212 protein-coding genes and 1 tRNA gene (2 of these 213 cut by a window edge) are annotated in these 224,913 nt (G+C 69.7%); 110 read left to right on the top strand and 103 right to left on the bottom strand.

Going from position 1 to position 224,913, the window contains the following annotated elements; translation table 11 throughout:
• A protein-coding gene (locus JCR33_RS09465; protein WP_198881816.1) for a sensor domain-containing diguanylate cyclase crosses the window boundary here: on the bottom strand, positions 1-812 show its 5' portion. Its footprint begins 244 nt before the window's first position; only the first 812 of its 1,056 coding nucleotides appear in the window; its start codon is at positions 810-812; its stop codon lies beyond the left edge, outside the window.
• 591 nt (positions 813-1,403) lie between these two features.
• On the opposite strand from JCR33_RS09465, the gene JCR33_RS09470 reads away from it, so the two are divergent.
• The 5 genes from JCR33_RS09470 (at position 1,404) to JCR33_RS09490 (ending at position 7,637) form a co-directional block, all read left to right on the top strand.
• Positions 1,404-2,660: a glycosyl hydrolase family 8 gene (locus JCR33_RS09470; protein ID WP_198881817.1), complete on the top strand. Its 1,257-nt coding sequence runs from the start codon at positions 1,404-1,406 to the stop codon at positions 2,658-2,660.
• A 313-nt stretch (positions 2,661-2,973) separates the two neighbouring features.
• Entirely contained in the window at positions 2,974-3,654 is a 681-nt protein-coding gene (locus tag JCR33_RS09475; RefSeq protein ID WP_198881818.1) for a response regulator transcription factor, read from the top strand.
• Positions 3,655-3,852: 198 nt separating this feature from the next.
• Positions 3,853-5,016 (top strand): EAL domain-containing response regulator, encoded by a 1,164-nt coding sequence (locus JCR33_RS09480; protein ID WP_198881819.1) that lies wholly within the window; start codon positions 3,853-3,855, stop codon positions 5,014-5,016.
• 235 nt (positions 5,017-5,251) lie between these two features.
• Positions 5,252-6,313: an NAD-dependent epimerase gene (locus JCR33_RS09485; protein WP_198881820.1), complete on the top strand. Its 1,062-nt coding sequence runs from the start codon at positions 5,252-5,254 to the stop codon at positions 6,311-6,313.
• Positions 6,314-6,359: 46 nt separating this feature from the next.
• On the top strand, positions 6,360-7,637 hold the full coding sequence (locus tag JCR33_RS09490; protein WP_198881821.1) for a lipopolysaccharide biosynthesis protein: 1,278 nt from the start codon (positions 6,360-6,362) through the stop codon (positions 7,635-7,637).
• A 141-nt stretch (positions 7,638-7,778) separates the two neighbouring features.
• Here the strand turns inward: JCR33_RS09490 and JCR33_RS09495 are convergent, their stop codons facing one another.
• The 10 genes from JCR33_RS09495 to JCR33_RS09540 form a co-directional block, all read right to left on the bottom strand.
• Positions 7,779-8,807 (bottom strand): UDP-glucuronic acid decarboxylase family protein, encoded by a 1,029-nt coding sequence (locus JCR33_RS09495; protein ID WP_198881822.1) that lies wholly within the window; start codon positions 8,805-8,807, stop codon positions 7,779-7,781.
• Positions 8,808-8,879: 72 nt separating this feature from the next.
• The gene (locus tag JCR33_RS09500; protein ID WP_198881823.1) at positions 8,880-9,704 is read right to left on the bottom strand and encodes a glycosyltransferase family 2 protein; all 825 of its coding nucleotides are present in this window, start codon (positions 9,702-9,704) and stop codon (positions 8,880-8,882) included.
• Positions 9,701-10,264: an LbetaH domain-containing protein gene (locus JCR33_RS09505; RefSeq protein ID WP_198881824.1), complete on the bottom strand. Its 564-nt coding sequence runs from the start codon at positions 10,262-10,264 to the stop codon at positions 9,701-9,703. Before JCR33_RS09505 ends, JCR33_RS09500 begins: the two co-directional genes overlap by 4 nt.
• 4 nt (positions 10,265-10,268) lie before the next feature.
• On the bottom strand, positions 10,269-11,273 hold the full coding sequence (locus JCR33_RS09510; RefSeq protein ID WP_198881825.1) for an acyltransferase family protein: 1,005 nt from the start codon (positions 11,271-11,273) through the stop codon (positions 10,269-10,271).
• Positions 11,270-12,514: a glycosyltransferase gene (locus tag JCR33_RS09515; protein WP_198881826.1), complete on the bottom strand. Its 1,245-nt coding sequence runs from the start codon at positions 12,512-12,514 to the stop codon at positions 11,270-11,272. The genes JCR33_RS09510 and JCR33_RS09515 overlap by 4 nt, the downstream gene beginning before the upstream one ends.
• A 114-nt stretch (positions 12,515-12,628) precedes the next feature.
• Entirely contained in the window at positions 12,629-13,834 is a 1,206-nt protein-coding gene (locus JCR33_RS09520) for a glycosyltransferase (RefSeq protein WP_198881827.1), read from the bottom strand.
• Positions 13,831-14,778, bottom strand: a complete 948-nt coding sequence (locus JCR33_RS09525; RefSeq protein ID WP_198881828.1) for an FkbM family methyltransferase — start codon at positions 14,776-14,778, stop codon at positions 13,831-13,833. Before JCR33_RS09525 ends, JCR33_RS09520 begins: the two co-directional genes overlap by 4 nt.
• A gap of 1 nt (position 14,779) precedes the next feature.
• A complete protein-coding gene (locus JCR33_RS09530; protein ID WP_198881829.1) occupies positions 14,780-15,838 on the bottom strand; it encodes a glycosyltransferase family protein in 1,059 nt (352 codons plus the stop codon).
• Positions 15,839-15,926: 88 nt separating this feature from the next.
• Entirely contained in the window at positions 15,927-17,093 is a 1,167-nt protein-coding gene (locus JCR33_RS09535; RefSeq protein ID WP_198881830.1) for a glycosyltransferase family 4 protein, read from the bottom strand.
• Positions 17,090-18,421, bottom strand: a complete 1,332-nt coding sequence (locus JCR33_RS09540) for a hypothetical protein (protein ID WP_198881831.1) — start codon at positions 18,419-18,421, stop codon at positions 17,090-17,092. Before JCR33_RS09540 ends, JCR33_RS09535 begins: the two co-directional genes overlap by 4 nt.
• A gap of 205 nt (positions 18,422-18,626) precedes the next feature.
• Between JCR33_RS09540 and JCR33_RS09545 the strand changes: the two genes are divergently transcribed.
• The gene (locus JCR33_RS09545; RefSeq protein WP_198881832.1) at positions 18,627-20,351 is read left to right on the top strand and encodes a hypothetical protein; all 1,725 of its coding nucleotides are present in this window, start codon (positions 18,627-18,629) and stop codon (positions 20,349-20,351) included.
• A 28-nt stretch (positions 20,352-20,379) separates the two neighbouring features.
• On the opposite strand, the gene JCR33_RS09550 is transcribed toward JCR33_RS09545, so the two are convergent.
• On the bottom strand, positions 20,380-21,666 hold the full coding sequence (locus tag JCR33_RS09550) for a nucleotide sugar dehydrogenase (RefSeq protein WP_211110191.1): 1,287 nt from the start codon (positions 21,664-21,666) through the stop codon (positions 20,380-20,382).
• Between the two features lie 188 nt (positions 21,667-21,854).
• On the opposite strand from JCR33_RS09550, the gene JCR33_RS09555 reads away from it, so the two are divergent.
• Positions 21,855-22,868, top strand: coding sequence for an NAD-dependent epimerase/dehydratase family protein (locus JCR33_RS09555; RefSeq protein ID WP_198881833.1), 1,014 nt, complete (start codon positions 21,855-21,857; stop codon positions 22,866-22,868).
• A 69-nt stretch (positions 22,869-22,937) separates the two neighbouring features.
• Here the strand turns inward: JCR33_RS09555 and JCR33_RS09560 are convergent, their stop codons facing one another.
• From JCR33_RS09560 to JCR33_RS09600, 9 genes are all read right to left on the bottom strand, one after another.
• Positions 22,938-24,119: a pyridoxal phosphate-dependent aminotransferase gene (locus JCR33_RS09560; protein ID WP_198881834.1), complete on the bottom strand. Its 1,182-nt coding sequence runs from the start codon at positions 24,117-24,119 to the stop codon at positions 22,938-22,940.
• Positions 24,120-24,179: 60 nt separating this feature from the next.
• A complete protein-coding gene (locus JCR33_RS09565; protein WP_332461155.1) occupies positions 24,180-25,094 on the bottom strand; it encodes a DMT family transporter in 915 nt (304 codons plus the stop codon).
• Complete coding sequence (locus JCR33_RS09570) at positions 25,095-25,586, bottom strand: MarR family winged helix-turn-helix transcriptional regulator (protein ID WP_198881835.1); 492 nt, start codon at positions 25,584-25,586, stop codon at positions 25,095-25,097. It lies immediately after the preceding gene.
• 156 nt (positions 25,587-25,742) lie between these two features.
• Positions 25,743-26,336 (bottom strand): NAD(P)H-dependent oxidoreductase, encoded by a 594-nt coding sequence (locus tag JCR33_RS09575; RefSeq protein ID WP_198881836.1) that lies wholly within the window; start codon positions 26,334-26,336, stop codon positions 25,743-25,745.
• Entirely contained in the window at positions 26,333-27,724 is a 1,392-nt protein-coding gene (locus tag JCR33_RS09580; protein ID WP_198881837.1) for an FAD-binding oxidoreductase, read from the bottom strand. Before JCR33_RS09580 ends, JCR33_RS09575 begins: the two co-directional genes overlap by 4 nt.
• Positions 27,706-28,959, bottom strand: a complete 1,254-nt coding sequence (locus JCR33_RS09585) for a cytosine deaminase (RefSeq protein ID WP_198881838.1) — start codon at positions 28,957-28,959, stop codon at positions 27,706-27,708. Before JCR33_RS09585 ends, JCR33_RS09580 begins: the two co-directional genes overlap by 19 nt.
• Positions 28,956-29,792 (bottom strand): ABC transporter permease, encoded by an 837-nt coding sequence (locus JCR33_RS09590; RefSeq protein ID WP_198881839.1) that lies wholly within the window; start codon positions 29,790-29,792, stop codon positions 28,956-28,958. Before JCR33_RS09590 ends, JCR33_RS09585 begins: the two co-directional genes overlap by 4 nt.
• Positions 29,789-30,592: an ABC transporter ATP-binding protein gene (locus JCR33_RS09595; protein WP_198882198.1), complete on the bottom strand. Its 804-nt coding sequence runs from the start codon at positions 30,590-30,592 to the stop codon at positions 29,789-29,791. Before JCR33_RS09595 ends, JCR33_RS09590 begins: the two co-directional genes overlap by 4 nt.
• A 4-nt stretch (positions 30,593-30,596) precedes the next feature.
• Complete coding sequence (locus JCR33_RS09600) at positions 30,597-31,604, bottom strand: ABC transporter substrate-binding protein (protein ID WP_232372477.1); 1,008 nt, start codon at positions 31,602-31,604, stop codon at positions 30,597-30,599.
• Positions 31,605-31,762: 158 nt separating this feature from the next.
• Between JCR33_RS09600 and JCR33_RS09605 the strand changes: the two genes are divergently transcribed.
• The 10 genes from JCR33_RS09605 to JCR33_RS09650 all read left to right on the top strand — a co-directional run bounded on the left by JCR33_RS09605 (position 31,763) and on the right by JCR33_RS09650 (position 40,455).
• Positions 31,763-32,152, top strand: a complete 390-nt coding sequence (locus tag JCR33_RS09605) for a RidA family protein (protein ID WP_198881841.1) — start codon at positions 31,763-31,765, stop codon at positions 32,150-32,152.
• 111 nt (positions 32,153-32,263) lie between these two features.
• Entirely contained in the window at positions 32,264-32,503 is a 240-nt protein-coding gene (locus JCR33_RS09610) for a hypothetical protein (protein ID WP_198881842.1), read from the top strand.
• A 78-nt stretch (positions 32,504-32,581) separates the two neighbouring features.
• Positions 32,582-33,376: a creatininase family protein gene (locus tag JCR33_RS09615; protein WP_198881843.1), complete on the top strand. Its 795-nt coding sequence runs from the start codon at positions 32,582-32,584 to the stop codon at positions 33,374-33,376.
• Between the two features lie 109 nt (positions 33,377-33,485).
• Positions 33,486-35,072: an ABC transporter substrate-binding protein gene (locus JCR33_RS09620; RefSeq protein ID WP_198882199.1), complete on the top strand. Its 1,587-nt coding sequence runs from the start codon at positions 33,486-33,488 to the stop codon at positions 35,070-35,072.
• A gap of 32 nt (positions 35,073-35,104) precedes the next feature.
• Positions 35,105-36,082, top strand: a complete 978-nt coding sequence (locus JCR33_RS09625) for an ABC transporter permease (RefSeq protein ID WP_198881844.1) — start codon at positions 35,105-35,107, stop codon at positions 36,080-36,082.
• Positions 36,079-37,008, top strand: a complete 930-nt coding sequence (locus tag JCR33_RS09630; RefSeq protein ID WP_198881845.1) for an ABC transporter permease — start codon at positions 36,079-36,081, stop codon at positions 37,006-37,008. Before JCR33_RS09625 ends, JCR33_RS09630 begins: the two co-directional genes overlap by 4 nt.
• Complete coding sequence (locus JCR33_RS09635; RefSeq protein ID WP_198881846.1) at positions 37,005-37,799, top strand: homocysteine S-methyltransferase family protein; 795 nt, start codon at positions 37,005-37,007, stop codon at positions 37,797-37,799. The genes JCR33_RS09630 and JCR33_RS09635 overlap by 4 nt, the downstream gene beginning before the upstream one ends.
• A complete protein-coding gene (locus JCR33_RS09640) occupies positions 37,796-38,785 on the top strand; it encodes an ABC transporter ATP-binding protein (protein ID WP_198881847.1) in 990 nt (329 codons plus the stop codon). The genes JCR33_RS09635 and JCR33_RS09640 overlap by 4 nt, the downstream gene beginning before the upstream one ends.
• Before the next feature lie 52 nt (positions 38,786-38,837).
• Entirely contained in the window at positions 38,838-39,860 is a 1,023-nt protein-coding gene (locus tag JCR33_RS09645; RefSeq protein WP_198881848.1) for an ABC transporter ATP-binding protein, read from the top strand.
• 109 nt (positions 39,861-39,969) lie between these two features.
• Positions 39,970-40,455 carry a GNAT family N-acetyltransferase gene (locus JCR33_RS09650; RefSeq protein WP_198881849.1) on the top strand — a complete coding sequence of 162 codons (486 nt, stop codon included), beginning with the start codon at positions 39,970-39,972 and terminating at the stop codon, positions 40,453-40,455.
• Positions 40,456-40,536: 81 nt separating this feature from the next.
• Here the strand turns inward: JCR33_RS09650 and JCR33_RS09655 are convergent, their stop codons facing one another.
• From JCR33_RS09655 to JCR33_RS09670, 4 genes are all read right to left on the bottom strand, one after another.
• Positions 40,537-42,588, bottom strand: coding sequence for a hypothetical protein (locus JCR33_RS09655; RefSeq protein ID WP_198882200.1), 2,052 nt, complete (start codon positions 42,586-42,588; stop codon positions 40,537-40,539).
• Between the two features lie 8 nt (positions 42,589-42,596).
• The gene (locus JCR33_RS09660; RefSeq protein ID WP_198881850.1) at positions 42,597-45,347 is read right to left on the bottom strand and encodes a DUF4159 domain-containing protein; all 2,751 of its coding nucleotides are present in this window, start codon (positions 45,345-45,347) and stop codon (positions 42,597-42,599) included.
• Positions 45,344-46,222 carry a DUF58 domain-containing protein gene (locus JCR33_RS09665; RefSeq protein WP_198881851.1) on the bottom strand — a complete coding sequence of 293 codons (879 nt, stop codon included), beginning with the start codon at positions 46,220-46,222 and terminating at the stop codon, positions 45,344-45,346. Before JCR33_RS09665 ends, JCR33_RS09660 begins: the two co-directional genes overlap by 4 nt.
• A 257-nt stretch (positions 46,223-46,479) precedes the next feature.
• Entirely contained in the window at positions 46,480-47,481 is a 1,002-nt protein-coding gene (locus tag JCR33_RS09670) for an AAA family ATPase (protein WP_198881852.1), read from the bottom strand.
• 143 nt (positions 47,482-47,624) lie between these two features.
• Between JCR33_RS09670 and JCR33_RS09675 the strand changes: the two genes are divergently transcribed.
• The 4 genes from JCR33_RS09675 (at position 47,625) to JCR33_RS09690 (ending at position 51,770) form a co-directional block, all read left to right on the top strand.
• Positions 47,625-48,257, top strand: a complete 633-nt coding sequence (locus tag JCR33_RS09675; RefSeq protein WP_332461156.1) for a DUF1285 domain-containing protein — start codon at positions 47,625-47,627, stop codon at positions 48,255-48,257.
• Between the two features lie 4 nt (positions 48,258-48,261).
• A complete protein-coding gene (locus JCR33_RS24935) occupies positions 48,262-49,095 on the top strand; it encodes an NUDIX hydrolase (protein WP_198881853.1) in 834 nt (277 codons plus the stop codon).
• Positions 49,092-49,358 (top strand): DUF6111 family protein, encoded by a 267-nt coding sequence (locus tag JCR33_RS09685; RefSeq protein WP_198881854.1) that lies wholly within the window; start codon positions 49,092-49,094, stop codon positions 49,356-49,358. Before JCR33_RS24935 ends, JCR33_RS09685 begins: the two co-directional genes overlap by 4 nt.
• Before the next feature lie 99 nt (positions 49,359-49,457).
• Positions 49,458-51,770 (top strand): methyl-accepting chemotaxis protein, encoded by a 2,313-nt coding sequence (locus JCR33_RS09690; RefSeq protein ID WP_198881855.1) that lies wholly within the window; start codon positions 49,458-49,460, stop codon positions 51,768-51,770.
• A 346-nt stretch (positions 51,771-52,116) separates the two neighbouring features.
• Here JCR33_RS09690 and JCR33_RS09695 read toward each other — a convergent pair whose 3' ends face one another.
• The 3 genes from JCR33_RS09695 to JCR33_RS09705 all read right to left on the bottom strand — a co-directional run bounded on the left by JCR33_RS09695 (position 52,117) and on the right by JCR33_RS09705 (position 55,394).
• Entirely contained in the window at positions 52,117-53,157 is a 1,041-nt protein-coding gene (locus tag JCR33_RS09695) for a hypothetical protein (RefSeq protein WP_198881856.1), read from the bottom strand.
• 252 nt (positions 53,158-53,409) lie between these two features.
• Positions 53,410-54,336, bottom strand: a complete 927-nt coding sequence (locus JCR33_RS09700; protein ID WP_198881857.1) for a LysR family transcriptional regulator — start codon at positions 54,334-54,336, stop codon at positions 53,410-53,412.
• A 32-nt stretch (positions 54,337-54,368) separates the two neighbouring features.
• Complete coding sequence (locus tag JCR33_RS09705) at positions 54,369-55,394, bottom strand: helix-turn-helix domain-containing protein (RefSeq protein WP_211110193.1); 1,026 nt, start codon at positions 55,392-55,394, stop codon at positions 54,369-54,371.
• Positions 55,395-55,981: 587 nt separating this feature from the next.
• Here JCR33_RS09705 and JCR33_RS09710 point away from each other — a divergent pair.
• From JCR33_RS09710 to JCR33_RS09725, 4 genes are all read left to right on the top strand, one after another.
• On the top strand, positions 55,982-57,616 hold the full coding sequence (locus JCR33_RS09710) for an arylsulfatase (RefSeq protein WP_408628754.1): 1,635 nt from the start codon (positions 55,982-55,984) through the stop codon (positions 57,614-57,616).
• 78 nt (positions 57,617-57,694) lie between these two features.
• Positions 57,695-58,690 (top strand): HAD family hydrolase, encoded by a 996-nt coding sequence (locus tag JCR33_RS09715; protein WP_198881860.1) that lies wholly within the window; start codon positions 57,695-57,697, stop codon positions 58,688-58,690.
• A gap of 84 nt (positions 58,691-58,774) precedes the next feature.
• Positions 58,775-59,557, top strand: coding sequence for a hypothetical protein (locus JCR33_RS09720; RefSeq protein WP_211110194.1), 783 nt, complete (start codon positions 58,775-58,777; stop codon positions 59,555-59,557).
• Between the two features lie 133 nt (positions 59,558-59,690).
• The gene (locus tag JCR33_RS09725) at positions 59,691-60,503 is read left to right on the top strand and encodes a transporter (RefSeq protein ID WP_232372479.1); all 813 of its coding nucleotides are present in this window, start codon (positions 59,691-59,693) and stop codon (positions 60,501-60,503) included.
• A gap of 4 nt (positions 60,504-60,507) precedes the next feature.
• On the opposite strand, the gene JCR33_RS09730 is transcribed toward JCR33_RS09725, so the two are convergent.
• A complete protein-coding gene (locus JCR33_RS09730) occupies positions 60,508-61,908 on the bottom strand; it encodes a glutamine synthetase (protein WP_198881862.1) in 1,401 nt (466 codons plus the stop codon).
• 126 nt (positions 61,909-62,034) lie between these two features.
• Between JCR33_RS09730 and JCR33_RS09735 the strand changes: the two genes are divergently transcribed.
• The 13 genes from JCR33_RS09735 to JCR33_RS09795 all read left to right on the top strand — a co-directional run bounded on the left by JCR33_RS09735 (position 62,035) and on the right by JCR33_RS09795 (position 73,803).
• Positions 62,035-62,796, top strand: a complete 762-nt coding sequence (locus JCR33_RS09735) for a creatininase family protein (RefSeq protein ID WP_198881863.1) — start codon at positions 62,035-62,037, stop codon at positions 62,794-62,796.
• A 22-nt stretch (positions 62,797-62,818) separates the two neighbouring features.
• Positions 62,819-63,886, top strand: a complete 1,068-nt coding sequence (locus JCR33_RS09740) for a putative urea ABC transporter substrate-binding protein (protein WP_198881864.1) — start codon at positions 62,819-62,821, stop codon at positions 63,884-63,886.
• Between the two features lie 60 nt (positions 63,887-63,946).
• The gene (locus tag JCR33_RS09745; protein ID WP_198881865.1) at positions 63,947-64,768 is read left to right on the top strand and encodes an ABC transporter permease; all 822 of its coding nucleotides are present in this window, start codon (positions 63,947-63,949) and stop codon (positions 64,766-64,768) included.
• A complete protein-coding gene (locus JCR33_RS09750) occupies positions 64,768-65,634 on the top strand; it encodes an ABC transporter ATP-binding protein (RefSeq protein WP_198881866.1) in 867 nt (288 codons plus the stop codon). Before JCR33_RS09745 ends, JCR33_RS09750 begins: the two co-directional genes overlap by 1 nt.
• The gene (locus JCR33_RS09755; RefSeq protein WP_198881867.1) at positions 65,634-66,353 is read left to right on the top strand and encodes an SDR family NAD(P)-dependent oxidoreductase; all 720 of its coding nucleotides are present in this window, start codon (positions 65,634-65,636) and stop codon (positions 66,351-66,353) included. Before JCR33_RS09750 ends, JCR33_RS09755 begins: the two co-directional genes overlap by 1 nt.
• A gap of 11 nt (positions 66,354-66,364) precedes the next feature.
• Positions 66,365-67,138 carry an SDR family NAD(P)-dependent oxidoreductase gene (locus JCR33_RS09760; RefSeq protein ID WP_198881868.1) on the top strand — a complete coding sequence of 258 codons (774 nt, stop codon included), beginning with the start codon at positions 66,365-66,367 and terminating at the stop codon, positions 67,136-67,138.
• An 11-nt stretch (positions 67,139-67,149) separates the two neighbouring features.
• Positions 67,150-67,869, top strand: coding sequence for an urea carboxylase-associated family protein (locus JCR33_RS09765; protein WP_332461157.1), 720 nt, complete (start codon positions 67,150-67,152; stop codon positions 67,867-67,869).
• A gap of 2 nt (positions 67,870-67,871) precedes the next feature.
• Positions 67,872-68,639: a creatininase gene (locus JCR33_RS09770; RefSeq protein ID WP_198881869.1), complete on the top strand. Its 768-nt coding sequence runs from the start codon at positions 67,872-67,874 to the stop codon at positions 68,637-68,639.
• 92 nt (positions 68,640-68,731) lie between these two features.
• Positions 68,732-69,919 carry an ABC transporter substrate-binding protein gene (locus tag JCR33_RS09775; protein WP_198881870.1) on the top strand — a complete coding sequence of 396 codons (1,188 nt, stop codon included), beginning with the start codon at positions 68,732-68,734 and terminating at the stop codon, positions 69,917-69,919.
• 62 nt (positions 69,920-69,981) lie between these two features.
• Positions 69,982-70,785 (top strand): ABC transporter ATP-binding protein, encoded by an 804-nt coding sequence (locus JCR33_RS09780; RefSeq protein ID WP_198882204.1) that lies wholly within the window; start codon positions 69,982-69,984, stop codon positions 70,783-70,785.
• A complete protein-coding gene (locus tag JCR33_RS09785; RefSeq protein ID WP_198881871.1) occupies positions 70,782-71,486 on the top strand; it encodes an ABC transporter ATP-binding protein in 705 nt (234 codons plus the stop codon). The genes JCR33_RS09780 and JCR33_RS09785 overlap by 4 nt, the downstream gene beginning before the upstream one ends.
• Positions 71,487-71,488: 2 nt before the next feature.
• Positions 71,489-72,502, top strand: coding sequence for a branched-chain amino acid ABC transporter permease (locus JCR33_RS09790; protein WP_198881872.1), 1,014 nt, complete (start codon positions 71,489-71,491; stop codon positions 72,500-72,502).
• Complete coding sequence (locus tag JCR33_RS09795; RefSeq protein ID WP_198882205.1) at positions 72,502-73,803, top strand: branched-chain amino acid ABC transporter permease; 1,302 nt, start codon at positions 72,502-72,504, stop codon at positions 73,801-73,803. Before JCR33_RS09790 ends, JCR33_RS09795 begins: the two co-directional genes overlap by 1 nt.
• Here the strand turns inward: JCR33_RS09795 and JCR33_RS09800 are convergent, their stop codons facing one another.
• Both JCR33_RS09800 and JCR33_RS09805 read right to left on the bottom strand, forming a co-directional pair.
• Positions 73,804-74,514, bottom strand: coding sequence for a DUF429 domain-containing protein (locus JCR33_RS09800; RefSeq protein ID WP_198881873.1), 711 nt, complete (start codon positions 74,512-74,514; stop codon positions 73,804-73,806).
• Positions 74,511-75,323: a PfkB family carbohydrate kinase gene (locus tag JCR33_RS09805; protein ID WP_198881874.1), complete on the bottom strand. Its 813-nt coding sequence runs from the start codon at positions 75,321-75,323 to the stop codon at positions 74,511-74,513. The genes JCR33_RS09800 and JCR33_RS09805 overlap by 4 nt, the downstream gene beginning before the upstream one ends.
• Before the next feature lie 90 nt (positions 75,324-75,413).
• Here JCR33_RS09805 and JCR33_RS09810 point away from each other — a divergent pair, with 90 nt between their 5' ends.
• Together JCR33_RS09810 and JCR33_RS09815 are read left to right on the top strand one after the other, a co-directional pair.
• Positions 75,414-76,256, top strand: coding sequence for an HpcH/HpaI aldolase/citrate lyase family protein (locus tag JCR33_RS09810; RefSeq protein ID WP_198881875.1), 843 nt, complete (start codon positions 75,414-75,416; stop codon positions 76,254-76,256).
• Complete coding sequence (locus JCR33_RS09815) at positions 76,253-77,056, top strand: exodeoxyribonuclease III (protein ID WP_198881876.1); 804 nt, start codon at positions 76,253-76,255, stop codon at positions 77,054-77,056. The genes JCR33_RS09810 and JCR33_RS09815 overlap by 4 nt, the downstream gene beginning before the upstream one ends.
• A 31-nt stretch (positions 77,057-77,087) precedes the next feature.
• Here JCR33_RS09815 and JCR33_RS09820 read toward each other — a convergent pair whose 3' ends face one another.
• The 8 genes from JCR33_RS09820 to JCR33_RS09855 form a co-directional block, all read right to left on the bottom strand.
• Positions 77,088-77,981 (bottom strand): MBL fold metallo-hydrolase, encoded by an 894-nt coding sequence (locus tag JCR33_RS09820; protein ID WP_198881877.1) that lies wholly within the window; start codon positions 77,979-77,981, stop codon positions 77,088-77,090.
• A gap of 21 nt (positions 77,982-78,002) precedes the next feature.
• Entirely contained in the window at positions 78,003-79,745 is a 1,743-nt protein-coding gene (locus tag JCR33_RS09825) for a SulP family inorganic anion transporter (protein ID WP_198881878.1), read from the bottom strand.
• A 78-nt stretch (positions 79,746-79,823) separates the two neighbouring features.
• Positions 79,824-81,509 (bottom strand): bifunctional protein tyrosine phosphatase family protein/NAD(P)/FAD-dependent oxidoreductase, encoded by a 1,686-nt coding sequence (locus JCR33_RS09830; protein WP_198881879.1) that lies wholly within the window; start codon positions 81,507-81,509, stop codon positions 79,824-79,826.
• 19 nt (positions 81,510-81,528) lie between these two features.
• A complete protein-coding gene (locus JCR33_RS09835) occupies positions 81,529-82,416 on the bottom strand; it encodes an MBL fold metallo-hydrolase (protein ID WP_198881880.1) in 888 nt (295 codons plus the stop codon).
• Positions 82,417-82,474: 58 nt separating this feature from the next.
• Positions 82,475-82,681, bottom strand: a complete 207-nt coding sequence (locus JCR33_RS09840; RefSeq protein WP_198881881.1) for a YgaP family membrane protein — start codon at positions 82,679-82,681, stop codon at positions 82,475-82,477.
• 92 nt (positions 82,682-82,773) lie between these two features.
• Positions 82,774-83,454: a Crp/Fnr family transcriptional regulator gene (locus tag JCR33_RS09845; RefSeq protein WP_198881882.1), complete on the bottom strand. Its 681-nt coding sequence runs from the start codon at positions 83,452-83,454 to the stop codon at positions 82,774-82,776.
• A 339-nt stretch (positions 83,455-83,793) separates the two neighbouring features.
• Positions 83,794-84,993, bottom strand: a complete 1,200-nt coding sequence (locus tag JCR33_RS09850; protein WP_198881883.1) for a multidrug effflux MFS transporter — start codon at positions 84,991-84,993, stop codon at positions 83,794-83,796.
• A 146-nt stretch (positions 84,994-85,139) separates the two neighbouring features.
• Complete coding sequence (locus JCR33_RS09855) at positions 85,140-86,366, bottom strand: potassium/proton antiporter (protein ID WP_211110195.1); 1,227 nt, start codon at positions 86,364-86,366, stop codon at positions 85,140-85,142.
• A 292-nt stretch (positions 86,367-86,658) separates the two neighbouring features.
• Between JCR33_RS09855 and JCR33_RS09860 the strand changes: the two genes are divergently transcribed.
• Both JCR33_RS09860 and JCR33_RS09865 read left to right on the top strand, forming a co-directional pair.
• Positions 86,659-87,057: a hypothetical protein gene (locus JCR33_RS09860; RefSeq protein WP_198881884.1), complete on the top strand. Its 399-nt coding sequence runs from the start codon at positions 86,659-86,661 to the stop codon at positions 87,055-87,057.
• A gap of 220 nt (positions 87,058-87,277) precedes the next feature.
• On the top strand, positions 87,278-87,673 hold the full coding sequence (locus JCR33_RS09865) for a hypothetical protein (RefSeq protein WP_211110196.1): 396 nt from the start codon (positions 87,278-87,280) through the stop codon (positions 87,671-87,673).
• A 78-nt stretch (positions 87,674-87,751) separates the two neighbouring features.
• Here JCR33_RS09865 and JCR33_RS09870 read toward each other — a convergent pair whose 3' ends face one another.
• Entirely contained in the window at positions 87,752-88,306 is a 555-nt protein-coding gene (locus tag JCR33_RS09870) for a flavin reductase (protein ID WP_232372480.1), read from the bottom strand.
• Positions 88,307-88,414: 108 nt separating this feature from the next.
• On the opposite strand from JCR33_RS09870, the gene JCR33_RS09875 reads away from it, so the two are divergent.
• Positions 88,415-89,935, top strand: a complete 1,521-nt coding sequence (locus JCR33_RS09875) for a 4-hydroxyphenylacetate 3-hydroxylase family protein (RefSeq protein WP_198881886.1) — start codon at positions 88,415-88,417, stop codon at positions 89,933-89,935.
• Positions 89,928-90,653, top strand: coding sequence for a GntR family transcriptional regulator (locus JCR33_RS09880; RefSeq protein ID WP_198881887.1), 726 nt, complete (start codon positions 89,928-89,930; stop codon positions 90,651-90,653). Before JCR33_RS09875 ends, JCR33_RS09880 begins: the two co-directional genes overlap by 8 nt.
• Before the next feature lie 28 nt (positions 90,654-90,681).
• Here the strand turns inward: JCR33_RS09880 and JCR33_RS09885 are convergent, their stop codons facing one another.
• The gene (locus JCR33_RS09885; RefSeq protein WP_198881888.1) at positions 90,682-91,326 is read right to left on the bottom strand and encodes a DUF1028 domain-containing protein; all 645 of its coding nucleotides are present in this window, start codon (positions 91,324-91,326) and stop codon (positions 90,682-90,684) included.
• Positions 91,327-91,340: 14 nt separating this feature from the next.
• Between JCR33_RS09885 and JCR33_RS09890 the strand changes: the two genes are divergently transcribed.
• From JCR33_RS09890 to JCR33_RS09925, 8 genes are all read left to right on the top strand, one after another.
• Entirely contained in the window at positions 91,341-92,138 is a 798-nt protein-coding gene (locus JCR33_RS09890) for a class II aldolase/adducin family protein (protein ID WP_198881889.1), read from the top strand.
• Positions 92,139-92,148: 10 nt separating this feature from the next.
• Positions 92,149-93,387 (top strand): M20/M25/M40 family metallo-hydrolase, encoded by a 1,239-nt coding sequence (locus tag JCR33_RS09895; protein WP_198881890.1) that lies wholly within the window; start codon positions 92,149-92,151, stop codon positions 93,385-93,387.
• Positions 93,388-93,404: 17 nt separating this feature from the next.
• On the top strand, positions 93,405-94,439 hold the full coding sequence (locus tag JCR33_RS09900; protein ID WP_198881891.1) for an ABC transporter substrate-binding protein: 1,035 nt from the start codon (positions 93,405-93,407) through the stop codon (positions 94,437-94,439).
• Between the two features lie 143 nt (positions 94,440-94,582).
• Entirely contained in the window at positions 94,583-95,629 is a 1,047-nt protein-coding gene (locus JCR33_RS09905) for an ABC transporter ATP-binding protein (protein ID WP_198881892.1), read from the top strand.
• On the top strand, positions 95,626-96,498 hold the full coding sequence (locus JCR33_RS09910; RefSeq protein WP_198881893.1) for an ABC transporter permease: 873 nt from the start codon (positions 95,626-95,628) through the stop codon (positions 96,496-96,498). Before JCR33_RS09905 ends, JCR33_RS09910 begins: the two co-directional genes overlap by 4 nt.
• Positions 96,495-97,283: an ABC transporter permease gene (locus tag JCR33_RS09915; RefSeq protein ID WP_198881894.1), complete on the top strand. Its 789-nt coding sequence runs from the start codon at positions 96,495-96,497 to the stop codon at positions 97,281-97,283. The genes JCR33_RS09910 and JCR33_RS09915 overlap by 4 nt, the downstream gene beginning before the upstream one ends.
• A 318-nt stretch (positions 97,284-97,601) precedes the next feature.
• Positions 97,602-99,824, top strand: coding sequence for a phosphatase PAP2 family protein (locus JCR33_RS09920; RefSeq protein WP_198881895.1), 2,223 nt, complete (start codon positions 97,602-97,604; stop codon positions 99,822-99,824).
• 109 nt (positions 99,825-99,933) lie between these two features.
• A complete protein-coding gene (locus tag JCR33_RS09925; protein ID WP_198881896.1) occupies positions 99,934-100,818 on the top strand; it encodes a hypothetical protein in 885 nt (294 codons plus the stop codon).
• A gap of 66 nt (positions 100,819-100,884) precedes the next feature.
• On the opposite strand, the gene JCR33_RS09930 is transcribed toward JCR33_RS09925, so the two are convergent.
• From JCR33_RS09930 to JCR33_RS09950, 5 genes are read right to left on the bottom strand one after another with little or no spacing between them, the layout of a single operon-like run.
• Positions 100,885-102,294: an energy transducer TonB gene (locus tag JCR33_RS09930; RefSeq protein ID WP_198881897.1), complete on the bottom strand. Its 1,410-nt coding sequence runs from the start codon at positions 102,292-102,294 to the stop codon at positions 100,885-100,887.
• The gene (locus tag JCR33_RS09935) at positions 102,291-102,719 is read right to left on the bottom strand and encodes a biopolymer transporter ExbD (protein WP_198881898.1); all 429 of its coding nucleotides are present in this window, start codon (positions 102,717-102,719) and stop codon (positions 102,291-102,293) included. The genes JCR33_RS09930 and JCR33_RS09935 overlap by 4 nt, the downstream gene beginning before the upstream one ends.
• The gene (locus JCR33_RS09940; protein WP_198881899.1) at positions 102,716-103,114 is read right to left on the bottom strand and encodes an ExbD/TolR family protein; all 399 of its coding nucleotides are present in this window, start codon (positions 103,112-103,114) and stop codon (positions 102,716-102,718) included. The genes JCR33_RS09935 and JCR33_RS09940 overlap by 4 nt, the downstream gene beginning before the upstream one ends.
• Positions 103,115-103,119: 5 nt before the next feature.
• Positions 103,120-103,845 (bottom strand): MotA/TolQ/ExbB proton channel family protein, encoded by a 726-nt coding sequence (locus JCR33_RS09945; RefSeq protein ID WP_198881900.1) that lies wholly within the window; start codon positions 103,843-103,845, stop codon positions 103,120-103,122.
• Between the two features lie 12 nt (positions 103,846-103,857).
• Positions 103,858-104,313: a hypothetical protein gene (locus tag JCR33_RS09950; protein ID WP_198881901.1), complete on the bottom strand. Its 456-nt coding sequence runs from the start codon at positions 104,311-104,313 to the stop codon at positions 103,858-103,860.
• 209 nt (positions 104,314-104,522) lie between these two features.
• Here JCR33_RS09950 and JCR33_RS09955 point away from each other — a divergent pair, with 209 nt between their 5' ends.
• The 7 genes from JCR33_RS09955 to JCR33_RS09985 all read left to right on the top strand — a co-directional run bounded on the left by JCR33_RS09955 (position 104,523) and on the right by JCR33_RS09985 (position 110,747).
• A complete protein-coding gene (locus JCR33_RS09955; RefSeq protein WP_198881902.1) occupies positions 104,523-104,996 on the top strand; it encodes an RrF2 family transcriptional regulator in 474 nt (157 codons plus the stop codon).
• Positions 104,997-105,171: 175 nt separating this feature from the next.
• Positions 105,172-106,122 carry an ABC transporter permease gene (locus tag JCR33_RS09960; RefSeq protein ID WP_332461158.1) on the top strand — a complete coding sequence of 317 codons (951 nt, stop codon included), beginning with the start codon at positions 105,172-105,174 and terminating at the stop codon, positions 106,120-106,122.
• Positions 106,112-106,978 carry an ABC transporter permease gene (locus JCR33_RS09965; protein ID WP_198881903.1) on the top strand — a complete coding sequence of 289 codons (867 nt, stop codon included), beginning with the start codon at positions 106,112-106,114 and terminating at the stop codon, positions 106,976-106,978. Before JCR33_RS09960 ends, JCR33_RS09965 begins: the two co-directional genes overlap by 11 nt.
• Positions 106,979-106,989: 11 nt before the next feature.
• Positions 106,990-108,516 carry an ABC transporter substrate-binding protein gene (locus tag JCR33_RS09970; RefSeq protein ID WP_198881904.1) on the top strand — a complete coding sequence of 509 codons (1,527 nt, stop codon included), beginning with the start codon at positions 106,990-106,992 and terminating at the stop codon, positions 108,514-108,516.
• Positions 108,516-109,124: a hypothetical protein gene (locus JCR33_RS09975; RefSeq protein ID WP_198881905.1), complete on the top strand. Its 609-nt coding sequence runs from the start codon at positions 108,516-108,518 to the stop codon at positions 109,122-109,124. The genes JCR33_RS09970 and JCR33_RS09975 overlap by 1 nt, the downstream gene beginning before the upstream one ends.
• Positions 109,121-109,747 (top strand): hypothetical protein, encoded by a 627-nt coding sequence (locus JCR33_RS09980; RefSeq protein WP_198881906.1) that lies wholly within the window; start codon positions 109,121-109,123, stop codon positions 109,745-109,747. The genes JCR33_RS09975 and JCR33_RS09980 overlap by 4 nt, the downstream gene beginning before the upstream one ends.
• Positions 109,748-109,802: 55 nt before the next feature.
• Positions 109,803-110,747: an acetamidase/formamidase family protein gene (locus tag JCR33_RS09985; protein WP_198881907.1), complete on the top strand. Its 945-nt coding sequence runs from the start codon at positions 109,803-109,805 to the stop codon at positions 110,745-110,747.
• A 44-nt stretch (positions 110,748-110,791) separates the two neighbouring features.
• Here the strand turns inward: JCR33_RS09985 and JCR33_RS09990 are convergent, their stop codons facing one another.
• On the bottom strand, positions 110,792-111,220 hold the full coding sequence (locus tag JCR33_RS09990) for a nucleoside deaminase (RefSeq protein WP_198882209.1): 429 nt from the start codon (positions 111,218-111,220) through the stop codon (positions 110,792-110,794).
• Between the two features lie 28 nt (positions 111,221-111,248).
• Here JCR33_RS09990 and JCR33_RS09995 point away from each other — a divergent pair, with 28 nt between their 5' ends.
• Both JCR33_RS09995 and rsmD read left to right on the top strand, forming a co-directional pair.
• Positions 111,249-114,263 (top strand): pseudouridine synthase, encoded by a 3,015-nt coding sequence (locus JCR33_RS09995; protein WP_198881908.1) that lies wholly within the window; start codon positions 111,249-111,251, stop codon positions 114,261-114,263.
• A 62-nt stretch (positions 114,264-114,325) separates the two neighbouring features.
• The gene (rsmD, locus tag JCR33_RS10000) at positions 114,326-114,880 is read left to right on the top strand and encodes a 16S rRNA (guanine(966)-N(2))-methyltransferase RsmD (RefSeq protein ID WP_198881909.1); all 555 of its coding nucleotides are present in this window, start codon (positions 114,326-114,328) and stop codon (positions 114,878-114,880) included.
• A gap of 24 nt (positions 114,881-114,904) precedes the next feature.
• Here the strand turns inward: rsmD and JCR33_RS10005 are convergent, their stop codons facing one another.
• Genes JCR33_RS10005 through JCR33_RS10020 form a run of 4 tightly spaced genes read right to left on the bottom strand, consistent with a single transcriptional unit; the run spans position 114,905 to position 117,244 of the window.
• Positions 114,905-115,276, bottom strand: coding sequence for a hypothetical protein (locus JCR33_RS10005; RefSeq protein WP_198881910.1), 372 nt, complete (start codon positions 115,274-115,276; stop codon positions 114,905-114,907).
• The gene (nthB, locus tag JCR33_RS10010) at positions 115,273-115,893 is read right to left on the bottom strand and encodes a nitrile hydratase subunit beta (RefSeq protein ID WP_198881911.1); all 621 of its coding nucleotides are present in this window, start codon (positions 115,891-115,893) and stop codon (positions 115,273-115,275) included. Before nthB ends, JCR33_RS10005 begins: the two co-directional genes overlap by 4 nt.
• Complete coding sequence (nthA, locus tag JCR33_RS10015; protein WP_198881912.1) at positions 115,890-116,483, bottom strand: nitrile hydratase subunit alpha; 594 nt, start codon at positions 116,481-116,483, stop codon at positions 115,890-115,892. Before nthA ends, nthB begins: the two co-directional genes overlap by 4 nt.
• Positions 116,483-117,244 carry a gamma-glutamyl-gamma-aminobutyrate hydrolase family protein gene (locus tag JCR33_RS10020; RefSeq protein ID WP_198881913.1) on the bottom strand — a complete coding sequence of 254 codons (762 nt, stop codon included), beginning with the start codon at positions 117,242-117,244 and terminating at the stop codon, positions 116,483-116,485. Before JCR33_RS10020 ends, nthA begins: the two co-directional genes overlap by 1 nt.
• A gap of 519 nt (positions 117,245-117,763) precedes the next feature.
• Here JCR33_RS10020 and JCR33_RS10025 point away from each other — a divergent pair.
• The 3 genes from JCR33_RS10025 (at position 117,764) to JCR33_RS10035 (ending at position 121,104) form a co-directional block, all read left to right on the top strand.
• Positions 117,764-118,858, top strand: a complete 1,095-nt coding sequence (locus JCR33_RS10025) for a TRAP transporter substrate-binding protein (RefSeq protein WP_198881914.1) — start codon at positions 117,764-117,766, stop codon at positions 118,856-118,858.
• Positions 118,859-118,947: 89 nt separating this feature from the next.
• A complete protein-coding gene (locus JCR33_RS10030; RefSeq protein ID WP_198881915.1) occupies positions 118,948-119,481 on the top strand; it encodes a TRAP transporter small permease subunit in 534 nt (177 codons plus the stop codon).
• Between the two features lie 12 nt (positions 119,482-119,493).
• The gene (locus JCR33_RS10035; protein ID WP_198881916.1) at positions 119,494-121,104 is read left to right on the top strand and encodes a TRAP transporter large permease; all 1,611 of its coding nucleotides are present in this window, start codon (positions 119,494-119,496) and stop codon (positions 121,102-121,104) included.
• Positions 121,105-121,137: 33 nt separating this feature from the next.
• Here JCR33_RS10035 and JCR33_RS10040 read toward each other — a convergent pair whose 3' ends face one another.
• Positions 121,138-121,971: a 5-oxoprolinase subunit PxpA gene (locus JCR33_RS10040; RefSeq protein ID WP_198881917.1), complete on the bottom strand. Its 834-nt coding sequence runs from the start codon at positions 121,969-121,971 to the stop codon at positions 121,138-121,140.
• A gap of 490 nt (positions 121,972-122,461) precedes the next feature.
• Here JCR33_RS10040 and JCR33_RS10045 point away from each other — a divergent pair, with 490 nt between their 5' ends.
• Together JCR33_RS10045 and JCR33_RS10050 are read left to right on the top strand one after the other, a co-directional pair.
• Positions 122,462-123,154, top strand: coding sequence for a GntR family transcriptional regulator (locus JCR33_RS10045; RefSeq protein WP_198881918.1), 693 nt, complete (start codon positions 122,462-122,464; stop codon positions 123,152-123,154).
• A 30-nt stretch (positions 123,155-123,184) separates the two neighbouring features.
• Positions 123,185-123,925 carry an SDR family NAD(P)-dependent oxidoreductase gene (locus JCR33_RS10050; protein ID WP_198881919.1) on the top strand — a complete coding sequence of 247 codons (741 nt, stop codon included), beginning with the start codon at positions 123,185-123,187 and terminating at the stop codon, positions 123,923-123,925.
• A gap of 19 nt (positions 123,926-123,944) precedes the next feature.
• Here JCR33_RS10050 and JCR33_RS10055 read toward each other — a convergent pair whose 3' ends face one another.
• The gene (locus JCR33_RS10055) at positions 123,945-124,844 is read right to left on the bottom strand and encodes a class I SAM-dependent methyltransferase (protein ID WP_198881920.1); all 900 of its coding nucleotides are present in this window, start codon (positions 124,842-124,844) and stop codon (positions 123,945-123,947) included.
• Between the two features lie 160 nt (positions 124,845-125,004).
• Here JCR33_RS10055 and JCR33_RS10060 point away from each other — a divergent pair, with 160 nt between their 5' ends.
• From JCR33_RS10060 to urtE, 10 genes are all read left to right on the top strand, one after another.
• Positions 125,005-125,616 carry a pyridoxamine 5'-phosphate oxidase family protein gene (locus tag JCR33_RS10060; RefSeq protein ID WP_198881921.1) on the top strand — a complete coding sequence of 204 codons (612 nt, stop codon included), beginning with the start codon at positions 125,005-125,007 and terminating at the stop codon, positions 125,614-125,616.
• 95 nt (positions 125,617-125,711) lie between these two features.
• Positions 125,712-126,347: a J domain-containing protein gene (locus tag JCR33_RS10065; protein WP_198881922.1), complete on the top strand. Its 636-nt coding sequence runs from the start codon at positions 125,712-125,714 to the stop codon at positions 126,345-126,347.
• A gap of 68 nt (positions 126,348-126,415) precedes the next feature.
• Positions 126,416-127,402, top strand: coding sequence for a cobaltochelatase subunit CobS (gene cobS, locus JCR33_RS10070; RefSeq protein WP_198881923.1), 987 nt, complete (start codon positions 126,416-126,418; stop codon positions 127,400-127,402).
• 1 nt (position 127,403) lies between these two features.
• A complete protein-coding gene (gene cobT / locus JCR33_RS10075) occupies positions 127,404-129,314 on the top strand; it encodes a cobaltochelatase subunit CobT (RefSeq protein ID WP_198881924.1) in 1,911 nt (636 codons plus the stop codon).
• A 335-nt stretch (positions 129,315-129,649) separates the two neighbouring features.
• Positions 129,650-130,528: an esterase-like activity of phytase family protein gene (locus JCR33_RS10080; RefSeq protein ID WP_198881925.1), complete on the top strand. Its 879-nt coding sequence runs from the start codon at positions 129,650-129,652 to the stop codon at positions 130,526-130,528.
• A gap of 113 nt (positions 130,529-130,641) precedes the next feature.
• Positions 130,642-131,931, top strand: a complete 1,290-nt coding sequence (gene urtA / locus JCR33_RS10085) for an urea ABC transporter substrate-binding protein (RefSeq protein ID WP_198881926.1) — start codon at positions 130,642-130,644, stop codon at positions 131,929-131,931.
• A gap of 3 nt (positions 131,932-131,934) precedes the next feature.
• Positions 131,935-133,953, top strand: coding sequence for an urea ABC transporter permease subunit UrtB (gene urtB / locus JCR33_RS10090; protein WP_332461159.1), 2,019 nt, complete (start codon positions 131,935-131,937; stop codon positions 133,951-133,953).
• On the top strand, positions 133,953-135,110 hold the full coding sequence (gene urtC / locus JCR33_RS10095) for an urea ABC transporter permease subunit UrtC (RefSeq protein WP_198881927.1): 1,158 nt from the start codon (positions 133,953-133,955) through the stop codon (positions 135,108-135,110). Before urtB ends, urtC begins: the two co-directional genes overlap by 1 nt.
• Entirely contained in the window at positions 135,107-135,859 is a 753-nt protein-coding gene (gene urtD, locus JCR33_RS10100; protein ID WP_198881928.1) for an urea ABC transporter ATP-binding protein UrtD, read from the top strand. Before urtC ends, urtD begins: the two co-directional genes overlap by 4 nt.
• 1 nt (position 135,860) lies before the next feature.
• Positions 135,861-136,556 carry an urea ABC transporter ATP-binding subunit UrtE gene (urtE, locus tag JCR33_RS10105; protein WP_198881929.1) on the top strand — a complete coding sequence of 232 codons (696 nt, stop codon included), beginning with the start codon at positions 135,861-135,863 and terminating at the stop codon, positions 136,554-136,556.
• A 201-nt stretch (positions 136,557-136,757) separates the two neighbouring features.
• Here urtE and JCR33_RS10110 read toward each other — a convergent pair.
• A tRNA-Ala gene (locus JCR33_RS10110) sits at positions 136,758-136,833 on the bottom strand.
• A 49-nt stretch (positions 136,834-136,882) separates the two neighbouring features.
• Complete coding sequence (locus JCR33_RS10115) at positions 136,883-137,263, bottom strand: TIGR02300 family protein (protein ID WP_198881930.1); 381 nt, start codon at positions 137,261-137,263, stop codon at positions 136,883-136,885.
• A gap of 119 nt (positions 137,264-137,382) precedes the next feature.
• On the opposite strand from JCR33_RS10115, the gene aroA reads away from it, so the two are divergent.
• The 4 genes from aroA to JCR33_RS10135 all read left to right on the top strand — a co-directional run bounded on the left by aroA (position 137,383) and on the right by JCR33_RS10135 (position 142,404).
• The gene (gene aroA, locus JCR33_RS10120; RefSeq protein WP_198881931.1) at positions 137,383-138,723 is read left to right on the top strand and encodes a 3-phosphoshikimate 1-carboxyvinyltransferase; all 1,341 of its coding nucleotides are present in this window, start codon (positions 137,383-137,385) and stop codon (positions 138,721-138,723) included.
• Positions 138,720-139,358 carry a (d)CMP kinase gene (cmk, locus tag JCR33_RS10125; protein WP_198881932.1) on the top strand — a complete coding sequence of 213 codons (639 nt, stop codon included), beginning with the start codon at positions 138,720-138,722 and terminating at the stop codon, positions 139,356-139,358. Before aroA ends, cmk begins: the two co-directional genes overlap by 4 nt.
• A 195-nt stretch (positions 139,359-139,553) precedes the next feature.
• Positions 139,554-141,260, top strand: coding sequence for a 30S ribosomal protein S1 (gene rpsA, locus JCR33_RS10130; RefSeq protein WP_198881933.1), 1,707 nt, complete (start codon positions 139,554-139,556; stop codon positions 141,258-141,260).
• A gap of 277 nt (positions 141,261-141,537) precedes the next feature.
• Complete coding sequence (locus JCR33_RS10135) at positions 141,538-142,404, top strand: RNA polymerase factor sigma-32 (protein WP_198881934.1); 867 nt, start codon at positions 141,538-141,540, stop codon at positions 142,402-142,404.
• 39 nt (positions 142,405-142,443) lie between these two features.
• Here JCR33_RS10135 and JCR33_RS10140 read toward each other — a convergent pair whose 3' ends face one another.
• Complete coding sequence (locus tag JCR33_RS10140) at positions 142,444-143,823, bottom strand: hypothetical protein (protein ID WP_198881935.1); 1,380 nt, start codon at positions 143,821-143,823, stop codon at positions 142,444-142,446.
• A gap of 43 nt (positions 143,824-143,866) precedes the next feature.
• Positions 143,867-146,302 carry a Gfo/Idh/MocA family protein gene (locus JCR33_RS10145; protein ID WP_198881936.1) on the bottom strand — a complete coding sequence of 812 codons (2,436 nt, stop codon included), beginning with the start codon at positions 146,300-146,302 and terminating at the stop codon, positions 143,867-143,869.
• Positions 146,303-146,434: 132 nt separating this feature from the next.
• Here JCR33_RS10145 and ltnD point away from each other — a divergent pair, with 132 nt between their 5' ends.
• From ltnD to JCR33_RS10160, 3 genes are read left to right on the top strand one after another with little or no spacing between them, the layout of a single operon-like run.
• The gene (ltnD, locus tag JCR33_RS10150) at positions 146,435-147,343 is read left to right on the top strand and encodes an L-threonate dehydrogenase (RefSeq protein WP_198881937.1); all 909 of its coding nucleotides are present in this window, start codon (positions 146,435-146,437) and stop codon (positions 147,341-147,343) included.
• The gene (gene otnK / locus JCR33_RS10155) at positions 147,340-148,584 is read left to right on the top strand and encodes a 3-oxo-tetronate kinase (RefSeq protein ID WP_198881938.1); all 1,245 of its coding nucleotides are present in this window, start codon (positions 147,340-147,342) and stop codon (positions 148,582-148,584) included. Before ltnD ends, otnK begins: the two co-directional genes overlap by 4 nt.
• The gene (locus JCR33_RS10160; protein WP_198881939.1) at positions 148,581-149,327 is read left to right on the top strand and encodes a hydroxypyruvate isomerase family protein; all 747 of its coding nucleotides are present in this window, start codon (positions 148,581-148,583) and stop codon (positions 149,325-149,327) included. The genes otnK and JCR33_RS10160 overlap by 4 nt, the downstream gene beginning before the upstream one ends.
• Before the next feature lie 147 nt (positions 149,328-149,474).
• On the opposite strand, the gene JCR33_RS25500 is transcribed toward JCR33_RS10160, so the two are convergent.
• Positions 149,475-151,055: a CRTAC1 family protein gene (locus JCR33_RS25500; protein WP_198881940.1), complete on the bottom strand. Its 1,581-nt coding sequence runs from the start codon at positions 151,053-151,055 to the stop codon at positions 149,475-149,477.
• On the bottom strand, positions 151,052-152,149 hold the full coding sequence (locus JCR33_RS10170) for an ROK family protein (protein WP_211110198.1): 1,098 nt from the start codon (positions 152,147-152,149) through the stop codon (positions 151,052-151,054). Before JCR33_RS10170 ends, JCR33_RS25500 begins: the two co-directional genes overlap by 4 nt.
• A gap of 375 nt (positions 152,150-152,524) precedes the next feature.
• On the opposite strand from JCR33_RS10170, the gene xylF reads away from it, so the two are divergent.
• The 6 genes from xylF (at position 152,525) to JCR33_RS10200 (ending at position 159,473) form a co-directional block, all read left to right on the top strand.
• The gene (gene xylF, locus JCR33_RS10175) at positions 152,525-153,547 is read left to right on the top strand and encodes a D-xylose ABC transporter substrate-binding protein (RefSeq protein WP_211110225.1); all 1,023 of its coding nucleotides are present in this window, start codon (positions 152,525-152,527) and stop codon (positions 153,545-153,547) included.
• An 89-nt stretch (positions 153,548-153,636) separates the two neighbouring features.
• Positions 153,637-154,938, top strand: coding sequence for a sugar ABC transporter permease (locus JCR33_RS10180; protein ID WP_198881941.1), 1,302 nt, complete (start codon positions 153,637-153,639; stop codon positions 154,936-154,938).
• Entirely contained in the window at positions 154,938-155,723 is a 786-nt protein-coding gene (locus JCR33_RS10185; protein ID WP_198881942.1) for an ATP-binding cassette domain-containing protein, read from the top strand. Before JCR33_RS10180 ends, JCR33_RS10185 begins: the two co-directional genes overlap by 1 nt.
• Positions 155,724-155,727: 4 nt before the next feature.
• Complete coding sequence (gene xylB / locus JCR33_RS10190; protein WP_198881943.1) at positions 155,728-157,167, top strand: xylulokinase; 1,440 nt, start codon at positions 155,728-155,730, stop codon at positions 157,165-157,167.
• Positions 157,164-158,465, top strand: coding sequence for a xylose isomerase (gene xylA, locus JCR33_RS10195; protein ID WP_198881944.1), 1,302 nt, complete (start codon positions 157,164-157,166; stop codon positions 158,463-158,465). The genes xylB and xylA overlap by 4 nt, the downstream gene beginning before the upstream one ends.
• Before the next feature lie 126 nt (positions 158,466-158,591).
• Complete coding sequence (locus JCR33_RS10200; protein WP_198881945.1) at positions 158,592-159,473, top strand: sulfotransferase family 2 domain-containing protein; 882 nt, start codon at positions 158,592-158,594, stop codon at positions 159,471-159,473.
• Positions 159,474-159,494: 21 nt separating this feature from the next.
• On the opposite strand, the gene JCR33_RS10205 is transcribed toward JCR33_RS10200, so the two are convergent.
• From JCR33_RS10205 to JCR33_RS10245, 9 genes are all read right to left on the bottom strand, one after another.
• Entirely contained in the window at positions 159,495-160,271 is a 777-nt protein-coding gene (locus tag JCR33_RS10205; RefSeq protein ID WP_198881946.1) for an HpcH/HpaI aldolase family protein, read from the bottom strand.
• A gap of 73 nt (positions 160,272-160,344) precedes the next feature.
• Positions 160,345-161,040 (bottom strand): OmpA family protein, encoded by a 696-nt coding sequence (locus tag JCR33_RS24950; RefSeq protein ID WP_332461160.1) that lies wholly within the window; start codon positions 161,038-161,040, stop codon positions 160,345-160,347.
• Positions 161,037-162,527, bottom strand: a complete 1,491-nt coding sequence (locus JCR33_RS10215) for a DUF4384 domain-containing protein (protein WP_198881947.1) — start codon at positions 162,525-162,527, stop codon at positions 161,037-161,039. The genes JCR33_RS24950 and JCR33_RS10215 overlap by 4 nt, the downstream gene beginning before the upstream one ends.
• An 88-nt stretch (positions 162,528-162,615) precedes the next feature.
• Entirely contained in the window at positions 162,616-163,599 is a 984-nt protein-coding gene (locus tag JCR33_RS10220) for an OmpA family protein (protein WP_198881948.1), read from the bottom strand.
• Between the two features lie 63 nt (positions 163,600-163,662).
• Entirely contained in the window at positions 163,663-164,220 is a 558-nt protein-coding gene (locus JCR33_RS10225) for a hypothetical protein (RefSeq protein ID WP_198881949.1), read from the bottom strand.
• Position 164,221: 1 nt separating this feature from the next.
• Positions 164,222-165,367 (bottom strand): hypothetical protein, encoded by a 1,146-nt coding sequence (locus JCR33_RS10230; protein WP_198881950.1) that lies wholly within the window; start codon positions 165,365-165,367, stop codon positions 164,222-164,224.
• A gap of 98 nt (positions 165,368-165,465) precedes the next feature.
• A complete protein-coding gene (locus JCR33_RS10235; RefSeq protein ID WP_198881951.1) occupies positions 165,466-165,969 on the bottom strand; it encodes a hypothetical protein in 504 nt (167 codons plus the stop codon).
• The gene (locus tag JCR33_RS10240; protein ID WP_198881952.1) at positions 165,962-167,449 is read right to left on the bottom strand and encodes a hypothetical protein; all 1,488 of its coding nucleotides are present in this window, start codon (positions 167,447-167,449) and stop codon (positions 165,962-165,964) included. The genes JCR33_RS10235 and JCR33_RS10240 overlap by 8 nt, the downstream gene beginning before the upstream one ends.
• A 174-nt stretch (positions 167,450-167,623) precedes the next feature.
• Complete coding sequence (locus JCR33_RS10245; protein WP_198881953.1) at positions 167,624-168,265, bottom strand: EF-hand domain-containing protein; 642 nt, start codon at positions 168,263-168,265, stop codon at positions 167,624-167,626.
• Between the two features lie 180 nt (positions 168,266-168,445).
• Here JCR33_RS10245 and JCR33_RS10250 point away from each other — a divergent pair, with 180 nt between their 5' ends.
• Both JCR33_RS10250 and JCR33_RS10255 read left to right on the top strand, forming a co-directional pair.
• Positions 168,446-169,192 (top strand): response regulator, encoded by a 747-nt coding sequence (locus JCR33_RS10250; protein WP_198881954.1) that lies wholly within the window; start codon positions 168,446-168,448, stop codon positions 169,190-169,192.
• A complete protein-coding gene (locus JCR33_RS10255; RefSeq protein ID WP_198881955.1) occupies positions 169,189-170,592 on the top strand; it encodes an ATP-binding protein in 1,404 nt (467 codons plus the stop codon). Before JCR33_RS10250 ends, JCR33_RS10255 begins: the two co-directional genes overlap by 4 nt.
• A gap of 67 nt (positions 170,593-170,659) precedes the next feature.
• Here the strand turns inward: JCR33_RS10255 and lpdA are convergent, their stop codons facing one another.
• The 8 genes from lpdA to JCR33_RS10295 all read right to left on the bottom strand — a co-directional run bounded on the left by lpdA (position 170,660) and on the right by JCR33_RS10295 (position 180,173).
• The gene (gene lpdA / locus JCR33_RS10260; RefSeq protein WP_198881956.1) at positions 170,660-172,060 is read right to left on the bottom strand and encodes a dihydrolipoyl dehydrogenase; all 1,401 of its coding nucleotides are present in this window, start codon (positions 172,058-172,060) and stop codon (positions 170,660-170,662) included.
• 110 nt (positions 172,061-172,170) lie between these two features.
• A complete protein-coding gene (locus JCR33_RS10265) occupies positions 172,171-172,932 on the bottom strand; it encodes an SDR family oxidoreductase (protein WP_332461166.1) in 762 nt (253 codons plus the stop codon).
• The gene (locus JCR33_RS10270; protein ID WP_198881958.1) at positions 172,932-173,327 is read right to left on the bottom strand and encodes an MAPEG family protein; all 396 of its coding nucleotides are present in this window, start codon (positions 173,325-173,327) and stop codon (positions 172,932-172,934) included. The genes JCR33_RS10265 and JCR33_RS10270 overlap by 1 nt, the downstream gene beginning before the upstream one ends.
• A complete protein-coding gene (locus JCR33_RS10275) occupies positions 173,243-174,208 on the bottom strand; it encodes a hypothetical protein (RefSeq protein ID WP_198881959.1) in 966 nt (321 codons plus the stop codon). Before JCR33_RS10275 ends, JCR33_RS10270 begins: the two co-directional genes overlap by 85 nt.
• 3 nt (positions 174,209-174,211) lie before the next feature.
• Positions 174,212-174,982, bottom strand: a complete 771-nt coding sequence (locus JCR33_RS10280) for a sulfotransferase family 2 domain-containing protein (protein WP_198881960.1) — start codon at positions 174,980-174,982, stop codon at positions 174,212-174,214.
• A gap of 18 nt (positions 174,983-175,000) precedes the next feature.
• Positions 175,001-176,539 (bottom strand): 2-oxoglutarate dehydrogenase complex dihydrolipoyllysine-residue succinyltransferase, encoded by a 1,539-nt coding sequence (odhB, locus tag JCR33_RS10285; protein WP_198881961.1) that lies wholly within the window; start codon positions 176,537-176,539, stop codon positions 175,001-175,003.
• Between the two features lie 152 nt (positions 176,540-176,691).
• Positions 176,692-179,640 carry a 2-oxoglutarate dehydrogenase E1 component gene (locus JCR33_RS10290; RefSeq protein WP_198881962.1) on the bottom strand — a complete coding sequence of 983 codons (2,949 nt, stop codon included), beginning with the start codon at positions 179,638-179,640 and terminating at the stop codon, positions 176,692-176,694.
• Positions 179,641-179,744: 104 nt separating this feature from the next.
• Positions 179,745-180,173, bottom strand: coding sequence for a DUF1810 domain-containing protein (locus JCR33_RS10295; protein ID WP_198881963.1), 429 nt, complete (start codon positions 180,171-180,173; stop codon positions 179,745-179,747).
• 105 nt (positions 180,174-180,278) lie between these two features.
• On the opposite strand from JCR33_RS10295, the gene JCR33_RS10300 reads away from it, so the two are divergent.
• Positions 180,279-180,911 (top strand): exopolysaccharide biosynthesis protein, encoded by a 633-nt coding sequence (locus JCR33_RS10300; RefSeq protein WP_198881964.1) that lies wholly within the window; start codon positions 180,279-180,281, stop codon positions 180,909-180,911.
• Between the two features lie 61 nt (positions 180,912-180,972).
• On the opposite strand, the gene sucD is transcribed toward JCR33_RS10300, so the two are convergent.
• From sucD to zapE, 6 genes are all read right to left on the bottom strand, one after another.
• The gene (sucD, locus tag JCR33_RS10305; RefSeq protein WP_198881965.1) at positions 180,973-181,881 is read right to left on the bottom strand and encodes a succinate--CoA ligase subunit alpha; all 909 of its coding nucleotides are present in this window, start codon (positions 181,879-181,881) and stop codon (positions 180,973-180,975) included.
• Positions 181,882-182,039: 158 nt separating this feature from the next.
• Complete coding sequence (locus JCR33_RS10310; protein ID WP_198881966.1) at positions 182,040-182,498, bottom strand: RDD family protein; 459 nt, start codon at positions 182,496-182,498, stop codon at positions 182,040-182,042.
• Positions 182,499-182,550: 52 nt separating this feature from the next.
• Entirely contained in the window at positions 182,551-183,744 is a 1,194-nt protein-coding gene (gene sucC, locus JCR33_RS10315) for an ADP-forming succinate--CoA ligase subunit beta (protein ID WP_198881967.1), read from the bottom strand.
• Positions 183,745-183,760: 16 nt separating this feature from the next.
• Positions 183,761-184,225 carry an invasion associated locus B family protein gene (locus JCR33_RS10320; RefSeq protein WP_198881968.1) on the bottom strand — a complete coding sequence of 155 codons (465 nt, stop codon included), beginning with the start codon at positions 184,223-184,225 and terminating at the stop codon, positions 183,761-183,763.
• The gene (mdh, locus tag JCR33_RS10325; protein WP_198881969.1) at positions 184,218-185,180 is read right to left on the bottom strand and encodes a malate dehydrogenase; all 963 of its coding nucleotides are present in this window, start codon (positions 185,178-185,180) and stop codon (positions 184,218-184,220) included. Before mdh ends, JCR33_RS10320 begins: the two co-directional genes overlap by 8 nt.
• A gap of 79 nt (positions 185,181-185,259) precedes the next feature.
• Entirely contained in the window at positions 185,260-186,369 is a 1,110-nt protein-coding gene (zapE, locus tag JCR33_RS10330) for a cell division protein ZapE (protein ID WP_198881970.1), read from the bottom strand.
• A 240-nt stretch (positions 186,370-186,609) separates the two neighbouring features.
• On the opposite strand from zapE, the gene JCR33_RS10335 reads away from it, so the two are divergent.
• The 6 genes from JCR33_RS10335 to recF all read left to right on the top strand — a co-directional run bounded on the left by JCR33_RS10335 (position 186,610) and on the right by recF (position 193,036).
• Positions 186,610-187,383: an enoyl-CoA hydratase gene (locus JCR33_RS10335; protein WP_198881971.1), complete on the top strand. Its 774-nt coding sequence runs from the start codon at positions 186,610-186,612 to the stop codon at positions 187,381-187,383.
• Between the two features lie 81 nt (positions 187,384-187,464).
• Positions 187,465-187,728, top strand: a complete 264-nt coding sequence (gene rpsT, locus JCR33_RS10340) for a 30S ribosomal protein S20 (protein ID WP_198881972.1) — start codon at positions 187,465-187,467, stop codon at positions 187,726-187,728.
• Positions 187,729-188,563: 835 nt separating this feature from the next.
• Positions 188,564-189,025, top strand: a complete 462-nt coding sequence (locus tag JCR33_RS10345; RefSeq protein ID WP_232372481.1) for a rhodanese-like domain-containing protein — start codon at positions 188,564-188,566, stop codon at positions 189,023-189,025.
• Positions 189,026-189,199: 174 nt separating this feature from the next.
• A complete protein-coding gene (dnaA, locus tag JCR33_RS10350; protein ID WP_232372482.1) occupies positions 189,200-190,615 on the top strand; it encodes a chromosomal replication initiator protein DnaA in 1,416 nt (471 codons plus the stop codon).
• Between the two features lie 176 nt (positions 190,616-190,791).
• Complete coding sequence (gene dnaN, locus JCR33_RS10355; protein ID WP_198881974.1) at positions 190,792-191,910, top strand: DNA polymerase III subunit beta; 1,119 nt, start codon at positions 190,792-190,794, stop codon at positions 191,908-191,910.
• Between the two features lie 37 nt (positions 191,911-191,947).
• Positions 191,948-193,036, top strand: a complete 1,089-nt coding sequence (gene recF, locus JCR33_RS10360) for a DNA replication/repair protein RecF (RefSeq protein ID WP_211110201.1) — start codon at positions 191,948-191,950, stop codon at positions 193,034-193,036.
• Positions 193,037-193,041: 5 nt separating this feature from the next.
• Here the strand turns inward: recF and JCR33_RS10365 are convergent, their stop codons facing one another.
• From JCR33_RS10365 to JCR33_RS10410, 10 genes are all read right to left on the bottom strand, one after another.
• Positions 193,042-193,515, bottom strand: a complete 474-nt coding sequence (locus tag JCR33_RS10365) for a copper chaperone PCu(A)C (protein WP_198881975.1) — start codon at positions 193,513-193,515, stop codon at positions 193,042-193,044.
• A 2-nt stretch (positions 193,516-193,517) separates the two neighbouring features.
• Positions 193,518-194,174, bottom strand: a complete 657-nt coding sequence (locus tag JCR33_RS10370; protein WP_198881976.1) for a cytochrome c oxidase assembly protein — start codon at positions 194,172-194,174, stop codon at positions 193,518-193,520.
• A gap of 340 nt (positions 194,175-194,514) precedes the next feature.
• Positions 194,515-195,579, bottom strand: a complete 1,065-nt coding sequence (locus JCR33_RS10375; protein WP_198881977.1) for a LacI family DNA-binding transcriptional regulator — start codon at positions 195,577-195,579, stop codon at positions 194,515-194,517.
• Between the two features lie 202 nt (positions 195,580-195,781).
• Complete coding sequence (locus JCR33_RS10380; protein ID WP_198881978.1) at positions 195,782-196,945, bottom strand: ABC transporter substrate-binding protein; 1,164 nt, start codon at positions 196,943-196,945, stop codon at positions 195,782-195,784.
• A 34-nt stretch (positions 196,946-196,979) separates the two neighbouring features.
• Positions 196,980-197,693, bottom strand: coding sequence for an ABC transporter ATP-binding protein (locus tag JCR33_RS10385; RefSeq protein ID WP_198881979.1), 714 nt, complete (start codon positions 197,691-197,693; stop codon positions 196,980-196,982).
• Positions 197,693-198,463: an ABC transporter ATP-binding protein gene (locus tag JCR33_RS10390; RefSeq protein ID WP_198881980.1), complete on the bottom strand. Its 771-nt coding sequence runs from the start codon at positions 198,461-198,463 to the stop codon at positions 197,693-197,695. The genes JCR33_RS10385 and JCR33_RS10390 overlap by 1 nt, the downstream gene beginning before the upstream one ends.
• Positions 198,456-199,388 (bottom strand): branched-chain amino acid ABC transporter permease, encoded by a 933-nt coding sequence (locus tag JCR33_RS10395; protein WP_198881981.1) that lies wholly within the window; start codon positions 199,386-199,388, stop codon positions 198,456-198,458. Before JCR33_RS10395 ends, JCR33_RS10390 begins: the two co-directional genes overlap by 8 nt.
• A 1-nt stretch (position 199,389) precedes the next feature.
• A complete protein-coding gene (locus JCR33_RS10400; protein WP_198881982.1) occupies positions 199,390-200,262 on the bottom strand; it encodes a branched-chain amino acid ABC transporter permease in 873 nt (290 codons plus the stop codon).
• A complete protein-coding gene (locus JCR33_RS10405) occupies positions 200,259-201,299 on the bottom strand; it encodes a LacI family DNA-binding transcriptional regulator (protein ID WP_198881983.1) in 1,041 nt (346 codons plus the stop codon). The genes JCR33_RS10400 and JCR33_RS10405 overlap by 4 nt, the downstream gene beginning before the upstream one ends.
• The gene (locus JCR33_RS10410) at positions 201,299-202,099 is read right to left on the bottom strand and encodes an SDR family NAD(P)-dependent oxidoreductase (RefSeq protein ID WP_198881984.1); all 801 of its coding nucleotides are present in this window, start codon (positions 202,097-202,099) and stop codon (positions 201,299-201,301) included. Before JCR33_RS10410 ends, JCR33_RS10405 begins: the two co-directional genes overlap by 1 nt.
• A 132-nt stretch (positions 202,100-202,231) precedes the next feature.
• Between JCR33_RS10410 and JCR33_RS10415 the strand changes: the two genes are divergently transcribed.
• Positions 202,232-203,131, top strand: a complete 900-nt coding sequence (locus JCR33_RS10415) for an MBL fold metallo-hydrolase (RefSeq protein WP_198881985.1) — start codon at positions 202,232-202,234, stop codon at positions 203,129-203,131.
• 3 nt (positions 203,132-203,134) lie between these two features.
• On the opposite strand, the gene JCR33_RS10420 is transcribed toward JCR33_RS10415, so the two are convergent.
• Complete coding sequence (locus JCR33_RS10420) at positions 203,135-204,034, bottom strand: LysR family transcriptional regulator (protein WP_198881986.1); 900 nt, start codon at positions 204,032-204,034, stop codon at positions 203,135-203,137.
• Between the two features lie 180 nt (positions 204,035-204,214).
• Between JCR33_RS10420 and JCR33_RS10425 the strand changes: the two genes are divergently transcribed.
• From JCR33_RS10425 to hglS, 3 genes are read left to right on the top strand one after another with little or no spacing between them, the layout of a single operon-like run.
• Positions 204,215-204,790, top strand: coding sequence for a cupin domain-containing protein (locus tag JCR33_RS10425; protein WP_198881987.1), 576 nt, complete (start codon positions 204,215-204,217; stop codon positions 204,788-204,790).
• An 8-nt stretch (positions 204,791-204,798) separates the two neighbouring features.
• Positions 204,799-205,677 carry an alpha/beta fold hydrolase gene (locus tag JCR33_RS10430; protein WP_198881988.1) on the top strand — a complete coding sequence of 293 codons (879 nt, stop codon included), beginning with the start codon at positions 204,799-204,801 and terminating at the stop codon, positions 205,675-205,677.
• 23 nt (positions 205,678-205,700) lie between these two features.
• Positions 205,701-207,089 (top strand): 2-oxoadipate dioxygenase/decarboxylase HglS, encoded by a 1,389-nt coding sequence (gene hglS / locus JCR33_RS10435; RefSeq protein ID WP_198881989.1) that lies wholly within the window; start codon positions 205,701-205,703, stop codon positions 207,087-207,089.
• A 47-nt stretch (positions 207,090-207,136) separates the two neighbouring features.
• Here hglS and JCR33_RS10440 read toward each other — a convergent pair whose 3' ends face one another.
• A complete protein-coding gene (locus JCR33_RS10440) occupies positions 207,137-209,290 on the bottom strand; it encodes a primosomal protein N' (protein ID WP_198881990.1) in 2,154 nt (717 codons plus the stop codon).
• Positions 209,291-209,344: 54 nt separating this feature from the next.
• Here JCR33_RS10440 and fsa point away from each other — a divergent pair, with 54 nt between their 5' ends.
• Positions 209,345-210,001 carry a fructose-6-phosphate aldolase gene (gene fsa, locus JCR33_RS10445; RefSeq protein WP_198881991.1) on the top strand — a complete coding sequence of 219 codons (657 nt, stop codon included), beginning with the start codon at positions 209,345-209,347 and terminating at the stop codon, positions 209,999-210,001.
• Between the two features lie 16 nt (positions 210,002-210,017).
• On the opposite strand, the gene JCR33_RS10450 is transcribed toward fsa, so the two are convergent.
• A complete protein-coding gene (locus tag JCR33_RS10450) occupies positions 210,018-210,419 on the bottom strand; it encodes a rhodanese-like domain-containing protein (protein WP_198881992.1) in 402 nt (133 codons plus the stop codon).
• A gap of 166 nt (positions 210,420-210,585) precedes the next feature.
• Between JCR33_RS10450 and JCR33_RS10455 the strand changes: the two genes are divergently transcribed.
• Genes JCR33_RS10455 through JCR33_RS10465 form a run of 3 tightly spaced genes read left to right on the top strand, consistent with a single transcriptional unit; the run spans position 210,586 to position 213,105 of the window.
• Positions 210,586-211,521 (top strand): tyrosine recombinase XerC, encoded by a 936-nt coding sequence (locus tag JCR33_RS10455; RefSeq protein ID WP_198881993.1) that lies wholly within the window; start codon positions 210,586-210,588, stop codon positions 211,519-211,521.
• Positions 211,522-212,271, top strand: coding sequence for an FkbM family methyltransferase (locus tag JCR33_RS10460; RefSeq protein WP_198881994.1), 750 nt, complete (start codon positions 211,522-211,524; stop codon positions 212,269-212,271).
• A gap of 54 nt (positions 212,272-212,325) precedes the next feature.
• Positions 212,326-213,105, top strand: coding sequence for a succinate dehydrogenase iron-sulfur subunit (locus tag JCR33_RS10465; RefSeq protein WP_198881995.1), 780 nt, complete (start codon positions 212,326-212,328; stop codon positions 213,103-213,105).
• Between the two features lie 105 nt (positions 213,106-213,210).
• Here JCR33_RS10465 and JCR33_RS10470 read toward each other — a convergent pair whose 3' ends face one another.
• The 6 genes from JCR33_RS10470 to JCR33_RS10495 form a co-directional block, all read right to left on the bottom strand.
• Positions 213,211-214,989 (bottom strand): TRAP transporter large permease, encoded by a 1,779-nt coding sequence (locus JCR33_RS10470; protein WP_232372483.1) that lies wholly within the window; start codon positions 214,987-214,989, stop codon positions 213,211-213,213.
• Positions 214,990-215,060: 71 nt separating this feature from the next.
• A complete protein-coding gene (locus JCR33_RS10475) occupies positions 215,061-215,630 on the bottom strand; it encodes a TRAP transporter small permease subunit (protein WP_198881996.1) in 570 nt (189 codons plus the stop codon).
• Positions 215,631-215,753: 123 nt separating this feature from the next.
• The gene (locus JCR33_RS10480; RefSeq protein ID WP_198881997.1) at positions 215,754-216,776 is read right to left on the bottom strand and encodes a TRAP transporter substrate-binding protein; all 1,023 of its coding nucleotides are present in this window, start codon (positions 216,774-216,776) and stop codon (positions 215,754-215,756) included.
• A 120-nt stretch (positions 216,777-216,896) separates the two neighbouring features.
• Positions 216,897-217,907, bottom strand: a complete 1,011-nt coding sequence (locus tag JCR33_RS10485) for a TRAP transporter substrate-binding protein (protein WP_198881998.1) — start codon at positions 217,905-217,907, stop codon at positions 216,897-216,899.
• Between the two features lie 83 nt (positions 217,908-217,990).
• Positions 217,991-219,016 carry a TRAP transporter substrate-binding protein gene (locus JCR33_RS10490; RefSeq protein WP_232372484.1) on the bottom strand — a complete coding sequence of 342 codons (1,026 nt, stop codon included), beginning with the start codon at positions 219,014-219,016 and terminating at the stop codon, positions 217,991-217,993.
• Between the two features lie 113 nt (positions 219,017-219,129).
• The gene (locus JCR33_RS10495) at positions 219,130-219,435 is read right to left on the bottom strand and encodes a hypothetical protein (protein WP_198881999.1); all 306 of its coding nucleotides are present in this window, start codon (positions 219,433-219,435) and stop codon (positions 219,130-219,132) included.
• 115 nt (positions 219,436-219,550) lie between these two features.
• On the opposite strand from JCR33_RS10495, the gene JCR33_RS10500 reads away from it, so the two are divergent.
• Positions 219,551-220,435 (top strand): LysR substrate-binding domain-containing protein, encoded by an 885-nt coding sequence (locus tag JCR33_RS10500; RefSeq protein WP_198882000.1) that lies wholly within the window; start codon positions 219,551-219,553, stop codon positions 220,433-220,435.
• 18 nt (positions 220,436-220,453) lie between these two features.
• Here the strand turns inward: JCR33_RS10500 and coaBC are convergent, their stop codons facing one another.
• Both coaBC and JCR33_RS10510 read right to left on the bottom strand, forming a co-directional pair.
• Positions 220,454-221,662, bottom strand: a complete 1,209-nt coding sequence (coaBC, locus tag JCR33_RS10505) for a bifunctional phosphopantothenoylcysteine decarboxylase/phosphopantothenate--cysteine ligase CoaBC (protein ID WP_198882001.1) — start codon at positions 221,660-221,662, stop codon at positions 220,454-220,456.
• Between the two features lie 9 nt (positions 221,663-221,671).
• Positions 221,672-222,838 carry a penicillin-binding protein activator gene (locus tag JCR33_RS10510; protein WP_198882002.1) on the bottom strand — a complete coding sequence of 389 codons (1,167 nt, stop codon included), beginning with the start codon at positions 222,836-222,838 and terminating at the stop codon, positions 221,672-221,674.
• On the opposite strand from JCR33_RS10510, the gene rsmI reads away from it, so the two are divergent.
• From rsmI to rpmI, 3 genes are all read left to right on the top strand, one after another.
• A complete protein-coding gene (gene rsmI / locus JCR33_RS10515; RefSeq protein ID WP_198882003.1) occupies positions 222,837-223,778 on the top strand; it encodes a 16S rRNA (cytidine(1402)-2'-O)-methyltransferase in 942 nt (313 codons plus the stop codon). The genes JCR33_RS10510 and rsmI overlap by 2 nt on opposite strands.
• 57 nt (positions 223,779-223,835) lie before the next feature.
• A complete protein-coding gene (gene gshB / locus JCR33_RS10520) occupies positions 223,836-224,765 on the top strand; it encodes a glutathione synthase (protein WP_198882004.1) in 930 nt (309 codons plus the stop codon).
• 140 nt (positions 224,766-224,905) lie between these two features.
• Positions 224,906-224,913: the beginning of a 50S ribosomal protein L35 gene (gene rpmI / locus JCR33_RS10525; protein WP_198882005.1), read on the top strand. Its footprint extends 190 nt past the window's final position; the window shows 8 of its 198 coding nt (coding positions 1-8); the start codon lies at positions 224,906-224,908; its stop codon lies off the right edge, out of view.

Below are 224,913 nucleotides of genomic sequence, written 5' to 3' on the forward strand. Positions count from 1 at the left end.
GCCGTCACGCGCAGGTAGGGGTGACCGTCGAACGACAGGCTCGCGATGCGCCGCGCCAGGCCGGCGAGCTGGCTCGCCGCCGCCTTGCCCGTGCGGCGGGAGAACAGAAGCCCCAGCTCCTCGCCCCCGAGCCGACCGATGTCGACGTGCGCATCGAACGCGGTGGAGCAGGTCGCCGCCACGGTGCGCAGCACCTCGTCGCCCACGGCGTGGCCCAGGGTGTCGTTGATCCGCTTGAAGTGGTCGAGATCGAGAATCGCGAGGGTGGCGCAGAGCCCCTCGTTCACCTGCCGCTGCGCCGCCTCGATGCAGGAGAAGAAGGCGGTGCGACCGAGGAAGCCCGTCAAAGGGTCGAGCGAGGCCTTGAGGCGCAGCTCGAACTCGTTCTCGACGCAGACGGCGAGTTCGCGCAGCGCCTTGATCTGGCCCATCTGAAAGGTGCGCGGCACCACGTCCATGGCGCACAACGTGCCCACGGTGAAGCCGTCGGCCAGCTTCAGCGGCACGCCCACGTAGCTGCGCACATGCGGCGGGCTGGCAACGAGAGCGGAGTCGGCGAAATTCTTGTCGGTCAGCGCATCGAGCACCACCAACGGCTCGCGCCGCCGGATGGTCGTGTCGCAGAAGGAGGAGCGACGCTTCATCTCGCTGAGGTCGATGCCGTCGACGGACTTGTACCAGGTGCGATCCTGGTCGACGAGCGACACGGCGGCGATGGGCGTCTGCATCAACGCCCGGGCGACGCGGGTGATATGATCGTATGTCGGCTCGCTGTCGGTATCGAGGATCGCCAGTCGCGATAGGGCGGCCAAACGCGCCGATTCGTCCCAGCGACGCCGAGAATTTGCCATTCCGCATGCCCCTGAAGGTCTGATCGGATCGCGCCGATCGTCGCGCTGTCCCAGTCCGGCGAGCACCGTGCGAGGCTCGTTCTACGGTGAACACGCGGTCGGTGATGTTTGGAATTTGTACGCAGCGTCAAAGCCCTGTCACATGCGCCTCGTCGCCAAGACGGACAAAAGGTAGTTCACACCTGCGCTAAGCGCACGAATTTTATTGAATCCTCGTCGAGCCATGCCGGGCCTGCGCCCCCGATAGGGGGGTCTATTTGTAATATCATGTTTGAAAATCAAGACCTTGGGTGTCTTTGTCGGCATTTAAGGGGTCTTAAATACAAAATAGGTAAAAAATCGCCATAGTGATCTAATTTTCTGCGATTTCTGAACCGTTACTCTTTAACTCTCGATCTTTTTCGGATCCATGAAAAACATGAGAAAATACATAACCGATGAGATGGCGTTTCGTGTTGGCGCATTCAGGCGCCGGAGAACGTCATGTCAAAGATCGGTTCGTTTCACTTTATCAAGACTTGCTCGCGTGCGGCTCGTCTTGCGGCCGGTTTGATGGCATTGCAGTGGGGCCTCGGCACGCCGGTGGCGGAGGCGATGAGCTTTCAGTCGACGGCGCGGCCGATCGCCACGGGAGAGGCCCCGCACATCCGCTCCGACGAATGGAACCGCTTCGTCGCCGCCTTCGTCACCAACGACGGGCGCGTGGTGGATCGCGAGAACGGCCGCCAAAGTCACTCCGAAGGTCAGGGCTACGGCATGCTCCTGGCGCTCGAGGCCGGCGACCGCGAGACCTTCCAGCGCATCTGGCAGTTCACCAAGCGCGAGCTGCAGATCCGCGGGTCCGACGCGCTCTTCAGCTGGCGCTGGCTGCCGGCGGCGGAGCCCCATGTTACCGACCGCAACAACGCCTCCGACGGCGACATCCTGATCGCCTACGCCCTGCTCAAGGCGGCGCTCACCTGGGACGATCGGGGTTACGCGCACGAGGCGGACCGGATCATCGACGACATCGGCAGCGAGCTCATCGCCCGCGTGGACGGTCGTCCGGTTCTGCGTCCGGCGGCGTTCGGCTTCGACGACATGGCCGGCAACCCGGGCCCGGTCGTGAACCTCTCCTACTATATCTACGACGCCTTCCCGCTGTTCCAGGTCGTGCGTCCCGAATATCCGTGGCGCGAGCTGATGGCCGAAGGGCTGCGGCTGACCGACGAGGCAGGCCGGGGCGGGCTCGTCCCCGACTGGGTGGCAGTGTCTCCGCGCGGGGCGCGGATCGCCAACGGCTTCGCCGCCAAGTCGTCCTACGACGCCGTTCGCATCCCGCTCTACATCATGCTCGGCGGTCAGCCGTCGGAATATCTCCGCGGCTTCGACGACGCCTGGAACGCCGGCGGCCTCGGCTATCCCGTCGACTACCACTTCGGCTATCGCTCCGTCGTCGGCGAGATGAAGGATCCGGGCTACCGGATGATCGCGGCCCTCGCCGCCTGCGCCCGCCGCGGCGCACCGATCCCGGCCGCGCTGCAGACCTTCCGGCCCACCACCTACTTCGCCTCCTCGCTGCACCTCCTCGGCCTCGTCGTCGCCCGCCGCGACCATGCCGAATGCCTCGGCCAGCGCGAGGCGCAGGCGAGCACGATCTACCTCGCGTCGCGCAGCAGCCCGGGCTACACGCCCCGCTCGTCGCGCCAGGCCCCCCGCACCGGCCAGGGCGTGGCGCGGAGCGGACAGAGGACCATCGTGTTCCAGTCGAGCGGGGCCGCATCCTTCAGCGACCGGATCATGCGCAAGTTCGGGCACACGGCTCGGTAACGGGTTGTCAGTCGAAACCGTGTGACGCTTGCGGATCGAAATCGCTAGGTGCCATCATATACGACGCGTCGGGCACGGCAGATCGGCCCGCGCGGCCCGACGAAGCCGGCGGCACAGCGCCGTTGGCCGTTCGGTTTTTTGTGTAAGATCCGTATGTTAAGTGTGCGAACGTGGTGGGCGATCGGCCTTTTGAACTAGGGTCGTGCGGGAGCAAAGGAGCGAAAGACGAAACTCCGGCACCGCGTTCGGAGGGACGGTTCGGGATGTTGTGATGCATAGAAATGGAGCGGGTCCAGCGCGCACAGAGAAGATCATGGTCGTCGACGACGACATGGACATCCGCAACCTTGTGGGCATGGTCCTCTCCGAGGAAGGCTTCGACGTCATCAAGGCATCCGGCATCGAAGAGGCCGAAGGGCTTCTGGAGGTGCACGACATTCTCGTCGCTCTCGTGGACCTCCGGCTGAGGGACAAGGACGGCCTCGACCTCGTGCGCAAGCTCGCGATGCACCACGACGTCGGCATCATGATCCTGTCCGGTAAGGGCGGCACGCTCGACCGGGTGATCGGCATCGAGGTCGGGGCCGACGATTACATCACCAAGCCCTTCGACAATCGTGAGCTCCTCGCCCGGGTGAAGCGTCGGGCGGCGCGGGTGCGGGCGATGCGCGACGGCATGCGCTCGCGCCACGAGAGCGAGCCGGTGGCGTTCGGCGACTGGACGATCGACCACGAACGCCATGCGGTGTTCGACAAGCAGGGCGCCCAGGCGAACCTCTCGGAGTCGGAATTTCGGACGCTGGCGTGCCTCGTACGCAATCGGGGAAGCGTCCTCAGTCGCGACGAGCTTTATAATTATGTCGTCGGACCCGGGATTCGTGATCCTCTCGACCGCAGGATTGATGTTTACGTTTCAAGCCTGCGCAAGAAACTCGGTCTGGCAGGTCCCTCGGCGATCCGGACTGTGCACAGAGTGGGTTACATTGTAGATTGATTTCGCTTACTTTTTTGACCGGTTTTACAGATTGCAGACAACTCAGTGCATTTTGCCAACTGAAATCGAGTGGTCTGCCCATAAGAATAAGGGAGCGGTAGGAGTCCGTGCTTTTGGCATACCGTCCTGGGAGAATGGATCTGCCTGAAGGCCGAACGGTCGCGCAGCCGGCTGAACGGCGTTCTTGAGGAGCGTGCGATGGCAGCCGCGAAAATCGGAATCGTCGACGACGAGCCCCACATCGGCGAGATCCTGAAGATCTCGTTGATGGATGCGGGCTTTCAGGCCCGTGCCTACACACGGGCCACCGATCTCCTCGAGGCGCTCGACGCGGAGGACTTCGACGTTCTTCTCTTCGATCTCATGATGCCCGGCGTCGACGGCGTCGAGCTTCTGGAAGAAATGTCGAAGCGCCCGCACCCCAAGCGCATCATGCTGATGAGCGGCTGCTCCGACAGCGCCCGCAAGTCCGCCGTGCGGATCGCCACCGCGCGCGGCTTCGAGGTGATCGGCAACTTCGCCAAGCCCGTCGACTTCTCCAAGGTGATCGAGACGCTGAGCGCCGAGATGGATCCCCTTCCGGTGGACATCGCCACGCTGCTGCGCGCCATCGAGCGGGGCGAGATCGACGTCCACTATCAGCCCGTCTTCCGCGTCGCCGGCAGCACCCAGCCCGTCAGCTATGTCGAGGCGCTGGTGCGCTGGGCCCATCCCACCAAGGGCACGCTCTATCCGCGGGACTTCCTGCCGGTCGTGGAGCGGCACGAGGACTGGATCACGCTCACCCTCTACGTGCTCGAGACGGCGGTGAGGCAGCTCAGCGCGTGGCGCAAGGTGGGCTTCACCCCCGCCGTCGCCATCAACGTCCCCTCGCAGATCCTCGACACGGCGAATCTGCCCAACATGTTCGATGCGATCGTCGAGAAATACGGGATCAACCACAGCGATCTGATCCTCGAGATCTCCGAAGGCGCCGACATTGCCGCGGAGGCGAACGGGCGCGTGCCGCTGACCCGCTTCAAGCTGCGCGGCTACTCGCTGTCGATCGACGATTTCGGCACCGGCCACTCGTCCATGCAACGTCTCTACGAGGTGCCGTTCGACCAGCTGAAGATCGACCTCGCCTTCGTCACCAAGGCCCACTCCGATCCCCAGGCGCGCTCCATCGTGGAGACGAGCGTCGAACTCGCCCACTCGCTCGGCCTCTCGGTGTGCGCCGAAGGGGTGGAGGGCGTCGACATCATGAACACGATGGTCGATTGCGGGGTGGACTATCTGCAGGGTTTCGGCCTCTGCCAGCCGCTGCCGCCCGAGCTCATCGAGATGCAGTACAACTCGGGACGCGGCAACACCGCCGCCTGAGACCGCTCGACCGGCTCGCGCCCGCCCGCATCGGGCGAGCGCCCTCGGGGCTACGATCAAGCGCCGCTCGCGCGTGACGTTCTCCCTCTGTTGCGCATTCGCGAAGTGTGCTTTGTTTTGCAGCCACTAGGATGAACCCGTTGAGACGAAGCCTTTCGCCGCTCCCGCACTCTTCTCGCCGGCTCGGCCGGGGCGGCGCCCATGCCGTGGGCGTCGGCATCGGGGAGGGCGCGGCGTGAAGGTGCTCGTGACAGGCGCCGCGGGGTTCGTCGGCTTCCACACCGCGCGCCGGCTGCTCGAGCGCGGCGACCGCGTGGTCGGCCTCGACGTCGTCAACGACTATTACGACGTCGCGCTCAAGGAGGCGCGGCTTGCCGAGCTGCAGGCCCTCGCCACCGCCACCGGGGCCGACTTCACGTTCGTGCGCGCCAATATCGCCGACCGGGTGCTGATGCCGGAGATCTTCCGCCGCGAGCGGTTCGATCGGGTGATCCACCTCGCCGGCCAGGCCGGGGTGCGCCACAGCCTCGTCGATCCGCACGCCTACGTGGATTCCAACCTCGTCGGCTTCACCAACATCCTCGAGGGGTGCCGCCACGGCGAGGTGGAGCACCTCACCTACGCCTCCACCTCGTCGGTCTACGGCGCCAACACCACGATGCCGTTCAGCGAAAACCACGGCGCCGACCATCCACTGCAATTCTACGCCGCGACCAAGCGGGCCAACGAGCTGATGGCGCACAGCTACAGCCACCTCTTCCGCCTGCCGACGACGGGGCTGCGCTTCTTCACCGTCTACGGCCCGTGGGGGCGGCCGGACATGGCGCTCTTCCTGTTCACCCGCAAGATCCTCGCCGGCGAGCCCATCCCGGTGTTCAACCAGGGCAACCACACCCGCGACTTCACCTATGTCGACGACATCGTGGAGGGGGTGGTGCGGGTGAACGACCACGCCGCCGAGCCCGATCCCGACTGGGACCCGCGCGACCCCGACCCCTCGCGCTCGGACGCGCCCTTCCGCATCTTCAACATCGGCAACAACAACCCGGTGCGCCTCTCCGCCTATATCGAGGCGTTGGAGGAGGCGTTGGGGCGCAAGGCGATCCGCGAGCTGCTGCCGCTCCAGGCCGGCGACGTGCCGGACACCTTCGCCGACGCGTCCCGCCTCGAGGCGGCCGTGGGCTACAAGCCGAAGACGCCGGTGCGGGAGGGCATCCGCCGCTTCGTCGACTGGTATCTCGACTACTACGGCGAGCGGCGGCCGGAGCCTCGCATGGCCCGCGTGGGCAAGGCGTGATCGGGCCGGCGCGATCGTCGACGTCGCCGCAACGGGCGTCGCCGGAATGGGTGTCGGCGCTCGGCTGAGGCCGGCGGTTCGGGCGCTCCTTTCGGGGGGGCACGTCGCCCTGCTGCGCCTATTGAACACCGGGCTGACGCTGGTGTTCGCCATCCTCGCGACGCGCTGGCTGGGGGCGGAGATCTTCGGCGCCTACGTGTCGCTGATGGCGGTCGCGGGGGTGATCCAGGTCGCGACCTCGCTGGGACTGCCGGCGCTCGTGACCCGCGAGGTCGCCGCCCGCCGCGGCGACGGCGGACGCGGGGCGCTGCCTCCGCTCGTCCAGGCGGTCCTTCTCATCAACGGCCTCCTCGTCCTCGGCGGGATCGTCGCCACGCTCGCCTTCGGGGCGACGGCGGGTCTCGTCATGCTCTTCGCCCTCCTTGCCAACCTCGCGGGGGTGCTCGGAGCGGTGCACGGCGGGCGCGAGGCGATCCTCCTCGCCGGGTGGCTCGGCGGGGTGGTGCGCTTCCTCGTGGCGCTCGCCGCGCTCGCGATCCTCGTCGCGACGACGGCGCCGAGCATCGTCGTGCCGCTCGGCGCGCAGATCGTCGGGGCGCTCGCTGGGGCGGCGGCGCTCGCCCTCGCGATGCCGCCGCGACGCCTCGGCCTGGCGGCGATCGAGGGGATCGGGGCGCCTTGGTGGTCGGCCGCGCACGGGCCGATGGTGCGGGCGGGGTTCACCTTCGCCGGGGTCCAGCTCCTCCTCAACCTGACGACCCAGGTCGACATCCTCGTTCTGATGCTCCTCGCGACGCCGCGCGACGTCGCCCTCTACTATGCGGCGGCGCGGGCGGCGCTGGTGGTGTCCTTCTTCTTCAACGCCGCCGCCCTCCTCGCCGAGCCGCGCCTCACCCGTCTCCACGCCGCCGGCGACATCGCCGCGGCGCAGGCCCTCGCCCGCCAGACGGCGCGGATGGGGGTGGCGATGACGCTGGTGTCGGTGGTCGCGGCGGCGCTCCTCGGGCCGTTCTATCTCGGCCTCTACGGCGAGGGGTTCGGGGCGGCCTATCCGGCGCTCGTGGTTGCCGGCGTGGGTTACCTCGGATGGAGCCTCTTCGGGCCCGCTCAACAGGTGCTGCGGGCGGTGCGGGCGGAACGCGCGCTGCTCGTGGCGACGGCGGTGGCGCTCGCGGTCAACGCGGTGCTGACGGCGGCGTTGGTGCCGTTCCTCGGCATCCTCGGCGCGGCGCTCGGAACGGCGGCGTCGTTCCTCGTCAACGGTGCGCTGACGGCGCGGGCGGCGCGACGGGCGGGGATCGCCACGCCGGTATGGGGAGGGTGAGCGAACGCCTCAGGCGCACGCTCGGCGAACGCGATAGCCTCAGGCGGACAGGCGCTCGGCGAGCGCGAACGCTTCAGGCCGGCACACGCGCGGCGAGCGCGAACGCTTTAGGCCGGCAGGCGCTCGGCGGGCGCGAACGCTTCAAGCCGGCACGCGCTCGGCGAGCGCGGCTGTGGCACCGAGCGGCGCCCTTGCGGCGTCGGCGAGCACGCCGTCGGCGAGACGCTCGCGGAAGGCGGCGATGGTGCGGCGAAGCCCGTCCTCGAGCGGCACGCGTGGGGACCAGCGCAGCAGCGAGCGGGCCTTCGCGATGTCGGGCCGGCGCTGGCGCGGATCGTCGGCCGGCAGCGGCGCGCGCACCATCGGCAGCGCGGTGCCGGCAAGCCGCTGGGTCGCCTCGGCGAGGGCGCGGATGGTGAATTCGGCCGGATTGCCGAGATTGATCGGCCCGGTCACCGTGTCGGGCGAGGCCATCAGCGCAATGAGGCCGTCGACCATGTCGTCGACATAGCAGAAGGAGCGCGTCTGGCTGCCGTCGCCGTAGAGGGTGATGGGCAGGCCCTTCAGCGCCTGCACCACGAAGTTCGACACCACCCGCCCGTCGGCGACGTGCATGCGCGGCCCGTAGGTGTTGAAGATGCGGGCAACCTTGATCCGGAGCCCCATCGCGCGGTGGTAGTCGAAGAACAGCGTTTCGGCGCAGCGCTTGCCCTCGTCGTAGCAGGAGCGGGGGCCGATCGGGTTGACCGAGCCCCAATAGGCTTCCGGCTGCGGATGCACCGTCGGGTCGCCGTAGACCTCGCTGGTGGAGGCCTGCAGGATCCGCGCGTCGAGGCGCTTGGCGAGGCCGAGCATGTTGATGGCGCCGATCACCGAGGTCTTCGTCGTCTGGATCGGGTCGTGCTGGTAGTGCACGGGCGAGGCGGGACAGGCGAGATTGTAGATCTCGTCGACCTCCACGTGGAGGGGAAAGGTCACGTCGTGCCGCATGAACTCAAAGCGGGGGTGGGCGTGCAGATGGTCGATGTTGCGCTTGGTGCCGGTGAACAGATTGTCGACGCAGAGGACCTCGTGCCCCGCCGCGATGAGACGGTCGCACAGGTGAGAGCCGAGGAAGCCGGCGCCGCCGGTCACGAGGATCCGCTTTCGACTGTCGTAGAGGCGTGCCATGGGACTCTCTCGCAAATATCAATCTATGATTGATTTACCATAGAGTGGAATGACTCTCCTTGGCAAGCTTTCCTATGGTGCCATAGCGCGCCGACGCTCCCTGATGAGGAAGCGAATGGTGGCGAAGTACCAGGCCTTGTAGAACGCGTAGGCGAGCCCGGCGCGCCCGTCGAGAAGGCCGCCCTTGAGAAGGGTGCACAATCCAAAATAGAGTGGTGCGTACCACCAGGCGTCGAGATGGCGATATTTGAAGCGCTGGCGGGGGGTGAGGGCGGCGGTGTCGCCCGTCTCGAGGGCGAGGTAGCGGGCGGCCTCCCAGCGGGCGTAGGCGAGGTGGCGGTCGAGGAAGGCGGCGAGGCCGCGCTCGTCGCGGTGGAGGAGCGGCGCCCGGATCGTCTCGGCCGGGCCGTCGAGCACGGGGTGCTCGTGCACCTCCATGTCGAGCGGGCTCCACTCCCGCTCGTCGATGCGCTCGTAGAGACCGTGGCCGTGGCGGATCAGGGCGAGCTTGCGCTGCGGTACGCCGTGGCGCAGCGGGCGGCCGAGGAAGGTGTTGCGGTAGCCGAGCCAGTAGCCGGCGGCGCGGCTCTCCGGCAGGCGCGCCGCGAGCTCGGCGCAGAACTCCTCGGTGACGAGCTCGTCGGCGTCGAGAAAGAGCACCCATGGCGCGGCGATCGGCTCGTTGAGGAGCACGTGGTTGCGCTTTTTCGGATAGCGCCCGTTCCAGACGAACTCGACCACGCGCGCCCCGGCGGCGCGGGCGATGGCGGCGGTGCCGTCCTCGCTTGCCGAATCCACCACGATCACCTCGGCGAAGGGCGAGAGGCGGGCGAGGCACTCCCCGAGGATCGCCGCCTCGTTGCGCACCGGGATGACGACGCTGACGGGCAGCGTCACGACCCCGCCTCCAGCGTGCGGACGGCGACGGGGCGGGCGGGGTTGCCGGCGACGACCGTCGCGGCCGGCACGTTCCGCACCGCCACCGCCCGGGCGCCGACCACCGCCATGTCGCCGACCGAGACGCCGGGGCCGACGAAGGCGTCGGCGCAGATCCAGGCGCCGGCGCCGATGCTGATCGGCGGGCGCAGCAAGGGCATCGCCGGGTGGCGGTGGTCGTGGGTGCCGGCGCAAAGGTGGGCGCCTTGCGACACCGTGGCGTCGGCGCCGATCGTGATGGGGCCGAGCGAATAGAGGATCGCCCGTTCTCCCACCCCGACGCGGTCGCCGAGGACGAGGCGCCAGGGAACCGCGATGCGCACGCTCGGCGCCACCCGCACGCCCGCGCCGACGCGGGCGCCGAACGCGCGCAGCATGAGGTTGCGCCAGCCCCACAAAGGGCGCGGCGAGAGGCGGAAGGCGGGCCGGCAGAGCGCCCAGGCGAGCCGCCCCGCGAGCGCCGCATGGCTCCATGAGCGGGATCGGCGGTTGGCGAGGGTGTCGATCTCGATACCGTCCATGGTGCTACCTCGGTGTGTCGGTGGTCGGCCGGAGGCGGACCGTCCGGCGGGAGAGGCGGGCGAGAAGCGGCGTTTCCACATGCCGGTGGAAGGCGATCCCGGCGACGAGCGTCGCCGCGACGAGGAGCGGCAGGCTGCCGAGGGTGGCGGCGATGGGCACGGGCGTCCGCGCCGCGAGCTTCAAGAGCGCCGAGAGGACCGGGCCGTGCGTGAGATAGAGGGCGTAGGAGGCGCCGCCGAGCGCCACGAGGACGGCGGGCACGGCGAGGCGCCCCGCCGCCTCGCAGGCGGCGAGGCCGGCGAGGAGAGCGGCCGCCCCCAGGCCGGCGATGATCGGCGATCCCCCCGTCAGCGCCGCCGCCAGGAAGACCGTGGCGCCGAGGAGGGCGACGGCGGCGGGCGCCTTCACCGCCGGCAGCACCACCCGCGCCGCCATGCCGAAGCCGAAGAGGAGGTTGATCTCGGCGAACGCGTAGGTGTCGCCCTCACCGAGGGCGCAGACGGCGAACCACAGCCCGAGCGCCGCGACGCCGACGCCGCGGTGGAGGATCGCGAGGCCGAAGAGGGCGTAGAACAGCACCTCGTGGAAGAGCGTCCAGGCGACGGTGAGGGGCGTCGGGTCGGCCGGGCCGGCGAGGACGACGGCGGCGAGAAGGGTGGCGGGCTCGCGGAAGGCGGGCAGGCCGAAGGTCGGCACCAGGACGAAGGCGGGCAGGATCGCCGCGAGCACCACCCAATAGGGCAGATAGATCCGCCGGGCGCGGCGCAGAAGATAGGCGCGCAGGCGCTCCGGCCGGCCGATGTCGGCACCGTGGGCGTGGGCGATGACGAAGCCCGACAGCACGAAGAAATAGTCGACGCCGCTCTGGCCCGCCATCAGCACGGCCTGCAGCGCGGCGGGGCGGTCGGCATCTGGCGTCGCCGCCGCGGCGTGGAACAGCGCCACGGCGAGGGCGGCGAGGCCGCGGCCCGCCTCGAGCGAGGCGAGACGGGGTGCGGCGGCGCTCATCCGACCCGCACCATCGGCGGCGGCGCGACGCCCCGGGTCGATCCGCCCGCGACGATCCAGCGGTAGACGGCGACGTGGGCGCGGGCGACGGCGTCGGCATCGTGCCGGGCGCGCAGCAGGGCGCGGCCGCGCTCGCCGATGGCCGCGAGCCGGGTCGGCGGCAGCGCCAGCGTCTGCGTGAGAACTGCCGCCATGCGGGCGGGATCCGGCGCGATCTCGACGGCGGCGCCCACGGCGAAGGCGTGCGGCATGTGGCAGGCCGCCGTCATCAGCACCGGGCAAGCGGCGGCCCACGCCTCGAGCACCGCCATCGGCAGGCCCTCGGAGGTGGAGGGGAGCACGAACGCGTCGGCGTGGGCGAGGGCGGCGCGCTTTTCTCCGCCGTGGAGCGGCCCGGCGAGGTGGGCGCGGCCGGCGAGGCCGTGCGCGGTGATGGCCTCGCGCAGCTCGGTGGCGTGGCCCGCTTCGTCCCACCCGGCGATGACGAGGTGCCAGGTGGCAGCGACGTCGGCCCCGAGGCGGGCCCAGGCTGCAAGGAGCGGCAAGAGCCCCTTCTTTGGATGGAGCCGACCGAGAAAGAGGAGGATGCGGCGCTCGGGCGGAAAGCCCGCCGGCCGTGGTGGGAGCGGGGCCGGCGTCTCGGGTGCGAGGCCGTTGGCGATGACGGCGATCGGCGCGGTGAGGCCGACCCTGCGGATCGCCTCCGCCTCGGCCTCGTTGAGGGCGTGGAGGCAGTCGGCGCCGGCGAGGTTGTCGTCCTCGTAGAGGAGCCGGGCGAGGCGCTTCTTGAGGGGAGAGCGGGCGAGGGCCGGCGGGTCGAGCATGCCGCGCGGGGAGATGACGACGCCGCCGCCGGTGCGCTTGCGCCACTGCGCCACCGCGCGCGAGTGGGGCTGCCACAGGCCGTGCTGGTGGACGACGTCGAAGCGCGCGTCGAGGTGCCTCGCCAACGCCGGGGCGTAGGCGAGGCCGGCGGGGCCGCGGCGGGGAGCGGCGGCGGGCATGAGGGGAGCCCAGGCGGCGAGGTCCTCCGCCATTTCGGCGGGCGAAGGGTCGGCGACGCCGAGGACGGTGATCCGGTGGCCGGCGCTCGCGAGTGCCCGCGCCGTTCCGCGCACCGAATGGAACAGGCCCCCGGCGCGCCGCGTGAGGCTGCCGGTCACGACGGCGAGGGTGAGCGGCGGCCCGTCGTCCGGGAAGGGCGGAGCGAGTGGGGCGGTGAGGGTGTCGGCCGAGGTCATGAGCCGATGCCGCTAGAGCATCCCGCGCTCGATCGAGCGCGGACGAGATGCTCTATCCCGTTGAACGGAAGAACGCTTTCCTCCGCACGTGCTTCCCCTCGAGGGGGACGTGCTCTAACCGACATGGGCGATGATCCGGCGGCCGAGAACGCCGAAGAGGGCGCGGTCCAACACCAGCGGTGCCTGGCGGCGCCGGCGCGTGACGGCGGTCTCGACGGCGCCCGCCAGGCCGTCCGCGAAGCGCTCCACGCCCCAGGGGGCGATGGCCGCGCGGGCGGCGAGCCCGCGAGCGCGTTGCGTCGCGGCGGGCATCGCGAGGAGATAGGTGATCGCCTCGGCAAGGCTCGCCTCGGTGGGATCCACCATCACGCCGCCTTCGCTGATCACCGAGCGGGCGACGCCGGCGCGGTTCGACACGATCACCGGCACCGCTGCGGCCATCGCCTCGTTGACGACGAGGCCCCATTGCTCCGTCGTCGCCGGGTGCACGAACGCCTCGGCGAGGCCGTAGAGGGCGGGCAGCGCGGCATATTCCTCGAAGCCCGGAAGGTGGACGCGGCTCTCGACCCCCGCCGCGCGGGCCGCCGCCTCGATCGCGGCGCGCTCCGGCCCGTCGCCGAGGATCACGAGATCGGGACCGTCGCGACCGGCGGCGCGGGCGAAGGCGTGCACCAGGGTGGGGAAGTTCTTCTTGGCGACGAAGCGGCCCGAGGCGAGGAGGTAGCGCGGCGGCAGGCCGAGCGCGGCGCGCGCGCCGGGCCGGGCGCGGGCGGCGTCGGCACCGGCCGCGAAGTGGGCGTTGTCCACCGCGTCGTAGCCGAGATGGATGCGGCGTGGGCCGAGGCCGAGATCGTGGAGATAGGCGGCGTGAGGCGGGCCGCCGACGAGGGCGGCGTCGACATGGGCGAGGATCCGCCGCTTCGCCGCCTCGCGCAGGGGGTGGCGCAGCGCGTCGTCGGCCATCGATTCCGACAGCATGACCGTCGGCAACCCCCGGCGGCGGGCGTAGGCGAGGGCGGCGAGGCTTTCCGGGCTCGCCCATCCCGTCACCGCCACGACGTCGGGCTCGGCGGCGTCGAGCGCGGCGGCGAGGCGGCGGGCGAGCGCCCCGCTGGCGACGTCGCGCAGATAGCGGCGACGGTCGGGGTAGAGCCGCACGGCGTTGGGGTCGGCCGACAGGAAGCCGGCGAAGGGGCCCTCGTCGGTGCCGGCGATCGTCGTCAGTCGGCCGAAGCGGGACCGGGCCGCCGCGAGGCGGGCGGCGTGGTAGTGGCCGAGCTGACGCACGACGAGCGCGAGGCTGATTCGATCGGGGCTCATGCGGGGGCTCCCTGTTCGAGGCCGAGGAGGGTGGCGAGGCGGTTTCCCGCGAGGGCGCGGGCGAGGGCGCGACCCGGCTCGCCGCCGGCGGCGCGCAGGCCGAGATCGCGGACCGCCGCGGCGTCGAGATAGGCGCGGCGGACGGCGACCCAGTTGGATTGGCTGAAGCTGTCGAGCATCGGGTGGTAGCCGCAGGCTTCGAGGCCACGCGGCAGCAGGCGGCACACGAGGTAGGCTTCACCGAAGAGCTGGAAGAAGGCCCGCAGCGACTGATGCGCGGCGAGGGTGAACTGGTTCACCTCGAACTGCACGAGGTCGATGGCGCCGCGGCCGAGGGCGCCGGCGAAGCCGCTCGCCACGGCGAGATCGTGCCCCTCGGCGTCGATCTTCAGGATGGTGAGGTGGGAAAGGCCGAGCCGGGCCATCTCCCGGTCGCCGGTCGTGGCGGGAACCTCGATGGGCTCGATCGGGTGACCGTCCTGGTAGCAGGCGATGTCGTAGACCGAGGAGATGCTCGGATTGTCGAGCACCGCGTTGAGGCGCAGCGAGCCGGGGCTCGCCGAAAGGGCGGCTTCGACGAGGATCGCGCGCGGGTCGTTCGTGCGTGCGGCGAGGGCGCGGAAGGTCGCCGGCACCGGCTCGTAGCAGACGACGCGCCGGGCGGTGCGGTGGGCGAGCAACCCCTCGACCCACTCGCCCCGATTGGCGCCGACGTCCATCGCGTCGACCGGGCCGCGGGCGGCGAGGCGGCCCTGAAGCCAGCGCTCGCCGTTGGTGGTCATGTCGACGTCGTGATTCTCGAACGCGCGGACGATCCGGCGCGCCACGGTGTAGAGGGCGAAGGCGCCGAGACGGCGCTGCTTCACCGTGCCGTCGATGGCGCGGGCGAGGAGGGCCTTCACCGGGCGGGCGGCGGGGCGCAGGGATGCTGTCGACGTGCTCATCTCAGGCGGCCGCCTCGATCGCCCCGGCGAGCGGGACGGCGCGGGCGCTCCACATCAGCGTGTCGGCACGCCGCTCGTGGCGCGCCGGCGCGGCGAGGGCGCTGTCGATCGCCTCCACCAGGTGGTGCGGCGGCAGCACGGTGAGGCCGGGCGCGGCGAGGCGGTTGATCTGATCGCACGCGTTTGTCGCGAACACCGGCGCGCCGGTCGCGAGATGATCGTAGAGGCGCATCGGCGAGGCGGCATGGTTGAGGGCGGTCGGCGCGTAGGGGATGAGGCCGGCGTCCACCGCATGGGCGTAGCGATGCATCTCGTCGTGCGGCAGGGGCCCGGTGACGACCACCTTCGGGCTGTCGAGCCAGGGCGCACGCCGGGCCGCACCGGCGGAGACGGGGCCGGCGACGAGCAGGGTGCCCACCCTGTCGAGCGCGGCGACGCGGGCGACGAGGTCGAGATCGAGCCGCTCGGAGAGACCGCCCAGGATGCCGACGACCGGCCTCTTGCGGTCGGCGAGCTCCGCCGGCCGTCCGCCGGGCCGGGTCGCGAAGCGCGGCTCAGTGGCGTTGGGCGAGACGAGGGTGCGCGCCGGATCGATCCCGTGCTCGGCGATGGCGCGTTGGCGCAGCGCCTCCGACACGTAGACGTTGAGGACGGCGCGGCGGGCGAGTTCGGCCTCCGCCTCGGCGACCGCCCGCCAGCCGCGATAGGCGCGATAGTCGTCGGCGGTGTAGGTGACGACGGGAAAGTGCTCGCCGAGGAAGCGGGCGAGGGGGCGGTAGGCGGGCGAGGAGAAGACGAGCACCGGCCGCTCGCCGAGCGAGGCGGCGAGGCGTCTCACGAGGCGCGCGAGCAGGCGCTGGCCGATGTCGGCGGTGCCGGAGGCCCAGCCGCGGGGCAGGCGGATGGCGAAGGTGGTGAGCGGCCCCGCCTCGCTGAAGCGCGGCACGGAGGGGACGAGCCCGGCTTCGGGCACCACCGCGGCCGTCGCGACACGGGCGGCGAGGGCTTCGGCGATGCGGCGATGCCACAACGTGTTGGTGTCGAGGAAGAGAAGGGTCATGGCGTCGTCTCTCGCGTGCCTGCACCGCCGGCCGCGCGTGGCGGGACGGGAGCCGATGGACGGGAATGGGGCGGAGGAGGTCGGTGGATCACGGCGCCGCCCTCCGGACGGCGCGGCGCAGGGCGCGCTGGTGCGTCGCCCCGACCGCCGCCGCGATCCGCCCCGGGTCGAAGTGTTGGGCGATGTCGCTGCGGCCTTCCTCCACCATGCGTCGGCGCTCGGCGGGAGCGTCGAGAAGGGCGGCGACGGTGGCCGCGAAGGCGGGGCATCCACCGCCGGCGATCGGCGCGACGCCCCGGCAGCGCGCCGCGACCTCGTCGGCGCCGGATCCGCCCAGGAGCGCGGCCACCGGCACGCCGTGGGCGACGGGCTCCAAGAGGCGCAGGCCGAACGGCTCGCAGGGCGCCGCGATCACCGCCAGATCGAGGCCGCGCCAGAAGGCCTCGACGTCGGCGACGAAGCCGACGAGGTGGACGTGGGACTGAAGGCCGCGCGCGTAGATCTCCGCCTCGAGGCCTGGCCGCAACGGCCCCTCCCCGGCGACGAGGAGGCGGAAGGGGACGCCGCGATCGCGCAGCGCGGCGGCGAGGGGGACGAGCGCTTCGACCCCCTTGCCGCGGACGAGGCGCGTCGCCGTGCCGATGGTCGGCATGCCGTCGCCCGGCACGCCGTTGCCCGGCGTTGCGTGGCGAGCGGCGTCTTCATCGGGCAGCGGCAGGGGGTTCGCGATCACCGACAGCCGCGTTCTGAGCCCCGCCGCGCGCCAGGCGTCCGCGACCCAGTGGCTGACGGCGATGGCATGATCGGCGCGCAGCGCGATGTGGCGGCTCAGAACCGCGCCGAGACGGGCCCGCGCCGAGCCCTCCGTGAGGGATGGCGGCAGGCCGTGCAGATGGATGACGAGGGCCGTCGACTTCGGCAGAGCGAAGACGAGCGCCGGCGGTGGCAGATGGAGCTGCACCACGTCCGGACGGATGTCGGCGACCACGGCGCGGAAGGCGCGCAGGCGCGAGCGCATCGAGCCGCCACGCGTGACCGCGTCGACCCCGGCCCGCCGTGCCGCGGCGGCCGCCTCGACCGCGTCGCCCAGGAAGAGGAGATGCGCCGCGCCGCCCGCCGCAATGGCCGCCGCCGCGAGGTCGATCGCGACGCGCTGGGCCCCGCCGAAGGGAGCCCCGGGCGCCACATGAAGCACCCGCGGCAAGTCCTGCCGTCCACCGTCGCCCGTGCCGGGTCGGAGGACGGCGGCGTTCATGACCGATCGGGTCCGCGTGGCGCGCGGGGCAGGATGAATTGGCGCCGCCCGGGTTCGGCGCGGCGCCCCGTCCGCACGGCGGCGGCGATCAGCACCAGCGCGCCCACGTAGAGGACGATCATGTTGAAGAAGTAGCTCGCGTAGAAGGCCGGCGTCAGCACCGCCGGGGCGAGGCCGGCGGCGTAGAAGGTCGCCGCGCCGACGCCGCCGCGCTGGGCGCGCGCCCACCACCGTCCCATGATGAGGGCGATCGCGAAGAACACCAGCGCCCCGAGGAAGCCGAACTCCAGATAGGCCTCGCCCATTCCGGTCGGCATCGTGCCGATGCGCCAGGGAATGTCGAAGGCGGCGAGGATGCGTTCGGCTGGGTCGATGGGGAACATCAGCGCGTTCTTCACGTCCGCCCCAACGATCTGCGCCGGCACCCACTGGAACACGAAGCGGTTCCAGCTGATGGCGCCGAGCGTGTGCTCGCCGAGCTCGTTGGCGAGCCGCACCAGGGTGAAGGCGTTGTAGAGCTCGGGCGTCGTCGCCCGCGTGGCGAACGGGGTGTACGACCAGAAGTCGATCGCCAGTATGTCGCTGAGACTGGGGAGGGTGACATTGCCCGCCTCATCCTGCCGGGCCGCCGCCCTCAGCGCGCCGACCGCAAAGACCAAAATCATGCCGAGGGGCAGACCGCACATGATGGCGAACCGAGGCACCAGCGTGCGCCGCACGAACCACAGGGCGAGCACGGCGCAGGTGAAGGCCTCCAGCATCCCTCTGCGTCGAAAGTGAATGAAGATGATCGGAAAGTAAAGCCCGATATTGACCGCGAGTAATGCGGTCGTCAGGTGCGTCTTTTTCTTCAAGAAAAGTGAAATGGAAAGAAAAAGAGAAATGACTTTCAGGTTGCCAAAAAAATACAAAATCGTGAGAGGGCCGCTCCACTGGTGGGCCATGCGCTCGTCGACGTCGGTGGCGCCGATGGCGAGGGCCATGGCCGCCGCGACGATGGTGATCACCACGGTGATGCGCTCAACCTCGCGCCCGCTCAGGAGGTTGGCGGGCATCGCCCCGCCGCGGCCCATCTGCAGCCCGGCGCGCCAGCCGAGCAGCACGGCGACGAGGCTGAGCAGGCAGAAGGCATAGAGCGTCAGGAGCGCGCCGATCTCGTAGGCCCCGACCCACTGGCGGATCTGCCAAAGCTGCGGGACCACCCAGAGGGTGAACACCGCGCCGATCAGCGTCGGCAGCTGCATGTAGCCGGAGCGGCGAACCAAGAGGCCGATGCACAGGACGGCCAAGGAGCTGGTCGCGAGGAGAACGAAGGCGAAGGGTTCCATGGAGGGCTCCGGCGGCGGCGATCGGTGGCGGGCGGCAGGGCCGGCCCGCATCGCAGGCCCCTACATGCGCCGCCCGGCCGCGCGAAGACAACGGGGGAGCGCCAATCCGCGCCCGTCGACACCGCCCGGGCGACGGTTCCGGCCGGCTTATCCCCGCTCGGCGGGCCGACGACTATCCTACGCCATCGCAACCATAGGGTGAAGCATGCTTGGGATCAGTCTGTCCGTGTCGGGGGCGCCGTCGACGACCCTCGGCCCCGCCTTCGACCTCTGCGTGGACGCGGAGAACGGCGACGACGGCAACGACGGCAGCATGGCCGCGCCGTTTGCCACGCTCGCCAAGCTCGCCAGCGTGTCCACGGCGGACGACCGCGTGGGCCTCAAGCGCGGCTCGCGCTTTCGCGAGACCTTTTCGGCCGTCTCGGCGCGCGGCATCGGCGCCTACGGCGATCCCGCCGATCCGCCGCCCTTCATCGACGGCTCCGACGTGGTCGCGGCGACGATCACGGCGCACGCCACCCACGCCGACGTCTACGAGGTGACGATCACCCACTCCGAGGCACCCTATTTCGCGGGGTCCTACGTGGAGTCCAACGGGCCCCACTTCGCGCTCTGGTGGGAGCCGACCGGGGGCACGCAGCTCGGCGAGTATCTGGAACCCTACTACGGGGCCGCCGACATCGCCGCCGGCGAAGCCTTCGTCGCCGCCAACCCCGGTCGCATGTTCGTGCACAAGGACGGCTCCACCAATCCCGACGCGCGCACCGAGGCGAGCGGCCAGACCTTCCGCTACGTCTTCCAGCTCGCCGACAGCGGCGATCCGCGGACCGGCGGCGCGCTCCACAACGCCGCGCGTGCCGAGCTCTTCGAGCATCCGGGCGGCACGGTGAGCGACCTCGTCTTCGGCCGCAACATCCGCAAGGACTGCACCTACGCGGTCACCCAGAACTTCGTCGCCGGCGATCCGGTGCCCGTCTATCGCCGCTGCGCCTGGATCGACGTCGGCTGCCACGCGAGCCTCGGCGTGTGCCACGGCCACGACCTGCTGTTCCTCTCGCGCACCCCCGGCGCGGCGACCCAGGGCGCGGCCTTCCACTGCTATCACGACACCTACGCCGCGGCGACGCCGCAGCTGAAGCGCGCCCGCATCGTCGGCTTCTCCAAGGCCGTCTACAGCCACGGCTCGGTCGGCGGCAACATCCTCGACGGCATGGTGGTGGAGCGCGTGCGGGCCGAGGGCTGCCGCGCCTTCGCCTACGGGCCACCCTCCAGCGGCAGCCTCGTGGTGCGCGACGGGGTGCTGATCGACGGCGTGAACTTCGTCCAGGGCTCGATGACGGCCGACGTCGACGGCTTCCTCTTCGTCACCATCACCGGAGCGAGCCCGTTCGGCCGCGCCCTCTTGTCGGAGACGGTGAAGAACGGCATCGATCCGGTCTTCCGCAACGGTTTCGCGGTGTTCCGCAACGACACCCAGTCGGGCGACAAGCGCTGCCTGGAGTTCGAATCGGCGACCCCCGCTAACAACGGGCGGCTGACGCTGCAGAACGTGACCGTCGCGGGCCTGTCGCGGGCGCTCGTCTACCACAACCTCGCCCCCATCACGCTCGAGGAGAGCGCCATCGGCGCGATGTCGACCACCGACCGGACGCCGAACACGGGCTTCGTCGGCATCGCCTCGCAATTCGGCATTCCGGGAAGCGCCTACGACACTCTCGCCGAGATCCAGGCGGTCGCCTCCGGCGTCGATGGCGACTGCCTGCTGGAGCAGGCCGAGCCGCTCGCCTTCGACGGCGATCCGACGGCCACCCCCTATGCGCCGACCATCTCGACGCCGGCGATCGTCGCCGCGGACATGGGCGTCGATCCGGCGGTGATCACCGCTCTCCTCGCGATGGACGTGCCGAGCGAGGCGGACTTCGGCCGCTGACGGAGCGGCCGGCGGCGTCAGGGCCCGATCAGAGGCGGCCGTCGCTCTCCTCGCGCGCGAACGCGCTCTTCACGTCGAAGAAGACCGCGTTCGCCCGGCCGAACCCGCGGATCGCTCCCGCGCCGAGGCGCACGAAGTCGGCATGGGGGACGGCGAGGACGACGGCGTCGTAGCCTCCGGGCTGCGGCGCGGCGGGGAGGGGGCGCACGCCGTACATCCGCTCCGCCTCGTCGGGGTCGACATGGGGGTCCCACACCTCGACCTCGGCGGAGAGCTCGGCGAACTCCGACACCACGTCGACCACGCGGCTGTTGCGCAGATCGGGGCAGTTCTCCTTGAAGGTGAGCCCCATCACCAAGACCTTGGAGCCGACCACCGGCATGCCGCGCCGCATCATCAGGCGCATCACCCGGTCGACCACGTGCGCACCCATCGCGTCGTTGATGCGGCGGCCGGCGAGGATGATCTCGGGATGGTGCCCCACCTGCTGAGCCCGATGGGTGAGATAGTAGGGGTCGACACCGATGCAGTGGCCGCCCACGAGCCCCGGCGCGAAACGCAGGAAGTTCCACTTCGTCGCCGCCGCGTCGAGCACCTCCTGGGTGTCGAGACCGAGGCGGTGGAACAGCATCGCGAGCTCGTTCATCAGGGCGATGTTGAGGTCGCGCTGGGTGTTCTCGATGATCTTCGCCGCCTCCGCGACCTCGATCGACGGGGCGCGGTGGGTCCCGGCCGTCACCACCGAGGCGTAGAGGGCGTCGATGGCGGCGGCTGCCTCGGCGCTCGAGCCGCTCGTGACCTTGACGATCGCTTCGAGCCGGCGCGCCTTGTCGCCCGGATTGACGCGCTCGGGGCTGTAGCCGAACGCGAAGTCCCGCCCCCTCGTGAGCCCCGACGCCCGCTCCAGCGCCGGCACGCAGATCTCACGGGTGCAACCGGGAAAGACGGTGGACTCGTAGACCACCACCGCGCCCGGCCCCATCGCCTTGCCCACCGTCTCGGAGGCGGCGAGGAGGCGGGAGAGGTCCGGCGTCTTGGCATCGTCGACCGGCGTCGGCACGGCGACGACGAAGGTGCGGCAGCCGGTCAGCGCCGCCGGGTCGGCGGTGATGGTGAGGTTGGTGGCGGCGGCGAGGTCGGCGTCCTCCACCTCGCCGGTGGCGTCGTGTCCGGCGGCGAGGGCGGCGACGCGGCGCGCGTCGAGGTCGAAGCCCACCACCTTCTGCCGCCGGGCGAAGGCGACGGCGAGGGGCAGGCCCACATAGCCGAGCCCGATGACGGCGATGGGGTGGCTGGTGAGGTCGAGGTCGGTCAAGGCGGAGCCATCCGGGATGTCGTGCCCCACGTCGGCGCGGGACGAGGCTCGGCTGAGCCATTTTGACGCCGCGGCGTCAAGGCCGGAACGGATGTAGTTGTATCGCAGTTGCGTTTTATGGATCGAATCTTGCTTTAATATTCCAGAATTTGAGGGCGCGCCGGAGCGCGTGGGACGACGGGGCCTCCATGAGGACGATCATCTTCGGCGGAGCGGGTTTCGTCGGTCTCAACATCGCCGAAGCTCTGCTGCGGCGCGGCGACGACGTGATGCTGGTCGATCGTACGCCGGTCCCGGCGACGGCGCGCGCCTGGCTCGGGAGGCTCGACGGGCGGCTGACGATGAGGGTCGGCGACGTCACCGATCCCCTCGACGTCGCCGGCGCGATGGCGCACGGCGCCGATGCCGTCGTCTACGGCGCCGCCATCACCGCCGGGCCGAAGCGCGAGGCGGTGGAGCCGGAAGGCATCTTCGCCGTCAACGTGTCGGGCTTCGTGCGCGTCTTGGAGGCGGCGCGGGGACGCGGCGTGCGGCGCGTCGTGAACCTCTCTTCCTCGGCGGCCTACGGCGCGGCGGCGTTCCGCTCGTCCGATCCGCTCCAGGAGAGCACGACGATCCCCGACCCCAACAACCTCTACGGCATCTCCAAGTTCGGCTCCGAGCGGATCGCCGACCGGCTGCGGCACCTTTGGGGGATGGACTTCGTCAACGTGCGTCTCTCGGCCGTGTTCGGCCGCTGGGAGCGCGCCACCGCCGTGCGTGATACGCCGAGCCCGCCGCATCAAGTGCTCAACGCGGCGCTCGCCGGCCGTCCGGCCCTGATCCCGCGGCGCGATCGGCGCGACTACGTCTACGCTCCCGATGCCGCGAAGGCCGTCGTCACCCTGTGCGACGCGCCGCGTCTGCCGTCGGCGCTCTACAACGTCTCGTCCGGGGCGAGCTGGTCGCTCGTCGACTTCGCGGCGGCGCTCGCCGAGCGCATCCCCTTCGAATATCGCCTCTGCAACGAGGGCGAGACGCCGACGATCGATCTGCACATGGAGGCCGACAGGGCGCCGATGTCCATCGAGCGGCTTGCCGCCGAAACCGGCTTTCGGCCCGAATTCGGCCTGCACGAGGCGGTGGACGACCTCGTCGGATGGCTCGACGGGCCGGGGCGGACCTATCTGCGGACCACCGGCGAGGCGCTCTCTAGCCGCTGACCCGGAGGCCGCTGACTCCGCCGGCCGCTGACCCTGTGAGCCGCGCTGGCCCGCAGGGCAGGCCGCCGCTCAGGCGGCGGCGCGGTTCCTGAGGAAGCCGTCGATGCGCTGCATCGCCTCCAGGATGCGGTCCTTGGCGGCGGCGTAGGACACCCGCACATAGCCCTCGCCGAGGATGCCGAAGTCGGGACCGCCGATGAGGGCGACACCGGCCTCGCGCAGCAGCGCATCGGCGAAGGGCTTGGCCTGCCACCCGGTCGCCTTGATGTTGGGGAAGGCGTAGAAGGCGCCCTTCGGCGTGGCGCAGGAGACGCCGGGGAGCGCGTTGAGGGCGTCGACCACCGCGCGGCGACGGTCGTCGAAGGCGGCCACCATCTCGCTCACCGCGTCCTGCGGGCCGGTGAGGGCGGCGATGCCGGCATACTGGGCCGGGGCGTTGACGCAGCTCCAGGCGTTGACGGCGAGCTTGCGGGCGTTGTCGTAGAGCGACTTCGGCCACAGCGACCAACCGAGGCGCCAGCCGGTCATGGCGTAGGTCTTGGAGAAGCCGTCGAGCAGGATCAGCTGGTCGCGCAGCTCCGGAAAGGCGCCGAGCGACACGTGGGGCAGCCCGTCATAGGTCATGCGGCCGTAGATCTCGTCGCTCATCACCGCGACGTCCGGACGGGCGGCGAGGATCTTCGCGAGCTTCGCCACGTCCTCCGGCGGGGTGACGCCGCCGGTGGGGTTCGCCGGCGAGTTGACGATGACGAGGCGCGTCCGGTCGCTGATGAGCGCCTCCACCTCTTCCGGCGCGAAGGCGAAGCCGTTCTCCTCGCGGATCGGCAGCGGCACGGGGGTGGCGCCGGTGAACTCGATCATCGAACGGTAGATCGGGAAGCCTGGGTCCGGATAGAGGATCTCCACCCCCGGCTCGCCGAACATCATGATCGCCATGTACATCGTGACCTTGCCGCCCGGCACGATCATGATGTGGTCGGCGTCGGTGGCGACGCCGGTGCGCATGGCGATGTCGTTCGCCACCACCTCGCGGAGCTCGGGGATGCCGGTGGCGGCGGTGTAGCCGTGATGGCCGTCGCGCAGCGCCTTCACCGCGGCTTCCACGATGTGCGGCGGGGTGGGGAAATCGGGCTGCCCGATGCCCAGATTGATGATGTCGCGCCCCTCCGCGGCGAGCGCGTTGGCGCGGGCGAGAACCGCGAACGCGTTCTCCTCGCCGATGCGGTCGAAGCCGGCCACTGTGTGCAGCATGTTCTATCCTCCCGGGGCGGTCGTCTTAGCGGCCTCGGCGGGCCTCTGCCAAGGGGCGCCTCAGCGGATCGGCGGGGTGCGGTTCACCACCGTCTGCCCGCGCACGCGCTCGCGGTGCAGAATGTAGAGGCCGGACGCGGCGATGATGAGGGTGCCGGCGACCGTCCACCGGTCCGGCGTGTCGTTGAAGACGACGTAGCCGAGCGTGATCATCCAGAACATCTGCATATAGATGAACGGGGCGAGCAGGGAGGCGCTGGCGATGCGATGGGCGATCACGAGCGCGCCGTGGCCCGATGCGCCGAGCGCCCCCATGAGGAAGGCGAGGACCCACTGCCAGCCGTGCAGGCTGGTGAGGGCCCCGTAGGAAAACGGCGACAGCACCACCACGCCGACGAGGGCGGACAGCATCAAGAGGCCCATCGCCGATTCGGTGCGCCGCATGATGCGCGTCATCATGGTGTAGCTCGCGAAGCAGAGCATCGAGAGCACCGAGAGGCCGGCGGCCCAGTGCATCGCCCCGGTGCCCGGCCGCAGCACCACCAAGACGCCGATGAAGCCGACGATGACGGCGCACCAGCGGCGCACGCCCACCTGCTCGCCGAGCACTGGTCCGGCGAGTGCGGTCACCACCATCGGCGCGGCGAAGGTGATGGCGCTGGTCTCGGCGAGCTGCAGATATTGCAGGGCCCAGAAGTTGAAGAAGGTGGCGCCGAGAAGGGTGAGGCCGCGCACCGTTTGGAGGATCGGCTTGCGGGTGCGGAAAGGCGAGAAGTCCCGCCAGACGCGCAGGAAGATCGCCAGCAGCAGCACGTGCGTCGCATAGCGGAGCCAGACCACCTCGACCGAGGCGATCGAGCGGCCGAGATATTTCGCGGTCGCGTCGAGGCAGGCGAACATCGACACCGCGAAGATCATCAGGAGGATGCCCCTGATGGCGGCGCCGGCCTCCGTGTCGGCAGGCGCGAGCGGCACTTAGGCCGTCACGTCCTCGAGGTCGTCGTCTTCGTCGATGTCGTCGGCGTGGGCGATGCCGTTGGCGGCGAGCAAATTCTTTTCCATCTTCCGCAATAGCTTGCGGATCCGCCGACGGTCCTTGTCGTCGAACCCTGCGAGCGCTTCCTTCTCGAGCCTTTTCCAGGTCTTATCCACGTCGCCGATGATGGCACGACCGGGCTCGGTGAGGAAGACCCGTGCGAGCCGTCCGTCCTGCTCGGAGGTCTGGCGGACGACGAAGCCGTGCGCGGCGAGGCGGGTCACCATCTTCGTCACGGTGGGAGGCTGCACGCCGAGGGTGGCGGCGAGCTCGCTCATCGTCTGCCCGTCCTGCCCGCCGAGCGCCTTCAGGACCACCTCCTGGCCCGGGTAGAGGCCGAGAGCGGACAGGTGCGCGCCCGCTCGGCTGCGCTGCGCCTTGGCCGCCTGGGCGAGGCGATGGGTTGCTGACTTCGAATGATCGAACGGCATGGGACCCTCTAGGCTCCGGCTCGTCGACACGGCGAGGGGCGGCGCCGGCACCGGAATTTTGCCGGCTGAATAGGCCGCTCCTTGCGCCGGGGCAAGCGTAGCGAAGGGAAAAATACATCACAAAGCGGGAAAAAGGCGCTCTGTGTGCGCCGAGGGTCACAACGCTGCCATCATCCCGCGAACCCGTGCGGCGTAGGTGGTGCGGGCCTCCGGCGTCGAGGAATCGATGCGGTAGAGGGCGGCGTAGCGGGTGCGCGCGCGCGGATGGCAGATGTAGCGGAAGCCGCGCAGCAGCGTGCGCCGCCCCGGCTCGCCGACGAACTTCGACTGCCAGAAGGTGGCTCCGCAGGTGGTGACCGCGGCGATGGTGGTGATGTTGTGGAGGAGCGGTTGCATCGGCCGGTCCTCGGTCGGCATCGCGAAGGTTGCATGCGGCACCATCACCCGGTCGAGCCAGCCCTTCAGCATCGCCGGCAGCCCGAACCACCACGTCGGGTAGACGAACACGATGGTGTCGCACCAGCGCAGCGAGGCGATGTAGTCGGCGACCGGCCGCTCGTTCTCGCCCTCGGTATGGTAGCCGAGGCGCTCCTCAAGGCTCATCGCCGGGTCGAAGCCTTCGGCGTAGAGGTCGTGCACGCGGCACTCGCGGCCGGGGCGGGCGAGCCCCGTCGTCACTTCGGCGAGGAGATGGGCGCCGAAGCTCTGCGGGTTGGGGTGGCAGAAGACGACGAGGGCGCGCTGGGTCATCGCGCGAGCGTCGGGAAGAGGTAGGGCTTGCCGTAGTCGAAGTCGGGATTGTCCCAGGCGATCATCTTGCCCGGATTGAGCAGCCCCTTGGGATCAGCGCGCCGCTTGAAGGCGAGCTGCACCGCGTCGGTCTCCTTCATGCCGCCCTCTTCCAGCGTGTAGCGGTGGGGGTTGAAGATCGGGCAGCCGTTGTCCTCGTGGATCGCCACGATCTCGTCGAGCCGTGCCTCGGTGGTGTAGCGGATCAGCGGCAGGCCGAAGCAGCCGACGGCCCCGTCGAAGCGGACGAACTCCAGGTGGGTGGGCGCCTCGTCGCCGAAGATCTCGGCGATTCTCAGGACCTTCCCGCAGATGTCGGGCTGCGGATAGAGCACCTGCAGATAGGTGATCGCCGGATCGACGCGCAAGGCGCGCAGCGTGGTGTGGTTCCACGACAGTTCGAAGGCGGCCGGCAGGCGCGCCCGCGTCGCCTCGTCGAGCTGGTCGGAGCGCAGCGTCACCGTGCCGCCGGCGCGGGCGGCGAGACGGGCGACGTCGTCGACGGCGAAGGGAGCGGCGACGACGATCGCCACCGCCTCGCCCGCCGGCAGGTAGGGAGCGTGGCGCTTGAAGTAGCCGGCGACGCTCGCGTCCACCACGGCGACGTTCTTCAGCAGCAGCCCGTCGGCGGCGGCGAGCGTCTCGCCGTAGCGCACCGCCCCTTCCAGCGTCGGAAAGGTGGCGAGAAGGTCGACCCAGGCGTAGGCCGGGGCCAGCGGCATCTCCACCTCGGTGATGACGCCGGTGGTGCCGTAGGCGTGGCTCGCCTTGGCGATGTCGTCGCCGGTGAGGTCGACGACGGACGGGATCGAGCCGTCGAGGGCGGCAAGGCGCAGGCGGATGATGTTGCCGGCGTCGCGCAGGCCGCCCCAGCGGATCGAGCCGACGCCGCCCGAGCCGCCCGCCACGAAGCCGCCGATCGAGGCGGTGTGGTAGGTGGAGGGCGAGAGCCGCAGCTCCTGCCCGCTCGCCCGCGTCGCCTCGTCGATCTTGGCGAGGATCGCGCCGGGCTCGGCCACGACGCGCCCCTCGCCGATCTCGATGACGCGGTCGAGCGCCGAGACGTCGATCACCAGGCCGCCGGCGAGCGGCATCGCCTGGCCGTAGTTGCCGGTGCCGGCGCCGCGCACCGTCACCGGCACGTCGTTGCGCCACGCGGAGCCGAGGGCCGCGTGCAGCTCGTCGACGCTGCGCGGCGTCGCGACGAGGTCGGCGGCCACCGCGTCGAGCTGGCGCTTCAGGACCGGCGAGTACCAGTAGAAGTCGCGGCTCTTCTGCTGGAGGATGCGGGGGTTCTCCTCGAGCGGCACCTCACCGTCGAGCTCGGCCTTCAGCGCGGCGATGTCCATAGGGCATCCAGTTCGCAATAGTCGGGAGGGGAGGCGTCGATCACGGCGCCGGCGCGGATCACCGTGCGGTCGATCTGCGGCCGGCTGAAGAGCTCCGTGGAGTGGCGGGCGCTGAAGAGCACGAGGTCCGCCGGTGCACCGGGAGCGATGCGGCCGTGCTCGGCGAGACCCATGATGGCGGCTGGGGTGGTGGAGAAGGCGCGCGGCCACAGCCCCACCGGGTGGTCGAGGTGGAGCACGCGCGTCGCCTCGCGCCACACCTCGACCATGTCGAGGTCGCCGTAGGCGTAGAACGGGTCGCGCGTGTTGTCGGAGGCGATGGCGACGCGGATGCCCCGGGCGGCCATCTCGTGCACCAGCGTGCCGCCGCGGATGCGCGGCGTGCGCCCGGCGTGGCGGTCCTGCAGATAGAGATTGCAGAGCGGCAGGCTGACGATCGCGAGGCCCGCCTCGGCCACGAGGTCGAGCGTGCGGGCGGCGTCCGCCTCCGGCCGGGCCATCTGCGAGCAGCAGTGGCCGCAGGTGATGGTGCCGGAGAAGCCCACCGCGATCGCCTGCCGCGCCACCTCCTCAAGCACGTTGACGGACGGGTCGAGTGTCTCGTCGACATGGAAGTCGAGGTCGAGGCCGCGATCCTCGGCGGTCACGAGCAGGCGGCGGATGCGCTCGGCGATGTCCGCCTCGGGGGTCAGCACCGCGCCGACGAGGCCGCCGAAGCCGGTGATCTTGTCGAACAGCGGGCCGAGATCCTCCGCCATCGAGGCGGCGTTCATGAGGCTCACGCCCTGGAGCGTGACGCGGTCGGCCCACGCCGCCCGCACCTCGGCGAAGACCGGCCAGGAAATGTCGTCCTGCGGCGGGATGGAATCGATGTGGGTGCGGATCGCCGCCGTGCCGTAGGCGTAGGCGGCGGCGAGGCCGAACTCCATGCGGGCGCGCACGTCCGCCGCGCTCCAGTGGGCGACGCGGTCCTCGCCCGTCGCCTGAAGCGCGCTCATGAACGTCCCGTCGGGGTTCGCCTGGCGCGGCCAGATGTGTCCCTTGTCGAGATGGGTGTGCATGTCGACGAAGGCGGGCACCAGAATGCCGCCGCGGGCGTCGATGTCGCCGCCTTGCCCGGCGGCCGGCTCGACAAGGGCGACGCGGCCCGCCTCGACGCTCACGTCGAAGAGGGCGAGGTCGTCGCCTGGACCCTCCTGGAAGGCTTCGGGAATGGCGGCGTTGGCGACGATCATCGACGGCCCCGGTCCATGGCGCTTTCGTGCCACTTCCCGAGGATGCGGTTGGAGAGCACGCTGAGCGACACGTAGATCAGTATGCCCGTCGCGGAGATGAGGACAAGAGCGGCGAAGAGGCGGGGGATGTTGAGGCGATAGCCCGACTCGATGATGCGCGAGGCGAGGCCCGTGCCGAAGCCCGAGGCGCCGGCCACGAACTCGGCCACCACCGCGCCGATCAGGGCGAGACCGCCGGCGATGCGCAGCCCGCCGAGAAAATAGGGCATCGCCGCCGGGAGCTGCAGATAGCGCAGCGTCTGCCAGCGGCTCGCGCCGTAGAGGCGGTAGAGGTCGCGCAGGTTGCGGTCGGCGGAGTTGAGGCCCAGCGTGGTGTTGGACAGGATCGGGAAGAAGGCGACGATCCAGGCGCAGATCAAAAGCTTCGCGAGGTCGTTGCCGACATAGATGTTGATCAGCGGGAAGATCGCCACGATGGGCGTCACCTGCAGCACCACGGCGATGGGGAAGAAGGAATATTCCACGATCCGCGACTGCGTGAGGGCGATCGCGAGGGCGACGCCGCCGATCGTCGCGAGCGCCAGCGCCAGCAGCGTGATGAGCAGCGTGTTGAGGAGCGAGGGTCCGAGAACCCCGAAGTCGGCGACGATCGTCCACACCACGAGGCCCGGTCGCGGCAGGATGTAGGTGGGGATCTCGTTCGCCGTCACGACGAAGTCCCAGCCCACGACGAGGGCGGCGAGCACCGCGAAGGGCAGGCCGATGCGCAGCCACTTGTCGAGCCGCCGCCGGCGCGCCTCGCGCGAACGGGCGGGCGGCGCGGCGGCGCTCATTCCCCCATCGCCTCGTGGAGGGCGGCGGAGGTGGCGCTGGCGATCTCGCCATAGTGCGCCGAGGTGCGGAAGGCGGCGGTACGCGGCGAGGGCTCGTCGACCACCACCTCCGTTGCGACGTGCCCCGGCCGCCCGGTCATCACCGCGATGCGGGTGGAGAGGTAGACGGATTCGAACACCGAGTGGGTGACGAAGACGATCGTCCACGCCTTCTCCGCCCATAGGTGCAACAGGTCGTCGTTGAGGCGGAAGCGGGTGATCTCGTCGAGCGCGGCGAACGGCTCGTCCATCAGGAGCACCGAGGGCTCGGTGGCGAGAGCACGGGCGATCGAGACGCGCATCTTCATGCCGCCGGAGAGCTCGCGCGGGTAGGAGGTGGCGAAGTCGGCGAGCCCCACGCTCTCGAGCGCGGCCATGATGCGCGGTCCGGCGTCGGCCCGCGACACGCCTTTGAGGCGCAGCGGCAGCCACACATTCTCGAACACCTTGGCCCACGGCATCAAGGTGGGCTCCTGGAAGACGAAGCCCACGTTGCGCGCCCGCTGCGCCGCGCGGCCGGCAACGCCGTCGTGCCAGTCGATGACGCCGGTGGTCGGCTCGTCGAGCCCCGCGACGAGCCGCAGGATGGTCGACTTGCCGCACCCCGACGGGCCGAGCAGGCTCAGGAACTCGCCGCGGCCGACGCTGAGGTCGACGCCGGCGAGCGCCTCGGTGCCGTTGTCGAAGGTCTTGCCGACGCCGGCGAGGGTCACGATGGGCGGCCGCTCGGCGGCGGCCGCGGAGGGATTGGCGATCACCAGGGGCTTATTCGCCGGTCAGCGCCTTCTTCACGTCGAGCCCCACGCCCTTGTCCACGAACTCGAGCGTATAGATCGACTTCACGTCGATGCCCTTCGGCGCGACGCCCGCCGCCACCATCTTGTCGTAGAAGCTCGCGAACCGCTCGTCGGTCATGGCGCCGATGCCGAGCTCCAGCGCGTCGCCGGAATCGACGATGCCGTACTCCTTCATCTTGTCGACCGAATAGTCGAGCTGCGCCTGCGTCATCTCCGGATTGGCCTCAAGGATCAGCGCGTCGGCGGCGGAGCGGTCGCCGTAGAGATAGTTGTACCAGCCGATCGCCGAGCCATCGACGAAGCACTGCACCATCTCCGGGCTCTCCTCCGCGGTCTTCGCCATCACCTCCACCGTGGTGGCGTAGGTGTCGAAGCCGTAGTCGGCGAGCAGGAAGATCACCGGCTTGAAGCCGCCTTGCGTCTCGATCGCGTAGGGCTCGGACGTCACGTAGCCCTGCTGGCCGGAGCGCGGATTGGCGAGGAAGGGGGCCGGGTTGAAGGTGTAGGGTTTGCGCTGATCGGCGCTGAAGCCATACTCGCTGATCATCCATTGATAGTAGGACTGGAAGCCGTTCTCGCCGATCAGGAGGTCGATGGTCTTGAGGCTGTCCCAGGTGTCGAGGCCCTGATCGGGATGGGTCATCAGGACCTGCGGCTCCTTCTGGAAGTGCGCCGCGACGACCTTGAGGGGGATGCCCTGCTCGGCCGCGTTGAAGGCCTGGAGAAGGTTGCCGCCCATGTGGAACTGGATGCGGCCGGCGAGGAGGAGGGCGCGGTTGTTCACCTGCGGCCCGCCGGGGGCGATGGTCACGTCGAGCCCGCACGCCGCGTAGGTGCCGTCGGCGACGGACTGGTAGTAGCCGCCGTGCTCGGCTTGGGGCAGCCAGTTGGTGCCGAACGTCACTGCGGTGAGGTCCTGGGCGTGAGCGGTGCCCGCGGTCGCTGCGGCAAGCGCCAATATAAAAATGCGCGTCATGTCCATCCCTCTGGTGTCCGGCCGTATGCCGACTTTCGGCCATGGTTAGCATCGCCGCTCGGTGCCGCCAACGGGCGGCGCACCCGGCGAGCTCGCCGATCGCGAGCAATTCTCGTGCCGTGCTGGACGGGCGGTCGCCGCTCGACTAGCGTCGCATCATGCTCACGCGTCACACCCCCACGACCATCCGCCGCCCGTTCTCCAACTACGCCCACGCGGTGGAGGTGCCGGCCGGCATGCGGCTTCTCGTCCTGTCCGGCCAGCTCGGCATCGGGGCCGACGAGGCGGTGCCGATCGGCGCGGAGGCCCAGGCCGAGCTGTGCTTTCGCAACATCAGCGCCATCCTCGCCGAGGCGGGGGCGGACGCCTCCAATCTCGTCCGCCTCAACGCCTACGTGGCGGGCCGGGAGCATCTCGCCGGCTACATGGCGGCGCGCAACCGCTTCGTGGGCGACAAGCCCGCGCCGGCCTCCACGCTGATGATCGTCTCGGGCTTTGCGACCGAGGCCTTCGTGGTGGAGGTGGAGGCGATCGCCGCGCTCCCCTGACGCGACGTCGCGACGGGCGGCGGCCGGAACCATCGGCCGTCGAGGCGGTTCCCCGCCCTGACGCCGAGGGGCCCGCCGCCAGCGGGCCTCGTCCACAGGGAGCCCGCCGAGATGACACGCACCGTGACCGCCGCCACCTGCCTCTCCGTACTGGCGCTCGGCGCCGTGACGGCCGCGCTCCCGGAGCCGGAGGAGGGGACGGCCCCCACCGCCTCGCCGATGTCCTCTCCCGCGTCCGCGCCGATGTCCGCGCCGATGTCCTCGCCGGTGGCCGCGACGCCCGAGGCGGCGGCCGAAGCGGCACCGTCGCCCGACCGCCGGCGATCGCCCTCGGAGGTCCACCGGCCGTGACGCGGCGCTTTACGGCCCCCGCTCCCCGGCCATAGGCTGCGGCCCGACCGACCCCGATACCGCCGAAGGACTTCGCCGATGGCCCCGCCGCTGCCGCGCCCCTATTGGGCCGACATGACCGCGCTCGACTTCTCCACCGACACCGACGGCTGGGTCGCGGTGATCCCCACCGCCGCCATCGAGCAGCACGGCCCGCACCTGCCGCTCGGCACCGACACCATCATCGGCGAGGGCATGGTGCGGACGGTGGTGGAGCGCCTGCCGGCCGATCTTCCGGCGACCTTCCTGCCCATCCAGGCGATCGGCAAGTCCAACGAGCACATCGCCTATCGCGGCACCCTCACGATGTCGTGGGAGACGGCGATCAAGGCGTGGATCGAGATCGCCACCTCGGTGGCGCGGGCGGGGATCCGGCGGGTGGTGTTCGTGAACTCCCACGGCGGCAACACCGCGATGCTCGACGTGGTGACGCGCGAGCTGCGGGTGCGCTTCGACATGCTCGCCGTCCACACCGCCTGGTTCCGCTTCGGCGACGCCGACCTCGTCGACGATGCCGAGCGGGCCGTCGGCATCCACGGCGGCACGCTCGAAACGGCGCTGATCCAGCATTTCCGGCCCGATCTCGTGCGCGAGGAGCACATCGCCGACTTCCCGAGCGCGCAGACCGGCCTCAAGGCCGAGTTCACCCACCTCACCGCCCACGGCACTCACCCGTTCGCCTGGAAGTCCGGCGACCTCAATCCGCACGGAGTGGTGGGCGACGCCACCAAGGCGACGCCGGCGATGGGTGCCCAGCTCGCCGCGCACCACGCCGACGGATTTCTCGCGCTGCTGCGCGACGTCGCCCGTATCGATCTCGCCGTCCTGAAATAAGCCTCCGGGCGCGGCAAGACGACTGGACGTCTCGCCGGCCCTATGCCTAGGCTTCTCGAGGTGATCAAGCAGAGGCGCAAGAATAAGCGCCCAGGGGGAGAGGGCTATGATGCGCGGACTTGCGGCGACGATCGTGCTCGTGGGCCTGGGCGGTGCCGCCTGGGCCAGCGACGACACCACCTTCCGCTACGCCTTCCAAGGCGAATTGTCGGGTCTTGACCCCTACACCCTCAACGAGACGTTCTCGCTCGGCACGCTCGCCAACGTCTACGAGGGGCTGATCCGGCGCGGGCCTGACATGGAAATCATCCCGGGTCTCGCCGAGAGCTGGGAGGTGGTGGACGACACCACCTGGCGCTTCCACCTGCGCCGAGGCGTCACCTTCCACAACGGCAACCCCTTCACGGCCGACGACGTGCTGTTCTCGGCCGAGCGTGTGGTGTCGGAGGGCTCCGACCTCGGCGCCCGCATCCCGCCCGGCGCCCAGTTCGTGAAGCTCGACGACTATACGGTGGAGGTGCGCCTGGCGACGCCCAACCCGATCCTCCATTCCGAGTGGGACGCCTGGGCGATCATGGACAAGGAATGGGCCGAGGAGAATGGCGGCGTCGCCGTCACCTCCGCCTCGGCCGAGACGCCCAACTACGCCGCCCTCCACGCCAACGGCACCGGCCCGTTCAAGGTGGTGAGCCACGAGGTGGGGGTGAAGACGGTCTTCGAGGCCAACGAGGACTGGTGGAACTGGGGTGACCGCTCGTTCAACATCGACCGGGTGGAGTTCACCCCCATCGCCTCCGATGCGACGCGCGTCGCCGCCCTTCTCTCCGGCGAGCTCGACATGGCCTACCCGATCCCGGTGCAGGACATCCCGCGCGTCTCCGCCAATCCCGGCACCGAGGTGCTGACCGGGCCGGAGCTGCGCACCATCTTCCTCGGCTTCGATCAGGATCGCGACGAGCTGCTCTATTCCGACGTGAAGGGCACGAACCCCTTCAAGGACGTGCGGGTGCGCAAGGCGGTCTATCTCGCCATCAACGAGGACGCGATCGCGGCGAAGATCATGCGCAACCTCGCGACGCCGTCGGCGCTGATGATCTCACCGTCGCTCTACGCGCGGTCCGGCGAGTTCGAGCGCTTGCCCTACGATCCGGAGCAGGCCAAGGCGCTCCTCGCGGAGGCCGGCTATCCGGACGGCTTCAGTGTCGGCATGGACTGCCCCAACGACCGCTACGTCAACGACGAGCAGATCTGCCAGGCGGTGGTGGCGATGCTCGCCGGCATCGGCATCGACGTGGAGCTCAACGCCCAGCCGAAGGCGAAATTCTTCGGCAAGGTGCTCGCGTCGGGCGGCTACGACACCTCCTTCTACCTGCTCGGCTGGACGGCGGGCTCGCTCGATTCGCACCACGTCATCTTCAACCTCAACACCTGCCGCAACGCCGACGGCACCGAGGGCGGCGCCTTCAACCTCGGCAACTACTGCAACCCCGAGGTCGACGCGCTCGGCGCGAAGATCCTCGTCGAGAACGACCCCGTGATGCGCGACCAGATGATCTTCGACGCCTTCACCATCATCCACGACGAGGTGTCCCATGTGCCGCTGCACCAGCAGGGCCTCGCTTGGGGCAAGGCGGCCGGCGTCGCGCTCGTCCAGCGCCCCGACAACAAACTGCTGTTCGACTACGTGAAGAAGTGAATGGGAGCGGCGGGCGGCGGGACCGCTGAGGCATGATCGCGTTCATCGTGCGGCGCATGGTGCAGGCCGTCGTCGTCATGCTGGTGGTGGCGTTGCTCGCCTTCATGATGTTCCGCTACGTCGGCGATCCGATCAACCAGATGGTCGGGATCGACACCTCGCCGGCGGCGCGCGAGGCGCTGCGCCAGCGCCTCGGCCTCGACGATCCGATGCCGCTGCAGTTCGCCCGCTTCGTGGCGAACGCGGCGCGTGGCGACTTCGGCGTCTCCTACCAGTTCAAACAGCCGGTGGCGGACCTTCTCGCCGCCCGCCTGCCGGCGACGCTGGAGCTGTCCATCGCCTCGGCCCTCTTCGCCCTCCTCGTCGGCATCCCGATGGGGGTCTACACCGGCCTCAACCGCCACGCGCCGCTCGCCAAGCTGTTCCTCGCCGTCTCCCTCGTCGGCATCTCGCTGCCGACCTTCCTCATCGGCATCCTCTTCATCTTCGTCTTCGCGGTGCACCTGCGCTGGCTGCCCTCCTTCGGGCGGGGCGAGGTGGTGGACCTCGGCTTCTGGACCACCGGCCTCCTCACCGTGTCCGGCCTCAAGGCGCTGATCCTGCCGGCGATCACCCTCGGCCTCTTCCAGATGACGTTGATCATGCGCCTGGTGCGGGCGGAAATGCTCGAGGTGATGCGCGCCGACTTCATCCGCTTCTGCCGCGCGCGGGGGCTGACGGCGCGGGCGATCCACTTCGGCCATGCGCTCAAGAACACGCTGGTGCCGGTCATCACCGTCACCGGGCTGCAGCTCGGCTCCGTGATCGCCTTTGCCATCATCACCGAGACGGTGTTTCAGTGGCCGGGCATGGGGCTCCTGTTCCTGCAGGCGGTGCAGAATGTCGATATCCCCATCATGGCGGCCTATCTGATGCTGATCGCGGCGCTCTTCGTCGCGATCAACCTCGTGGTCGATCTCCTCTACGTGGTGGTCGATCCGCGCATCCGCCTCGCGGGGCGGGCGACATGAGCGAGCTGCCGGCCGTCGCCCCGCGGGGCCGCCTCGCCGACTCCGACCTCCTCGCCGCCTTCCTGCGCTCGCGCGTCGCGATGCTCGCGGCGCTCGCGACGCTGCTGATCTTCGCCGCCGCGGCCTTCGCGCCCCTCATCGCGCCGCACGATCCCTACGACCTCGCGTCCCTGTCGCTCCTCGACAGCCTGACGCCGCCGGCCTGGCGCGCCGGTGGGACCACCACCTATCTCCTCGGCACCGACGACCAGGGGCGCGATCTCCTCTCCGCCCTCCTCTACGGCACGCGCATCTCGCTCGCGGTGGGGTTCGCCTCGGTGACCTTCGCGGCGGTGCTCGGCATTTCGCTGGGGCTCGTCGCGGGCTATGTTGGCGGGGTGGTCGACGCGGTCATCATGCGCATAGCCGACGTGCAGCTCACGTTTCCGGCGATCCTCATCGCTCTCCTCATCGACGGGACGGTGCGGGGGTTGCTGCCGGGGCTGACGCGCGAGGAGTCGGCGTTCGGCGTCCTGGTGCTGTCCATCGGCCTCTCGTTCTGGGTGCAATATGCCCGCACCGTGCGCGGCTCCACCCTGGTGGAGGCCAGCAAGGAATACGTGCTGGCGGCGCGCCTCATCGGCCTCTCGCCCGTCACCATCATGGCGCGCCACATCCTGCCCAACGTGCTGGGGCCGGTGCTCGTCATCGCCGCCATCAATCTGGCGCTCGCCATCATCACCGAGGCGACGCTCTCCTTCCTCGGCGTCGGCATGCCGCCGACACAGCCCTCGCTCGGCATGCTGATCCGCGTCGGCCAGGATTATCTCTTCTCCGGCGAGTGGTGGATCATCGTGTTTCCGGGGGCGATGCTCGCGATCCTGGTGCTGTCGGTGAACCTCCTCGGCGACTTTCTGCGCGACGCTCTCAACCCGAAGCTGCGATGACGATGCTCGTGTCCACCCTCGGCACGGCACCCGACCCTGCCGCGCCCCCACCCCCCGCCGCCTCCGCCGAGGCGGCCCACGCCGCCGCTCTCGCCGCGGGGGCCGATGCCGTGGTCACGGCGACGCGCAACACCCCGCGCTGGCTGATGAACCGGAACGGCCGCGGGACGGCGTGGGGGGAGATCAACCGCGCCCTCCTCGCCGCCGCGGACGCTGCCCGCGAGCGGGAAAATCCGGGAGCGCTCATCGTCGGCGCCGTCGGCCCGGTGCATCGGGAGGGGATCGACCGTGTGGTGCCGGAGGCGGAGCTCGAAGCGGCCCACGCCGAGGCGGCGTTGATGGTGGCGGGCGCCGTCGATGCGATCCTCGTCGACGGCGCGGAGACGGCGGCGGAGGCGGTGGTCGCCGCGCGCGCCGCGCTCGCCACCGGCAAGCCGGTCTGGGTGGGGCTGCGGCCCCGCTTCGACGAGGGGCGCGAGCTCTTCTGCGGCACGCCGGTCGAGGAGGCGGTGGCGCGGCTCGGCTGCCTGCCGGTGAAGGCGATCCTCGTCACCGGCGTTTCCGCCGCGGCGGCCCGAACCGCGCTCGAGACGCTGAAGGAGCGGCCGGATGTGCCCCTCGGCGCGCTGCCGGACGCCGGGGCGCCCGACGGCGCGGCGACCCGTCCCGACGACTTCGCCGCCGAGGTGGAGGCGATGCTCGCCGCGGGAGCCCGTCTCGTCGGCGGTGGCGTCGGGGTGGGGCCGAAGCATCTCGCCGCGCTGCGGGCGATGCTGGACGCCAGGCGATGACGCCGGTTCTGCGCGTTACAAATCTTCGCGTGAGCTTTCCGACGCGACGCGGCGTGCTGACGGCGGTCGACGGTGTCTCCTTCGAGATCGCCGCCGGCGAGGTGTTGGGCGTCGTCGGCGAGTCGGGCGCCGGCAAGTCGCTCACCGGGGCCGCCGTCATCGGCCTCGTCGACCTGCCGGGGCGGCTTGCGGGCGGCGAGGTCCATCTCGCCGGCGAGCGCATCGACATCCTCTCCGAGGCCGAGATGCGCAAGGTGCGCGGGCGGCGCATCGGCATGATCTTCCAGGACCCGCTGACGAGCCTCGATCCGCTCAAGACCATCGGCCAGCAGCTCACCGAGACGATCCGCACCCATCTGCCGTTGGGGCGGCGTGCGGCCCGGCGGCGCGCCGTCGAGCTCCTGGAGGAGGTGGGGATTCCCGCCGCCGCCCAGCGCATCGACGCCTATCCCCACGCCTTCTCGGGCGGCATGCGGCAGCGCGTGGTGATCGCCTTGGCGCTCGCCGCCGAGCCCGCCCTCGTGATCGCCGACGAGCCCACCACGGCCCTCGACGTCTCGGTGCAGGCCCAGATCATCGCCGTGCTGAAGCGGATGTGCCGCGAGCACGGGGCGGCGGTGATGCTGATCACCCACGACATGGGGGTGATCGCGGAGACCGCCGACCGCGTGGCAGTGATGTATGCCGGGCGTATCGTGGAGGTGGGGCCGGTGGCCGATGTTGTGCGCCGGCCGCTCCACCCCTACACGGCCGGCCTGATGGCGGCGATCCCGAGCCTTGCGCATCGCACCGAACGCCTTGCGCAGATCCCCGGCGCGATGCCGCGCCTCGACGCCATTCCGCGCGGCTGCGCCTTCCATCCGCGGTGCGCCGAGGCGTTCGCCAAGTGCGTGCTCGCCCGGCCCGAGCCCGCCGTCGTCGGTGCGAGCCGCGTCGCCTGCTTCCTGCACGAGGCGGCGCCGGAGCCGGCACTGGCCACCACATGAGGGGGAGCGCCCCACCCGCGCGAGGCGGCGCGTGCCGGTGGATGGCGGGGCCATGACCGACCCCGTCGCCGGCGATCCTCTCGTCGCGGTAGAGGGGCTTGCGAAGGCCTTCGACGTCTCCGCCCCCTGGCTCGACCGCACCCTCGGCGGCGAGGGGCGACGGCTTCTGCGCGCCGTCGCCGACGTTTCCTTCACCATCGGGCGAGGCGAGACGTTCGCGCTCGTCGGCGAGTCGGGGTCCGGCAAGTCGACCATCGCCCGCCTCGTGGTCGGGCTGATCGAGGCCGATCGGGGCACCGTCACCATCGACGGCGTCGCCATCGGGCGCGTCTCCATGGGCAGGGCGTCGCGCGCCCTCAAGACGCTGCGTCGGCGGATGCAGATGATCTTTCAGGACCCCTTCGCGAGCCTCAATCCGCGGATGCGGGTCGACGCCATCGTGGGGGAGCCGATGCGCGCCTTCGGTCTCGCCCGCGGCCGGCGGCGGCGCGAGAGGGTGGCCGCCCTCCTCACCGCGGTGGGGCTCGATCCGCTCGACGGGCGGCGCTTTCCCCACGAGTTCTCCGGTGGTCAGCGCCAGCGCATCTCGATCGCCCGGGCGCTCGCCTCAGAGCCCCTCTTCCTCGTCTGCGACGAGCCGACCTCCGCCCTCGACGTGTCCGTGCAGGCGCAGATCCTGAACCTTCTGAAGGACCTGCAGGCCGAGCGTGGCCTCACCTTCCTGTTCATCAGCCACAACCTCGCCGTGGTCCAGCACATGGCCGACCGGGTGGGGGTGCTCTATCTCGGCCGACTCGTGGAGGTGGCGCCGGTCGAGACGGTGTTCGTCGCCCCGCTCCACCCCTATACGCGCATGCTGCTCGACGCGGTGCCCGACCTTTCCATGAGCTCGCGCGACCGGCTCAGGGCGACGGGGGAGATCGCCAACCCCATCGATCCGCCGCCCGGCTGCGCCTTCCATCCGCGCTGCCCGCTCGCCGACACGCGCTGCCGGACTGAGCCGCCGCATCTTCTCGCCGCAGGCTCGGGTTTCGTTGCCTGCCATGCCGTGGCGGAGGGGCGGGCGGCGTTGTGATCGGGCCCGGCCCGTGCTAACCGGCGCGCCATGACGCACCGACGATCGCCCCGCTGACCGAACCATAGACTGGCCAAGAGGCCATACCGTCATGCTGCGCGAGCGTCCCATGCCTCCCGATCTCGTTCTTCGGCCCGAGCTGCCCTCGGACGACGATGCCATCGAAACCCTCTACGAGGTCGCCTTCGGGCCGGGCCGCTTCGCACGCACCGCCTATCGGCTGCGTGACGGGGTGCCGCACGACACCGGCACCAGCTTCGTTGCCGATCGCAACGGCCTCGTCATCGGGGCGATCCGCCAGACGCGGGTGAGGGTGGGGGGCGTGCCCGCCTTCCTCCTCGGCCCGCTGGCGGTGGCGGAGACGGCGGCGAAGCAGGGGATCGGACGCGCCCTCCTCACCCGCTGCATCGAGGCCTCGCGCGATACCGAGGCGGTGGCGATCGTCCTCGTGGGGGATCCGCCCTTCTACGGCCCGTCGGGCTTCGTGCAGGTGTGGGACGAGATCCTGATGCCGGGACCGGTGGAGCGTCACCGCCTGATGGCGCTGCCGCTCAAGGGCACGGTCGCTGGCCCGCTCCTCGCCGACGCGTGGTAGAAGGGGCGGCCCGCCGGCGAACCGTACGGGCGCCGACAGGCCGAGAGTTGGTCGTGGGCGCCGGCCGAGCGGCGCCCACGGTCAATGACCTTCGCGCCACCAGGTGCCGCCGACGGCGGCGATCAGGAAGGCGAGGCCGAGGAAGCCCGCGAAGAGCGGCAGACGGTCGACGCCGACGAGCTCGCTCGCCTCGGACTGGCGCAGCCCCAGCCAGTCGCTGCCGGCCATCGCGCGGCCCTCCGTGCGCATCAAGATGCGCGGGGTGTCGGCGACGTCGTTGACGCGGCGGACCGAGCCGCGCGTCGCCTCGGCGATCGGGGCGAGCCGCTCGGTGTCGGAGCGCAGGTCCCGCGCCTCCAGCGGATTGGCCGGGCCGACATGGCCGAGCGCCGTCAGCGTCCCGTCGGTGGCGCGGTAGAGGCCCATTTCCGGATCCGCGATGTCGGCGGTCCAGAGGCCGGGGGCCGATTCCTCCAGCGTCACGTCCTGCGTCTCGCCGGAGGGGGTGGTGAGGGTCACCGGCGCGACGCCGTCGGCGAGCGTCTGCCGCTCGATCGTGAGCGATCCCGCCCCGGCGTCGAGCCGCAATGCCTCCTCCTCGAGCTCCGGCTCCTTCATCAGCCAGTGGGAGAGGCGACGCATCAGCGGCACGTGCGGGCCGCCGCCGTCGAAGCCGCGAGCCCACAGCCAGATGTGGTCCGACATCATCATGGCGACGCGGCCCTCGCCCTCGCGCGACAGGGTGAGGAGGGGGCTCGCGTTGGCGCCCGTCATCACCGTCTCGCCGGCGACCGGGATGGTCTCCACCTGACGGAACCAGTCGCTCCAGGCCGGCGGGCTCGCCTCGCTCCCCGGCAGCTCGCGGGTGACGGGGTGGCGCGCGCCCCGCTCCGACACCGCCGGCCGGAACGGCGCCTCGATCACGTCGCCGGAGGGGGCGGCGGGAAGGGCGGCGGCGAGCGGCGTATGGTAGATGGAGCGCGGCCCGGCATAGTCCGGCCCCGCCGCGATCAGCACCGCCCCGCCGTTCAGGACGTATTGGGCGATGTTGTCGAAATAGAGCGACGGCAGCACGTTGCGGCGGTGATAGCGATCGAAGACGATGAGGTCGAACTCGTCGATCTTCTGGCTGAACAGCTCGCGGGTCGGGAAGGCGATCAGCGACAGCTCGTTGATCGGCGTGCCGTCCTGCTTCTCCGGCGGGCGCAGGATGGTGAAGTGGACGAGATCCACCGAGGCGTCCGACTTCAGGAGGTTGCGCCAGGTGCGCTCGCCCGCGTGCGGCTCGCCGGAGACGAGGAGCACGCGCAGATTCTCCCGCACGCCTTCGACGATGGCGACGGCGGTGTTGTTGACGTCGGTGAGCTCGCCCGGCACCGACGGGACGGCGAACTGGAAGAAGTTGTCGCCGCCGTGCTTGATCGGGGCGGCGACCTCCACCTCCTCGCCCACGGTGACGGTGCGCGTCTCCACCACCTCGTCGTCGATGCGCACCTCGAGCGGCACGCTGGTCTCGGCCGCGCCGGCGTCCTCGACGCGCACCTTGATCGTCTGGGTCGAGCCCACGAGGCCGAAGCGCGGGGCGGCGACGATCTCGATGCGGCGGTCGCGCTCGTCCTCCTCGCCCACCACGAGGGCGTGGAGGGGGGCGTTGAAGGGGGCGGTCTCGGGCACGTCGTGCACCTGTCCGTCGGTCACCATCACGGCGCCGGCGATGCGGTCGGGCGGCACGTCGCCGAGGAGATCGGCGAGCGGGCCGAAGAGGGCGGTGCCGTCCTGGTCGGCGGGCGGGCGGTCGACGGTGAGGGTGCGCACCTCGAGACCCGGGGTCGCCTCCAGGCGGCGCGTCAGGTCCGCGGCCACTCGGTCGGTCGCGGCGAGGCGGCCGGCGGTGCGCTGGCTCTGCGAGCGGTCGACCACCACCGCGACCACGCCGTCGAGCGGCTCGCGGATCTCGCGCTGCAGGGCGGGGTTGAGGAGGGCGATGGCGAAGAGCGCCACCGCCACGAGGCGGAAGGCCGAGCCGCGTACGTGCCGCACCACGCCGAGCCCCGCGAGCGTCAGCCCGACGACCGCGAAGGCGGCCACGAGCCACACCGGCACGAACGGCGAGAAGGCGACGGAGACGTCCATCAAGCCGCTCATTGGCCGAGGCGCTCCAGCAGCGCCGGGATGTGCACCTGATCGGCCTTATAGTTGCCGGTCATGGTGTAGATCGCGATGTTGATGCCGGCCCGCAGCGCGATCTCGCGCTGGTAGGGGTCGTTCGGAACCGTCGGGAACATGTAGCTGCCGTCCTCCGCGATCGCCCAGGCGCCCGCGAAATCGTTGGCGGTGATGATGATCGGCGACACGCCGTCGCCGGCGCGGGCCGGGCGGTCTTCCATCTCCTCGGTGGTGAGGGCCTCGACCCACAGGGGCGAGCCGGACCAGCGGCCGGGAAAGCCGGAGAGGAGGTAGAAGGTCTTGGTGAGCACGTGGTCCTGCGGCACCGGCTCGAGGGGCGGAATGTCGAGCCCGTCGAGGATCCGGCGCAGCGCCATCGTGGAGGGTGAGGTGGTGTTGAGCACGGCGCCGCCCTGGTCGCGGGTGTCGAACAGGATCGTTCCGCCGTTCTTCATGTAGGCGTCCACCTTGGCGATCGCCGTGTCGGAGGGGCGCGGGGTCGACGGCGAGAGCGGCCAGTAGAGGAGAGGGAAGAAGGCGAGATCGTCCGTCTCGATGTTGACCGACATGGGCTCGGCGGGCTCCACCGCAGTGCGGCGGGTGAGTGCCTCCGACAGGCCCTTGAGGCCGGCCTCGCTGATCCTGTCGAGCTCGGCGTCGCCCGTCGCCACGTAGGCGAGGCGGGTGTGCAGCGAGGCGCGCATCGCGAATTCGAGGGCGGCGGGGCTCAGCTCCTCGGCGGCGGCGCGGTCGGGCACGAGGGGGATCAGGGCGAGGAGCACGAGGCCCGCCGCGACCGCACTGCGCCGCAACGCCCCCATCAGGATCAATATGGCGAGGGCGTCGACGAGGAGGAGAACCGCAGCCATGGTCAGGAACATGCCTTTCAGCTCAGTGGGTCCGTCGGTGGTGTAGCTGGCGACGGCGGCGTTCGGCAGCGCGTCGGGGGTGAGGGCGGTCAGCGTCTCGCCGTCGGCGAGGAGGTTGACCGCGCGGAAGGCGCCGTCCGCGCCGTAGAGACCGGGCGGATGGCGGGGGCCGAGGACGGCGTTGCCGGCGGGCAGCGGTTCCACCTTGGAGCCGGGCGCCACCAGGCGGCCGGCGCCGTCGAGCACCCGATAGGGCGGCAGCGCGGGCCGGCCCTCCGCGCTCGCCTCACCCCCCATCGTGGTGGAGGAGAGGGAGACCACCGCCCGCAGCATCTCCACGAAGCTGCCGGACAGCGGCAGGGTCGACCAGCTCGTGTCGGCGGTGACGTGGAAGAACACCACCCACCCCGCGCCGATGCCGCGGCCGGTGACGAACGGGGTGCCGTCGCCGAGGCTGGCCCAGGTGCGCTCGGTGAGCGCGATCGACGGCTCGGCGAGGAGCTGGCGGCGCACCGTCACGTCGTTGGGCACGGTGAGGTCGGCGAACGGGCCGTTGGCGGCGAAGTCGGTGAGCGGCTGCGGATCGTTCCACGAGAGGGTGCCGCCGAGGGTGCGGGCGCCCTCGCGCATCGGCACGGGAACGAGGTCGTCCATTCCGTCGGCGGTGCGCGAGCCGGCGAAGCGGATGAGCACGCCGCCGGCGTTGATCCAGCGGGCGAGGGCGTCCTGCGTCGAGGGGAGGAGGGTGCCGACGTCGGCGAGGACGATGACCGAGGTGCCGGCGTCGATGAGCTCGTTCACCGCGCTCGGCAGGTCCCGCGCGGTGGGCACGCGCAGGTCCGACGACGGCGCCAGCGCGGCCCGCAGATAGTGGAGCGGCGACAGGAGGGGCTGGGCCTGGTCGAACGAGGCGCCCGAGATCAGCCCCACGGTGCGGCGGCGGAAGCGCTCGTCGAGCAGGCGCACGGCGGCGGCGTTGCGCTCGCCGCCCACCGTCACGCGCATCGCATCGTTGCGCAGCTCGGTGGGGAGGGCGAGGTCCACGGTGGCGCTGGTGGCGCCGGGGCCGAAGGTGGCGGCGCCCTCGCCGAGGACGAAGCCGCGCTGGTCGAGGATGCGCACCTGGCGCGGCAGCGGGCCGGGGAAGGCGTCGCTCACCAGCGTCACGGCCATGCCGTCGGCCGTCGCCGTCACGTCGGACACGCCCACGAGGCGGCCGCTCTCGGGCAGGAACACGCGCACCGGGGCGGCGCTCGCCGCGTCGAGGGCGGCGAGGAAGGCGGTGTCGTCGTCGCCGGCGAGGCCGTCGGAGAGCCAGGCGGCACCGCCGACCTCGATGCCGGCGAGCCGTTCGGCGAGGGCGCCGCGCTGGGCAGGCCACGGCTGCGGCGAGAGGCTGCGCAGGAGCTCGCGCGCCTCCTGCGGGCTCTGGCCGGTGAGGGCGGGGGCGGGATCGGCGGTCCCGACCAGGATCACGGCGCGGTTCGCCGCCTCCGCCGCGGCGATCTGGCGCTCGGCGAGGGCGACGCGGCTGTCCCAGTCGTCGGCCGCGGCGAAGGTGTCGTCGATCGCGATCAGCATCGGCCCGTCGCCGGCGGCGATCGGCGCATCGGGCCTCAGCACCGGCTGGGCGAGGGCGATGATCACCAAGGCGGCGAGCATCAGGCGGATCAGCATCAGCCACCAGGGCGTGCGCGACGGCGTCTCTTCACGCTTCGTGAGGCCGAGGAGAAGGCGGGTCGGTGCGAAGGTGATGTCGCGCGGGCGCGGCGGGGTGGCGCGCAACAGCCACCACAGCACCGGCAGGAGCAGCAGCGCCCAGAGCACGGCGGGGGCGCCGAAGGCGAGGTCGGTCATCCGCGACGCTCCTGGTGGGCCGCGCCCTCGCCGGCGAGCCCGTTGCGCAAGGCAAGCAAGGCCGGGGCGGCGGACCGGTCGGTGTGGTGGATGATGAGCGAGCTGCCGAGCCGACGGGCTTCGGCGGCGAGGGCTTCCTTGTGGGCGGCGAGCGTGTCGCGGTAGCCGGCGCGCCAGGCCTCCGCCTTGCCGACGAGGAAGGCGAAGCCCGTCTCGGGGTCGACGAAGCGGTTGCGGCCGTCGAAGGGGAAGGTCTCCTCCACCGGATCGAGCACCTGCACGAGATGGGTGCGCGCGCCGCGGCCGGCGAGGGCGTGGAACACCGGGCGCCAAGTGTCGATGGGATCGAGGAAGTCGCCGATGAGGACCACATCGGAGTAGCGGCGCACGGCGTCGAGCCGCGGCGTCGCCTCCTCGTCGGCGGTGGCGGCGGTCTCGCTGAGCGCCTCGGCGATGCGATCGGCGGCGTTGCGCTGGGCGGACGGCGGCGGGCCGCCGGCGAGGCCGATCCGCTCGCCGCCGCGGCCGAGGAGATCGGCGAGGGCGAGGAGGAGGACCACGGCGCGCTCCTCCTTGGAGGCGGTGGCGAGGCGCGAGCGGGCGCGCATGGAGGCCGTGCGGTCGGCCCAGAGGGTGACGCTGTGGGCCGACTCCCATTCGCGCTCGCGCACCAGAAGGGTGTCGTCGCGGGCGGAGCGGCGCCAGTCGATGCGGCGGGCGGGTTCGCCGAACTCGAAGGGGCGGAACTGCCAGAAGGTCTCGCCGGGGCCGGCCCGGCGGCGGCCGTGCCAGCCCGCGGCGACCGACGCCGCCACGCGCTTCGCCTCCACCAGGAGGTCCGGAAGGTTTGCCGAGGCCGACTTGGCGGCGATCATCGCCGCGTCGGCCGGCGGGTGCGACGCCTCGGATTCTGGGCGTCTGAGCCGCTCGAACACTATGGGCCTCTTCAGCTCGACATGCGCTCGGGCCACGCCGCCGCAGGGCGACGTCGCCGTTCGCTCGACATTGTCGTTCCTGGGGCATCCCGCCCCGCCCGGCGCGCCGTCATCGCGCGCCGCGTCACTGCTGCGCCGCCGCGGAGGCGGACGCGGGTCGTGCCGGGGCGCGGCGCGACGGCCGCCACCCCGACAATCTAGAGCCGCCCGGCGAGCTCGGCGATGATGCCCTTCACCGTGTGCCCGTCGGCGCGCGCGGTGTAGGTGAGCGCCATGCGGTGCTGGAGGATCGGCTCGGCAAGGGCGGTCACGTCGTCGCGCGAAGGGGCGAGGCGGCCGGTCAGCATCGCCCGCGCCCGTACCGCCAGCATCAGCGCCTGGCCGGCGCGCGGACCAGGGCCCCAGGCGATCTTATCCGCCATATCCTCGTTGTCCTCGGGCCGCGCGCTGCGGATGAGGTCGAGGATCGCGTCCACCACCGCCTCGCCGACGGGGATACGCCGGACGAGGGTCTGGAACGACATCAATTCCTCGCGAGTGAGGATCGCGGCGGGGGTCGCATCCTCGACGCCGGTGGTGTCGAGCAGGATGCGGCGCTCGGCGTCGCGGTGCGGATAGACGACGTCGATCTGCATCAGGAAGCGGTCGAGCTGGGCTTCGGGCAGCGGATAGGTGCCCTCCTGCTCCAACGGGTTCTGCGTGGCGAGGACGTGGAACGGCGTCGGCAGCGCGTGGGGCGTGCCGGCGACGGTGACGAAGCCCTCCTGCATCGCCTGCAGCAGCGCCGACTGGGTGCGCGGCGAGGCGCGGTTGATCTCGTCCGCCATCAGAAGCTGGGCGAACACCGGGCCCTTGATGAAGCGGAAGGCGCGCTCGCCCGACGCCGCCTGCTCAAGAACCTCGGCGCCGAGGATGTCGGAGGGCATCAGATCGGGGGTGAACTGGATGCGCCGGTCGTCGAGGCCGAGCACCGTGCCGAGGGTCGACACCAGCTTGGTCTTGGCGAGTCCGGGGACACCGACGAGGAGGGCGTGGCCGCCGCACAACACGGCGATGAGAGAACGCTCCACAACGTCACCTTGGCCGAAGATGATGCGATCCACCTCCGCCTTGGCGGCCCCCAGACGTTCCACCGCGGCGTCGATTTCCTTCACGGTCTCGGCGTCGTCGGTTCGGTCCATCACACTGAAGCTATTCATGACTTACCCCTTTGGGCCGCGGTCGGAGTCTGGCCCACCTTCCACTAAAAGCAAGGTCCGGGCCGGCGTCGCCTAACCATTTGTCCATGGTCTGGCGGGGTGGCTGTTTTGGATTAGGTTGGGTAGAGCGTTGCGCATCGCACGTGGGGTTGCAACGGAAGGGCTGCGGCCAGGTGGCGCAGGACGACAACGAGACGATGGATTCCCCTGCCGGTCCGCTCGCCGCGCTGATCGCGCGGGCGGCGGAGCTCGGTGGTGGAGCGGCACCGGTCGAGCGCTGGAACCCGCCCGACTGCGGCGCCATCCCCATGGAAATCAAAGAGGACGGCACGTGGCACTACAACGGCTCGCCGATTACCCGCGAGCGTCTCGTGAGGCTCTTCGCCTCGGTGCTGCGGCGCGAGGCGGACGGCAGCTTCGTGCTCGTCACGCCGGTGGAAAAGATGACCATCGCCGTGGCGGACGCACCGTTCGTGGCGGTGGAGCTCGTCGCGGAGGGCGAGGGCGCCTCCCGCAGCGTGACGGTGCGGACGAACGTGGGCGACGTGGTGAGGGTCGATCCCGACCATCCCCTGCGCGTGGCGCAGGATGCCGCGCACGACGGCTTCGTGCCCTATGTCAGGGTGCGGGGCGGGCTCGAGGCGCGCCTCACCCGCGCCGCGGCGCTGGAGCTCGCCGAGCTCGCCGAAGCGGGGAGCGATGCGCCCGACGCCCCGCTCGGCATCTGGAGCGGCGGCACCTTCTTCCCGGTCGCCTCGGCGGAGGCGGCGCGATGAGCGGGTGGGTGCGGTGACGAGCGGCGAGGAACGGTCGGACGGCCGGGCGTTGCCCGACGGCGAGGGTGTGCCCCACGGCGACGACGCTGCCCTCGGCGAGAGCACGGGCCATGGCGAGCATGTCGCCCAAGGCGAGGAGACGATGGAGGCGAGGGCGCTCGCCGCGGAGACGGCGGGGCCACCCACGGTGTATCCGCCGGCCGACGACGATACGGAGCTTGCGAGAGTGTTGGAGCGGGCGGCTGGGCTATATCCGCCGCTCGAGCCGCTGCCCGTCGATGCGCCGGTGTTCGGCGACCACGTGCTCAACCCGGACCTCGCGCCGTCGGCCGACACGCCACCGCCGCGCCATGCGGCCGTGCTCGTCGCCCTTGCGGCCGATGACATGGGGCGTCTCAGTTTGATCCTCACGGAGCGTGCCACCCATCTGAAGGCCCACGCCGGCCAGATTGCATTGCCGGGGGGAAGGATTGAGCCTGGCGAGAAGCCTGCCGAAGCAGCCTTGCGCGAGGCTGAGGAGGAGATCGCCTTGCCCCGTCATGCGGTGGAGCCCATCGGCCTCGTCGACGCCTATGTGACCCGCTCCGGCTTCTTCGTGGTTCCCGTTCTCGCCCGACTGCGCGAGACGGTCCGCCTGGTGCCCGAGCCCGGCGAGGTGGCCGCCGCCTTCACCATGCCGTTCGGCTTCGCCCTCAGCGACGCCAACCGGCGCGAGCGCACCATGGAGCGCAACGGCGCCACCCGCCGCTACTACGAGACGATGTACGGACGCCATCGCATCTGGGGGGTGACGGCGGGCATCCTGAAGCTCGTCAGCGAGCGGCTCGACATCCGATGATCCGCATCATCATCACCCAGCTGGTGCTGTTCGCGCTGCCGTTCGTGGCGTTCTTCGTCTATCGCCTCACGACGCACGGGTGGACCGGCGCGCGGGTCGCCACCATGGGGCGGGCGGCGTTCGCCCTCACCGTCATCGGCGGCCTCCTGGTGATCGGCGGCTTCGTCTATTTCGCGATGACGAGCGGCACCAGCGAAGGCGTCTACGTGCCGGCCCAGTACCGCGACGGCAAGCTCATCCCGGGAGGCTTCCGGCCGCGCTGAGGCGGACCTCGGCGCAACCGTCGGCGCCGCGGCAAAGCCGTGCGCAAGGCATCGAGTCTAGACCTCGCTCAGAACGGCACCAGCGTGAGACTGAGATCGATGGCAGACGGTCGCTCCCCGAGATTCATTAACAACATCGGCATTTCCTGGAAGCTCAGCTTCATGGTGGCGCTGCTCGTCGGCCTCTTCGTGGTGGTGGCGGTCGGGGCCCATCACAGCATCGACCGGGTCGACGCGCTGTTCGCGACCTATCGGGGGGCGACGGGAAAGCAGATCTTCGCCCACGAGCTGGAGGAGAACACGTTCGCCGCCCGCTTCTCCGTCGCCGAATATGTCGCCGACCTCAGCGATGCCAAACCGCAGGAGGCGAAGGCCAACATCGCCCGCCTTCAGGAGCAGGCCACCGAGGCCGGCGCGTTCCTGAGCGGTGACGCCAAGGACGAGGAGGAGGTCGGGCTCCTGCAGACGAAGGTCGCCGACTATGCGCGCCAGTTCGACGCCGTCGTGGCGCTGCAATCCAAGCGCGACACCCAGCTGAAGGAGCTCGCCGGCCAGAGCGGGCGAATCCACGGGCGCATCGATCTTCTCATCCGCGAGTCGCAGCGCCTTCAGAGCGCCAACGCCATGCTCCACGCCGCCGCGGTGAAGGAGGCGAGCCTCCTCGCCGAGATCGCCGCGATGGACTTCATCACCGACCCCACCACGTCGGGGGGGCGGGACAGGGCGATCGCGCAGGTCGCCAATGCGCGCGTGGCGCTCGGCCGCTATCGCGACACGGCGGGGCGCAGCGAGCGCATCACCGAGCTCGATCGGGCGCTGCTCACCTATCAGGACCACATCGCCCAGGCCGCGGAGACGGTCCAGCTGCGCACCGACCTCGTCAATGGCCCGATGCAGCTTCTCGCCGGTGAGCTCGTGTCGATCGCCCGCTCGATCGACGGGCGAGCCGACAATCTCCAGCTCCAGGTCGACGCCGCGTCCGATGGCGAGATGGCGCAGACGCGCGACCTGCTATTCTATCTCGCGGTGGTCGCGACGATCGCGGCGGTTCTCGTCGGCATCTACATGGTGCGCAGCGTGACCGCGCCGATCGGTCGGCTGACCCAGCGCATGGCCGCCCTTGCGAGCGGCGACACCGAGTTCACCATCCGCAACCGCAACAGCCGCGACGAGTTCGGCCGCATGTGGAGCGCGCTGCGCAGCCTGCTCGAGACCAGCAAGGTCGCCTATCTGCGCGCCCGGATGATCGAGCAGATCCCGCTCGCGGTGATGGTCGCGGACCCCGACGACGACTTCAAGATCACCTTCATGAACGAGGCGACGGTGCAGCAGCTCGAGAAGATTAGCGATCTGCTGCCGTGCCCGATCGACGACATCATCGGCCGCTCGATCGACGTCTTCCACACCAACCCGGCGCACCATCGGGCGATCCTCAGCGATCCGACGCGGCTGCCGTGGAAGGCGACCATCAATCTCGGCGGGCGCGAGTATCTCAACCTCAACATCTCCGCGGTCTACAGCCGCAACGGCCACTATGTCGGTACCCTGTTGACGTGGGGCATCGTCACCGCTCAGGTCAGCTGCACCCGCTCCTTCGAGACCAACATCAAGGCGACCGTGGAGCAGATCGGCACCACCTTCCGCGGCATGCACTCCCAGGTCCGCGGCATCGTCGAAAGCGTTGAGGCGACCCAGGGGCAGCTCAACTCCGGCGCGGCGGCGGTCACCGAGGCGTCCTCCAACGTCCAGATGGTCGCCTCGGCGGCCGAACAGCTCGCCTCTTCGATCACCGAGATCTCCGAGCGTCTCGCCCGCTCCACCCAGCGCGCCTCGGAGGCGGCGACGGAGACCGCGTCGGTCGCCAAGCGCGCCCAGGAGCTCGCCACGGCGAGCGAGCGGATCACCGAGGTGGTGGAAGCGATCTCGGAGATCGCCGGCAAGACCAACCTCCTCGCCCTCAACGCCACCATCGAGGCGGCGAGCGCGGGCGAGGCCGGCAAGGGCTTCGCGGTGGTGGCGCAGGAGGTGAAGAACCTCGCCGCCCAGACCGCGCGCGCCACCGAGGAGGTCGCCCAGCAGACCGAGAGCATCCAGGCCCAGGTCCACGTGGTGGTGAAGGGCATCACCGAGGTGTCCCAGGTGATCGAGGAGATTCGCGAGACCTTCGTGTCGGTGGCCGCGGCGGCGGAAGAGCAGCAGGCGGCAACGCACGAGATCACCGTCAACGCCCAGCACGCGGCCGACGGCGTGGGCACCGCGAACTCGACCATCCGCGAGGTGGAGGGGCTGTCGACGTCGAACCTCGATGCGGCGCACTTGCTGATCCGCGCCGCCGAAGAGCTGAGCCAGGCCAACGACAACCTGTCGCGCGGCTCGAGCGAGTTCCTCGACACCATGAAGAAGGCGCTGTAGCCGCCCTCTCGGCGGCGCCCGAGCATTCAGGCGGCGCCCGAGCATTCAGGCGGCGCCCGAGCAGTCAGGCGGCGCCCGAGCATTCAGGCGGCGCCCGAGCATTCAGGCGGCGCCTGGGCAATTCAGGCGGCGCCCTGGCATTCAGGCGGCGCTTCGGCATTCCGGGGAACCCAGGCACCTCGGCGGCGCCCTGGCATTCCGGCAGCGCACCGGCACCCCAGCGGGGCCCGGCATCCCAGCAGCGCCCCGGCATCCTCGCGGCACCACGGTGATCGTCGGTCGGCGCTTCGCCGGTCGCACGGCCGTCGACGGCGCGGCCGGCCGCTGCCCGCAGGTGCTCCGCGGCCTACTCGAACGCGCTGAGGAGTGGGGTCGGAAGGCCCCCGCCGGCGAGGCGGGAGCCGAACCAGGCCGCCGCGCCACGCCACCTCTCGAGGCCGGCGCGGGCGTTCGCCATCGCGGCCACTTCGGAGCGCCAGTCGGCGGGATGGGCGATGGCGCCGTAGTAGCGCTCGGCGAGAACGAGGTGGGCGGTGAAGCGGTCGGCAAGCTGCCGGTCCATCCGGCGCCGGGCGGCGAGCTGGCCCGCAAGGTCCTGACGCGCGAGGCCGGCATAGGCCTCGGCGGCGAAGAGGACGTGGCCGAGACCGTCGCCCGCCAGCGGGTCGAGCGCCATCCGCTCCTCCCCGAGACAGAGCACGGAGCTGTCGCCGAACTGCGGCGCCGCCGGCGTGGAGCGGTGCGGCGGCGTGTGTAGAACGGCGGCGCCGGACCCCGTCACCACCTCCAGCGCGTGGTGGGCGATGCCCGTGGCGCTCGCCGTGTCGCCGCCGGCGCACACCACCTGCATCACCACCCCGTTCGCCGGGTGGCGGGCGATGGTCGCCCAGCCGCCCGGGCCCGCCACCACGTGCATGACCGGCTCGCACGACAGCGCCGCGGCGAGCCCCGACCACTCCACCATCCGCCGGGTCCCGAGGAGGGCGCCACCGTTGGCGCGCCGGCCGCGGGCGAAGACCGCGACGGTGGCACCGCCCCCCGCGCCCGAACCCGGCGCCGGTGCCGCGGGATGGCGGGCGAGGGCGGCGACGAGATCGGCGGAGGTGACGAGCACGCCGCGGCACGCGATCCGTGCCGCCGGTCCCGCCCCCCACATCTGGCGGCGCTCGGCGATCGGCTGCCCCGCCTTCAGGATCGCCGCGGCCATCTCGTTGCCGAGGCGGCGGGCGATGGCGCGGAGCGTCGCTTCCGACACGAGCACATGGTGACCGTCGCCACCGAGGGCGGCGAGGCTCGCGCGCTCGACGGCTTGGCCGGCATTGGCGAACACGGCGGCCGCCAGCGCCGCGGCCGGCCCGCGGCCGACCACCTCCCACGCCGCGCTCACGGCCAAGTTCCGAGAAGAGCAGGGAACGGCATCGGGCCCGGCCGGCGCAGACACCGGCACTCCCACGCCGAATACGGCAACATCATGGCGCAATCCAACAGTTTAACAAAAACGGCAAGAAATTTTTACACAATACAATAAAGTTCAATGGAGAACGGCTGGTCAAAGTACGGATAAAAACACCAGAAATACTTCACGCACGCCGAGTATAGTGAGAACTCCGCGGTTTGGGAAGCGGCGCCGGTGCGGGAGTTACCGCGTGGGATCGGCGCCCACCGGCCAGTCGGCGGCGGCCTGAGCGCGGAAGCGCTCCACGAGCCACGCGCCCGCCGGGCCGGGCGGCGTATCGGTGCGGTAGACCACGTCCATCACGTAGTCCGCGGCGATGGTGTCGGGCATCTCGAGGCGCACGAGGCGGCCTTGGGCGAGATCGTCGCGGATCATCGGCTCGGGCATGTTGCCCCAGCCGATGCCGGCCTTCAGCAGCATGTGCTTGGCGCCGAGGTCGCCGAGCCGCCAGGTGCGGCTGCTCATCACGGCGAACTCGCGCCCCCGCGTCAGCTCCGAGCGGTCGGTGAGCACCAGCTGGACGTGGTCGCGCCCCGCGCCGGGCCGGTCGGCCGAGGCCTCGGTCAGCGGATGGCCGGGGGCGGCGACCGGGATCATCGGCACCTGGCCCACCCGCACCCGCTCCAACCCGTCCATCGCCTCCAGCGGCCCCGTCACACCGATGGTGGCGACCCGGTCGAGCACGAGCTTCGTCACCGCGCCGAGCGTCTCGACATAGAGGTGGAGAAGCACCGTTGGGAAGCGCTCGCTGAAGCTCGTCAGCGCGTCGACCAGCCGCTCTTCCGGCAGCATCACGTCGATCACCACATGCAGCTCCGCCTCGAGACCTTCGAGGATGCTGCGGCTCCTGGCGCGCAGATTGTCGACGCCGTTGAGGATCGCGCGCGCCTCGGCGAGCACCATCCGCCCGGCGTCGGTGAGCTGCGGCTTGCGCGTGCCGTGGCGGTCGAAGAGGACGAGGCCGAGCTGGGTTTCGAGGTTGGCGATGGTGTAGCTCACCACCGAGGTGGCGCGGTGGAGCCGCCGTGCCGCCCCCGCGAAACTCCCCGCCTCGACGACCGCGAGGAAGACGCGCAGCTGGTCCAGCGTCGGCGTTCCGACGGTTGCCATACCGATTTCCTCGAACGATGAGCGGGGGAAAACTACTCCTCGGTCGAACGTCGAGCAATCGCTCTCGTCCGAGGGTCGCCGACGGTCACCTTGCGATATTCGGACGGCGGCAGCTGCGTCCACCGCTTGAACGCGCGGGTGAAGCTCGGATGCTCCTCGTAGCCGAGGCTCAGCGCGATATCGACGACGGGAAGCGTCGTCTCGCGCAGCAGGCTCGCCGCGCGCGCGTGGCGGGCGACTTCGACGATCTCGCGATAGGTGTAGCCGATGTGGCGCAGGCGCCGCTGCAGCCCCTGCACGCTGAGGCCGGCGAGACGGGCGGCGCCGTCGATGTCGGTGCGCCCGTCGAGCAGGCGCAGGGCGACGATCGCCGAGATCGCGCGGGCGGGCTCCGGCGCGTTGGCGAGCACCGTGTCGGCCGCCAGCTCGCGCAGCGTCACCAGCCGCCGGCTCTCGCCGAAGGGTGTGGTGCGGCGCTGCGCCAGCTCGCGCTGCGACAGCTGAATGCCCACGCCCGGCCGATCGAACCGGATCGGCACGCCGAGGTGCTCTTGGAGGAGGTCGGCGGTCCGATCGGACCCGTAGTTCACGTCGACCGTCTGGGGGCGCCACTGTGCTCCGAGAAACTGGCGGGCGAAGTCGATCATCGGCATGATCACGTGGTCGGAGTGGTGCATGCTCGGCCCCTTGAGACGCGGCGGGACGTAGCGCAGCAGCGTGTGGTCTGCCCCGTCGGCAAGCTCCATGTGGCCCACCGTCTGCTGGTTCCAGCTCGTCTTGGTGAGGCGTATCAGGCCGCTGCGCAGATCGTCCGCGGCAAGGGCATACTCCACCCACATGCCGAAGCCGGTGGAGCGCATGCGCTCGCCCACCTGCAGCCCGAAGGTGCGGTCCTCGAGGAGCTGGCCGGTACGGGCGAAAATCCCCTGAATCGCCGAAATAGGGACCGGCGTGTGGGGTTCGTCGATGACGCCGAGCGGGACGCCTTCGCTCCGGAAGATCCGCTCCAACATGCGATGGCCGGCGCGCTCTTCCAGCATCGCGGGGAGAGGCCCCAAGCCGCGTGCCCGGGTCAGCGCGATCGCATTGGTATCGGACAAATATCGCTCTCCGAATGACGCAATATGCTAAGCTCTTTGTATAAACACTGGCAATGGTCCCGCTGCTCGACACGCTAGAGCACCGGCCGCAGCCGGAGAAACGTGTAGGTTGTGCGATGGCTGTTGCCGTAAAAGTAGACTTAGCCAAAGTATTTAAAGCCAACAATCAGCAGGGCCGGGGATGCGGTGCGTACGCGCGAGAGGCGCCGCGCCGCGATTGCGCGACCCGGCCCGTCGGCACCGTCGCCCGGGCCGTGATCGGGCCGACCTCCGGCCGCACGATCGCACCTCACGACACGGCGCTTGCGAACGCGACGCATGACGTCTCGGGCCGCCCGATCCGCGGCGGCCGGACCCTCCGAAACGACACGGTCGCATCGCCGCGCGGGGCGCTTCGTGTGTCGTCGCCGGAATGGGAAGAGGGGGTCGGCGCGCCATGGCCGGCCCTTTCGTGGATCAACACGCAGCCGGCACGACACGAGCGGTGGCCGGGCAACGGTCGGCGGGTGTGTGCCGACAGAACACGGAACGAGGGATAGAGAGTTATGATGAGAACGTTAGTATGGGCGGCCGCGATCGCGACAGCGGTCGGCGGGCCGGCCATGGCTCAGGACGCGAAGAAGCCGAACATTCTCCTGATCGTGTCCGACGACACCGGTTGGGGTGACCTCGGTCCCTATCTCGGCGGCGAAGGGCGCGGCATGCCGACCCCGAACTTCGACGAGCTCGCCGCCGAAGGCATGACCTTCACCAACTTCTACGGCCAGCCGAGCTGCACCCCCGGCCGCGCCGCGATCCAGACCGGCCGCATCCCGAACCGTTCGGGCATGACGACGGTGGCGTTCCAGGGCCAGGGCGGCGGTCTTCCGGCCGCGGAATGGACCCTCGGCTCGGTGCTGAAGGAAGCAGGCTACAAGACCTACTTCACCGGCAAGTGGCACCTCGGCGAGAGCGACTATGCGCTCCCCAACGCCCAGGGCTACGACGTGATGAAGTACGCCTTCCTTTATCACCTCAACGCCTACACCTACACCGACCCCAAGTGGCACAAGGCGATGTCCGCGGAACAGCGCGAGATGTTCCAGAAGGTCACCAAGGGCGCACTGTCCGGTAACGCCGGTGAGGCCGCCAAGGAAGTCTTCAAGGTCAACGGCGAATACGTCGACACCCCGGACAAGGGCGTGGTCGGCATTCCCTATCTCGACAAGTACGTCGAGCAGGCCGCCGTCGAGTTCCTCGAAGACGCCGCCAAGGACCCCTCCGAGCCGTTCTTCATCAACGTCAACTTCATGAAGAACCACCAGCCGAACATCCCGGCGCCGGAGTTCGAGGGCAAGTCCACCATCAAGACCGACTATGCGGACGCGGTGATCGAGCTCGACACCCGCGTGGGCAACGTTCTGAAGAAGCTCGACGAGCTCGGTCTCGCCGACAACACGCTGGTGTTCTACACCGTCGACAACGGTGCCTGGCAGGACGTGTACCCCGACTCCGGCTACACCCCGTTCCGCGGCACCAAGGGCACCGTGCGTGAAGGCGGCAACCGCGTTCCCGCGATCGTGCGCTGGCCGGGCCACGTCAAGGGTGGCGTCGTCAACCACGACATCAGCGGCGGTCTCGACCTGATGGCGACCTTCGCCTCCGTCGCCGGCACCACGCTGCCCGAGAAGGATCGCGCCGGCGAGCCGATCATCTTCGACAGCTACGACATGACCCCGGTGTGGACCGGCACGGGCGAAGACCCGCGTACGGAGTGGTTCTACTTCACCGAGGACGAGCTTTCCCCGGGTGCGGTGCGCGTGGGCATGTTCAAGTACGTGTTCAACCTTCGTGGTGACGATGGTGCCGCGACCGGTGGCCTCTCGGTCGACACCAACCTCGGCTGGAAGGGTGCCTCGAGCTACATCGCGACGGTGCCGCAGGTGTTCAACCTCCTCGCCGACCCGCAGGAGCGCTACGACATCTTCATGACCACCTTCACCGAGAGCACCTGGACGACGGTGTCGGCGAACGAAGTGGTGGCAAAGCTCCTCAAGAGCTACGTGAAGTATCCGCCCCGCAAGCTGCAGAGCGAGACCTACACCGGTCCCCTCACCATCACCGCCTATCAGCGCTTCCAGTGGGCGCGTGAGCAGCTCGCCAAGGGTGGCGTGAGCATCGGCCTGCCCACCGGCAACTGAGGCTTCGACGATCCGCTCCGTCCCGTCGTCGCACGGGGCGGAGCCTCCCAAATTTCAACCCTTCAGGGGGCAACAACAATGCGCAAAAATCGCTTTTTGTCGGTGCTCGCGGCGCTCGCCGTGGTCGTCACCTCGACGGGGTTCGCTCTCGCCGACACCGATCCTTTGCCGTCGTGGAACGAGGGAGCCACGAAGACGGCCATCGTCGATTTCATGACCGCCATCACCACCGAGGGCGGACCGGACTACGTCGCGCCGGCCGATCGCATCGCGACCTTCGACAACGACGGAACGCTGTGGAGCGAGCAGCCGATGTACGTGCAGCTCGCCTTCGCGCTCGACCGGGTCAAGGCGCTCGCCCCCGAGCACCCGGAGTGGAAGGACGAGGAGCCCTTCAAGTCGGTCCTCGACGGCAATCTCGAGGCGCTCGCCGCCTCCGGGCACAAGGGCCTGCTCGAGATCATCGCCGCGACCCATGCGGGCATGTCGACGGACGCGTTCACCGAGATCGTCACCGACTGGATGGCGACGGCGAAGAATGCGAAGACCGGCAAGCTCAGCACCGAGATGATCTTCCAGCCGATGCTGGAGCTCATCGCCTACCTCAAGGCCAACGAGTTCGACGTCTTCATCGTCTCGGGCGGCGGCATCGCTTTCATGCGGCCCTGGACGGAAACGGTCTACGGCATCGCCCCGCCCAACGTGGTCGGGTCGTCGATCGCTCTGAAATATGACGACACCGACGGCGCACCCAAGATCATGCGGGAGGCCGAGCTCAACTTCAACGACGACGGACCCGGCAAGCCCGTCGGCATCGAGAGCCACATCGGCAAGCGCCCCATCGCCGCCTTCGGCAATTCCGACGGCGATTTCGAGATGCTCGAGTGGACCACGTCCGCGGACGGCCGCCGTCTCGGCATGATCGTGCACCACGACGATGCCGCTCGCGAGTTCGCCTACGACCGCAAGTCTCACTTCGGCAAGCTCGACCGTGCTCTGGATGCCGCACCGCAAGAAGGATGGACGCTCATCAGCATGAAAGATGACTGGAAGACGATCTTTCCGGCCGAATAAGTTGTAAGAGTCGAGCGACCTCGAAGAGAACTTGTCGCCCTCCGAGAGGTCGCTTGGGCCGTCGTGTTCGGAAGGAACAGAGTGATGTATCGCTGGTTGAAAGCACTTCCAATCCTGGTGCTGTGGGCTGGGTCGGCGGCCGCTGCCGATCTCACGCCGCCGGCACCGGAGCCGCCCGCGCCGGAGGTGTTCGACAGCCGGTGGAGCGTCGCCGGAGGCGCATATCTGTGGGCCGCGAGCCTCGATGGTCGGGTGGGCGCGGGCTCCGTCGGCCCCGGCGACGTGCACGCGAGCTTCGGCGACATCTTCAAGAACCTCGACATGGCGTTCATGGCCGCCGGCGAGGTGCGCTACGACCGGTTCGGCGTGTTCGCCGACCTCGTCTATACGCGCGTCTCCGCCGACGGCACCGATCCCGGTAGCGGCATCTACCTGAAGGCGACCAACAGCGTGGTGGTCGGCACGCTGCTCGGCGAGGCGCGGGTCTTCGAGCAGGGCAAGACGTCGGCCGACGTGATGGCCGGCGCCCGCCTGTGGAGCGTCTCGGCCAAGCTGACCGGCACGCCGCCCGGCGGCCCGAGCCAGAGCGTCTCCGGCGACGAGGTGTGGGTCGATCCGATGGTCGGCGTGAAGGGCCAGCTCCAGGGGAACTCGCCCTGGTACGTCATGGGCTGGGCGATGATCGGCGGCTTCGGCGTCAGCGCCGACCTCGACTGGGACGTGATGGGTGGCGTCGGCTACCGCGTCACCGACCACATCTCGCTCCTCGCCGGCTACCGCGCGCTCGGCGTCGACTATTCGCACGGCAACTTCACCTACGACGTGGTCGAGCACGGCCCTGTCGTTAGTGCGGTGCTGCGCTTCTGAGGCAGGAGACGCCGGCAGCCACTGTCGGCCCCGAGCGTAGTGGAGCATGCCGGCCGCGACGGCCGGCATGAGGGGTTTGTTGTGTGTCGGCGGCCGGTCAGCGCGCGGCGCGATCGCCACGGGGGGGATGACAATGAGCGTTGCTGCAATGGCCGGGCGGACGGGACGTCGATGGGCGAGGGCGGTCCTCGCCGTCGGAGCGCTGCTGACGGTATCGGCCGCCGCGGCGCAGGACGCCGACGAGCTCGCCAAGAAGCTCTCCAACCCCGTCGCCAGCCTCATCAGTGTGCCGTTTCAGTACAACATCGACTTCGGCCTCGGGCCGGACGGCGACGGCGTCAACCAGACGCTGAACATCCAGCCGGTCCTGCCGATCAGCCTCAACGAGGACTGGAACCTGATCTCCCGCACCATCGTCCCGGTGCGCTGGGTGACGGACGTCTACGCCCGCGACGTGTTCGGCCTCGGCGACACCACGCAGAGCTTCTTCCTCTCGCCCAAGGCGCCCGGACCGGGCGGCCTGATCTGGGGCCTCGGGCCGGTGATCTACCTGCCGACGGCGACGGACAAGCTCCTCGGCACCGGTCAGGTCGGTCTCGGCCCCACCGGCGTGGCGCTGCTGCAGGAGGGGGCGTGGACGATCGGCACGCTCGCGAACCACATCTGGAGCCTCGACGACAACACCGAGGTGAACTCCACCTTCGTCCAGCCCTTCCTCTCCTACGCCTTCGGCCACGGTCAGACGCTGACGCTGAACTCCGAAACGACGTTCGACTGGAACTCGGATCAGGCGACCGTGCCGATCAACGTCATGTACACCAAGGTGTTCTCCGCCGGGCAGCAGCCGATGAGCTTCCAGCTCGGCGGCCGCGTCTACGCCAACCGGCCGAAGGACGGTCCGGACTGGGGCGTGCGCGCGACGATGACGCTGCTCTTCCCGAAGTAGCGCCTCAGAGGAACTCCACCATCCGCGCCCGCTCGCCGGCGTCGACGGCGTAGAAGTCGCGGTCCCACTCCTTGAGCTTCCAGTCGAGGAAGATGCCGGCCATCTCCTCGCCGAGCGTCGCCGGCACCAAGGGGTCGGTCTCGAACGCCTGGAGCGCCTCGAGGAGGGTGCGCGGCAGCCGCATCACGCTGCCGCCGCCCGCGAGCGCGATCCGGCCGGTGGCCGAGGGGGCGCCGAGCTTCAGATAGAGGTTGTCGTTCATCGGCGCGCCCGGGTCGGCCGCCGCGGCGACGCCCTCGAGACCTGCCGCCAGCGACAGCGCCGCCCCGAGATAGAAGTTGCAGGCAATGTCCGGCGCGCGGTTCTCCACGCACGGCCGGTTCATCGGCAGGCGCAGCATCGCCGAGCGGTTGTTCTTGCCGTAGGCGGTGAGAACGGGCGCCCAGCTCATGTCGGCCATCTGCCCCTGGGCGACGAGCCCCTTATAGGAGTTGTGGGTGGGGCAGGTGACGGCCGTCAGCGCCGGAGCGTGCGCCAGGAGACCCGCCACGAAGTGATAGCCGATGTCGGGGAAGGGGATGCCGTGGCGCCCCGCGAGCCCGGCCGCATCGCCGTCGCCGGCGAAGAGATTGTCGCCGGTCTCGGGACGATAGAGCGACATGTTGAAGTGGGCGCCGGAGCGGAAGTCGCTCGAGAAGGGCTTCGGCATGAAGCTCGCGACGAGGCCCATCTCCTGGGCGATCGCCTTCGCCATGTAGCGGAAGAAGATCAGCCGGTCGCACATCGTCAGCGCGTCGGCGTAGGCGAAGTCGAGCTCGTGCTGGCCCTGCCCGCCCTCCGCGTCGAACGAGTAGACGTCCCAGCCGAGGGCGTTCATCGCCTCCACCATGCGGTCGAGGAAGGGCATCGACTGCATGATCTGATGCACGTCGTAGCCGGGGCAGAGGCCGAGATGCTGGCGTTCCTGCACGCCGGTGACGTCGTCCCCCGTGCGGCGGAACACGTAGAACTCCGTCTCCACGCCGAGGTTCATGCCGTAACCCGCCGCCCGCGCCGCCGCGAGGGTGCGCTTCAAGATGGTGCGGCTGCAGTTGGGGTAGGGCGCGCCGTGGAAGGTGAGGTCGCCGGCGAACCAGGCGAAGCGGGTGTCCCACGGCAGGATCATCAGGCTGTCGAGGTCGGGGACGACGGCGCACTCGTCCTTCTCCGGCCCGATCAGCCCCATCCCCTCCATGGCGCCGACGGTGAAGAGCTCCGAGCCGGCGCACATGTTCTCGAAGTGGGACAGCGGTACCGCCTTCGCCTTGGGCACGCCGTGGATGTCGACATAGGTCGCGAGGCAATATTTCACCCCCGCGTCCTGAAGCGTGCGGCGGACGTCGGCGACGCGGCGGGGGTCGTTCATCGGAAGCCTCGGTGGATCGATCGCGGTTCGCCGCCTCGAAGCAATGTCGAGGCCAGCCCGTCGCGATCACCGGCGGTTTCATGGCACGCGCGTTGCAACGCGTGCGAAGCATCGGCGGAGGGACGGATGGCGCGCTGGGACTTGATGACGAGCGAGGAGATCGGTGCGATGATCGCGAAAGGCCGCGATCTCGCGATCCTGCCCGTCGGGGCCACGGAGCAGCACGGCCCGCACCTCGCCGCCGGCTGCGACACGATCTCGGCCGAGACGCTCGCGACCCTCGCCGCCGAGAAGGCCGACGTGTTCGTGCTGCCCGGCCTCGCTTACGGCTGCTCGCTCGGCCACACCGCGAAGTGGCCCGGCACCTTCTCGCTGCATCCCACCACGCTCACCCAGGTCGCGGTGGAGGTCGGCCGCTGGGCGGCGGCGAACGGGTTGAAGAAGCTGCTCTTCCTGTCCGGCCACGGCACCAACGACGCGCCGCTGAGGAGCGCCATCCTCCAGCTGCGCTACGAGTTCGCGCACGTGCGCTTCGCCACCATGGGCCTGTGGGACATCTCCCCCCGCGTCGGCGCGCTCTATTGGCGCGACGGGGCCGACATCCACGCCAACCGCGGCGAGACCTCGATCCTCCTCCACCTGCGCCCGGAGATGGTGCGCATGGAGCACGCCTTCGACGTGCCGGACGTGACCCCTGGAACGCACTTCTCCTACGCGATGCCCGCCACCACGCCGACCGGCGTCGTCGGTGCCCCCTCCGAGGCGAGCGCCGAGGATGGGGCGATGATGGTGGAGACCATCGTCACCGATCTCGCCGAATGGCTGACCGAAGCGCTCGCGGAAGACTGGCCCGCAGTGCCGCCGGGGCCGGGCGATGCCACCCATTAGTTCACCAACGAGGTTGCCCCCCATGAAGCGACTGATCATCGCGCTCGCCGCCGGCGCCGCGCTCCTCACCGCCCCGGTTGCGGGCGCCCTGGCGCAGGAGAAGACCTATAGGGTCGGCTACAACATCTATGTCGGCTTCATGCCCTACGGCTGGATGGCCGAGACCGGCATCCTCGACAAGTGGGCCGAGAAGTACGGCGTCAAGATCGAGATGATCCAGGTGAACGACTATGTCGGCGGCATCAACCAGTTCGTCGCCGGCGACCTCGACGCGATGGCCGTCGCCTCCATGGACGGGCTGACCATCCCCGCCGCCGGCGGTGTCGACACCACCATCGCCCTCGTCGGCGACTACTCCAACGGCAACGACGGCATCCTGTCGAAGACGCTCGACAGCGTCACCGCCCTCAAGGGCGAGACGATCCACCTCTTCGAGCTCACCGTGTCGCACTATCTCCTGTCGCGCGCGCTCGAGGAGAACGGCCTCTCCCTGCGCGACGTCAACACGGTGAACATCACCGACGCCGACATCGCCCCCGCCTATATCGGCTCCGACGAGGTGAAGCACGCGGTCGCCTGGAACCCGATGCTCCTCGCCATGAAGAACGGCGTCGAGGGCTCCACCATGGTGTTCGATTCCTCCTCGACCCCCGAGGAGATCGTCGACGTGATGCTGTTCCACACCGAGACGGTGGACGAGGACCCGGCCTTCATCAAGGCGGTGGTCGGCGCCTGGTACGAGGCGATGGAGATCATGTCGGGCGGCGACGACGCGGCCGAGAAGATGATCGCCGAGCTCGCCGACATGTCGGGCGGCTCGGTGGAGGACTACAAGGCCCAGCTCGATTCCACCAAGATGTACTATACGCCCGCCGAGGCGCTCGAGTTCATGACCTCCGACCAGCACAAGACCACCTGGGACTTCGTGCGCAAGTTCTCCTTCGAGGTCGGCCTCTTCGGCGAGAGCGCGCCGGACGAGAACTTCGTCGGCATCGAGTTCCCCGACGGCTCCGTGCTCGGCGACGAGAACAATGTGAAGCTTCGCATCAACTCGACGTTCACCAAGATGGCCGTCGACGGCGAGCTCTGATCCGTCCCGGCTCCGGCGTGCCGGGGCCGGTCCCTCTCGCGGAGTAGCGCGGCAGGCACCATGAAACGCGCCATCAACTACGTTCCGTCCCGCCCGTCCGCGATCCTCCTCGCGCTGCTGCCGTTCGCGCTGGTCCTCGTGATCTACGCCATCGGCTCGGAGGTGCGGCTCGCCGACAATCCGTCCGACAAGCTGATGCCGTCCTTCGGCACCTTCGCCGACGCCATCGATCGGCTCGCCTTCCAGGAGAATCGGCGCACCGGCGAGTACGTCTTCTGGACCGACACGGCGATCAGCCTGCAGCGGATCTTCGTCGGCCTCGCCATCTCCACGGTGCTGTGCATCGTGGTCGGCATCCCGGTCGGCTTCCTGCCCTACCTGCGGAGCGCGTTCGGGGCGTTCATCTCCGCCTTCTCGCTGATCCCGCCGCTCGCGGTGCTGCCGATCCTCTTCATCATCTTCGGCCTCGGCGAAACCTCCAAGATCGTCCTCATCGTGTTCGGCGTCGCCCCCTTCCTCGCCCGCGACGTCGCGCTCACCGTGGCGCAGATCCCGCGCGAGCAGATCGTCAAGGCGCAGACGCTCGGCGCCTCCACCTGGCAGATGATGACGCTCGTCGTCTTTCCGCAGGTGCTGCCGCGCCTCTTCGATTCGCTGCGCCTCTCCCTCGGCGCGACCTGGCTCTTCCTCATCGCGGCGGAGGCGATCGCGTCGGAGGGCGGGCTCGGCTACCGCATCTTCCTCGTCCGCCGCTATCTGTCGATGGACGTGATCCTGCCCTACGTCGCCTGGATCACCTTGCTGGCTTTCCTGATGGACTACGGGCTGGTGCTCGCCTCGCGCGCCTCCTCCCGCTGGTACCACATCGGTCGGGGCGCCTGATGACCCACATCGCGATCCGCCACCTCACCAAGGAATACGGCGCGGCCACCATTCTCGACAACGTGTCGGTGGAGCTGCCCGACCACGAGTTCTGCGTGGTGCTCGGCCCGTCCGGCGCCGGCAAGACCACGCTCCTGCGCATCCTCCTGTCGCAGGAGGCGGCGACGCGCGGGGAGGTGCTGATCGACGGCAAGCCCATCGACTCCGAGCCTCAGCCCGACCGCGGCGTCGTCTTCCAGCGCTACTCGGTGTTTCCGCACAAGACGGTGCTCGCCAACGTCATGATGGGGCCGCAGCTCGCCGCCGCGCCGGTGACGGGGCGGATGTGGGGGCAGAAGCGCCGGGCGCTGCGCGAGCGGGCGCTGGCGCTCCTCGACGAGGTGGGCCTCGCCGCCCATCTCGACAAATATCCGACGCAGCTGTCCGGCGGCATGCAGCAGCGCCTCGCCATCGCCCAGGCGCTCATCATGGAGCCCAAGGTGCTGCTTCTCGACGAGCCTTTCGGCGCGCTCGACCAGTCCACCAAGAAGGCGATGCATCGCCTCATCCTCGACCTCTGGCAGAAGAACAAGATGACCATCGTGATGGTCACCCACGACATCCAGGAGGCGTTCACCCTCGGCACGCGCATCCTGATGGTCGACAAGCGCCGCCGCGATCCGCAGGCACCGGAGGCCTACGGCTCGACGATCACCGAGGACATCCGCCTCGACCCCGCCAAGAAGCCGCCGCTCTCGGTGGTGGAGGGCGAGGGCGACGGGGAGGACGCCCACTCCATGCGCGCGATCTTCGCGCAGTGGCGTGCCCGGGCCGGCGACGCCGTGATATCCGACGAGGTCGCGGAGGGGCTGAAGGCGGTCGTTTGATGGAATTGACGGGAGTGCGCGCCCTCGTGACGGGGGGCGCTCGAGGGATCGGCGCGGCGATCGTGCGCGAGCTCGCCGCACGCGGAGCGCGCGTCGCGGCGGTCGACATCGACTTCGACGGCACGCAGACCATGGCGCGCCGTACCGACATGACCGACGAGGCCGACGTGGTCGGCGCCGTCGCCTGGGCCGCCGACATCCTCGGCGGGCTCGACGTGCTCGTGAACAACGCCGGCATCGTCATCGAAAAGCCGCTGCTCGACACCACCGCGGCCGACTTCGACCGGGTGATCGCGGTGAACCTCCGGGGCGTCTTCCTCGCCGGGCGCGAGGCCGCGCGCCACTTCGTGACCCGGCCCGCGGGCACCTCGCCCGGGCGCATCATCAACATCGCCTCCGAGCTCGCCCATCTCGGCCGGTCCGAATATTCGCCCTATTGCGCCTCCAAGGGCGGCGTCATCAGCCTCACGCGCTCCTGGGCGCGCGAGCTCGCGCCGCGCGTGCTCGTCAACGCCGTCGCCCCCGGCCCGACGGACACCGACATGCTGCGCCGCGAGCGCCAATATGCCGAGCTGAAGGCGACGGCGGAGGGCATCCCGCTCGCCCGCCTCGGCGAGGCTGGCGACATCGCCCGCGCCGTCGCCTTTCTCGCCAGCGCCGATTCCGCCTTCATGACGGGCTCCGTCGTGGACGTGAACGGCGGCGCCGCCATGTATTGAGGGAGGGGCCGATGGTCATGCTGCCGGGGATCGCCGACAAGGCCACGCTGGTGACGGGGTCGAGCCGCGGCATCGGCTACGCCGTCGCCGAGGCCTTCGTCACGGCCGGCGCCAAGGTCACCCTGCTCGCCGAGACGCAGGAGGTGGTGGACGCCGCCCGGCGCCTGGAGGAGGCCCACGGCACCGACGTCGGCTCCATCGTCTGCGACGTGCGCGAGGCGGCGAGCGTCGCCGGCGCGCTGCGCCGCTTCGGCCCGCTCGACATCCTCGTCAACAATGCGGGCCTCGAGCGCGAGACGCGGCTCGACGACCCCTCCGCCGTCGCCATGGTGTCCACCATCATGGACATCAACGTGACCGGGATGTTCCGCGTCACCCACGCCATGCTGCCGATGATGAAGCCCGGCGGGGTGATCGTGAACACCGCCTCCGAATGGGGCCGCTACGCGCCGGGCGGCTACTCCGCCTACGCCGCCTCCAAGCACGCCGTCATCGGCCTCACCCGCTCCTGGTCGCGCGAGCTCGCCGAAAGCGGCATCCGCGTCAACGCGGTGTGCCCCGGCTGGGTCGGCACCGAGCCGGCGATGCGCACGCTGCGCACGATGGCCGAGCGGCGCGGCGTCACCGAGGCGGAGATGACCGCCGAGATCGAGGCCGGGCAGGACATCAAGGGCGTGATGGAGCCCGCCGACGTCGCCGGCCTCTACCTGTTCCTCGCGAGCGATCTCGCCGCCAACATCACCGGCCAGGCGGTCCATGTGGACCGCGGCAAGTTCCAGGCCTGAAGGAGAACGATGTGCAGCCCCACGACGGCTTTGGCCCCGGCGCGTTCTGGCCTACGGAGGACGAGCTCGCCTCCACCGGCAACACCACGCTGAAGCACCCGGTCTCGCTCGACGGGACGCCCGAGATCGGCAAGCGCTACACGGTGCCCGCCCGCCAGGGCCTCGCCGTGCGCCTCAAGAAGGGCGAGCAGGTGCGGGTGATCAACACCCACGGCACGCAGGTCGTCGATTCCTGGGCCTTCAACGCCGCCGACCCGACCGAGTTCATGTCCATGGAGCACATGCGCCAAGGGATCAACGGCATCATCCCTAAGCCCGGCGACGGCCTCATGACCAACAAGCGCCGGCCGATCCTCACCTTCCTGGAAGACACCTCGCCCGGCATCCACGACACCATCATCGCCGCCTGCGATATCTGGCGCTACCGCAATCTCGGCGTAGAGGGCTACCACGACAGCTGCACCGACAATCTCAGGATGGCACTGGTGGCGATCGGCTTTCCCGTCGCGGAGGTGCCCTCGCCCTTCAACCTCTTCATGAACATCCCGGTGCGGCCGGACCACTCGATCGGCTGGGAGCCCACCGTGTCGAAGCCGGGCGACAGCGTGACCTTCCGGGCGGAGATGGACCTCGTCTACGCCGTGTCCGCCTGCCCGCAGGACATCGTGCCGATCAACGGCGCGGGCCTCGCCCCCGTCGACGCCCATCTCGAAGTGCTGGCGGAGGCCTGATCATGACCGTGCGAATGGCCGACATGGCCTGGCCCGAATACGAGAAGCGCATCAAGGCCGGCGCGGTGGTGATCCTGCCGGTGGGCTCGATCGAGCAGCACTCCTACCACCTGCCGCTCGGCGTCGACCGCTACCTTCCCGCCCTCGTCGCGGAGCGGGCGGCGGAGGAGCTCGGCGCGATCGTCGCCGAGCCGGTGCTCTACGGCGCCCGCTCGCAGATGCGCATGGGCGGCGGCCAGACCTATCCCGGCACCACCAGCCTGTCGCCGGTGACGCTGATGCACGTCATCCGCGACGTGCTCACCGCCTTCATCGCGCACGGGGCCAAGAAGATCGTGGTGTGCAACGGGCACTACGAGAACATGATGTTCACCTTCGAGGGCATCGACATGGCCCTCAAGGACGCCAAGATGCTCGGCGTCGACGACGTGCGCGTGATGCGGTTCGAATATTGGGACTACATGACCCGCGAGACCATCGACGCCCTGTTCCCCGACGGCTATCCGGGGATGGAGCTGGAGCATGCCGCGCTCATCGAGACCTCGCTGATGCTCCACTTCCGCCCCGACCTCGTCGACATGAGCAAGCTGCCCAACGAGAGCGCCGGGGACTTTCCCGCCTACGACATCTTTCCCGCCACGCGGGAGGGGGTGCCGCCCTCGGGCGCCCTGTCGCCGCCCAACCGGGCGCGGGCGGAGTACGGGGCGCGGATCGCGGGCGACTGCGTGAAGGGCATCGTCGCCGACATTCGCAAGGTGTTCGGCGCCTGAGGCAAAGGGCGACGCGTGATCCGCCTTGCGAAGGTGGGAAGGCTGTGCTCACCCTTGCCACACGCAAGAATAGGCGAACAGGGGAGTTCTCCATGAAGACCAGCATGATGGCGCTCATCGGTGCCGCCGCGCTCGCCGCGGCCACCCCGGCTCTGGCCGACGATGCCAAGATCGGCGTGCTGCTCGGATTCACCGGCCCGCTCGAGAGCCTCGCGCCCGACATCGCCTCCGGTGCCGAGCTCGCGATCTCCGAGGTATCGGAATCCGGCAAGCTGCTCGACGGCACCACCGTCACCGCCGTCCGCGGCGATTCCACCTGTATCGACGCCGGCGCCGCGACGGCCGCCGCCGAGCGCCTCATTACCTCCGATGGCGTCGCGGGCATCGTCGGCGCCATGTGCTCCGGCGCGACCACCGCGGCGCTGCAGAATGCGGCCCTGCCGAACGGCGTGGTAATGATTTCCCCGTCCGCCACGTCGCCGGCCCTCTCCACGGTGGAGGACAACGGCCTCTTCTTCCGCACCGCCCCGTCCGACGCACGTCAGGGCGAGATCATCGCCGACATGCTGACCGAGCGCGGCATCAAGGAGGTGGCGCTCACCTACACCAACAACGACTACGGCAAGGGTCTCGCCGACGCCATCGCGGGGGCCGTCGAGAAGGCCGGCGGCACGATCACCATCAACGCCCCCCACGAGGACGGCAAGGGCGACTACTCCGCCGAAGTCGCGGCGCTGGCGGCGGCCGGCGGCGAGATGCTGGTGGTGGCCGGCTACCTCGACCAGGGCGGCAAGGGCATCATCCAGGCTTCGCTCGATTCGGGCGCGTTCGACACCTTCCTGCTGCCCGACGGCATGGTCGGCGAGGCGCTCGTCGACGCCATCGGCCCCGACCTCGACGGCTCCTTCGGTGTGATGCCGGGCACCGATTCCAACGGCGCCGAGATCTTCGCCAAGCTGATCGAGGCGGCCGGCTCCAAGCCCGGCGTCTACGCTCCGGAGGCCTACGACGCCGCCGCCCTCATCATGCTCGCCATGCAGGCCGCCGGCTCCACCGACCCCGCCGAGTACAAGACGAAGATCATGGACGTCGCCAACGCGCCGGGCGAGGAGATCATGCCGGGCGACCTCGCCAAGGCGCTCGAGATTCTCGCCGGCGGCGGCGACGTGGACTATGTCGGCGCCTCCTCGGTGGAGCTGATCGGTCCGGGCGAGAGCGCCGGCAACTTCCGCGAAATCGAGATCAAGGACGGCAAGATCGAGACGGTACAGTACCGTTGATCTCCGAGACCGCATCGGCCCGGGACACCCGGGCCGATCACCCCGTCGCTGCGCCCGAGGCGATGGTCGCCGTCGACCACCTGTCGAAGTGGTTCGGCGGCATCCACGCCGTGCGCGACGTCACGCTGCAGATCAAGCGCGGCACGATCACCGGCCTCATCGGTCCGAACGGGGCCGGTAAGACCACCCTCTTCAACATCATCGCGGGCCACTACACGCCGACCTCCGGCACCGTCTGGCTCGACGGCGAGGACGTGACGGGGCTCGCCCCCCACGAGCTGTTCGGCCGCGGCCTCCTACGCACCTTCCAGCTCGCCCAGGAGTTCCACTCCCTCTCGGTGCGCGAGAACCTCATGATGGTTCCCGCCGAGCAGCCCGGCGAGAACCTTCTCAACGCCTGGTTCCGCCCCGGCCGCGTCGCCGCCCGCGACGCCGCCATCGCCCGGCGCGCCGACGAGGTGCTCGACTTCCTCACCCTGTCGCACCTTGCCACCGAGCGCGCCGGCAACCTCTCCGGCGGCCAGAAGAAGCTCCTCGAGCTCGGCCGCACCATGATGGTCGACGCCAAGATCGTGTTCCTCGACGAGGTGGGCGCCGGGGTGAACCGCACCCTTCTCAACACCATCGCCGACGTGATCCAGCGCCTTCACCGCGACGAGGGCTACACCTTCTGCGTCATCGAGCACGACATGGACTTCATCGCCCGCCTCTGCGATCCGGTGATCGTCATGGCCGAGGGCGCCCATCTCGCCGAAGGCACCGCCGCGGAGATCCTCGCCAACGAGGCCGTCATCGAGGCCTATCTCGGCACCGGCTCCAAGCATGCCCGCCCGAAGTCCGCTCCCGCCGCGGGAGGGGAGGCATGAGCTTTCTCAAGGCCGAAGGGATGCGCGGCGGCTACGGCAACGACGACATCCTCAACGGCTGCACCGTGGAGGCCGACAAGGGCGAGATCGCCGTCATCGTCGGCCCCAACGGCGCCGGCAAGTCCACCGCCATGAAGGCCGTTTTCGGCATGCTCGCGCTGCGCGAGGGGTCGGTGACGCTCGACGGCCGCGACCTCACCAAGCTGAAGCCAACCGAGCGCGTCGCCGAGGGCATGAGCTTCGTGCCGCAGGTGCGCAACGTCTTCCCCACGCTGACGGTGGAGGAGAATTTGGAGATGGGCGCCTTCCTGCGGCGCGACGACATCTCCGGCACCATGGAGGAGGTCTACGGCCTCTTCCCGATCCTCAAGGAGAAGCGGCGGCAGCCGGCGGGCGAGCTCTCCGGCGGCCAGCGCCAGCAGGTCGCCGTCGGCCGCGCGCTGATGACGAAGCCCACCGTCCTGATGCTCGACGAGCCCACCGCCGGCGTCTCCCCCATCGTGATGGACGAGCTGTTCGACCGCATCATCGAGATCGCCCGCACCGGCATCGCCGTGCTCATGGTGGAGCAGAACGCCAAGCAGGCGCTCGAGATCGCCACCCGCGGCTACGTCCTCCAGCACGGCACCAACGCCTACACCGACACCGGGGAGGCGCTGCTCGCCAACCCGGAGGTCCGCCGCACCTTCCTCGGAGGCTGAACGTGGACGGTCTCCTCAACGCGCTCGTCGTCCTTGCGAACTTCGCCCTCGTGCCGGGCATCGCCTACGGCAGCCAGCTCGCCCTCGGCGCGCTGGGCGTGACTCTCGTCTTCGGCGTGCTGCGCTTCTCCAACTTCGCCCACGGCGAGACGATGTCGTTCGGCGCCATGATCGCGATCTTCGTCACCTGGATCCTCCAGGCGAACGGCGTCTCCATCGACCCGCTGCCGACGGCGCTCCTCGCGCTGCCCGTGGCGATCCTCGTCACCGTCGGCGTCGTCCTCCTCACCGACCGCTTCGTCTACCGCTTCTACCGCCACAAGCGATCCGACCAGGTGATCTTCATCATCGTCTCCATCGGCGTGATGTTCGTGATGGCGGGGCTGATCCGCTTCCTCATCGGCCCCAACGATCAGATCTTCACCGACGGCGAGCGCTTCCTCATCTCCGCCCGCGACTTCCGCGACCTCACCGGGCTGCGCGAAGGTCTCGCCATCAAGACCACCCAGGTCATCACCGTGGTGGCGGCGGTGGTGTGCTGCGTCCTCCTCTTCCTGTTTCTGACGCGCACGCGCACCGGCAAGTCGATGCGCGCCTACGCCGACAACGAGGATCTCGCGACGCTGTCGGGCATCGACGCCGGACGCGTCGTCCTCATCGCCTGGACGCTGTCGGCGACCCTCGCCGTCATCGCCGGCACCCTCTACGGGCTCGACAAGAGCTACAAGCCCTTCGTGTTCCAGGAGATCCTGTTGCCGATCTTCGCCGCGGCGATCGTCGGCGGGCTCGGCAGCCCGGTAGGGGCGATCGTCGGCGGCTACCTCATCGCCTTCGCCGAGGTGCTCCTCACCTACGCCTACAAGCGTTTCCTCGGCCACATGCTGCCCGACGCGTGGATGCCCGACGGTCTCGCCCAGCTCCTCGGCACCGAGTACAAGTTCGCGGTGGCCTTCGTGATCCTCGTCATCACGCTGCTGATCCGGCCTGCCGGCATCTTCAACAGGAGGTCCGGTTGATGCGCACCGTCCTGCCGTTCGTCATCTTCTTCTTGCTCCTCGTCCTCGTCGGGGTGCTGCAGAGCTGGTCGCTCGCCTTCTCCATCATGAACCTCTGCCTCGTCTCGGCGGTGATGGCGCTCGGCGTCAACATGCAGTGGGGCTATGCGGGGCTCGTCAATTTCGGCGTCATGGGCTTCTCCGCCCTCGGTGGGCTCGCCGTGGTGCTCGTCAGCGCGCCGCCGGTGCCGGAGGCGTGGGCGGTCGGCGGGCCGGGCGTGCTCTTCGCGGTGCTCATCGCGATCGCGACGGCCGCGCTGGCGATCGCCGCCCGCCGCATCTTCGCCGAACGCGTCGCGCGGATCGTGGCGACGGGCGTCGTCGTCGCCGTCGGCATCTGGGCCGTCGCCGACGTTCTGGAGCCCGCCACCGACGCCATCGAGGCGGTCGACCCGTCGTTCACCGGCTTCCTCGGCGGCCTGGGGCTGCCGGTGGTCCTCGCCTGGATCGTCGGCGGGCTGCTCGCCGCCGGCGCGGCCTTCCTGATTGGCAAGATCGCGCTGGGGCTGCGCGCCGACTATCTCGCCATCGCCACCCTCGGCGTGTCGGAGATCATCGTCGCGGTGATGATGAACGAGGACTGGCTGTCGCGCGGCGTGAAGAACGTGGTGGGCCTGCCGCGGCCGGTCCCCTACGAGGTCGGGCTGCGCGAGGCGGACTGGTTCCAGAGCCTCGCCGCCACGCTGCCGATCGGTGCGGTGGAGCTCTCCTCGCTCATCGTCAAGGGCTGCTATGTCGGCCTCTTCACCCTCTTCCTCGCCGTCATCCTGTGGCTCGCGGAGCGGGCGCTCGCCTCGCCTTGGGGCCGCATGATGCGGGCGGTGCGCGACAACGAGACCGCCGCCGAGGCGATGGGCAAGGACGTGAAGCGGCTCCACCTCCTCGTGTTCGTGATCGGCTCCGGGGTGATCGGCCTCGCCGGGGCGATGCTCGTCACGCTCGACGGCCAGTTCACCCCCGGCACCTATCAGCCGCTCCGCTTCACCTTCCTCATCTGGGTGATGGTCATCGTGGGCGGCTCGGGCAACAACTGGGGGGCGACGCTCGGGGCGTTCCTCATCTGGTTCGCCTGGGTCGAGGCCGAGCCGATCGGCGGCATGGTGATCGACGTCGCCACGAGCTGGCTCGGGGACGCCTCGCCGGTGCGCCAGCACCTCATGAGCAACGCCGCCCAGATGCGCCATGTGGTGATGGGGGTCGTGCTGCTCCTCGTCCTGCGCTTCGCGCCGCGCGGCATCATTCCGGAGACCGACCGCACCTGATCAGGCCCAGATCGCCACCCGCAGGCCGCGCTCGTCGCATTCCGGCGGGTCGGGGAAGGGGGTGGCCTCGCCGGCGGCGCAGCGGCGCGCGATGAGCGCGATCGCCGCCGCGTCCACCGCGTCGACGAGCGGCAGCCCGGTGGGGCGCGCCCGGTCGAAGAAGTCCGCCGGAAAGCCGAGGCGCACGAGGAGCGCGATGCGCTCGGCGAGGCCCTCGCGCGTCGGCACTCCCTTCACCCGCTTCGCCGTCGGCATCGCCCGCTCGCCGTTGAGGCGCCAGAAGGCGACCTCGGCGTGACACTCGAAGATGCGGCCTTGGTTGTCGGGAGAGAGGAGAGCGTCGAGCTCGCGCACCTTGGGGAAGATCTGGAACGCCTGCCGGCTCACCTTGCGCGGCGGGTCGGAGGCGGCGAGCGCCGCCGCGCACGCTTCGCCGTAGGTCGCGGCATAGATCGCGGCGCGGCCCGGCATCGAGAAGATCGAGGACTGGCGCGGGCCGAGGAGGGGGCGAACCGCCTTCTCGGCGGCCCGCCCTGGCCCGCTGATCCGCTCCGGCAGCCCGAGCGGGATGTCGATCGCGACCACCATGCCGGAGGCGACGAGCGCCGCCGCGTCGGGGACGAGGCGCAGAAGGGGATCGGGCGGGCCCGCCGCCGCGACCTCCACCACCGCCCAGCCGAGGCGGCAGCCGTCGACCCCCGCGACCCTCACGCGACGGCGCGGACGAGGTCGAGCGGCGGCTTGGCGATCGCCTCCTGCCCCTCCGCGAGCGCGAGCACTTCCGCGTCGGAGGCGAGGATCACCCCGAGCGTCGCCGCCGCCGCCTCGCGCAACGCCGCCTCCGGCGTGGCGCCGCCGAGCCGGGCGGACAGGAGCACCGCCGAGAAGAGGTCGCCCGTGCCGCGCGGGGCGGGGGTGATCGCGGTGTGCTCCACCACCGTCGTGGCGGTCGGGGTCACGAGCATCGCCCCGATCGCGCCGGGCCGCTCCACGCCCGACGTCACCACCACCTCCGGCGGACCGAGGCGGCGGGCGACTGCGGCGAGATCATCCTCCGCCTCGCTCGCGCGCGCGAGGTCGCGCAGCTCGTTGGCGTTGGGGGTGGCGATGTCGGCGCGCGGGAGCAGCGCGCTGCCGATCGCGTCGGCCACGGCGTCGGGCACGTAGCGGCCGCGCTCGTCGCCCGTCACCGGGTCGACCAGCACCAGCGCGTCGCTGCGCGCGGCGCGCACCGCATCGATGAAGCGGGCGGCGGCGGCCACCTGGTCGGCGCTCGCGAAGTAGCCCGTCAGCACGGCGTCGACCTCGGCGGCTTTGGTGGCGAGCTCGTCGAGATGGGTGGCGAAGTCCGCCGGTCGCGAACGGGTGGAGGGGCCGAGACCCGGATGCCACGGCATCGTCACGGTCGCCACCGGCCACACCCGCGCCCCCCGCCGCTCCAGCGCGAAGGTGATGGCGCGCAGCCCCACCACCCCCCGCATCACGAACGAGGAGATCGCAACCACCGTCTTCGCCGACATTATCCGTCCCTTGGTTGACTTGACGGGCGGGACGATAGCAGGACCGAACACGACCAACCATCTGGGAGCGAAGGCTCCCTCGGGAGCGCCATGACCTTGTTGAGACGCACCGTCCTCTACGTGCCCGCCGACAACGGGCGGGCGCTTCAGAAGGCCCGCACCCTCGCCGCCGACGCCGTCATCGTCGACCTCGAGGACGCCGTTGCGCCCGACCGCAAGGTCGCGGCGCGCGAGGCGGCCCGCACCGCCCTCGATCTCGGCAAGGAGGTGGCGTTGCGCATCAACGCCGCCGGCACGCCGTGGCACGACGACGACGTGGCCTTCGCCCGCGAGGCCGGCTTCGGCGCGGTGGTGGTGCCGAAGGTGCGCCGCGGTCGCGAGCTTGCCGACCTCGCCGCCCGTCTCCCCGCCACGTTGTGGCCGATGATGGAGACCGCCGCCGGCATTCTCGCCGCCGCAGAGATCGCCGAGGCGGCCGCCGCCACCGGGCCGGCGGCCCTTGTGGTGGGCCTCAACGATCTCGCGGCCGAGGTGGGCGCCACTCTCGGGGCCGACCGGGCCGAGCTCTCCCACGCCCTGCAGCAGTGCGTGCTCGCCGGCCGCGCCGCCCGCCTCGACGTGATCGACGCGGTGATGAACGACATCGCCGACACCGACGCCCTGGTGGCCGAGGCGAAGGCCGGCCGCGCCCTCGGCATGACCGGCAAGAGCGTCATCCATCCGGCGCAGATCGCACCGGTGAACGCCGTGTTCGCGCCGGACGAGGCCGCGGTGGCGCAGGCCCGCGCTATCGTTGCGGCGATGGCGGAGGCCGAAGCCGCCGGCCGCTCCGTCGCCACCCTCGACGGACGTCTCGTGGAGCGCCTCCACGCCGACGCCGCCCGCCGCATCCTCGCCCTTGCCGAAGCCATCGCCGAACGAGACGCCTCATGAGCGACACCCTCACCATCGTCACCTGGAACATCAACTCGATCCGCGCCCGCATCGATCTCTTCGGCATGATGACGAAGAAGCTGCGGCCCGACGTCGTGCTCCTGCAGGAGACGCGCGTCACCGACGGCTCGTTTCCGCTCAAGACCATGCATCGGCGCGGCTTCAAGCACACCGCGCTCAACGGGCGCGGCGGGCATCACGGGGTGGCGATCCTCTCCAAGGTGCCGCTCGACGACGTCCGCATCGACATCATCGGCGGCATTGACCAGTCACGCCACGTCTCTGCGGTGGTCGACTGGGGCGGCCCGGCGCGCCTCCACTCGCTCTACGTCCCGTCCGGCGGCGACGAGCCGGACGTGGAGACCAACGAGAAATTCCGCCAGAAGCTCGAGTTCGTCGACGGCATGCTGGAGTGGGGACAGTCGGCCGTCGGCGAGCGTGCCATCGTCGCCGGCGACTTCAACATCGCCCCCTATCCGAGCGACGTCTGGTCCCACCGGCAGCTGCTCGACGTGATCAGCCACACCCCGGCCGAGACCGACCGGCTCGAAAATGTCCGCGCCTCGCAGGGGTGGGTGGACGTCGTGCGTCGCGACCGGCCGGAGCCCCAGGAGGTCTATACCTGGTGGAGCTACCGCAACAAGACGTGGCCGGGCTCCAACCGCGGGCGCCGGCTCGACCACATCTGGGCCTCCCCCTCGCTCGCCGACAGCGTGCGCGAGATCGACGTTCTGAGGGAAGCCCGGGGCTGGGAGAAGGCCTCGGACCACGTGCCGGTGGTCGCCCGCATCGAACGCTGACGCGGGCGGGGGCCGGCGTCGGCCGACCGCCTCAGAAGCGGTTGGCCGGGATCTTGAAGTAGCTGTGGCCGTCGCTCTCGGGGTCGGGCAGTCGGCCGCCGCGAAGGTTGCACTGGAGCGCGTGCAGCATGCGGTCGGGCAGGGGGAGCTTGGCGTCGCGGGTCTCGCGCACCGTCACGTAGTCGGCCTTCGACACGCCGCCCCCGATGTGGCTGTTCTTCGCGCGCTGCTCGGCGACGGTGCTTTCCCAGGCCGCGTCCTGACGCGTCTTGGTGCCGTAGTCGTGCCCCACGAAGATGCGCGAGTCGTCCGGCTCCTTGAGGATCTGCATCAGCGAATCGTAGAGCACGGCCGCCGAGCCGCCGGGGAAGTCGGCGCGCGAGGTGCCCGCGTCCGGCTGCATGAAGGTGTCGTGGGCGAAGATCGCGTCGCCGATCACGTAGGTGATCGAGCCGAGCGTGTGGCCGGGCGACAGGATCACCTTGGCCGGCAGCGAGCCCACCATGAAGGTGTCGCCGTCGGCGAACAGGCGGTCGAAGTCGCGCGTCGGATCGAAGGCGTCGGGAAGGTTGTAGAGATCGCTCCAGAGGGTGGCGATCTCCTTCACCTTCTCGCCGATCGCCATCGGCACGCCGGTCTTCTCCTTGAGCCAGGCCGCCGCCATCAGGTGGTCGGCGTGCGGGTGGGTGTCGAGAATGAGCGACAGGTTCAGCCCCTCGCCGGCGATGGTGTCGAGCGCCCAGGCGGCGCTGTCGAAGCGCGTGGTCGCCGAGCGCGGGTCGAACTCCTGCACCACGTCGATGACGACGGCGTCGCGCGTCGCCTCGTCGATGCAGATATATTGGCAGCTTCCCGTATCCGGTTCGTAGAAGCCGATCACGCGCGGGCTGCCACTGCCGCGGGAGGGGCTGACTTTCGTGTACATTGCGAAGCTCCGTCTCTGGTCTTATTCGGCGGCGGCGGTCCGGTCCGCCGTCCGGTCGGTCAGCGCGCACCAGGCGTGGTATTGCGACAGGAAGACCTGCCCGTTGAGCGCGTCGAGGAGGTGGGCGGTCTTGAGGCGATCCATCACCGGCCCCTTCACCTCGCTGAGATGCAGGCCGATGCCGAGATCGGTGAGGCTGTGGTTCAGCGCTTCGAGGCTTTCGAGGGCCGAATAATCGATCTCGTTCACCGCCGAGCACATCAGGACGACGTTGCGGATGGCCGGATCGTCGGCGATGCGGTCCTGCACGCAGTCCTCCAGGAAGCGGGCGTTGACGAAGTAGAGGCTCTCGTCCACCCGCAGGGTCAGGAGGCTCGGGTCGGTCTCCACCTTGTGGCGCCGGATGTTGCGGAAATGCTGGGTGCCCGGCACGAGCCCGACCTCGGCGATATGCGGGCGGCTCGTCTTGTAAAGGTGAAGGGCGATCGAGAGCACCACGCCAGTCGACACGCCCGCCTCCACCCCGAAGCCCAGCGTCACGACGATGGTCGCGGCGACGGCCAGGAAGTCGGCCTTGGAGTAGGCCCACGTCTTCTTCAGGATCGAGAGGTCGACGAGGCTCAGCACGGCGACGATGATGGTGGCGGCGAGCGTCGCGTTGGGCAGGTCATGCACCAGCGGGGTCAGCGCCACGGCGGCGATCGCGAGGCCCACGGCGGTGAACGCGCCGGCGGCGGGCGTCTCGGCGCCGGCGTCGTAGTTGACGACGGAGCGGGCGAAGCCGCCGGTGACCGGGTAGCCGCCGGTGAAGGCGGCGCCGATGTTGGCCGCGCCGAGGCCGATGAGCTCCTGGTCCGGATGGATGCGCTGGCGTTTCTTGGCGGCGAGCGTCTGGGCCACCGAGATCGATTCCACGAAGCCGATGACGGAGATCAGCAGCGCCGGCACCGCCAGCGAGGCGACGAGGTCGGGCGCGAAGGAGGGGAGCGTGAAGGGCGGCAGGCCCTGCGGCACGTCGCCGACGGTGGCGACGCCCCGGTCGGCGAGGCCGAAGCCCCAGACGGCGAGCGTCGTCACCACCACCGCCGCGACGGGGCCGGCCTTGGTGGCAAGGCCCGCGAGGCCGCCCGGCACGCCGATCGAGGTCAGCAGCGGCTTCAGCCCGCGCCGCACCCAGAAGAGAAAGAGAGTCGCGCCCGCGCCGATGACGAGGGTGACGACGTTGGTCTGGCCGAGATGGGCGACCAGCGAGGTCAGGATGTCGACGAGCGTCCCGCCGCCGGCCGACACGCCGAGGACATGCTTCAGCTGGCTCGCCGCGATCAGCACGCCCGAGGCGGTGATGAAGCCGGCGATCACCGGATGGCTCAGAAAGTTCGCGAGGAAGCCGAGGCGGAAGATGCCCATGACGAGCAGGATGGTGCCCGAGAGAAGGGCGAGGGTGAGGGCGGCGACGGCGTAGCCCGCCGTCCCCTGCGCCGCCACCTCGCTGACCGAGGCCGCCGTCATCAGCGAGACGACGGCCACCGGACCCACCGCCAGCGCCCGGCTGGTGCCGAGCACGGCATAGATCATGATCGGCACCACGGAGGCGTAGATGCCCGCCTCCGGCGGCAGCCCCGCCAGCATCGCATAGGCGAGCGACTGGGGGATGAGCATGATGGTCACGATCACCGCCGCCATCAGATCGTTGCCGAAGGCGGAGCGGGTGTAGTGCCGTCCCCAATCGAGGATCGGAACGTATCGGCGAATGGCTTCCCTCAATGGGACCTCCGAAGCGCGAATGGGGCGACCGGGCGCGTGCACCCGGTCGCAACAAGGCCTGAGACGGCTGGCGCCGACCTACTCGGCGGGGGTCGCCGAGAGCGGCTTGGGCTTGGCGAGCCACTCCTTGCCGCGCAGCATGGCTTTCCAGTAGATCGGCGGCAGCATGCGTTCCTTGAGGAACCAGGCGAGCCGGGTGGGCTTGCGCCCGTCGAGGATCCAGCGTGGAAAGCTCGGCAGCAGCGTGCCGCCGTAGCCGAACTCGGCGAGGACGATCTTGCCCCGCTCCACCGTCAGCGGGCAGGAGCCGTAGCCGTCATACTGGGCGAGCGGCGAGCGGCCCTCGATGTCGGCGACGACGTTCTCGGCCACCGTCGGCGCCTGCTTGCGGGCGGCGGCGGCGGTCTTGGCGTTGGGCGCGTTCATCACGTCGCCCAGCGACCAGATGTTGTCGAACGACTTGTGGCGTAGCGTCGCCTGGTCGACGTCGATCCAGCCCGCGGCGTCGGCGAGCGGCGAGACGCGGATGAAGTCCGGCGCCGTCTGCGGCGGGCAGACGTGCATCATGTCGAACTCCATCGTCACCCGCGACGGCGTGCCGTCGGGCGGGCTCACCGCGAAGGTCGCGGTGCGAGCCGGCCCGTCGACGGCCACGAGGTTGTGGAAAAAGTCGAGGGTCGCATCGTACTTCTTCACGTACTCCATCAGCGCCGGGACATAGTCCTTCACGCCGAAGAGCACGCCGCCGGCGTTGCAGAAGTGGATGTCGATGTCCTTCAGCACGCCTTCGCGGAACCAGTGGTCGGCCGACAGATACATCGCCTTCTGCGGCGCGCCGGCGCATTTGATCGGCATCGGCGGCTGAGTGAAGAGGGCGCGCCCCTTCTTCAGCGACTGGACGAGCTGCCACGTGTAGGGGGCGAGGTCGTAGCGGTAGTTGGAGGTGACGCCGTTGCGCCCGAGCGTCTCCTCCAGGCCCTCGATGCGGTCCCAGTCGAGCTTCAACCCGGGGCAGACCACGAGGCGGTCGTACTTCACCACGCGGCACCCGTCGAGGATCACCGCGTTGTCCTTCGGCTCGAAGGCGGCGACGGCGGCCTTGATCCAGGTGACGCCCGAGGGGATCAGCGAGCCCATGGTGCGCGCGGTGTCTTCCGGGGAGAAGATGCCGCCGCCCACCATCGTCCAGCCCGGCTGGTAGTAGTGGATGTCGGCGGGGTCGATCACCGCGATGTCGAGGTCGTGCTTGCGCGCCTTGAGGCTGGCGGCGACGGCGATGCCGGCCGCGCCGGCGCCGACGATCACCACGCCGAAGCTGGCGTCGGCCTGGTCGGTGGGCGTGCGCCCGCCGTTGGCGATGCGGCGGGCGACGCCGTTCATGTCGTAGCCGGCCGCCTTGGTGGCGGCGAGGATGTCGGGCACCGGCTTGTGATGCGCCGCCTCGTTGAGCGACCACAGCGTCGCCGACCGCGTGCCGGTGCGGCAGTAGGCGAGCACCGGCCCCGGCAGCTCCTCCATGGCGGCGCCGAAGCTCTTGGCGTCCTCGTCGAGCACCATGCCGCTCTTGACGGGGAGGTAGCGGGTTTCGAGGCCGGCGGCACGGGCGGCGGTCTCGATCTCCTGGAAGGTCGGCTGGTCGGCGCCTTCTCCGTCCGGCCGGTTGCAGATGATCGCACGGTAGCCGGCCGCCTTCAGGGTGGCGACGTCCGCCACCTCGATCTGCGGGCTCACGGACAAGCGTGCGTCGATGCGCTTGAGGTTCATGGCGATTGCTCGTCCCGGCTCAAAGGGTGTTGATCGGGACTTTGAGGAAGCGCTTGCCGCTCTCGTCCGGCGGCGGCAGTTCGCCGGCCCGCATGTTCACCTGCAGCGAGGGGATGATGAGGCGCGGCATGTCGAGCGTCGCGTCGCGCTCGGTGCGGAAGCGCACGAACTCGTCCTTGCTGCGCCCGCCGCCGACGTGGATGTTGCTCGTCTTCTCCTCCGCCACGGTGGTCTCCCAGCGGATCTCGCGCCCGTTGGGGCCGTAGTCGTGACACATGAAGAGCCGCGTCTCGTCCGGCAGCGCCAGCACCTTCTGGATGGAATCGTAGAGCGTCTCGGCGTTGCCGCCGGGGAAGTCGGCGCGGGCCGACCCGCCGTCCGGCATGAACAGCGTGTCGCCGACGAAGGCGGCATCGCCCATCACGTGCGTCATGCAGGCGGGGGTATGGCCGGGCGTGTGCATCGCGACGCACGGCACGCCACCCACGGTGTAAGTGTCGCCGTCGTCGAACAGACGGTCGAACTGCGAGCCGTCGCGCTGGAACTCGGTCCCCTCGTTGAACACCTTGCCGAAGGTGTCCTGCACGATGGTGATGTTGCGGCCGATCCCGAGTTTGCCGCCGAGCTTTTCCTGGATGTAGGGCGCGGCGGACAGGTGGTCGGCATGGACGTGGGTCTCGATCAGCCACTCCACCGTCAGCCCGCGCTCGCGCACGTAGGCGATGATCTTGTCGGCGCTCTCGTAGGAGATGCGGCCGGCGGCATAGTCGATGTCCATCACCGAATCGACGACGGCACAGGCGTTGGACGCCGGGTCCTTCACCACGTAGGAGATCGTGTTGGTCGCCGGATCGAAGAAGGGTCGCACCTCCGGCTTCACGGAAAGATCGACGGGATAGTGGTTCATCGGTTCCTCCACGGTTGTCATGTCGCCGAGCCGTTCTGGGGCGCGGCGGTTGTGTTGTTCAGCGACGGCGGCAGGTTCGAATGCCAAAGAGCCGGTAGGCCGGGCAGAAAGAGATGAGCGCGGTGAGAACGAGCACGGCGCCGACGACGATGGCGACCCAGTGCGGCCAACCCGCGGCGAGCGGTGCCGCCACGAAGGCGGCGATCAAGAGGGCAATCCCCACGATGGCGCGGATCACCCGATCCGCCGTCCCCAAATTGCGCATGGTCCGTCTCCTTGCAGCGTCCCGTGAGCCTCTTCTGGCATCGGTCGGCGGCAAGTGTCGGTGACATTGTCACCGAAGCCCGGCGGGGCGTATCAGGCGGCGCCCGCCGTGCCCGCGAGGCGCTTCAGGCCGGCCCGGTCGGCGATGCGGATCGTGCCGCGGGACTGCTCGATCCAGCCCCGCCGCTGGAAGTCGGCGAGGGTGCGGGAGATCACCTCGCGCGCCGTGCCGAGCTCCACCCCGAGGGCCTGGTGCGTCACTTTGACCGTGTCGTCGGTGGCGAGCTCCAACAGGCGCTCGGCGAGGCGCACGTCGAGCTTCTTGAACACGATCTCGTCGATCAGCATGAAGAGGTCGGTGATCCGCCGCGAGTAGGCGCGGAACACGAACTCGCGGAACGCGGCGGAACGCGCCACGAGCTCGTCGAACGCCTTGCGCGGGATGGCGATGGCGGTGACGTCCGTCTCCGCGATGCCGTCGGCCGAGTAGTCTTCCATCGACAGGACGCAGGCGGTGGTGAGGACGCAGCTCTCGCCGGGGTGGACGCGATAGAGGAAGATCTCGCGCCCGCTCTCCGAATGCTGGACGACGCGCACCGTCCCGTCGAGGAGGAGGAGGAGATTGTCCGCCGACTGGCCAGGCGCGAACACCTCCGCTCCGGCCGGCACCTTCACCATGCGGCTGCCACGGACGAGGAGCTGCCGCAGCTCCTCCGGGAGCTCGCGCAGCCCGGCGAACCGGTCGATCCAGCTCGTGTCGCCGTCGGCCGTCATCCGCCTTGCCGTCCGCGGCGGGCGTGAGTGCTGGGGCTGATGCGGCGCGTGAGGCCGCGCGGGGGGTGGCGGCGGGCTGAATGGCTCATGGCGTCGGTCGCTCGGCAGTTTTGCGCACGTGTGCCACGGCTGGGCGCAATCGAAAACTCCGATTTATCGATCTGCGTCGTTCCGCGCCGATTTTGTCCTCGATTCGGCGTCCGCCGCAGGCGATTCGTCGAGCGAAGATGCCGCCGAGGCGCGGATAGCGGGCGACGGTGGCGAGGGGGGCGAACCTGCCCGCCGTCCCGACGAGCTCGGTCGGGGGCCGAGCCCATGGCGTCGGGGGCGGGGCGTATCCTACCGCGACACCGACGGCAGCACGGCGTGGGCGAGAAGGCCGACGAAGGCGCACCCGGAGATGACGAGCGCGAAGGACAGCGCCGTCACCATCGGCAGCGCGCCGATGGTGGTGATGCAGATCATCGCCGCCGCGATCTGCAGCATGCCCGACATCGCCGACGCGCTTCCCACGTGGTCCGGTGCCGCGTTCATCGCCGAGGCGAGGGCGTTGGGCTGCGACAGTCCCGAGCCGATCAGCACCAGCCCCATCGGTGCGAAGAGCACCGCCGGGTGGGCGATCCCGGTCGCCGCGAAGGCGACGAGGAGGCCCGCCCCGCAGAACACCAGCCGGCTCCCGGTCAGCACCATGCGGTGGGGGCCGAGCTTCTGCGAGAAGCGCCCGGCGAGGAAGTTGCCGAGCACGTAGGAGCCGGTGGTGATCGGCCACCACATGACGAAGTCGACCGGCCGCAGCTGCCAGGCGTCGAGGATCACCACCGGGACGCCGGAGACGAAGCCGTACCAGGAGCCGAAGAGGGCGGCCGAGAACAGGGCGTAGCGCAGGAAGGGCGCCGACCGGAGGAGGGCGAAGCAATCGGCGAGGCCGATGCCGCCGGTCGCGGCGCGCTTGTTGACGAGCGACTCGTCGAGCCGCAGGTAGCAGAGGACGAAGAGCACGCCGCCGGCGCCGGCGAGAGCGACGAACACCGAGCGCCACCCGGCGATCATGTCGAGCATGCTGCCGAGCATCGGGCCGAAGCCCGCCGCGATCGCTGCCGCCATGATCGTGTAGCCGATCATGCTCGCGGCGCGTTCGGGCCCGTAGACGTCGCGGATGATGGTGCGGACCACCGTCGCCCCCGCCGCCGCGCCGAGCGCCTGGACGACACGCGCCACGAGGAGGGCGCTCAGCGACGTCGCCGCGGCGCAGGCGAGCGAGCCGACCACGAAGATCGCGAGCCCGAGGAGCATCGCCGGCCGGCGGCCGTGCCGGTCCGACAGCGGGCCGTAGAGGAACTGGCCGAGCCCGAGCCCGCCGAGGAACACCGACACCGCGGCGGTGAGCGCCCCGATGTCGGTGCCGAGCGCCACGGCCATTTCCGGCATCGACGGCATGTAGATGTGCACCGCGATGAACGCGACGGCGGCGACCGCCACCAGCAGGACCTGCGGATTGTGCGGCGTGGCAAGGGCCCCGGATGGGCGTGGCTCGTACAACGGATGGGGTCTCCGGAAGATGCGACGGAGCAATAACCATCGCACCTTAAATAAGTACAGACATATATACTTCCGGTCAACGTCGATGATCGGTGCCACGGCGGTCCGTCACCTTCGCCGGCCCCGGTCCCGCGGCGGCCGCGGCCTCAGTCGTCGGGGCGCGGCGGCGGCTCCAGGAGCTTCAGCCAGCGTGCCGCGAGCGCGATCGTCCACCCCTGGATCAGCAGTGATCCCAGAACCATCATGAAGACGATGTTGAAGAACGGCGCGCCGGCCGTGACGCCGCCGAGCGAGGGCAGGATGGCGAGCAGGATCGACACCGCGCCGCGCAGCCCGACCCAGCCGATGAAGGCGACCTCGCGCCAGGAAAAGCCGAACGGGATCAGGCAGATCCACACCGCCAGCGGCCGCGCCACGAAGATCAGCACCGCGCCGAGCCCCACCGCCGGCCACACCACCTCGGAGAAGGTGGAGGGGGTTGCGAGGAGGCCGAGCGTCAGGAACATGCCGATCTGGGCGATCCAGGTCATACCGACGAGGAAGCGGCGCACGCGGAAGGCTGCGCGGACGCCGCTGTTGCCGGCGACGAGGCCCGCCACGTAGGCGGCGAGAAAGCCCGACCCGCCGAGAAGGCCGGTGCCGGAGAACACGATCAGCGCCGCCATCAGCGCCACCACGGGGACGAGGCCGGCGTCCATCGAGCGCAGCCGCGACAGGAGCCAGGCGATGGCGAAGCCGCCCGCGAGGCCGAGCGCCAGGCCGAGGCCGACGCGCATCGTGAAGTCGCGCAGAAACGCCCAGCTCGCGGCGGTGGCGCTTATGTCGAAGCCGTCGGTCGCCACGGCGAGCTCGACGAGTGTCGCGGTGAGGAAGATCGCCATCGGGTCGTTGGCGCCGGATTCGATCTCCAACGTCGCCTTCACCCGGTCGCGCAGGTGGATGCCGCCGACGCGCAGCAGGAAGAACACCGCCGCCGCGTCGGTGGAGGCGACGATGGCGCCGAGCATCATGGATTCGATCCAGTCGACGCCGAGGAGGAGGTGGGCGGCGAGGCCGACGACGGCGGTGGTGAGGATCACCCCGAGCGTCGCGAGCGTCAGCGCCGGACCCGAGGCGATGCGGTAGCTCTTGAGCGGCGTCGCGAAGCCGGAATCGAACAGGATGATGGCGAGCGCCAGGGAGCCGACGAAGTAGGCCGTCGCTCCGGAATCGAACTCGATCCCGAGCACCCCGTCCTCGCCGGCGAGGAGGCCGATGAAGAGGAACACCAGAAGGAGCGGGGCGCCGATCCGCTGGGACAGGAGGCTCGTCAGCGCGCTGACGACGATGAGGCCGGCGCCGATCAGGATGGCGAGGTCCATCAGCGGGAACATCGTGCGCCTCTCTGGTCGCGGCGTCGCGCGCGCCCCGGGGAGGGGGCGGCGGACGGGGCACGGCGACGCGGCAGGGGGTGTGGCATTCTGCAGTGCAGCAAACACCGGCGGCGGGCGGACTTCAAGCCGGCGGCGACGGGTCTGCGTCAATGAGAAGCCCCGCGAACGCTCCGTGGCGGGGATATTCGAGAGAACGCGCGAGGCGTGACGGCGGTCACGTGTGGCGGCGCCGCGGCGGGCCATCTCCAGGGTGTCGGAAAGACGAACACACGAACCCAACGGAGAGACGACCATGACGATCAAGACGACCATCATCGCCCTGACCACCGCCATCGCGATCGCCGGTGGGGCGCTCGCGCCGACGGGGGCCTCTGCGAGCCCCTTCACCAACCTGGCGTCGACCTCGATCACCACCGATGCGGCCGGCGTGGAGACCGTCGGCGGCCGGGGCGGGCACCGCCACCGCTTTCATCACGGTCACCGTGGCCATCGCGGCCATCACGGCCATCGCCATGGCGGCTACTACGGCCACGGCGCGGGAGCGGCGGGAGCGGCGGCGATCATCGGGCTCGGCGCCTTCGCGATCGGCGCGGCGCTCGCGAACCAGCAGCGCTGCTACACCGAGCGCACCCGCGTCTGGAGCCGGCGCTACGGCGCCTACGTCGTCCGCCAGGAGCGCGTCTGCCGCTGACCCGAAAGACGCTCGACGCGCGACGCCGAAGAAGGCCGGACCCCAAGCGGTGTCCGGCCTTCCGGCGTGGGGGCGAGGGATGCCGTTTGCCCTCGGCGGGCATCTGACGGACTGTCCTGCAAAGCGTCTCGTGAGGTCTCGCAACGGCACCGAGGGTCGGCGACCGCACGGTGCGACCGTCCCTTTCGTCAAGAACGGCTTTGATCCGATGAGTAAATCAATGCAAGTGCGCGTCGATCTTCAGCGTAAAATCATCGTCATGACGCTGTCGCGAGCCGATTTTCAGGGGCTCGAAAGCATCGTGCAGTGGCTCATCGGGCATTTCTACGAGCCGTGGATCGACGATACGATGCTCGCCGTCAGTCGCGACGATTTGCGCGCCGTCAATGCCCTCATGCGGGAGGTCGACCGACGACACGACACGGTGACCCTCAACCTGACCTATCGGCAGGAGAGCACTCTCGGGTTCGCCCTCCACTATGCACGGAACGAGCTCTACGACGATCCGCGGGTTCGCGAATCGGTGCGGATCAGCATCGAGGCGGTCGCGGAGGACCTCATGTCGCGCATCCAACGGGTACACGACGAGATCAGGCGTCACGAGGCCTCCCGCTAGACCTCGGCGACACGTCTTCCCAAGACGGTGACCGTGTCGTGAACACCGCCGGCCTCGCGCCGGAGGCTGGCGGCCTCGCTAGCGCGCGGCGCTCGGCAGGCGGTGGTACGCTCGGCCGAAATAGACGAGGCTTTCCCCCTCGGCCGGGCCGGGAACGATCGCCTCCACGCGCCCGAAGATCACGTCGTGGGTGCCCACCCGGACGACGCGTTCGATCCTGCAATCGAGCGCCACCAGAGCGTCGGCAAGGACCGGCGCCCCGGTCGCCGCGACGCCGTGGGGATGGGCGTCGAACCGCTTCGCCCCGGTGAGGCCGGTCTGGCCGGCGAAGCGGACCGACAGCGCCTCCTGATCGCCCCGCAGCGTGTTCACGCACAGGACCCCGTTCTCGATCAGCGCCCGGTTCTGCGCGCTCGAGGCGTTCATGCAGACGAGGACGGTCGGCGGATCGTCCGTCACGCTGCAGACCGCCGACGCCGTGAAGCCGACGCGCCCCGCGGGACCGTCGGAGGTGATCACGCTGACGGCGGCGGCGAGGCGGGACATGGCGGCGCGGAAATCGGCGCGTTCGACCGCGCCGTCCGGCGCTTCGGCACCGGTTGCGAGGGCGGCCGTTTCTTCGAGACCCATCATCGAATGACCTCAGATTAGGCTTGCGTGCTTTCTAGGCATGTGTACTGTATACATTGGTGATCAATCAAACGAGTAGCGGCTTCGGCTGCACAAAGGAAGACCGTTCTCATGGGGCTGATGACGCGTCAGAACTATCTCGACAGCCTGGACGACGGGCGGAAGGTGCTCGTCGACGGCAAGACGGTTGGTGACGTTCGCAGCCATCCCGCCCTCGCGCCGATGGTGGAAACGGTCGCCCGCATCTACGACCTGCACAACGATCCCGCGCGGGCCGACGTGATGACGTTCGAGCGCCGCGACGGCGTCGTCGGCTCGCGCTTCTACAAGGCGCCGGAGAGCCGCGAGGACCTGGCGCTGCGGCGCCGGATGACGACGTGCATCCTCCGGGAAATCTGCCCGACCATGGACCGCTTCGGCGACGAGACGGTCACCGCGCTCTTCACCCTCGTGGATCGGAGCGATCTGCTCGACCGGTTCGACACGCGCTACGCGCGCAACGCGGCGCGCTGGCTCGACGAGCTGCAGCGCGAGAACCTCTTCATGACGAGCGGCAACACGGATCCGAAGGGCGACCGCTCCCGGCAGCCGTTCGAGCAGGATGACCTCGATCTCAACACCCGCGTCGTCGAGGAGCGCTCCGACGGCATCGTCCTGCGCGGGGCGAAGTTCGAGACCGGCGCGCCCTACGCGCACGTCGCCTTCATCAAGCCGACGATCGGGAACTGGTCGCCCCAGAACGCCGACTTCGCGATCGCCTGCATCGTGCAGCTCAACGCGCCGGGCGTCAGGATGATGTGCCGCGTGCCGCAATATCACGGCGGTGCCGCCAACGCGAACGCGTTCGACTATCCGCTGACGAGTGGCTTCGACGAGGTCGATACGCTCATCATCTTCGACGACGTCTTCATCCCGTGGGAGGACGTCATGTTCGCGCGTCAGCCGGAGCTCGCGGCGCTGATCCGCGGCGAGCTCGGCCGCTGGGCGGCGCAGGGATACCTCACCCGGTGCCTCGCCAAGGCCGACCTCCTCGTCGGCGCCGCCCTCCTCGTCTCGGAGCACTCCGGCACGATCAAGATCCCGCCGGTGCGCTCCAAGATCAGCCAGCTGATGATGCACCACAAGGCGATCGAGGCCTTCCTCCTCGCCGCCGAGGCCGACTGCGAGGCGACGCCGTCGGGTCTCACGATGCCGAACCAGGCGATCCAGAACGCGGGCCGCATCTACTGCTCGCAGACCTATGGCACGATGGTGCAGATCCTGCGCGAGATCATCGGCGGCCAGCCGGTGATGCTGCCGGGCGAGGAGATGCTGAACTCGCCCGAAACGCGCGACGACGTGATGAAGTACTTCGCCGGCGCCGGCTACGACGCCCCGACCCGGCTCCGCGCGATGCACCTTGCCCGGGAGCTGACCGCGTCGGCCTACGCCGGGCGCACCCAGGCCTATCAGCTGTTCGCCGAAACCCCGATCTTCGCCCAAGAGAGCGCTCTCTTCGCAACCTACGACCGCGAGTCCTCGATGGCGCTCGCGCGCCGCATGGCCGGTCTGGAACGACCCGCCGAGCCCGCGTCCGAACCGGGGCCGGAGCCGGTCCAGGCGGAGCCGGAGGTCGAGGTGCAGCATGGCTAGGCGCAGCCTCGGCGCGGCCTCCGGCGGTCCCATCACCGCGGCCGAATACGCCTTCCAGAGCCTTCACGATGCGATCCTGTCGGGCGATCTCGTCGCCGGCGAGCGGCTCACCGAGGTCGCGGTCGGCGAGATGCTGAACATCAGCCGGACCCCGGTGCGCGACGCCTTCGGCCGGCTGCAGCAGGCCGGCCTCATCGAGGCCTCGCCCTCCAACGGCTGGACCGTCGTCGACGTCAAGCGCGACGTGACCGACGTGCATCTCCTGCGCGAGGCGATCGAGGGAATGGCCGCTCGCCTCGCCGCGGTGCGGGGAAGCGAGGCCGAGCATGGCGAGATCATGCGCCTCGCGCGGCAGAGCCAGGCAACGGACCTCGCCGACGTCACCGCGCGTGCGGTGCTGAACCGGGCCTTCCATGCCGCGATCGTCGCGGCGGCCCACTCGCCGCGCGTCGCGCGGCTTTCGGCGGACTACGAGAGCATCCTCGTCAGCCCGCATGTGCTGAAGCGCTACCGCACCGAAGAGTCGGTGCACACCCTCGACGACCACCTGCGGATCGCCGAGCTGATCGCGGCGCGCAAGGCCGACGCGGCCGAAGAGGCGATGCGCGCCCACCTGCGCTTCGCCTTCGATCGGCTGATGGCGCTCGTCCCCCCGTCGGCGGCGGACGAGGACGCCGACGGCATGGAGCCGGACGGCGAGGGGGACGGCGCGCCATGAGCCGCAACCCCGTCCCGCCGGCCGCGACCTACACCGATCCCGGGTCGAGCGCCCAGCGGTGGACGGTCGAGGCGACGCCATCCCATTCGGCGAGCAGCGCATCGAGCACCGCGATCGGGTTCTCGGCGGCGTCGACCCGCAGATCGCACCAGGGGAAGGGCTCCGCGCCCGCGACCCGGATCGCTGCCGAGCGCAACGGCTTCAGTTCGCCCCCGGCCGCGTCGCCGGCCTTCAGCGCCGCGAGGAGGCGGTGCTCCAGCGCGCCGTCCGCCCGCTCGAAGGCCGCGACCATCGCCGCCGGCACTTCGGTGTTGGCGAGGATATTGCCGACCGCGGCGCAGTCGACGCCGCGGGCCTCCGCGTGGATGCCGCTGCATTTGGCGCCATGGAAGGTCACGATGGCGCCGTCCGCGGTGATCGCGGCCACCTGCCGCCACTCGGGGAAGACGGTGTCCGCCATCACCGCGTCGAGCGCCGCTTGCGGTGTGGCGCCGCCGGCGAGCGCCGCGATGAGGCGTGGGCCGATCGAGGGATCGGTGCGGTTCTGCGTCGCGACCGCCGCGACTTTCCCGTCGACCGCCGCGCTGCGCCCCCCGACGGCGACGCTCGACGTGGTGACCGCCATGCCGAGGTGCCCGCGGGTCGTGCAGCGCGCGACAAGTGAAAACGTCATCTTCAACTCCAAGTGTGGCTGATGTCCCTATAGAGGATAAACAGATGCTAGTAAAAGATGCATCTCCCGATGAACTCGTCATCGAGACGGAAAAAGACGCTCGAATCAATCTGACAGCTGTTTATCGTCTTCTGGCGTACTATGGCCTGGATGATACGATTTTTACCCATGCATCGGCGCGTGTGCCGGGTGAGAACGCGTTTCTCTTGAACCCGTTCGGCTATCTCTTCGACGAAATCACGCCCGATAGTCTCGTGAAGATCGAGTACGACAAGCACATCAATCCGGACGGGACGACCAAGGCGAATGCCGCAGGCTATGTGATCCACGCCGCCGTCCTGCAGGGCCTGCCCGATGTCGAATGCGTCATCCACACGCATACGACCGCCGGCGTCGCCGTTTCGAGCCTCGAGGACGGCATCCTGCCGATCAACCAGTTCGCCATCGAATTCCATGACCGGATCGGCATTCACGAGTACGAGGGCATCGCCTTCAACACCGACGAAGGCCCGCGGCTGCAGCGCGATCTTGAGGGCAAGGTCGGCCTGATCCTGCGCAATCACGGCCTTCTGACGGTGGGCGCCTCGATCCCCGCCGCCTTCTACCTCACCTACTATCTGGAGCAGGCTTGCCGCGTGCAGATGGCCGCCCTCGCGAGCGGCCGCCAGATCCGCTGGCCGGCGCCCGAGGTCATCGAGGCGGCCCCGGGGCAGTTCACCTCGAGCCGCGAGCCCCGCAAGGCCGGCGTCCGCATGTGGCCGGCGATGCTGCGCAAGCTCGACAGCATCGATCCGAACTGGCGCAAGGGCTGACGGGTCGACGATGGCCACCCTCTCCCTTCCGTTCGAGGACGCCCTCGAGGCCGCCTGGGCCCACGCGCGCGCCGTGCTGCAAGAGCTCGTCGACACCCCGTCGGGGTCCTACGACGTCGCCGGAGTCAACGCGACGGGCGACATCCTGGCGCGCGAGTGGGGACGGCTCGGCTTCACCGAGCGCCGCGATCCCGTCGACGGCTTCGGCGACATCCGCCTGATGACCCGCCGCCTCGGTGGCAAGGGTCGCGTCATGATCCTCGGTCACCTCGACACGGTGTGGCCGCGTGAGGACGTGGGCGGCTGGCGCTACGCCGAGACCGTCGACGAGGCGACGGCGCCCGGCGGTGAGACCGTCGCAACCGGCCCCGGCGTCGGCGACATGAAGGGCGGCCTCGTGATGGCGCTCCTCGCCGTCGAAGCGCTGCTTGCGGACGGTTTCGACGATGTCGGCGAGATCGCCGTCCTTCTCGTTCCGGACGAGGAGCTCGGCTCGCCCGGCTCGCGCGCCCGGATCGAGGCGGAGGCCAAGGCGTCCGACTGCGTCCTCGTCCTGGAACCCGCCCGACCGGATGGCGGCATCGTCACCTCCCGCGGCGCCGTGGGGGCGATGATCGTGCGCGCCGCGGGCCGCACGGCGCACATCGCGGTGAATCCGGAGGAGGGGCGCAGCGCGCTCGCCCCGCTCGCCGAGATCGTCGGCATCGTCGAGGCGATGACCGATCTCGGCCGTGGCCGCCTCGCCACCGTCGGCGTCCTCAAGGCCGGGTCCGCGCGCCAGGTCGTGCCGGACCGGGCCGAGATGCACATCGACCTGCGCGCGCCCGACCAGGACGGCGCGGAGACGATGGCCGAGACCGTCCGCACCGCCGCGGCCGCGGCCGCCGCGAAGCGCCCCGGCGTCGAGATCACCGTGTCCGGCGGCGTGACGCGCCCGGCCTTCCCCGCCGCCGTCAGCGCTCCCCTCGTCGCCCCGTATCTCGAGATCGCGGCGGCAGCCGGCGTCGACGTCAATCGTCACGCCACCCGCGGCGGCTCGGACGGCTCCTTCGGCGCCGCGCTCGGTGTGCCGACGCTCGATGGGCTCGGTCCGATCTGCTTCGACACCTGCTCACGTCGCGAGCGCATCATCCTGTCCTCGATCAAGCAGCGCGCGTCTTTCTTCGCCGCTCTGATCCAGCGCCTTTCGGGCGACCTCGCCCGCGCACCGTCCCAAGCCTCTTCGAAAGCCCCCTCCCACGCCAACTAGAGACGAAAGCTGCGTACATGATGACCCGCTTCCTGACCGGCGCCACTCGGCGCGCTGTGCTCGGCGCGCTTGCCGCCCTTCCTCTCGTCGCCTCCGCCCTGCCGGCCTCGGCCGACACGGACGAGATCTACGTCCAGATCTGGGGCACCACCTGGCAAAGCGCGCTGCAGGACATCGCGGAGCGCTTCGAGGACGCGACCGGCATCGCCGTGGTCCCCGTCACGCAGGCCTCCTCCTCTGAGGGCCTGGTGCGCCTGCAGAGCGCGGGCGAGGATCCCGAGATCGACGTGTGGTTCACCACCTCGAGCCTCGCCGCACGCGCGACGCAGAACGACGATCTCTTCCTCGACCTGCCCGAGAGCGTGACCGAGCTCGCCCCCGACCTCGTCGCCGGCGCGATCGCGCCGCGCTACGCGGCCGCCTACTTCTACCCGATGTCGGTGATCTACCGCACCGACATGGTCGACGCGCCGATCACGACGTGGAAGGACCTGTGGGACGCGCGCTTTGCGAACTCCCTCGCGGTGCCCGACGTCACCACCTACGCCGGCCGCTCGCTGCTCATCTCCGCGATCGCCAACGGCGGCTCGATCGACGACATCGACCCCGGCTTCGAGGGTCTGAAGGCGCTCTCGCCGAACGTCGTCATGTTCTACTCCTCCGACGCGACCGCGCGCCAGGCGCTCGCTCAGGGCGAAGTCTCGACCCTCGTCGCAACGCCCGCCCAGGCCAAGCGCATGCGCGACCAGGGCATCGAGGTGGAGGTCGCGACGCCCGCGCCGACGCCGATGCTGTTCGACGTGATGACCCTCGTCGACACGCCCCGCGCGGACGCGGCCGCGAAGTTCATCGCCTACGTCCTGTCGCCGGAGTCCCAGAAGCTGATCTCGGAGCGGCTCAACCAGTTCCCCGTTCGCAAGGACACGCCGGTTGCCGAGGCGCTTCAGTCGATCAAGCCGGATCCGGAGAACACCATCTCCTTCGACGAGGCCAAGGTGAACGCCAACATCGGCGAGTGGAACGAGCGCTTCCAGCGCGAGGTCGCGCAGTAGGGCGCGTCCGACGAGGCGAGAGCCGCTCCCACCCTGTCGGTGGCGATAGGGTGGGAGGGCGCTTCGCTTTCAGCGAGTGAGGGCCTCTCGTCCGCGCTCTTCGGAGGGCGGGAGGCTCTCGGCCAACGACACGAGGCGATCGGATGAGCGACGGCGTCCACCTGCAGGATATCGGCAAGGACTACGACACGGTGACGGCCGTGGATCAGGTGGCGCTGGACCTTCCGAAGGGCACGCTCCTGACGCTCCTCGGTCCGTCCGGCTGCGGCAAGACGACGGTGCTGCGCATGATCGCCGGCTTCGTCGACCCCTCCCGCGGCAAGATCGTGCTCGACGGCACGGACGTGACCCGCGTGCCGCCGGAAAAGCGGGGCACCGCCATGGTGTTCCAGAACTATGCGCTCTTTCCGCACATGACGGTGTTCGACAATGTCGCCTTCGGCCTGCGCCTGCGCCGGCAGAAGCGTGCCGCGATCGCCAACAAGGTGAAGGCGGCGCTCGACCTCGTGCACCTCGCCGATTTCGCCAAGCGCTATCCCGCCGAGCTGTCGGGCGGGCAGCAGCAACGCGCCGCGCTCGCCCGCTGTCTCGTCATCGAGCCGAGGGTGCTGCTTCTCGACGAGCCGTTCGGCGCACTCGACCGGCACCTGCGCGAGAGCATGCAGACGGAGCTGCGCAAGCTGCAGCAGCAGCTCGCCATCACCACCGTCCTCGTCACGCACGACCAACAGGAGGCCCTCGCCCTCTCCGATTATGTCGCCGTGATGAACCGCGGCCGCGTGGAGCAGTTCGGTCCGCCGCGCGAGGTCTACGACCGCCCGCGCTCGCGCTTCGTCGCCGACTTCATGGGCGTGTCCAACGTGCTTGCGGGCCGGGTCCGGGTGCACGGGGAGGGCCGCATCTTCGAGGCGACGGGCTACGGCGCCTTCCGCCTGTCCGAGAACGGCACCGAGGGCGAGGGCGACGCGCTCCTCGCGCTGCGTCCCGACGCGCTGCGCCTCGATCCGGAAGGCCTGCCGGGCGTCGTCCACTTCTCGGCGCTGACCGGCGCCCACTATGTCTGCGAGGTGCGCCTCGACGCCGGCGGTGAGCTGACCCTCAACCTGCCCCGGTCCGACCCCCGCTCGGCGCCGGGCTCGCGGATCAACGTATCGGCCGATCCCGCCGAAGCGGTGATCCTGCCGGCATGAGGATCTCCCAGCTTCTCCTCGGCTTCCCGGCGGCGCTGATCCTCTCGGTGCTGTTCGGGGCCTACGCCGTGTTCTTCGCGGTCGGCCTCTTGACGGCGGTGCCCAACACCGCCGACGTCGCCGGGCCCGTGACGCTCGACAACTACGCCCGCTTCCTGTTCGAGCCGAGCTATCTCGCGATCCTGTGGCGCACGCTGTGGCTCTCCACGCTGCTCGCGGTGCTGACGGCCGTCCTCGGCTACCCCGTCGCCTATTTCATCGCCCGGACGCCGTCGTCCTTCCTGCGCCGCTTCATGCTCGGTGCGTTGGTGGTGACGATGCTCGCCGGCTCGGTGAGCCGCGCCTACAGCTGGCTCGTCATCCTCGGCAATCGCGGGCTCATCAACTCGTTCCTGTTGTGGACCGGCCTCACCGACAAGACCGTGCCGCTCGTCTACAACGAGCTCGGCGTCTCCATCGCGCTCGTCCATTTCCTGCTGCCGTTCTTCGTGCTGACCGTCTTCGGCGCCATCAAGAACTTGCCGACGAGCCTCGAGGAGTCGGCTCGCAACCTCGGTGCGGGACGGGCGAGGGTCATGGCGAAGATCGTCATTCCGCTGACCTTTCCGGCCATCGCCGGCGGTCTCGCGATTGTCTTCTCGCTGGCGATGTCGGCGTTCGTGTTCCCGCTGGTGTTGGGCGGGGGGCGCGTGCGACTCCTCTCGAACTTCATCTATGATCAGGTGTTCGTCGCGTTCGATCGGCCGTTCGCGGCGGCGGTATCGCTGATCTTCCTCGTGGTCGCGCTCACCGCGCTCATGCTGTTGACGCTGCTCCAGAACCATACACGGCGCTTGGCTGCCGGCGGCTTCGGGGGCAAGGGCGCATGATCTCGCGCATCCTGTGGCGAACCTATCTCGCCGCGTTCTTCGTCTTCCTGCTCGGGCCGGTGGCGTTCATCGCGCTCTATTCGCTGAACGACGCGGTCTATTTCCAGCTGCCGCCTCCCGGGCTCTCCTTGCGCTGGTACGGCGAGTTCTTCGACAGCCGCATCTTCACGCGCGCCCTGAAGAACACGCTGCTCCTGTCGACGACGGTGACGGTGATCTGCCTTCTCTTCGCCGTTCCGACGGCTCACCTCGTGGTGCGCGGGCACTTCCGCGGGCGCGAGCTCCTCAACAATCTCATCCTTTCGCCGCTCATCATGCCGGGGGTGGTGACGGGCATCGCCTTTCTCTCCGCCTTCGGCGTGCTCGACATCCGCGACGGTTTCTTCCGTCTCACCGTCGCGATGACGATCTTCTGCCTGCCGTTCGCCGTCCGCGCGATCAGCGCGAGCTATCACGGGCTCAATCGGCAGGCCGAGGAGGCGGCCCGCAACCTCGGCGCGACGCGGCTCCAGACCTGGTGCAAGGTCCTGCTGCCGCAGCTGCGGCCCGGCCTGATGGCGGGAGGCGTCTTCATCTTCGTGGAGACGGTCGACAACTTCTCGATCAACGTCTTCCTGGCCGACCGCGCGTCGAAGACGCTGCCGATCGCCGCGTACGAGCACATCCGCGACTTCGACGATCCGACGGTCGCGGCGATGGCGACGTTGCTGTCGATCGTCACCATCGCTTTGGTGGCGCTGATGGACCGCCTCGTCGGCCTCGACCGCTTCATCGGCCAGAAGTGAGCCGCCCACCCCTCCGTCGACCCCGCAGACACCGGTCATACCGGGGAGCAGGAGCGGCCCGGCATCCGTGAGGTGTCGGTGCGCCGTCCGTAAAGGGCGGTGAGGCTATGGAATTCACGCCCAATTCACGCTGTTGAAACGCCCGTCAAACGGCGCGGTGACGTGGTTTTGCTATAACAAGCTCCGTCGAGATCGCGCTCGATCTCTCGCTGATGTCGATGCGAGGATATGCTCAAGCATTATGCGAGAGAAATACTTTATATATTCTTACTTCATGACGGTTGTCACAGAAATTTAGAGGATGGGGGAGGGGATGCGATGACGAACATCACGTTGATGCCGGTGCCGTCGGGCGCTGTTCGGGCCGAGATGGCGCGGCGGGTCCGGCACGAGGCGGCCGATGTCGCCCGCGCCCGGGCCCATCCGCCGCTGCATCGCAGCGACGGGGCGGCCCAGACCTTCTCGCCGCCGCTCTACAGCTTCACCAAGGGCCTCGCGCACGATGCGTGGGGCGGCCTCATCGAGGCGAAGGATCTTCAGGGCCTCATCAGCGAGATCAACCAGGACAAGCCCGGCAGCGCGCCCGGCGAGACGCCACTGCCGGGAACCTACAGCTCCGGCCTGCCGGCGCCCTTCGCCGTCAACAAATATGGCGGCACCTTCAAGCTCAAGGTGAAGGGGACCGGCGCGCGCAACTGGGAAAGCCCGCTCGCCGGACATGCGCTCGAAATCAACGGCCCCGATCCCGATCAGCTCACCATGCCGCCCGCGCCGGCCCTCGGCTCGGCCGAGCTCATCGCCGAGATCGCGGAAGTCTACGCGATGGCGCTCCTGCGCGACGTGCCGTTCACCGAGTGGGACGGCAGCCCCGTCGTCGACGACGTCCTCGCCATGCTCAACGCGCTCGACTTCTTCAAGAGCGACGCCGGCCTCGACACCCACGCCAAGGCGCGCCGCGCCGCCCGCTTCGCCGCGGGCGAGCCGCAGACGCTCACCGCCGCCAACCTCTTCCGCGGCTCCACGCGCGGGGCGAAGTCTGGCCCGTACATCTCCCAGTTCATGCTGATCGGAAACAAGGAAGAGCCGCACCCCAACGCACCCGGCCACGAGCGCGTCGCCGCGCCGCAGAAGCCGGACGATGCGCTGACCCGTGCCCGCGCCTTCGTGCCCTCCTTCATGGACGGCGGTGAGGAAGGGCTCGCGGCCACGCCGAAGGGGCATGAGAAGGGCGCCATCCGCTACGGCGTGCAGGCGATCCCGCAGCTCCTGCGGCCGCACCAGCGGGGCGTCGATCACATGGTCGACTGGGCTTCCTGGCACGACGTGCAGAACGGGGCGAACCGCAAGGGCTTCGACTATTTCGAGTCGGCCTCGCGCTTCATCTCGACGCCGCGGGACATCGCCACCTACGTCCACTTCGACGCGCTCTATCAGGCCTATCTCAACGCCTGCCTCCTCCTCCTCGGCGAACAGGCGGCGAGCGACGTGGGGCTGCCCGAAGGTCCCTTCCTCGCCGCCGGCCAGGGGCACGACACGCGCGACGGCTTCGCCCTCTTCGGCGGGCCGCACATCCTCACCCTCGTCACCGAGGTGGCGACGCGGGCGCTGAAGGCGGTGCGTCGCCAGAAGTTCGGCATCCACCTGCGCGGCCGGCCGGAGACGCTCGCCGGCGCGATCACCCTCGCCTGGAACGCGGCGCAGGACGGCGACCTCGCCGCGAAGCTCGGCAACACCAAGGGTCCGCTCGATGCGATGACCGATGCGCTCGTCGGCTGCGGCCTCCTCGGCAAGATCGCCGATCACAACGCCGAAAAGCTCGCCTGGTGGCAGGACGAGGAGCCCGACGTGTCGCTCGGCTGGATCGAGGAGAGCCGCAACGCCCTCCTGCCGATGGCCTTCCCCGAAGGCTCGCCGATGCACCCCTCCTACGGGGCCGGCCACGCCACCGTGGCGGGCGCATGCGTGACGGTGCTCAAGGCGTTCTTCGAGATGTTCGCCGTCACCGAAGGATCCGCGTTCGTGGGGGGCGCCGTGAAGCGCGGCAAGCTCGACCTGAAGCGCATCATGCGCGAGGCGAAAAGCGGGCCGCCGGCGGGTCTCTTCGGGGCCGAGCGCAGCTTCGCCGACCTCGGCATTCCGGCGATCTACGCGCCCGACTGGGTGGGGTCGGAGGGGCAGTCCCTCAGCCCGACGGGGGTCGATCCCGCGACGATCACGATCCAGGGCGAGCTCGACAAGCTCGCGGCCAACATCTCCATCGGCCGGGATTTCGCCGGGGTCCACTACTACACCGACTACTACGAGTCGCTGCGCCTCGGCGAGCGCATCGCGGTGGGGCTCCTGCAGGAGCAGATGCTCACCTATCGCGAGCCCCTGTCGATGCGCCTCACGGGCTTCGACGGCGATCAGATCATGATCGTCGGCACCGGTGGCAGCCGCCATCAGGATGGGCCCGACGCCATCGTCTACGTGTGGCCGGCCGCCGGCGGCGGCGCCACTCCCGAAAGCTTCAAGGAATGGTGGCAGCGCGCCCAAAGCTAGGGCCGCGCCACGGGTCATGGTGGCGGGGCGGCCGACGCCTCGCCGAAACTCTGGAGGATACGACATGTCCGTGCAGTTCATTGGCGACACCCGCGCTCAACCCCGAGCCATGCCGATCGTGCCCCTCCTCGTGGCGGCTGGCATGCTCGGCTTCGTGCTCGTCTCCTTCCTGCCGGATGTGACGGGGTCGGGCGAGACGACGCTCGGCGAGGTGATCCTCGCGGTGGTGCTCCTCGCCGCGGCGAGCAGCAGCGTGGTGGTGGCCGTCGCGGGTCGGTGGGCCGGTCAGCGGCGGAGCGACATGACCCGCCACCTCGTCGACGAGCGGCCGCTCGGGCGCGGCCAGGACAGTCTTCTCCTCCTGCAGGGCGGTCGGAGCGAGGCCGGCGGCAACGGCGACGGCGACGGCGGGGCCGACTGCACCACTCTCGACGAGCGGGCGGACGAGGACGGCGGCGTCGCCGACACGCCGGTGCTCCCGGGGACGGGCGCGCAGCCCGTGGTGACCGACTATCCGGTATTCCTCGCCGCCCGCTTCGGCAGGGCCTGCGACACCCGGTCCCGCGAGCATCTCGGCATGGGGCCGCAGCCGGACTTCGGCGAGGATCCCTTCCGCGAGATCGAGGAGGCGCTGGCCGACGAAGACGACTTCGCCGAGCACGTCCTGTCGCTCGAGATTCCGCCGGTGACCTTCGAGGGCGTCTGCCAGGCGCTGAGCACGGTGGGCTACCGCCGTCACGGGCTGCAGGCGCTGGACCTCGCCTCGCCCTCCGGGACGCTGGCGCCGTCGGGGCGGGTCCGGCTCGCCGTCACGCTGGAACCGCCGGCCGCGGGCGGCTCGCCGATCACGCTCAGCGCCACGCCGAGCACGGCGGACGGCGGCACGGAGCACCTGCGCGTGTCCTGCCGCGACCGCCGCTCCGACCGCATGAACATCTACGTGCTCGGCCGCGACGGCTGGCGCAAGCTGGGCCAGCCCTACGCGGTGCGCTGAAACCCTCTCTCCCCGCCCGTCCCTCGGGAAACTCCACCGGGCGCCTCGGCGCCCGGTCTTTTTTCGTCAGCGCACCCGGAGCGGCACGGTGAAGGTGAGGCTCGAGCGGGTGATCTCGGCGGGGAAGGACGGATAGCGTGCCGACCGCACCGAGGAGAGGGCGGCCGAATCGATCGCCCCGCTTCCCGAGCCCGACACGATGCGCGCGCCCGTGACGTTGCCGCTGCGCGAGATGGTCACCGATACGTTGGTGGTGCCGGAGCCGCCCAGGCGGCGGCTCGCGCGGCCGAAGGAGCGGGCGATGCGCCCTCGCACGGCGTTGGCGTACCGGGCCTCGGCCCGGGCCGAGGCGGCGGCGGCTTGGCGGCGCGCCTGGGCGCGGGCCGCGGCGGCGGCACGCTCGGCGGCCTGACGCTCGCGGGAGCGGGCTTCGGCGGCCGGATCACGCTGCCGGGTGGCGGCCTGGCGCTGGGGCGCCTCGCGGCGCGGCTCCGCCGTGCGGGTGGGCGCCGGAGGCTCGGGCTCGGGCCGCTCCGGCGCCGGCGTCGCCTCCCGTATCGCCCGCGGCACGGGGTTGGGGGCGGGCGCCGGCATCGTCTCCAGCGCGGCCACGTAGTCGGGATCGATCGGCGGGGCCGGGCCGTCGGGCGCGGGGCGGGCCGTCGGGAAGGGGATCCAGTCGTCGTCCGGGCGTGCGACGGCGGTCACCGAGGCGACGTCGGGATTTTCGGCGGTCTCCGGCTCCGGCGGTGCGGCGGCGGCGACGTCGGGGCTCGGCTCGGCCGTCTCGGCCACCTCGCTCGGGACCTCGGCGACCTGCGTCTCCACCGGGTCGGGCGTCACCGCGGTGGGGGCGGCGACGGCGGGTGGCGCCGCCTCGGCGGGCGGCGCTTCGGCAACGTCGACGGTCGGCGTCGGCGGCGTGGCCTCCACCGTCGGCACCGCCTCCGCGGCAGGCTCCGCCTCGCTCACGGGCTCCGCTTCGGCGACCTCGGCGACGTCCTGCGGTGCGGTGTCCTCCACCGGCGCGGCATCGGCGGTCTCGACCGGGTCGACGGCCTCTTCGATGGGGGCGGCCTCCTCCACCGGGGCGGCCTCGGCGACCTCTGCCGCATCGACCTCCGGCGCGTCGTCGATCGTCTCGGGCACGTCGTCGACGGCCTCCGGCAGGGTGGCGGTCGTCTCGGCCGTCTCGGTGGGCTCGATCTCCGGCGCCTCCTCGGCCATCGCCTCGGGAGTCACCTCGGCGATCTCGGCCTCTTCGGCCTCGCTCGCGGTCTCGGCCGCCTCGGCCTCCTGCGAGCCTTCCACCAGATCGTCCGACTGGGTGGTGGTCGGCACCACGAACACCGGCGGCGGCGGGTCGGACGGGGTCTTCTCGATCGGCTCGCGGAACACCACGGCGAAGACACCGAGGTGGATCAGCACCGAGGCGAGCAGGGCGACGAAGAGGACACGGCCCGGAAGCGGTGTCATCTGCGGGCCTCGCCGGCGGCGGGACGGCGCACGATCAGGCGGAACGGCCGATCCGGCGTGCCGTGCAGGCGGGGTAGCAGCGCCAACAGGGTCGCCGCCTCGAGGTTGCGGTCCGGAACGATCACCACCGTGTCGCCGGGGTCGGGCAGCGCGGCGATGGTGGCGAGCGCCTCCTCCGGGGCGACGATCTCGCCGGCGACGCGCATCGTCCCGTCGGCGGCGATGTAGATCGCCTGGGGCGCGAGCGGGGTCGCGTCGAAGCGCTCGGCGGTGGCGAGCTCCACGTTGGGATCGCGCGGCGCCGACAGGGTGCCCGCCACGAGAAAGAAGACGAGCAGCAGGAACACCACGTTGATCAGCGCGATGGTGCTCTCCGGCGCGGCGCGGCGGGACTTCGGCGCGGCGAGGGGGCGACGGCGGCTCATGGGGAGACCGGGGCCCCGGAAAGGGCCATCGGCAGCGGCCCGCCGCGCACCAGCTCCATGACCCCCACGAGGTCCTCCACCGAGGCGCCGGGCGCCGCGCGCACCAGGATGCGTCGGGCGCCGGCCTCGGCGAGGGCCGCGATCTCGTCCATCAGCGTGTCGCGCGTCACCGGGGTGGCGTTCAGGGCGAGCGCACCCTCGGCGCTCACCACCAGCGTCGCCGGCACGCCGCCCGTGGCGGGTGCCGCGCCGGACGTCGCAGTCGCGACGTCCACCGCGGCGAAGCGCAGGAAGGTTGACGACAGCATGAAGAAGAGCAGCAGCAGGAAGATCACGTCGATGAGCGGCGTGAGGGTCAGCCGGCGGCGACGCCGGTTCGGGCTGGCGAGGGCCATGGCGCTCAGGGGACAGCCGTCGCGGTGGCGGCCGCACGGGGGGTGGCGGGATGGCCGGGCACCGCCGTCTCCGGCACCAGCTCCACGAGTTCGGGCGCGGCGAAGATGTCGGTGAGGAGGGCGTCGAGCGCCACCCGCTCGTTTTCGAGGCGCCCGTCGAACCAACTCGCGAGCACCGAGGCGGGCATCGCGACGGCAAGGCCCACCGCGGTCGTCAAGAGCGCCACCCAGATGCCGCCGGCGAGGATCGACGGATCGACCGCCGCACCGGCCCCTTCGAGCGCCTGGAACGCCTCGATCATGCCGAGCACGGTGCCGAACAGGCCGAGGAGGGGGGCGACCTGCGCGATGGTGTCGAGAAGGCCGGTCAGGCGGCCGAGGGCGTGGAGGCGGGTGGCGGCAAAGCTCTCCACCTGCTCGCGCGCCAGCTCGGCGTCGTTGTCGGCGACGAGATCCATCGCCCGGGCGACCGTCTCCGAGGCGAGCGAGTCGTCGGACGCCGTCTGGAAGGCGGCCGCGGTGTTCCCCTCGCGCCATTGGCGCACGGCGAGCGTCGCGCGGCGATGCCGCCCGACGCCGGCATGGTGGAGCTGGTAGATCTTGGCGAGGGTGACCGCCACCACGATGACCGACAGCACGAGCAGGATCGCGACGACCGGTCCGCCGCGGTCTATGAGCGCCAGCGCGCCTTCCAGGGAGAGGGTCCCGGCGGTATCAGCTGCAGTGTCCATGAGATGGTCCGATCAGAGGCCGAACGGGATCTTGGCGTCGTCCCCCACCTCGATGGCCTTCAGGCAGTCGAGCGGGGTGAGGGAGGGTCCGTCGCAGGTGGCGACGTCGTTCACGAGGATGCGGCCGATATCCGGGCAGGGGGTGCCGTCGAGATCGAACTGGCGGATGCGGGTCTTGTCCTTGATGAGCACGCCGAAGTTGAGCCGCATCAGCCGCTCGATGGGCCCGTCGGCCTTGAACACGGCCACCTCGAGGCTGAGCTCGTCGATGGCCGACGGCAGGCCGTTGCGCACCAGGAAGGTGACGCGGCAGCCGTCGGCGTGCGGGGCGAGGTTGTTCAATTCGAGGTGAAGGGTCGGGGCCGCGGCGTCCGGTGCCGCAGCGGTGGTGTCGCCGAGGGCCGGCGCGGCCATTGCGGCAGTCAGCATCGCCCCCGCGGCGAATGCCGTACCCAGTCGAAAACCCATCGTCCTCCTCCAAGTCGCGATCCAAGGCCCTAGCCAGGCCCGTCTGATATCGACAAAGTGGACTATCCCAGTTCACTTAGTCCGACAAGGCAACGCAATGCGGTTTGGGGTCCGACGACATGCCGCAGGGGAGACAGCCCGATGTGCAAACGGCGATCACGACGAATTTTTGATCTAGAAAAGAAATAAAAGATGCTAGACATCGTCAGATGCGGCTGACTGAGCAAACCCGATACGCCCTGCGCGTTCTCGCCCACTGCGCGACGCACCATCCTGATCTGGTGCGCGTCGGTGCCATCGCGCAGACGACGGAGCTGAGCGAGTACACCATCTTCAAGTTGTTGAAGACGGCGACGAAGGCCGATCTGATCACCTCCTATCGCGGACGCAATGGAGGCATCCGGTTGGCCGCGGATCCCGATCGCATCACGATCGGCACCGTGGTGCGGGCGTTCGAGCCCCGTTTCCGCGACTGTCAGCCGGCCGAGCTGATCGCGAGCCAGCGCATCTACGACGGCACGGTCGACCGCAACCTCAACCTCGCGCTCGGCCAGGGGTTGAAGGCCTTCCTCAGCGCCCTCGACCGGATGACGCTGCTCGACCTCATCACCGACGATCACGTCGGCCCGCTGACCGCTCAGGCGCGCGCGCTCGGGCTCGGTCCCCGACCAGTCACCGAGTAAGATCAAGTACAGAATTAGACAAATTATAGTTTAGCTTCATTCTAACCCAGAACCACGTCCCGATTAAACGACTCTAGATTGGTATTTTTCCCTCCGAAGGGGGCTCAGGAATAAGTTGACTTGCCGAGTTAGATAGGCCGATAGGCGCCGGAACGGGGTCGGGAGAACCGTTTCGGTGGCAGGATCGTTGGGCGAACTCTTGGGGCGACGCGCGGCCTACGCGGTCGTGCTGCTGGCCGCGCTGTCGGTCGCGGGCTTCGCCATCCTCGTGCTCCTGCCCGGCGACGTCGCCGAGGTCATCCTGACGGCCGAGATGGACGGCGAGCGCCCGTCCGCCGAGGCCGTCGCCACCTTCCGCGCCACCCACGGCTTCGACGACCCGCTCCCGATCCAATATGTCCGCTGGCTCGGCGGCGTCCTCACCGGCGACCTCGGCACCTCCTTCGCCACCGGCGATCCGGTGTCGGTCGAGCTCGCTCTGCGCCTCTCGGCGACCTTCACGCTCGTCGGCACCGCCTTCGTGATGATGCTCCTCATCGCGCTGCCGCTCGGCGTCGCCGCGGCGGTGTGGCGGGGCACGCTCGTCGACCGGATCCTGATGGGCGTCTCGGTGGTCGGCATGTCGGTGCCGAATTTCTGGCAGTCGCTGCTCTTCGTGCTGTTCTTCTCGCTGATGCTCGGCTGGCTGCCGTCCTCCGGCTTCGGCAGCCCCGCCCACGTCGTGCTGCCCGCCCTCGTGATCGCGACGTCGTCGGCCGGTCTCGTCGCCCGCTTCGTGCGCTCCAGCCTGATCGTGGCGATGGGCGAGCCGCACGTGCGCACCGCCTTCGCCAAGGGGCTCGGCCGGCGCGAGGTGCTCCTTCACCACGTGGCGCCGGGGGCGATGGCGCCGATCCTCACCGTGCTCGGCCTCCAGGCCGCGCGGATGTTCGACGGGGCCATCGTGGTGGAGACGGTGTTCGCCTGGCCCGGCCTCGGCCGCCTGCTGGTGGACGCGGTGATGGGCCGCGACTATCCCGTCCTCCAGGGCGCGCTTCTCCTCATCGGCACCGCCACCATCCTCATCAACCTCCTCGTCGACGTCGCGATCAGCGCCATCGACCCGAGGATCGGCGATGCGGTCTGACGCGAGCCTGCGCCTCGTCCGGCGCGTCCGGGTGCCGGTGCGCCGGCCGCGTCCCTCGGCGGGGCTGGTGCTCCTCCTCGCCATGGCCCTTCTCGTGGTGGTCGCGCCGGCGCTCGCCCCCTACGACCCCTCCGCCACGCGCTTTCTCGACCGCCTGGAGGGGCCGAGCCTCGCTCACCCCCTCGGTACCGACCCGCTCGGCCGCGACACGCTCTCCCGCCTCCTCACCGGCTTCGGCCACACCCCCGTGGCGGCGGCGGCCGTCGTTGCCCTGTCGCTCCTGATCGGCGCGGCGGTGGGGCTCGTCTCCGGGCTCGCGGGCGGCGCCGTCGACCGCGTGCTGATGCGCCTTTGCGAAGGCGTGCTCACGGTCCCGGCGCTCGCCGTCGCCCTCATCGTCGCGGGCGTCCTCGGGGTGAGCCTCACCGCGGTGGTGATCGGCCTCTCGGCGGTGCATTGGGCCGAATATGCCCGCGTTATCCGCAACATGACGCTCGCCGAGCGCGCCCGCACCCACGTGACGGCGGCCGTCGCCCTCGGTGCCCATCCGGTGCGCATCGCGTTGCGCCACGTGGCGCCGGCGCTGTTCGGGCCGGTCCTCGCCCTCGCCGCCTTCTCCTTCGCCTGGGCGGTGCTGTCGTTCGCCGGCCTCTCCTTCCTCGGCCTCGGCAGCCCGCCCGGCTCGCCCGAGTGGGGCGCGATGATCGCCGAGGCCCGCACCCACATGCGCTCCCATCCCCTACTGGTGGTGGCGCCCGGGCTCGCCATCGCGGGCCTCGTCCTCGCCGCGAACCTTGCCGGCGACCTCCTGTCCGACGGCCTCGGCCGCGCCCCCGACCATTTCCGCATGCCGTGAAAGGAAATCCTATGATCCGCTCCCGCGCGCTCGCCGCGCTCCTCCTCGCCACCATCGCCGCGCCGCTGCCGGCGAAGGCCGCCGACGATACGCTCGTGGTCGGCACCATGTGGGAGAGCCTGCCCCTCAACATGGGCGCCCGCCGCAGCCGCTTCTTCAACGAGAGCGAGATCCTCGATACGCTGATCAAGCTCGACTACGACATGAACCTCGTGCCCGGGCTCGCGACGGCGTGGGAGCGCACCTCGCCCACCACCTGGCGCTTCACCCTGCGCGACGGCGTGACCTTCCACGACGGCACGCCGTTTAACGCCGCGGCGGCGAAGCTCTCGCTGGAGCGGGTCATCGCGCTGCTGCCCTATGCGGCCGATCTCCTCAACATCGAGACGATCACCGCCGAGGACCCGGAGACGCTCGTCATCGAGACGTCTGAGCCGTTCGCGGCGCTGCCGAACCAGCTCACCGACGCGATCACCGGCATCTACGCCGCCTCCTCGTTCGACGCGGACGGCAAGTTCGTGAAGCCCGTCGGCACCGGTCCCTTCGAGTTCACCGAGTACGCCAAGCAGCAGCAGACCGTCACCGAGCGCTTCGACGACTATTGGGGCGAGGCGCCGGCGCTCGAGAAGGTGGTCTACCGCTTCATCCCGGACCACAACGCCCGCACCATCGCGCTCGAGACGGGTGAGATCGATCTCGCCATCAACCCGCTGCCCGCCGACGTGAAGCGGCTCGAGGCGAACGACGACACCACCGTCTACGCCGAGCCGTCCGCGGGCCTCTACTACGGCTCCTTCAACGTCGCCGAGGATCGGCCGACGGGCGACGTGCGGGTGCGCCAGGCGATCAACATGATGATCGACCGCGGCCTCGTGGTCGACGCGGCGCTCGAAGGGGTCGGGCTGCCGGCGACGCACTTCTTCTCGCCCTCCTTCGGCCTGGTGCCGGAAACCGCCCCGTCCTACGACTATGATCCGGATGCGGCGGCCGCTCTCCTCGAGGAGGCCGGCTACGCGAAGGTCGACGGCGTCTGGCAGAAGGACGGTGCGCCGCTCACCCTGCGCGTGCTGTCCTACCCGACGCGCACCGAGATGCCCCTCATCACCGACGCGATGACCGCGCTCCTCGCCGAGCAGGGCGTGATGAGCGACGTCGGTATGTTCACCTTCGAGGGCATGATGGAGTTCGTGAAGGCCGGCGACTACGACATCGCCGTGGTGTTCTGGACGCCGGAGATGACCGGCCATCCGGATCTTCACCTGAAGTCGCAGTTCCACTCCGCCGCGGGCCTCAACGACACCAACTGGGCGAGCCCGGTGTTCGACGCCGCCGTCGACAAGGGCCGCACCCTCGACCCCGGCCCCGAGCGCGACGCGACCTATCTCGAGGCCCTCACCGCGCTGCACGACGACGCCGTGGTGATCCCGCTGGTGCACAAGGTCTACACCGCGGCGGCGCGGTCAGAGGTGAAGGGCTTCCGCGTCCATCCGTCGGGCTTCTTCTACGACCTGAAGTCCGTGTCCAAGCAGGCGGACTGATGGTCGCGCGCTGCCTCTTCCTGAAGCCCATCAAGGGTGCCGGCGGGGATCTCCCCGCCGTCACCGAGCGCTATCGCGACGCCGTGGAGATCGACCACTACGCCCTCCACGAGACGGATCTGTCGCCGTTCCGCGCGATCCTCCTGCCGGCCCATCTCGATCAGCGCTATTTCGGCTCGATCACCGGCGTCGTCGAAGCCTTCCTCGACCGCGGCGGCCGGCTCGTCTTCAACGGGCACGTCGCCTGGCCGATGCTGACGGAGTTCGCCCCCTTCGAGCCGCTGTCCTCCTTCCGTCTCGACGATCTGGCGATCCACCGGCTCGCCGACCACCCGGTGTTCGAGGGCGTCGCGGCGGAGCACCTCACGTTCCGCCGCGGCGTTGCGGGATTCTACGCGCGCGGCCACAATCCGATGCCGGTGGGGGCGGTGGCGCTCAACGGCGTCGGCAAGGATCGGGTGCCGTGCGACTGGGTCTATGCGCGTCCCGGCGGCGGCGAGATCCTGATGCACGCCGGCAACGATCTCTGGATGTACATCGACTCCGACGACACCACGGGGCGGATCGTGCCCCAGCTCATCGCCTGGGCGGAAAGGGACATGCCATGAGACGGCTGACGGCACTCGACGCGGGCACCTACTACCACCACCGCACCCTCTACGGCCTCCGCTTCCGCGACGCGTTCGACCGCATTCTCTATGTCCGCGACCTGCCGCGCGCCGACCTGTCGGACACCGACGTGCTGTTCGTGACCTGTCGCACCGATCCCTCGGTGCTGGTGCCCAACCGTGCGGTGTTCGACGCCTTCCTCGCCCGTGGCGGTACGGTGGTGGCGATGGGCTCCACCGGCGCCCACGCCTGGCTCCCAAGCGTGCGCTGGACCGACACCGCGACGAACTTCTGGTGGTGGAAGGAGGGCGGGAGCCTCGACCTTCACGCCGTCGCGCCCGACCATCCCTTCTTCGGTCACGTGCCGCTGCAGGATGCGATCTGGCACCATCACGGCTTCTACGACGTGCCGGAGGGGGCGACCTCGCTGATCGACGTCGGCGACTACGGCTCGGTGCTCTATGTCGACGCGGTGTCTTCGCCCGGCACCATGATCGTCACCGCACTCGATCCCTGCTACCACCACGGCAGCTACTTCATGCCGGCGACCACCCGTTTTCTCGACGGCTTTCTGCCGTGGCTGAAGGCCGGGCAGCTGGTGGCCGAGCCCGCCCCCGCCTGATATGCGTCACGCGGCACCCGACGCCGGGCGCCTGCGAGCCGGGAGGAGACGCACGATGGACCCTGTCGACCACACGCTGCGCGCCGGCGCCGATGCCTGCCACTGGGGCTACCTGGAGGCGCGCCGGGCGCCCGTCCTCACCGTCGAGCCGGGCGAGGTGGTCGCGATCGAGACCGTCTCCGGCGGCCCCGAGATGATCCCCGAAGGCGACTTCGTGGTGCCGCCGGCCCTCGCCGACATCCACGCCCGCTGCGAGCGGATGCTGCCGGGTCACATCCTCACCGGCCCCGTGGCCGTCGCGGGCGCCGAGCCGGGCGATCTCCTCGAGGTGAAGATCCTCGACATCCGCCTCTCCACCGACTGGGGCTACTGCTTCTTCCGTCCGCTCGGCGGCACGCTGCCCGACCGCTTTCCCGAAGGGCGCAGCGTGACGATCGCTATCGACCGCGACGCGGGGCTCGTGCTGCCGCCGTGGGGCACGAAGATCCCGGTGTCGCCCTTCTTCGGCGTGATGGGCGTCGCGCCGCCGCCGGCCTGGGGACGCTGCACCTCGATCATCCCCCGCGCCTTCGGTGGCAATCTCGACAACAAGGAGCTGCTGCCGGGCACGTCGCTGTTCCTGCCCGTCTTCGTGGCGGGGGCGCACTTCTCCTGCGGCGACGGTCATGCGGTGCAGGGCGACGGCGAGGTGTGCGGCACCGCGGTGGAGACGGCGCTCGACGGCGTGTTCTCCTTCGCCGTCCACAAGGGCGCCGCGACGGCGCGCCCCTTCGCGCTCACGCCGACCCACCTCATCACCATGGCGACGGATCCCGACCTCGACCGCTGCGCCGAGCGCGCCCTGTCGGACATGATCGACCAGGTGGCCGACCGCACCGACCTCACCCCGGCGGACGCCTATCAGCTCGCGAGCCTCGCCGCGGATCTGCGCATCACCCAGACGGTGAACCAGCACAAGGGCGCCCACTGCGTCCTGTCGCGCTCACTGATCGGCATCTGAGCCGACAAGCGGCTCGCGCCTGCGAGCCTGCGGGGCCAGGGCGCTCAGCGCAGGCGGCGGAAGAAGTCGGCGAGGAGTTCGCTCGCCTCCGCCTCGGCGAAGCCGCCGTACACCTCGGGGCGATGGTGGATGGTCGGTTGGGAAAACAGCCGCACGCCGCTCTCGACCGCCCCGGCCTTGGGGTCGAGCGCGCCAAAATAAAGTCGGCGGATCCTTGCCAACGCGATCGCGCCAGCACACATGGCGCAGGGCTCCAAAGTGACGTATAGATCGCACCCCGTCAGCCGTTCTGACGCAAGTGCCGCGGCGGCGCGGCGAAGAGCCAGAAGCTCCGCGTGAGCGGTCGGGTCGGCATCGGTAATCGTGCGGTTGCCGGCGCTTGCGATCACCCGTCCGTCGCGCACCACGACAGCCCCGACAGGCACCTCGCCACGCGCCGCCGCCGCGCGCGCCTCGGCAAGGGCCATGTCCATGAATGACATCAGGATTGATCCACCTTAGATGACCACGATCGATGACGACCGGCCCGCGGACGAGCCGCACACCCCCCGCGAAGGCGAGCGCGTCGCCAAGGTGATCGCACGCGCCGGCGTCGCCTCGCGGCGCGATGCCGAAGCGCTGATCGAGGCAGGGCGCGTGAAAGTCAATGGCGTGCGGCTCGAGACCCCGGCCGTCGTCGTCACCGACAAGGACGAGGTGCGCGTCGACAACGAGGTGATCCCGCAGCGTCTGCGCACCCGGGCCTGGCTCTTCAACAAGCCGAAGGGGCTCGTCACCACCAACCGCGACCCGGAGGGGCGTGGCACCGTGTTCGACGCTCTGCCGTCCTCGCTGCCGCGCGTCGTCACCGTGGGCCGGCTCGACATCAACACCGAGGGGCTGCTCCTCCTCACCAACGACGGCGGCCTCGCCCGGGTGCTCGAGCTGCCGGCGACCGGGTGGACGCGCCGCTACCGCGCCCGCGTGCACGGCGAGATCGACGAGGCGCAACTCGCCGCGCTCGCCGAAGGCACCGCCGTCGACGGCGTGCTCTATGGTCCTATCGAGGTGACGGTCGACCGCGTCACCGGCGACAATGGCTGGCTGACGGTGTCGCTGGCGGAGGGCAAGAACCGCGAGGTGAAGATCGTCCTCGGCTCGCTCGGGCTGCAGGTGACGCGGCTCATCCGCATCTCCTTCGGTCCCTTCCAGCTCGGCGACCTGCCGCGCGGGGAGGTGAAGGAGATCCCGACCAAGCTCCTGAAGGATCAGCTCGGCCCGCGCCTGGCGGAAGAGGCGGGGGCCGACTTCGATTCGCCGGTGACGGCGCCGCCGCGTCGGGCGAAGCCCGTTGCGGCGACGGGTCGGGGGTCGGGCGAGCGCCCGGCGAAGCCGCGTCCGGTGCGGGACGGCGGTGGCGAGCGTCCCCGCCGGTCGGGTCGCTTCGGCGCGACCGACTCCGCCGACCGTGGGGCCCGTCGCACCGGAAGCCACCACACCGCCCCGAGCGGCGAGGGCCGCGACACGCGCTCCGACCGCCCGTGGCAGAAGCGCGAAGCTCGCGACGGCGCCGACCGCCCCTGGCAGAAGCGGGAGAACCGCGAAGGCGGCGACCGCCCCTGGCAGAAGCGTGAGAACCGCGAAGGCGGCGACCGCCCTTGGCAGAAGCGCGAGAGCCGCGAAGGCGGCGACCGACCCTGGCAGAAGCGCGAGAGCCGCGAAGGCGGTGACCGCCCCTGGCAGAAGCGCGAGAGCCGCGACGGCGGTGACCGCCCCTGGCAGAAGCGTGAGAGCCGCGACGGGGGTGACCGGCCCTGGCAGAAGCGCGAGAGCCCCGAAGGCGGTGAGCGCCCCTGGCAGAAGCGTGAGGGCCGCGAAGGTGACGATCGGCAGAGAGAGCCGCGCGAGGGCGGCGATCGGCCCTGGCAGAAGCGCGAGAACCGCGAGGGCGGCGACCGGCCTTGGCAGAAGCGGGAGAATCGCGAGGGCGGCGACCGCCCGTGGCAGAAGCGGGAGAACCGCGAGGGCGGCGACCGCCCGTGGCAGAAGCGGGAGAATCGCGAGGGTGGCGACCGCCCGTGGCAGAAGCGGGAGAATCGCGAGGGTGGCGACCGCCCGTGGCAGAAGCGTGAGAACCGCGAAGGCGACGATCGGCCGTGGCAAAAGCGTGAAGACCGCGAAGGTGACGATCGGCAGCGAGAGTCGCGTGAGGGCGGCGACCGGCCGTGGCAGAAGCGGGAGAACCGCGAGGGCGGCGACCGGCCCTGGCAGAAGCGGGAGAACCGTGAGGGCGGCGATCGGCCTTGGCAGAAGCGTGAGAGCCGCGAGGGCGGCGACCGGCCTTGGCAGAAGCGGGAGAACCGCGAGGGCGGCGATCGGCCGTGGCAGAAGCGGGAGAACCGCGAGGGCGGCGACCGGCCTTGGCAGAAGCGGGAGAACCGCGAGGGCGGCGATCGACCGTGGCAGAAGCGGGAGAACCGCGAGGGCGGCGACCGGCCTTGGCAGAAGCGGGAGAACCGCGAGGGCGGCGATCGACCGTGGCAGAAGCGGGAGAACCGCGAGGGCGGCGACCGGCCTTGGCAGAAGCGGGAGAACCGCGAGGGCGGCGATCGACCGTGGCAGAAGCGGGAGAACCGCGAGGGCGGCGACCGGCCTTGGCAGAAGCGGGAGAACCGCGAGGGCGGCGATCGACCGTGGCAGAAGCGGGAGAACCGCGAGGGCGGCGACCGGCCTTGGCAGAAGCGGGAGAACCGCGAGGGCGGCGATCGACCGTGGCAGAAGCGGGAGAACCGCGAGGGCGGCGACCGGCCTTGGCAGAAGCGGGAGAACCGCGAGGGCGGCGATCGACCGTGGCAGAAGCGGGAGAACCGCGAGGGCGGCGACCGGCCTTGGCAGAAGCGGGAGAACCGCGAGGGCGGCGATCGACCGTGGCAGAAGCGGGAGAACCGCGAGGGCGGCGACCGGCCTTGGCAGAAGCGGGAGAACCGCGAGGGCGGCGATCGACCGTGGCAGAAGCGGGAGAACCGCGAGGGCGGCGACCGGCCTTGGCAGAAGCGGGAGAACCGCGAGGGCGGCGATCGACCGTGGCAGAAGCGGGAGAACCGCGAGGGCGGCGACCGGCCTTGGCAGAAGCGGGAGAACCGCGAGGGCGGCGATCGACCGTGGCAGAAGCGGGAGAACCGCGAGGGCGGCGACCGGCCTTGGCAGAAGCGGGAGAACCGCGAGGGCGGCGATCGGCCTTGGCAGAAGCGGGAGAGCCGCGAAGGCGGCGACCGGTCGGAGCCGCAGGGCGAAGGCGGCGGGCGGTCTTGGCAGAAGCGCGAGGGGAGCGGCGGTGGCGGCCGGTCGTGGCAGCGGCGTGAGGGGGGCGAAGGCGCCGCCCGCGCGTCGCGGAGCTCGCGGCCGAAGGGAGGCGACAGCGCCCGCGCGTCGTTCAAGCCGAAGGGCGCCAAGTCGACGGGTACCAAGTCGACGGGCGCCAAGCCGAGCCGCGCCGGCGGGCGCGACGGCGCGTCCGGTCGCCCTCGCAAGCGCTGAGCCGATGAGCCGGCAGCGCGCGCCTCTTCGGGGCGCCGGGGCGGTGCGGCGGAGCGGCTGACGTGCGCATCGTCGGCGGCAGCCATCGCGGCACCTCGCTGGTCGCCCCGCGCGGCGACCGCACCCGCCCCACCACCGACCGGATGCGCGAGACGGTGTTCAACATCATCGCCCATCGCCACGGCGAAGCACTGCGCGACGGGCGCGTGCTCGACCTCTTCGCCGGCAGCGGGGCGCTCGGGCTGGAGGCGCTGTCGCGCGGGGCGAGCTTCGCCCTCTTCGTGGAGACGGCCACCGAGGCGCGCGCCGCGATCCGCCGCAACGTCGAGGCGCTGGGCGCGCTCGGCCGCACGCGGGTGTGGCGGCGCGACGCCACCAAGCCGGGTCCGTGCCCCGTCGCCCCGTTCACCCTCGTCTTCTGCGATCCGCCCTACGGCCACGGCCTCGGCGAGGCGGCCCTCGCGGCGGTGGCGGATGCGGGATGGCTCGCCCCCGGGGCGATCGCGGTGCTCGAGGAGCGCGCCGATCGCCTGCCCGAGGAGATCCGGGGCTTCGAGCGCCTCGACCAGCGCACCATCGGCGACAGCGCCATCGCGATCTTCGCCCTCGTCGGCTGAAGGGCCTCGGCCGGGCGCCCGGCCCTAAGGGCGGATACGGGCGAGGGTGATGGGCTCGCCGTGCGGCGTCGCTTCGGCGGCGGCGCGCCAGTCCGCCTGCTCGGCGCGCAGCGCTTCGGCCGACACGAGCCCCGCGCTCGCCCGCTCCAGCGCCGCCACGAAGGCGACGAAATAGGCCGTCCCGTCGTCCTGCGCCCGATGATCGCGCCGCAGCTCTTCGCCGAAGATGGCGGCGAAGGCGGAGGCGTCGATCACGCCGCGCTCGACGAGCACGGCCTTGAGCGCGAAGGCCGTCGCCTCCCAGGGAGCGGCGAAGGTCGGATCCTCGCCGGTGGCGCGGGCGATGTCGGCGAGGTCGTCCGCCATCGCGGCCGGAGGGGAGGGGGCGGCGCTCATGCCGGTTCCAGATAGGGCTCGAAGAGGTCGACGTGGACGTCCGCCGCGGTGGTGTCCGGACCCCACAGCGTCTCGGCGGCGAAGGCGACGTTGTAGAGCGGAGCCGGGGCCTCGCCGGCGCCCGCGGCGTTGGTGTCGGGGAAGACGTGGACGCCGTGCACCCGCACGACGGTGCCCTCCCGGCCGCGGACATATTGCGGCGCGCGCGTGTGCGAGGCGGGTCGCATCGGCTTCACCCGCACCCGGTCGCCGGCGGCGAAGGCCGGGGCGGGGCCCGGCCGGTCGACCGGTCCGCCGCGCGCCATCGCCGGGCGCACCGTGTCGGCCGTCAACACCTGGCGCGGCACCGCCTCGCCTTCGGCCACTCCGGCGTCGGCGACGAGACGCTCCAATGCGGTCAGCCAGATCTCGTAGTAGGTGGACGTATAGTAGAGCGGCCGTGGCAGGCTCTCGCGGACCGCGCGGCTGCGGTCGATCGTCCAGAGTCCCGTCGCCCCCATCGCGAGGGTGAGGGCGAAGGCCCGTCGCTCCCATTCGGCGTGGAAGATCGGCTCGTCGCGCTCCGGCGTCACCGGACCGAAGCCGTGCGCGCCGCCGATGTCGGCCGGGCCGTTCATGCGGCCACCGGCAGGCCGGTGCCGATCATGGAGTCGCGCGTCACGATGGCGGCAAGGGCCTCCTCGCTCCAGCCCGCGGTGCCGGCTGGGCGCATCGGCACCACCAGATAGCGGACCTCGGCGGTGGAGTCCCACACCCTGATGCGCGTCGCCTCCGGCAAGGCGATGCCGAAATCCTCCAGCACGCCGCGCGGGTCGGCGACCGCCTTCGCCCGGTAGGCGGGCGTCTTGTACCAGGTGGGCGGCAGGCCGAGGACGCTCCACGGATAGCAGGAGCAGAGGGTGCACACGACCATGTTGTGCACCTCGGGCGTGTTGGCGAGGGCGACCATGTGCTCGCCCTGCCGCCCGGAGAAGCCCAGCTCGGCGATGGCGGGGGTGGCATCGTCAAACAGGCGGGCGGCGTAGGCCTCGTCGACCCAGGCGCGCGCCACCACCTTGGCGCCGTTCTGCGGCCCCACCTCGTGCTCGTAGAGCGCCACGAGCTCGTCGAGCGCGGCGGCGTCGACGAGGCCTTGCTGTTCGAGGAGCGACTGGAGGGCGCGCACCCGCACCTCCATGTCGCCGAGGTGGCTGTGATCCTCGCTCATCAGGCCGCTCGCGCGGGTCGGGCGCCGCGGGCATGGGCCCGCACGGCGTCGGCGAAGGCGTCGAACACGGCGGCGGAGGGCCCGTCACTCGCGACGAAATATTCCGGGTGCCACTGGACGCCGAGGGCGAAGCCGGCGCCGCGCACGCTCACCGCCTCGATGGTGCCGTCGGGCGCGCGCGCCTCCACCTCCAGCCCGTCGGCGAGCCGGTCGATGGCCTGGCGGTGGACCGAGTTCACCTTGACCTCGGCGTCGCCGAGGATTGCGGCGAGGCGGCCGCCGGGCGCGGGCGCCACGGTGTGGCGCAGGGCGAAGCGGGCGTCCATGTCGGAATCGGAGGGGCCGCGGTGGTCGTCGCGGCCCGGCACCTCGTGCACGGCGACGTGCAGCGTGCCGCCGAGCGCCACGTTGAGCTCCTGAAGCCCCCGGCAGATGCACAGGAGCGGCAGCTTGCGGTCGAGGGCGGCCCGAATGAGGGGCAGGACGGTGCGATCCCGATCGGGATCGAAGGGCCCCGCCTCCTCGGTCTCCGCGGCGCCGTAGAGGCTCGGGTGCACGTTGGAGCGGGCGCCGGTCAACAGCACGCCCGAGGCGGCGTCGAGCAGAGCCGTCGGGTCGATGGGCGTCGTGATCGTCGGAAGCTGGACCGGCAGGCAGCCGGCGAGCGCGACGGCGCTGAGGTAGGTGGATGGCCCGCCCGACCAGGCGAGCCCGTTGTGAACGATCGCGTCGCAGGACGCGATCACCATCGGCTGAACCACGCTGCCCTCCATCCGGCCCGACGGACCAAATCTAGGGGCTTTTGTCGGCCGCCGGAAGGGGAGCAGTCAGCGGCCGGAGCTGCAGCCGGGATCCTTGACGAGGCGGGGGCGGCTCGGGGTCCCGACATTGACCAGCGGGCAGCTCCTGGAGAGCTCCTCCGGCGCCCCGGTCCGCGCGGCCGCGGGCGCGGCCGCGAGCGCGGCCCACCCGAGCCCGGCCGCCAATGAAGACTTCAAAATCTTGCCATAATTCATGCGCTGAACCCTCGTCTCGCCCGACAACTGGTCGGGTTGATGGGTTTTACTTAATTCAACCGCGAGGATCGGGGCATCGCAAAAGGTCGCAGGCCGGACAATACCGCGTGAGCGCCGCCGCCGGGGCGGACAGAAACCGGTTTGCTTAAATATGCGTCACATTGCACGAGACCCTTGTCCTGTTCGCGGAGGTCGGATTACACCTCCCGCTCACTTATCGGTCAGGATCGGCCGAGGGCGAGAAACTTGGGAGGAGGGCTTTCGATGGATCGTCGTTCATTTCTGAAGACTACGGGTGCCGTTGCGGCCGTCGCGGGGACCGGCGCTCTGGCGACTCCTGCGATCGCGCAGGGGCGCAAAGAGTGGAAGATGGTCACGACGTGGCCGAAGAATTTCCCGGGTCTCGGCGTGGGTGCGCAGCGTCTGGCGGACCGCATCACCACCGCGACCGACGGGCGCGTGACGGTGAAGCTCTTCGCCGCGGGCGAGCTGGTGCCGGCCTTCGAGTCGTTCGACGCGGTGTCGAACGGCACCGCCGAGATGTACCACGCGCCGGACTATTACTGGCAGGGCAAGCATCCGAGCTTCGCCTTCTTCACCGCGGTGCCGCTCGGCTTCACGGCGCCGGAAATCAATGCCTGGATTCAGTTCCTCGGCGGTCAGGCCCTGTGGGACGAGCTCTCGGGCGGCTTCGGCGTCAAGCCGTTCCTGTGCGGCAACACCGGCGTTCAGATGGGCGGCTGGTTCCGCAAGGAAATCAACTCGCTGGAAGACCTCAAGGGGCTGAAATTCCGCATGCCCGGTATCGGCGGCGAGGCGCTGCGGCAGCTCGGCGTCAACGTCATCGCGCTGCCGGGCGGCGAGATCTTCCAGGCGCTCCAGTCCGGCGCCATCGACGGCACGGAGTGGGTGGGCCCGCTCAACGATCTCGCCTTCGGCTTCTACCGCATCGCCAAGAACTACTACTATCCGGGCTTCCACGAGCCGGGCTCGGCGATCTGCGCGGGCATCAACGCCTCGGCGTTCGGCGAACTGTCGAAGACCGACCAGTTCATCGTCGAGCAGTGCTGTCTCGCCGACAACGAGATGATGTACGCCGAGTTCACCGCCAAGAACGGTCAGGCGCTCGACACGCTGGTGAGCCAGCACGGCGTGCAGCTCAAGAAGTTCCCGGAGGACGTCTTCGACGGCTTCGCCAAGGCCTCCGAAGAGGTGGTGATGAAGATCGGCGACTACGACGATCTCGCCAAGCGCGTGCGCGACTCCTACCTCAAGACCCGGGCCGATCTGTCCAAGTGGACCCAGGTCGCCGAGCAGGACTACTCCAACGAGCGTACCCGCTCGCTGGGCAAGCTCTAATCCCACACCCGGGCCCTACGGGCCCTCAGACCGCGATGGGCGGCGCACCGAGCGTCGCCCATTTTGGATGCATTTCCGCGAGGTCACGCATGGAGACGGTGGCGGCACTCATCGACGGCTTCAACCGCTGCGTCGGCAAAGTCGTCTCCTGGCTCGTTCTGACGATGGTTCTCGTCCAGTTCGGCGTCGTGCTGGCGCGCTACGTCTTCGGGACGGGCGACCTGTGGGCGCAGGAATCGATCGTCTACATGCACGGCTTCCTGTTCATGCTCGCGGCGGCCTACACGCTCTCCGAGGACGGGCACGTGCGGGTCGATATCTTCTACCGATCCGCCTCGCTGCGCTATCGGGCGATCGTCAACCTCGTGGGCGCCCTGTTCCTGCTGATCCCGGTGTCGATCACGATCCTGATCGCGAGCTGGAACTATGTCGCCTCCTCCTGGCGCATTCTCGAGGGGTCGATGGAATCGTCGGGCATTCCCGGCGTGTTCTTGTTGAAGACGGCCATCCCGGTGTTCGGCGTGATGATGGCGGCGCAGGGGGTCGTGATGATCCTGCGCTCGTTCATGGTCCTCACCGGCCGCGCCGCGGCGACGCCCGCTCCCCAGACGCTGCCGCACTAAGGAGGCCGACCCATGGGCGAGACGCTCGACGTCCTGATGTTCGCAGCGGCCGTGGTGCTGCTGCTGACCGGTTTTCCGGTGGCCTTCACCCTCGGCGGCACCGGGCTGATCTTCGCGCTGCTCGGCTCCATGTGGGGCGTCTTCGACTTCGCCTTCGTCTACGCGTTGCCGCAGCGCATCTACGGCACGATGACGAACGAGGTGCTGGTGGCGGTGCCGCTCTTCGTCTTCATGGGCGTGATGCTGGAACGCAGCCGCGTCGCCGAGGAGCTGCTCGAGACGATGGGTCAGCTCTTCGGCCCGATGCGCGGTGGCCTCGGCATCGCCGTATGCGTGGTGGGAGCGCTGCTCGCCGCCTCCACCGGCATCGTCGGCGCCACGGTGGTGACGATGGGCCTCCTCTCGTTGCCGACCATGCTGCGCACGGGCTACGCGCCCTCGCTCGCCTCCGGCACCATCGCCGCCTCGGGCACGCTGGGGCAGATCATCCCGCCCTCCATCGTGCTCGTGATCCTCGGCGACCAGATCTCCAACGCCTATTCCGAATCCCAGCGCGTCCTGCAGGAGCAGGCGTGGGCGAAGGGCGATTTCTCCTTCGTGCCCGGACCGCCGGTCTCGGTGGGCGACCTCTTCGCCGGGGCGCTGATCCCCGGCATCATCCTGGTGCTCGCCTACATCGTCTACATGATGATCGTGGCGCTGGTGAAACCCTCGGCGGCCCCGCCGGTGCCGGCCGATCCGAACAACCCCATCACGCTCAAGCGCATCATGCACGCGCTGGTGCCGCCGATCGTGCTCATCGTCGCGGTGCTGGGCTCGATCCTCGCGGGCGTCGCGACGCCCACCGAGGCGGCGGCGGTGGGCGGCGTCGGCGCGATCCTCCTCGCCGGCTATCGGCTGAAGGAGGAGCGGCCGCTCGTCATCTACCTCGCGACGGCGGCGCTGGTGGGCGTGCTGATCCTCACCAGCATGATGGATCTGCGCGTGTCGCGCACCGTCATCCCCGATGCCGACATGATCGGTATCTACGCGGCGGGCGCCCTGACGGCGCTCGTGACGCTCGGCGTGGTCGTCTCGCTCTGGCGCATCGCCCGCGCGCGGGTGCTGACGTCGGTAGTCCGCTCCACCGCCGAGATCACCTCGATGGTGTTCGTCATCCTCATCGGCGCGGCGCTGTTCAGTCTGGTGTTCCGCGGCCTCGGCGGCGATCAGCTCGTGGAGGACACGCTCGCCGGCATGCCGGGCGGCGCGCTGGGCGCGATGATCGCCGTCATGCTGATGATGTTCGTCCTCGGCTTCTTCCTCGACTTCCTCGAGATCGTGTTCGTGGTGGTGCCGCTGGTCGCGCCGGTGCTGCTGATGCTGGAGATGCCGGACGGCAGCACCATGAGCCCGGTGTGGCTCGGCATCATGATGGCGGTGAACCTGCAGACGTCGTTCCTGACGCCGCCCTTCGGCTTCGCCCTCTTCTACCTGCGCGGCGTCGCCCCGCCGGAGGTGAAGACGACGGCGATCTATCGCGGCATCATCCCCTTCGTGTTCATCCAGGTGTTGATGCTGGTGGCGCTCTGGTACCTCCCGAGCCTCGCCACCTGGCTGCCGACGACGATCTACGGCGACTGACCGCGCCGAGCGGTGCCGGCCGGCGGGGGTGGCCTAAGCCGCCCGCGCGCCGATCGTCATGCCGAGCGCCGCGATGCCGTCCCGCGCTCCCGCGAGGAAGGCGAGCACCGGGGGTGTGTCGGCGTGAAAGCAGATCGTGCCGGGGTCGAGCCTGACATCGTCGCCTTCGATGCTGCGCACCACGCCCTCGGCGGCCATCCGCGTCACGCGGTCGACGACGGCCTCCGGCGCGAGGACCATGGCGTCGGTGCGGCGCCGGTCCACCAGGGCGCCGTTCGCATGGTAGGCGCGGTCGGAGAAGGCCTCGCGCACGAAGGGCACGCCGACGCGCTCGGCGGCCGCTTCCATCGCGGAGAAGGGAAGGCCGTAGAGCGGCAGCCCCTCGCGGTACTCGGCGACCGCCTCGGCGAGGGTGGTGGCGATCCGCTCGTCCTGGCCGGCGCGGTTGTAGAGCGCCCCGTGGCACTTCACGTGGCTGAGGGTCATCCCCTCCATACGCAGGAAGCCGTCGAGCGCGCCCATCTGGTACTGGATGACGGCCTTCAGCTCGTCGTCGCCCATGTCCATGAAGCGCAGGCCGAACCCTGCGAGGTCGGGATAGGACGGATGGGCTCCGACGCGGCAGCCGGCGGCCTTTGCCGCGGCCACGTAGCGCTTGATGAGATAGGGATCGCCGGCATGGAAGCCGCAGGCGAGATTGACCGACGACACCATGCGCATGATGCGCTCCACCGCGGTCGGCGGGTCGATGCTGTCGATCGGGCCGCCGCGTTCGAGATCCGCCCGCCAGATCTGGTTGGGCCCCGCCCACACCCCGTAACCCTCGCCGATGTCGGCGTTGAAATCGATCGTCTGCGGGGTGGTCATGCGCCTGTGCCTCGTTGCACGCCGGCCGGGCCGGGCGGCCCGCGGTCGAGCCGAAAAGAATACGAAATCGGCCGGGCTGGCAAATCTCCGAGAGGATGGCCGACCGCGGGGGGCCGCCGCGACCACGACCGAAGCGGCGAGGCGAGGCGGGTGGTCGCGCCACGTCGGGCAGCCGATCGATGAACGGCTGTCGATCCCGCGCGGGGACCTCGGTTGTCGCACGGATCGGCGGGCGATGTTCTCGTCTGCGGTCCGATCGTTCGGCTGCGTGCGGCGTCTGTTTAAGAAAACAGTTCAATCTACACGTGTTGAATGCGCGGCATCTCAAGGAATGGGCGCATTCAATACGATAGAGTGCAGGAAATTCTCCATCGTCGGCCATTTACAACTTGACTGGTTCGCCCGCTATAACGAGCGTCGGTCCCCGGTTGACGGCGCGGCAGCCGAATGCGTACAGATAAGCATACAGAAAAGAGTACGGAATTCGATCATGGCCGCCTCGAAGGAAAGCGCCGATGTGCGTTCGGTCTCGTCATCCCAACGCGCCTACGACGAGCTGCGTGAGCTCTTGATGCGGTTCGCCTTGCTGCCCAATCAGAAGATCAACGAGGTGATGCTGGCGGCGCAGCTGCATACGAGCCGAACCCCGCTGCGCGAGGCGCTCAACCGGCTCGTGGCCGAAGGGCTGCTCAACAATCAGGGGCGCGGCTTCTCGGTGCCCGATCTGAAGCCGGAAGTGGTGCGCGACCTCTTCGAGGCGCGCCTCGAGATCGAGTGCAGCACCGCGCGTCTTGCCTGCGAGCGCGCCTCCGACGAGGACCTGAAGGCGCTCTCCGACTTCCTGACCGAGAGCGCCTCGGAGTCGCCCAACGTCTCGGTGGACCGTCTCATCGAGCTCGACATCCGCTTCCACGACACCATCGCCCGGCTCTCCCAGAACCAGGTGCTCCGCAGCCTGCTGTCGAACCTCAACGACCGCATCCACCTGATCCGCTGGATCGCGATGGAAGGGCGCCGCGACAACACGCAGGCCCAGCATCGCAAAATCCTCGAGCGCATCGAGGCGCGCGACAAGGAGGGGGCGGCGGCGGCGATGCGCCGGCACATCATCCACCGCAACGATGACATCCTTGCCGCGATCAAGGCGGCCTACGGGCACGTCTACACGCTGTCGGCGGTCTAGCCCGCGGCCCGCTCCGGCGTCGACAGTCCGATGGAGCATCACATCATCATCGGCGCCGGCTCGGGGATCGGTGCGGCTCTCGCCCGCGCGATCGCCGGCGCGCGGGCGCGGCTGCTGCTCCACACCGGCCACAACCGAGAGCGCCTTCAGGCGGTGGCCGAGGACTGCCGCCGGCTGGGGGCGGAGGTCGACACCTGCATCGGCGGTACCGAGGACGAGGCGCTCTTCGGCGCGGTGGCCGCGTGGTGCGAGACGCTGCCCGCGGACGGCTTGACCGGCTTCACCTTCGCGGCGGGCTACGCCAAGCGCGGCACGGTGAGCGACGTGCGGGCGGACGAGCTCGTGGCGAGCCTCGCGGCGATGCCGCTCGCGTTTCAGCGGCTTGCCACGCTGCTGAGCCCCCGGCTCGCCGACAACAGGGGGCGGATCGTGTGCGTCAGCGCGTTCGGCGCGCATCGGACCAAGACCCGCAGCTACGCCTCGACGGCGCCGGCCAAGGCGGCGCTCGAAGCGCAGGTCCGGGTTTATGCCGCGAACCTCGCCCCCCGGGGCATCACCGTGAACGCGGTGGTGCCGGGCTACATCGCCAAGGAGCCGGGCACGCCGTCGTCGCTGACGCCCGCGCAGTGGCAGGCCGTCGTGTCGGAAATACCGATGGCCCGCGTCGGCGCGCGCGAGGAGGTGGCCGCGGTGGTGAAGTTCCTGCTGTCGCCGGAGGCGGGCTACCTCACCGGCCAGTCCATCCACGTCAACGGCGGCCTGACCCTCTAGGCCGCGGCCGGGCGGCGTGTCAGCGGCGCACCATCACGAAGCGGGCGAGGGAGTTCTTGCGCCGCTGGAAGGCGAGCTTGGAGTTGCGCAGGTAGCGCTCGAAGAAGGTGTACTTCTCCTCGCCCCACTCGGCGAGGATCGTCGCCTTGTGCGTCTTGAGGGTCTTCACCCACGCGTCCAGCGTGTCGGCATATTGGGTGGGGTCGTTCTCCAGATAGATCACCCGAAAGGCGCCGTTCGCCCCCTCGATGACTTCCTCGATGAACGGAATGTCGGACTGCGGAAACACCGTCTGCGGGATCCACTTCTTCGCCTCGTCGAAGGTGAGGGCGTCCCACACGATGGTTTGAAGCGAGAAGCGGGCGCCGGGGGTCGTCAGCGTGTGCAGCTTGTCGAAAAAGGCGCGGTAGCGCTGCAGCTTCTCCGGCCGATCCATCTCCGGACGGGCGAAATGCTCGAAGGCGCCGATGGAGATCGCCGCGTCGAAGCGCTCGTCGGTGTCGAACTCGTAGACGTCCTGGAGCTTCGCTTCGGCGCCCGGCCAGCCGCCGGCCGTGATGTGGTCGAGCTGGTCGCGCGACAGGGTGAGGCCGAGCGCCCGTGCCGCGCCGCGCTCCGTCACCGCCGCCTTCAGGATGGCGCCCCAGCCGCAGCCGATGTCGAGGAGACTGCCGCCCTTCGGAATGCGCGCCGCATCGAGGTGGAAGGTGAGCTTGTTCAACTGCGCGGCGGTGAGATCGGGCTCCGCATTCTCGATCGCGAGCGGATCGCGCCAGCGGGCGGAGGAGTAGGAGAGGGTCGGGTCGAGCCAGAGGGAGAAGAAGCGCGTGTCGTTGTCGTAGTGATACTCGATCGCTTCCGACGCGCTCATCGCCTGCGCGTCTTCGATCTCGGCCGGCATGAATTGTTTGGCAGTCATGGCGTGTCTCTCGGCGCGGGTTCGCATCGCGCGCTCTTTGTCGCGTGGTCCTCTCGCCCCATACGCCTTTGCGAGGCCGATGGCGAGGCGACCGGTCCTGTCGTAGAAGGAGGCGCCCGCCTCGCGGCACGGCGTCTCCGAGAAAGAGAAGGCAAGCCCCATGCCGAAGTTCATTTGCACCGAAGCCGAGCTGCTCGCTCACTACGGCACCCCGAAGCCGCCGTCGCTGGTCAAGGTGGCGCCGACCATCACCCCGCACTATCGCGCCTGGATCGAGGCCTCACCCTTCTTCGCCTTCGCGAGCGTCGGCCCGGAGGGGCTCGACTGCAGCCCGCGCGGCGACGAGGGCTCGGCGGTGACGATCGTCGACGAGCGGACCCTCGCGATCCCCGACCGCCGCGGCAACGACCGCATCGACACGCTGCGCAACATCGTGCGCGATCCGCGTGTGGCGCTGATGTTTCTCATTCCGGGCTCCGGCACCGTGCTGCGCGTCAACGGCGAGGCGGCGATCACCGCCGACAACGACGTGCTCGAGCGCTACGCCGTGCACGGCAAGGCGCCGCGCACGGTGGTGTTCGTGACGGTGCGGGAGGTCTATTTTCAATGCGCGCGGGCGGTGAACCGGGCGAAGCTGTGGGAGGGCGGGCACGCCGACCTCGCGAGCCTTCCTTCGGTGGGGGCGATCCTGGAGGAATTGTCGCAGGCGACCATCGATGGCGACACCTACGATGCCGAATGGCCAGGCCGTGCCGCGAACTCCATGTGGTAGGCGCGGGGATGGCATGCGCCAAAGGGTGGCCGGGGCTGTGAAGGGCGTTTCGTCAAGTCCTTGCTCAGCAAATGTGGGCCTCCCATAATCGAGCCATGGATTTCTCGTCGAAGGATTATGATCGGATTCGCGTCTCCCGCCGGCGTGGCCAAGGTCGCGGCAACGGCGGCGCGGCGACGCACGCGCCGGTCATGGAGCGGACATGTGCCGTTCCGGGCTGCAACCGGGTGGCCGAGTATCGGGCGCCCAAGGGACGCGGCAAGGAGGGCCAGTTCCATTGGTTCTGCCTCGAGCACGTCCGGGAATATAACAAGAGTTACAATTACTTCGAGGGAATGGACGACGACGACGTGATCGCCTATCAGCGCGACGCGATCATCGGCCACCGTCCGACGAAGCCGATCGGCGTGCGCGGCGCGCACCGCGCGCGCGAAGCGAAAGCCGCCTGGAGAGGCATGGTCGACGACCCCTTCGGCTTCTTCGGGGCGGAGGGGGCCCACCACGAGCCGCCGCCCGAGCCGGAGCGCCGCCGCCCCAAAGGACCGGAGCGCGACGCCTTCGAAGTGATGGGGCTCGATCACTCGGCCTCGAAGGAGGCCATAAAATCGCGCTACAAAACCCTTGTAAAACGTCACCATCCTGACGCAAATCAGGGGGATCGCAGCTCCGAGGAGCGATTGCGCAGCATCATCAACGCCTATGCCGTGCTTCGGCGCGCCGGGTATTGCTGATCGGTGAGCGCGGTCCCGCAACAGCCCAGCCGTCCGCGTGGTCACGTGGATCCTGCGAGGTAAACTTGATGGCAGAGACGCTAGAGGCGTCGACACGCACGCCGGACATCACCGTGTCCGCCCGCCAGACCTTCAATATCGATAGCGATATGGAGGTCCCGGCGTTCGCGGAAACGTCCGAGCATGTGCCCGATCTCGACCCGTCCTACGTATTCGATCCGCCGACGACGAAGGCAATCCTCGCCGGTTTCAAGCACAACCGGCGCGTGATGATCTCCGGCTATCACGGCACGGGCAAGTCGACCCACATCGAGCAGGTGGCGGCGCGGCTCAACTGGCCGTGCGTGCGCGTCAATCTCGACAGCCACATCAGCCGGATCGACCTCGTCGGCAAGGACGCCATCGTGGTGCGCGACGGCGCCCAGGTGACCGAGTTCCGCGACGGCATCCTGCCGTGGGCGTTGCAGACCAACACCGCGCTCGTGTTCGACGAGTACGACGCCGGCCGCCCGGACGTGATGTTCGTGATCCAGCGCGTGCTCGAGGTCTCGGGCCGGCTGACGCTGCTCGACCAGAACCGCGTCATCCGCCCGCATTCGGCTTTCCGCCTGTTCGCCACGGCCAACACCGTCGGCCTCGGCGACACGTCGGGCCTCTATCACGGCACCCAGCAGATCAACCAGGGCCAGATGGACCGCTGGTCGATCGTGACGACGCTGAACTATCTGCCGCACGACACCGAGGTGGGCATCGTTCTCGCCAAGTCGCCGCACTACAAGAACGACGACGGCCAGGCGATCGTGTCGAAGATGGTGCGGGTGGCGGACATGACGCGCAACGCCTTCATGAACGGGGACCTCTCCACCGTGATGAGCCCGCGCACCGTGATCACCTGGGCCGAGAATTCGGATATCTTCGGGGACATCGGCTTCGCCTTCGAGGTCTCCTTCCTCAACAAGTGCGACGAGACGGAACGGTCCATCGTGGCCGAGTTCTATCAGCGCTGCTTCGGCAAAGAGCTGGCCTCGTCCGCATCGAACCTGATGATGAACTGATATGGCCGGTATCGGCGACAACAATCGTAAGGGTAAGCTCGCCGACACGCGCCACGAGACGTTCCGCAACGCGGTCGCCGGCACCATGCGGGCGATCGCCGGGCGGCCGGATCTGGAAGTCAACTTCACCAGCGACCGGCCGGCGCTCGTCGGCGATACGGCGCGTCTGCCCGAGCCGCCGCGGCGGGTGACCGCCAAGGACATCGCGGTGACCCGCGGCGTCGGCGACTCCATGGCGCTCAAGCTTGCCGCCCACGACACCAACGTCCACCAGCGCTATGCGCCGGAGGGGGCCGACGCGCGCGCCGTGTTCGACGCGGTGGAGGGCGCCCGCTGCGACGCGCTCGGCGCCCAGGCGATGGAGGGCGTCGCCAGCAACCTCTCCGCGATGCTGGAAGACCGCTACCATCGCGGCAACTATCACGAGATCAGCGACCAGGCGGACGCGCCGTTGCAGGACGCGCTGGCTCTCCTCGTGCGCGAGAAGCTGACCGGCGCCGCCCCGCCCGAGAGCGCCAAGACGCTCGTCGATCTCTGGCGCCCCGCGCTCGAAGGCAAGATCGGCGACAATCTCGAGAACCTTGCCGCCTGCATCTCGGACCAGAAGGGCTTCGCGACGGCGATGCGCGACATCCTCGCTCAGCTCGACATGGCCGAGGAGCTCGGCCAGGAGCAGGGCGAGAGCGAGGAGGAGCGCGACGGCGAGAGCGAGGTCGACACCCCCGACGAGACGAGCGGGGAGGCGGGCGAGGAGTCCGCCGAGGAGAACGCGACGCCGCAGGAGAGCGAGCGCACCGGCGAGGAGGAGAGCGCCGAGGACGTTGAGGATTCCGACTACACCGCCGAGGACGTTCGCGAGGACGACTCCGGCGACTCGGAGGATTCCACCGACGGCGTGCGGGTCGACGAGACCAGCAATCCGGTGAACCGGGCCAGCGAGTACCGCGTCTACACCCGCCAGTTCGACGAGACCGTGCACGCCGAGGAGCTTTGCGACACCGCCGAGCTCGACCGGCTGCGGGGCTTCCTCGACCGTCAGCTCGCCCACCTTCAGGGGGCCGTCGCCCGTCTGGCGAACCGCCTCCAGCGCCGCCTGATGGCGCAGCAGAGCCGGTCGTGGGACTTCGACCAGGAGGAGGGGGTGCTCGACACCGCCCGCCTCAGCCGCGTCGTCACCGACCCGATGCAGCCGCTCGCCTTCAAGATCGAGCGCGAGTCGGAGTTCCGCGACACGGTGGTGACGCTCCTCATCGACAACTCCGGCTCGATGCGTGGTCGCCCCATCACCGTCGCCGCCACCTGTGCCGACATCCTCGCCCGCACCCTCGAGCGCTGCCACGTCAAGGTGGAGATCCTGGGCTTCACCACGCGGGCGTGGAAGGGCGGCTCGTCGCGCGACCACTGGCTGCAGCACGGCAAGAAGCCTTCGCCCGGACGCCTCAACGACCTGCGCCACATCATCTACAAGGCGGCCGATGCGCCCTGGCGCCGCGCCCGCCGCAATCTCGGCTTGATGATGCGCGAGGGGCTGCTGAAGGAGAATATCGACGGCGAGGCGCTGCAGTGGGCCCACGAGCGACTGATCGCAAGGCCCGAGCAACGTCGGATCCTGATGGTGATCTCCGACGGCGCGCCGGTCGACGACGCGACCCTCTCGGTCAACGCCGGCAACTATCTGGAGAAGCACCTACGCTCCGTGATCGCCGAAATCGAGGATCGCTCGCCGGTCGAGCTCATCGCGATCGGGATCGGTCACGACGTGACGCGCTATTATCGCCGGGCCGTCACCATCGTGGACGCGGAGGAGCTCGCGGGGGCGATGGTGAACCAGCTCGCCGACCTCTTCGAGGACGAGCGGGACACGAGGGGCGGCGGCCAGCGGCGGGGACGCGGCATCCGACGCGCCGCCTGATCGCCTCCGCTGCCGCTCGCCTCACCGCCGCCGGAGCGGCTCTCGTCACCGCCGCCGGAGCGGCTCTCGTCACCGCCGCCGGAGCGGCTCTCGTCACCGCCGCCGGAGCGGCTCGCGGCATTGCCGCGAGAGCGGCTCACGTCATTGCCGCGAGAGCGGCTCACGTTAGTGCCGCGAGAGCGGCCTGTATCCGCGCTGCGGGAGCGGCTCTCGTCCTCTGCGCGGGAGCGGTTCTCGTCGTCCCGGGGGCGGCTCTCGCCGAGCCCGTCAGCCTGCGGACGCGGCAGATCGACACCTTCCGTCCGAGCCCCGACGAGGCCGATCGCCTCGCCTTCATGGGCGGCCTGGTGCTCAACGGGCCGCACGGCTTCGGCGGCTTCTCCGGCCTCCTGACCGAAGGGGAGCGCTTTCTCGCCGTCAGCGACACCGGGTTCTGGCTCACCGGCCGCATGCTCCTCGACGGCGGCCGGCTCACCGGGGTGGCGGACACCGACATCGTCCGCCGCGTCGACCTCGCCGGCCGACCGATCACCGACAAGGAGACGGGCGACGCCGAGGCGCTCACCCGGCACGGCGACGGCATCCTCGCCGCGCAGGAGCACAGCGGCGACCTCCTTCTCTACCCGGCCGACGGTCTCGCGATCCGTCCCGGACCGCCGCGGCGGCTGCCGGCGGCCTCGGCCCTGCGCCTCGGTGCCCGCAGCAACGGGCTCGAGGCGCTCGCCACGCTGCCCGACGGCACCGTGCTGATCTTCCTCGAGGGCAAGGCGAAGACCGGCCCGTCGATCCCCGCCTTTCGCGATCCGGGCGTTCCCTTCCGCGTGCCGCGCCACGGCGACTGGTCGATCACCGGGGCCGATGCGCTCCCCGGCGGTGACGTGCTGATCGTGGAGCGGCGCTACGGCGGCGGGCTCGACGTGGGGCTGCGGGTGCGCCGCCTCGGCGCCGACGCCGTCCGCGCGGGCCGCGACGTCGACGGTCCGGTGCTGCTCGACGCCGACTTCTCGGCCGAGATCGACAACATGGAAGCGATCTCGGCGGAGGTGGTGGACGGCGAGATCCTCCTCACCCTGATGTCGGACGACAACCTCTCCTTCCTCCAGCGCACCCTCATGTTGCGATTTCGGGTGAGCGACCCGCGCCCGCGGCCCAAGCCCCTTGTTCGGGCGGGGGAAAACCGAGTGCACGTCGGCATGCCGAAGGATGCGGGCTGAGCCGCCGACGGCCGGATCACAAAGGCGCCATCGATTCGCCTCTCCTGAGGAAGATGGCAACAGCCTTGCATTGTTCCCTCCGCGAAAAGCACAACGTCGGAGGATCCAATTCAATGAATCATAAAACCCTATCGCTGCTGGTCGCCCTTGCGACGTCGACCGCCCTCACCGGTGCGGCCGTCGCGCAGGACGTCGAGTGTCCGATCAAGGTCGGTATCCTGCACTCGCTCTCCGGCACCATGGCGATTTCGGAGACGACCCTCAAAGACACCATGCTGATGCTGATCGACGAGCAGAACGAGAAGGGCGGCCTGCTGGGCTGCGAGCTCGAACCCGTCGTCGTCGACCCGGCCTCCGACTGGCCGCTGTTCGCCGAAAAGGCACGTGAGCTACTGACTGTGCACGATGTTGCCGTGATTTTCGGCAACTGGACCTCTGTGTCGCGCAAGTCGGTGCTGCCGGTGCTCGAGGAGCTGAACGGTCTCCTGTTCTATCCGGTGCAGTATGAGGGCGAGGAAAGCTCCAAGAACGTCTTCTACACCGGCGCCGCGCCGAACCAGCAGGCGATCCCGGCCGTCGATTATTTCCTCGACGAGCTCGGCGTCGAGAAGTTCGCGCTGCTCGGCACCGACTACGTCTATCCGCGCACGACCAACAAGATCCTCGAGCAGTATCTGAAGGACAAGGGTATCCCGGCGGAGGATATCTTCGTCAACTACACCCCCTTCGGCCACTCCGACTGGTCGTCGATCGTCGCCGACGTCGTGGCGCTGGGCGCCGACGGCAAGAAGGTGGGCGTGATCTCCACCATCAACGGCGACGCCAACATCGGCTTCTACAAGGAACTCGCCGCGGCGGGCGTGTCGGCCGACGACATCCCCGTCATCGCCTTCTCGGTGGGCGAGGAAGAACTCTCCGGCCTCGACACCTCCAACCTCGTCGGCCACCTCGCCGCGTGGAACTACTTCCAGTCCGCCGACACCCCGGAGAACGAGGAGTTCGTGGCGAAGTGGAAGGCCCGCATGGGTGAGGACCGCGTCACCAACGACCCGATGGAGGCCCACTATATCGGCTTCAACATGTGGGTGAACGCCGTCAAGGAAGCCGGCACGACCGACGTCGACGCCGTCACCGAGGCGATGTACGGCCAGGAGTTCCCGAACCTCACCGGCGGCACTGCGGTGATGCTCCCGAACCACCACCTCGCCAAGCCCGTGCTCATCGGCGAGATCCAGGATGACGGCCAGTTCGACATCATCTCCCAGACCGAAGAGGTGCCGGGCGATGCGTGGACCGACTTCCTGCCGGAATCGGCGGTGCTGAAGTCCGACTGGCAGAATCTCGGCTGCGGTATGTACAACACCGAGACCGAGACCTGCGTCCAGATCAAGTCGAACTACTGATCCGTGCGGCGGGTCAACACCGTGGTGGAGGGGCTCGCCCCCTCCACCTTCCGTCGCGCCGCGCTCGCCGTGCTGGCGATGCTTCTCGTGGCCGTCGCCACGATCGAGGGGGCCCTGGCGCAACCCGCACCGACGCCGATCGAGGAGCTGCTCCTCGAGAACACTGAACTGATCCAGGAATCCTCCCGCCGCACCATCGAGCCTGCCATCGCCGCCATCGCCGACAGCGGCCTCGAGGGCGCCGACGTGGTGCTGCAGCGCTGGGAGGCGCGCGACCTCTTTGTGCGCGAGAGCGACGGCCGCTTCTTCCTCGCCGAGCGCGGCGACGACCGCGACACCTACAATCTGTTCCACGTCGTCACCAAGGAGCCGATGGGCACGGCCGGGCGCCGCGAGGTGGACCAGATCAAGCCGAACTCCGGCATCCGCGCGCTGATCGCCGCGGCGCTCGTGAAGTTCCAGCTCACCAATCCCGATCCCGCCGTGCGGCGCGGTGCGCTCGAGGCGCTGCTGCGCGAGCCGAGCGCCGAACAGCTCGACCCGTTGCGGGCCGCCCTCGGCCGGGAGAACGACCCGTTCCTGAAAGGCGCCATGGAGCGCGCCGAACGCCTCCTCACCGTCCGCTTCGAGGAGGACGAGGCGAAGCGCGTCGAGGCGATCGAGAGCTTCGCCGGCGACCTCAGCGTCGAGGCGCGCGCCACCCTCAACCCGCTGCTGAACACCACCCTGAAGGTGTCGAAGGAAGGCCCGGACGAGGACGAGAACGTCGCCCGTGTCCTGACCCCCGGCTCCGAAAACCTCTCCTTCGACGCCGCCTACGACCTGCTCGTGCGCCGCGATCTCGCGCCGCGCATCATCAACGCCGCCGCCCGCGACGCGGCGCTGGTGGAGCACATCGAGAACGGCATGGTCGCGGGCGTGCCCGTCGCGAGTCTCGACACGCGCGAGGCGCGCGACGCCGCCTACAGCCGGCTCGAGGAGCAGGGCGCCGTCACCCAGACGCAGACCGAGGACGAGATCGCCGACCTGATCGCCTCCTTCACCTTCTACGAGGTCTATTCCGAGCCGGAGGCGATCACCGGTGCCGTCCTCGGCACCATCGCCGCGATCAACCGCAGCGTCGCCGGCTACGGCTTCCTCGACATCGCCCTCGACGCGCTGTCGCTCGCCTCGATCTACTTCCTCGCCGCGATCGGCCTCGCGATCACGTTCGGCGTGATGGGCGTCATCAACATGGCGCACGGCGAGTTCATCATGATGGGCGCCTACACCGGCTACGTGGTGCAGCAGTTCATCCCGAACTACACCGCCTCGCTGGTCGTCGCCCTGCCGCTCGCCTTCCTGGTGACGTTCGCGGCTGGCGTGCTTCTGGAACGCCTCGTCATCCGCTGGCTCTACCACCGGCCGCTCGAGACGCTGCTCGCCACCTTCGGCGTGTCGATCGCGCTGCAGCAGCTCGCCAAGAACATCTTCGGCACCCAGGCGCGGCCGCTGACGGCGCCCGACTGGCTCGGCGGCGCGCTCGTCATCAACGACGTGGTGGCGATCTCCTACATCCGCATCGCGATCTTCGTGCTCGCGATCATCTTCCTGGTGCTGCTCCTCTTCATCCTCAACCACACCCGGCTGGGGCTCGAGGTTCGCTCGGTGCGCCAGAACCCGCGGATGGCCTCCTCGATGGGCATCAACCCGGACCGCATCAACATGCTGACCTTCGGGCTCGGCTCGGGGATCGCGGGGATCGCGGGCGTTGCCATCGGCCTCTTCGCCAAGGTCACCTCCGACCTCGGCTCGGGCTACATCGTGCAGAGCTTCATGACGGTGGTGGTCGGCGGTGTCGGCAACATCTGGGGCACGCTCGCCGGCGCCACCCTCATCGGCTTCCTGCAGAAGGGGATCGAGTGGTTCAACCCGTCCAACACGCTGGCGGCGCAGACCTACATGATCATCTTCATCATCATCTTCATCCAGTTCCGGCCGAAGGGCATCTTCGCCCTCAAGGGCCGTGCGGCGGAGGCGTGATGCGTCGCTCGATCCTCTCCCAACCCTCGGTCATCATAGTTCTCCTGCTGCTCACCGCCTTCACCGTGGCGGTGGTGGGCATGTCGGAGGCGGCCGGCGGCACCTTGTCGACGAGCCTCGTCAAGACGCTCGGCATGACGCTCTGCCTCTGCCTCGTCGCGATCGCCATGGACCTCGTCTGGGGCTATTGCGGCATTCTCTCGCTGGGCCACTTCGCCTTCTTCGGCCTCGGCGGCTACATGGTCGGCATGTGGATCATGTACGCCCGCACCGAGCAGATCGTGGTGCAGGCGGCCCAGGCCGCGACGCTGCCGCCGACGCCGCAGGAGATCCGCGACGCGATCGGCACCCAGATCTTCGGCGTGGTGGGCGGCGCGCGCATCCCGCCGATCTGGACCTTCGCCGACTCGCTGTGGATCCAGCTTCTGCTCGTCGTCCTGGTGCCCGGCATTCTGGCGCTGGTGTTCGGCTGGCTCGCCTTCCGCAGCCGCGTCACCGGCGTCTATCTGTCGATCCTCACCCAGGCGATGACGCTCGCCCTCTCGCTCTACCTCTTCCAGAACGACTCCGGTCTCAGAGGCAACAACGGCCTGTCGGGCCTCCAGAACATCCCGGGCTGGGAGAGCACGCCGCAGTCGGTGGTGTCGATCTACTTCTTCGTCGCCTCGGCGATCGCGCTGGGCGCCGGCTACGTGCTCGCGGCGTGGATCGTGTCCGGCAAGTTCGGCTCGGTGGTGCGGGGCATCCGCGACGACGAGGCGCGCGTGCGCTTCCTCGGCTATCAGGTGGAGCACTACAAGCTCTTCGTCTTCACCCTCACCGCGGTGATCGCCGGCATCGCGGGGGCGCTCTACTATCCGCAGGCGGGCATCATCAATCCGGCCGAGATCGCACCGATCGCCTCGATCTATCTCGCGGTATGGGTGGCGATCGGTGGCCGCGGACGCCTCTACGGGGCGATCATCGGGGCGGCCTTCGTATCCTTGCTCTCCACCTGGTTCACCGGGGGGCGGGCGCCCGACATCAATCTCGGCTTCGCCACCATCCAGTGGGTGGACTGGTGGCAGGTGCTCTTGGGCGTCGCCTTCGTCTGCGTCACGCTGTTCGCGCCGAAGGGCATCGGCGGGCTCGTCGACTACGTGGTGAGGAAGCCATGAGCGCGCTGCTGGAAGTCGCCGGCGTCTCCGTCGCCTTCGATGGCTTCAAGGCCATCAACAACCTCTCCTTCGAGATCGAGGAGGCGGAGCTTCGCGCCATCATCGGCCCCAACGGGGCCGGCAAGACGACCTTCATGGACATCGTCACCGGCAAGACGCGGCCCGACAAGGGGCGCGTCACCTGGGGGCCGAGCAACATCTCGCTGCTGCGCAAGTCGGAGGCGCAGATCGCCCGCCTCGGGATCGGCCGCAAGTTCCAGCGGCCGACGGTGTTCGAGGACCAGAGTGTGTTCGACAACCTCGTGATGGCGCTCAAGAAGCCGCGCGGCCCGATGTCGGCGATCCTCTACCGGCGCGACGAGGCGGACACCGACCGCATCCACGCCCTTGCCGAGGAGATCGGCCTCACCAAGGAGCTCGCCCGCCGCTCCGGCGAGCTCTCGCACGGTCAGAAGCAGTGGCTCGAGATCGGCATGCTGCTCGCCCAGGACCCCCAGCTCCTCCTCGTCGACGAGCCGGCCGCGGGCATGACCGTCGGCGAGCGCCAGCACACGACCCGCCTCCTTCGCGACGTCGCGAAGACCCGCGCGGTGATCGTGGTGGAGCACGACATGGAGTTCGTCCGCGCCCTCGACTGCCGCGTGACGGTGCTGCACGAGGGATCGGTGCTGGCGGAAGGCACGCTCGACCACGTGACGCAGGATCAGCGCGTCATCGACGTCTATCTCGGCCGGTCGGGGGAGCGCTGACATGCTGGAGCTGAACGACCTCACGCTGCACTACGGCCAGTCGCAGATCCTCAACGGCATCTCGATGAGCGCCAACGTGGGCGAGGTGACCTGCGTGATGGGCACCAACGGCGTCGGCAAGACAAGCCTCCTGAAGGCGATCTCCGGCGTGCACCACCGCTCCGGCGGCAGCTACCGGCTCGACGGCGAGGAGATCGCCAAGCCGCCGCCCTACGTGCTCGCCCACAAGGGCGTCGGCGTGGTGCCGCAGGGGCGGGACATCTTCCCCCTCCTCACCGTGCGCGAGAACCTGGAGACGGGCTACGCCTGCCTTCCGGCCAGCGAGCACAAGGTGCCGGACGAGATCTTCACCCTGTTCCCGGTGCTGAAGACCATGCAGAACCGGCGCGGCGGCGATCTGTCGGGCGGCCAGCAACAGCAGCTCGCCATCGCCCGGGCGCTGATCACCAAGCCGAAGCTCCTGCTGCTCGACGAGCCGACGGAGGGCATCCAGCCCAACATCATCCAGCAGATCGGCGAGGTGATCCGCTATCTGCGCGCGCAGGGGACGATGGCGATCGTGCTGGTGGAGCAATATTTCCGCTTCGCCTACGACCTCGCCGACGGCTTCGTGGTGCTGGAGCGCGGCGCGGTGCGGGTCGCCGGCAAGAAGGCGGACCTCACCGAGGACGAAGTGCTCGCCGCCGTGTCGGTCTGACACGGGCGGTATCGCCGCGCCGAGGGGCCTCGCGTGCCGGCGCGCTCGAAAAATCGACGTCGGAGCCGTCCGCCGGCGGGCGGCGACCCGGTTCCGGCGATGGGCGCGCCGCGGGCGGCGCGCGGCGGTCCGACCGCGAGGCGGCAACGCCTCGGGCCTGCTCGGAGGAGCGTCGCGTCGCGATCAGGAATGGGGTGGCGGTGGTGGAGCCAAGGGGAGTCGAACCCCTGACCTCTTGAATGCCATTCAAGCGCTCTCCCAACTGAGCTATGGCCCCCAACCGGTGCGCCGGAGATAGACCATCTTCGGCGAAATGCAAACCCCCTTTAGCGTTCTTCCTCGTCGTCGTCGGTGCCGCGCACGACGTCGCTCACCTCGTCGTCGTCATCGTCGTCGATCAGCGCATCGTCGTCGGAATCGACTTCGACTTCGACCTCGGACTCGTCGTCGCTCACGGTGATGGCGTCGTCGTCATCCTCCTCCTCGATGGCTTCCTCGAGCGCGACGAACTCGACGCCCTCTTCGTCCTCCTCGACGGTGTCTTCGTCATCGTCGTCGTTGGCTTTTTCCGGGCGCACCGCATTGACGACGCCGGTGGCGAACGCCGCGTTGCACTTGGGGCAGATGATGGGGTCGCGGTTCAGATCGTAGTACTTCGCCCCGCAGTTGGGGCAGATCCGTTTTAGGCCGAGTTCGGGTTTCGCCACAGAGCGCTCCGTCGATGTGGTAGGGCGGGCTCCGATGGCACAGAGGCCGGCCCGCTGTAAAGCTGGCGATCGAGGCGCGGCTGATCTATGACGGCTCGCGCCGGTCTAGAAGGTCGTTCATGGATACAAAGCGTCAAGTCGCCACAGCCACAGCACGCGGCCCCCTCACGGGAAGTATGCGCGTGCCGGGCGACAAGTCCATCTCTCATCGCGCCCTGATGTTGGGCACACTCGCGGTCGGGCGCAGCACCATTTCGGGGCTCCTCACCGCCGAGGACGTGATGGCGACGGCGGCGGCGATGCGCGCCCTCGGTGCCACCATCGTGACCGATTCGACGGGCCGCTTGCAGATCGACGGGGTGGGGGTGGGCGCCCTCGCCGAGCCGGAGGCGCCGCTCGACTTCGGCAATGCCGGCACCGGCGTGCGCCTCACCATGGGCATCGTGGCGGGGCATCCGATCGCGGCGACCTTCGTGGGTGATGCCTCGCTGTCGCGCCGGCCGATGGGGCGCGTGCTCAATCCGCTGCGCCAGATGGGGATCGAGGTTGTGGCCCGCGAGGGCGATCGTCTGCCGCTGTCGATCCGCGGCCCGAAGACGCTGGCGCCGATCCGCTACGTGCTGCCGGTCGCCTCGGCGCAGGTGAAGTCGGCGGTGCTCCTCGCCGGGCTCGGCGCGGCGGGTGAGACCACGGTGGTCGAGAAGGTGCCGACGCGCGATCACACCGAGCGCATGCTGACGGCGTTCGGTGCGACCGTGCACCGCACCGAGACCGACGAGGGGACGGCGATCTCCATCGAGGGCCGCCAGCACCTGCGGGCGTGCGACGTGACGGTGCCGGCGGACCCGAGCTCCGCCGCCTTCGCCATCGTCGCGGCGCTGATCGTGCCGGGCTCTGAGGTGGTCGTGACGGACGTGCTGCTGAACCCGGCGCGCATCGGGCTGCTCGTGACGCTGCGCGAGATGGGGGCCGAGCTCGCCGTGGAGAACGAGCGCGATACCGGCGGCGAGAGGATCGGCGACATCCGCGTCGTCGCGAGCAGGCTCAGGGGCGTCACGGTGCCGGCGGCACGGGCGCCCGCGATGATCGACGAATATCCGGTGCTCGCCGTCGCCGCCGCCTTCGCCGAGGGGCCGACGACGATGGAGGGGATCGGCGAGCTGCGGGTGAAGGAGAGCGACCGTCTCGCCGCCGTCGCCGCGGGGCTCGCCGCCAACGGGGTGCCGCACGAGGCGGGGACGGACTGGCTGCGCGTCGACGGGCGGGTCGGCGGTGCCATCGGCGGTGGACGGGTCGCCACCCACCTTGACCATCGCATCGCCATGAGCTTCCTCGTGCTGGGCCTTGCGGCCGACAAGCCGGTGACGGTGGAAGATCCTGCCGTGATTCAGACGAGCTTTCCGACCTTCCTGCCGCTGATGTGTGACGCCGGCGGCTCGATCATCCTGGAGGACGTGTGATCATTGCAGTGGACGGGCCGGCGGCGTCCGGCAAGGGGACGCTGGCGCGCCGGCTCGCCGGCCATTTCGGCCTCGCCTATCTCGATACCGGGCGGACTTATCGCGGCGTCGCGGCGGCGATGCTCGCGGCCGCCGCGGATCTCGAGGACGCGCACGCCGCCGTCCGCGCCGCCCACGACCTCGATTTCGAGGGGCTCGGCACGCTGGAGCTCGGTACACAGGAGATCGGCGAGGGGGCGTCACGCCTCGCGGTGATCCCGGAGCTGCGGGCGGTGCTGGTGAAGCGCCAGCGCGGCTTCGCCGAGGAGGCGCTCGCCGCGGGCAGCGGCGCGGTGCTCGACGGGCGCGACATCGGCACCGTCGTGTGCCCGGACGCGGCGGTGAAGCTCTTCGTGACGGCCTCGGCGCAGGAGCGGGCGCGCCGCCGGGCGCTGGAACTCTACGGCGAAGCCGAGGGGCCGCGCTATCGAGATCTCGTGGAGGCGCTGGAGCTGCGCGACCGGCGCGACCGCGAGCGGGCGGCGAGCCCGCTGCGCCCCGCCGACGACGCGCACGTGCTCGACACCACCCATTTGTCGGCTGACGAAGCGTTTTTCGCCGCCGTGAGGCTTGTGGATAAAGCGCTGGCGGCTTAAATTCCGGCTACGAAACGGGGTTGGTTCCGCCAACCCCGCATTTGGCTTATCCGGCTGTTCGCCGGACCACGTCGGCCGCGCGGCCGACCTCTGTGCCCACCGCGTCGACAGGCGGCGAGCCGTCGCGGAAGGCACACCACGATCAACACCAACCCACGCCGCACTCGCGCCGTTGAGGCGCCATTCGGAGAATGAATGTCTTTATCAACCCCAACCCGTGAAGATTTCGCGGCGCTTCTCGAAGCCTCGCTCAACCAGACCGAGATGGTCGAAGGCTCGGTGGTCAAGGGCACCGTGGTGGGCTTCGAAAAGGATCTTGCGGTCATCGACGTTGGCCTCAAGGTCGAGGGCCGCATTCCGCTGAAGGAGTTCGGCGGACGCCCGGGCGAAGAGAACATCTCGATCGGCGACGAGGTCGAGGTCTATCTGGAGCGCGTCGAGAATGCGCTCGGCGAGGCCGTCCTGTCGCGCGAGAAGGCGCGCCGCGAGGAATCGTGGATCCGCCTGGAAGCCGCGTTCGAAAAGAACGAGAAGGTCACCGGCAAGATCTTCAACCAGGTGAAGGGTGGCTTCACCGTCGACCTCGACGGCGCCGTGGCGTTCCTGCCGCGCTCCCAGGTCGACATCCGGCCCGTGCGCGACGTCACGCCGCTGATGAACACGCCGCAGCCGTTCCAGATCCTCAAGATGGACAAGCGCCGCGGCAACATCGTCGTGTCCCGCCGCGTGGTCCTCGAAGAGACCCGCGCCGAGCAGCGCCACGAGATCGTGCAATCCCTTGAGGAAGGCCAGATCATCGAAGGCGTGGTCAAGAACATCACCGATTACGGTGCGTTCGTAGACCTCGGCGGCATCGACGGCCTGCTTCACGTCACCGACATGGCTTGGCGCCGCGTCAACCACCCGACCGAGATCCTGTCCATCGGCCAGTCCGTGAAGGTCCAGGTCATCCGGGTGAACCAGGAGACGCACCGCATCTCCCTGGGCATGAAGCAGCTTCAGGCCGACCCGTGGGAAGGCATCGAAGCCAAGTACCCGATCGACGCCCGCTTCACCGGCCGCGTCACGAACATCACCGACTATGGTGCGTTCGTGGAGCTCGAGCCCGGCATCGAGGGTCTGATCCACGTCTCCGAAATGTCGTGGACCAAGAAGAACGTCCATCCGGGCAAGATCGTCGCCACCTCCCAGGAAGTGACCGTGATGATCCTCGAGGTCGACGCTGCGAAGCGCCGCATCTCGCTCGGCCTCAAGCAGGTCATGGACAACCCGTGGGAAGCCTTCCTCGATCAGAACCCTCCGGGGACCACGGTCGAAGGCGAGGTCAAGAACAAGACCGAGTTCGGTCTGTTCATCGGCCTCGACAGCGACATCGACGGCATGGTCCACCTCTCCGACCTCGACTGGAACCGTCCGGGCGAGGAAGTGATGGACGACTACCAGAAGGGCGAGACGGTGAAGGCCGTCGTGCTTGAGGTCGATCCTGAGAAGGAGCGCATCTCGCTCGGCATCAAGCAGCTCGGCTCCGATCCGTTCACCGAGGCGGCCGACGGGGCTGAAGTCCGTCGCGGCGCCATCGTCACCTGCGAGGTGAAGGAGGTGAAGGAAGCCGGTCTCGAGGTGCAGATCGTCGGCACCGAGCTCAGCGCCTTCGTGCGCCGCTCCGAGCTCGCCCGCGACCGCAACGACCAGCAGCCGAGCCGCTTCTCGGTGGGCGAGAAGTTCGACGCCCGCGTCACCCAGTTCGACCGCAAGGCGCGTCGGGTGGCGGTGTCGATCAAGGCGCTCGAGATCGCCGAGGAGAAGGAGGCCGTGGAGCAGTACGGTTCCACCGACTCCGGCGCCTCGCTGGGCGACATCCTGGGTGCGGCGCTGCGCGCCCGCAACACCACCGACGGCTAGTAAGGCTGACGCGACGGGGCGGCGCTCGACGCCGCCCCGCTCGACCATGGGCGCGGCGCTCGGCGCCACCCTGTTCGACTATTGGAGCGGCGCTCGCCGTCGTTCGTCCGGCACGGCGACGCCGGCCACAGTGGCACCCGCGCCCGGCCACTTGCTTTACGCGAAACTTAATCTACATCAAAAAAATTCGGCGCGCGCGAACGCCGCCGGGAACAAATCCCGCCGATCCAGACTTTCCCCTTTGCCACGGTTCCACGGCACTGGCTTGGGGGGCTCTATGACGTCTGAAACTGGTTCACCGCGTCATTTCGTCAAGGCGGCGATGAGTGCGCCCTACCTCGAACGCGATGAAGAGCACGATCTGGCGCTCAAGTGGCGCGACGAGCACGACGAGCAGGCGCTCGGCAAGCTGACCGCGTCGCACATGCGGCTGGTGATCTCCATCGCCTCGCGCTTCCGCCATTTCGGCCTCCCGATGGGCGACCTCATCCAGGAGGGTCATGTCGGCCTCTTGGAGGCGGCCGCCCGCTTCGAGCCGGAGCGCAACGTGCGCTTCTCCACCTACGCCACCTGGTGGATCCGGGCCTCGATCCAGGACTATATTCTGCGCAACTGGTCGATCGTGCGCGGCGGCACCTCGTCCACCCAGAAGGCGCTGTTCTTCAACCTGCGGCGCCTGCGGGCGAAGATGGCGCGCACCGGCACCGGCGTGCCGGACGCGGCGATGTACGAGGAGATCGCCGCCGCGGTGGGCGTGTCGAAGGCCGACGTGGAGCTGATGAATTCCCGCCTCTCCGCGCCCGACACCTCGCTCAACGCGCCGGTGATGGAGAGCGATTCGGCGGCGGCGGACCGGCAGGACTTCATCCCCTGCACCCAGCCGCTGCAGGATCAGACGGTGTCGGACAGCATCGACACCGACCGCCGCAGCATCTGGCTGCACGACGCGCTGAAGGAATTGAACGAGCGGGAGCTTCGCATCGTGCGGGAACGTCGCCTGTCGGAGGACGGCGCGACGCTCGAATCGCTCGGCGAAAAGCTCGGCATCTCGAAGGAGCGGGTGCGGCAGATCGAGAACCGCGCGCTCCAGAAGCTGCGCGTGGCGCTGCTGCGCGACCACGAGCGCTCCGTCTTCACCGGGTAGGAAAATGCCGCCGCGTCCTCGGGCGCGGCGGCTTTTTCGTTATCGGCGCTTCAGCTCCATCCCGGCGAGCGCCATGCACGAGCCCTTGTAGGCCATCAGCGACAGCGTCTCGTCCGTCAGCGTGCCGCGGCAGGTAATCGGGAAGGCTGCCGCCCCCTCGCCCTCGACGCCGGAGAGGCGCAAGAGGGTGCCGTCGAAGCTGAAGCTGCCCGCGACCTCCGGCCCGTCGGCGATCTTGAGCGAAAACAGGTCGTCCTCGCCGAAGGTGGCCTCGACGCTGTCGTTGGCGTAGACGCCGGCGAGGAGCGGCGGCAGGCTCTCGCTGGCGTCGGCCGTGGGCGAGGCGGGCTCGGCGTCGGTCGCCGGCACGGTCTCGGCGGCGTCGCGCTCGGCGAGCAGCGGAGCGAGCGCCTCGGTGCCGGACGTGAGCTGGTCGCGCAGCGCCTCGATCGAGGAGATCAGCGTTTCCTTGCTGTCCTCGATCTTGGCGATGGTGGCCGAAAGGCTGCTGTTGCGCTCCTCGAGCGCCGACACGGCGGTGTCGAGCGACGTGCGCGTCTCTTGAAGCGCACCCACCTTCGCTTCGAGCTCGGCGTTGCGCGTTTCGAGGGCGGCGACCTCGTCGGCGCGAGCGTCGCGCTGGCTGGTGAGGGTCGCGATCTCCTCCTCCAAGGCGCTCTGCTGGGTCTCGGCCGCCTCCACCTCGGCGCGGGCGGCGGTCAACTCGTCCTGCGACTGGGACATCGCCTCGGCGAGGGTCGCATTCTCGGCGTTGAGGGTGTCGACCTCGTCGGAGAGGGCGGCGCGGGTGGCGGTCAGCTTCTCCACTTCGCCGCGGATCGCCTCGAGCTTGGTGCGCACGTCCTCGACTTCGACCTGGCGGCCGGCGAGGGCCTCTTCGGCCTCGGCGAGACGGGCGGTGAGAGCGCTGTCGCGCTCGTCGAGATCGGCGACGGCGGTGCTCAGATTCTCGCGGTTGGTCTCGAGCTCGGCGAGGGTGGCGCGAACCTCCTCGATGCGCGTCGCCGCGGCCGCTTCCGCCTCCCGGCCGTCGGCGAGGCGGGCTTCGAGGGTGGTGATCTCGTCCTTCAGCGTCGCGGCGGTGTCGGTGAGGCGGGCGACCTCGGCGTCGGCCTCGGCCGTGCTCGCTTCGCCGGCGTCGACGGCATCGCGCACCTCGGCGAGACGGGCTTCGCCCTCGGCGACGGCGGCCTCCACCTCCTCGAGCTCGCCGCGGGCGGCGGCGAGGGCGTCGTACTCCGACTGCAGCGTGGCGCGGGTGCCCATGGCCTCTTCGAGCTGGGCGGTCAGATCGGCCGCCGAGCGTGAGCCCTTGATGGCGAAGGCGACGGCGGCGGCGATCGCAATGATGGCGATCGCGGACACCACGATGAACAGAGGCTGACGCAAGGCGGACATTTGAGCTCCTCGTTGGGGTCCTCGGGACCTTGTGGGGCGAGGATTAACCGTCCGGTTGGGATCTGTCAGCCGATTTGGGGGCGTCCTCGTCGCCGCCCTCGTGGTCCTCGTCATCCTCGTCGTCGTCTTCCTCGAACGCCTCGCTGGTGGCCGGTGGCGGGCCCGGGCGGCTCGCCGCCGGCGGCCCGCGCCGTTCCCAGGCGTCCGGATCGTAGACTTCGGCGGGGGGCGCCGGCATCGGAACGGGTGGTGCGCTCGGGGCGGGGCGGAGGTCGAAGAGGATCGCCTGCAGCGCGGCGAGGAGGTCGAGGGGGAGGACGTCGCTCTCGGCCTTCTTGTCGGTCACGAGGCTTGCGAAGTGCGCCAGCATGGCGCTCTCCGGCGCGGCGCCGTAGCCGTGCGTCTCGTGGCGGGGGTGGGACACCGCGCGGCTCATCCGCCGCATTACGCCGCTGCGCTTGAGGCGGGCGGCGATCTGCTCCTTGGTGCCGGCGCCGATCGCGGGGGCCGTCCCGCCGGCGGGGGGCGGCTCGGGAGCCGCGGCGGCGGCCGGCGGCAGCTTGCGCACCGACAGCGTCTCGGCGGCGAGCACCGGCTCCTCGATGCGCACCGCGCCGCGGGTGCCGGCGATGCGGGCGGTGTTCGACATCATCGTCGTCAGCGAGGCGGATAGCTGGCTGATCCCGCCGCCCGCGTGGCGCACCTGCAGGCTCGCATGCACGTCGACGCGGTCGTCGCTCGCGATCGCCTCGTCGATCTCGCTCACCTCGCCGAAGAGGGTGATGGCGAGCGCCAGCGGCGCGGCGAGGCCGTTGAGCACCACCCCGCCGCCGTCGGGGGCGAAGAGGGCGGGCGCCGTCTCCGCGCTCGCCGGGGCGCCGTGGTCGAGGGAGAAGTGCACCACGTCGCCGATGTCGCCCGAATGGGCGATCTCGACCGCGCGCTTGTGGGCGGGCAGGAAGGGAGCGGCGAGCGCCTCCATGAAGAGGACACCCTTGTCGCGCGCGGTGTCGAGCACGCGGCGCGCTTCCGCGGCGCTGACGGCGAAGGGCGAGGCGGCGAGGACGGGCTTGCCGGCCGCAAGGGCGGCGACGATCGCCGCGGCGCGCGTCGCCGGCGCGCCGGCCACCACGACGGCGTCGATCTCGCTCGCGAGGAGGTCGGCGACGCTGCCGTAGGCGCGCTCCAGCTCGTTCTCGCCGGCGAAGGCCTCGGCGAGGTCGATGGTCTCCCCGGCCACCGCGACCAGCTCGAAGTGCGGCTCCGACAGGATGGCCTCGCGCATCTCCCGCGCCGCCGCTCCGGTGCCGACGATGCCCAGCTTGATGGTGTCCACCGTGCTCTCCCGCCTGCGATAGGGACGAGCCCACGGCATCGGCGCCGGCGGCTCGAAGGTCGAAGTGATGTCTTGCGTGCGGCCTTCCGGGCCGGCGTCGGCGATCGTCACCAGCACCTCGGTGAGGTGGAAGGCGAAGTCGGCGGCAAGGCGCGCCGGCCGGGCCTCGTCCATGGCGTCGAGCAGCTCGGCGGGGCCGGTCATGAGGTTGTGCCCCGCGCCGCCGAGGCGCAGCCCGAAGCGGCGCCGCGCTGGACCCATGATATGCACGGTCTCCGACGCGAGGCCTTCCACGAGCTGGTGGCGCACCGTGTTGCGGCGGGCGATGCGCACCGCGCCGGTGGTGCCGTCGACGGTGAGCGTGCCGCGCGTACCGACGATGCGCAGCGTCTCCGCCTTGCGGGCGACCATGGAGGCGGTGAGGCGAGCGACGATCCCGTCGTCGAAATGGAGCGTGGCGGTGGCGAAGTCGGGGCCGTTGGGGGCGCCGTCGCCGAGCTTGTCGGGCACCAGGCAGGCGGTGCTCGCGACGAGGGAGCGCACGGGGCCGAAGATCGCGAGAAGCCAGGCGAGATGGTCGGTCCCGCCCCAAAGCGGCGCACCCACGCCGAACGCCTCGCGTGCCGGCCACGGCGCGCCCGATTCGGAGGTCCAGTCGCGGAACGGGGCCTGCGCCAGATAGCCGTGATGGAGCTCGGCGACGGCGAGGTGAGGCTTGCCGATCTGCCGTCGCCGTACCGCCGACCAGGCGGCCTGTGCCGTCTCGCCGAGGAGGCTCGCCGGGGTCGTGGCGAGGGCGAGATTGTGCTGGGCGGCGTAGTCCCTGAGGTTCGCGGCCTCGCCGATGTCGGCGGCAAGCGGGGCCTCGCAATAGACCGGGATGCCCGCCCCGAGCGCCTCGCGGGTGATCGCGGCACGCGCCTCGAGCGGTGCGAGGTTGAGGAGCAGATGGGGTCGCTTCGGGCCGGTGAAGAGGTCGTCGACGCCGCGCGCGATGGGCACGTTCCAATGGGCGGCGAAGCGGCTGAGGCGCTCGGGATCGCCGTCCCACACCGCACTGAAGCGATGGTCGGGAAAGTGGGAGGCGGCCCGCAGATAGGCATCCGCGACGAAGCCGGCGCCGACGATCGCGATCTTTCCCATGGGCCCTCGTTTCTCCCAGCGGCTTCGCGTGTGCCACATTCGCGCCAAGCGCGCGAGCCGCCGCATCGCTCGACGCGACGATTTTCTTATGGCGGCGCGCCCTCTAAGGTCGGGGCCAAGGGAGGACCCACAATGACACAAGAAAAGGTGGCCGTGGTCGGGCTCGGCGCGATGGGCGGGGGCATGGCGCGGGTGTTGGTGCGCGCCGGCTTCGCCGTGATGGGCTTCGACGTGGTCGGCGAGCGAGAGCTCGCCTTCGCCAAGGAGAGCGGCGTCGCGGCGGACCCGGAGGCGCTCGCCGACGTCTCGGCCGTGCTCCTGATGGTGGTGAACGCGGCGCAGGTGGAGGCGACCCTCTTCGACGACAACCGCTTCGGCCCCGGCGGACTGATGGGGCGCCTCTCTCCCGACGCGGTGGTGATCAACGCGGCGACCGTGCCGCCGAGCTTCGCCCGGCAGGTGGCCGGCCGCGTCGGCGGCGACCGCTATCTCGACTGTCCGGTGTCCGGCGGTACGGCGCGGGCGGCCGAGGGGGATCTCGCGATCCTCGCCGCCGGCACCGAGACGGCGTTCGCGCGGGCCGACGCGGTGCTGACCGCGCTGGCGCGGACGGTCTACCGGCTCGGCACCGAGCCCGGCAAGGGATCGGCGATGAAGGCGGTGAACCAGCTCCTCGCCGGGGTGCACATCGTGGCGGCGGCGGAGGCGATCACCTTCGGCATGTCGCAGGGCCTCGATCCGGGCGAGATCATCGCCATCATCGACGAGTGCGCCGGCAACTCCTGGATGCTGCAGAACCGCGGCCCGCACATCCGGGACGGCGACTACACGCCCCTGTCGGCGGTGGAGATCTTCGTCAAGGATCTCGGGCTCGTCGACGACATCGCCCGCGAGGCGCGCTTCTCCGCGCCGCTGACCGCGGCGGCGCTGACCCAGTTCCTCGCTGCGTCCGGCTCGGGCCTCGGGCGTGAGGACGATGCGGCGGTCGCCAAGGTCTACGCCCGCAACGGCGGGATCACCCTGCCCGGAGACGCGGCATGATCCTCGGGGCGATCGGCGACGATTTCACCGGCTCCTCCGATCTCGGTTTGATGCTCGCCGACGGCGGCATGCGGACCGTGCAATATGTGGGCGTTCCCGAGGCGGCGGCCGATCCGGGCGTCGAGGCGGGTGTCGTCGCCTTGAAGTCGCGCTCCATCGCCGCCGACGAGGCGGTGCGCCAGTCGCTCGCGGCGCTCGACTGGCTGATCGCGGCGGGGTGCCGGCAGTTCCTCTTCAAGATCTGCTCCACCTTCGATTCCACCCCCGAGGGCAATATCGGGCCGGTCGCCGAAGCGCTGATCGCACGGCTTGGGACGCGCGATCCGGTTGTGGTGTGCCCGGTGTTCCCGGCGACGGGCCGGACCCTTTATCTCGGCCACCTCTTCGTCGGCGATGCGCTGCTGTCCGAATCGGGACTGGAGAACCACCCGATCAACCCGATGACCGATCCCGACATCCGCCGCTGGCTTGCGCGCCAGACCAAAGGGGCGGTGGGGCACGTGGCGCTGCCGACGGTGCGGCAGGGGGCGGCGGCGCTGCGGGCGGCGCTCCTTGCCGAGCGCGACGGCGGGCGCCAGCTCGCCGTGGTCGACGCCATCGACGACGACGACCTCACCCTGATCGCCGACGCAGCGGAGGGCTTCCCGCTCCTCGTCGGCGGATCGGGAGTGGCGCTGGGGTTGCCGGTGGTCTACCGGCGGGCCGGGCTGATCGCCTCCCACGCGGGAGCCTGGCGGGGCACGAACGGCAAGGCGGTCGCCCTGTCGGGCTCCTGCTCCAAGGCGACGCGGGGCCAGGTGGCCGAGCACGCCCGCCACGGGCCGCAGTGGAAGATCGACACCGACGGGGTGATGGACGGCACGTTGACCGCCGCCGAGCTCGTCGACTGGGCAATGGCCGCCGAAGGTCTGCCGCTCGTCTATTCCTCCGACGACCCGGAAGCGGTTGCCGCGGCGCAGCGCAGGCATGGGGGCGCCCGCGTGGCGGAGGCGCTGGAGCATCTCTTCGGCGAGGTGGCGAAAGGGCTTGCGGCGAAGGGCGCGCGCCGGCTGATCGTCGCGGGCGGCGAGACCTCCGGCGCGGTGGTGACGGCGCTGGGGCTCGAGGCGCTGGAGATCGGGCCGAAGATCGACCCCGGGGTGCCGGCAGTGCGCTCCGGCGAACTGGTGCTCGCGCTGAAGTCCGGCAACTTCGGAGCGCCGGATTTCTTCGAGAAGGCGATGAAAGTGATGGGACGATGAGCTACGCGTTTTCCGCCAATCTGGGCTTCCTGTGGAAGGAGCTGCCGTTTCTGGAGCGCATCGCGGCGGCGAAGGCCGCCGGCTTCGCGCTGGTGGAGTTCCACGACGACGCCCAACGCACCGACCTCGACGCGGTGCGTGAGGCTCTCGGCGGCACTCCGGTCGTGGGAATCAATATCCGCATGGGCGACACCAACGGAACGGCGGCCCTGGCGGGCAAGGAGGATACCGCGCGCACCGACATCGGCGCGGCGGTGACCGTCGCCCGCGCTCTCGGCGGCGCGGCGGTGCACGTCCTCTCCGGCCGCACCGACGATCCGGCGGGCACCCAGCGCCTGATCGCCCGTCTCGACGAGGCGGCCGGGCTCGCGCCGGACATCACCTTCCTCGTCGAGCCGATCTCGCCGCAGGCGATCCCGGGTTACTTCCTCTCCACCGTGGAGCAGGCCGCCGACATCCTGCAGCAGGTGGGGCGGGAGAACGTGAAGATCATGTTCGACTGCTTCCACGTGCAGCGGGCGAGCGGCGACGTTCTCGCCCGCTTCCATACCCATCTGCCGCTGATCGGGCACGTCCAGATCGCCGGCGGGCTGACCCGGGCGGAGCCGGACCGGGGCGAGCTCAACTACCCGTTCCTGCTGCCGGCGTTCCAGGACGCCGGCTACACCGGCGCCTTCGGCTGCGAATATTGGCCGGAAGGGACGGTGGAAGAGGGGCTCGGCTGGCGCGACGCTTTTCTCTGACGCGCGCGATCGCCGAGGCACCGCAGCGGGACGACGGTGTGTGCCCGACGGGTGAGGCGGCCGAGGGTCCGTCGCGTGACCCACACTCCGTCCTGCTTGCCACGTGGCTCGGGCCGCGACACGGCTCCATGTCGCGGCAACGCTCGCTCAGTGGGCAAGGTCGGCGCCGCGCCAGATCTCGGTGTGGGTGCCGGCGGCGAGGGTGGTCCACGCGCTCGCCGTGCCGTCGGGCCAGACGATGCGGATGTCCGCGCTCGGAGCGGTGCCGAGGCCGAAATGGACCGGGCCCAGCGTGCCGCCGCCATGGCCGCCGCCGACGGTGATCTCGCGCGTCTCGAGGCTTCCGTCGGCGCGGCGGCGCTCGACGAAGGCGCCGATCGCGTAGCTGTTCGGCCCGTGCGTGCGGGGCGTGACGGTGAGGGCGCCCCCGGCCGGCCCGCGATTGTGCCAGAGCTCCAGCGGCGCCCGGCGGTTCACCACGACGAGGTCGAGCGTGCCGTCGCCGTCGAGGTCGGCGAGGGCGGCGCCGCGCGAGCGGGCGAGGGAGGCGACGCCGGCCGTGTCGGCGGCCTCGAAGAAGGTGCCGTCGGGGCGCTGGATCAAGAGGTTGTTGGGATCGGCGATGGCGTTGGTCGGCATCTGGTCGACGTTGCCCTTGGCGATGAAGAGATCGGCGAGGCCGTCGTTGTTCACGTCGGCGAACTCGGCGTGCCAGCCGGTGGAGGGGCGTCCGTCGTCGCCGAGGAACGGGCGCTGGGCGAAGGTGCCGATGGTGTAGGGGGCCATCTCGTAGCCGTCGGGGGTGGCGATCATCATCAGCTGGTCGCCCATCGAGGTGAGCACCACCTCGGGCAGCCCGTCGCCGGTGAGGTCGCGGCTCGCGATGCCCATTCCCCAGATGGAGATCTTGTCCCACCCCTCGGCCGGGCCGAGCGGGGTGAGGTCGGGCATGCGCCACATCTCCTCGTAGCCGCCGCGCACGTAGTAGTGGCGATCGTTGGAGATCCTGAGATCGGCGCGGCCGCGGCGAGCGTAGTCGGAAAACAGCATCGACAGGGCGCAGTGGCCCGGGGCGAGGGTGACGGGGGCCGCGTAGCCTTCCGGGCCCGGGCGGTAGAGGAGGTTGTCGTCGCACGCCTCGAAGGGCCCGTCGGGGTCGGCGCGGTCCACATAGTTGCCGATGGCGAGGGTGGGGCGATCGGCGCCGGGCTCGAAGGTGGCGCTGAAGGCCGTGCTCCAGCGGTCGTCCGAGACGAAGCCCCAGCGCGCCGAGGCGTCGGCGAAGGAGCAGTCGCCGGCGCCGGCGAGGAGGCGGTTCGGGCCGACGCGCAGCATGGCGAGGTCGAGGATGCCGTCGCCGTCGAGATCGAGGGGCCAGAGGCCGGTGGTCTCGGTGGCACCCGGAAGGGGCGGGCCGGCGGTGAAGGCGAGCGGGCCGCCGGGCGGGGTGGCGTTGACGTAGAGGCGGGCCGGTTCGCTGCCGCCGGCGGCGACGATGTCGGGTCGGTGGTCGCCGTTGCAGTCGAACACGGAGACGCCGCCGCCCACGAAATGCTCCCATCCGCCGGCGTAGACGTGGGGTGGGCCGGGGAGGGCGGACGCGGCGTCGACGAAGCGCGGGACCGCCGGGGCGTGAGTGTCGGCGTCCGCGGCCGCGGCGGAGCCGGCGGCGAGGAGGCCGAGAAGGACCGCCTCGGCGAAGCGCGCAGGGCGGAAGAGCCGGCTCACCCGCGATTCTCGCCGAGAAGCTGCTCGGTGAGGCGGGCGAGGGCGAGGGCGGCGGCCCCGCGCGCCCACACCATGTCGCCCCACGCGTTGATCTCGACGCGCGGCGTCGGCCGGCCGGTGTCGAGGGTGAGGGAGGCGACCTCGCTGAGCACGTCCTGAGCGTAGAGATAGTCGAAGCGCATCTGGCTGCCCGACAGGATGACGAGGTGCGGGTCGAACAGCTGGATGACGTTGGAGAGGCCCACGGCGAGGGTGCGGCCGGCACGGCGGAAGATGGAGCGGGCGGCCTGATTGCCGGCCTTCGCCTCGGCGAAGAGGCGGTCGAGCAGGTGGCGGGCGCTCTCGGCGGTGTCGCGGTTCCAGTCGAGCGCCGTCTGGGCCTCGCGCACCAGCGCGTAGTCGGCGACGTAGGCTTCGAGGCAGCCGCGCCGGCCGCAGCGGCAGAGGGCGCCGTCGCGCTGCACCTTGGTGTGGCCGAGCTCCATGCCGAGGCCGTGGCCGCCGCGGAACAGCTGGTTCTGCAGCACCATCCCCATGCCGACGCCGTTCTCGATGGTGACCACCACGAAGTCGGACATCTCGCGGCCGGCGCCGAACCACAGCTCGGCGAGGGTGAGGAGGTTGGCGTCGTTGTCGATGGCGACGGGGAGGCCGAGGCGTTCGGCGAGCATCGCGCCGAGCGCGACGCCCCGCTCGGTGAGAAGCGGTGACCACAGCGCGATGCCGGCGGCGTGATCGATCACGCCGGGCAGGCCGAGGCCCACGCCGGCGAGGTCACCGCGTCGCAATCCGGCGACGGCGAGGGCGGCCTCCAGCACCTCCTCGGTCTCGTTGAGGGTCTCGGCGATGGTCATCCGATAGGCCGCCGAGGTGGTCGTCGCCTCCGCGATCATCTCGCCGGCGAAGTTGAGGATGACGGCCGAGTGGGCGTCGTCGGAGAGCTTGATGCCGGCGATGACGAAGGCGTCGGGCCTCACGGTGAGTGCCACCGGCGGGCGGCCGCGCGAGGCGTCGCGCGGGACCCCCTCCACCTCGGCGACGAGGCCGTTGGCGATCAGCTCGGAGGTGATGGCGGTGACCGAGGCCGGCGACACGGCGAGCTCGCGGGCGAGATCGCTGCGGCTCGAGGCTCCCGAGGCCCGCAGGAGCTCGAACAGACGTTGGCGCAGGGGTCGTGTCTCGGTCTGCCGTTGCAGCAGCGGGCCGCAACCGCGGCCGGGCGTCGACAGCGAGGAATCGGCGGGAATATCGATGGCGCAATTCCTTCGGTGAGCGAAGCTATATCTCGCTCTATCATGCCGAAGTGCACGAAAAATGCCAGTGAAATTAGCAGAATGGCATCAGGGGAGCATTTCGCACATGCGAAATGAGATTTTTATTTTGACAGCTGAAATAAAAATGCCAATCTGACGCACCACCCCCGCATTTGCGCACGACAAGGGGGAAGCTCTGGGAGGGAAGTGATGATGATGAAGACCATCATGGCGGCCGCGCTGGCGGTGGCCGGTCTCGGCTCCGCCGCGCTGGCGCAGGACGTCACGGTCGGCGTCAGCTGGTCGAATTTCCAGGAAGAGCGCTGGAAGACGGACGAGGCGGCGATCAAGGCCGCGCTCGAGGCCGCCGGCGCGTCCTACATCTCGGCCGACGCGCAGTCGTCCTCGGCCAAGCAGCTCAGCGACGTCGAGAGCTTGATCGCCCAGGGCGCCGACGCGCTCATCATCCTGGCGCAGGACTCGCAGGCGATCGGCCCCGCCGTGCAGCTCGCCGCCGACGAGGGCATTCCCGTCGTCGGCTACGACCGGCTGATCGAGGACCCGCGCGCCTTCTACCTCACCTTCGACAACGTGGAGGTGGGCCGCATGCAGGCGAAGGCGATCTACGACCTGGTGCCGAAAGGCAACTACGTGATGATCAAGGGCTCGCCCACCGATCCGAACGCCGACTTCCTGCGCGGCGGCCAGCAGGAGGTGCTGCAGAAGGCGCTCGACGCGGGCGACATCACGATCGTCGGTGAGGCCTATACCGACGGCTGGCTGCCGGCGAACGCCCAGCGCAACATGGAGCAGATCCTCACCGCCAACGACAACAATGTCGACGCCGTGGTCGCCTCCAACGACGGCACCGCGGGTGGCGTGGTGGCCGCGCTGACGGCGCAGGGCATGGAAGGCACCCCGGTGTCGGGCCAGGACGGCGACCATGCCGCCCTCAACCGCATCGCCCGCGGCACCCAGACCGTGTCGGTGTGGAAGGACGCCCGCGAGCTCGGCAAGGAGGCCGGCGAGATCGCCGTGGCGATGGCGAACGGCACCAAGATGAGCGAGGTCGACGGCGCCAAGGAGTGGACGTCGCCGGCGGGCACCGAGCTGTGGGCCAAGTTCCTCGCGCCGATGCCCATCACCAAGGACAATCTCGACGCCGTGGTCGACGCGGGCTGGATCGATCAGGACACCCTCTGCCAGGGCGTCGCCGACGGTCCCTCGCCCTGCAACTGAGTTCGTGATCGGCCGGGCCGCCTTCGGGGCGGCCCGGCGGCGGGTCCCGTCCCGCCCGCCCGTTCCATTCCGCCTCGGAAAGGCGTGCCATGACCGATACTGCCGCCCCTGCCGGCGCTACGCCCAAGGCCAAGAAGAGCCTGTTCAAGGCCCTCGAGATCGACACGCGATTGCTCGGGATGATCGGCGCCTTCGTCGTCCTCTGCCTCGTCTTCAACGTGGTGACGGACGGGCGCTTCCTCACCCCGCGCAACATCTTCAACCTCACCATCCAGACCGTGTCCGTCGCGATCATGGCGACGGGCATGGTGTTCGTGATCGTCACGCGCAACATCGATCTGTCGGTGGGCTCGCTGCTCGCGGCCTGCTCGGCGGTGATGGCGATGACGCAGACCTGGCTGCTGCCGGACGTCCTGGGGCTCGGCCTCGGCCATCCGATCATCTGGCTCGTCGCGATCGTGGTGGGCCTCGTCGTCGGCACGGCGATCGGCGCCTTCCAGGGATTTCTGGTCGGCTATCTGTCGATCCCGGCCTTCATCGTCACGCTCGGCGGGCTCCTCGTATGGCGCAACGTCGCCTGGTACCTCACCGCGGGCCAGACCATCGGGCCGCTCGACGCCACCTTCATGAAGTTCGGCGGCATCAACGGGACGCTCGGGACCGACGCCTCGTGGGCGGTCGCCGCGGTGGCGGCGGTGGCGGCCGTGGCGGTGATCTTCATGGCGCGCCGCTCCAAGCTCGCCCACGGCTTCCCGGTGAAGCCTCTCTGGGCGGAAGGCCTCCTGGCGCTCGTCGCGGCGGGGGCGATCGTCGGCTTCATCGCGATCCTCAACGCCTACGACGTGCCGATCGGCCGGCTGCGGCGGATCTTCGAGGCGCGCGGGCAAGAGATTCCCGAGGGCTTCTCCATGGGCTACGGGCTGCCGGTCTCGGTGCTCGTCCTGATCGCCATCGCGGTGGCGATGACGGTGATCGCCCGCCGCACCCGGCTCGGCCGCTACATCTTCGCCACCGGCGGCAATCCGGATGCCGCCGAGCTCTCCGGCATCAACACGCGCCTTCTGACGGTGAAGGTGTTCGCCATCATGGGTGCCCTCTGTGCCCTCTCCGCGGTGGTCGCCTCTGCCCGCCTCGCCAACCACTCCAACGACATCGGCACGCTCGACGAGCTGCGCGTCATTGCCGCCGCGGTGATCGGCGGGACGGCCCTCTCGGGTGGCATCGGCACCATCTACGGCGCGATCCTCGGAGCCCTGATCATGCAGTCGCTGCAGTCGGGCATGGCGATGGTGGGCGTCGACGCGCCGCTTCAGAACATCGTCGTGGGCTCGGTGCTCGTGCTCGCGGTGCTCATCGACATCCAGTATCGCAAGCGCACGGGGGGCAAGTGATGGCGGCGACCATGGACGCGGAGCACGCCTCGCCCGGCGCGACGCCGCTCGTCGAGATGGACGGCATCCGCCTCGCCTTCGGCGGCGTCCACGCGGTGGACGGGGTGTCCCTGACCCTCCACGCCGGCGAGGTGCTCGGCCTCCTCGGCCACAACGGGGCGGGCAAGTCGACGCTGATCAAGATCCTGTCCGGTGCCTATCGCATGGATTCGGGCACCATCCGCATCAACGGCGAGGCGGTGAAGATCGAGAGCCCGCGCGACTCCCGACGCTACAACATCGAGACGATCTACCAGACGCTGGCGCTCGCCGACAATCTCGACGCCACCGCCAACCTCTTCCTGGGCCGCGAACTGGTGACGCCGCTCGGGCTGATGAACGACGCCAAGATGGAGGCGGAGACGCGCAAGATCATGGCGCGGCTCAACCCCAACTTCAAACGGCTGAGCGAGCCGGTGTCGGCGCTGTCGGGTGGGCAGCGCCAGTCGGTGGCGATCGCGCGGGCGGTCTACTTCAACGCCAAGATTCTCATCATGGACGAGCCCACCGCCGCGCTCGGCGTGCACGAGACGCAGATGGTGGCCGAGCTCATCGAGGAGCTGAAGAAGCAGGGGCTCGGCATCATCCTCATCTCCCACGACACGCGCGAGATGATGGAACTCTGCGACCGGGTGGCGGTGATGAAGAACGGCCAGCTCGTCGGCACCGAGCGGGTCGAGGACGTCACCGAAGACGACATCCTGTCGATGATCATTCTCGGCAAGAACCCGCGGGCGGCGGTCTGAGCCCATGTTCCTGGGGCTCGACCTCGGCACGTCGGGGCTGAAGGGCGTTCTGATCGACGAGCGGCAGCAGGTGGTGGCGGAGGCGCTGGCGCCGCTGTCGGTCGCCCGTCCTCATCCCGGGTGGTCGGAGCAGACGCCGGCGGACTGGATCGCCGCCGCCGAGATGGTGCTCGCCGTGCTCGCGGAGAAGGTACCGCTCGACGGGGTGGCGGGGATCGGCCTTTCCGGGCAGATGCACGGGGCGGTGCTCCTCGACGCGGACCACCGCGTGCTGCGGCCGGCGATCCTGTGGAACGACACCCGAGCGAGTGCCGAGGCGGCCGCGCTCGACGATGATCCGAACTTTCGGGCGATCACCGGCAACATCGTCTTTCCGGGCTTCACCGCTCCTAAGCTGCGATGGGTGAAGGCGCACGAGCCCGCGATCTTCGACGCCGTCGCCCTGGTGCTCCTGCCGAAGGACTACCTGCGCCTCTGGCTGACGGGGGAGGCGGTGTCGGAGCCCTCCGACGCGGCCGGGACGAGCTGGCTCGACACCGGCGCACGGACGTGGTCCGAGCCGCTCCTCGCCGCGACGGGGCTCGACCGCTCGCAGATGCCCGCGCTCGTCGAGGGCTCGGCGGTGTCGGGCGGGCTGCGCGACGGGGTCGCCGACCGCTTCGGGCTCAGGCGGGGCACGCCCGTCGCCGGCGGCGCCGGCGACAACGCGGCGGCGGCCGTCGGCATGGGCGTGATCCGGCCGGGTGAGGCGTTCCTGTCGCTCGGCACGTCCGGGGTGCTGTTCGCCCCCTCGCCGGGCTATCGGCCGGCGCCGGAGACGGCGGTGCACAGCTTCTGCCATGCGCTGCCCGGCACCTGGCACCAGATGGGGGTGATCCTCGCCGCCACCGACGCGCTCAACTGGTACGCCGCCCTCGTCGGCGAGGACGCGGCCACGCTCACCGCCGGGCTCGGCCCGCTCGAGCCGCCGGGGCGGGCGATGTTCCTGCCCTATCTCGGCGGCGAGCGGACGCCGCACAACGACGCCGCCGTGCGCGGCGCCCTGGTGGGGCTCGCCCACGAGACCGACCGGGCCGCCGCGACCCGTGCCGTCCTCGAAGGCGTCGCCTACGCCGTCGCCGATTGCCGCGACGCGCTGGCGCGCACCGGCACGCGCCTCGAGCGGGCGATCGCGGTCGGTGGCGGCGGCCGCTCCGACTACTGGCTGAAGCTGATGGCGACGGTGCTCGCGATCCCGATCGACCGGCCCGTGGCGGGCGACTTCGGGGCGGCCTTCGGCGCGGCGCGGCTCGCCATGATGGCGGCGACCGGCGCGGGCGCCGAGATCGCCACACCCCCGACGATCGCCGACACGTTCCATCCCGACAACGCCCTGGAGGACGCCTTCGCGGCGGCCCACCGGCGCTACCAGTCTCTCTATCTCGCGCTGAAAGGCCTCACATGACCGCCTTCTTCGACGGTATCGCTCCCGTGACCTACAAGGGCCCCGACGGGGACGGCGACCTCGCCTACCGCCACTACGACCCCGACCGCGTGGTGCTCGGCAAGCGCCTCGAGGATCATCTTCGCTTCGCCGTCGCCTACTGGCATTCCTTCGCCTGGCAGGGGGGCGATCCGTTCGGCGGTCAGACCTTCGAGCGGCCGTGGTTCGGCGACACCATGGAGGACGCGCGGCTGAAGGCGGACGTGGCGTTCGAGCTCTTCGACCTTCTGGGCGTGCCCTTCTTCTGCTTCCACGATGCCGACGTGCGGCCGGAGGGGGCGTCCTTCGCCGAGACGACGCGCAACCTCGAAGAGATCGTCGACGTGTTCGCCCGCAAGATGGAGACGTCGGCGACGCGCCTCCTGTGGGGGACGGCGAACCTCTTCTCCCATCGCCGCTACATGGCGGGGGCGGCGACCAACCCCGATCCCGAGGTGTTCGCCTATGCCGCCGCGACGGTGAAGACCTGTATGGACGCGACCCACCGGCTGGGCGGTGAGAACTACGTCCTGTGGGGTGGGCGCGAGGGCTACGAGACGCTGCTCAACACCGATCTGAAGCGGGAGATGGACCAGATGGGCCGCTTCCTGTCGATGGTGGTGGAGTACAAGCACAAGATCGGCTTCGCGGGCACCATCCTGGTGGAGCCGAAGCCGCAGGAGCCGACCAAGCACCAGTACGACCACGACGTCGCGACGGTCTACGGCTTCCTGAAGGCGTACGGGCTCGAGGGCGAGGTGAAGGTCAACATCGAGCAGGGGCATGCGATCCTCGCCGGCCACTCGTTCGAGCACGAGATCGCCCTCGCCACGGCGCTCGGCGTGTTCGGCTCCATCGACATGAACCGCAACGACTACCAGTCCGGCTGGGATACCGACCAGTTCCCCAACAACGTGCCGGAGGTGGCGCTCGCCTACTACGAGATCCTGAAGGCGGGCGGATTCACCACGGGTGGCACCAACTTCGACGCCAAGCTGCGCCGCCAGTCGCTCGATCCGGCCGACCTCGTGGCGGCGCACGTCGGCGCGATGGACGTCTGCGCCCGCGGCCTCATCGCGGCGGCGGCGATGCTCGCGGACGGCAGCCTCGCCGAGGCCGTCGCGGCCCGCTACCGCGGCTGGCAGATGCCCTGGGCCGAGCGGATGCTGGCATCCCCGCTCGACGCCATCGCCGACCTGGTCGCGACGGAGAACGTTTCCCCCCGCCCGGTTTCGGGTCAGCAGGAGCGGCTGGAGAACCTCGTCAACCGCTTCGTCTGACGGGTTTGGCGGGAGTGGCATATGTATTGCCCGCATTAATTTGAGAGCTCAGAAAGTCGAGTGGACACCATAGGTGTCGGCTAGGCTGGGCTCGCGCTTTATCAATAGTCGATTATCGGAGGTTATATGGAGAATCTATTCTTTACGGAGTCGCGCAGTGCCACCAACGAAGTCGATTTCACCAAGGCGTTTATTGACGCGAATCCGGACGTGTTCCCGACACGGCCGACCGCCCGACGTTATTTTTCGTTGGTGCAGTTCCCGGTGTCACGGCGCTGGCGTTATCAACTCAACGGCAAGACGGGGAATACGCTCACCCTTCATCTGCTGTTTCGCATTGAGTTCGGCTCCGATTTTACGACGGCTTACAAGGAGCATTCCAACCAGCATCCCGAGTTCGCCATATTTCAACTGCGGCAGAGCGGACTCCTGGCGTGCGCGAGCGAGCTGAGGAGCGAGGGCCCCAACGCATTTTTGCAGTTTCCGGGTGTGAGCATTGCGACGGTACGCAATCCATTCACGCGGACGGTGTCGAGCTTTCTCTATTTCTGCAACAGCCATCGGGTGGGGGATGCGCGCTTATTGAAAGAGCGCATCCGCTTCAACGTTGTCACGGGGTTCAACTGGGGGAAGGACATTGACACGGTGCGCGGCTACGAGATGTTCTTGGAGTATGTGCACTATATGCGTGAGAATTATGCGCCCCATGAGCTGGATGCTCACTGGTTGCCTCAGACCGAGCATATTCAGCCGGAGATCTACCGACCTGACGTGATCGGGCGCGTGGAAGATATGCCGAAATTCGTGGCGGACGTGTGCGAGGCCCTGGAGGTGTCGGAGAAGATCGACACGCGACGCTTCAAGCGGAACAAAATGAAGGTGCGCAAAGTGCCGGACTTCTACCAGTCGCCGAAGGCGGTCGAGCTGGTGCGGACGATCTATGCCAAGGACTTCGAGACCTTCGGCTACGACGACACGGTGCCGGCGCGGAAGGGATGGGCGGGCTGAGCCCCGCCGGTCCCGGGTTGGTCAGCCGATCAGCTCGCGGGCGCGCTTGACGCTCGCCGCGGCGGCGCCGGCCATCAGGCGGGCGTCGCTGCCGATGGTGGTCATGTTGAAGCCCCAGCCGATCGCCTTCGCCGCATAGTCGGCGACGCCGCAGTGGAGGGCGGCGCGGATTCCGGCCCCCTTCGCGGCGGCGAGGATCGACTGGATCACCTCCACCATCTCCTCCTCCTCGCGGTCGAAGCCCGGCGGCAGGCGGCCCGCGGTCACGCCGAGGGTGAGGTCGGCGGGGCCGATATAGACGCCGTCGAGGCCGGGGGTGGCGACGATCTCGGCAAGGTTCGCCACCGCCTCGGCGGTCTCCACCATGGCGAAGCAGACGATCTCGTCGTTCGCCTCCGAGGCGTAGTCGGGGCCGGCGGCGAAGGCGACGCGGGTCGGCCCGAAGCTGCGGGCGCCACGCGGCGGATAGCGGACGGAGGAGACGAGCGCTTCGGCCTCTGCACGGCTGTTCACCATCGGGCAGATGATGCCGTAGGCGCCGGCGTCGAGCGCCTTCGTGATGATGCCGGGCTCGTTCCAGGGCACGCGCGCGAGGGGCACGACGCCGCTGCCGCGGATCGCCTGGAACATCGGCAAGAGGTTGGAATAGTCGAGCGCGCCGTGCTGCAGGTCGACGGTGAGGCTGTCGTAGCCCTGCTCGGCCATGATCTCGGCGGTGAACGGGTTGCCGATCGACAGCCATCCGTTGAGGGTGCCGCGCCCATCGGCCCAGGCGAGCTTCAGCTTGTTTTTGATCACGCATCCTCCCTGCCGCCTCGGGGCGGCATTTCTTGTCCAGACACTTCTAGCACGCCGGGCGCTGGACGCACGCTCAGGGGCAGAGGCGGGCGAGGCGCACGATGCGGTCGGCGTCGGCCGCCTTGAGCGGGGCGAAGGCGACGCGGCGGTTTTCGGCGGCGGTGGGATCGGCGGCGTTGCGAGGGAGCGCCTCGCCCACGCCGATCGCGACGAGCCGACCGGCGGCCACCCCGCGCTCGGCGAGGGCGGCGGCGAGGGCATCCGCGCGGCGGGCGGAGAGGGCGCAGTTGTAGGCCGCGCTGCCCTTGGCGTCGGTGTGGCCGAGGACGAGGAAGGTGACGGCCGCCGCCGCAGGATCCTCGAGGGCGACGGCGAAGCGGTCGAGCTTGGCGCTCTCGCCGGGGGCGAAGTCCGCCGAATCGAACAGAAAGAAGATGTCGGCTTCGACGACGGGCAGCGCGGGTTCCGGGCTCGGCGGGCTGCCGATGTCGGCGCGCGCCTCGCTGGGGCCGAGCCGCAGGACGCCGGTCTCGAGGACGTGGGGGCCGGTCGCCTCCAGGCCCCCGTCGGTCATCTCCTGATTGGCGGCGGCACAGCTTTGCCAGTCGGCCGGATCGGCGAGGCAGCGGGCGAGCGGCGGCGTGGCGAGAGCCTCGCCGGGAAGGCTGATCTCCGGATCGCCCCAGATGGCGTCGTCGCCGAGGAGGGACTGGGCGGCGGCCGGGCCGAGGGCGAGGCTGAGCGCGGCGGCGAGAAGGGCACGCCTCACGGCGCGATCTCCAGGGTGAGGCTGCGCCGGATGACGGGGCCGTTGAGCGAGAGAACGCCGAGCTCGAGGACGCTCTCCTCGTAGCGCTCGGGCGGCGTGCCCTCAGCGGCGCAGGAGACCGGCTCGGTCATCGTCCGCTCGGTGGCGATCGCCGTGGGATCGGCGTTGCAGAGGGCGATGAAGCGCTCGCGGCCCGGGTCGGGAAAGCTGAACGTCGCGGGAGCCGGGGGAAAGCGGTAGGGCGTGCCGGCGGCGAGGGTGATGTCGTCGAGGCCCGGCGTCGGCACAACCACGCAGCTTCGGCCGCTGTCGTCGACGTTGATGAGGGTGAGCTTGCAGTCGACCGGCGGGATGAGTGTGAGTTCCACCGGCTCGCCGGGGTGGAAAGTCTCCTTGGCGGCGAACAGGGCGAACCGCGGATCTTCCGGCCGCTCCGACGCCGCGGCGGCGGGTGCGATGGGGCTCGCCTCGGGCGGCGCCCGCTCGGCGGCGGCGAGGGGTTCGGCGGCCGGCTCCGGTTCTGGCGGAGGGGGGGCCGTGCAGCCCTCGGCGCGGGCCGCCGGCAGGAGCACGTCGTAGCGCACGGCATGGCGGACGGTGCCGGCGGCATCGGTGAGGCGCATCACCACCTCGACGTCGCGCGGATCGGGCGAGGCGGGGCGCACGAGGAGGAGAAGGCGCAGTGCGTCGGCAGTAAGCGGGCCGTCCGCGGGAGAGGCGGCGAGGTCGGGCCAGGAGGGGCCGAGCGCGAGTCCTTCGCGCTTCAGGGCGAAGAGCGTGGTGGTCGCGATGTCGGCGAGGCTCGCCTTGAGGGCGCAGCCGTCGGCGAGGGCGCTGCCGTCGGTCGCGAGATGGAGACGGGAGGCGCCACCGAAGGCGCCCGCCATGGCGGTGAGGGCGTCGGTGAGGGCGCCGCGCAGGTCGAGATAGTCGATCCCCGTCGCCGGGCCGGCGGCGCGGCGGGCGAAGGTGGTGGCGTCGAGATCGAGCGTGGCGGCGGCGGTGCAGCCGTAGGTTCCCGCCCCGTCGCGACCGAGGAGCGAGAGGTGGAGCTTCAGCGTGTCGGCGGCGGGCCGGGCGGTGTCGATGGACAGGACGATGGGCGCGTCGTAGCGCGCTTCGAGGGTGGCGGCGAGCGCGCGCCGGGCGGTCTCGCCGCCGGTCAGGATCGAGGGAAGGATTGCGGTCATCTCGATCGGGTTGGCGCGCCAGCCCGGGATGGCGTTCACCACCACACCGGCGGCGGCGTTGATCGCGGCGCGGTCGCTCGGGTCGAGATGGCGATCGAACACCGGAGCGCCGATGAGCAGCACCTCCTGGGTGCGGTCGCCGCCGCCCGGCACGCAGGCGTTGAGGTCGAGCGCCATGCGGCGGACGATCGGCGCGAACGCCGTCTCGAGGTTCTGCGTCGCGTCGGGCGCCTGCCCGCGGGCCGGGCCGAGAGAGAGGGCGAAGGTGACTAGCGCGAGGACGAGGCGGCGACGCATCCGATCGCTCCGTTGAGGCTGAACCGCGGGGCGCTCCATGGTTGGCCGAGACCGGCGCGCAGGGCAAGGCGAGCGCGCCGGCCTCGGCTCAGTCGAGAGCCCGATTGATGGTCGCCGCGTCGCTCGGGCGCACCATGGTGCGCCGCCAGGTGGGACCCGGCCGCCAGGCGGGGCCGGTGCGGTGCACGGCGGCGCAATCGACGGGCGTGCGGGGGCTGCCGAAGTCGTCGAGATCGTGACGACGCGGGCGCGGGTCGGTGAGGGCGACGGGTGCGCTGTCGCAGACGACGTTGCGGTGGGTGACGACGACGCGCACCGGTGCACGATATTCGCGGGCGAGAGGCACGTCGTCGGCGGGTTCGATCAACGTCACCTCGACGCGGCGGTTGCGCGGGCTCGCACCGGCGGAGGGGTCGAGCGGCACATCCTCGCCGAAGCCGACGGCGACCAGCCGGTGCGGCGGGATCCGGAAGCGCTCGATGAGGTAGGCACGCACCGCGGCGGCGCGGCGCTCCGAAAGCCACTGATTGTAGTCCGGCGCGCCCGGGGCGTCGGTGTGGCCGCCGATGAGGTAGCGCGACGTGGCGAGCGCGGGCGACGTCAGCGCCTCGCCGAGACGGTCGAGCACGGTCATGGCGGCGGGGGTGAGGGTGAAGCTGTCGAACGGGAACTGCACCGCGAAGTCGCGGCTGTGGTTGTAGTTGAGCACGAAGCGGCGGGTGACGATGGTCTCGGCCGGATCGTAGGCGGTGCTCGCCGCGATGCGCGGGCGCATCGGCAGCTCCAGGTGCGCGATGCCGTCGCGGTAGGCCGGGTCGCGCCGCGCGGCGGGGCCGGCGGGGGCGAGTGCGTCGGTGATCATCGCCACGATGGCGGCGTCGGGCATCGGCTCCGCCATATGCTCGGCCATCTGCTCGGGCGTCGTCGCGGACGTTGTCGCGGGCATCGGCTCCGCCATCTCGGCGGGCATTTCGGTGATGGGGTCGGGCTCGGGGCCCGGTTCGCCGGCGAGGGCGGCGACGGGAAGCAGCAGAACGAGCGCGGCGGCGCCGGAGCGCAGTATTTTCATCATCTCCTCCTCTCGGGCCGCGATCGGCCCACCTCTCGGGAGGTGGAGGGGGGAGAGAGGTTTCCGTCAGGATCCGGCGAGGGTGAGGACGAAATTCTGCACGCCGCCCGGTGCGCCGGGGCTCGCCCAGAGGACATCGACGCTGACCTTCAGCTCGCCGACCGCGAGGGGGCGGATGGGGATCGCCGTGGTCTGGTTGGGCACCAGGACGAGGCCGCGGAAGAGGCGCTGATCGGCGCTGATCGCAAGGGCCGCGAGATCCTCGCCGATGCGCACCTCGATGGCGCGGTCGCTGGCGTCGTTGCGGAACTCGATGAGGCAGAGATCGGAGAGCGGCAGGGTGAGGCTGCCGCCCGCGTCCGCCTCCCAGCGGGTGCGCAGGAGCGGGCGGGCTTCGAACAGCGCCTCGCGGCAGCTGTCGCCGGGCAGCGGCCGCCCGGTGATGATGCGGATGGCGCTGATCGGCTCGTCCGTCACCGGGAAGGCCTCGCGCGAGGGGTCGCCCGGCACTTCGCTCGCCGCGGAAGGGTTGAGGATCGCGTTGAGCGTGTCGGTCTGCGCCATGGCGGGAAGCGAAGCGCCGAGGAGGGCGAGGGCGAGAACGAGGGGAGCGGCGAGCCTCATGTCATTCTCCGGCGGCGAAGGTGATGGGCAGGCGTCCGACGCGGCCGGGCGCCGCGACGGTGACGACGCTCTCGCGCCCGAGCGGCGCGCGGCGGAAGACCAGCTCGTAGGAGGTGCCGTTGATGAGGCGCAGCGGTCGGCCGATGGGCGTGTCGCCGCGGATCACGCTGCCGGCGAAGCCGTTGTCGAGGCTGATCTCGATGGGCTCGGTGCCGGTGTTGACGAACCGCAGGGCGCACGTCGTGGGGCTCGCGGGTACGTGGAAGCCGTCGGCATGGCGCACCAGACGCTGCGTGGCGAGCCCGTAGCCCGCCATCTGGGCGTCGATGCAGGCGTCGCGATCGGGGGCGTGGAGCTGTTCGATGGCCATCATGTCAAAGGGGTTGCCTCTGGGAACGGGGTCCTTCGACAGGAGAGTGGAGACCCCAAAGCCGATCGCGCCGGCGACGAGGATCACGGCGACGGCGATGCCGAGCCCCCAGAGGACGCGGCCGGGCACCGGCGGCGAGGGTGGTGCGGGCGGCGCACCGATGCGCTCGCTGAGCAGGTGGTCGAGCTCGTCGAAGCGGGAGAGGGTTGCGGTGAGGGAACCAGGGATGGAGTGGGCCGCCGCCTCCAGGGTGGCGAGGTCGGTGGCCGCGGCGGGCGGGCCGAGAATGAGAAGGGCGCGTGCCCCGGGCTTCATCGTGGCGAGGAGGGGGGCGGCGTTGGTGATCTTCTGGGTGAGGAATTCCGCGTGGCCGATCGGGTTGAGCGCCCCGTCGACCGAGCCGGTCGCGAAGATGACGAGATCGGCCGTCGCGACGTCGGCGACGAGGCGGGCGCCGTGTTGGACGGCCCGATGGGCGATGAGGATGGGGAGCTCCCAGCTCCGCCCGTCCTCGACCCTCGCGGTGAGGGTGAGGTGGGTGTGGTGGGCGCTCCCGCCGAGCGCGCGCAGCGGGCCGTCGACGAGGCGGTGGTAGTCCTTCTCGATGGGGAAGGCGCGGAAGTCGCCGACCCCGGTGACCGTGCTGCGACCGAGGTGGGGCTTTTCCTCCAGCGAGGCGACCACGGCGACGCTGCCCGTGGTGGGCACCAGCACGGCGACGGTCGGCCCCCGCGCGCTGTCGGCGTTGGGTGATGGGCTCGGCGGAGGATCGGACACGGTAGCAGCCACGGGTTTCACTACGCCCATCATAGCGGGTGGGGCGTGCGGGGCGAGCCGGATCGGCCGATTCTCCGCCGTCGGATGGGGACGACGCGTCAGATGAGGAAGATGGCGGTGGAGGGGTGCTGCAGCAGGGCGACGGCGGGGGCGGAGATGGGATCGGCGGCTGCGAGACCCATCTGGATGACGCCGTCGACCGGCTCGTCGAGAACGAGGCGGGCGGTGCGGCCGTCGGCGGCGAGAAGCTCCATCATGGTGGGCACCGCGCCGGCGGCGAGGGTGAGGATGAGCCACGTCACCCCTTCCTCCGAGGCCGTGCGTACCTCCACCTCGCCCACCATGCGGCGCTGGTCGGTGGAGGTGGCCGCGGCGTAGGCGACGGGCGAGGCGGCGAGCGCGCTCGCCGCGCGTAGCCGCCGGTAGAGAGCGAGCGCGCCGATGGGGACGGTGGCGATCCCCTCGAACGCCTCGCGGGAGGTGGCGCGGCGCACGATCTCCGCCGTGCCGATGGTGCCGGCGGCATCCGCAGCAAGCGCTTCGTCGGCGAGGGAGAGGGCGGCGATGCGGTCGGAGATGGCGGCTTCCAACGGATCAGCCATGGGCACGCTCTCCGGCGAGATAGCGGCGGGCGAACTCGGCGGCGAAGACGTTGCGATCGTCGGCGAAGGTCGGATCGAGCGGGTGGGGATCGGGCGGCCGCTCCACCTTGGCGATGGCGCCGCGGACGGCACCGAGGAGCCGGGCGAGGGCGACGAGATCTTCGCTCATTGCCGCGAAGCGGGCGGCAAGCGCCTCGCGCGGGACGTCGAAGCTCTTGGAGCGGGTGCGCGAGAGGATCGCGACGCCCTGGGCGCGGATCGCGGCGACCCGCTCGGACTGGCTGTCGGGCGTCGCGAGCGACACGCCCACGGCGAGCCAGCCCGCCGTCTTCTCCGCAAGGGTCGCGACGCGGGCGTCGATGTCCCGATAGGTCATAGCTTCCACGCACGTCACCCGCGTTTCGAGGGGCACTTTGGAGCGGCCCGTGCGCAGAGAGTTGGAAAGGCCAGACTGGATCGGGTGGAAGGCGAGGAGACGCAGGAGCGACAGGGTGTAGCGCTCGCCGTGCGGCCAGGCGGAGACGACGAGGTCGCAGAAGTCGAACTCGGCCTGGGTGTAGGTCTTGAGGGCGGAGGACTTCAGTCCGGCGAAGGGGGTCTCCTCCGACGCGTCGGCGAGGACGGGGGCGAAGCCGAGGGCGGAGACGGCGCCGGCCGGGCCGTCCTCGGCGTCGTCCTCGCCGTCGACGGGGGCGGCGAGGATGCGCTCGACGCCCGGCTCGTCGACCGATGCGGAGGCGGCGAGGTGGCCGCGCTCCTCCATCTCGCGGCGCATCGACAGGAAGGCGAAGGCCGTCTGCAGCGCCATGCGGTAGGTGACGAAGTGCTGATTGTCCTCGGCCCGCCAAAGGTCGAGCAGATCGTCGTCGGCGGGCTCGCGGATGTGGCCGAGCTTTCTCTTGACGTACTCGAAGCCCGAGGTGGCGTGGCCTTCGGCGATGTGGGCCTTTCGATAGTCGTAAAGGCGGCGCGAGAGGGCGCGCACGGCGCCGCGGAAGGCGGGCTCGTCGAAGGTGGCGGGGTCGGCGAGGGTATCGAGGATCGCCATCACTTCGGCCGCATGGGCGAAGCCGTCGGCGGCGATCAGGAACTCCACGAGCTTCTTCAGGATGGCGATGCGGGTGCGCCCGGCGACGAGGCTCGCCTCGTAGGCGACGAGACGCACCTTGGTGCCGCCCGGGTGGATGGCGAGGGCGCCCTCGCGCGGACCCTCGGCGGTGAGAAGGCGGTGGAGGATCTCGGTCGGCGAGAGGGTGAGGACGTCGAGGCTCGCGGCCGGATCCGGCCGACCCTCGGGCCGCGTCGCGGCGAGGGCGGCGACGAGGAGGGCGAGCGCCCACAGCGGCTTGTCGCGGTTCGGCGGCCAGCCGCGGATGATCGCGTCGGCCACGGCGTCGACGAAGGGGCGGGAATAGTCGCGGTCCTCGAAGAGGGCGGCGAATTCGCGCTGGGCGACGTCGGACCAGTAGCGGAGCTTCATCGGCGGGCCATCGTTGGATACGCCGCCATACCCGCACAGCGGCCCGGCCGGATCAAGTCGCTGGCCGTGCTCTGTGCCGACTTTGTTGGATGAGGGGCACGGACGTTTCGTCGCCCGTGCCCCGCGTGGGCATCGAAGAGGGGGGCCGCCCGGCCGAAGCCGGGCGGCAGGGCATTACTCGGCCTGTTCGGGACGGGGGCCGCGCGGGCCGCCGGGGCCACGCGGACCATCGGGGCGCTCGCAGCCGCCGCGGTCGTGCTTGCGGAAGCCGTGGCGGCCGCCGCGCTCGCCGCGAGCGTGCCGGCGATCGGCCCGATCGAGCTTGCCGTCGTCGTTGCGGTCGAGGTGCTGCACGACGTTGCCGAAGCGCTTGTCGAGCTCCTCGGTGGTGATGACGGCGCTGCCGTCCTCGTCGAGCATCTGGAAGGTGCGCACCATCATCGGGCGGGTGAGGTCGAGCCAGATGGCCTCGAAGTCCTTGAGCGTCACCTCGCCGTCACCGTCGGTGTCGCCGATGGCGAACTTCTCGGCGAGGAAGGCGTCGACCTCGTCCTGGGTGAGGGCGCCGTCTTCGTTGGTGTCGGCGTCGCGCATCATCATCATCAAGGGACCGCCGGGACCCATGGGGCCCATCCCGCCGGGACCCATCCCGCGCGGACCGCCGGGGCCACGGGGCGGGCCGTCGAACTGCACGGACTGAACGTCGGAGTTGGTCGCGGGAGCCGCCGCCGGGCCGACGGTCAGCGCATGGGCACCCATGGCTCCGGCGAGGATGGTGCCGGCGACGAGGGCAGTCATCGTGATGGGCTTCGTCATCGAAGTATCCTTTTCGTTGGCGGCGTGTCGTGTTCGCCTGACCCGAGAGGTAGTCGATGGCGGTCGGCGATGTGTGTCGGCGCCGGGCGCGATTGTCGCCGGCCGTCACAGGGCACCGGGCTGACACAGATTGCGACAAAGTCCCCGGAAAAGTGCCGAGAAAGCGGGTACATCAGGGTCATGACCGAACCGCACATCCTCGTCGTCGACGACGCGCGCGACATTCGCGAGCCGCTCGGCACCTACCTCAAGAAGCACGGCCACCGCGTGAGCCTTGCCGCCGACGCCGCGCGCGCCCGCGAGGTCGTGCAGAACGGTGCCATCGACCTCGTCGTGCTCGACATCATGATGCCGGGAGAGGACGGGCTGTCCTTCTGCCGCTGGCTTGCCGGCCGTGGCGGGCCGCCGGTGATCCTCCTGACCGCGATGGTGGAGGACGCCGACCGCATCGTCGGGCTCGAGATCGGCGCCGACGACTACGTGGTGAAGCCGTTCAACCCGCGGGAGCTGTTGGCGCGCATCCGGGCGGTGTTGCGGCGCGTGCCGCCCACGCCGCCGACGGTCGCGAGCGGCCTGCGCCGCTTCGCCGGCTTCGTGCACGACCCCGATCAGCGCACCCTCGAAAAGGACGGCGACAAGGTGTCCCTCACCTCCGGCGAGAACCGCTTGCTCGGCGTGCTCCTCGACCGTCCGCGGCAGGTGTTGACGCGCGATCAACTCCTCGACCTCACCGCCGGGCGGGAGGCGAAGCCCTACGATCGGGCGATCGACAATCAAGTGAGCCGGCTGCGGCGCAAGATCGAGGCGGACCCGAAGCAGCCGGCGATCATCGTGACGGAGTGGGGCGGCGGATACCGCCTCGCCGCCGACGTGGAGGGGCTGGACGGCGGCGGCGAGACGGCCGATCCGGCCGGCGACCCGTCGTGACCCTGCGCCGCTTCCTGCCGCAGAGCCTGATGGGGCAGTTCGCGCTGCTCCTGGCGGGGGCGATCATCGTCGCCAACCTGGTGGCGATCCTGCTCCTCAACGCCGAGCGGGTGCGGATGGTGCGCGAGGCGCGCCGGGGGGCGCAGGTGGAGCGCGTGGCCGCGCTCGCCTCGGCCCTCTCCGAAGTGCCGCCGGAACAGCGCGACAAGATCGCCGACGCCGTCGACACGCCCTGGCTCAGGGTGTCGGTGGACGACACACCCGCGGTGACGACCCCGGGGCGGGACCGCTTCGCCCGCCGCGTCACGGCGATGTTCGAGGACGCGCTCGGCGAGGGCGATGTCGGCGTGCGCGTCAGCCTCGTGGGCGAGGACGACGACGCGGGGGACCCGCGCCACGAAGGGCGCCGGCGCGACCGGCGGGGCCCGCCGGACCGGCACGGCCCGAGGCTCATCGCCTCGCTGCCGCTTTCGGGCGGGGAGTGGCTCAATGTGCGGCCGCAGCCGCCGGGGGGACCGCCGCTCCTCGTCAGCCGGGCCGTGCTCTTCGCGCTGGTCCTGTCGCTGGTGAGCGTCCTCGGCGTGGGGCTGTGGTTCATCCGGCGGCTGACGCGTCCGCTCGCCGCGCTCGGCGTGGCGGCCGAGCGAGCCGGCTACGGCGACCGCGACGCCCGCGTGCCGGTGACCGGTGCGCGCGAGGTGCGGCGCGCAGCCGAGGCGTTCAACAACATGCAGGAGCGCATCGCCGCCTTCGACGCGGAGCGCGCCCGCACCATCGCCGCGGTGGGGCACGACCTGCGCACGCCGATCACCTCGCTGAGGATCCGCGCCGAGATGCTGGAGGACGGCGAGCGCGAGGCGATGGTGCGCACCCTCGACGAGATGCGCGTGATGGCCGAGGGGCTGCTCGAATGGGGTCGCATCGGGGCGGAGACGGAGAAGGCCGAGGCGGTCGACCTCGCCGACGTGCTCGCCGGCCTCGCCGACGAGACGGTGCGCTACGAGGGGCCCGACACGTTCGTCATCGAGGGGCGGCGGGTGGCGTTGTCGCGGGCCTTCGGCAATCTCACCGGCAATGCGCGCCGCTACGCCGGGGGGGCGGTGGTGCGCCTTGTGCCGGAGCGCGACCACGTGGTGGTGACGGTGGAGGACACCGGTCCGGGCATTCCCGAGGAGCGGCTCGAAGAGGTGTTCGAGCCCTTCCGCCGGCTGGAGGAGTCGCGCAGCGAAGACACCGGCGGGGTGGGGCTCGGCCTTTCGATCACGCGCGCCATCGTGCAGGCCCATGGCGGCACGGCGAGCCTCGCCAACCGGCCGCCGCACGGGCTGATCGCCACCGTGACGCTGCCGCGTCACCGGCCGCGGCGCCGACGGGCGGGGCCGTCCGCCGCCGCGGAGTGAGCGGCGGGCGAGGCACAAAAAAAAGCGCGGATCGCTCCGCGCTCTTTTTGCGTCGACGGCGCAGCGCCTACATGTGGATCGCGCCGTTGCCGGCGGCGAGGGCGGCTTCCTTGACCGCTTCCGACAGGGTCGGGTGGGGGTGGCAGGTGCGGGCGATGTCCTCCGCCGCGGCGCCGAACTCCATGCCGAGGGTCACCTCGGAGATCATGGTGCCGGCGTCGGGGCCGATGATGTGGACGCCGAGCACGCGGTCGGTCTTGGCGTCGGCGAGGATCTTCACGAAGCCGTCGGTGGTGCGGTTCACCTTGGCACGCCCGTTGGCGGTGAAGGGGAACTTGCCGACCTTGTACTTGATGCCGTCGGCCTTGAGCGCCTCTTCGGTGCGGCCCACGGAGGCGACCTCGGGGTAGGTGTAGACCACCGCCGGGATGGCGCCGTAGTTCACGTGGCCGGCCTGACCGGCGATGATCTCGGCCGCGGCGACGCCCTCGTCCTCGGCCTTGTGGGCGAGCATCGGCCCGGCGATCACGTCGCCGATCGCGTAGATGCCTTCGACGTTGGTGCGGAAGTGGTCGTCGACCTTCACGCGGCCCTTCTCGTCGGTCTCGATGCCGGCTTCCTGGAGGCCGAGGCCCTCGGTGTAGGGGCGGCGGCCGATGGCGACGAGCACCACGTCGGCCTCGAGCGTCTCCGCATCGCCGCCGGCGGCGGGCTCGATGGAGACCTTCAGCGTCTTGCCCGAGGCGTCGACGCCGGTGACCTTCGACTTGAGGCGGAAGGTCATGCCCTGCTTCTTGAGGATGCGCTCGAACTGGCGCGACACCTCGCCGTCCTCGGTGGGCAGGATGCGGTCGAGGAATTCGACCACGGTCACCTCCGAGCCGAGCCGGCGCCACACGGAGCCGAGCTCGAGGCCGATCACCCCACCGCCGATGAGGATGAGCTTCTTCGGCACCTCCGGCAGCGACAGCGCGCCGGTGGAGGAGACGACGCGCTTCTCGTCGATCTCGATGTTGGGAAGGCGGACGATGTCGGAGCCGCTGGCGATGATGATGTTCTTGGTCTCGAGCTCGGTCGGCTCGCCCTTCTCCGGGGTGACCTTCACCTTACCCTTGCCGAGGATGGAGCCGACGCCGCGGTGCACGTCGATCTTGTTCTTCTTCATGAGGTAGTCGACGCCCTTGACGTTGCCGTCGACGCCCTCGTCCTTGAAGGCGAGCATCTTCTTGAGGTCGAGGGTGGGGCTCACGCCGATGCCCATGTCGGCGAAGCCGTGACCGGCCTCCTCGTAGAGCTCGGAGGCGTGGAGCAGCGCCTTGGACGGGATGCAGCCCACGTTGAGGCAGGTGCCGCCGAGGGTCGGCCACTTTTCCACGACAGCCGTCTTGAGACCGAGCTGGGCGGCCCGCACCGCGGCCACATAGCCGCCGGGGCCGGTCCCGATCACCACCACGTCATAGGCTGCCATCGTGTGCTCCAGTATTTCGCGTGTTTCGTGTGTGTGAGGTGACGGCAGACGGGCGCGGGGTCAACCCTTGGTCCGTGCGGGGCAGTCAGCCTCGTACCGCCCGGCTCGCCTCAGGGAACGATGCTGCGTCCGCCCGAGACCTCGATGATGGCGCCGACGGTGTAGGACGAGGCGTCCGACATCAGCCACATGATGGCCTCGGCGACCTCTTCCGGCGTGCCGGCGCGGCCGAGCGGCTGCTGCGGGCCGACGGTCGCCGGCCGGTCGGGCACGCCGACATTGCTGTGAAAGTCGGTGTCGATCACGCCGGGGCGGACGGCGTTGACGCGGATGCCGTCCTTCACCCACTCGAGGGCGAGGCCGACGGTGAAGGTGTCGATGGCCCCCTTGGTGGCGGAGTAGTCGACGAACTGGTCGTTGCCGCCGAGCTTCGCCGCCGAGGACGAGATGTTGATGATGGAGCCGCCCTTGCCGCCGAAGCGGGTGGCCATCCGCTTCACCGCCTCGCGGGCGACGATGATCGCGCCGGTGACGTTGAGGCGGACGATGCGGTCGACCCGGTCGAAGGAGAAGGTGGTGATGTCGCCCACCTGATCGCCGATGCCGGCGTTGTTGACGAGCGCGGTGAGCGAGCCGAAGCGGTCGACGGCCTCGTAGGTCGCCATGATACCGGCCTCGGTGGCGACGTCGCCGGCGACGATCTCGGCGCGGGCGCCGCTGCGGCGCACGTCCTCGGCGACGGCCTCGGCCGCGGCGGCGTTGGCGTTGTAGTTGATGAGCACGTCCCAGCCGCGGGCGCCGGCCATCCTGGCCGCCGCCGCGCCGATCCCGCGCGAGCCTCCGGTGATGAGGCAGACACCCTTCGTCACGATTACCCTCCGATCAGCGCCGCGAGCAGCACGACGAGGGCGAGCAAGGCGACGCCCCACACCAGCGGCCGCACGTGGCGGACATGAAACACGTAGGCCGGCACATAAAGCACGCGGGCGAGGACCCACACCGCCGCCGCCGTCTCCGTGACGGCGGAGCTGACCCCGGCCACGACGACGCCGATGGCGGCCGCGGCGAAGACCGGGAAGGTCTCCATGAGGTTGCGATGGGCTCGCTCGAGGCGCTGGCCACGGAGCGAGAGGCCGTCCGGCGTCGTGTCGCGTGCGCTCGAAGCCCACTTGACGCCGTAGGTCAGGAATTTGGGCGCCGCCGCCAGAAGGATCTGAGCGAGGACCAGAAGCCCTGCGAGGGCGACGCAGCGGAGTTCGACGGGCATGGCGTGTCTCCTTCCGGGGCGGCCGCTGGGGGCGGTGCGGCGTCGGCGGTGGTCGGGGCTGGGGTCTGGGTGGCGGCGGGTGGTGTGGTCTTGGCGGCGGGGCGGTGGGCTTGCCTCTCCTGGCGCTGGCGCCAACGGCGAACATGCCGAACATCGCCGATGATCACGCCATCGTCCATCACCTTGCGGTGGAGGACCGCATCCTCGGCGGCGAGAGGGGCGATGAGGTCGAGCACTTCGGGCGTGCCGAGCTTGTCGCGCGTCTCCGCCCGCTGCATGTTGAGATGCTTGGGCTTGAGCGCGCCGAGCGGCCTCACCGTCTCGTCGATGGCGTTGAGGAAATCGTCGAAGCGCTCGACGCAACCGATGAGATAGGGGCCGCGGCGAATGACGCGCTCCGCGGGAGCCGCCTTCGTGCGGCCCGTCAGCATGCGGCACTGGGCGCTCTTGGAGAACTCGGTGAAGGGGTGCGTCGGATCGGCGAGGGTCGCGGCGATGTCGCGATCGCTGTGCAGAGCGTTTTCGGGCCGACTGTCGACGTAGGCGAAATGGGAGAGGATCTGCTGGGTCGGCTCGCGCATCATCGACAGGAAGAGATGCGGCTTCTCCAGCGCCTGGAGCGCGGGGTGGCGGGCGCTGAAGTGGCCGCCGATCAGCGTGTAGCGCCGCAGCGCGGCCTCGCCCCCGTCGGCGAAGAGATCGGCGAGCGAGCCGGTCTCACCGTGCCAGAAGATGTTCTTCTTGCCGAGGAGCTGGTTCAGGAACTCCCGCATCGACGTGCCCGCCGTCTTCTGGATGTGCACGTAGATGAGGAGGGGCCGCTCGGCAGGGGGCGGGGGAGGCCGCTTCTGCGGCGTGCGAGGGAGCGGCGGCTCGGCCATGACCTAGTTCGGATAGGGGCAGCGCAGGGTGTGGCGCATCCTCTGGGCCCGGGCGAAGAACGGGCGGTCGAGCGTGATGATCGACTCGAGCGCGGCGTTGATCTCCGGCGTGATCTCCTCGCGCTCGACGGCTTCGAGGCCGGCGGCGTCCTTCAGCTTGTCGAAGGTGTTGAGGCGGGGGATCTCGTCGACGCTCGGAAAGCCGAGGATCGACAGGAGGAGGGGGACGTCCTCGTCCATCGTGTCGGCGAAGGCGACGAAGTTGAAGCGCTGCAGGTTGAGCATCGCCGTCTCGACCGCGTAATTCACGTTGCGCAGACGATAGCCCGCGCTCTGGCTGAGGTGAATGGGGCCGAGCAGCGAGCGGGTCAGCGTGTTGTTGATGTTGGCGACCACCTCGGGCCGATTGCTCTTGAGGAAGTCGAGCAGCCCCAGCTCGCGCGCCGCACGCGGCCCCTTGAGGTTGTCGCGCTCGATCACGTCCGGCCGGTGGGAGCGCCAGAAATAGTAGAGCGACAGGATGCGCTGATAGGGATCGCGCAGCACCGTGATGACGCGCTTCGGGCCGGGAATCGCGTCGACGCCGAACTTGGTGAAGTGGCCGGAGAAGAACTTGTAGCGCCGCAGGGTCTCGGCGTTCACCGTGGTGATGACGTCGCCGCGATGTGGGCAGATTTCGTCCGGCTTGAAGAAGTTCGACAGCAGGGCGTGAAGCGATGTTCCTGCACATTTGGGAAGGTGCAGGAACACAAGGCGTTCGTCTTTGGCGAGCAAAGGGGCAGCGTCCGGTACTTAGAGGTCGAGCAGAAGGCGCTGCGGATCCTCGATGGCTTCCTTCACCCGCACCAGGAAGGTCACCGCTTCCTTGCCGTCGACGATGCGGTGATCGTAGCTGAGGGCGAGGTACATCATCGGGCGGATCTTCACCTCACCGCCGATGGCGACGGGGCGCTGTTCGATGCGGTGCATGCCGAGAATGCCCGACTGCGGCGCGTTGAGGATGGGCGTCGACATCAGCGAGCCGTAGATGCCGCCGTTGGTGATGGTGAACGTGCCGCCCTGCATCTCGTCGAGCTTGAGCTGGCCGTCGCGGGCGCGCTTGCCGAAGTCCGCGATGGTCTTCTCGATGCCGGCGAAGGAGAGCTCGTCCGCGTCGCGCACCACGGGCACCACGAGGCCCTTGTCGGTGCCGACGGCGATGCCGAGGTGGTAGTAGTTCTTGTAGATCAGGTCGTCGCCGTCGATCTCGGCGTTGACGGCCGGCACGTCCTTCAGCGCCTGCACGCAGGCCTTGGAGAAGAAGGCCATGAAGCCGAGCTTCACGCCATGCTTCTTCTCGAACGTGTCCTTGTACTGCTTGCGCAGGTCCATCACGGCGCTCATGTCCACGTCGTTGAACGTGGTCAGCATGGCGGCGGTGTTCTGGGCGTCCTTCAGGCGGCGGGCGATGGTGCGGCGCAGGCGCGTCATCGTCACGCGCTCTTCGCGCTCCGCATCCCCGGTCGCCGAGGGCGCGCGCGGCGCCTTGGCGGGGGCGGGCGCCTCCTTGGCGGCGATGCCCTTCTCGATGGCGGCGAGCGCGTCGCCCTTCAGCACCTGACCGCGCTTGCCGGTGCCTTCCACCTGGTCGGCGGAGAGGCCGGCCTCGGTCAGCGCCTTCTGTGCGGACGGCGCGGGCGGCATGCCGGTGCCGCCGCTCTTCGCCGGAGCGGGGGCGGCGGCCTTCGCCGGCTCGGCCTTGGCCGCGGGCGCTGCACCACCGGCGATGGCGCCGATCAGGCCGCCGACCTCGACGGTGTCGCCTTCCTTGACCGCGAGGCTCGCGATGGTGCCGGCGACGGGCGCGGGAACCTCGACGCTGACCTTGTCGGTCTCGAGCTCGACGAGGGGCTCGTCGGCAGCGACGCTGTCGCCCTCCTTCTTGAGGATCTGCGAGACGGTCGCCTCGGTGACGGATTCGCCGAGCGCGGGCACGCGCACCTCGGTGGGAGCGGCGCCGGTCGAGCCGTTGGCGGCAGGGGCGGGCGCGGCTTCGGCGGGCGCAGCTTCGGCCGCCGCGGCGGGCTTTTCGGCCGGCTTGGCGGCGGCGGCGCCTTCGCCCTCGGCGATCTGGCCGAGCAGGGTGCCGACCTCCACCGTCTCACCGGCCTTGACGGTGATTTCGGACAGGGTGCCGGCTGCAGGGGCGGGGACCTCGACCGTTACCTTGTCGGTTTCGAGCTCCAGCAGGGGCTCGTCGGCGGTCACCGCATCCCCCTGCGACTTGAACCACTGCGAGATGGTCGCTTCGGTCACGGACTCGCCCAGATTGGGGACGCGGATGTCGGTCATGGCGCTCTATCGAAAAGGTTGCTGTCAGGTCGCGGTGGTGTGACTTGAGATTGAAGCGCGGCACCGTATCAACGGCGCCGCGCCGATTGCCTTGTGCACCCGTTCGCTTGCTCGTGGCAAGACGCCAAACACAACCGAACGGGGACGATCGCTCAGGCGAACGCCTGCTCGAGGAACGCCTCCATCTGCTGCTGGTGGCGCTTGGCGAGACCGGTGGCCGGCGAGGCGGCGGCCGGACGGCCGATGTAGCGCGGACGGTCGTTCTGCATCTTCGTCTGCTGCAGGCACCAGTCGAAGTAGGTCTGCACGAAGGTCCAGCCGCCCATGTTGGCCGGCTCTTCCTGGCACCAGGCGAGCTCGGCATTCGGGAAGCGCTTCAACTCGCCGATGATGGTCTTCGCGGGGAACGGGTAGAGCTGTTCCAGGCGCAGCAGGTAGACGTCGTCGACACCGGCCGCCTCGCGCGCCTCGATGAGGTCGTAGTAGACCTTGCCGGAGCAGACAACGACGCGGCGGATCTTGTCGTCGGCGGCGAGCTTGAAGTCGCCGGCGCGGCCGAGCTGCGCGTCGTCGAGCAGCACGCGGTGGAAGGTCGACTGGGCGCCCATGTCCTCGAGGGTCGACACGCAGCGCTTGTGGCGCAGCAGCGACTTCGGCGTCATCAGGATGAGTGGCTTGCGCACCTCCCGCTTCAGCTGGCGGCGCAGGATGTGGAAGTAGTTCGCCGGGGTCGAGCAGTTGGCGACCTGCATGTTGTCCTCCGCGCAGAGCTGGAGGTAGCGCTCGAGGCGCGCCGAGGAGTGCTCCGGCCCCTGCCCCTCGTAGCCGTGCGGCAGCAGGCAGACGAGGCCCGTCATGCGCAGCCACTTGCGCTCGCCCGAGGAGATGAACTGGTCGAACACCACCTGGGCGCCGTTGGCGAAGTCGCCGAACTGGGCCTCCCAGCAGGTGAGCGCGTTCGGCTCGGCGAGGGAGTAGCCGTACTCGAAGCCGAGCACCGCCTCCTCGGAGAGCATCGAGTTGATGACCTCGTAGCGCGACTGATCGTCCGCGAGATGGTTGAGCGGGATGTAGCGCTCCTCGCTCTCCTGATCGTAGAGCACCGAGTGGCGCTGCGAGAAAGTGCCGCGCTCGACGTCCTGGCCGGAGAGGCGGACGGGGAAGCCGTCCTTGAGCAGCGAGCCGAAGGCGAGCGCTTCCGCCGTCGCCCAGTCGATGCCGGTGCCGGTCTCCATCGCCTTGCGGCGGTTGTCGAGGAAGCGCTGGATGGTGCGGTGGACGTGGAAGCCCTCCGGCACTGTCGTCAGCTTCTCGCCGATCTCCTTGAGGTCGGCGATGTCGACGCCGGTGGAGCCGCGGCGCGGCTCGTCGCTCTCGTTCGCCGGCTTGATCGCCTTCCAGCGGCCGTCGAGCCAGTCGGCCTTGTTGGGCAGGTAGGACTGCCCCGCCTCGAACTCGTCCTCGAGGTGCTTGCGCCAATCGGCCTTGCGCTGCTCGACCTCGTCGGTCGTCAGCTCGCCCTCGTCGACGAGGCGCTTGGCGTAGATCTCCAGCGCCGTCGGGTGCTGGCGGATGATCTTGTACATCTTCGGCTGGGTGAACGCCGGCTCGTCGCTCTCGTTGTGGCCGAAGCGGCGGTAGCAGAACATGTCGATGACCACGGGCTTGTGGAACATCTGACGGAATTCCGTCGCCACCTTCGCCGCGTACACCACCGCCTCCGGGTCGTCGCCGTTCACGTGGAAGATCGGCGCCTCGATCATCTTCGCGACGTCCGACGGGTAGGGCGAGGAGCGCGAGAAGTGCGGGTTGGTGGTGAAGCCGATCTGGTTGTTGACGATGACGTGGATCGACCCGCCGGTGCGATGGCCCTTGAGGCCGGAGAGGCCGAAGCACTCCGCCACCACGCCCTGGCCGGCGAAGGCCGCGTCGCCGTGAAGCAGCAGCGGCATCACCTGGGTGCGCTCGACGTCGTTCAGCTGGTCCTGCTTGGCGCGGACCTTGCCGAGCACCACGGGGTCGACGATCTCGAGGTGCGACGGGTTGGCCGTCAGCGACAGGTGCACGCTGTTGCCGTCGAACTCACGGTCGGACGAGGCGCCGAGGTGGTACTTCACGTCGCCGGAGCCTTCCACCTCGTCGGGCTTGAAGGAGCCGCCCTTGAACTCGTGGAAGATGGCGCGCAGCGGCTTGTGCATCACCTGGGCGAGCACGTTGAGGCGGCCGCGGTGGGCCATGCCGATGGCGATGTCCTTCACCCCGAGATTGCCGCCGCGCTTGATGATCTGCTCGAGCGCCGGGATCACCGACTCGCCGCCGTCGAGGCCGAAGCGCTTGGTGCCGGTGTACTTGACGCCGAGGAACTTCTCGAAGCCTTCCGCCTCGACGAGCTTGTTGAGGATCGCCCGCTTGCCCTCGTGGGTGAAGGCGACGCCCTTGTCGGGACCCTCGATGCGCTCCTGCAGCCAGCTCTTCTCCTGCGCGTCGGAGATGTGCATGAACTCCACGCCGAGGGTGGAGCAGTAGGTGCGCTGGAGGATCTCCAGCATCTGGCGCACGGTGGCGAACTCCAGACCCAGCATGTGGTCGATGAAGATCGGCCGGTCCATGTCGGCTTCGGTGAAGCCGTAGGCGGCGGGCGCGAGCTCCTGGTCGCGCATCCCGGTGATGCCGAGCGGGTCGAGCTTGGCGTGGTAGTGGCCGCGCATGCGGTAGGCGCGGATCATCATGATGGCGCGCACCGAATCCTGGGCGGCGCGTTGGATGTCGGCGGCGGAGAGATCGGCGCCGGTCGCTTGCGCCTTCTGCGCGACCTTCTCCTTCACGCGGGTCTCGATGGGGCGCCAGTCGCCGTCCATCGCGGAGACCAGCTCGCCGTTGAGCGGCACGGGCCAGTCCGTCCGCTGCCAGCGCGGCGCGCTCGCTTCGGCGATGACGGCGGTCCGGTCGTCCTTCAACTCGGCGAAGAAGGCCTGCCAGCCTGCGTCTACGCTGTTGGGATCGGCCTGATACTGGGCGTAGAGCTGCTCGAGATACTCGGCATTGCCGCCGTACAGGAAGGAGGAGTTGAGAAACGCGGTGTTCGCGTCCTGGCGAGCCATGGCAGACTGTCCGTGAGTTGTGCGCTACCCCTAATCTAGGGGGTTTGGGATGAAATCTGAACCGGCAACGTGCAACCCAGGTGCCAGGAAGCGGCGTAGCGCGGTCATGCGGCACCGAGGAGGGCGAGGGTGCGGGTGTCCCGCTCGCCGTCGAAGAAGCGATCGAGCGCCTGCGAAAACAGAGGCTCCTCGGGAAGAGTGCGCTCGAACAGGGTGAGCGAGGAGGCGAACTTGAGGTCGTCGGGCGGGCCGAAGAGGGCGCGTGCATCGTGCAAGCCCGAGGCGAGCGCGGCACGCGTCGCGGCAACGAGCCGCGGTCCGAGGACGGGGTCGGCGCGGTAGGCGGTCGCCTCCTCGAGCGAGCGGATGGCGTAGTGGCGGGCGGTCGGACTGGTGCCGAGACCGGCAAGCTGCGGAAAAATGAACCACATCCAGTGCGTGCGCTTGGCGCCGGCGGTGAGCTCGGCGCAGGCGCGCTCGAACACGCCCCGCTGCGCGTCGACGAAGCGGGCGAGGTCGAAGGGGTCGCTCATCGTCGGCCTCCGGGGCGCGCCGTGAACCGGACGCGCCGTCGCGGCGTTGGAATGGCGGGGCGGGCCGCCCGGCGGCTCCCGCCCCGACGCGCCACGGAGCAAGGAATGCCCAACACCACACACGCCGGCGCAGCACCTGCCGATGCGGCACATGCCGGCCAGGAGGAGCACTCGCTCGGCGACGTGCTCGACCGCCTCGGCACGGCCGGCGAGCGGGAGAAGGTCCACCTCAACGACGTGCTCGCTGCGTTCAAGGATCGCTCGAGCGGGGTCCTCATCACCATGCTGGGGCTCGTGGCGGCACTGCCCGTGATCGGCGCGGTGCCCGGAATTTCAATGGTCGTGAGCGTGCTCATCCTGGCGGTCATCGTGCATTCGCTGATCGGCGGCGGCACGCTGCGTCTGCCGGGAAAGGTGGGGCGTCTCGGGGTCGATCGCCAGAGCTTTCAGAACGGGCTCGAGACCGGCCGGCGCTGGACGCGGCCGGTGGATCGTCTCCTCGCCCGACGCCTGACGGTGCTGACCGAGGGCCGCCTCGCCCGCAGCCTCCTGAAGCTGATGACGGCGTGTCTCGCCGTCGTCATGTTCCCGCTGGAGCTCGTGCCCTGGGGGGTGACGGCGCCGGCGATCGGCATCGTCGCCTTCGGCCTGGCGCTGATCGCCCACGACGGCGTGTTCGCCCTCGTGGGCTACCTGATGGCGCTCGCGACGCTGGGGACGGTGCTCGCGATCTTCTGAGCGCCCGTCCATCGCCGCCTGGCGGGCGGCGGGCCCGCCTGCGACGCCATGGGGCGGGGTGTCAGCCCTTCAGCACCTTCACGAGCGTCTTGCCGAGCTGCGCCGGCGACGGCGACACCTTGATGCCGGCCGCCTCCATCGCCGCGATCTTGTCCTCGGCGCCGCCCTTGCCGCCGGAGATCACCGCGCCGGCGTGACCCATGGTGCGGCCCGGAGGGGCGGTGCGCCCGGCGATGAAGCCGACCATCGGCTTCTTGCGGCCCTTCTTCGCCTCGTCGGCGAGGAACTGGGCGGCGTCTTCCTCGGCCGAGCCGCCGATCTCGCCGATCATGATGATCGATTCCGTCTCGTCGTCGGCGAGGAACATCTCCAGCATGTCGATGAACTCGGTGCCCTTCACCGGGTCGCCGCCGATGCCGACCGCGGTCGACTGGCCGAGGCCCTCGGCGGTGGTCTGGAACACCGCCTCGTAGGTGAGGGTGCCCGAACGCGACACGATGCCCACCGACCCGTCGCGGAAGATCGAGCCCGGCATGATGCCGATCTTGCACTCGTTGGGGGTGAGGACGCCGGGGCAGTTGGGGCCGAGGAGACGCGAGTTGGACTTGTCGAGCTTGGCCTTCACCTTGACCATGTCCATCACCGGGATGCCCTCGGTGATGCAGACGATGAGCGGGATCTCCGCCTCGATCGCCTCGATGATGGCGGCGCCGGCGCCCGCGGGCGGCACGTAGACGACGCTGGCGGTGGCGCCAGTCGCCTCCTTCGCCTCGCCCACGGTGGCGAAGATCGGCAGCGGCTTCGCCGTGCCGTTGGCGCCCGTCCAGGTTTCGCCGCCCTTCTTGGGGTGGACGCCGGCGACCATCTGCGTGCCGTGATAGGCGAGCGCCTGCTCCGTGTGGAAGGTGCCGGTGCGGCCCGTCAGCCCTTGGACGATGACCTTGGTATCTTTGTCGACGAGGATGGACATTGCGAAATCTCTTCAGGCTGCGGGAGGTTTGGTGAGCCGCGACCCTTCGCTAGTCGAAAGGTGCGCCGAGCTCAACCGCGCGGAGGCGAGGGGGACGCGCCCCGGAAGGCGGGACGCGGGTGAGGAAGAGGCGGTGAACGGCGGCATCGGAGCGCTCATCACGGTGTGACCGAACGCTGATGGATCACGACGGTGCCCGCCAGCTTGTCGTGCCAGCCTTGCTTGCGCCGGTCGAACGCGATCCAGATGAAGCCGAGCATGAAGAAGAAGGCGGAGATGAAATAGGCGCAGTAGCGGCCGACGCCCTGCCACATCGTGACATAGCGGCCGTCGTCGGCGCGCAGCACCTTGAGGTTCATGACCATCTTGCCCGGTGTCGCCGCCCACCGGACCCAGAAGAACACGGTGAGGATGAGCGGCAGGAGAGTGCCGATCCAGAAATTGTCCGGCACCTCCACGAGGGTGGGGCCGGCGGGGAAGATCCGGTCCTCGCCGTAGACCGCGATGCCGGCCGGCACCGAGATCGCCGAGAACAGGATGCCGTCGATGACGGCGGCGACGAGGCGGCGCCAGAAGCCGCCATATTCGACCTCGGCGACGGGATGGGTGAAGGCCATCACGCCCTCCCTCTGCCGTGCGTCCGAGCCGCCATCGCCGCCTCCCGTCCGATCAGCCCTTGACCGCCGCGACGATCTTCTGCGCGGCGTCGTCGAGATCGTCGGCGGAGGTGATGTCGAGGCCGGACTGGTCGAGGATCGCCTTGCCCTGCTCGACGTTGGTGCCCTCGAGGCGGACCACCAGCGGTACCTGGAGGCCGACTTCCTTCACCGCGGCGACCACGCCCTCGGCGATCACGTCGCAGCGCATGATGCCGCCGAAGATGTTGACGAGGATGCCCTTCACGTTCGGGTCGGCGGTGATGATCTTGAACGCCGCCGTCACCTTCTCCTTGGAGGCGCCGCCGCCGACGTCGAGGAAGTTGGCGGGCTCGGCGCCGTAGAGCTTGATGATGTCCATGGTGGCCATGGCGAGACCGGCGCCGTTCACCATGCAGCCGATGTTGCCGTCGAGCGCCACGTAGGCGAGGTCGTACTTCGACGCCTCGATCTCCTTGGAGTCCTCCTCGGTGAGGTCGCGCAGCTCCATCACGTCGGGGTGGCGGAAGAGGGCGTTGCCGTCGAACGACACCTTGGCGTCGAGCACGCGCAGGTGGCCGTTCTCCATCACGATGAGGGGGTTCACCTCGAGGAGGCTCATGTCCTTCTCGGTGAACGCCTGGTAGAGCTGGCGGGCGAGCGTCGGCATCTCGCCGGCGGCCGGCTCCTCGAGGCCGAGCGCCGCGACGAGCTTGGCGGCGTCGGCGTCGGTCACCCCGGCGGTCGGATCGATCGGCACGGTGATGATCTTCTCCGGCGTCTCCTCGGCGACCGCCTCGATGTCCATGCCGCCCTCGGTGGAGGCGACGAAGGCGACCTCGCCGACGGTGCGGTCGACGAGCAGCGACAAGTAGAGCTCGCGGGAGATGTCGGCGCCGTCCTCGATGTAGAGACGGTTCACCTGCTTGCCGGCGGGGCCGGTCTGCTTGGTGACGAGGGTGTTGCCGAGCATCTCCTTGGCGTTCGCCACCACCTCGTCGATGGTCTTCGCCAGGCGCACGCCGCCCTTGGCGTCGGGGCCGAGCTCCTTGAACTTGCCCTTGCCGCGGCCGCCGGCGTGGATCTGGCTCTTCACCACGTAGAGCGGGCCGGGCAGCGACTTCGCCGCCGCTTCGGCCTCGCCGGCCGAGGTGATGGCGACGCCCTGCGCGACGGGGGCACCGAAGCCCTTCAAAAGCTCTTTCGCCTGATGCTCGTGGATGTTCATGGGGTGCTCCGGTGGGTCAGCAGTTCTGCAGCGCCTGGTCAATGGCCTTCGCAGAGCCCGACAGGGACAGGGTGAAGGCGTCGCCCTCGCGCAAGGGAGGATCGAAATCGTAACTGAGCTTCGAGCCGCGGCGCATCGCGTCGATCAGCGCGTCGTTGCGGCCGACCGTGGCGGACGCCTGCCAGGCGGCGTCGAGCTCGTTGAAGGAAAGGGTCGCGTCGCGGACATAGTCCGTACCATCCACGTCGAAGCGGATGTCGGGGGTCTGTGCCGGCTCCTCCATGGCGTAGAGGGCCGGGCGCAGCATCACCCCGTCGTCGTGGCAGGCGACCTCGAAGCCGACGGCGTCGGATTCGGGAATGCCCCAACGGGCGTAGCCGCCCGCCTCGCCGAGGCCCGCGTACCAGTGCGGTTCCGGTTCCTCGGCGAGTGCCCCGCTCACGAAGAGCGAGGCCATGGCGATGATCGCCAGATTACGCAAGGCTCGCATCGATGTTGCGGCACGCTTCGAGTAGCCCGCGCACCGCGTTCACCGACGAGTCGAAGCCGTCCTTCTCGGTGCCCTGGAGCTCGATCTCGACGATCCGCTCCACGCCGCCCGCGCCGATCACCACCGGCACGCCGACGTAGAGATCGTCGATGCCGAACTGGCCGGACAGATGGGCGGCGGCCGGCAGGACGCGCTTCTTGTCCTTGAGGAAGGCCTCGGCCATCTGGATCGCCGCGGCCGCCGGGGCGTAGAAGGCGGAGCCGGTCTTCAGGAGGCCGACGATCTCGGCGCCGCCGTCACGGGTGCGCTGCACGATCTGGTCGAGCTTCTCCTGGGTGGTCCAGCCCATCTTCACGAGATCGGGCAGCGGGATGCCGCCGACCGTGGAGTAGCGGGTGAGCGGCACCATGGTGTCGCCGTGGCCGCCGAGCACGAAGGCCGACACGTCCTCGACGGAAACGTTGAACTCCTCGGCGAGGAAGGTGCGGAAGCGGGCCGAGTCGAGCACGCCGGCCATGCCGACGACCATGTTCTCCGGCAGGCCCGAGAACTTCTGCAGCGCCCACACCATCGCGTCGAGCGGGTTGGTGATGCAGATGACGAAGGCGTCGGGGGCGTGCGTCTTGATGCCCTCGCCGACCTGGCTCATGACCTTGAGATTGATGCCGAGAAGGTCGTCGCGGCTCATGCCGGGCTTGCGCGGCACGCCGGCGGTCACGATGACCACGTCGGCGCCGGCGATGCCGGCATATTCGTTGGTACCGGAGAGGGCGCAGTCGAAGCCGTCGATCGGCGAGGACTGCATGATGTCCAGGGACTTGCCCTGAGGAGTGCCCTCGGCGATGTCGAACATCACAACATCGCCCAGTTCTTTCAGACCCGCGAGGTGGGCGAGCGTGCCGCCGATCTGACCCGATCCGATAAGGGCGATTTTTGAGCGTGACATGGGTGTTCCGAGAGTTGTGCGAGTGCAGGGGCGGCCTAGCGCGATCGCCATCTTTGTTCAAGCTGCATTCGCGGGTTGGTCATGTGAGTGGCGAGGATTCCGCGTCGTGGAGGTAGGCCGAAGAGCGCATCTCATGCAGGCGCGAAGCTGTGCGGGCGAAGGCGAACGCCTCGTTCGCCGCACCCCCGTCGCCCGGGTCGAACAGATCGTCGGGTTCTCCCGCCGCCGTCACCACGAGGCGAACCCGTTGATCGTAAAGGACATCGATGAGGAGAATGAAGCGTCGCGTGGTCTCGCGCCGCGCCGGCGACAGCACCGGGATGTCCGACAGGAAGACGGTGTGGAAGCGGTGGGCGAGGGCGAGATAGTCGTTCGCCCCGAGCGCGGCCTCGCAGAGCTCGGCGAAGGTGAAGCGGGCGAGGCCGCCGGCGGCGCGGGGCACGCTCAACATGCGCGAAGCAACCTTGACGGTATCCGGCCCGTCCTCGCGGCCGCCGAGGATCTCGTCCCACAGCCGGTCGAAGCCGGCGTCGCCGGGGGCGAACCACACGCGGCGGCCTTCGAGCTGGTCGAGGCGGTAGTCGGTCGCCGAATCGAGCCGCACCACGTCGACGTTCTCGACGAGAAGTCGGATGAACGGCACGAAGAGCTGCCGGTTGAGCCCGTTCGCGTAGAGGTCGTTGGGCGCCACGTTGGAGGTGGCGACGAGCGTCACGCCGCGCTCGAAGATGCGGGTGAAGAGGCGCGACAGGATCATCGCGTCAGCGATGTCGATGACGGCGAACTCGTCGAAGCAGAGGACGCGGGCCTCGCGGGCGATGAGGTCGGCGGCCTCCTCGACCGGCTCGGCGGCGTGCTCGGCGCGCAGCCGGGCGATGCGGTCGTGCACGTCGGACATGAAGTCGTTGAAGTGGACGCGGCGCTTGGAGCGCAGCGGGACGGTCTCGTAGAAGAGGTCCATCAGCATCGTCTTGCCGCGGCCCACCTCGCCCCAGACATAGAGGCCCTTCACCGCGCGCGGCTTGCCGAAGCGCTTGCGCACGAAGCGGCTGAGGCGGCCCTCCGCGGGCTCGGCGAGGTCGGCGAGCACCCCGTCGAGGGCGCGGGCGACCGACACCTGCCCGGCATCGCGGGTGACCTCGCCGGCGGCGACGAGGCTGTCATATTTCTGCGTGACGGCCTCCGTCATCGCGCCGCCGCCTGACCGGCGTTCGCAGGCGCGGCATCGCCGTGTCGCCGCGGCAAGGCAGGAAACGGCACGCTGACGGGCATATGGGGGGCACCGGATCGGGTCACGAGAGGATCCGATACCGCGGGTGCGAAGCGTTGTCACGCCGTCAGCGCCGGAGGAGGGGGCCGGGGCGCCATGCCGGCGACTTCCCTCGGCCGCCCGCAGCGACTAACAGAAGTGCGTCAGAAGGAGGCGGCGATGGACTACGAGATGATCCTGACCGAGCGCGACGGTGCCGTGGGCATCGTGACGCTGAACCGGCCCAAGGCGCTGAACGCGCTGAGCACGCCGCTCGTCGACGAGGTGGTCGACGCGCTGCGCGCCTTCGACGCCGACCCCGGCATCGGCTGCATGGTGCTGACGGGCTCGGAGCGCGCCTTCGCCGCCGGCGCCGACATCAAGGAGATGAAGGACCTCAGCTTCGCCGATGCCTTCGGCGGCGACTTCATCTCCTCCTGGGACCGTATCGCCACGATGCGCAAGCCGGTGATCGCCGCGGTGGCGGGCTTCGCCCTCGGCGGCGGCTGCGAGGTGGCGATGATGTGCGACCTCATCATCGCCGCCGATACCGCGAAGTTCGGTCAGCCCGAGATCAATCTCGGCGTCATGCCGGGCGCCGGCGGCACCCAGCGCCTCACCCGCGCCGTCGGCAAGGCGAAGGCGATGGACCTCATCTTGACCGGCCGCATGATGGAGGCGGAGGAGGCCGAGCGCTGCGGCCTCGTCGCCCGGATCGTGCCCGCCGACCGCCTCCTCGAGGAGGCGAAGACCTTGGCGGCGACCATCGCGCGCCACTCCCTGCCGTCGCTGATGGCGGCGAAGGAGAGCGTCAACCGTGCCTACGAGACGACGCTGTCGGAGGGGGTTCACTTCGAGCGGCGCCTGTTCCATGCCCTGTTCGCCACCCATGACCAGAAAGAGGGCATGGCGGCGTTCGCGGAGAAGCGCAGCCCGGAGTTTCAGAACCGCTAAGACTTGACCAGGCGCCTCTTGTCCGCTAGGCGCGCCTGTCTAGATTCGGATGGGCCGCTGTCGGCCCCAACGGAAGAGTTCATGGCAAACACCAAGTCCGCCCAGAAGATGGTCCGCAAGCTGAAGAAGCGGACCGACATCAACACGGCGCGCCGCTCGCGCATGCGCACCTTCATCCGCAAGGTCGAGGAGGCGATCACCTCCGGCGACGCCACGGCCGCGCGCGACGCGCTGAAGGTGGCGCAGCCCGAGATCATGCGTGCCGCGTCGAAGGGCATCATTCACAAGAACACCGCCTCGCGGAAGGTCTCCCGCCTCGCGAGCCGCGTGAAGGCGATCGCCTGAGGCGATCGGCGGCCGATTCGCGCTGAGGCCACCTGCGGCCCCGCGATCGGCATCCCGACCGAAGAACGAGCCAGCCGTGCCGCGCCGACAGCGCGAGCGCGGCTTTTGGCGTCGGCACGACCACCATCGACCGCTTAACAATGCTTCATGAATCTTTCGCCGAGTTCATTTGACCCTCGGCCTGGCAGCGCCTCTGATGGGCCTGCGCTAGGAGCGGGCGGCTGCCTCAAATCGGTGAGGATCAAAAGCCGCAAATGGGAGTTTTCCACGCTCTCCTTTCTCTGTGACACGACGCTGATGAGGACGTCGTGAGAATTCAAAAGGTTGCGGTTTTCGACAGAATTTTCTTACAAAAATGATTTATATTTCCGGGGGTTAGTTTGAAAACAGCTTGTTAGCCGGCTCGCTCGCGTCTTAAGGAAATGTCAACCTTTGCCGGCGCAAAAATTAAATTCCCTGCGCCCTCCTTTTCCTGCCCCTGTGCGAACCCTCTAAATTGCTTGGGTTTTTTCTTCACCTGCCGTCTAAAACGTCACGGAAATGGCGGCGTTTCGGGCAGACTCTCGGAAACTCGCACGCCGTTCGCTCTTGCCCAACGCCGCGCCGCATGGTTCTTAAGGGACACCAGCGGGCGGGAAGGTTACCCGTTGGGAATAAAGTCTCGGCGGCAATGCAATGCCGAGTGAATGCGTCGAAGAGGGCCGATTCATGACTCACCATGCTGACATTCGCTGTGTTCCGAAGTTTGGCATGCCCGTCATGAAGCCCCTTTAGCTTCCCAAACGCCGATCGTCGTCCACCGGACGACTTTTGAAAAACGATCTAGGCTTAGCGGATGCTCAGGCATCTGCACAGGGATGCTTTGCCAATGACACAGAACACCGATCCAATCCCGGAGATGACACCCGACGAGACCTTCGAGGCGCTGGAGGCTGACGCCAACGCCGTTCTCGTCGATGTGCGGACACGGGCGGAGTGGTCCTATGTCGGGATCGTCGATCTCGGCGCTCTCGGGCGGGACCCTGTTCTGATCGAATGGCAGACCTTCCCGACCATGGAAGTCGCCTACGATTTCGGGCCGGCGCTGGAAGGCGCTTGCCCGGACAAGTCGGCCGCTCTCTACTTCCTCTGCCGCAGCGGGGCGCGAAGCCTTGCCGCAGCGAAGTTGGCGAGCGCGCTCGGCTATAGACGGTGCGTCAACGTGAAGGACGGATTTGAAGGTCCGCCTGACGCCGAGGGGCACCGGGGAACTGTGGCGGGTTGGAAGGCCAGCGGCCTTCCCTGGCGCCAATCCTAGCGACCCAAGACCGCGTTTCAAAGTTGTGGACTTCCGTCGGCGCACCCGGGCGCCGAGCGGGGAAGGTGCGTCCACGTCCGGGTGTTCGGGCTTAGCACAGGGGAATTGAGGAGATTGCGGACGATGGGACCGATGGAATCCCCCACGACCAATACCAACGATGAGGATAAAGATATGGGCCGTGCCCACTGGGCGCGCATCCAAGCCGAATTGCGCGCGGCCCATGGTGAAGACATCTATGCGTCCTGGTTTGAGCGCATCGAATTTGAGAGCGTGACCGGCGACGTGGTGGAGCTCTCCACGCCGACGCCGTTCATCCGTCACTGGACGCAGACCCAGTACGGCACGGAGATCCTGCAGCGTTGGCGCAGTGTCGATCCGGCGACCAGCGAGCTGCGCTTCAAGGTGCGCTCGCCGCTGCGGCCGCGCTCGGTGCCGCGGGCGACGGCGCCCAACCGGGTCGGTGCGCCATCCCAGCCCTCGCCCGCCGTCCGCCGTGCGGTCGAGACGCCGGCCGCGCCGGTGAACCAGGCCGGCGGTCTCGAAGGCTCGCCCCTCGAGCCGCGCTACACCTTCGATACCCTCGTCGAAGGCGCGGCCAACGCCTTTGCCGTCGCGGCGGCCAAGAAGGTCGCTTTTTCCCAGCCCGGCGAGCGGATCGCCTACAATCCCCTGTTCGTATCCGCCCCCGTCGGCCTCGGTAAGACGCACCTGCTGCAGGCGATTGCCTCCGCGGCCGGTCTCGCCAACCCCGCGCGGCGCGTGCTCTATCTCACCGCCGAGCACTTCATGTACCGCTTCCTGTCGGCGATCCGGAACAAGACCACCATCTCGTTCAAGGACATCCTGCGCGACATCGACATTCTCCTCATCGATGACATGCAGTTTCTCAACGGGGCGAAGGTGCACGAAGAGTTTGGCCACACGCTGACGACGCTGGTGGACTCCCAGCGCCAGGTGGTCATCGCGGCCGACCGCGCACCGGCCGATCTCGACGGTCTCGAGCCGCGCGTGCGCTCCCGCCTCGGCGGTGGCCTCCTCGTGGAGCTCGAGACGCCGGACTACGTCATGCGCAAGGCGATCCTGGAGCAGCGCATCGCCGCCCAGCGCGAGAGCTTCGAGAATCTCGTCTTTCCGGCCGAGGTCATCGACTTCGTCGCACGCTCCATCACCACCAACGGGCGCGACCTCGAAGGCGCGGTGAACCGGCTCGTCGCCCACAATCAGCTCACCGGCACCGCGATCGACCTCAAGATGGCAGAAACCGCGCTTCGTGACCTGTTGCGTGCCCGCGAGACGCGCCGGCCGAAGATCGAGGACATCCAGCGGGTCACGTCGCAGCACTTCGGCGTCTCGCGACAGGATCTCGTGTCGGCGCGCCGCACGCGCATCATCGTCCGCCCGCGACAGATCGCCATGTACCTGTCCAAGACGTTGACGCCGCGCTCGCTGCCGGAGATTGGTCGTCGCTTCGGCAACCGTGACCACACCACGGTGCTGCACGCGGTGCGCAAGGTGGAGGAGATGATCGACCGCGACCCACAGGTCGCCGAGGACATCGAGACCTTGAAGCGTCTCCTCGACCAATAACCGCCGACACCTCGGCGCCCCAAGGTTGCGGTGGGGCCGCTTGCGGGAAGGCGAGTGGTTAACAGGCACACCGAACGGCATCCGAACGAAGGGCCGGGCCTTGCACGCCCGGCCTTTTCGGGTTCAACGTAACCTCCCTGCGGGAGGTCACCCGCGCAGTTTCCGACGGACTTGTTATGCGTGCGACCCTCGAACGGGCTCATCTGTTGAAGCCCCTCAGCCATGTCCAGCGCGTGGTTGAGCGGCGCAACACGATCCCGATCCTCTCCAACGTGCTGATCCGTGCCGACGGCGCGCAGATCACGCTGAAGGCGACGGACCTCGATCTCGAGATCGTGGAGACCGTGGAGGCCGGCGTGGAGCAGCCCGGTACCATCACCGTGCCTGCCCACATGCTGCACGACATCGTGCGCAAGATCCCCGAGGGCGCCCGCATCGCGCTCGAGACGAACGCCGACGGCTCCACCATGACGCTGTCGGCCGGCCGCTCGCGCTTCTCGCTGCAGATGCTGCCGGAGAGCGACTATCCGGACATCACCGCCGGCGAGTTCTCCCATCGCTTCCAGCTCGCCGCTCACGACCTCAAATGGTTGATCGATCGCACCCAGTTCGCGATCTCCACCGAAGAGACGCGCTACTATCTGAACGGCATCTATTTCCACACGGTGATGGCGGACGGCCAGCTGATGTTTCGCGCCGTCGCCACCGACGGCCACCGCTTGGCGCAGGCGCAGATCGAGGCGCCGGACGGCTCGGGCGGAATGCCGGGCATCATCGTGCCGCGCAAGACGGTGGGCGAGCTCCAGCGTCTCCTCGACGATCCGGACGAGATGCTGACGGTGGAGCTCTCCGACACCAAGATCCGCGTCAGCTTCGCCAACGTGGTGCTCACCTCCAAGCTGATTGACGGCACCTTCCCCGACTACGACCGCGTGATCCCGAAGAACAACGACAAGATCATGCAGGTGGACCGGCTCGACTTCGCCTCGGCGGTGGACCGGGTGTCGACGGTGTCGTCGGAGCGCGGCCGGGCGGTGAAGCTGTCGCTCGCCGACGGGGCGCTGACGCTGTCGGTGATCAACCCGGATTCGGGCACCGCCACGGACGAGCTGGTGGTCGACTTCGACGACGACCCGCTCGATATCGGCTTCAACTCCAAATATCTGCTCGACATCACCAGCCAGCTCTCGACCGAGAACGCGACCTTCGCGCTGGCGGACCCGGGCTCGCCGACGCTGATCCACGACGGCGACGCCTCGAAGACGCTCTACGTGCTGATGCCGATGCGCGTCTGATCCGTTGCGGATAACGGAGGCGCCGCGCGCCGTCCGCTTGACGCGGCTGGCGCTCACCAACTTCCGCAACTATACCGCCGCCCGCTTCGAGGCGAGCGCCGCCCACGTGGTGTTCACCGGCCCCAACGGGGCGGGCAAGACCAACATCCTGGAGGCGATCTCGCTGCTCTCGCCGGGGCGGGGGCTGCGCCGCGCGACCTATGCGGAGATGGCGCGGCAGGAGACGATCGAGGGGTTCGCCGTCCACGCCCGCATTTTGAGGGAGGGCGACGACGAGCCGACCGGCGTCGGGATCGGGCTCGCCCACGGTGCCTCGAGCCGCCAGGTGCGCATCGGCGGCGAGGACGCCCGGCCCGACGATCTCTCCCGCCTGGTGCGCGTCCTCTGGCTGACGCCGGCGATGGACGGGCTCTTCACCGGCGGCACCGCCGACCGCCGGCGCTTCCTCGACCGTCTGTCGCTCGCCCTCTTCAGCCATCACGGCCGCCACGCCAACGCCTACGAGCGGGCGATGCGCCAGCGCAACCGCATGTTCGAGGACGGCGCGCGCGACCCGGCCTGGTTCGATGCGGTGGAGAAGGAGATGGCCGACCACGGCGCCGCCCTCGCCATGGCGCGGCTGGAGCTGGTGTTGAAGCTCAACGCCGCGCAGGCGGTACGGGCGGCCGAAGGAGGCGACTTCCCGCAGGCCCTCCTCTCGATCGTCGGCGACGAGGGGGATGCGGAGGCGGCGGCGTTCGCTCGCCGGCTGCGGGAGAATCGCGAGCGCGACCGGGCCGCCGGACGGGCGCTGTCCGGCCCCCATCGCGCCGACCTCAAGGTGATGCACGTGGAGAAGGCGATGCCGGCCGGCCTCGCCTCGACCGGCGAGCAGAAGGCGCTGTTGATCGGCATCGTGCTCGGCCACGCGGCGCTGGTGGGGCGGGTGACGGGCGAGGCGCCGCTTCTGCTCCTCGACGAGGTGGCGGCGCACCTCGATCCGGGCCGCCGGGCGGCGCTCTACGACACGCTCGACGCCCTCGGCACCCAGACCTTCATGACCGGCACGGACGACAGCCTGTTCACCGCCCTCGGCGACCGCGCCGATCGCTTCCACGTGGCCGAGGGAACGATCGTGCCGGCCTGAGGCCGTCAGTGGCTCGGCGTGCTCTCCACGACAATGTCGACCTCGATCTCGCCGGCCTCGCCGAAGTCGAGCTCCACCGGGAAGGTGGTGCCGAGTTCGGGCGCGGGCGTCATGCCGGTGATCCAGAGGTGCGGGCCCCACGGCGCGAGGCTCACCGGCTTGCCGGGCGGCAGGGTGATGTCGTCGAGGAAGCTCACCTCGCCGTCCTTGCTCACGCGACGGAAGCGGACCGTGGTGCCGTCGCCCGCGGTGACCGCGACGAGGTGGGCCGGCTCGCTGCCGCGATTGAAGAGGGCGCCGTAGATCGGCAACCCGCCGTCGGTCATCCCGGGGGAATAGACGTGGCCGACGGCGATGGTCTTCAGCGTGTAGCTGTGGGCGTGCGCGGTGCTCGCGGCGAGCGGGGCGGCGAGAACGCCGCTCGCGAGAGCCGCGGCGAGGAGACGGCGGCCGAGCCGGCGGCGGGAGGCGGAGGGCATGATCATCTCCTTGGAGCGTCGTTGTCGAACACGGCTTGCTGTGTCTCCTCGAGCCTTTCGCCGAGCGCCTTCGAGCCGGCGGCGAGGTCGCGGGCGGCGGCGATCTCCGCCTCGGACAGGCCGTCCTGCCTGTAGAAGGTGTAGGAGAGCGTCACCGTCCGGTTCGGGGCGGCGGCCTCGTCCTTCAGATATTGCTCATCGATGTAGAAGACGACGGGCATGCGGGCGCTCTCGCCCGGGCCGAGCCGCTCTTCGGTGAAGCAGAAGCACTCGATCTTGAAGAAGTAGGGTGCGGCCACGTAGGGCAGCACGTTGAAGGCGGCGCGCGCGACGATCGTCTCGTCGGTGTTGTTCTTGGCGTAGTAGGCGGCTTCGACGGGCTCGCCGAAGCCGACCTCCACCTCCCGCGTCTCGGGGCGGAACTCCCAGTCGAGGCCGGGCGCGACGTTGGCGTCGAAGGTGACGGTGATGCGCTCGTTGCTCTCGGCGTGCGGGGTGACGGCCTTCGGATCGAGCGTGCGCGGCGTGCCGCCGTAGCCGGTGACGCTGCAGAACACCCGATAGAGGGTGGGTGCGTAGGAGACGAGCACCGCCATCGCGACCAGCACCAGCACGAGGGCGGCGACGATGCGTCCGTTCTTGGCGGCGGGACTAGCCATCGGGTGGCGCGTCCTCGGCGCGGACGGGGCTCGCGGCCGCGGACGGGTGCGCGGCACGTGGCGAGGAGGGCGGGCGACGGCGGTGCGGCGTCTCCTCGCCGCCCGCCGTGCCCCGGCGCGGTCGAGCCGCGGTGCCGGGGGCGAGCGTCTTCGATCTCTGGAGCGGTCGCGTCATGGCTCACCGATAAACGCCTCGGCGGCCCGCCATTCAAGGCGCGGGATGGCGGCTCGGGCAATGGCGAGGGGCGGGTTTCTTCCCGAGCGGCCGCGGGCGCCGCGTCGTGCCTGGCGAGGCGGCACGAGATGCCGGATGCTGCGATGAATGCGCGCGGGTGGCGTCTCAGCGGGGTGGGCCGGCGCGCGGCGGGGCGACGGACGCCCGCGGCAGCAGGCTCGTCGGGTAGAGCGTGCGGTTCGGCGGTGGCAGGACGCTTCCCTCGGCGCGGGCGGCGTCGATGCGGGCGATGAGGCGCGCCACCGCATCCTCGCCGACGGTCGCGAAGTCCCAGTCGATCGCCGTGATCGGGGGCGTGCCGGCCCGCGTCAGCTCGTTGTCGCCGATGCTGACGATGGAGAGGTCGGCCGGAATGCTGAGCCCTTCCGATTCGATGTAGTGCAGCACGCCGGACAGAAGCTGCGAGCCGAGTGTGATGATGGCGGTGGGCGGCTCGGGCCGGCGCATCAGGATGAAGGTGGCGTTGAAGGCGCTGTCGACCGGGCCGTCCACCTCGCGCACGAGGTCGGGGGCGTCGGCGATCCCCGTCTCGGCGCAGAACTCCAGGAAGGCGTCGATGCGGGCGGCGGAGGGGCGGGCCCCACGACTCGGCGTGACCAGCCCGATGCGGCGGTGGCCGAAGGCAGCGAGGTGCTGCGCGGCCTGCCGGGCGGCGGTGGCGTGGTCGACGCAGAAGCAATCGTTGGTCGGGCGCTCCCGCTCGATCTGCACCGTCGGGATCGCGAGATCCTCGATCGCCTTGTTGACCTCCGCCCGATCCTGCCAGCCGGTGAGGTAGACGATGCCGTCGAAGCGGTGGCGGCGGGCGGTGGCGAGGGCGTCGAGCTCACGGCTCGCGACGTTGCCAGTGCTGAGGACCACCATGGAGTAGCCGGCGTCGTAGAGCGCACGCTGGAGCGAGCCGACGAGGCGGGCGTAGAGCGGGTTGGCGATGTCGGTGACGATGCAGGCGACCATGCGCGTCGCCGCCCGGCGCATGTTCTGCGCCGCGATGTTGGGCACGTAGTTGAGCTCGGCGACGGCGGCGCGGACGCGGGCGGCCTTGTCCGGGTGAACGCGGCTGGTGTTGTTGAGAACGCGCGAGACGGTACCGATCGAGACGCCGGCACGGTCGGCGACGTCGCGGATGGTGGCGAACGGGGCGGGCTGGCGCGTGCGCTTGTCAGTCATCGTGGAGTCCGTCCGAGGCTCGCCGTGGAGCCTAGCTTTTCGCGGTGGCGCAGGGTAGCGCCGCCGCATCTTTGGCCACGGCGGAGAGCGGAGCGCCCCCGTGCCGCCTTGGCGGCGCAGAGAAGCGCCGTGCCGCCTTGGCGGCGCAGAGGAGCGCCGTGCCGTCTTGGCGGCGCAGAGGAGCGCCGCCGTGCCGTGAGGCTCAGTCGGCCCAGTGCTTCAGCACCTTCACCTCGCCCTTTTCCCCGTCGATCACTTCGGCGTAGCCGAAGACGGTGGGGCCGGCGTGCTTCTCCGGCGCGTAGGTCACCGGCGGGATGATGCCGCTGTCATAGGTGCCGAGGGCTTCGAGCGCGTCCATCAGCTTCTCGCGGGTGGGCTCGCCCTCGACGTTCCTCAGCGCCGTGACGAAGAGCTTGGCGCCGGACATCCCCATGAAGGGCCAGTAGCCGGGGGCGGTGTCGGGCGCGAACTCGGCCATCGCCTCCTTCGCCTCGGCGACGGCTTCCGTGTCCATCGTCTCGTGCGCGGAATAGAGGTTGATGATCAGGCCGTTGAGCGCGGAGCCGCCGAGGTCGAGGCTCACCTTGTCCGACATCAGCTGGGGCGCCAGGAACTTCGCATCCCACCCGAGCTTCTGCGCTTCGAGCATGAAGAGGGCGCCGTGCTTGGGGATGACGGCCATCACCACCGCGTCGGGGTTGGTGTCGCGCAGCGACAGGGCCTGGGCGCTGACGTCGACGTCGGAGGGGACGTAGCTCGCCTCGCCGACGACCTCGAGGCCGTTCTCCTCGGCATACTCCTCGACGCCCTGGAGGATCTCCTTGCCGTACTGGTCGTCCTGGTAGAACACGGCGAGGGTCTTCGCGCCGAGCTCCTCGGCGGCGTATTTCGCCAGCGAGATGCCGTGCGAGGTGCCGAGCGGCGAGATCGGGAAGACGATGCGCTCGGTCGGGGTGTTGATCGAGGGGTGGCTGCCGAGCGGGCCGATGAGAGGCACGCCGCGGTTCGCGAGGTGGGGGATCATCGCCACGGTGTTGGTGGTGCCGAGGGTGCCGACGATGGCGAACACGCCGTCGCGGTCGACGAGCTTCTTCGCGGCGGCGACAGCCTGCTGCGGGTTGTAGCTGTCGTTCTCGAAGTGGACGATGATCTTGCGGCCGTTGACGCCGCCGTTCTTGTTCACCCACTTCAGGTAGGCGTCGATGCCGTCGCGATATTGCGAGGCGCCGGCCGACAGGCCGCTCTGGAGGGGCAGGATCGAGCCCACCTCGATGGTGTCGTCGGTGACGCCGGGGTCGCCCGCAAAGGCGGGCGCGGCGATGACGAGGGCTCCTATTAGAGTGCTGAGGCGGATGGTCTTCACGGTTTCCTCCTGTTTGCCGCTCTTGTCGGCGCTGTCATGACGTGCCGAGATAGGCCGACACGATCTCTTCGTTCTTCGCGAGCTCCTCGGCGGAGCCGGACATGACGATCCGGCCCTTTTCGAGGACGTGCGCGTGATCGGCGCGCGCCAGCGCTTTCTTGGCGTTCTGCTCCACCAGGATGACGGTGATGCCGCGCGCGCGAATTTCGCCGACGAGACCCATGATCTCGTCGATGATGAGGGGGGCGAGGCCGAGGGTGGGCTCGTCGAGGAGCATGAGGCGGGGGGCCGACATCATCGCCCGCCCGACCGCCACCATCTGCTGCTCGCCGCCCGACAGGGTGCCGGCGATCTGGCCGATGCGCTCGGCGAGACGGGGGAAGAGCGTGAGCACCGCCTCGCGGTCCCGCTTCACCGCCGCCGCGTCGCGGCGCAGGAAGGCCCCCATCTGGAGGTTCTCCTCCACCGTGAGCCCCGAGAAGAGCTGCCGTCCCTCCGGCGACATCGCGAGGCCCGCGCGCACGATGCGGTCGGGCCGGGCGCCGGCGATCGAGGCGCCGTCGAAGCGGATCGCGCCGGAGACGCGGCCGGGGCAGACGCCCATGATCGCGGTCAGCAGCGAGGACTTGCCGGCGCCGTTGGCGCCGAGGATCGCCACCACCTCGCCCGCCGCGACGGAGAGGGTGACGTTCTCGACGGCGCGGATGCCGCCATAGTGGATGGAGAGGTTGTCGATCTCGAGGAGCATCAGGCCTCTCCCTCGCCGAGATAGGCCTCGATGACCTTGTGGTTGGCGCGGATCTCCTGCGGCGTGCCCTCCGCGATCAGGCGGCCTTGCACCACCACGATGATGCGGTCGCAGGCCGACATCACGAGGCCCATGTCGTGCTCCACGAGGAGGATGGTGATGCCGTGCTCGGCGCCGAGACGGCGGATGACGCGGCCGAGCTCGGTCGACTCGGTGTGGTTCATGCCCGCCGCCGGCTCGTCCATCATGAGAAGGCGGGGCTCGGCGACGAGGGCGCGGGCGAGCTCCACCTGTTTCTGGGTGCCGAAGGGGAGGTCGGCGACGCGGCGGTCGCGGATCTCGGAGAGGCCGAGCTCGGCGAGGGCGGCGTCGGCGGTGGCATAGGCGGCGCGGGTGGCGCGGCGCGAGGCGGGCAGCCCCAGAAGCTCGGCGGTCCAGCCAGCCCGCAGCCGTGCGGCGCATCCCATCGCCACGTTGTCGACGGCCGAGAGGTCGGTGAACAGCTCCAGGTTCTGGAAGGTGCGCATCACCCCGCGCTCCGGCAGGCGGTGGATCGGCTCGGCGAGAAGATCGAAGCCGAGCGCCTCGACGTGTCCGGCGTCCGGCGTGGTGATGCGGGTGAGGCAGTTGAGGATGGTCGACTTGCCGGCCCCGTTGGGCCCGATGAGGCCGCACACGCTGCCCTGCGCCACGCGGAAGGAGAGGTCGTCCACCGCCTTGAGGCCGGAGAACGACATGGAGAGGCCTTGAACGGCGAGCGCATCAGGCATCGCGGCGCCTCACGAGACGGAGCGCGCGGCGGGGCAGCGAGGCGAGCCCGTCGGGCAGCAGATGCATGAAGCCCACGAGGAGGGCGCCGTAGATGAACATCTGCCACTCCTCGAAAGCGCGCAGGAACTCCGGCGAATAGGCGAGGAAGAGGCCGCCGAGGAGGGCACCCACCACCGAGTGCAGCCCGCCGACGATCACCATGGTGAGGAAGCCGAGGGAGACCACGAGGGTGAAGCTGTCGGTGGAGAGCTGGCCGAGCACGGCGCCGTAGAACGCGCCGGAGACGCCGGTGATCGCGGCGGAGAGGGCGAAGACGAACATGGTGGTGGTGGCCCGGTTCACGCCGCAGACCTGGGCGGCGATGTCGGAGAGGCGCATGGCGTTGAGGCTGAGGCCCCCGAGTGAGCGCCGCAGATTGACGACGAGGAGCAGCGTCACCGCGAGGATCGCGAGGAGCAGGAAGTAAGCCGAGAAGTCCGACATCAGCTCGTAGCCGAAGATCGACGGGCGCGGCACGAACATGCCCTGCCGACCGCCCGTCAGCCCGTCCCACTCGTAGAGGACGTGGACGATGACGAGGGAGAAGCCGAGCGTGGCGATGGCGAGATAGTGGCCCTGCACGCGCAACGCCGGCAGCGCCACGAGGAGGCCCGCCACGCCGGCGAAGAGGCCGGAGACGAGGAGGGTGAGGATGAAGGGCACGCCCACCTTGGTGACGAGGATCGCCGAGGTGTAGGCGCCGATCGCCCAGAATCCGGCATGGCCGATGGAGATCTGTCCGGCGACGCCGAGGAGGAGGCCGAGGCTGAGGGCGACCATCGCGTAGATGACGGCCATGCAGAGGAGATAGTGGCCGTAGGGTCCAACGAAGAACGGCAGCGCGATGGCGACGCCCCCCGCGGCGAGGCAAGCGATCGTGCGCATCTTACACCTTCCGTTTCAGGGCTTTGGTGAACAGCCCCTGCGGCCGCACCATCAACACGACGATGATGAGGACGAAGGCGAAGCTGTCCTTGATTGTGTTGTCGACGTAGGCGCCGACGAAGGCCTCCATCACGCCGAGGAGCAGGCAGCCGATCGCCGCGCCCGGCAGGCTCGCGAAGCCGCCGAGGATGGCGCCGGCGAAGCCCTTCAGGATGATCGCGAGCATCATCTGCTGGTCGACGAAGGTGAGGGGGGCGATGAGAATGCCGCTCATCACCGACAGGCCGGCGGCGAGGCCCCAGGACACGGTGGCGACGACGCCGACGCGGATGCCCATGAGGCGGGCGGCGAAGGGGTTCATGCTCGCGGCCCGCATCGCCGTGCCGTAGCGCGTATGCTCGAAGAAGACGTAGAGCGCAGCCATCACGAGCAGCGTGATGACGATGATGCCGAGGCTCGTGGGCGACACCGCCGCCCCGCCCACCGCGATGGGGGCGGTGGGGAAGAGGGCGGGGAAGCGGTAGGGGTCGAAGCCCCAGATGATGCCGGCGAGGCTGTTGAACATGAAGAACAGGCCGAGCGTCACGATGAGCACGTTGAGCGGCGGGCCGGAGGCGACGGGCTTGATGAAGACGATCTCGAGGAGGGCGCCGATCAGAAAGCCGATGGGGAAGGACAGGACGAGGACGACGAACACCGGCAGCCCCGTCGCCGACAGGACGGACAGGGCGATGAAGGTGCCGAACATGCCGATCTCGCCTTGGGCGAAGTTCACGACATGGGTCGCCTTGTTGATGATGACGAGCGACAGGCCGATCAGCGCGTAGATGCTGCCGACGGCGAGGCCGGAGAGGAGGAGGGGGAGCCAGTTCATGCGGCGGCTTCCAGTCGGGGCGCGGCCACGGAGGCGCGGTGGATGAGCTCCGTCGGGACTTCGAAGCTGCGGTAGGGGGCGACGAGGCCGCTGTCTTCGGCCTCGGCGACGCGGGCGAGGAGGAGGGTGGCGGCGTTGCGGCCGATCTGCCGCATGTCCCAGGCGACGGTGGTGATGGCCGGCCGCGCGAAGCGGGCGAGATCGCTGTCGCCTATGGTGATGACGGAGAGATCGGCGGGGATCGCGATGTCCCGTTCGCGGGCGAAGGTGAGCACCCGCTCCAGCATGAAGGTGGAGAGGGCGATGACGGCGGTGGGGGGCTCCGGCGCGCCGAGCATCGCCTCCATGGTCACGCCGACGTCGACGGCGGTGTCGATGAGGCCGATGAGCGTCTCGTCGACCGGCAGGTCGAGGCGGGCGAGCTCGCGGCGATAGCCTTCGGTGCGGCGCCGCGCCGCCACGAGATCGGCGCGCGGCGTCAGGAGGCCGATGCGGCGATGGCCGAGGCCGACGAGGTGGCGCACCGCCTGCCCCGCGCCGCCGGCGTGATCGACGCGGATCACGTCGCCCGCCTCGAGGTCGCGGTCGACGGCGACGACGGGCACGCCGATCCGGTCCATCGCCTCGCGGTAGCGGGTGTGGGACATCGGCCCGGCGATCGACAGGAGACCGTCGATGCGGCGGCCGCGATCGGACTGGAGGGCGGCGAGCTCGCGCTCCTCGTCGTAGCGCGTGCCGTGCACGATCATGATGTAGCCGGCCTCGACGAGGCGCTCCTCGGCGGCACGGAAGATCTGCGCGACGAGGGGATTTTCCAGCGTCGAGACGTGGCAGGAGATGATGTTGGTGGCGCCGCCGCGCATCGTCTGGGCGGCGCGGTTGAGCTCGTAGCCGAGCTCGCGGGCGGCGGCCTCGACGCGGGCGCGCAGCGCGGGGCTGGCGCCTTCCAGATTGTTGAGGACGCGGCTGACGCTGCCCGGCGACACGCCGGCCTGGCGCGCCACGTCGCGGATGGTGAGCTTGTCGCGACGGGTCATCAGATGGAGAGCCCGCCGTCGACGAGGAGCTGGGCCCCGGTCACGTAGGCCGCGTCGTCGGAGGCGAAGAAGAGGGCGGCGTTGGCGACGTCCCAGCAGGTGCCCTGGCGGCCCATCGGGCACTTCGCGTCGCGCTCCATGAGCTTGTCGGCGAGCTCGTCCGGCGAGAGGTGCTTGTAGAGGGTGCGGATGTGGGGGGTGTCGATCATCCCGGGGATGACGACGTTCACGCGCACCTTCGCGCCGGCGTGCTCGCGGGCGATGATGCGGGACATGTGGTTCAGCGCCGCCTTCGACGAGTTGTAGGCGAGGAAGGACACCCCACCCCAGCGCAGGCTCGCCGTCGACGAGATGTTGATGATCGAGCCGCCGCCCTGCGCCGCCATCACCGGGACGGCGTGCTTGGCGGCGAGGAAGACACTCTTGATGTTCACCTCGTGGACGCGGTCCCACGCCTCCTCGGGGGTGTCGATCGCGCTGCCGAGCTGCTCGATGCCGACATTGTTGTGAAGGACGTCGAGCCGGCCGTGCGTGTCGACGATGGTGTCGACGACGGCCTTGACCTCGTCGCTCTTCGTCACGTCGCAGGCGGTGGCGGTCGCCTCGCCGCCGCGCCGGGCGATCTCGGCGACGGTCGCGGCTGCGGCCTCCTCGCGCAGATCGGCGACGACCACCCGGGCACCCTCGCGAGCGTAGGTGATGGCGCAGGCCTGACCGTTGCTGAAGCCGCCTTCGGGGTGTGACGAGCCGCCGCCCATCACGAGGCAGACCTTGCCAGCCAGCCGTCCAGACCCTGCCATCCTTGTCTCCTGTCCCATATTTTCGTGTATCGTTTTCACAGCAAGAACCACAATTTTGTTCTTGAATCAAGTGGAGATATTGGCGAATGTCCGTCGAAAGATCGTAACGTTTTCAAACGGAGGAGACCGAGGGTGAAGACCATTGATCTGGGGCGGATCCTGGTGGACAGGATCGTTGAGATCGACCCGTTGCTGGTGGATCCCTTCTGGTTCTATCCCATGATCACGCAGGAGACGCTGGACCGTCAGGCGGCGTGGATGGGCCCGCGCTTCTTCAGCGCGGCCGAGAACCGGTTCGCCATCAGCTTTCACAGCTTCCTCATCCGCAGCGGTGGGCTGAACATTCTCATCGACACGTGCAACGGCAACCACAAGACGCGCGCGACGCCGGCGATGTACTGGCAGAACCAGCTGAAGCTCGACAGCTACATGAAGAATCTCGCGGCGCTCGGCCTGACGACGGACGACATCCACATCGTCATGTGCACCCATCTCCACACCGATCATGTCGGCTGGAACACGCGCCTCGAGAACGGCGAGTGGGTACCGACCTTCAAGAACGCCCGCTACATCTTCGGCCGCGAGGAATATGATTTCCACGTCGCCAAGCAGGCGAGCCAGCCGGGTGTGCCGATCGGTCACGGCTCGTTCGCCGACAGCGTGGTGCCGGTGGTGGAGGCGGGGATGGTGGAGTTCGTCGACAGCGACTTCCGCCTGCTGGAGCTCGACACGAAGGTGGCGCTGGAGCCGGCGCCCGGTCACACGCCGGGTCACTGCTGTGTCGCGCTCGAAGGCGATGCCGGCCAGGCGCTGATCACCGCGGACACCATCCACCACCCGATCCAGATGCGCGAGCCTTGGCTCGACAATGTGGGCGATCTCGACCCAGCGGTGGCACGGGCGACGCGCCAGGCCGTGCTCGGCCGCTGCGCCGACGAGCATCTGTTGATGCTGACGAGCCACTTCGTGGAGCCGACGGCCGGCTACGTGCGGCGGGACGGCGAGCTGTTCGAGTTCGACTTCAGCGAGTGAGCCTCACACGTCGTTGAGCGCCTCGAGCCGCCGCAGCTCGCGGCGGAGCGTATCGCGCGTCACCGCCACGGACGGGTGCAGATAGCGCTCGCGCCGCGAGGCGAGGACGCGCGGCAGCTTCAGCGGGGCGAGGCGGCAGACCCGCAGCCGCGGATCGACGCGCGCCGGCAGCGCCCCCGACTTCGGCGTCACCGCGTAGCCGAGGCCGCGGGTGACGAGATCGGTGGCGACGTGCGGACCTTCGACGCGATAGCGCACGTCGAAGGTGAGGTGGGAGTGGCGCGTCGCGTCCTCGAACCAGGAGCCGCCGGTGGGCGCCCGCGTGGTGACGACGAGGGGCAGGCCGACGAGCGCCTCCACGCTCTCCACCACCTCCGGAAGCGCCGCCTCGGCCGGGGCGATCAGCATCACGTCCTCGTGGGTCACGAGCTCGGTGATGATGCTGTCGGACCCCTCCATGTTGCCGATCACCGCGATGTCGAGGCGCTCCGACAGGAGCTCCGACCAGAGCTGGTGGCCGATTCCCTCGCAGAGCTCCAGCCTGAGGCGGGGGTAGAGGCGGGCGATCTCGTTCGCGAGGCCGCCGAAGAGATATTGGGCGAGGCTCGGCGGCGCACCGACGGCGATGGTGCCGCCCGGCTCCTCAGCGGTTTCATTGACCTCGGCGACGGCGGCGCGCCAGGCGGCGAGGATCTCGCCGGTGTGCCGATAGAGGCTGCGCCCCGCCTCGGTGGGCGCGACGCCGCGCGAGTGGCGCACCAGGAGCTGCACGCCGAGCGCGGCCTCGAGCGACTGGATGGACTTCGAGAGTGCCGGCTGCGCCACCCGCATCGCCTCGGCCGCCCGGTGCAGGCTGCCCGCCTCCACGACCGCCTGAAAATAGCTGAGCTTTCTGAAGTCCACGATGTTCCATTCCGGAATGGCAGGTGGCGCATCACCCGTTGTCCGGCTCCGGACAGCGGTAATTCGCGGTTCCGATGGGCTTTGCGATAACGAAATGGAATTGCATCGCAGCCGCGAATGTATTGGAAGGCGGCTCTGCCCGCTGTCAAGGTCGCGCCGGTTCGAGAAAGGGCAGAACACATGAAGACGATCACCCCTTCCGTGGAGGAGATGACCGCACGCCTCGCCCGGTTTCAGGATATGAAGCCCTACGGCAAGGATTTCGCGGAATCGATCGGCGTTCCGGAGGACGCGTTCAAGGCTCTCACCGCCGACAAGGTCTACACCATCATGGTGCCGTCGGATTATGAGGGGCGCAGCAAGAACGCGCCCATCAAGAGCGTCCGCGGCGCGGTGGTGAACATCGCCGAGTGCCCGCCGCACAACGGGCCGGGCCTCCACGTGCACGAGCAGACGGTGGAGAACTTCTTCTGCATCTCCGGCACGTTCGACATCATCTGGGGCGACGACGAGGAGAACTCGCTGACCCTCAATCCGCTGGACTTCATCTCGGTGCCGCCGGGCGTCGCCCGTCGCTTCTACAACAAGAGCGAGGAGATCGGCCGCCTCCTCGTCATCATCCAGCCGGTGGGTGAGGAGCAGAAGGACCGCGTCGCCTACGCTCCGGCGGTGGCCGAGCAGATGCGCGGGGCCTTCGGCGGTGAGATCGTCGACAAGCTGCTGGGTGTCGGCTTCCACTTCGACGCCGGCCAGTGAAGCCGTCGATGGAGGCGCACGACGTCGCCACTCCGGCGGGGACGCTGCACCTCCGTCGCGTCAACGGGGGCGGCCACGTGCCGACCCTCTTCCTGCACGGGTCGACGCTTCCCGCAAGCGTCGCCCTCGCCACCCCACTCGACGGCGCGAGCTATCTCGACCTCCATGCCGCCGCCGGGCGCGACGCGTGGTGCCTCGACTTCCGCGGCTTCGGCCGGTCCTTCCGTCCGGCCGGCACGGGGCCGGTGACCTTCACGCCCGACGCGGTCGACGACCTCTCCGCCGCGGTCGACCACGTGCTCGCCGCGACGGGGGCGGCGGCGATCGACCTCGTGGGCTGGTCGTGGGGGTCCACCGTGGCGGCGACCTTCGCGACGCGGGGCGACGCGCGGCTGCGCCGTCTCGCGCTGCTCGCGCCGCAATGGCTGCGCGACACCCCCTCGCCACTCCTCAAGAATCCCGCCGTGATGGCGCACGCCTACCGTACCGTCGGCGCCGACACGGTGGCCGAGCGCTGGGTCGGCTCGCTGCCCTCGGCCGTCGCGCAGGTGGTCGCGGTCAAGGGGTGGGACGCGGCACTGAAGGCCGCGCTCGCCGATCCGGCCGCGGGGGCGGGCGAGGCACCGAACGGACCGCTCGTCGAGATCGCCGAGCGCTGGTCCGCCGGCCGGCCGGTCTACGACCCCAAGGCGATCGGCGTGCCGGTGCGCATCATCGTCGGCGCCGACGATCCGGAGACGCCGCCGCGCACTGTGCGCAAGCTCTTCGCCGAGCTCGCCGACCACCCGGACGCGCAATATCTGGAGATCGCCGGCGCCACCCATTTCGTGCCGCTGGAGCCGAAGCGGACGGCGGTCGTCGATTTCGTCGCGGCCTATCTCGGCTGAGGCCGGCCCGGAAGGATCCTCCCATGACCCTCGTTCCCACCAGCGAATTGCGGGCGCGTTTCGCCGCGGCGATGTCGGAGATGTACCGCGCCGAGGTGCCGCTCTACGGCGAGCTCCTCGACCTCGTGGACGAGACCAACCGGGCCGTGCTCGCGAGCGATCCGGGGCTCTACGCCCACCTCGTGCGGGCCGACGATCTCTCCCGCATCTCGCAGGAGCGGCACGGGGCGATCCGATTGGGCACGCCCGAAGAACTCTACACCATGCGGCGCCTGTTCGCCCTCTTCGGCATGTCGCCGGTCGGCTACTACGACCTTTCGGTCGCCGGCATTCCGGTGCACGCCACGGCCTTTCGTCCGGTGGAGGCGGCGGCGCTGCGGCGCAATCCGTTCCGCGTGTTCACCTCGCTCCTGCGGCTCGAATTGATCGAGGATGCGCAACTGCGCGCCGAGGCGGAGGCGATCCTGAAGGGACGCGACATCTTCGGCCGCCGCCTCTGGGCGATGATGGAGGCGGCGGAGGCCGCCGGCGGGATCGCCGAGCCCGCGGCGGAGGAGTTCATCGAGCAGGCGGTGGCGGTGTTCGCCTGGCGCTCCGACGCGCGCGTCTCCGCCTCCACCTATCTGCGCCTCCATGACGCCCATCGCCTCGTCGCCGACGTGGTGAGCTTCGAAGGACCGCACATCAACCATCTCACCCCGCGTACCCTCGATATCGACATGGTGCAGGCGGGCATGCCGGCGCGCGGCATCAGCCCCAAGGCGGTGATCGAGGGGCCGCCGCGGCGGTCCTGCCCCATTCTGCTGCGCCAGACGAGCTTCAAGGCGCTGGAGGAGCGCATCACCTTCCTCTCCGAAGGGGGCGAGGGGGTGCCGGGCAGCCACACCGCCCGCTTCGGCGAGATCGAGCAGCGCGGGGTGGCGCTGACGCCGAAGGGGCGGGCGCTCTACGACCGCTGCCTCGCCGCCGCCCGGGCCGAGGTGCGTCCGGCCGCCGACGGCTCCAACGCGGCCGCCTACATGAGCGCGCTCGAAGCGGCGTTCCGGCCGTTTCCCGACGATCACCACACGCTGTGGCGCGAGGGGCTCGCCTACTATCACCACCTGCCGGCGAACGGGCGGGTGGTGGGCGACCTGGAGGTCGAGGTGGAGGCGGGCAACGTCGCCATCGAGCCCATCGTCTACGAGGATTTCCTGCCGGTCTCGGCGGCGGGCATCTTTCAGTCGAATCTCGGCGACAAGGCCGGAGTGGAGCGCCTCGCGAGCGCCAATCGCGAGCGCTTCGTCGCCGCGCTCGGGGTCGAGCCGCTCGACCCCTTCTCCCTCTACCGGGCCACCGAGGACCTGTCGCGCGCCGCCTGCCGGGGCGATCGTCCGGCGATGGCGGGTCGCCGGTCGCGCGGCGCGGCGTAGGCCGGGCCACCGCCGCGACGGCGTCTGCGCCGGAGAAGGGAACGGCCTCAGAGGAAGGACTGGGGGTCGATGTCCACGGCACGGCGCACCGTCCCTTCCACCGGCACCGCAGCCAGCCAGTCGGCGAGGATCGGCTGCAGCATGATGCGGCGGGGGGCCCGCACCAGCAAGCGATAGCGATAGCGGCCGCGCAGCACGGCGAGCGGGGCTTCGGCGGGGCCGAGCACCTCCACCTCGCCCGTCGGCGCGGTGCGGGCGAGGGCGGCGGCGTGGGCGTGAGCCTCGGCCTTCTCCGCCGCCGAGACGATGACGGCGGCGAGCCGATGGAACGGCGGCAGCCCGCCGTCGCGGCGCATCAGCGTCTCCTCGGCGTAGAAGGCCTCGCCGTCGCCGCGAACCATGGCGCGGATCACCGGATGATCGGGCGCATGGGTCTGCAACAGGGCGCGGCCGCCGGCGGTGACGCGGCCGGCGCGGCCCGTCACCTGCGTCAGCATCTGGAAGGTGCGCTCGGCGGCACGGGGGTCGCCGTTCTCAAGGCCGAGGTCGGCGTCGACCACCGCCACGAGCTGGAGGCGGGGAAAGGTGTAGCCCTTGGCGACGAGCTGGGTGCCGATGACGATGTCGACCTCGCCGCGGGCGACGCGGCCGAGCGCGTCCACCAGCGCCTGCGGTCCGCCGGCGAGGTCGGAGGAGAGCACCGTGGCGCGCGCCTCCGGCCAGAGGGCGCGCACCTCCTCCTCCACCCGCTCCACGCCGGGACCGCAGGGGGCGAGCGTATCCTCTCCGCCGCAGGACGGGCAGACGCGTGGGCGCGGCTCCTCGTGGCCGCAATGGTGGCAGACGAGCCGGCCGCGCAGCCGATGTTCCACCAGCGACGCGCTGCAGTTGGGGCAGTGGAAGCGGTGGCCGCAGCGGCGGCACACGGTGAGCGGCGCGTAGCCCCGCCGATTGAGGAACAGGAGGGCTTGCTCGCCCGCCTTCAGCGTGTCGGCGACGGCCTGCCGCACGGGCGGGGAGAGCCATTCGCCCCGCGGTGGCGGCGTCGCGCGCAGGTCCACGGCGCGGATGTCGGGAAGGGCGAGGCCGCCATGGCGGGTGCCCAGCATGAGGTGGCGATAGCGCCCGCTCTCGGCGTTGAGACGTGTCTCGACCGACGGCGTCGCCGAGGCGAGCACCACCGGCACGTCGGCCTCCTTGGCGCGGACGATCGCCATGTCGCGGGCGTGATAGATCACCCCGTCCTCCTGCTTGAAGCTCGGATCGTGCTCCTCGTCGACGACGATCAGTCCGAGCCGGTCGAAGGGCAGGAAGAGGGCGGAGCGCGCGCCCACCACGATATCGGCGCGGCCGGTGGCGACGTCGCGCCAGAGGGCGGTGCGTGCGGCGGGTGTGCGGCCGGAATGCCATTCCCCCGGCACCACGCCGAAGCGCTCCGAGAGCCGCGCCGTCACCATGGGGGTGAGGGCGATCTCCGGCATCAGCACCAGCGCCTGGCGGCCCGCGGCGAGGGCGGCGGCGATCGCCTCCAGATAGACCTCGGTCTTGCCCGATCCCGTGACGCCCTCGAGGAGGACGGTCGAAAAGCCCGCCCCCACCATAGCCTTCAGCGCGTCGGCGGCATCCTCTTGGGCGGGCGACAGGTGGGGCGGGCGATGCTGCGGGTCGGGGCGCGGCGGCGGCACCTCGGCGAGCCGCGTCTCCTCGAGGACGCCGGCCTTGAGGAGCCCCGTCACCACCGCCGTCGAGGCGCCCGAGGCCTCGAGCAGCGCCTTGCGGGTGAGGGGGCCGTCGGCGAGGGCGGCGAGCACCTTCTCGCGCGGGCCGGTGGAGCGCTCCGGTGCCGTCCCGCTCAAGGCGAGCGCCTTGAGCGGCTTGGGCGGCACGAGGGCGTCCGGCGCGCGCAGCACCATGCGCAGGATCGCGCCCGGCGGGGTCATCGTGTAGTGCGCCACGAAGTCCACGAAGCGGCGCAGATCGGCGCCGATGGCGATGTCGCCCACGCGGCCGGCGACGGGCCTCAGTCGCGCGTCGGCGATGGTCTCGTCCGGCGGCTCGTCCCATACGACGCCCACCACGGTGCGTCCGCCGAGCGGCACGGCCACCACGTCGCCCGGCCGCACCCCCTCCGCCGCGCGGTAGGTGAGGAGGCCGAGGCGATGGGGCAGGAGCACCGATAGTCGTTCGGGCTCTGGTGTCATTGGACGCACATTCCTGTAGGAGTGGCGGCACGATTGCTTATGGGAGAGCTGAGAATGCAGTTCTTTGTCGATACCGCCGACGTGTCGGAGATCAAGTCGCTCGCCGAGACCGGTATGCTCGACGGGGTCACCACCAACCCGTCGCTGATCATGAAGGCGGGTCGGCCGATGGCCGAGGTCATCGCCGAGATCGCCGACATTGTCGACGGGCCGGTCAGCGCCGAGGTCACGGCCACCGAGAAGGACCAGATGATCGCCGAGGGCAAGAAGCTCGCCGCGATCGCACCCAACATCGCCGTGAAGCTGCCGCTCACGTGGGATGGGCTCAAGGCGTGCCGCGCGCTGACGGGTGACGGCCACATGGTCAACGTCACGCTCTGCTTCAGCGCGGCGCAGGCGCTGCTCGCGGCAAAGGCGGGGGCGACGTTCATCTCCCCCTTCATCGGCCGGCTCGACGACATCGGCCTCGACGGCATGAAGCTGATCGAAGACATCCGTGCCATCTACGACAATTATGAGGACTTGCGGACCGCCATTCTCGCCGCATCCATCCGCACCGTGAATCACGTCCAGCAGGCGGCCATCGCCGGTTCGGACGTGGCGACGGTGCCGCCGGGCGTCCTGTCGAAGCTGATCGAGCACCCGCTCACCGACAAGGGCCTCGACCAGTTCCTGTCGGATTGGGCGAAGACCGGTCAGTCGATCCTCTGATCGGCCCCCGGCGGGCTCAGCCTTTCGGCTCGGGGAAGGCGACGGGCCCGCCCTTCGCCGCCCAGTCGGTGAAGCCGTCCTTGAGGTGCGCGGCCTCGAAGCCCATGTCGTTGAGCATGGCGGCGGAGAGCGCCGAGCGCCAGCCCGACGCGCAGTGGAGAATGAACGTCTTCTCCGCCCCGAAGGCCTCTTTGTAGTAGGGGCTCTCGGGGTCGACCCAGAATTCCAGCATGCCGCGGGGGCAGTGGAAGCTGCCCGGAATGAAGCCGCTGCGCTGGCGCTCGCGCGGATCGCGCAGGTCGACGAACACCACGTCCGGATCGCCGTGGCGGGCGATGGCCCCCTCGGTGTCGACCTCCGTGACGCGGGCGCGTGCCGCGGCGACCATCTCGGCCGCCGATATTTTGAGCTTTTTCATGGACTTCGTCCTCCCGCTGTGGCGCTGGACCCTACCCCTCTACGCCATGCCGCCACAAGGGATGCGCGGGTCGGACAGGTCTGCGCATTTGCGTGGGAGATCCTTACCGCGCCTTAGCCCTTCCCGGTGGCGGCGCGTGAAGGAGACCCGTAAGATCCTTCTTTCTATGACCGATCATTCCGCCTCCTTGCTGCCCGCCGACACCGCCGTCCTGGACGCGCGGACGGCATGGCTCGCGGGCCTCGCCGCGCGCGGCCTGTCGGCGAACACCGTCGCCGCCTACGAGCGGGACACCCGGCAGTTCCTCGCCTTCCTCGCGGTCCATCAGGGCGGGCCGGCGCGGCTCGCCGATCTCGACGCCATGAAGCCCATGGACGTGCGCGCCTTTCTCGCCGAGCGGCGGCGGGAGGGGGTGGAGGGGCGCTCCCTCGCCCGCATCCTGTCCGGGCTGCGAGGCTTCCTCAACTATCTGGAGCGCCATCACGGGATCAACGCCGCGGCGGCGCGGGCGGTGGCGGCGCCCACCAAGCCGCGCAGCCTGCCGCGGCCGGTGGCGCCGGAGGCCGCCCGCACCATGGTGAGCGCGGCCGAGGGGGGCGACTGGATCGCCGCCCGCGACGCGGCGGTGCTCGGCCTCCTCTACGGCTGCGGCCTGCGCGTGGGCGAGGCGACGGGGCTCGACGCGGCCGAGATGCGGCCGCCCGTCGCGCTGCTGCGGATCCGCGGCAAGGGCGGCAAGGAGCGTGTGGTGCCGGTGCTCCCTGCGGTTGCGGCGCTGATCGAAGCCTATCGCGCGGCCGCGCCCTTCGCGCTCGAAGAGGGCGCCTTCTTCCGCGGCGAGAAGGGCGGACGCCTGTCGCCGCGCATCGTGCAGCGGGCGATGGCGGCCTGGCGCGGGGCGCTCGGCCTCCCCGACAGCGCCACGCCGCATGCGCTGCGCCACGCCTTCGCCTCGCACGTCCTCGCCGGCGGCGGCGACCTCAGGGCGATCCAGGAGCTTCTCGGCCATGCGCGCCTGTCGACCACGCAGGTCTACACCGCCGTCGACGACAGCCGCCTCGTCGCCGCCTGGCGCGACGCCCATCCGAGAGCGGGGGCCTAGGTGCGGCCGCCACCGCCCTGGCTGCGCCGCACGCCGCTGCTGCGCGAGCCGATGCGCCGCCTCTACAAGCGCTACGCCCCGACGGGGCCGGTGCTTTCGACGGTCGAAGGTCTCGCCTGGAGCCTCGCCCCGCGCGACAACAAGGTCGACTTCGACATCTGGTACAAGGGCCGCCTGGAGGAGGCCGCGGAGCGCGCGTTCCTCGCGAGCATGCTCCGGGCGGGCGACGTCTTCGTCGACATCGGCGCCAATATCGGCCTCTACACCATCGGTCTCCTCGCCGCGGTGCCGGGCCTCTCGGTCGTCGCCTTGGAGCCGCTGGAGCGGGTGCGCACGCGGCTGAAGCACAATCTGGCGCTCAACCATCTTGCCGACCGCGCCAGCGTGCGCAGCGAGGCCGTCGGCCCGGAAGGACAGCGCCAGCTCTACGAGAGCCGCAACGCCGGGCGCTCCTCGCTGGTGCCCTTCGCCGGCTCGCGCCCTGGCGAGGTGATCGCGGTGCGCCCGCTCGCCGACCTCCTCGACCTGCCGCCGGCGGCGCTCAAGATCGACGTGGAGGGGTTCGAGGACGTGGCTTTGATGCCCTACTTCGACGCCGTGGGCGAGGAGCGCTGGCCACGCGCGATCGTGATTGAGACGCTGCATCGCAAGCTTTGGGCACGCGACTGTCTTCAAGAACTCTTCCAAAGAGGTTATGAGCGTGTGGGCGAGACGGGAGAGAACGCTCTCCTCGCCCGCCACACGAGATAAACCGACGCCGCTCGACGCCATCCACGCCGGCCGACGCAACCGACAGAGTGAGACATGGTCCAGCTGACGCTTCCCAAGAATTCGCGCATCGAAGAGGGTAAGACCTGGCCGAAACCGGAAGGCGCCACCAATCTGCGTGAGTTCCGCGTCTACCGCTGGCAGGAAGAGGGAACCGACAATCCGAAGGTCGACACCTACTATATCGACCTCGACGATTGCGGCCCGATGATTCTCGACGGTCTGCTCTACATCAAGAACAAGATCGACCCGACGCTGGCCTTCCGCCGGTCGTGCCGCGAGGGCATCTGCGGCTCCTGCGCCATGAACATGAACGGCCTCAACGGGCTCGCCTGCACCACCGGCATGGACGAAGTCGAAGGCGCGGTGACGATCTACCCGCTGCCGCACATGCCGGTGATTCGCGACCTCATCCCGGATCTCACCAACTTCTACGCCCAGCTGCGCGAGATCGAGCCCTGGCTCAAGACCGACACGCCGCAGCCGCAGAAGGAGTGGCGCCAGTCGCACTATGACCGCGAGAAGCTCGACGGTCTCTACGAGTGTATCTTGTGCGCCTGCTGCTCCACTTCCTGCCCCTCCTACTGGTGGAACGGCGATCGCTACCTCGGCCCGGCCGCGCTCCTCCAGGCGCACCGCTGGATCGTCGACAGCCGCGACGAGAAGACGGGCGAGCGGCTCGACGCGCTGGAAGATCCCTTCCGCCTCTATCGCTGCCACACCATCATGAACTGCGCCAACGCCTGCCCGAAGGGGCTCAACCCGGCGAAGGCGATCGCCGAGATCAAGGCACTGATGGTCGAGCGCCGCGTCTGAGGCGACCCGCCATCGCGCACGAAAAAGCGCCGCCGGGGTTTCCCGGCGGCGCTTTTGTTTTTGGAGAGGGCCGGCGATGAGCCCACCCTCTCGGGGAAGCACCCCTCAGAGGAACACCTGGGTGAGCTGGGGGAAAATCAGCACCAGCATCAGCACGAAGAGCTGCAGCCCGATGAACGGCAGGAAGCCCTTGAAGATGTCGGGCAGCGTGATGTGCGGCGGGGCGACCGATTTCAGGTAGAAGGCCGCCGGCCCGAACGGGGGCGACAGGAACGACACCTGCATGTTGACGCAGAACAGGATGCCGAACCAGATGCGCGCCTCGGTGGCCGTCATGCCGAGGTCGAGCTTCAGGATGATGGGCAGGAACACCGGCATAACCAGGAGCACGATGCCGACCCAGTCCATCAGCGCGCCGAGCACCAGGAAGATGCCCATCATGATGAGGATCACGATGAACGGCGCGAGATCGGCCCCGGTGATGAGGTTCGCCACGTAGGCCGGGCCGCCGGCGATCGAATAGGCGCCGGCCAGCGCGGTGGCGCCGATGGTCACCATCAAGATGGTGCCGGTGGATTTGAAGGTGCGCTGGAGCGACTGGTAGAATAGGCGCCAGGTGAACTCGCCGCGCAGGACGATGAAGACGAGCACCGCCACGACGCCCATTCCCGCCGCCTCGGTGATGCCGGTGACGCCGCCGTAGATCGACCCCAGCACCACGAACACCACGATGAGCGGGGCGACGAGGCCCTTGCCCATCTCCCACGCCTCGCGCACCCGGCCCGGACCGATGACGGCGAAGACGAGCGCCATCAGGATCGCCGCGGCGCCGACGAGGGCGATGGCGTCGGTCCGCGGATCGGGCAGGAAGAGGCCGGTGCTGCGCGCCCCGAAGGTCGACTGGAGGAAGACGAGCACCGCCGCGACGGCCGCGGCGCCGGCGACGAGGATGACGAGAAAAGCGAGGAAGCGGACCGGCTTGGCCCATCCCACGAGGTCGCCCTCCTGCTCCGGCGGCAACGGGGCGAGCGAAGGATTGAGCTGTGTCCGCACCACGATGTAGATCAGATAGCACGCCGCGAGGATGAAGCCCGGCACGAAGGCCGCGGTGAACAGCGCCTGGATCGAGGTCTCGGTGACGAGGCCGTAGATGATGAGGACGATCGACGGCGGGATCATCGTGCCGAGCGAGCCGGACGCGCAGATGGTGCCGATGGCGAGGTTCTGGTTGTAGCCGAGCCGCAGCATCTGGGGCAGGGCGATGAGGCCGAGAAGCACGACCTCGCCGCCGATGATGCCGGACATCGCCGCCATGATGATGGCCATGATCGCCGTCACCAGCGCGATGCCGCCACGGGTGCGCGACAACCATACGTTGAGCGCGTTGTACATGTCGCGGGCAAGGCCCGAGCGCTCCAAGAGCGAGGCCATGAAGATGAAGAGCGGCACCGAGATGATGACGTAGTCGGTCATCAAGCCGTAGATCCGCTGCGACAGCACCGAGAAGGGGCCGGTGCCGAAGGAGCGGAAGAGCACGTCGGGTCCGAACCGCAGATAGAGCACGAGGACGGCGAGAAAGCCCGACGCGAAGCCGAGCGGCATGCCGATCGCGAGGAGCAGGAAGATGCCGATCAAGAGGATGATCGACAGCGTCGCCACGTCCATCCCCGACACCTTGGGCAGGGTCGAGAAGGCCTGCCAGAAGGCGTCGCGGATGCCTTCGGTGTTGGGCCCGTCGGCAAGCTCGGGCGGGAAGACGAAGATGAGGATGGTGAAGGCGAGCGCCAGGAAGATCGCCGCGAGGAGGTCGGCCCGGCGCACCGAGAGGTAGGCGAACCAGGCGATCGAGACGAGGAGGAAGACGAACCAGGGATTGAACGGCATGACGGACTATCGGGTTCGGGCCGGCGAGCGGCGCACGGCGAGGGGGGCGGGGCGAGCGGGGGAGGCGGCCATCAGTCGTGCCTGTCCGAGACGGTTTCCTCGTAGGCGCCGCGATATTCGCTCGCGACATCGTCGTCGCTCTCGCCGTAGGGGCCGCGGTTCCAGTCCGCGATGAGGTTCGCGATGGACTGGGCGATCATCAGCCCGGCGACGATCAGGATCGCCGGCTTCATGGTCGCCGGGATCGGCGGATCCCAGGCCGTGCCGAAGGTCTCCCAGCGGCCATACTTCGCCACCGCCTCGTTGAAGCCGCCATGGATGATCATGACGCCGAAGATGACGATGCAGACGGTCGAGATGATGTCGAAGATGCGCTGCACCCAGCGTGGCACGATATCGTAGAGCATCGTGATGCGGATGTGGCCGCGCTGCTGGAGCACGTAGAGAGCGGCGAGAAGATAGATGAAGCCGCCGATCCATAGGCTCATTTCGTTGACCCACAGGGTGGGTTTTTCGAAGAAGTAGCGCATGATCACTTCGTAAAACATGATCGCGACGATCACCGCGACAAGGAACATGCCCACACGGCTGATGCCGAGGCTGATGTAGTCGATGGGGCTGCGCGGTTCGAATTCGACCATGGCACCTCTCCTTCGATGGCGGGCGGACCGTCGGAACGGTCGAGACACGGGAACCTAGAGACGGCGACGGGCCGGTGACCCGGCCCGTCGATGACGCCGCGAGGCGGCTGGAGGGGATGCTCGTCAGTCGAGCAGCCCGATGCGGCCGAGAAATTCCTTGTGGCGCGTGACGAACTTCTTCGCCATTTCCGACGTCGCGTACTCGTCCCACGCGGTGACGGCGGCCTCGCGGAAGGCGGCGCGGTCCTCGGCGGGCCAGTCGTGCAGCGTCGCGCCGGCCTCGCGCAGGGCGTTGGCCGTCTTGTCGATCTCGATCGCGTGCGACAGCGAGTTCTGGAAGGCGTGCTTCTGCCAGGCGACGTCGACGATGCGCTTCAGATCGTCGGGCAGCGCGTCCCACGTCTCGAGGCGGATGGCGAAGTGGTCGGCGGGCATCGAGTGGAAGCCCGGATAGGTGGCGTGGTCGACGACGTCGTAGATGCCGAGCGACTTGTTGACCGCGAGGTTCGAGGCGTCGGCCCCGTCGATCACGCCCGATTCCATCGCGGTGAAGATCTCGGTGAAGTCCATCACCACCGGCGAGGCGCCCATGTTGGCGAAGATGGTCGTCTCCATCCCCGGCGGGGAGCGGAACTTCCAGCCTTCAAGGGAGGCGACGCCGTCGAGCGGCCTCGAGGAGGAGAGCGCCTCCTGGCCGTGGATCCACCAGCCGACGAGGCGCATGTCGTACTCGGCGTAGAGCTCGCGGGCGAGCTCCAGGCCGCCGCCGTTGTAGAAGAAGGCGTAGAGCTGCCACGGAGTGTCGTAGCCGCCCATCAGATCGCCGACGAACTGGAAGGCCGGGTCCTTGCCGGTCTGGTAGGACGGCTGGGTCATGTCGCCGTCGAGGATGCCGTTGACGACGGCATCGAACGTCTCGACCGACTTCACCACGGCGGATGAATAGAACGGCTCCACCTTGATGCGGCCGGCGGACATCACCTCCAGATCGTCGAAGAACTGGGCCGCATTCTGTCCCGGCAGCGATTCGGCGCTGAAGAGGTTCTGGATGCGGAGGGTGATCTCGGGCTCCGCGGCGTCGGCGGGTGCGGCGAGCGCTGCAAGGCTCGCCACGGTCGCCGCCGCGCCTAGGGATAAGATGCGCATGGGTTTGTTCCTGTGGCGGTCGGCCCCCGTCCGGCGCGCCTCACGCGGCGGACGATGCGGGCGGACCGGCGGTGCAAGGGAGGCGGGCAGCATGACGGCCGCCCGCCGGTCTCGCGCGGCCTAGTCGAGCAGGCCGATCGTGTGCAGGAACTCCTTGTGCTTCTGCACCAGCGCTTTGGCGTTGTCGGAGGTGGCGAACTCGTCCCACGCGGCGAGCGAGGCCTCGCGGAACTTGGCCCGGTCCGCGGCCGACCAGTTGTAGAGGGTGACGCCGCTCTCCTCGAGCTCGTTGGCGGCGCGCTGGATGTCCACCTGGTAGTCGAGCGTGGTGCGGAAGGCGCACTTCTGGAAGGCCACCTCGATGATGCGCTGCAGGTCTTCGGGCAGACCGTTCCAGACGTCGAGGTTGAGGGCGAAGTGGTCGGCGGGCATCGAGTGGAAGCCCGGATAGGTCGCGTGCTTGGCGAGATCGTAGATGCCGACGGACTGGCTGGTCGAAAGGTTCGAGTGGTCCGTCCCCTCGATGATGCCCGATTCCAGCGCGGTGAAGACCTCGGTGAAGTCCATCACGATGGGCGAGGCGCCCATGTTGGCGAAGATCTTCGTCTCCATGCCCGGCGGCGAGCGGAACTTCCAGTCGACGAGGGCCTCGGGGCCCGGCAGCGGCTCGGTGGAGGCGAGCGACTCCTGGCCGGGGATCCACCAGCCGACGAGGTGCATGCCGAACTGGTTATAGAGCGCCTGCGCCGCCTCCATGCCGCCACCGTTGTAGAGGAAGGCGTACATCTGCCAGGGGGTGTCGTAGCCGCCCATCGGGTCGCCGACGAACTGGAAGGCGGGGTCCTTGCCGGTCTGGTAGGCGCCGCCGGTCATGTCGCCGTCGAGGATGCCGTTGACGGCCGCGTCGAAGGTTTCCACCGACTTCACGACGGCGGAGGAGAAGAAGGGCTCGACGGTGAGGCGGCCGCCCGACATCACCTGGATGTCGTCGAAGAACTGGGACGCGTTCTTACCGGAGACCGATTCGGGCGAGAGGTGGGTCTGGATCCGCAGGGTGAAGTTGTCCTGCGCCAGCGCTCCGGAGAGGGAGAACGCGGTCAAGGCCGTTGCGGCCATCAGGGTGCGAAGCATGAATGTCCTCCAGGTGCCGGTCTTCTGCCGGCTACGGTGATGCTGAGGCGCGGGCGCGAACGCCCGCGGAAGACACGTCCCGATTATTCGGCGCCGGAGGTGACGAGGCCGATTTGCTTCATGAAGGCGAGGTGTGACTGGACGAGCTCCTCCGCCGCGTCGGAGCCCTCGGCGAAGGAGGCCCACGCCTTGCGCGCACCCTCGCGGAAGGTGGCCCGGTCCTCGGGCGACCAGTCGTAGAAGGTCACGTCACCGGCGAGCTCGTTGACGGTCTTCTGGATGTCGACCGAGTAGTCGAGCGTGGTGCGGAAGGAGGCCTTCTGCGCCGCCACCTCCATGATGCGCTGGATGTCCTCGGGCAGCGACTTCCACACCTCGAGGTTCAGCGCGAAGTGGTCGGCGGGCATCGAGTGGAAACCCGGATAGGTGGAGTGCTTGGCGAGGTCGTAGATGCCGAGCGAGCGGTTGGTGGAGGCGTTCGAGGCGTCCGCACCGTCGATGATGCCGGTCTCCAGCGAGGTGAACACCTCGGTGAAGTCGATCACCACCGGCGAGGCGCCGAGGTTCTGGAAGATCTGCGTCTCGAGGCCCGGCGGTGAGCGGAACTTCCAGTCCTTGAGGTCCTCGGGGCCGCGCAGCGGTTTGGCGGCGTTGAGCGATTCCATGCCGGGCACCTGCCAGGCGAGCAGGTACATCCCGTACGAGTTGTAGAGCTTCTGGACGAGCTCCAGGCCGCCGCCGTTGTAGAGCCAGGCGTACATCTGCCACGGCGTCTCGTAGCCGCCCATGATGTCGGACACGAACTGGAAGGCCGGGTCCTTGCCGGTCTGATAGGAGCCGTTGGTGAAGTCGCCGTCGACGATGCCGTTGATCGCCGCATCGAACGTCTCGACCGACTTCACGATGGCCGACGAGTAGAACATCTCGATCTTGACGCGACCGCCGGACATGGTCTCCACGTCGTCCTGCCACTGCGCGATATTCTTGCCCGACAGGGACTCCGGACTCTGGTGATTCTGAATCCGGAGCGTAATTTCTTGTGCAGAGGCGGAGCCGAGGCCAGCAACGATCGTCGCGGTCGCGACGATCATCGTCCTTTGTGCGAACATGTTCCCTCCCAAGTGTTATTTTTCAAGGCTTTTGCCCTTGCCAACACGGTAGCGGCAAGAATTCAGCGAGACAACACCTTAGGAAGGACGGCCGGGCTCCACCGGCCGTTCGGTCAGTGGCTGCGGGCCGTTCGGCCCCGGATGAGGGCGGCGAGGGCGGCCGCGATCTCGTCCCGCCGGCTCGCATAGCCGTGGGCGAGGGTGCCGCGGGGATCGGCCGCGTCGCGGGCGGCGACGATGTCCTGTCGCGCGAGCCCGATGTCGGCGAGCTGGTCGTCGTCGAGCGGCTCGTAGGCGTACAGCGGATCATCGATCCCCACGAAACGGCGGATCACGTGGGCGAGAGGGGCAAAGGTCCGACGCAGCGCCCAGAACTGGTCGGTTGTCTCGTCGAGGGACGTGCTCGTTATCCAACGCATTGCAATCTCCGATCAATTGCACCCGTTTCATCGCTGTTTGAGATGGCATGGCTTGACCGATCCGTCTAATGAATGTTTATGATGGAATGCATCGTGATCTGCGATGGATGAGAGCATGCAAAGTTTGGACATCGACAGCCTCCGCACCTTCCTCGCCTGCGCCGCCGCGCCGAGCTTCACCGAGGCCGGCGTGCGGGTGAACAAGTCCCAGTCGACCGTGAGCATGCAGATGCGGCGGTTGGAGGAGGTGGTCGGCCAACCCCTCTTCGCCAAGCAGGGCCGGCGCAACCGGATGACGAGCGCGGGACAGGAGCTGCTCGACTATGCCGAGCGCATCGTCCGCCTCAACGACGAGGCCATCGGCCGCCTCGACACCCGCGCCTTCTCCGGCCGCATCCGCGTGGGCACGCCGGACGACTACGCCGAAGCCTTCCTGCCGGAGGCGTTCGGCCGCTTCGCCCGCATCCATCCGCAGGTGGAGGTGGAGATCGAGTGCCGGCAGAGCCGCGAGCTCGCCGAGATGATCGTCGCCGGCGAGCTCGACGTCGCCATCGTCACGGTGGACGAGACGATGCCGGGTGTGGAGGTGGTGCACCGCGAGGCCCTGCGCTGGTCGGCGCCGCCCGACCATGGGGTGGAGCACGTGCGGCCGCTGCCGCTCGCGGTGTGGCAGCCGGGCTGCGTCTGGCGCACGCGGGCGCTCGAGGAGCTCGCCGCGGCCGGCGTGCCCTATCGGATCGCCTATACCGGGCTCAATGCCGCGGCGCTCACCGCGACGGTGCGGGCGGGGCTCGCCGTCGCGCCGCTGCCTACCTCCTTCCTCGGCAAGGGGCTCCGGGAGGTGGGGGCCGACGCGGGGCTGCCGGAGCCGGGCTTCATCGAGGTGGCGCTGTTGCGGGCGCGCTCGGAGCCGAAGGAGCTCGTCGACGCCTTCGCCGGCGAGCTCGCCGCAGCCTTCCGCAGCCTCAAGGTGCGGCCCGACCTCGGCGTCGCCGCCTGAAGCGAGCCTCGGCGCGGCTCAGGCTCGACCGTTCGGCCGCGGCGCCTTCTCGTCGATCGCCGCGGCGATCCGCTCGACGAGGCGGGCGGCGACGGCGTCCTTCGTCTCCGGCGGCCAGTCCTCCACCCCCTCGGCGGTCACGAGATGCACCCGCGTGTCGGTGGCGCCGAAGACACCGGCCGACACGTCGTTGGCGAGGATCCAGTCGCATCCCTTGCGGGCGAGCTTGTCGCGGGCGTAGGCGATGACGTTCTCCGTCTCGGCCGCGAAGCCGACGACGAGCGGCGGACGCGCGGCCGAGCGGCTGACGGTGGCGAGGATGTCGGGGTTCTCCGACAAGGTGAGCGTCGGCGGGCCGCCGCCGGTCTTCTTCATCTTCTGCGGCGCCGCCTCGACGCGCCAATCGGCGACGGCGGCGGCCATCACGGCGATGTCGGCCGGAAGCGCCGCCTCGACGGCGGCAAGCATGTCCCGCGCGCTCTCCACCGCGACGATGTCGACCCCCTCGGGCGTCGGGATCGTGACCGGGCCGCTCACCAGCGTGACGCGGGCCCCGGCGCGGGCGGCGGCCGCCGCGATCGCGTGGCCCTGCCGGCCGGACGAGCGGTTCGCGATGTAGCGCACCGGGTCGATCGGCTCGTGGGTCGGCCCGCTCGTCACCACCACGTGGCGGCCGGCGAGCGGGCGGTCCGGCGAGAGGATCGCCTCGATGGCGGCGAGGATCGCGCCGGGTTCGGCGAGCCGGCCGATCCCGGCTTCGCCCCGCTCCGCCATCTCCCCTGCGTCCGGGCCGACGAGGCGCACGCCGTCGGCGACGAGCCGGGCGACGTTGCGGCGCGTCGCGGGATGGGCCCACATGTGGGGGTTCATCGCCGGGGCGGCGAGCACCGGGGCACCGGTTGCAAGCAGCGCCGCGGTGGCGAGGTCGTCGGCCCGGCCGGCCGTCATCCTGGCGAGGATGTCGGCCGTCGCGGGGGCGACGAGCACCAGATCGGCGGCGCGGGCGAGGCGGATGTGGCCGATCTCCCGCTCCCGGTCGAGGTCGAAGAGGTCGGTGAGGACGGGCGCGTTGGAGAGGGCGCCCACCGAAAGCGGCGTGACGAAGCGGGCGCCCGCCTCGGTGAGGATCGCCGGCGTCTCGTGCCCCCGCTCGCGCAGCCGGCGAATGAGATCGAGCACCTTGTAGGCGGCGATCCCTCCCGAGACGACGATGAGGATGCGCGCCATCCCCCGGCCTCAGAAGCTCGTGGGGGCGGCGGAGATGACGCTCGCCTCGCCCCCGGCGCCGACCTCGAAGACGGCGAGGCCGCGCTCGGAGAGGCCGTTGGCGGTCAGGCGGAAGACGCCGTCGACGCCGATGAAGCCGTCCGGCGCCTGCAGCGACTGCGGCCGGAAGGCGGCCGCGCCGCGTGTGCCGGCGAGACCGTTGGCGAGGAGCACGGCATCGTAGACCAGCGAGGCCGTGCGCGGCGGCGGGGCACCGAACTTCGTCTTGAAGCGCTCGGCGAAGGCGCGGTAGCCGTCGCCCGTCGGGCCGGGATACCAGGCCCCGACGAGGGCGGGGGCGGCGAGCACCTCGCGATTGTCCCACTGGCCGGAGCCCAACAGGCGCGCGGTGACGCCGGCGCTGTTGAAGGCGCTCGCAGCGGCGGCGGGGTCGTCGCCGCCGTTGGGCACGAACACGGCCTCGAAGGCGCCGCGGCCGGCGAGCGCGCTCGCCTTGATGCCGATCTCCTGCGGGCCGTAGCGCTCCACCGCCACCACGCGCCCGCCGGCGGAGGCGACCGCCTCGCGGAAGGCGGCCTCCATCACGAGGCCGTAGCCGTTGTCGGGCACCAGCGCGGAGAACGCCTTCACCCCCTTCTGCGAGGCGAAGGAGACGATGCGCGTCGCGTCCTGCCGCGGCAGGAAGGAGAGGAGATAGACGCCGTTGCCGGCGACGCCGGCATCGGTGGAAAAGGCGATGACCGGGACGCCGGCCGCCCGCGCGGGCTCGCCCACCCCCGACACCGCCGGCGCGAACACCGGCCCGAGGATGAGCTGGGCGCCCCCCGTCACCGCCTGCTCGGCGGAGGCGCGGGCCTGCTCGGCGGTCCCCCCGGTGTCGCGCACCACGATGCGGATGTTGTCGGCGGGCACCTCGTCCATCGCGAGCTGGGCGGCGTTCTGGAACGACAGGGCGAGGCCGGAGGCGCTGCCGCCGGCGGTGATGGGCAGAAGCATCGCCACCGTCATGCCGCCGTCGCCGATGACGATCTCCTGCGCCGGCAGCGGCTCTTGGGTCACCACCACGTCGGGTGAGGGGGTGCCGTCGCCGCCGATGCCAAAGCACCCGCCGAGGGCGAGAAGCGGCGCAACAAAAAGCGCGCCGAAGCCGCGCGTCAGGAAGGATGCCTTGCTCATGGGGCGATCCTCTACCATTGAACACCCTCGATTCAAGCCAGGAGGAAGCGTGGCGCAGCGCAGTTTTTCCGTGGAGGGCACGCGCTTTCCGGTCGAGCCGGCGGCGCCGGGGCTCCACGTGGTGGCGACGCCCATCGGCAACCTCGGGGACATCACGCTGCGGGCGCTGCGCACTCTCGCCGGCGCCGACTGCGTGGCGGCGGAGGATACCCGCCACACCGGCCGCCTGCTCAGCCATTTCGACATCGCGACCACCCTCGTGCGCTACGACGAGCACGGCGCGGAGAGGCAGCGTCCGAAGCTCCTCGCCCGCCTCGCGGCCGGGGAGGCGGTGGCGCTCGTCTCCGACGCCGGCACGCCGCTGATCTCCGACCCGGGCTACAAGCTCGTCGCCGAGGCGCGGGCGGAGGGCCATCCGGTGCACGCCGTGCCGGGGCCGTCGGCACCCGTGGCGGCGCTCTCGGTGGCGGGGCTGCCGTCGGACGCCTTCTGCTTCGCCGGCTTCCTGCCGCCCAAGGAGGCCGCGCGCCGTAGCCGCATCGCCGAACTCGCCCAGGTTCCGGCGACCCTCCTGCTCTTCGAGGCGCCGCACCGGATCGGCGAGGCGCTCGCCGACCTCGCCGCCGGCCTCGGCGATCGCCCCGCCGCCGTCGCCCGCGAGCTGACCAAGCGCTTCGAGACGGTGGACCGCGGCACGCTCGCCGAGCTCGCCGATCGCTACGGCGCCGGCGAAACGAAGGGGGAGATCGTCATCGTCATCGGTCCGCCCGCCCACGGCGGCAGCTACGACGAGGCGGAGGTGGAGGCGATGTTGCGGGCGGCCCTCGAACATCTGCCCGTGAGCGCGGCGGCGGCCGACGTCGCCCGCGCCACCGGACGCAACCGGCGCGACCTCTACCGCCGAGCCCTTGCGCTGAAGGATGGCGGCCCCGCCGAATAGCGCCTTGCGTTGCAGGGCTCGGGGCCGCATGTCAGGGCGGCAAGCGGAGATACGTCTATGGTCAAGGTCGCGGTCCAGATGGACCCTATCGCCGGCATCAACGTCGCCGGCGATTCCACCTTCGCCCTGCTCCTGGAGGCCCAGCGCCGAGGCCACGAGCTGTTCCACACCACGCCGGAGCGGCTCGCCCTTCTGAAAGGGGCGGTCTATTCCGGGCTCGAGCCGCTGACGGTGCGGGACGAGGCGGGCAGCCACTTCACCCTCGGCGCGCCGGTGCGCACCGACCTTGCCGAGATGGACGTGGTGCTGTTGCGCCAGGATCCGCCCTTCGACATGGCCTACGTCGCCTCCACCCATCTCCTGGAGATGGCCGACACGCTGGTGGTGAACGACCCGGCCGGCGTGCGCAACGCTCCGGAGAAGCTCTTCGTCATCGAGTTCACCGACCTGATGCCGGACACGCTGATCACCCGCGACCGGGCTGAGATCGCCGCCTTCCGCAAGGAATATGGCGACATCGTCGTGAAGCCGCTGTTCGGCAACGGCGGCGCGGCGGTGTTCAAGATCGGCGACGGGGACCCGAACCTTAACTCACTGCTCGACCTCTTCGACAGCGTGTTCCGGGAGCCCTACGTGATCCAGCGCTTCCTGCCGCGGGTGACCGAGGGCGACAAGCGCATCATCCTGATCGACGGCGTGTTCGCCGGCGCGGTGAACCGGGTGCCGCCGCAGGGCGAGATCCGCTCCAACATGGTGCGCGGCGGCGCGGCCAACGCCACCGAGCTCACCGAGCGCGAGCGCGAGATCATCGCCCGCGTCGGCCCCCGGCTCAAGGAGATGGGGCTCCTCTTCTCCGGCCTCGACGTGATCGACGGCATGCTGACGGAGATCAACGTGACCTCGCCCACCGGCATTCGCGCGGTGGCCAAGCTCGGCGGACCGGACGTCGCGGCGATGTTCTGGGATGCCGTCGAAGCCAAGCTCTGAGGTTGTCAAACGGGGCGGCAGCGCGTACATAGCCGCCTCTACCCAGAAGGTCGCCCGGCCATATCCCGGTATTCGCCGGGACCGGCAGTTTTGCCGGACGAGCGGGCATGCCGCGGCGACCGCCAATGATGGAGTTGAAAATGCCCAA

It is taken from the genome of Acuticoccus mangrovi (assembly GCF_016411865.1).
Lineage (GTDB): Bacteria > Pseudomonadota > Alphaproteobacteria > Rhizobiales > Amorphaceae > Acuticoccus > Acuticoccus mangrovi.

What these genes read in the sequence shown, in the direction of transcription:
- JCR33_RS09470 (WP_198881817.1), top strand. Translation starts at nt 1,404, where the DNA reads ATGGCATTGCAGTGGGGCCTCGGCACGCCGGTGGCGGAGGCGATGAGC.
- JCR33_RS09475 (WP_198881818.1), top strand. Translation starts at nt 2,974, where the DNA reads ATGGTCGTCGACGACGACATGGACATCCGCAACCTTGTGGGCATGGTC.
- JCR33_RS09480 (WP_198881819.1), top strand. Translation starts at nt 3,853, where the DNA reads ATGGCAGCCGCGAAAATCGGAATCGTCGACGACGAGCCCCACATCGGC.
- JCR33_RS09490 (WP_198881821.1), top strand. Translation starts at nt 6,360, where the DNA reads ATGGGTGTCGGCGCTCGGCTGAGGCCGGCGGTTCGGGCGCTCCTTTCG.
- JCR33_RS09495 (WP_198881822.1), bottom strand. Translation starts at nt 8,807, where the DNA reads ATGGCACGCCTCTACGACAGTCGAAAGCGGATCCTCGTGACCGGCGGC.
- JCR33_RS09505 (WP_198881824.1), bottom strand. Translation starts at nt 10,264, where the DNA reads ATGGACGGTATCGAGATCGACACCCTCGCCAACCGCCGATCCCGCTCA.
- JCR33_RS09510 (WP_198881825.1), bottom strand. Translation starts at nt 11,273, where the DNA reads ATGAGCGCCGCCGCACCCCGTCTCGCCTCGCTCGAGGCGGGCCGCGGC.
- JCR33_RS09515 (WP_198881826.1), bottom strand. Translation starts at nt 12,514, where the DNA reads ATGACCTCGGCCGACACCCTCACCGCCCCACTCGCTCCGCCCTTCCCG.
- JCR33_RS09520 (WP_198881827.1), bottom strand. Translation starts at nt 13,834, where the DNA reads ATGAGCCCCGATCGAATCAGCCTCGCGCTCGTCGTGCGTCAGCTCGGC.
- JCR33_RS09525 (WP_198881828.1), bottom strand. Translation starts at nt 14,778, where the DNA reads ATGAGCACGTCGACAGCATCCCTGCGCCCCGCCGCCCGCCCGGTGAAG.
- JCR33_RS09530 (WP_198881829.1), bottom strand. Translation starts at nt 15,838, where the DNA reads ATGACCCTTCTCTTCCTCGACACCAACACGTTGTGGCATCGCCGCATC.
- JCR33_RS09535 (WP_198881830.1), bottom strand. Translation starts at nt 17,093, where the DNA reads ATGAACGCCGCCGTCCTCCGACCCGGCACGGGCGACGGTGGACGGCAG.
- JCR33_RS09540 (WP_198881831.1), bottom strand. Translation starts at nt 18,421, where the DNA reads ATGGAACCCTTCGCCTTCGTTCTCCTCGCGACCAGCTCCTTGGCCGTC.
- JCR33_RS09545 (WP_198881832.1), top strand. Translation starts at nt 18,627, where the DNA reads ATGCTTGGGATCAGTCTGTCCGTGTCGGGGGCGCCGTCGACGACCCTC.
- JCR33_RS09555 (WP_198881833.1), top strand. Translation starts at nt 21,855, where the DNA reads ATGAGGACGATCATCTTCGGCGGAGCGGGTTTCGTCGGTCTCAACATC.
- JCR33_RS09560 (WP_198881834.1), bottom strand. Translation starts at nt 24,119, where the DNA reads ATGCTGCACACAGTGGCCGGCTTCGACCGCATCGGCGAGGAGAACGCG.
- JCR33_RS09570 (WP_198881835.1), bottom strand. Translation starts at nt 25,586, where the DNA reads ATGCCGTTCGATCATTCGAAGTCAGCAACCCATCGCCTCGCCCAGGCG.
- JCR33_RS09575 (WP_198881836.1), bottom strand. Translation starts at nt 26,336, where the DNA reads ATGACCCAGCGCGCCCTCGTCGTCTTCTGCCACCCCAACCCGCAGAGC.
- JCR33_RS09580 (WP_198881837.1), bottom strand. Translation starts at nt 27,724, where the DNA reads ATGGACATCGCCGCGCTGAAGGCCGAGCTCGACGGTGAGGTGCCGCTC.
- JCR33_RS09585 (WP_198881838.1), bottom strand. Translation starts at nt 28,959, where the DNA reads ATGATCGTCGCCAACGCCGCCATTCCCGAAGCCTTCCAGGAGGGTCCA.
- JCR33_RS09590 (WP_198881839.1), bottom strand. Translation starts at nt 29,792, where the DNA reads ATGAGCGCCGCCGCGCCGCCCGCCCGTTCGCGCGAGGCGCGCCGGCGG.
- JCR33_RS09600 (WP_232372477.1), bottom strand. Translation starts at nt 31,604, where the DNA reads ATGACGCGCATTTTTATATTGGCGCTTGCCGCAGCGACCGCGGGCACC.
- JCR33_RS09605 (WP_198881841.1), top strand. Translation starts at nt 31,763, where the DNA reads ATGCTCACGCGTCACACCCCCACGACCATCCGCCGCCCGTTCTCCAAC.
- JCR33_RS09610 (WP_198881842.1), top strand. Translation starts at nt 32,264, where the DNA reads ATGACACGCACCGTGACCGCCGCCACCTGCCTCTCCGTACTGGCGCTC.
- JCR33_RS09615 (WP_198881843.1), top strand. Translation starts at nt 32,582, where the DNA reads ATGGCCCCGCCGCTGCCGCGCCCCTATTGGGCCGACATGACCGCGCTC.
- JCR33_RS09620 (WP_198882199.1), top strand. Translation starts at nt 33,486, where the DNA reads ATGCGCGGACTTGCGGCGACGATCGTGCTCGTGGGCCTGGGCGGTGCC.
- JCR33_RS09625 (WP_198881844.1), top strand. Translation starts at nt 35,105, where the DNA reads ATGATCGCGTTCATCGTGCGGCGCATGGTGCAGGCCGTCGTCGTCATG.
- JCR33_RS09630 (WP_198881845.1), top strand. Translation starts at nt 36,079, where the DNA reads ATGAGCGAGCTGCCGGCCGTCGCCCCGCGGGGCCGCCTCGCCGACTCC.
- JCR33_RS09635 (WP_198881846.1), top strand. Translation starts at nt 37,005, where the DNA reads ATGACGATGCTCGTGTCCACCCTCGGCACGGCACCCGACCCTGCCGCG.
- JCR33_RS09640 (WP_198881847.1), top strand. Translation starts at nt 37,796, where the DNA reads ATGACGCCGGTTCTGCGCGTTACAAATCTTCGCGTGAGCTTTCCGACG.
- JCR33_RS09645 (WP_198881848.1), top strand. Translation starts at nt 38,838, where the DNA reads ATGACCGACCCCGTCGCCGGCGATCCTCTCGTCGCGGTAGAGGGGCTT.
- JCR33_RS09650 (WP_198881849.1), top strand. Translation starts at nt 39,970, where the DNA reads ATGCCTCCCGATCTCGTTCTTCGGCCCGAGCTGCCCTCGGACGACGAT.
- JCR33_RS09655 (WP_198882200.1), bottom strand. Translation starts at nt 42,588, where the DNA reads ATGGACGTCTCCGTCGCCTTCTCGCCGTTCGTGCCGGTGTGGCTCGTG.
- JCR33_RS09660 (WP_198881850.1), bottom strand. Translation starts at nt 45,347, where the DNA reads ATGACCGACCTCGCCTTCGGCGCCCCCGCCGTGCTCTGGGCGCTGCTG.
- JCR33_RS09665 (WP_198881851.1), bottom strand. Translation starts at nt 46,222, where the DNA reads ATGATCGCCGCCAAGTCGGCCTCGGCAAACCTTCCGGACCTCCTGGTG.
- JCR33_RS09670 (WP_198881852.1), bottom strand. Translation starts at nt 47,481, where the DNA reads ATGAATAGCTTCAGTGTGATGGACCGAACCGACGACGCCGAGACCGTG.
- JCR33_RS09685 (WP_198881854.1), top strand. Translation starts at nt 49,092, where the DNA reads ATGATCCGCATCATCATCACCCAGCTGGTGCTGTTCGCGCTGCCGTTC.
- JCR33_RS09690 (WP_198881855.1), top strand. Translation starts at nt 49,458, where the DNA reads ATGGCAGACGGTCGCTCCCCGAGATTCATTAACAACATCGGCATTTCC.
- JCR33_RS09700 (WP_198881857.1), bottom strand. Translation starts at nt 54,336, where the DNA reads ATGGCAACCGTCGGAACGCCGACGCTGGACCAGCTGCGCGTCTTCCTC.
- JCR33_RS09710 (WP_408628754.1), top strand. Translation starts at nt 55,982, where the DNA reads ATGATGAGAACGTTAGTATGGGCGGCCGCGATCGCGACAGCGGTCGGC.
- JCR33_RS09715 (WP_198881860.1), top strand. Translation starts at nt 57,695, where the DNA reads ATGCGCAAAAATCGCTTTTTGTCGGTGCTCGCGGCGCTCGCCGTGGTC.
- JCR33_RS09720 (WP_211110194.1), top strand. Translation starts at nt 58,775, where the DNA reads ATGTATCGCTGGTTGAAAGCACTTCCAATCCTGGTGCTGTGGGCTGGG.
- JCR33_RS09725 (WP_232372479.1), top strand. Translation starts at nt 59,691, where the DNA reads ATGAGCGTTGCTGCAATGGCCGGGCGGACGGGACGTCGATGGGCGAGG.
- JCR33_RS09730 (WP_198881862.1), bottom strand. Translation starts at nt 61,908, where the DNA reads ATGAACGACCCCCGCCGCGTCGCCGACGTCCGCCGCACGCTTCAGGAC.
- JCR33_RS09735 (WP_198881863.1), top strand. Translation starts at nt 62,035, where the DNA reads ATGGCGCGCTGGGACTTGATGACGAGCGAGGAGATCGGTGCGATGATC.
- JCR33_RS09740 (WP_198881864.1), top strand. Translation starts at nt 62,819, where the DNA reads ATGAAGCGACTGATCATCGCGCTCGCCGCCGGCGCCGCGCTCCTCACC.
- JCR33_RS09745 (WP_198881865.1), top strand. Translation starts at nt 63,947, where the DNA reads ATGAAACGCGCCATCAACTACGTTCCGTCCCGCCCGTCCGCGATCCTC.
- JCR33_RS09750 (WP_198881866.1), top strand. Translation starts at nt 64,768, where the DNA reads ATGACCCACATCGCGATCCGCCACCTCACCAAGGAATACGGCGCGGCC.
- JCR33_RS09755 (WP_198881867.1), top strand. Translation starts at nt 65,634, where the DNA reads ATGGAATTGACGGGAGTGCGCGCCCTCGTGACGGGGGGCGCTCGAGGG.
- JCR33_RS09760 (WP_198881868.1), top strand. Translation starts at nt 66,365, where the DNA reads ATGGTCATGCTGCCGGGGATCGCCGACAAGGCCACGCTGGTGACGGGG.
- JCR33_RS09770 (WP_198881869.1), top strand. Translation starts at nt 67,872, where the DNA reads ATGACCGTGCGAATGGCCGACATGGCCTGGCCCGAATACGAGAAGCGC.
- JCR33_RS09775 (WP_198881870.1), top strand. Translation starts at nt 68,732, where the DNA reads ATGAAGACCAGCATGATGGCGCTCATCGGTGCCGCCGCGCTCGCCGCG.
- JCR33_RS09780 (WP_198882204.1), top strand. Translation starts at nt 69,982, where the DNA reads ATGGTCGCCGTCGACCACCTGTCGAAGTGGTTCGGCGGCATCCACGCC.
- JCR33_RS09785 (WP_198881871.1), top strand. Translation starts at nt 70,782, where the DNA reads ATGAGCTTTCTCAAGGCCGAAGGGATGCGCGGCGGCTACGGCAACGAC.
- JCR33_RS09795 (WP_198882205.1), top strand. Translation starts at nt 72,502, where the DNA reads ATGCGCACCGTCCTGCCGTTCGTCATCTTCTTCTTGCTCCTCGTCCTC.
- JCR33_RS09805 (WP_198881874.1), bottom strand. Translation starts at nt 75,323, where the DNA reads ATGTCGGCGAAGACGGTGGTTGCGATCTCCTCGTTCGTGATGCGGGGG.
- JCR33_RS09810 (WP_198881875.1), top strand. Translation starts at nt 75,414, where the DNA reads ATGACCTTGTTGAGACGCACCGTCCTCTACGTGCCCGCCGACAACGGG.
- JCR33_RS09815 (WP_198881876.1), top strand. Translation starts at nt 76,253, where the DNA reads ATGAGCGACACCCTCACCATCGTCACCTGGAACATCAACTCGATCCGC.
- JCR33_RS09820 (WP_198881877.1), bottom strand. Translation starts at nt 77,981, where the DNA reads ATGTACACGAAAGTCAGCCCCTCCCGCGGCAGTGGCAGCCCGCGCGTG.
- JCR33_RS09830 (WP_198881879.1), bottom strand. Translation starts at nt 81,509, where the DNA reads ATGAACCTCAAGCGCATCGACGCACGCTTGTCCGTGAGCCCGCAGATC.
- JCR33_RS09835 (WP_198881880.1), bottom strand. Translation starts at nt 82,416, where the DNA reads ATGAACCACTATCCCGTCGATCTTTCCGTGAAGCCGGAGGTGCGACCC.
- JCR33_RS09840 (WP_198881881.1), bottom strand. Translation starts at nt 82,681, where the DNA reads ATGCGCAATTTGGGGACGGCGGATCGGGTGATCCGCGCCATCGTGGGG.
- JCR33_RS09845 (WP_198881882.1), bottom strand. Translation starts at nt 83,454, where the DNA reads ATGACGGCCGACGGCGACACGAGCTGGATCGACCGGTTCGCCGGGCTG.
- JCR33_RS09855 (WP_211110195.1), bottom strand. Translation starts at nt 86,366, where the DNA reads ATGTTCCCGCTGATGGACCTCGCCATCCTGATCGGCGCCGGCCTCATC.
- JCR33_RS09860 (WP_198881884.1), top strand. Translation starts at nt 86,659, where the DNA reads ATGACGATCAAGACGACCATCATCGCCCTGACCACCGCCATCGCGATC.
- JCR33_RS09865 (WP_211110196.1), top strand. Translation starts at nt 87,278, where the DNA reads ATGCAAGTGCGCGTCGATCTTCAGCGTAAAATCATCGTCATGACGCTG.
- JCR33_RS09870 (WP_232372480.1), bottom strand. Translation starts at nt 88,306, where the DNA reads ATGATGGGTCTCGAAGAAACGGCCGCCCTCGCAACCGGTGCCGAAGCG.
- JCR33_RS09875 (WP_198881886.1), top strand. Translation starts at nt 88,415, where the DNA reads ATGGGGCTGATGACGCGTCAGAACTATCTCGACAGCCTGGACGACGGG.
- JCR33_RS09880 (WP_198881887.1), top strand. Translation starts at nt 89,928, where the DNA reads ATGGCTAGGCGCAGCCTCGGCGCGGCCTCCGGCGGTCCCATCACCGCG.
- JCR33_RS09885 (WP_198881888.1), bottom strand. Translation starts at nt 91,326, where the DNA reads ATGACGTTTTCACTTGTCGCGCGCTGCACGACCCGCGGGCACCTCGGC.
- JCR33_RS09895 (WP_198881890.1), top strand. Translation starts at nt 92,149, where the DNA reads ATGGCCACCCTCTCCCTTCCGTTCGAGGACGCCCTCGAGGCCGCCTGG.
- JCR33_RS09900 (WP_198881891.1), top strand. Translation starts at nt 93,405, where the DNA reads ATGATGACCCGCTTCCTGACCGGCGCCACTCGGCGCGCTGTGCTCGGC.
- JCR33_RS09905 (WP_198881892.1), top strand. Translation starts at nt 94,583, where the DNA reads ATGAGCGACGGCGTCCACCTGCAGGATATCGGCAAGGACTACGACACG.
- JCR33_RS09910 (WP_198881893.1), top strand. Translation starts at nt 95,626, where the DNA reads ATGAGGATCTCCCAGCTTCTCCTCGGCTTCCCGGCGGCGCTGATCCTC.
- JCR33_RS09915 (WP_198881894.1), top strand. Translation starts at nt 96,495, where the DNA reads ATGATCTCGCGCATCCTGTGGCGAACCTATCTCGCCGCGTTCTTCGTC.
- JCR33_RS09920 (WP_198881895.1), top strand. Translation starts at nt 97,602, where the DNA reads ATGACGAACATCACGTTGATGCCGGTGCCGTCGGGCGCTGTTCGGGCC.
- JCR33_RS09925 (WP_198881896.1), top strand. Translation starts at nt 99,934, where the DNA reads ATGCCGATCGTGCCCCTCCTCGTGGCGGCTGGCATGCTCGGCTTCGTG.
- JCR33_RS09930 (WP_198881897.1), bottom strand. Translation starts at nt 102,294, where the DNA reads ATGACACCGCTTCCGGGCCGTGTCCTCTTCGTCGCCCTGCTCGCCTCG.
- JCR33_RS09935 (WP_198881898.1), bottom strand. Translation starts at nt 102,719, where the DNA reads ATGAGCCGCCGTCGCCCCCTCGCCGCGCCGAAGTCCCGCCGCGCCGCG.
- JCR33_RS09940 (WP_198881899.1), bottom strand. Translation starts at nt 103,114, where the DNA reads ATGGCCCTCGCCAGCCCGAACCGGCGTCGCCGCCGGCTGACCCTCACG.
- JCR33_RS09945 (WP_198881900.1), bottom strand. Translation starts at nt 103,845, where the DNA reads ATGGACACTGCAGCTGATACCGCCGGGACCCTCTCCCTGGAAGGCGCG.
- JCR33_RS09950 (WP_198881901.1), bottom strand. Translation starts at nt 104,313, where the DNA reads ATGGGTTTTCGACTGGGTACGGCATTCGCCGCGGGGGCGATGCTGACT.
- JCR33_RS09955 (WP_198881902.1), top strand. Translation starts at nt 104,523, where the DNA reads ATGCGGCTGACTGAGCAAACCCGATACGCCCTGCGCGTTCTCGCCCAC.
- JCR33_RS09965 (WP_198881903.1), top strand. Translation starts at nt 106,112, where the DNA reads ATGCGGTCTGACGCGAGCCTGCGCCTCGTCCGGCGCGTCCGGGTGCCG.
- JCR33_RS09970 (WP_198881904.1), top strand. Translation starts at nt 106,990, where the DNA reads ATGATCCGCTCCCGCGCGCTCGCCGCGCTCCTCCTCGCCACCATCGCC.
- JCR33_RS09975 (WP_198881905.1), top strand. Translation starts at nt 108,516, where the DNA reads ATGGTCGCGCGCTGCCTCTTCCTGAAGCCCATCAAGGGTGCCGGCGGG.
- JCR33_RS09980 (WP_198881906.1), top strand. Translation starts at nt 109,121, where the DNA reads ATGAGACGGCTGACGGCACTCGACGCGGGCACCTACTACCACCACCGC.
- JCR33_RS09985 (WP_198881907.1), top strand. Translation starts at nt 109,803, where the DNA reads ATGGACCCTGTCGACCACACGCTGCGCGCCGGCGCCGATGCCTGCCAC.
- JCR33_RS09990 (WP_198882209.1), bottom strand. Translation starts at nt 111,220, where the DNA reads ATGGACATGGCCCTTGCCGAGGCGCGCGCGGCGGCGGCGCGTGGCGAG.
- JCR33_RS09995 (WP_198881908.1), top strand. Translation starts at nt 111,249, where the DNA reads ATGACCACGATCGATGACGACCGGCCCGCGGACGAGCCGCACACCCCC.
- JCR33_RS10005 (WP_198881910.1), bottom strand. Translation starts at nt 115,276, where the DNA reads ATGAGCGCCGCCCCCTCCCCTCCGGCCGCGATGGCGGACGACCTCGCC.
- nthB (WP_198881911.1), bottom strand. Translation starts at nt 115,893, where the DNA reads ATGAACGGCCCGGCCGACATCGGCGGCGCGCACGGCTTCGGTCCGGTG.
- nthA (WP_198881912.1), bottom strand. Translation starts at nt 116,483, where the DNA reads ATGAGCGAGGATCACAGCCACCTCGGCGACATGGAGGTGCGGGTGCGC.
- JCR33_RS10025 (WP_198881914.1), top strand. Translation starts at nt 117,764, where the DNA reads ATGGATCGTCGTTCATTTCTGAAGACTACGGGTGCCGTTGCGGCCGTC.
- JCR33_RS10030 (WP_198881915.1), top strand. Translation starts at nt 118,948, where the DNA reads ATGGAGACGGTGGCGGCACTCATCGACGGCTTCAACCGCTGCGTCGGC.
- JCR33_RS10035 (WP_198881916.1), top strand. Translation starts at nt 119,494, where the DNA reads ATGGGCGAGACGCTCGACGTCCTGATGTTCGCAGCGGCCGTGGTGCTG.
- JCR33_RS10040 (WP_198881917.1), bottom strand. Translation starts at nt 121,971, where the DNA reads ATGACCACCCCGCAGACGATCGATTTCAACGCCGACATCGGCGAGGGT.
- JCR33_RS10045 (WP_198881918.1), top strand. Translation starts at nt 122,462, where the DNA reads ATGGCCGCCTCGAAGGAAAGCGCCGATGTGCGTTCGGTCTCGTCATCC.
- JCR33_RS10050 (WP_198881919.1), top strand. Translation starts at nt 123,185, where the DNA reads ATGGAGCATCACATCATCATCGGCGCCGGCTCGGGGATCGGTGCGGCT.
- JCR33_RS10055 (WP_198881920.1), bottom strand. Translation starts at nt 124,844, where the DNA reads ATGACTGCCAAACAATTCATGCCGGCCGAGATCGAAGACGCGCAGGCG.
- JCR33_RS10060 (WP_198881921.1), top strand. Translation starts at nt 125,005, where the DNA reads ATGCCGAAGTTCATTTGCACCGAAGCCGAGCTGCTCGCTCACTACGGC.
- JCR33_RS10065 (WP_198881922.1), top strand. Translation starts at nt 125,712, where the DNA reads ATGGATTTCTCGTCGAAGGATTATGATCGGATTCGCGTCTCCCGCCGG.
- cobS (WP_198881923.1), top strand. Translation starts at nt 126,416, where the DNA reads ATGGCAGAGACGCTAGAGGCGTCGACACGCACGCCGGACATCACCGTG.
- cobT (WP_198881924.1), top strand. Translation starts at nt 127,404, where the DNA reads ATGGCCGGTATCGGCGACAACAATCGTAAGGGTAAGCTCGCCGACACG.
- JCR33_RS10080 (WP_198881925.1), top strand. Translation starts at nt 129,650, where the DNA reads ATGGGCGGCCTGGTGCTCAACGGGCCGCACGGCTTCGGCGGCTTCTCC.
- urtA (WP_198881926.1), top strand. Translation starts at nt 130,642, where the DNA reads ATGAATCATAAAACCCTATCGCTGCTGGTCGCCCTTGCGACGTCGACC.
- urtC (WP_198881927.1), top strand. Translation starts at nt 133,953, where the DNA reads ATGCGTCGCTCGATCCTCTCCCAACCCTCGGTCATCATAGTTCTCCTG.
- urtD (WP_198881928.1), top strand. Translation starts at nt 135,107, where the DNA reads ATGAGCGCGCTGCTGGAAGTCGCCGGCGTCTCCGTCGCCTTCGATGGC.
- urtE (WP_198881929.1), top strand. Translation starts at nt 135,861, where the DNA reads ATGCTGGAGCTGAACGACCTCACGCTGCACTACGGCCAGTCGCAGATC.
- aroA (WP_198881931.1), top strand. Translation starts at nt 137,383, where the DNA reads ATGGATACAAAGCGTCAAGTCGCCACAGCCACAGCACGCGGCCCCCTC.
- rpsA (WP_198881933.1), top strand. Translation starts at nt 139,554, where the DNA reads ATGTCTTTATCAACCCCAACCCGTGAAGATTTCGCGGCGCTTCTCGAA.
- JCR33_RS10135 (WP_198881934.1), top strand. Translation starts at nt 141,538, where the DNA reads ATGACGTCTGAAACTGGTTCACCGCGTCATTTCGTCAAGGCGGCGATG.
- JCR33_RS10140 (WP_198881935.1), bottom strand. Translation starts at nt 143,823, where the DNA reads ATGTCCGCCTTGCGTCAGCCTCTGTTCATCGTGGTGTCCGCGATCGCC.
- JCR33_RS10145 (WP_198881936.1), bottom strand. Translation starts at nt 146,302, where the DNA reads ATGGGAAAGATCGCGATCGTCGGCGCCGGCTTCGTCGCGGATGCCTAT.
- ltnD (WP_198881937.1), top strand. Translation starts at nt 146,435, where the DNA reads ATGACACAAGAAAAGGTGGCCGTGGTCGGGCTCGGCGCGATGGGCGGG.
- otnK (WP_198881938.1), top strand. Translation starts at nt 147,340, where the DNA reads ATGATCCTCGGGGCGATCGGCGACGATTTCACCGGCTCCTCCGATCTC.
- JCR33_RS10160 (WP_198881939.1), top strand. Translation starts at nt 148,581, where the DNA reads ATGAGCTACGCGTTTTCCGCCAATCTGGGCTTCCTGTGGAAGGAGCTG.
- xylF (WP_211110225.1), top strand. Translation starts at nt 152,525, where the DNA reads ATGAAGACCATCATGGCGGCCGCGCTGGCGGTGGCCGGTCTCGGCTCC.
- JCR33_RS10180 (WP_198881941.1), top strand. Translation starts at nt 153,637, where the DNA reads ATGACCGATACTGCCGCCCCTGCCGGCGCTACGCCCAAGGCCAAGAAG.
- JCR33_RS10185 (WP_198881942.1), top strand. Translation starts at nt 154,938, where the DNA reads ATGGCGGCGACCATGGACGCGGAGCACGCCTCGCCCGGCGCGACGCCG.
- xylB (WP_198881943.1), top strand. Translation starts at nt 155,728, where the DNA reads ATGTTCCTGGGGCTCGACCTCGGCACGTCGGGGCTGAAGGGCGTTCTG.
- xylA (WP_198881944.1), top strand. Translation starts at nt 157,164, where the DNA reads ATGACCGCCTTCTTCGACGGTATCGCTCCCGTGACCTACAAGGGCCCC.
- JCR33_RS10200 (WP_198881945.1), top strand. Translation starts at nt 158,592, where the DNA reads ATGGAGAATCTATTCTTTACGGAGTCGCGCAGTGCCACCAACGAAGTC.
- JCR33_RS10215 (WP_198881947.1), bottom strand. Translation starts at nt 162,527, where the DNA reads ATGCGTCGCCGCCTCGTCCTCGCGCTAGTCACCTTCGCCCTCTCTCTC.
- JCR33_RS10220 (WP_198881948.1), bottom strand. Translation starts at nt 163,599, where the DNA reads ATGATGAAAATACTGCGCTCCGGCGCCGCCGCGCTCGTTCTGCTGCTT.
- JCR33_RS10225 (WP_198881949.1), bottom strand. Translation starts at nt 164,220, where the DNA reads ATGAGGCTCGCCGCTCCCCTCGTTCTCGCCCTCGCCCTCCTCGGCGCT.
- JCR33_RS10235 (WP_198881951.1), bottom strand. Translation starts at nt 165,969, where the DNA reads ATGGCTGATCCGTTGGAAGCCGCCATCTCCGACCGCATCGCCGCCCTC.
- JCR33_RS10240 (WP_198881952.1), bottom strand. Translation starts at nt 167,449, where the DNA reads ATGAAGCTCCGCTACTGGTCCGACGTCGCCCAGCGCGAATTCGCCGCC.
- JCR33_RS10245 (WP_198881953.1), bottom strand. Translation starts at nt 168,265, where the DNA reads ATGACGAAGCCCATCACGATGACTGCCCTCGTCGCCGGCACCATCCTC.
- JCR33_RS10250 (WP_198881954.1), top strand. Translation starts at nt 168,446, where the DNA reads ATGACCGAACCGCACATCCTCGTCGTCGACGACGCGCGCGACATTCGC.
- lpdA (WP_198881956.1), bottom strand. Translation starts at nt 172,060, where the DNA reads ATGGCAGCCTATGACGTGGTGGTGATCGGGACCGGCCCCGGCGGCTAT.
- JCR33_RS10270 (WP_198881958.1), bottom strand. Translation starts at nt 173,327, where the DNA reads ATGCCCGTCGAACTCCGCTGCGTCGCCCTCGCAGGGCTTCTGGTCCTC.
- JCR33_RS10275 (WP_198881959.1), bottom strand. Translation starts at nt 174,208, where the DNA reads ATGGCCGAGCCGCCGCTCCCTCGCACGCCGCAGAAGCGGCCTCCCCCG.
- odhB (WP_198881961.1), bottom strand. Translation starts at nt 176,539, where the DNA reads ATGACCGACATCCGCGTCCCCAATCTGGGCGAGTCCGTGACCGAAGCG.
- JCR33_RS10290 (WP_198881962.1), bottom strand. Translation starts at nt 179,640, where the DNA reads ATGGCTCGCCAGGACGCGAACACCGCGTTTCTCAACTCCTCCTTCCTG.
- JCR33_RS10295 (WP_198881963.1), bottom strand. Translation starts at nt 180,173, where the DNA reads ATGAGCGACCCCTTCGACCTCGCCCGCTTCGTCGACGCGCAGCGGGGC.
- JCR33_RS10300 (WP_198881964.1), top strand. Translation starts at nt 180,279, where the DNA reads ATGCCCAACACCACACACGCCGGCGCAGCACCTGCCGATGCGGCACAT.
- sucD (WP_198881965.1), bottom strand. Translation starts at nt 181,881, where the DNA reads ATGTCCATCCTCGTCGACAAAGATACCAAGGTCATCGTCCAAGGGCTG.
- JCR33_RS10310 (WP_198881966.1), bottom strand. Translation starts at nt 182,498, where the DNA reads ATGGCCTTCACCCATCCCGTCGCCGAGGTCGAATATGGCGGCTTCTGG.
- sucC (WP_198881967.1), bottom strand. Translation starts at nt 183,744, where the DNA reads ATGAACATCCACGAGCATCAGGCGAAAGAGCTTTTGAAGGGCTTCGGT.
- mdh (WP_198881969.1), bottom strand. Translation starts at nt 185,180, where the DNA reads ATGTCACGCTCAAAAATCGCCCTTATCGGATCGGGTCAGATCGGCGGC.
- zapE (WP_198881970.1), bottom strand. Translation starts at nt 186,369, where the DNA reads ATGACGGAGGCCGTCACGCAGAAATATGACAGCCTCGTCGCCGCCGGC.
- JCR33_RS10335 (WP_198881971.1), top strand. Translation starts at nt 186,610, where the DNA reads ATGGACTACGAGATGATCCTGACCGAGCGCGACGGTGCCGTGGGCATC.
- rpsT (WP_198881972.1), top strand. Translation starts at nt 187,465, where the DNA reads ATGGCAAACACCAAGTCCGCCCAGAAGATGGTCCGCAAGCTGAAGAAG.
- JCR33_RS10345 (WP_232372481.1), top strand. Translation starts at nt 188,564, where the DNA reads ATGCTCAGGCATCTGCACAGGGATGCTTTGCCAATGACACAGAACACC.
- dnaA (WP_232372482.1), top strand. Translation starts at nt 189,200, where the DNA reads ATGGGCCGTGCCCACTGGGCGCGCATCCAAGCCGAATTGCGCGCGGCC.
- dnaN (WP_198881974.1), top strand. Translation starts at nt 190,792, where the DNA reads ATGCGTGCGACCCTCGAACGGGCTCATCTGTTGAAGCCCCTCAGCCAT.
- JCR33_RS10365 (WP_198881975.1), bottom strand. Translation starts at nt 193,515, where the DNA reads ATGCCCTCCGCCTCCCGCCGCCGGCTCGGCCGCCGTCTCCTCGCCGCG.
- JCR33_RS10370 (WP_198881976.1), bottom strand. Translation starts at nt 194,174, where the DNA reads ATGGCTAGTCCCGCCGCCAAGAACGGACGCATCGTCGCCGCCCTCGTG.
- JCR33_RS10375 (WP_198881977.1), bottom strand. Translation starts at nt 195,579, where the DNA reads ATGACTGACAAGCGCACGCGCCAGCCCGCCCCGTTCGCCACCATCCGC.
- JCR33_RS10385 (WP_198881979.1), bottom strand. Translation starts at nt 197,693, where the DNA reads ATGCTCCTCGAGATCGACAACCTCTCCATCCACTATGGCGGCATCCGC.
- JCR33_RS10390 (WP_198881980.1), bottom strand. Translation starts at nt 198,463, where the DNA reads ATGCCTGATGCGCTCGCCGTTCAAGGCCTCTCCATGTCGTTCTCCGGC.
- JCR33_RS10395 (WP_198881981.1), bottom strand. Translation starts at nt 199,388, where the DNA reads ATGCGCACGATCGCTTGCCTCGCCGCGGGGGGCGTCGCCATCGCGCTG.
- JCR33_RS10400 (WP_198881982.1), bottom strand. Translation starts at nt 200,262, where the DNA reads ATGAACTGGCTCCCCCTCCTCCTCTCCGGCCTCGCCGTCGGCAGCATC.
- JCR33_RS10405 (WP_198881983.1), bottom strand. Translation starts at nt 201,299, where the DNA reads ATGACCCGTCGCGACAAGCTCACCATCCGCGACGTGGCGCGCCAGGCC.
- JCR33_RS10410 (WP_198881984.1), bottom strand. Translation starts at nt 202,099, where the DNA reads ATGGCAGGGTCTGGACGGCTGGCTGGCAAGGTCTGCCTCGTGATGGGC.
- JCR33_RS10425 (WP_198881987.1), top strand. Translation starts at nt 204,215, where the DNA reads ATGAAGACGATCACCCCTTCCGTGGAGGAGATGACCGCACGCCTCGCC.
- JCR33_RS10430 (WP_198881988.1), top strand. Translation starts at nt 204,799, where the DNA reads ATGGAGGCGCACGACGTCGCCACTCCGGCGGGGACGCTGCACCTCCGT.
- hglS (WP_198881989.1), top strand. Translation starts at nt 205,701, where the DNA reads ATGACCCTCGTTCCCACCAGCGAATTGCGGGCGCGTTTCGCCGCGGCG.
- JCR33_RS10440 (WP_198881990.1), bottom strand. Translation starts at nt 209,290, where the DNA reads ATGACACCAGAGCCCGAACGACTATCGGTGCTCCTGCCCCATCGCCTC.
- fsa (WP_198881991.1), top strand. Translation starts at nt 209,345, where the DNA reads ATGCAGTTCTTTGTCGATACCGCCGACGTGTCGGAGATCAAGTCGCTC.
- JCR33_RS10450 (WP_198881992.1), bottom strand. Translation starts at nt 210,419, where the DNA reads ATGAAAAAGCTCAAAATATCGGCGGCCGAGATGGTCGCCGCGGCACGC.
- JCR33_RS10455 (WP_198881993.1), top strand. Translation starts at nt 210,586, where the DNA reads ATGACCGATCATTCCGCCTCCTTGCTGCCCGCCGACACCGCCGTCCTG.
- JCR33_RS10465 (WP_198881995.1), top strand. Translation starts at nt 212,326, where the DNA reads ATGGTCCAGCTGACGCTTCCCAAGAATTCGCGCATCGAAGAGGGTAAG.
- JCR33_RS10470 (WP_232372483.1), bottom strand. Translation starts at nt 214,989, where the DNA reads ATGCCGTTCAATCCCTGGTTCGTCTTCCTCCTCGTCTCGATCGCCTGG.
- JCR33_RS10475 (WP_198881996.1), bottom strand. Translation starts at nt 215,630, where the DNA reads ATGGTCGAATTCGAACCGCGCAGCCCCATCGACTACATCAGCCTCGGC.
- JCR33_RS10480 (WP_198881997.1), bottom strand. Translation starts at nt 216,776, where the DNA reads ATGCGCATCTTATCCCTAGGCGCGGCGGCGACCGTGGCGAGCCTTGCA.
- JCR33_RS10485 (WP_198881998.1), bottom strand. Translation starts at nt 217,907, where the DNA reads ATGCTTCGCACCCTGATGGCCGCAACGGCCTTGACCGCGTTCTCCCTC.
- JCR33_RS10490 (WP_232372484.1), bottom strand. Translation starts at nt 219,016, where the DNA reads ATGTTCGCACAAAGGACGATGATCGTCGCGACCGCGACGATCGTTGCT.
- JCR33_RS10495 (WP_198881999.1), bottom strand. Translation starts at nt 219,435, where the DNA reads ATGCGTTGGATAACGAGCACGTCCCTCGACGAGACAACCGACCAGTTC.
- JCR33_RS10500 (WP_198882000.1), top strand. Translation starts at nt 219,551, where the DNA reads ATGCAAAGTTTGGACATCGACAGCCTCCGCACCTTCCTCGCCTGCGCC.
- coaBC (WP_198882001.1), bottom strand. Translation starts at nt 221,662, where the DNA reads ATGGCGCGCATCCTCATCGTCGTCTCGGGAGGGATCGCCGCCTACAAG.
- rsmI (WP_198882003.1), top strand. Translation starts at nt 222,837, where the DNA reads ATGGGGCGATCCTCTACCATTGAACACCCTCGATTCAAGCCAGGAGGA.
- JCR33_RS10510 (WP_198882002.1), bottom strand. Translation starts at nt 222,838, where the DNA reads ATGAGCAAGGCATCCTTCCTGACGCGCGGCTTCGGCGCGCTTTTTGTT.
- gshB (WP_198882004.1), top strand. Translation starts at nt 223,836, where the DNA reads ATGGTCAAGGTCGCGGTCCAGATGGACCCTATCGCCGGCATCAACGTC.